186 protein-coding genes, 7 tRNA genes and 2 pseudogenes (1 of these 195 running past the window's edge) are annotated in these 197,892 nt (G+C 69.6%); 126 read left to right on the top strand and 69 right to left on the bottom strand.

Annotated features, from left to right (window positions below; translation table 11 throughout):
- The first annotated feature begins 76 nt into the window (after positions 1-76).
- On the top strand, positions 77-883 hold the full coding sequence (locus ACPW96_RS12255; protein ID WP_425883374.1) for an endonuclease domain-containing protein: 807 nt from the start codon (positions 77-79) through the stop codon (positions 881-883).
- Positions 884-1,029: 146 nt separating this feature from the next.
- Here ACPW96_RS12255 and ACPW96_RS12250 read toward each other — a convergent pair whose 3' ends face one another.
- Positions 1,030-2,193 carry a glutamate--cysteine ligase gene (locus ACPW96_RS12250; RefSeq protein WP_425820393.1) on the bottom strand — a complete coding sequence of 388 codons (1,164 nt, stop codon included), beginning with the start codon at positions 2,191-2,193 and terminating at the stop codon, positions 1,030-1,032.
- Positions 2,194-2,474: 281 nt separating this feature from the next.
- Between ACPW96_RS12250 and rpsP the strand changes: the two genes are divergently transcribed.
- From rpsP to treZ, 7 genes are all read left to right on the top strand, one after another.
- Positions 2,475-2,891, top strand: a complete 417-nt coding sequence (rpsP, locus tag ACPW96_RS12245) for a 30S ribosomal protein S16 (RefSeq protein ID WP_425883373.1) — start codon at positions 2,475-2,477, stop codon at positions 2,889-2,891.
- Positions 2,892-2,893: 2 nt separating this feature from the next.
- Entirely contained in the window at positions 2,894-3,124 is a 231-nt protein-coding gene (locus ACPW96_RS12240; protein ID WP_425820396.1) for an RNA-binding protein, read from the top strand.
- Position 3,125: 1 nt separating this feature from the next.
- Positions 3,126-4,052 carry a ribosome maturation factor RimM gene (gene rimM, locus ACPW96_RS12235; RefSeq protein WP_425883372.1) on the top strand — a complete coding sequence of 309 codons (927 nt, stop codon included), beginning with the start codon at positions 3,126-3,128 and terminating at the stop codon, positions 4,050-4,052.
- A gap of 1 nt (position 4,053) precedes the next feature.
- Positions 4,054-4,827, top strand: coding sequence for a tRNA (guanosine(37)-N1)-methyltransferase TrmD (gene trmD / locus ACPW96_RS12230; protein WP_425883371.1), 774 nt, complete (start codon positions 4,054-4,056; stop codon positions 4,825-4,827).
- A 106-nt stretch (positions 4,828-4,933) separates the two neighbouring features.
- Positions 4,934-7,150, top strand: coding sequence for a glycogen debranching protein GlgX (gene glgX / locus ACPW96_RS12225; RefSeq protein ID WP_425883370.1), 2,217 nt, complete (start codon positions 4,934-4,936; stop codon positions 7,148-7,150).
- A 2-nt stretch (positions 7,151-7,152) separates the two neighbouring features.
- Positions 7,153-9,534, top strand: coding sequence for a malto-oligosyltrehalose synthase (gene treY / locus ACPW96_RS12220; protein WP_425883369.1), 2,382 nt, complete (start codon positions 7,153-7,155; stop codon positions 9,532-9,534).
- Positions 9,531-11,273, top strand: coding sequence for a malto-oligosyltrehalose trehalohydrolase (gene treZ, locus ACPW96_RS12215; protein WP_425883367.1), 1,743 nt, complete (start codon positions 9,531-9,533; stop codon positions 11,271-11,273). The genes treY and treZ overlap by 4 nt, the downstream gene beginning before the upstream one ends.
- A 28-nt stretch (positions 11,274-11,301) precedes the next feature.
- Here the strand turns inward: treZ and ACPW96_RS12210 are convergent, their stop codons facing one another.
- From ACPW96_RS12210 to map, 10 genes are all read right to left on the bottom strand, one after another.
- A complete protein-coding gene (locus tag ACPW96_RS12210; protein ID WP_425883365.1) occupies positions 11,302-12,921 on the bottom strand; it encodes an FAD-dependent oxidoreductase in 1,620 nt (539 codons plus the stop codon).
- Entirely contained in the window at positions 12,918-15,062 is a 2,145-nt protein-coding gene (locus tag ACPW96_RS12205) for a molybdopterin oxidoreductase family protein (RefSeq protein WP_425883364.1), read from the bottom strand. The genes ACPW96_RS12210 and ACPW96_RS12205 overlap by 4 nt, the downstream gene beginning before the upstream one ends.
- A 2-nt stretch (positions 15,063-15,064) precedes the next feature.
- Complete coding sequence (locus ACPW96_RS12200) at positions 15,065-16,468, bottom strand: MFS transporter (RefSeq protein ID WP_425820403.1); 1,404 nt, start codon at positions 16,466-16,468, stop codon at positions 15,065-15,067.
- A gap of 107 nt (positions 16,469-16,575) precedes the next feature.
- Entirely contained in the window at positions 16,576-17,793 is a 1,218-nt protein-coding gene (locus tag ACPW96_RS12195) for a uroporphyrinogen-III synthase (RefSeq protein WP_425883362.1), read from the bottom strand.
- Positions 17,790-19,037, bottom strand: coding sequence for a uroporphyrinogen-III C-methyltransferase (cobA, locus tag ACPW96_RS12190; RefSeq protein WP_425883360.1), 1,248 nt, complete (start codon positions 19,035-19,037; stop codon positions 17,790-17,792). The genes ACPW96_RS12195 and cobA overlap by 4 nt, the downstream gene beginning before the upstream one ends.
- Positions 19,034-19,414, bottom strand: coding sequence for a nitrite reductase small subunit NirD (nirD, locus tag ACPW96_RS12185; RefSeq protein WP_425820405.1), 381 nt, complete (start codon positions 19,412-19,414; stop codon positions 19,034-19,036). Before nirD ends, cobA begins: the two co-directional genes overlap by 4 nt.
- The gene (gene nirB, locus ACPW96_RS12180) at positions 19,411-22,200 is read right to left on the bottom strand and encodes a nitrite reductase large subunit NirB (RefSeq protein WP_425883358.1); all 2,790 of its coding nucleotides are present in this window, start codon (positions 22,198-22,200) and stop codon (positions 19,411-19,413) included. Before nirB ends, nirD begins: the two co-directional genes overlap by 4 nt.
- Positions 22,201-22,352: 152 nt before the next feature.
- A complete protein-coding gene (locus ACPW96_RS12175; RefSeq protein ID WP_425883357.1) occupies positions 22,353-23,195 on the bottom strand; it encodes an ABC transporter permease in 843 nt (280 codons plus the stop codon).
- Positions 23,192-24,073 carry an ABC transporter ATP-binding protein gene (locus tag ACPW96_RS12170; RefSeq protein ID WP_425820407.1) on the bottom strand — a complete coding sequence of 294 codons (882 nt, stop codon included), beginning with the start codon at positions 24,071-24,073 and terminating at the stop codon, positions 23,192-23,194. The genes ACPW96_RS12175 and ACPW96_RS12170 overlap by 4 nt, the downstream gene beginning before the upstream one ends.
- A gap of 1 nt (position 24,074) precedes the next feature.
- Positions 24,075-24,857 (bottom strand): type I methionyl aminopeptidase, encoded by a 783-nt coding sequence (map, locus tag ACPW96_RS12165; RefSeq protein ID WP_425883356.1) that lies wholly within the window; start codon positions 24,855-24,857, stop codon positions 24,075-24,077.
- A 130-nt stretch (positions 24,858-24,987) separates the two neighbouring features.
- On the opposite strand from map, the gene ACPW96_RS12160 reads away from it, so the two are divergent.
- The 9 genes from ACPW96_RS12160 (at position 24,988) to ACPW96_RS12120 (ending at position 32,120) form a co-directional block, all read left to right on the top strand.
- Entirely contained in the window at positions 24,988-25,485 is a 498-nt protein-coding gene (locus tag ACPW96_RS12160) for an MFS transporter permease (RefSeq protein ID WP_425820409.1), read from the top strand.
- 223 nt (positions 25,486-25,708) lie between these two features.
- Positions 25,709-26,056: a 50S ribosomal protein L19 gene (rplS, locus tag ACPW96_RS12155; protein WP_425820410.1), complete on the top strand. Its 348-nt coding sequence runs from the start codon at positions 25,709-25,711 to the stop codon at positions 26,054-26,056.
- A 124-nt stretch (positions 26,057-26,180) separates the two neighbouring features.
- A complete protein-coding gene (lepB, locus tag ACPW96_RS12150) occupies positions 26,181-26,948 on the top strand; it encodes a signal peptidase I (protein WP_425820411.1) in 768 nt (255 codons plus the stop codon).
- Positions 26,945-27,601 (top strand): ribonuclease HII, encoded by a 657-nt coding sequence (locus tag ACPW96_RS12145; protein ID WP_425820412.1) that lies wholly within the window; start codon positions 26,945-26,947, stop codon positions 27,599-27,601. The genes lepB and ACPW96_RS12145 overlap by 4 nt, the downstream gene beginning before the upstream one ends.
- Positions 27,602-27,646: 45 nt before the next feature.
- Positions 27,647-27,970: a DUF2469 family protein gene (locus ACPW96_RS12140; protein ID WP_325484147.1), complete on the top strand. Its 324-nt coding sequence runs from the start codon at positions 27,647-27,649 to the stop codon at positions 27,968-27,970.
- Positions 27,971-28,071: 101 nt separating this feature from the next.
- Positions 28,072-28,434 carry a YraN family protein gene (locus tag ACPW96_RS12135; RefSeq protein WP_425820413.1) on the top strand — a complete coding sequence of 121 codons (363 nt, stop codon included), beginning with the start codon at positions 28,072-28,074 and terminating at the stop codon, positions 28,432-28,434.
- Entirely contained in the window at positions 28,431-29,960 is a 1,530-nt protein-coding gene (locus ACPW96_RS12130; protein ID WP_425883353.1) for a YifB family Mg chelatase-like AAA ATPase, read from the top strand. Before ACPW96_RS12135 ends, ACPW96_RS12130 begins: the two co-directional genes overlap by 4 nt.
- Positions 29,957-31,180, top strand: coding sequence for a DNA-processing protein DprA (dprA, locus tag ACPW96_RS12125; RefSeq protein ID WP_425883351.1), 1,224 nt, complete (start codon positions 29,957-29,959; stop codon positions 31,178-31,180). Before ACPW96_RS12130 ends, dprA begins: the two co-directional genes overlap by 4 nt.
- A gap of 25 nt (positions 31,181-31,205) precedes the next feature.
- Positions 31,206-32,120, top strand: a complete 915-nt coding sequence (locus ACPW96_RS12120) for a tyrosine recombinase XerC (RefSeq protein WP_425820416.1) — start codon at positions 31,206-31,208, stop codon at positions 32,118-32,120.
- Between the two features lie 15 nt (positions 32,121-32,135).
- Here the strand turns inward: ACPW96_RS12120 and ACPW96_RS12115 are convergent, their stop codons facing one another.
- Positions 32,136-32,711: a murein hydrolase activator EnvC family protein gene (locus ACPW96_RS12115; protein WP_425820417.1), complete on the bottom strand. Its 576-nt coding sequence runs from the start codon at positions 32,709-32,711 to the stop codon at positions 32,136-32,138.
- A gap of 327 nt (positions 32,712-33,038) precedes the next feature.
- On the opposite strand from ACPW96_RS12115, the gene rpsB reads away from it, so the two are divergent.
- The 9 genes and pseudogenes from rpsB to ACPW96_RS12070 all read left to right on the top strand — a co-directional run.
- On the top strand, positions 33,039-34,037 hold the full coding sequence (rpsB, locus tag ACPW96_RS12110; protein WP_425883350.1) for a 30S ribosomal protein S2: 999 nt from the start codon (positions 33,039-33,041) through the stop codon (positions 34,035-34,037).
- Positions 34,038-34,134: 97 nt separating this feature from the next.
- A complete protein-coding gene (gene tsf / locus ACPW96_RS12105; RefSeq protein WP_425883348.1) occupies positions 34,135-34,962 on the top strand; it encodes a translation elongation factor Ts in 828 nt (275 codons plus the stop codon).
- 98 nt (positions 34,963-35,060) lie between these two features.
- Entirely contained in the window at positions 35,061-35,780 is a 720-nt protein-coding gene (gene pyrH / locus ACPW96_RS12100; RefSeq protein WP_425820420.1) for a UMP kinase, read from the top strand.
- 63 nt (positions 35,781-35,843) lie between these two features.
- Positions 35,844-36,398 (top strand): ribosome recycling factor, encoded by a 555-nt coding sequence (gene frr / locus ACPW96_RS12095; RefSeq protein WP_425820421.1) that lies wholly within the window; start codon positions 35,844-35,846, stop codon positions 36,396-36,398.
- 190 nt (positions 36,399-36,588) lie between these two features.
- Positions 36,589-37,512, top strand: coding sequence for a phosphatidate cytidylyltransferase (locus ACPW96_RS12090; RefSeq protein ID WP_425883346.1), 924 nt, complete (start codon positions 36,589-36,591; stop codon positions 37,510-37,512).
- On the top strand, positions 37,512-38,096 hold the full coding sequence (locus ACPW96_RS12085) for a DivIVA domain-containing protein (protein ID WP_425883345.1): 585 nt from the start codon (positions 37,512-37,514) through the stop codon (positions 38,094-38,096). The genes ACPW96_RS12090 and ACPW96_RS12085 overlap by 1 nt, the downstream gene beginning before the upstream one ends.
- Before the next feature lie 251 nt (positions 38,097-38,347).
- Positions 38,348-38,923, top strand: a complete 576-nt coding sequence (locus ACPW96_RS12080; RefSeq protein ID WP_425883343.1) for a hypothetical protein — start codon at positions 38,348-38,350, stop codon at positions 38,921-38,923.
- A gap of 4 nt (positions 38,924-38,927) precedes the next feature.
- Entirely contained in the window at positions 38,928-39,218 is a 291-nt protein-coding gene (locus ACPW96_RS12075) for a hypothetical protein (RefSeq protein WP_425820424.1), read from the top strand.
- A pseudogene (locus tag ACPW96_RS12070) lies at positions 39,218-39,946 on the top strand (alpha/beta hydrolase); the annotation flags it as partial. The gene ACPW96_RS12075 and the pseudogene ACPW96_RS12070, both read left to right, overlap by 1 nt.
- Positions 39,947-39,980: 34 nt before the next feature.
- Here ACPW96_RS12070 and ACPW96_RS12065 read toward each other — a convergent pair.
- Positions 39,981-41,033, bottom strand: coding sequence for an AI-2E family transporter (locus ACPW96_RS12065; RefSeq protein ID WP_425883341.1), 1,053 nt, complete (start codon positions 41,031-41,033; stop codon positions 39,981-39,983).
- A gap of 177 nt (positions 41,034-41,210) precedes the next feature.
- On the opposite strand from ACPW96_RS12065, the gene ACPW96_RS12060 reads away from it, so the two are divergent.
- Positions 41,211-43,082, top strand: a complete 1,872-nt coding sequence (locus ACPW96_RS12060; protein WP_425820427.1) for a glycosyl transferase — start codon at positions 41,211-41,213, stop codon at positions 43,080-43,082.
- Positions 43,079-44,029: a tetratricopeptide repeat protein gene (locus tag ACPW96_RS12055; protein ID WP_425883339.1), complete on the top strand. Its 951-nt coding sequence runs from the start codon at positions 43,079-43,081 to the stop codon at positions 44,027-44,029. Before ACPW96_RS12060 ends, ACPW96_RS12055 begins: the two co-directional genes overlap by 4 nt.
- A 6-nt stretch (positions 44,030-44,035) precedes the next feature.
- Here ACPW96_RS12055 and glgB read toward each other — a convergent pair whose 3' ends face one another.
- The 3 genes from glgB to glgX (ACPW96_RS12040) form a co-directional block, all read right to left on the bottom strand.
- Positions 44,036-46,213, bottom strand: a complete 2,178-nt coding sequence (glgB, locus tag ACPW96_RS12050; protein WP_425883337.1) for a 1,4-alpha-glucan branching protein GlgB — start codon at positions 46,211-46,213, stop codon at positions 44,036-44,038.
- A complete protein-coding gene (locus ACPW96_RS12045) occupies positions 46,213-48,183 on the bottom strand; it encodes an alpha-1,4-glucan--maltose-1-phosphate maltosyltransferase (protein ID WP_425883397.1) in 1,971 nt (656 codons plus the stop codon). The genes glgB and ACPW96_RS12045 overlap by 1 nt, the downstream gene beginning before the upstream one ends.
- Positions 48,184-48,369: 186 nt before the next feature.
- A complete protein-coding gene (glgX, locus tag ACPW96_RS12040; RefSeq protein WP_425883335.1) occupies positions 48,370-50,457 on the bottom strand; it encodes a glycogen debranching protein GlgX in 2,088 nt (695 codons plus the stop codon).
- Between the two features lie 53 nt (positions 50,458-50,510).
- Between glgX (ACPW96_RS12040) and ACPW96_RS12035 the strand changes: the two genes are divergently transcribed.
- The 4 genes from ACPW96_RS12035 (at position 50,511) to ACPW96_RS12020 (ending at position 55,590) form a co-directional block, all read left to right on the top strand.
- Complete coding sequence (locus ACPW96_RS12035; RefSeq protein ID WP_425883334.1) at positions 50,511-51,677, top strand: cysteine desulfurase family protein; 1,167 nt, start codon at positions 50,511-50,513, stop codon at positions 51,675-51,677.
- A 49-nt stretch (positions 51,678-51,726) separates the two neighbouring features.
- The gene (mnmA, locus tag ACPW96_RS12030) at positions 51,727-52,818 is read left to right on the top strand and encodes a tRNA 2-thiouridine(34) synthase MnmA (protein ID WP_425820432.1); all 1,092 of its coding nucleotides are present in this window, start codon (positions 51,727-51,729) and stop codon (positions 52,816-52,818) included.
- A 178-nt stretch (positions 52,819-52,996) separates the two neighbouring features.
- Positions 52,997-55,273, top strand: coding sequence for an NAD-dependent DNA ligase LigA (gene ligA / locus ACPW96_RS12025; RefSeq protein WP_425883332.1), 2,277 nt, complete (start codon positions 52,997-52,999; stop codon positions 55,271-55,273).
- Positions 55,274-55,281: 8 nt separating this feature from the next.
- Complete coding sequence (locus ACPW96_RS12020; protein WP_425820434.1) at positions 55,282-55,590, top strand: YciI family protein; 309 nt, start codon at positions 55,282-55,284, stop codon at positions 55,588-55,590.
- Between the two features lie 27 nt (positions 55,591-55,617).
- Here the strand turns inward: ACPW96_RS12020 and ACPW96_RS12015 are convergent, their stop codons facing one another.
- A complete protein-coding gene (locus ACPW96_RS12015) occupies positions 55,618-57,318 on the bottom strand; it encodes a long-chain-fatty-acid--CoA ligase (protein WP_425820435.1) in 1,701 nt (566 codons plus the stop codon).
- A gap of 80 nt (positions 57,319-57,398) precedes the next feature.
- On the opposite strand from ACPW96_RS12015, the gene gatC reads away from it, so the two are divergent.
- The 6 genes and pseudogenes from gatC to ACPW96_RS11985 all read left to right on the top strand — a co-directional run bounded on the left by gatC (position 57,399) and on the right by ACPW96_RS11985 (position 63,081).
- Positions 57,399-57,698 (top strand): Asp-tRNA(Asn)/Glu-tRNA(Gln) amidotransferase subunit GatC, encoded by a 300-nt coding sequence (gene gatC, locus ACPW96_RS12010; RefSeq protein WP_425820436.1) that lies wholly within the window; start codon positions 57,399-57,401, stop codon positions 57,696-57,698.
- Positions 57,695-59,161, top strand: a pseudogene (gatA, locus tag ACPW96_RS12005) (Asp-tRNA(Asn)/Glu-tRNA(Gln) amidotransferase subunit GatA); the annotation flags it as partial. The gene gatC and the pseudogene gatA, both read left to right, overlap by 4 nt.
- A 110-nt stretch (positions 59,162-59,271) precedes the next feature.
- A complete protein-coding gene (gene gatB, locus ACPW96_RS12000; RefSeq protein ID WP_425883330.1) occupies positions 59,272-60,795 on the top strand; it encodes an Asp-tRNA(Asn)/Glu-tRNA(Gln) amidotransferase subunit GatB in 1,524 nt (507 codons plus the stop codon).
- Between the two features lie 65 nt (positions 60,796-60,860).
- The gene (gene dinB, locus ACPW96_RS11995; RefSeq protein WP_425883328.1) at positions 60,861-62,126 is read left to right on the top strand and encodes a DNA polymerase IV; all 1,266 of its coding nucleotides are present in this window, start codon (positions 60,861-60,863) and stop codon (positions 62,124-62,126) included.
- A 57-nt stretch (positions 62,127-62,183) separates the two neighbouring features.
- A complete protein-coding gene (locus tag ACPW96_RS11990; RefSeq protein ID WP_425820440.1) occupies positions 62,184-62,504 on the top strand; it encodes a hypothetical protein in 321 nt (106 codons plus the stop codon).
- 67 nt (positions 62,505-62,571) lie between these two features.
- On the top strand, positions 62,572-63,081 hold the full coding sequence (locus ACPW96_RS11985) for a hypothetical protein (RefSeq protein WP_425820441.1): 510 nt from the start codon (positions 62,572-62,574) through the stop codon (positions 63,079-63,081).
- Between the two features lie 34 nt (positions 63,082-63,115).
- On the opposite strand, the gene ACPW96_RS11980 is transcribed toward ACPW96_RS11985, so the two are convergent.
- The 6 genes from ACPW96_RS11980 to ACPW96_RS11955 form a co-directional block, all read right to left on the bottom strand.
- On the bottom strand, positions 63,116-63,601 hold the full coding sequence (locus ACPW96_RS11980) for a DUF2017 family protein (RefSeq protein ID WP_425883327.1): 486 nt from the start codon (positions 63,599-63,601) through the stop codon (positions 63,116-63,118).
- A complete protein-coding gene (gene clpS, locus ACPW96_RS11975; RefSeq protein WP_425883325.1) occupies positions 63,598-63,900 on the bottom strand; it encodes an ATP-dependent Clp protease adapter ClpS in 303 nt (100 codons plus the stop codon). The genes ACPW96_RS11980 and clpS overlap by 4 nt, the downstream gene beginning before the upstream one ends.
- Positions 63,897-64,247 carry a metallopeptidase family protein gene (locus tag ACPW96_RS11970; protein WP_425883324.1) on the bottom strand — a complete coding sequence of 117 codons (351 nt, stop codon included), beginning with the start codon at positions 64,245-64,247 and terminating at the stop codon, positions 63,897-63,899. Before ACPW96_RS11970 ends, clpS begins: the two co-directional genes overlap by 4 nt.
- 24 nt (positions 64,248-64,271) lie before the next feature.
- Positions 64,272-64,347, bottom strand: a tRNA-His gene (locus ACPW96_RS11965).
- Between the two features lie 36 nt (positions 64,348-64,383).
- Positions 64,384-65,010 (bottom strand): oligoribonuclease, encoded by a 627-nt coding sequence (gene orn / locus ACPW96_RS11960; RefSeq protein ID WP_425883322.1) that lies wholly within the window; start codon positions 65,008-65,010, stop codon positions 64,384-64,386.
- Between the two features lie 45 nt (positions 65,011-65,055).
- Positions 65,056-65,128 (bottom strand) — tRNA-Arg (locus ACPW96_RS11955).
- Between the two features lie 257 nt (positions 65,129-65,385).
- On the opposite strand from ACPW96_RS11955, the gene ACPW96_RS11950 reads away from it, so the two are divergent.
- The gene (locus ACPW96_RS11950; RefSeq protein WP_425820446.1) at positions 65,386-65,595 is read left to right on the top strand and encodes a methyltransferase; all 210 of its coding nucleotides are present in this window, start codon (positions 65,386-65,388) and stop codon (positions 65,593-65,595) included.
- On the opposite strand, the gene ACPW96_RS11945 is transcribed toward ACPW96_RS11950, so the two are convergent.
- On the bottom strand, positions 65,555-66,250 hold the full coding sequence (locus tag ACPW96_RS11945) for a YczE/YyaS/YitT family protein (RefSeq protein WP_425883321.1): 696 nt from the start codon (positions 66,248-66,250) through the stop codon (positions 65,555-65,557). The genes ACPW96_RS11950 and ACPW96_RS11945 overlap by 41 nt on opposite strands.
- A 62-nt stretch (positions 66,251-66,312) precedes the next feature.
- Here ACPW96_RS11945 and ACPW96_RS11940 point away from each other — a divergent pair, with 62 nt between their 5' ends.
- The gene (locus tag ACPW96_RS11940; protein ID WP_425883319.1) at positions 66,313-67,752 is read left to right on the top strand and encodes a PLP-dependent aminotransferase family protein; all 1,440 of its coding nucleotides are present in this window, start codon (positions 66,313-66,315) and stop codon (positions 67,750-67,752) included.
- A 1-nt stretch (position 67,753) separates the two neighbouring features.
- On the opposite strand, the gene ACPW96_RS11935 is transcribed toward ACPW96_RS11940, so the two are convergent.
- Positions 67,754-68,035, bottom strand: coding sequence for a hypothetical protein (locus tag ACPW96_RS11935; RefSeq protein ID WP_425883317.1), 282 nt, complete (start codon positions 68,033-68,035; stop codon positions 67,754-67,756).
- Between the two features lie 239 nt (positions 68,036-68,274).
- Between ACPW96_RS11935 and ACPW96_RS11930 the strand changes: the two genes are divergently transcribed.
- Positions 68,275-68,790, top strand: a complete 516-nt coding sequence (locus ACPW96_RS11930; protein WP_425883316.1) for a single-stranded DNA-binding protein — start codon at positions 68,275-68,277, stop codon at positions 68,788-68,790.
- Positions 68,791-68,866: 76 nt separating this feature from the next.
- Positions 68,867-69,388: a DUF6993 domain-containing protein gene (locus ACPW96_RS11925; RefSeq protein WP_425883315.1), complete on the top strand. Its 522-nt coding sequence runs from the start codon at positions 68,867-68,869 to the stop codon at positions 69,386-69,388.
- 75 nt (positions 69,389-69,463) lie between these two features.
- Here ACPW96_RS11925 and ACPW96_RS11920 read toward each other — a convergent pair whose 3' ends face one another.
- The gene (locus tag ACPW96_RS11920) at positions 69,464-69,724 is read right to left on the bottom strand and encodes a hypothetical protein (RefSeq protein ID WP_425883313.1); all 261 of its coding nucleotides are present in this window, start codon (positions 69,722-69,724) and stop codon (positions 69,464-69,466) included.
- Positions 69,725-70,030: 306 nt separating this feature from the next.
- Here ACPW96_RS11920 and ettA point away from each other — a divergent pair, with 306 nt between their 5' ends.
- Positions 70,031-71,713, top strand: a complete 1,683-nt coding sequence (gene ettA / locus ACPW96_RS11915) for an energy-dependent translational throttle protein EttA (protein WP_425820452.1) — start codon at positions 70,031-70,033, stop codon at positions 71,711-71,713.
- On the top strand, positions 71,706-72,206 hold the full coding sequence (locus ACPW96_RS11910; RefSeq protein WP_425883311.1) for an acyl-CoA thioesterase: 501 nt from the start codon (positions 71,706-71,708) through the stop codon (positions 72,204-72,206). The genes ettA and ACPW96_RS11910 overlap by 8 nt, the downstream gene beginning before the upstream one ends.
- 54 nt (positions 72,207-72,260) lie before the next feature.
- Here ACPW96_RS11910 and ACPW96_RS11905 read toward each other — a convergent pair whose 3' ends face one another.
- Complete coding sequence (locus ACPW96_RS11905) at positions 72,261-73,166, bottom strand: acyl-CoA thioesterase (RefSeq protein WP_425820454.1); 906 nt, start codon at positions 73,164-73,166, stop codon at positions 72,261-72,263.
- Between the two features lie 19 nt (positions 73,167-73,185).
- On the opposite strand from ACPW96_RS11905, the gene ACPW96_RS11900 reads away from it, so the two are divergent.
- Positions 73,186-73,857 (top strand): hypothetical protein, encoded by a 672-nt coding sequence (locus ACPW96_RS11900; RefSeq protein ID WP_425820455.1) that lies wholly within the window; start codon positions 73,186-73,188, stop codon positions 73,855-73,857.
- An 82-nt stretch (positions 73,858-73,939) separates the two neighbouring features.
- Here the strand turns inward: ACPW96_RS11900 and ACPW96_RS11895 are convergent, their stop codons facing one another.
- From ACPW96_RS11895 to pepN, 4 genes are all read right to left on the bottom strand, one after another.
- Positions 73,940-75,610, bottom strand: coding sequence for an FAD-binding dehydrogenase (locus ACPW96_RS11895; RefSeq protein ID WP_425883309.1), 1,671 nt, complete (start codon positions 75,608-75,610; stop codon positions 73,940-73,942).
- The gene (locus ACPW96_RS11890) at positions 75,607-76,056 is read right to left on the bottom strand and encodes a globin (protein WP_425820457.1); all 450 of its coding nucleotides are present in this window, start codon (positions 76,054-76,056) and stop codon (positions 75,607-75,609) included. Before ACPW96_RS11890 ends, ACPW96_RS11895 begins: the two co-directional genes overlap by 4 nt.
- Complete coding sequence (locus ACPW96_RS11885; protein WP_425883307.1) at positions 76,053-77,147, bottom strand: mechanosensitive ion channel family protein; 1,095 nt, start codon at positions 77,145-77,147, stop codon at positions 76,053-76,055. The genes ACPW96_RS11890 and ACPW96_RS11885 overlap by 4 nt, the downstream gene beginning before the upstream one ends.
- 80 nt (positions 77,148-77,227) lie before the next feature.
- The gene (gene pepN / locus ACPW96_RS11880; RefSeq protein ID WP_425883305.1) at positions 77,228-79,792 is read right to left on the bottom strand and encodes an aminopeptidase N; all 2,565 of its coding nucleotides are present in this window, start codon (positions 79,790-79,792) and stop codon (positions 77,228-77,230) included.
- A 185-nt stretch (positions 79,793-79,977) separates the two neighbouring features.
- On the opposite strand from pepN, the gene ACPW96_RS11875 reads away from it, so the two are divergent.
- The 8 genes from ACPW96_RS11875 to ACPW96_RS11840 all read left to right on the top strand — a co-directional run bounded on the left by ACPW96_RS11875 (position 79,978) and on the right by ACPW96_RS11840 (position 88,647).
- On the top strand, positions 79,978-81,117 hold the full coding sequence (locus tag ACPW96_RS11875; protein WP_425883395.1) for a ferrochelatase: 1,140 nt from the start codon (positions 79,978-79,980) through the stop codon (positions 81,115-81,117).
- Between the two features lie 10 nt (positions 81,118-81,127).
- Entirely contained in the window at positions 81,128-81,664 is a 537-nt protein-coding gene (locus tag ACPW96_RS11870; protein ID WP_425820461.1) for a ribose-5-phosphate isomerase, read from the top strand.
- On the top strand, positions 81,664-82,662 hold the full coding sequence (locus ACPW96_RS11865) for an Fpg/Nei family DNA glycosylase (RefSeq protein ID WP_425883303.1): 999 nt from the start codon (positions 81,664-81,666) through the stop codon (positions 82,660-82,662). The genes ACPW96_RS11870 and ACPW96_RS11865 overlap by 1 nt, the downstream gene beginning before the upstream one ends.
- A 71-nt stretch (positions 82,663-82,733) precedes the next feature.
- Positions 82,734-83,369: an FMN-binding negative transcriptional regulator gene (locus ACPW96_RS11860; protein WP_425820463.1), complete on the top strand. Its 636-nt coding sequence runs from the start codon at positions 82,734-82,736 to the stop codon at positions 83,367-83,369.
- On the top strand, positions 83,366-84,886 hold the full coding sequence (locus ACPW96_RS11855; protein ID WP_425883301.1) for an amidohydrolase family protein: 1,521 nt from the start codon (positions 83,366-83,368) through the stop codon (positions 84,884-84,886). Before ACPW96_RS11860 ends, ACPW96_RS11855 begins: the two co-directional genes overlap by 4 nt.
- Before the next feature lie 74 nt (positions 84,887-84,960).
- Positions 84,961-86,532, top strand: coding sequence for a multicopper oxidase family protein (locus ACPW96_RS11850; protein ID WP_425883300.1), 1,572 nt, complete (start codon positions 84,961-84,963; stop codon positions 86,530-86,532).
- Positions 86,513-87,964 carry a sensor histidine kinase gene (locus ACPW96_RS11845; protein WP_425883299.1) on the top strand — a complete coding sequence of 484 codons (1,452 nt, stop codon included), beginning with the start codon at positions 86,513-86,515 and terminating at the stop codon, positions 87,962-87,964. Before ACPW96_RS11850 ends, ACPW96_RS11845 begins: the two co-directional genes overlap by 20 nt.
- A gap of 41 nt (positions 87,965-88,005) precedes the next feature.
- Positions 88,006-88,647 (top strand): response regulator, encoded by a 642-nt coding sequence (locus ACPW96_RS11840; RefSeq protein WP_425883394.1) that lies wholly within the window; start codon positions 88,006-88,008, stop codon positions 88,645-88,647.
- Positions 88,648-88,740: 93 nt separating this feature from the next.
- On the opposite strand, the gene ACPW96_RS11835 is transcribed toward ACPW96_RS11840, so the two are convergent.
- On the bottom strand, positions 88,741-89,226 hold the full coding sequence (locus tag ACPW96_RS11835) for a Dps family protein (protein WP_425883298.1): 486 nt from the start codon (positions 89,224-89,226) through the stop codon (positions 88,741-88,743).
- A gap of 146 nt (positions 89,227-89,372) precedes the next feature.
- Here ACPW96_RS11835 and ACPW96_RS11830 point away from each other — a divergent pair, with 146 nt between their 5' ends.
- From ACPW96_RS11830 to ACPW96_RS11820, 3 genes are read left to right on the top strand one after another with little or no spacing between them, the layout of a single operon-like run.
- The gene (locus ACPW96_RS11830) at positions 89,373-89,915 is read left to right on the top strand and encodes a gamma carbonic anhydrase family protein (protein WP_425883297.1); all 543 of its coding nucleotides are present in this window, start codon (positions 89,373-89,375) and stop codon (positions 89,913-89,915) included.
- Positions 89,912-90,661, top strand: a complete 750-nt coding sequence (locus ACPW96_RS11825; protein ID WP_425883295.1) for an SDR family oxidoreductase — start codon at positions 89,912-89,914, stop codon at positions 90,659-90,661. Before ACPW96_RS11830 ends, ACPW96_RS11825 begins: the two co-directional genes overlap by 4 nt.
- A gap of 22 nt (positions 90,662-90,683) precedes the next feature.
- On the top strand, positions 90,684-91,046 hold the full coding sequence (locus tag ACPW96_RS11820) for an A1S_2505 family phage non-structural protein (protein ID WP_425820471.1): 363 nt from the start codon (positions 90,684-90,686) through the stop codon (positions 91,044-91,046).
- Here the strand turns inward: ACPW96_RS11820 and ACPW96_RS11815 are convergent.
- The gene (locus ACPW96_RS11815) at positions 91,043-91,963 is read right to left on the bottom strand and encodes an alpha/beta fold hydrolase (protein ID WP_425883293.1); all 921 of its coding nucleotides are present in this window, start codon (positions 91,961-91,963) and stop codon (positions 91,043-91,045) included. The two genes, ACPW96_RS11820 and ACPW96_RS11815, sit on opposite strands and share 4 nt — an antisense overlap.
- Positions 91,964-92,072: 109 nt before the next feature.
- Between ACPW96_RS11815 and ACPW96_RS11810 the strand changes: the two genes are divergently transcribed.
- The 3 genes from ACPW96_RS11810 (at position 92,073) to ACPW96_RS11800 (ending at position 94,280) form a co-directional block, all read left to right on the top strand.
- Positions 92,073-92,402: a hypothetical protein gene (locus ACPW96_RS11810; protein ID WP_425883292.1), complete on the top strand. Its 330-nt coding sequence runs from the start codon at positions 92,073-92,075 to the stop codon at positions 92,400-92,402.
- 804 nt (positions 92,403-93,206) lie between these two features.
- Positions 93,207-93,830, top strand: coding sequence for a hypothetical protein (locus ACPW96_RS11805; RefSeq protein WP_425883290.1), 624 nt, complete (start codon positions 93,207-93,209; stop codon positions 93,828-93,830).
- A 159-nt stretch (positions 93,831-93,989) separates the two neighbouring features.
- Positions 93,990-94,280 carry a hypothetical protein gene (locus ACPW96_RS11800; protein WP_425883289.1) on the top strand — a complete coding sequence of 97 codons (291 nt, stop codon included), beginning with the start codon at positions 93,990-93,992 and terminating at the stop codon, positions 94,278-94,280.
- Positions 94,281-94,303: 23 nt separating this feature from the next.
- On the opposite strand, the gene ACPW96_RS11795 is transcribed toward ACPW96_RS11800, so the two are convergent.
- The gene (locus ACPW96_RS11795; RefSeq protein WP_425883287.1) at positions 94,304-95,245 is read right to left on the bottom strand and encodes a hypothetical protein; all 942 of its coding nucleotides are present in this window, start codon (positions 95,243-95,245) and stop codon (positions 94,304-94,306) included.
- 347 nt (positions 95,246-95,592) lie between these two features.
- Between ACPW96_RS11795 and ACPW96_RS11790 the strand changes: the two genes are divergently transcribed.
- Both ACPW96_RS11790 and ACPW96_RS11785 read left to right on the top strand, forming a co-directional pair.
- Entirely contained in the window at positions 95,593-95,907 is a 315-nt protein-coding gene (locus ACPW96_RS11790) for a hypothetical protein (RefSeq protein WP_425883285.1), read from the top strand.
- A 9-nt stretch (positions 95,908-95,916) separates the two neighbouring features.
- Positions 95,917-96,045 carry a hypothetical protein gene (locus tag ACPW96_RS11785; RefSeq protein ID WP_425883283.1) on the top strand — a complete coding sequence of 43 codons (129 nt, stop codon included), beginning with the start codon at positions 95,917-95,919 and terminating at the stop codon, positions 96,043-96,045.
- 30 nt (positions 96,046-96,075) lie between these two features.
- Here ACPW96_RS11785 and ACPW96_RS11780 read toward each other — a convergent pair.
- Positions 96,076-96,149: transfer RNA gene (locus ACPW96_RS11780), tRNA-Gly, on the bottom strand.
- Between the two features lie 247 nt (positions 96,150-96,396).
- Between ACPW96_RS11780 and ACPW96_RS11775 the strand changes: the two genes are divergently transcribed.
- From ACPW96_RS11775 to ACPW96_RS11740, 8 genes are all read left to right on the top strand, one after another.
- Positions 96,397-96,470, top strand: a tRNA-Pro gene (locus tag ACPW96_RS11775).
- A gap of 85 nt (positions 96,471-96,555) precedes the next feature.
- Positions 96,556-97,995: a trigger factor gene (tig, locus tag ACPW96_RS11770; protein WP_425883281.1), complete on the top strand. Its 1,440-nt coding sequence runs from the start codon at positions 96,556-96,558 to the stop codon at positions 97,993-97,995.
- A 227-nt stretch (positions 97,996-98,222) separates the two neighbouring features.
- Positions 98,223-98,810: an ATP-dependent Clp protease proteolytic subunit gene (locus ACPW96_RS11765; RefSeq protein ID WP_425820475.1), complete on the top strand. Its 588-nt coding sequence runs from the start codon at positions 98,223-98,225 to the stop codon at positions 98,808-98,810.
- Between the two features lie 27 nt (positions 98,811-98,837).
- Positions 98,838-99,536 carry an ATP-dependent Clp protease proteolytic subunit gene (locus tag ACPW96_RS11760; RefSeq protein ID WP_425820476.1) on the top strand — a complete coding sequence of 233 codons (699 nt, stop codon included), beginning with the start codon at positions 98,838-98,840 and terminating at the stop codon, positions 99,534-99,536.
- Positions 99,537-99,699: 163 nt separating this feature from the next.
- Entirely contained in the window at positions 99,700-100,968 is a 1,269-nt protein-coding gene (gene clpX / locus ACPW96_RS11755; RefSeq protein WP_425820477.1) for an ATP-dependent Clp protease ATP-binding subunit ClpX, read from the top strand.
- A gap of 19 nt (positions 100,969-100,987) precedes the next feature.
- The gene (locus ACPW96_RS11750) at positions 100,988-101,971 is read left to right on the top strand and encodes a serine hydrolase domain-containing protein (protein WP_425883280.1); all 984 of its coding nucleotides are present in this window, start codon (positions 100,988-100,990) and stop codon (positions 101,969-101,971) included.
- A 9-nt stretch (positions 101,972-101,980) separates the two neighbouring features.
- A complete protein-coding gene (locus ACPW96_RS11745) occupies positions 101,981-103,180 on the top strand; it encodes an epoxide hydrolase family protein (RefSeq protein ID WP_425883278.1) in 1,200 nt (399 codons plus the stop codon).
- 8 nt (positions 103,181-103,188) lie between these two features.
- Positions 103,189-104,274, top strand: coding sequence for a class I SAM-dependent methyltransferase (locus ACPW96_RS11740; RefSeq protein WP_425820480.1), 1,086 nt, complete (start codon positions 103,189-103,191; stop codon positions 104,272-104,274).
- 38 nt (positions 104,275-104,312) lie between these two features.
- On the opposite strand, the gene ACPW96_RS11735 is transcribed toward ACPW96_RS11740, so the two are convergent.
- Positions 104,313-106,370 carry a M3 family metallopeptidase gene (locus ACPW96_RS11735; RefSeq protein ID WP_425883277.1) on the bottom strand — a complete coding sequence of 686 codons (2,058 nt, stop codon included), beginning with the start codon at positions 106,368-106,370 and terminating at the stop codon, positions 104,313-104,315.
- A gap of 102 nt (positions 106,371-106,472) precedes the next feature.
- Between ACPW96_RS11735 and ACPW96_RS11730 the strand changes: the two genes are divergently transcribed.
- The 3 genes from ACPW96_RS11730 to ACPW96_RS11720 are packed head-to-tail and all read left to right on the top strand — an operon-like array spanning position 106,473 to position 108,693.
- A complete protein-coding gene (locus ACPW96_RS11730; RefSeq protein WP_425883275.1) occupies positions 106,473-107,117 on the top strand; it encodes an ArsR/SmtB family transcription factor in 645 nt (214 codons plus the stop codon).
- Positions 107,114-107,347: a hypothetical protein gene (locus tag ACPW96_RS11725; RefSeq protein WP_425883273.1), complete on the top strand. Its 234-nt coding sequence runs from the start codon at positions 107,114-107,116 to the stop codon at positions 107,345-107,347. The genes ACPW96_RS11730 and ACPW96_RS11725 overlap by 4 nt, the downstream gene beginning before the upstream one ends.
- Complete coding sequence (locus ACPW96_RS11720; protein ID WP_425883272.1) at positions 107,344-108,693, top strand: MFS transporter; 1,350 nt, start codon at positions 107,344-107,346, stop codon at positions 108,691-108,693. Before ACPW96_RS11725 ends, ACPW96_RS11720 begins: the two co-directional genes overlap by 4 nt.
- Before the next feature lie 9 nt (positions 108,694-108,702).
- Here ACPW96_RS11720 and ACPW96_RS11715 read toward each other — a convergent pair whose 3' ends face one another.
- Together ACPW96_RS11715 and valS are read right to left on the bottom strand one after the other, a co-directional pair.
- Positions 108,703-108,957 carry a hypothetical protein gene (locus tag ACPW96_RS11715; protein WP_425820485.1) on the bottom strand — a complete coding sequence of 85 codons (255 nt, stop codon included), beginning with the start codon at positions 108,955-108,957 and terminating at the stop codon, positions 108,703-108,705.
- On the bottom strand, positions 108,957-111,518 hold the full coding sequence (gene valS, locus ACPW96_RS11710) for a valine--tRNA ligase (protein WP_425883392.1): 2,562 nt from the start codon (positions 111,516-111,518) through the stop codon (positions 108,957-108,959). The genes ACPW96_RS11715 and valS overlap by 1 nt, the downstream gene beginning before the upstream one ends.
- Positions 111,519-111,898: 380 nt before the next feature.
- Between valS and ACPW96_RS11705 the strand changes: the two genes are divergently transcribed.
- Positions 111,899-112,711 carry a DUF559 domain-containing protein gene (locus ACPW96_RS11705; RefSeq protein ID WP_425883270.1) on the top strand — a complete coding sequence of 271 codons (813 nt, stop codon included), beginning with the start codon at positions 111,899-111,901 and terminating at the stop codon, positions 112,709-112,711.
- A 229-nt stretch (positions 112,712-112,940) separates the two neighbouring features.
- Here the strand turns inward: ACPW96_RS11705 and ACPW96_RS11700 are convergent, their stop codons facing one another.
- Both ACPW96_RS11700 and ACPW96_RS11695 read right to left on the bottom strand, forming a co-directional pair.
- Positions 112,941-113,594 (bottom strand): pentapeptide repeat-containing protein, encoded by a 654-nt coding sequence (locus ACPW96_RS11700; RefSeq protein WP_425883268.1) that lies wholly within the window; start codon positions 113,592-113,594, stop codon positions 112,941-112,943.
- A gap of 9 nt (positions 113,595-113,603) precedes the next feature.
- Positions 113,604-114,950 (bottom strand): MFS transporter, encoded by a 1,347-nt coding sequence (locus ACPW96_RS11695; protein ID WP_425883267.1) that lies wholly within the window; start codon positions 114,948-114,950, stop codon positions 113,604-113,606.
- Positions 114,951-115,331: 381 nt separating this feature from the next.
- Here ACPW96_RS11695 and ileS point away from each other — a divergent pair, with 381 nt between their 5' ends.
- Genes ileS through ndk form a run of 4 tightly spaced genes read left to right on the top strand, consistent with a single transcriptional unit; the run spans position 115,332 to position 120,941 of the window.
- Positions 115,332-118,724, top strand: a complete 3,393-nt coding sequence (gene ileS / locus ACPW96_RS11690) for an isoleucine--tRNA ligase (protein ID WP_425883265.1) — start codon at positions 115,332-115,334, stop codon at positions 118,722-118,724.
- Complete coding sequence (locus ACPW96_RS11685; protein ID WP_425883263.1) at positions 118,721-120,073, top strand: bifunctional folylpolyglutamate synthase/dihydrofolate synthase; 1,353 nt, start codon at positions 118,721-118,723, stop codon at positions 120,071-120,073. Before ileS ends, ACPW96_RS11685 begins: the two co-directional genes overlap by 4 nt.
- Positions 120,070-120,522, top strand: a complete 453-nt coding sequence (locus tag ACPW96_RS11680) for a DUF4233 domain-containing protein (RefSeq protein WP_425883261.1) — start codon at positions 120,070-120,072, stop codon at positions 120,520-120,522. The genes ACPW96_RS11685 and ACPW96_RS11680 overlap by 4 nt, the downstream gene beginning before the upstream one ends.
- A gap of 2 nt (positions 120,523-120,524) precedes the next feature.
- On the top strand, positions 120,525-120,941 hold the full coding sequence (ndk, locus tag ACPW96_RS11675; protein ID WP_425820493.1) for a nucleoside-diphosphate kinase: 417 nt from the start codon (positions 120,525-120,527) through the stop codon (positions 120,939-120,941).
- Between the two features lie 67 nt (positions 120,942-121,008).
- On the opposite strand, the gene ACPW96_RS11670 is transcribed toward ndk, so the two are convergent.
- Positions 121,009-121,605 carry a vitamin K epoxide reductase family protein gene (locus ACPW96_RS11670; protein WP_425820494.1) on the bottom strand — a complete coding sequence of 199 codons (597 nt, stop codon included), beginning with the start codon at positions 121,603-121,605 and terminating at the stop codon, positions 121,009-121,011.
- A 289-nt stretch (positions 121,606-121,894) separates the two neighbouring features.
- Here ACPW96_RS11670 and ACPW96_RS11665 point away from each other — a divergent pair, with 289 nt between their 5' ends.
- Positions 121,895-124,330, top strand: a complete 2,436-nt coding sequence (locus tag ACPW96_RS11665; RefSeq protein ID WP_425883260.1) for an Rne/Rng family ribonuclease — start codon at positions 121,895-121,897, stop codon at positions 124,328-124,330.
- A gap of 1 nt (position 124,331) precedes the next feature.
- Here ACPW96_RS11665 and ACPW96_RS11660 read toward each other — a convergent pair whose 3' ends face one another.
- Positions 124,332-124,607, bottom strand: a complete 276-nt coding sequence (locus ACPW96_RS11660) for a DUF4031 domain-containing protein (RefSeq protein ID WP_425883258.1) — start codon at positions 124,605-124,607, stop codon at positions 124,332-124,334.
- Positions 124,608-124,873: 266 nt separating this feature from the next.
- Here ACPW96_RS11660 and rplU point away from each other — a divergent pair, with 266 nt between their 5' ends.
- From rplU to rsfS, 9 genes are all read left to right on the top strand, one after another.
- Positions 124,874-125,182 carry a 50S ribosomal protein L21 gene (gene rplU, locus ACPW96_RS11655; protein WP_425820497.1) on the top strand — a complete coding sequence of 103 codons (309 nt, stop codon included), beginning with the start codon at positions 124,874-124,876 and terminating at the stop codon, positions 125,180-125,182.
- A 19-nt stretch (positions 125,183-125,201) separates the two neighbouring features.
- Positions 125,202-125,465, top strand: coding sequence for a 50S ribosomal protein L27 (gene rpmA, locus ACPW96_RS11650; RefSeq protein WP_425820498.1), 264 nt, complete (start codon positions 125,202-125,204; stop codon positions 125,463-125,465).
- A gap of 90 nt (positions 125,466-125,555) precedes the next feature.
- Positions 125,556-127,058: a GTPase ObgE gene (gene obgE, locus ACPW96_RS11645; RefSeq protein WP_425820499.1), complete on the top strand. Its 1,503-nt coding sequence runs from the start codon at positions 125,556-125,558 to the stop codon at positions 127,056-127,058.
- Complete coding sequence (gene proB / locus ACPW96_RS11640) at positions 127,055-127,882, top strand: glutamate 5-kinase (RefSeq protein WP_425820500.1); 828 nt, start codon at positions 127,055-127,057, stop codon at positions 127,880-127,882. Before obgE ends, proB begins: the two co-directional genes overlap by 4 nt.
- 68 nt (positions 127,883-127,950) lie before the next feature.
- The gene (locus ACPW96_RS11635; RefSeq protein ID WP_425883390.1) at positions 127,951-129,198 is read left to right on the top strand and encodes a glutamate-5-semialdehyde dehydrogenase; all 1,248 of its coding nucleotides are present in this window, start codon (positions 127,951-127,953) and stop codon (positions 129,196-129,198) included.
- A gap of 64 nt (positions 129,199-129,262) precedes the next feature.
- On the top strand, positions 129,263-129,487 hold the full coding sequence (locus tag ACPW96_RS11630) for a hypothetical protein (protein ID WP_425883256.1): 225 nt from the start codon (positions 129,263-129,265) through the stop codon (positions 129,485-129,487).
- A gap of 9 nt (positions 129,488-129,496) precedes the next feature.
- Positions 129,497-130,096: a nicotinate-nucleotide adenylyltransferase gene (gene nadD / locus ACPW96_RS11625; RefSeq protein ID WP_425820502.1), complete on the top strand. Its 600-nt coding sequence runs from the start codon at positions 129,497-129,499 to the stop codon at positions 130,094-130,096.
- The gene (locus ACPW96_RS11620) at positions 130,093-131,325 is read left to right on the top strand and encodes a hypothetical protein (RefSeq protein ID WP_425883255.1); all 1,233 of its coding nucleotides are present in this window, start codon (positions 130,093-130,095) and stop codon (positions 131,323-131,325) included. Before nadD ends, ACPW96_RS11620 begins: the two co-directional genes overlap by 4 nt.
- A complete protein-coding gene (gene rsfS / locus ACPW96_RS11615; RefSeq protein ID WP_425820504.1) occupies positions 131,322-131,711 on the top strand; it encodes a ribosome silencing factor in 390 nt (129 codons plus the stop codon). Before ACPW96_RS11620 ends, rsfS begins: the two co-directional genes overlap by 4 nt.
- A 28-nt stretch (positions 131,712-131,739) precedes the next feature.
- Here rsfS and ACPW96_RS11610 read toward each other — a convergent pair whose 3' ends face one another.
- A complete protein-coding gene (locus tag ACPW96_RS11610; protein ID WP_425820505.1) occupies positions 131,740-132,171 on the bottom strand; it encodes a VOC family protein in 432 nt (143 codons plus the stop codon).
- A 125-nt stretch (positions 132,172-132,296) separates the two neighbouring features.
- Between ACPW96_RS11610 and ACPW96_RS11605 the strand changes: the two genes are divergently transcribed.
- A tRNA-Ala gene (locus ACPW96_RS11605) sits at positions 132,297-132,372 on the top strand.
- A gap of 60 nt (positions 132,373-132,432) precedes the next feature.
- On the opposite strand, the gene ACPW96_RS11600 is transcribed toward ACPW96_RS11605, so the two are convergent.
- Together ACPW96_RS11600 and ACPW96_RS11595 are read right to left on the bottom strand one after the other, a co-directional pair.
- Complete coding sequence (locus ACPW96_RS11600) at positions 132,433-132,918, bottom strand: SRPBCC family protein (RefSeq protein WP_425883253.1); 486 nt, start codon at positions 132,916-132,918, stop codon at positions 132,433-132,435.
- A gap of 45 nt (positions 132,919-132,963) precedes the next feature.
- Positions 132,964-133,464 carry a MarR family winged helix-turn-helix transcriptional regulator gene (locus tag ACPW96_RS11595; protein WP_425818555.1) on the bottom strand — a complete coding sequence of 167 codons (501 nt, stop codon included), beginning with the start codon at positions 133,462-133,464 and terminating at the stop codon, positions 132,964-132,966.
- Between the two features lie 73 nt (positions 133,465-133,537).
- On the opposite strand from ACPW96_RS11595, the gene ACPW96_RS11590 reads away from it, so the two are divergent.
- Together ACPW96_RS11590 and ACPW96_RS11585 are read left to right on the top strand one after the other, a co-directional pair.
- The gene (locus tag ACPW96_RS11590) at positions 133,538-134,512 is read left to right on the top strand and encodes a UbiA family prenyltransferase (protein ID WP_425883388.1); all 975 of its coding nucleotides are present in this window, start codon (positions 133,538-133,540) and stop codon (positions 134,510-134,512) included.
- Positions 134,513-134,546: 34 nt separating this feature from the next.
- Positions 134,547-135,956, top strand: a complete 1,410-nt coding sequence (locus ACPW96_RS11585) for a phytoene desaturase family protein (RefSeq protein ID WP_425883251.1) — start codon at positions 134,547-134,549, stop codon at positions 135,954-135,956.
- 57 nt (positions 135,957-136,013) lie between these two features.
- Here ACPW96_RS11585 and ACPW96_RS11580 read toward each other — a convergent pair whose 3' ends face one another.
- Positions 136,014-136,883, bottom strand: a complete 870-nt coding sequence (locus ACPW96_RS11580) for a hypothetical protein (protein ID WP_425883250.1) — start codon at positions 136,881-136,883, stop codon at positions 136,014-136,016.
- A 28-nt stretch (positions 136,884-136,911) separates the two neighbouring features.
- On the opposite strand from ACPW96_RS11580, the gene ACPW96_RS11575 reads away from it, so the two are divergent.
- From ACPW96_RS11575 to ACPW96_RS11550, 6 genes are read left to right on the top strand one after another with little or no spacing between them, the layout of a single operon-like run.
- Entirely contained in the window at positions 136,912-137,358 is a 447-nt protein-coding gene (locus tag ACPW96_RS11575) for a DUF2809 domain-containing protein (protein WP_425818549.1), read from the top strand.
- A complete protein-coding gene (locus ACPW96_RS11570; protein WP_425883248.1) occupies positions 137,355-137,831 on the top strand; it encodes a VOC family protein in 477 nt (158 codons plus the stop codon). Before ACPW96_RS11575 ends, ACPW96_RS11570 begins: the two co-directional genes overlap by 4 nt.
- A 5-nt stretch (positions 137,832-137,836) precedes the next feature.
- Positions 137,837-139,012: a PQQ-dependent sugar dehydrogenase gene (locus ACPW96_RS11565; protein WP_425883247.1), complete on the top strand. Its 1,176-nt coding sequence runs from the start codon at positions 137,837-137,839 to the stop codon at positions 139,010-139,012.
- Positions 139,013-139,038: 26 nt separating this feature from the next.
- On the top strand, positions 139,039-140,124 hold the full coding sequence (locus ACPW96_RS11560) for a zinc-binding metallopeptidase family protein (RefSeq protein ID WP_425883245.1): 1,086 nt from the start codon (positions 139,039-139,041) through the stop codon (positions 140,122-140,124).
- Positions 140,121-141,800, top strand: coding sequence for an acyl-CoA dehydrogenase family protein (locus ACPW96_RS11555; protein WP_425883243.1), 1,680 nt, complete (start codon positions 140,121-140,123; stop codon positions 141,798-141,800). The genes ACPW96_RS11560 and ACPW96_RS11555 overlap by 4 nt, the downstream gene beginning before the upstream one ends.
- Positions 141,801-141,845: 45 nt before the next feature.
- Entirely contained in the window at positions 141,846-143,081 is a 1,236-nt protein-coding gene (locus tag ACPW96_RS11550; RefSeq protein ID WP_425883241.1) for a glycoside hydrolase family 3 N-terminal domain-containing protein, read from the top strand.
- On the opposite strand, the gene ACPW96_RS11545 is transcribed toward ACPW96_RS11550, so the two are convergent.
- The 5 genes from ACPW96_RS11545 to ACPW96_RS11525 all read right to left on the bottom strand — a co-directional run bounded on the left by ACPW96_RS11545 (position 143,075) and on the right by ACPW96_RS11525 (position 147,345).
- Positions 143,075-143,968, bottom strand: coding sequence for a 3-methyladenine DNA glycosylase (locus tag ACPW96_RS11545; RefSeq protein ID WP_425883386.1), 894 nt, complete (start codon positions 143,966-143,968; stop codon positions 143,075-143,077). The two genes, ACPW96_RS11550 and ACPW96_RS11545, sit on opposite strands and share 7 nt — an antisense overlap.
- A 377-nt stretch (positions 143,969-144,345) precedes the next feature.
- The gene (locus ACPW96_RS11540) at positions 144,346-145,098 is read right to left on the bottom strand and encodes an SOS response-associated peptidase (protein ID WP_425883240.1); all 753 of its coding nucleotides are present in this window, start codon (positions 145,096-145,098) and stop codon (positions 144,346-144,348) included.
- Between the two features lie 57 nt (positions 145,099-145,155).
- On the bottom strand, positions 145,156-145,491 hold the full coding sequence (locus ACPW96_RS11535; protein ID WP_425883238.1) for a DUF6504 family protein: 336 nt from the start codon (positions 145,489-145,491) through the stop codon (positions 145,156-145,158).
- Positions 145,492-145,642: 151 nt separating this feature from the next.
- Positions 145,643-146,653, bottom strand: a complete 1,011-nt coding sequence (locus ACPW96_RS11530) for an App1 family protein (RefSeq protein WP_425818533.1) — start codon at positions 146,651-146,653, stop codon at positions 145,643-145,645.
- A 5-nt stretch (positions 146,654-146,658) separates the two neighbouring features.
- Positions 146,659-147,345: a DedA family protein gene (locus ACPW96_RS11525; RefSeq protein ID WP_425818531.1), complete on the bottom strand. Its 687-nt coding sequence runs from the start codon at positions 147,343-147,345 to the stop codon at positions 146,659-146,661.
- Between the two features lie 42 nt (positions 147,346-147,387).
- Here ACPW96_RS11525 and ACPW96_RS11520 point away from each other — a divergent pair, with 42 nt between their 5' ends.
- From ACPW96_RS11520 to holA, 5 genes are all read left to right on the top strand, one after another.
- On the top strand, positions 147,388-148,722 hold the full coding sequence (locus tag ACPW96_RS11520) for an anthranilate synthase component I family protein (protein ID WP_425883236.1): 1,335 nt from the start codon (positions 147,388-147,390) through the stop codon (positions 148,720-148,722).
- A 107-nt stretch (positions 148,723-148,829) separates the two neighbouring features.
- Positions 148,830-151,421, top strand: a complete 2,592-nt coding sequence (gene leuS / locus ACPW96_RS11515; RefSeq protein ID WP_425883234.1) for a leucine--tRNA ligase — start codon at positions 148,830-148,832, stop codon at positions 151,419-151,421.
- Between the two features lie 89 nt (positions 151,422-151,510).
- Positions 151,511-152,119, top strand: a complete 609-nt coding sequence (locus ACPW96_RS11510) for a ComEA family DNA-binding protein (protein ID WP_425818525.1) — start codon at positions 151,511-151,513, stop codon at positions 152,117-152,119.
- A 2-nt stretch (positions 152,120-152,121) separates the two neighbouring features.
- On the top strand, positions 152,122-154,485 hold the full coding sequence (locus tag ACPW96_RS11505; protein WP_425883233.1) for a ComEC/Rec2 family competence protein: 2,364 nt from the start codon (positions 152,122-152,124) through the stop codon (positions 154,483-154,485).
- A 9-nt stretch (positions 154,486-154,494) separates the two neighbouring features.
- Complete coding sequence (holA, locus tag ACPW96_RS11500) at positions 154,495-155,532, top strand: DNA polymerase III subunit delta (RefSeq protein ID WP_425818521.1); 1,038 nt, start codon at positions 154,495-154,497, stop codon at positions 155,530-155,532.
- A gap of 71 nt (positions 155,533-155,603) precedes the next feature.
- On the opposite strand, the gene rpsT is transcribed toward holA, so the two are convergent.
- From rpsT to ACPW96_RS11485, 3 genes are all read right to left on the bottom strand, one after another.
- The gene (gene rpsT, locus ACPW96_RS11495) at positions 155,604-155,864 is read right to left on the bottom strand and encodes a 30S ribosomal protein S20 (RefSeq protein WP_425883232.1); all 261 of its coding nucleotides are present in this window, start codon (positions 155,862-155,864) and stop codon (positions 155,604-155,606) included.
- A gap of 113 nt (positions 155,865-155,977) precedes the next feature.
- A complete protein-coding gene (locus tag ACPW96_RS11490) occupies positions 155,978-156,697 on the bottom strand; it encodes an alpha/beta fold hydrolase (protein ID WP_425883231.1) in 720 nt (239 codons plus the stop codon).
- A gap of 31 nt (positions 156,698-156,728) precedes the next feature.
- Positions 156,729-159,836 (bottom strand): ExeM/NucH family extracellular endonuclease, encoded by a 3,108-nt coding sequence (locus ACPW96_RS11485; RefSeq protein ID WP_425883230.1) that lies wholly within the window; start codon positions 159,834-159,836, stop codon positions 156,729-156,731.
- Between the two features lie 214 nt (positions 159,837-160,050).
- Between ACPW96_RS11485 and ACPW96_RS11480 the strand changes: the two genes are divergently transcribed.
- The 13 genes from ACPW96_RS11480 to era all read left to right on the top strand — a co-directional run bounded on the left by ACPW96_RS11480 (position 160,051) and on the right by era (position 173,306).
- Complete coding sequence (locus ACPW96_RS11480) at positions 160,051-161,190, top strand: pyridoxal phosphate-dependent aminotransferase (RefSeq protein ID WP_425883228.1); 1,140 nt, start codon at positions 160,051-160,053, stop codon at positions 161,188-161,190.
- A gap of 12 nt (positions 161,191-161,202) precedes the next feature.
- Positions 161,203-163,083 carry a translation elongation factor 4 gene (gene lepA / locus ACPW96_RS11475; RefSeq protein WP_425883227.1) on the top strand — a complete coding sequence of 627 codons (1,881 nt, stop codon included), beginning with the start codon at positions 161,203-161,205 and terminating at the stop codon, positions 163,081-163,083.
- Positions 163,084-163,093: 10 nt separating this feature from the next.
- Entirely contained in the window at positions 163,094-163,744 is a 651-nt protein-coding gene (locus tag ACPW96_RS11470) for a DUF1990 family protein (RefSeq protein ID WP_425883225.1), read from the top strand.
- A complete protein-coding gene (gene hemW, locus ACPW96_RS11465; RefSeq protein WP_425883224.1) occupies positions 163,744-164,961 on the top strand; it encodes a radical SAM family heme chaperone HemW in 1,218 nt (405 codons plus the stop codon). The genes ACPW96_RS11470 and hemW overlap by 1 nt, the downstream gene beginning before the upstream one ends.
- Positions 164,962-165,004: 43 nt before the next feature.
- Positions 165,005-165,943 (top strand): aldo/keto reductase, encoded by a 939-nt coding sequence (locus ACPW96_RS11460; protein WP_425883222.1) that lies wholly within the window; start codon positions 165,005-165,007, stop codon positions 165,941-165,943.
- Between the two features lie 200 nt (positions 165,944-166,143).
- Positions 166,144-167,184 (top strand): heat-inducible transcriptional repressor HrcA, encoded by a 1,041-nt coding sequence (hrcA, locus tag ACPW96_RS11455; protein WP_425818505.1) that lies wholly within the window; start codon positions 166,144-166,146, stop codon positions 167,182-167,184.
- 54 nt (positions 167,185-167,238) lie between these two features.
- A complete protein-coding gene (gene dnaJ / locus ACPW96_RS11450) occupies positions 167,239-168,354 on the top strand; it encodes a molecular chaperone DnaJ (protein WP_425818503.1) in 1,116 nt (371 codons plus the stop codon).
- Positions 168,355-168,360: 6 nt separating this feature from the next.
- Positions 168,361-169,092 (top strand): 16S rRNA (uracil(1498)-N(3))-methyltransferase, encoded by a 732-nt coding sequence (locus ACPW96_RS11445; protein ID WP_425818501.1) that lies wholly within the window; start codon positions 168,361-168,363, stop codon positions 169,090-169,092.
- A 74-nt stretch (positions 169,093-169,166) separates the two neighbouring features.
- Complete coding sequence (locus ACPW96_RS11440) at positions 169,167-169,514, top strand: HIT domain-containing protein (RefSeq protein WP_425818499.1); 348 nt, start codon at positions 169,167-169,169, stop codon at positions 169,512-169,514.
- Positions 169,515-169,563: 49 nt separating this feature from the next.
- Entirely contained in the window at positions 169,564-170,586 is a 1,023-nt protein-coding gene (locus ACPW96_RS11435) for a PhoH family protein (protein ID WP_425818649.1), read from the top strand.
- A complete protein-coding gene (gene ybeY, locus ACPW96_RS11430) occupies positions 170,583-171,053 on the top strand; it encodes an rRNA maturation RNase YbeY (RefSeq protein WP_425818497.1) in 471 nt (156 codons plus the stop codon). The genes ACPW96_RS11435 and ybeY overlap by 4 nt, the downstream gene beginning before the upstream one ends.
- Entirely contained in the window at positions 171,050-172,345 is a 1,296-nt protein-coding gene (locus tag ACPW96_RS11425) for a hemolysin family protein (RefSeq protein WP_425883220.1), read from the top strand. The genes ybeY and ACPW96_RS11425 overlap by 4 nt, the downstream gene beginning before the upstream one ends.
- Positions 172,338-173,306 carry a GTPase Era gene (gene era / locus ACPW96_RS11420; protein WP_425883219.1) on the top strand — a complete coding sequence of 323 codons (969 nt, stop codon included), beginning with the start codon at positions 172,338-172,340 and terminating at the stop codon, positions 173,304-173,306. The genes ACPW96_RS11425 and era overlap by 8 nt, the downstream gene beginning before the upstream one ends.
- 19 nt (positions 173,307-173,325) lie before the next feature.
- On the opposite strand, the gene ACPW96_RS11415 is transcribed toward era, so the two are convergent.
- The gene (locus ACPW96_RS11415) at positions 173,326-173,970 is read right to left on the bottom strand and encodes a hypothetical protein (protein WP_425883218.1); all 645 of its coding nucleotides are present in this window, start codon (positions 173,968-173,970) and stop codon (positions 173,326-173,328) included.
- A gap of 183 nt (positions 173,971-174,153) precedes the next feature.
- On the opposite strand from ACPW96_RS11415, the gene leuA reads away from it, so the two are divergent.
- Positions 174,154-175,914 (top strand): 2-isopropylmalate synthase, encoded by a 1,761-nt coding sequence (leuA, locus tag ACPW96_RS11410; RefSeq protein WP_425883216.1) that lies wholly within the window; start codon positions 174,154-174,156, stop codon positions 175,912-175,914.
- A gap of 22 nt (positions 175,915-175,936) precedes the next feature.
- On the opposite strand, the gene ACPW96_RS11405 is transcribed toward leuA, so the two are convergent.
- From ACPW96_RS11405 to ACPW96_RS11390, 4 genes are read right to left on the bottom strand one after another with little or no spacing between them, the layout of a single operon-like run.
- Positions 175,937-176,605, bottom strand: a complete 669-nt coding sequence (locus ACPW96_RS11405) for a hypothetical protein (RefSeq protein WP_425883215.1) — start codon at positions 176,603-176,605, stop codon at positions 175,937-175,939.
- A 25-nt stretch (positions 176,606-176,630) separates the two neighbouring features.
- Positions 176,631-177,317, bottom strand: a complete 687-nt coding sequence (locus ACPW96_RS11400) for a trimeric intracellular cation channel family protein (RefSeq protein ID WP_425818485.1) — start codon at positions 177,315-177,317, stop codon at positions 176,631-176,633.
- Between the two features lie 20 nt (positions 177,318-177,337).
- Entirely contained in the window at positions 177,338-177,976 is a 639-nt protein-coding gene (locus ACPW96_RS11395) for a PH domain-containing protein (protein ID WP_425883214.1), read from the bottom strand.
- Positions 177,973-178,443: a MarR family winged helix-turn-helix transcriptional regulator gene (locus tag ACPW96_RS11390; protein ID WP_425883213.1), complete on the bottom strand. Its 471-nt coding sequence runs from the start codon at positions 178,441-178,443 to the stop codon at positions 177,973-177,975. Before ACPW96_RS11390 ends, ACPW96_RS11395 begins: the two co-directional genes overlap by 4 nt.
- Before the next feature lie 296 nt (positions 178,444-178,739).
- Between ACPW96_RS11390 and recO the strand changes: the two genes are divergently transcribed.
- Together recO and ACPW96_RS11380 are read left to right on the top strand one after the other, a co-directional pair.
- Complete coding sequence (gene recO, locus ACPW96_RS11385) at positions 178,740-179,468, top strand: DNA repair protein RecO (protein ID WP_425883211.1); 729 nt, start codon at positions 178,740-178,742, stop codon at positions 179,466-179,468.
- A gap of 29 nt (positions 179,469-179,497) precedes the next feature.
- Entirely contained in the window at positions 179,498-180,313 is an 816-nt protein-coding gene (locus ACPW96_RS11380; protein WP_425883384.1) for an isoprenyl transferase, read from the top strand.
- Here ACPW96_RS11380 and ACPW96_RS11375 read toward each other — a convergent pair.
- Positions 180,310-180,879, bottom strand: a complete 570-nt coding sequence (locus tag ACPW96_RS11375; RefSeq protein ID WP_425883209.1) for an AAA family ATPase — start codon at positions 180,877-180,879, stop codon at positions 180,310-180,312. The two genes, ACPW96_RS11380 and ACPW96_RS11375, sit on opposite strands and share 4 nt — an antisense overlap.
- Positions 180,880-180,901: 22 nt before the next feature.
- Here ACPW96_RS11375 and ACPW96_RS11370 point away from each other — a divergent pair, with 22 nt between their 5' ends.
- Positions 180,902-181,621 carry a DsbA family oxidoreductase gene (locus tag ACPW96_RS11370; protein WP_425883208.1) on the top strand — a complete coding sequence of 240 codons (720 nt, stop codon included), beginning with the start codon at positions 180,902-180,904 and terminating at the stop codon, positions 181,619-181,621.
- A 79-nt stretch (positions 181,622-181,700) separates the two neighbouring features.
- Here ACPW96_RS11370 and ACPW96_RS11365 read toward each other — a convergent pair whose 3' ends face one another.
- Positions 181,701-182,201, bottom strand: a complete 501-nt coding sequence (locus ACPW96_RS11365; RefSeq protein WP_425883206.1) for a glutathione peroxidase — start codon at positions 182,199-182,201, stop codon at positions 181,701-181,703.
- A gap of 71 nt (positions 182,202-182,272) precedes the next feature.
- On the opposite strand from ACPW96_RS11365, the gene dusB reads away from it, so the two are divergent.
- From dusB to ACPW96_RS11340, 5 genes are all read left to right on the top strand, one after another.
- Positions 182,273-183,538: a tRNA dihydrouridine synthase DusB gene (gene dusB / locus ACPW96_RS11360; RefSeq protein ID WP_425883205.1), complete on the top strand. Its 1,266-nt coding sequence runs from the start codon at positions 182,273-182,275 to the stop codon at positions 183,536-183,538.
- 13 nt (positions 183,539-183,551) lie between these two features.
- Positions 183,552-184,901, top strand: a complete 1,350-nt coding sequence (locus ACPW96_RS11355) for a deoxyguanosinetriphosphate triphosphohydrolase (RefSeq protein ID WP_425883203.1) — start codon at positions 183,552-183,554, stop codon at positions 184,899-184,901.
- On the top strand, positions 184,901-186,754 hold the full coding sequence (gene dnaG, locus ACPW96_RS11350) for a DNA primase (RefSeq protein ID WP_425883202.1): 1,854 nt from the start codon (positions 184,901-184,903) through the stop codon (positions 186,752-186,754). The genes ACPW96_RS11355 and dnaG overlap by 1 nt, the downstream gene beginning before the upstream one ends.
- Before the next feature lie 32 nt (positions 186,755-186,786).
- Complete coding sequence (locus tag ACPW96_RS11345; RefSeq protein ID WP_425883201.1) at positions 186,787-187,560, top strand: ATP-binding cassette domain-containing protein; 774 nt, start codon at positions 186,787-186,789, stop codon at positions 187,558-187,560.
- 96 nt (positions 187,561-187,656) lie between these two features.
- A tRNA-Asn gene (locus ACPW96_RS11340) sits at positions 187,657-187,729 on the top strand.
- A gap of 91 nt (positions 187,730-187,820) precedes the next feature.
- Here ACPW96_RS11340 and def read toward each other — a convergent pair.
- Positions 187,821-188,387, bottom strand: coding sequence for a peptide deformylase (gene def, locus ACPW96_RS11335; protein ID WP_425818467.1), 567 nt, complete (start codon positions 188,385-188,387; stop codon positions 187,821-187,823).
- A 45-nt stretch (positions 188,388-188,432) separates the two neighbouring features.
- On the opposite strand from def, the gene ACPW96_RS11330 reads away from it, so the two are divergent.
- Positions 188,433-189,431: a DMT family transporter gene (locus ACPW96_RS11330; protein WP_425883382.1), complete on the top strand. Its 999-nt coding sequence runs from the start codon at positions 188,433-188,435 to the stop codon at positions 189,429-189,431.
- Here the strand turns inward: ACPW96_RS11330 and ACPW96_RS11325 are convergent.
- The gene (locus tag ACPW96_RS11325; protein ID WP_425883199.1) at positions 189,428-189,721 is read right to left on the bottom strand and encodes a hypothetical protein; all 294 of its coding nucleotides are present in this window, start codon (positions 189,719-189,721) and stop codon (positions 189,428-189,430) included. The genes ACPW96_RS11330 and ACPW96_RS11325 overlap by 4 nt on opposite strands.
- Before the next feature lie 47 nt (positions 189,722-189,768).
- Between ACPW96_RS11325 and ACPW96_RS11320 the strand changes: the two genes are divergently transcribed.
- Both ACPW96_RS11320 and ACPW96_RS11315 read left to right on the top strand, forming a co-directional pair.
- A tRNA-Ile gene (locus tag ACPW96_RS11320) sits at positions 189,769-189,842 on the top strand.
- A gap of 119 nt (positions 189,843-189,961) precedes the next feature.
- The gene (locus ACPW96_RS11315; RefSeq protein WP_425818463.1) at positions 189,962-190,465 is read left to right on the top strand and encodes a DUF3145 domain-containing protein; all 504 of its coding nucleotides are present in this window, start codon (positions 189,962-189,964) and stop codon (positions 190,463-190,465) included.
- Positions 190,466-190,668: 203 nt separating this feature from the next.
- Here ACPW96_RS11315 and ACPW96_RS11310 read toward each other — a convergent pair whose 3' ends face one another.
- From ACPW96_RS11310 to aceE, 6 genes are all read right to left on the bottom strand, one after another.
- Positions 190,669-191,904, bottom strand: coding sequence for a beta-ketoacyl-[acyl-carrier-protein] synthase family protein (locus ACPW96_RS11310; RefSeq protein WP_425883197.1), 1,236 nt, complete (start codon positions 191,902-191,904; stop codon positions 190,669-190,671).
- A gap of 74 nt (positions 191,905-191,978) precedes the next feature.
- Positions 191,979-192,227: an acyl carrier protein gene (locus tag ACPW96_RS11305; RefSeq protein WP_425883195.1), complete on the bottom strand. Its 249-nt coding sequence runs from the start codon at positions 192,225-192,227 to the stop codon at positions 191,979-191,981.
- A 74-nt stretch (positions 192,228-192,301) separates the two neighbouring features.
- Positions 192,302-193,303 carry a beta-ketoacyl-ACP synthase III gene (locus tag ACPW96_RS11300; protein ID WP_425818457.1) on the bottom strand — a complete coding sequence of 334 codons (1,002 nt, stop codon included), beginning with the start codon at positions 193,301-193,303 and terminating at the stop codon, positions 192,302-192,304.
- Positions 193,300-194,229, bottom strand: a complete 930-nt coding sequence (locus tag ACPW96_RS11295) for an ACP S-malonyltransferase (protein ID WP_425818455.1) — start codon at positions 194,227-194,229, stop codon at positions 193,300-193,302. Before ACPW96_RS11295 ends, ACPW96_RS11300 begins: the two co-directional genes overlap by 4 nt.
- A gap of 123 nt (positions 194,230-194,352) precedes the next feature.
- Complete coding sequence (locus ACPW96_RS11290; RefSeq protein WP_425883194.1) at positions 194,353-195,636, bottom strand: PucR family transcriptional regulator; 1,284 nt, start codon at positions 195,634-195,636, stop codon at positions 194,353-194,355.
- A 22-nt stretch (positions 195,637-195,658) separates the two neighbouring features.
- Positions 195,659-197,892, bottom strand: partial view of a pyruvate dehydrogenase (acetyl-transferring), homodimeric type gene (gene aceE / locus ACPW96_RS11285; RefSeq protein WP_425883192.1) — the 3' portion only. It continues 508 nt past the right edge of the window; 2,234 of the gene's 2,742 nt are visible here — the last part of the coding sequence; the start codon falls outside the window, past its right edge; the stop codon is at positions 195,659-195,661.

Genomic DNA, 197,892 nt, shown 5'->3' with positions numbered 1-197,892 from the left:
CCCTTCGGAATGCGACGTGACGACAACATGACCTCCAACTGGTGTGATCACGTTGCAACGATCACTGGAAACCACCGTGCCGAAACCGTTCAGAATTCGAGCGCCGTCGACAGATGCCGGTTTCTCACGCCGCGACATCGATGAGGCAGTCGGTGCCGATCTCCTGCGCCGGGTGCGCCGGGTGTGGCTCGTCGCCCCGTCGGTCGATCGGGGTCGGCTGCTCGCCGTCTCGTGCGGCGGCCGATTGACGTGCGTGAGCGCGGCCAAGCGGGCGGGACTGTGGGTACCGAGCGGCACCGCCGTGCACGTTTCCGTAGCGCCGAACGCCTCACGCTTCACGAAGGCGGATGCCATCATCCACTGGTCTTCGCCTCCCGTGCCGGTGCGTCCCCGCACCGCTGAGCAGCCGTTGATCAATGCCCTCTTCCACACCGCGCAGTGTTTGCCGCGACTGGACGCCCTCACCGTATGGGAATCGGCCCTCAACAAGGGGCTTGTCACGAGCGGCGCTCTTACCCGTGTCGGTTGGAGAAGCAGTGCGGCGCGGCAACTGGCGGAAGCCGCGTCCGCGCTCTCCGACTCAGGACTGGAGACCCATATGGCGACGCGGCTCGCACCATTCGGCGTCGCGGTACGTCAGCAGGTCTGGGTCGACGGGCATCCGCTCGACCTCCTCGTCGGCGATCGACTCGCGATCCAGATCGACGGCGCCCACCACCTCGAGCAGGTTCAGCGGCGTCAGGACATCCGCGGGGACGCGAGACTTGTCCTGATGGGCTATACGGTGCTGCGGTTCGACTACGCGCAGGTGCTCTTCGACTGGGAGTACGTCGAAGCAACGGTGCTCACGGCGATCGCGCAAGGTCGCCACCGCGCCGCATGACCTCGTCGAGCGTCAGCTCAGGCCAGTGGCTCGAGATCAGGACGCTTCCGGAAGAATCAGCCTGTTCTGGTGCACATCTCCTGACGCGACGCACAGACCGCGCGACCGCGCACCGGCGCCCCGCGGCGCACCGGCGCCCCGCGGCGCTACTCGGCGAGGGAGGCCAGGTGGTCGCGGAGCGTCGGACCAGAGCGGAACTCGCGGATGAGGTGACGCACGACCTCCCGCAGATCGCCGTCCGCGGCATCCGCCACCCGCACCTGCCGGGCGTAGCTCGCGCCTTCGGCGAGGATCGTCTCCGTCCCCGCGAACTCGCGGGCGCACTTGAGCTGCACCGCGATCGGGGCGAGGCGCTCCATCGTCTCGCGGATGTGGTCCGTCACCATCACCTCACGCCCTGAGGGGTCGATGATGATCCGCGCATCCAGCCCATACCGGGCCGCGCGCCACTTGTTCTCGCGCACGAACCACGGCTGCAGGGACGTCAGCTCGCGTCCTTCGTCGAGCTCGCGGCTGAAGTGCTCCACGAGCACCTGCACGAGCGAGGCGACCGCGGCGAGCTCGGGCAGGGTCGACATCCCGTCGCACGCACGCACCTCGATGGTGCCCCAACGAGGCGCCGGGCGGATGTCCCAGCGCACCTCGGATGCGTCGGCCATCACCCCGGTGCGGACCATGTCGTCGAGGTACCCCTCGAACTCCGACCACGACTGCAGAGGCCACGGCAGACCCGCCGTCGGCAGCTGCTGGAAGACGAGCGCCCGGTTCGACGCGTAGCCGGTGCGCTCCCCGGCCCAGAAGGGGCTCGCCGCAGAGAGTGCCTGCAGATGGGGTAGATACACGGCGAGGGCGTTGATGATCGGGAACACCTTGTTGACGTCGTCGACGCCGACATGCACGTGGATGCCCCAGATCATCATGTTGCGGCCCCACCACTGGGTCCGCTCGATCAGCTTGTGGTACCTCGTCTTGTCGGTGACGGACTGCTCGTACCACTGCGCGAAGGGATGACTCCCGGCGCAGAGCAGCTCGACGCCGATCGGATTCGTCGCGGTGCGCACGGCCGCGATCGCGTCGGCGATGTCGTCTACGGCCGCGGCGACCGTGTCGCCGATCCCGCTCGTCACCTCGACCGTGTTGGTGAGCAGCTCGCCGGTGATCGTGTGGCGCTCGAGTTCCGAGGACGCCTCCAGTGCTTCCAGGATGTCGGGAGCCCGGCCCACCAGGTCGCCCGTCTCGCCGTCGGCCAACATGATCTCCCACTCGATTCCGACTGTCGAGCGGGCGGATGTCGCGAAGGGCACCGTCATCCGCTCATCTTGGCACGCGGTGTCCGGCGTACCGTCCGGTTGACGGCGTGCGCCGGGATGTGCGACGCCTCGTCTCCCCAGGGCCGGGTGTTCGCGGGCTGGTTCGCGGTATGGAAGGGCCGGGTGTTCGCGGGCTGGTCCGCGGTATGGAAGAATAGAGGGTCGGATCTCCCGCTCGACCCTCTATCCAGCGCGGGGATCCTCCTTTGAGCTTCCGCCGGGTGTGCACCCCACTCCCCGAGCGACCGGTTCGTTCATCTTTCACACAATTCTGGAGAATCGTGGCTGTCAAGATTCGTCTCAAGCGCCTGGGCAAGATCCGTGCGCCGTATTACCGCATCGTCGTCGCCGACTCGCGCACCAAGCGCGATGGTCGTGTCATCGAGGAGATCGGCAAGTACCACCCCACCGAGGAGCCCTCGTTCATCGAGGTCGACTCCGAGCGTGCGCAGTACTGGCTCAGCGTCGGCGCGCAGCCGACCGAGCAGGTCACCGCGCTGCTGAAGCTCACCGGCGACTGGGGCGCCTTCAAGGGTGACAAGAACGCCGTCTCGACCGTGAAGGTCCGCGAGCCCAAGCCGGCTTTCGAGCAGGATGCCGCCAAGAAGGCCGTGCTCAAGCCCAAGGCCGAGAAGAAGGCCGAGCCCGTCGCCGCGGCGCCCGAGGCTGACGCCGACGCCACCGAAACCGCCGAATAGTCGTGCTGGCCGCCGCGCTCGAGCACATCGTCAAGGGGATCGTCGATCACCCGGGCGAAGTGCGCATCCACTCCTCCACGTCGCCCCGCGGTGATGTCCTCGAGGTGCATGTGCACCCCGACGACCGCGGTCGCGTGATCGGGCGCGGCGGACGCACGGCCAAGGCCCTGCGCACGCTCGTTTCGGCGCTCGCCGACGGCCGACGCGTGCGCGTCGACGTCGCGGACGACTGACGTGTCGAACGACCAGCGCCCTTCCCTTCCCGATAAGACGCAGCTTCGCGTCGGCCGCCTGGTCAAGGCCCACGGGCTGAAGGGCGCGCTCAAGCTGGAGCTGTACACGGACGACCCCGATGGCCGCTTCGTACCCGGGGCCGTCTTCACCCTGCAGGTGCCCGAGTCCTCCCCCTGGCACGGCAAGTCCATCACCGTGCGGGAGTTCCGGTGGATGAACACGCACCCCGTCGCCTTCTTCGAGGGCGTGGATGACCGCGAGGCCGCCGAGGCGCTCGTGCGCGCGATCCTGTGGATCGATCAGGATGCCGAGTCCACCGCCCCGGAAGACGACGCCTGGTACGACCACCAACTCGTCGGTCTCGAGGTCGTGCGGGACGGCCAGAGCGTCGGCCGCGTCATCCGCGTGGACCACTTCCCCGCGCAGGATCTGCTGATCGTCCGCCCTTCGGCGGGTTCAGGCGCCGGCGGCGATCGAGAGATCATGGTGCCGTTCGTCGCCGCGATCGTTCCCGAGGTCGATGTGGCCGCCGGTCGCGTCACCGTCACCCCGCCGCCGGGGCTCTTCGAGGAGCTGCCGCTGTCGGAGGACGACGAGAACCCGGATGCCGCCCTTCGACAGGCTCAGGGACCGGATGAGGCTCAGGCACCGGATGAGGCTCAGGGACCGGATGAGGCTCAGGGACCGGATGAGGCTCAGGCACCGGATGAGGCTCAGGCACCGGATGAGGCTCAGGCACCGGATGAGGCTCAGGCACCGGATGAGGCTCAGGGACCGGATGAGGCTCAGGGACCGGATGAGGCTCAGGGACCGGATGAGGCTCGGGAACCGGGGCAGGCTCGGCAGCCGGATGCGGCCGCCGAACCGCACGACGGCACGACCGACGCGGGCGTCGCCGCACCGACCAAGGACGCCACGCAGGCCTGACATGCTCATCGACGTCGTCTCGATCTTCCCCGAGTACTTCGGCCCGCTCGAGATGTCGCTCCTGGGCAAGGCGCGCGGCGCCGGCATTCTCGACATCCGCACGCACGATCTGCGCGAGTGGACCCACGACCGCCACCGCACGGTCGACGACACCCCCTATGGCGGCGGCGCCGGCATGGTGATGAAGCCCGAGCCTTGGGGTGAGGCGCTGGACGCGCTGACCGCCGGCGACGCTTCGACGCGCTCAGCGACCGAGAGCAGCTCAGCGACCGAGACGGGGGAGGCGACCGGCGAACTGGGCTCATCGACCCGGACGGGGCCGGTGATCATCTTCCCGTCACCCGCGGGCGAGCTGTTCACCCAGGCCACGGCCCGGGAGCTGGCCGCCGAGCAGCACCTCATCTTCGGCTGCGGCCGCTACGAGGGCATCGACGAGCGCGTGTTCGCGCACGCGGCGGCCCTCGGCAGGGTACGGCTGATCAGCCTCGGCGACTACGTGCTGAACGGCGGCGAGGTCGCCGTTCTGGCGATGATCGAGGCCATCGGCCGGCTTCTTCCCGGTGTGGTCGGCAATCCGGCCAGCCTGCTCGAGGAGTCCCACGAGGACGGTCTGCTGGAGTACCCGTCGTACACCAAACCGGCGTCCTGGCGGGGACTCGACGTGCCCCCGGTGCTGCTGAGCGGCAACCACGGCGCGATCGCGCGCTGGCGTCGGGAACAGCAGGTGGAGCGCACGCGCGAGCGACGCCCCGAGCTCCTCGCCGGCGATAACTGACACATCAACCTGGACGCAAGCCCCAATCGGGCCTCTGCGCCGCCCGATAGGGTGGAAAGCCGCCGACGCCGGTTTTTTCCGGCGTCGGCGTCATCATGGAGGCAATGTGCAGACTTGGCCAGGTTCGAGCTATCCGCTCGGTGCGACGTTCGACGGCAACGGAACGAATTTCGCGCTCTTCAGCGAAGGGGCGACCCGTGTCGAGCTGTGTCTCTTCGGCGACCGCGGCAAGGAGACCCGCATCGATCTGATCGACGTGGACGCACACATCTGGCACGCGTACCTGCCGACCATCGGGCCCGGCCAGCGCTACGGCTACCGCGTGCACGGCGACTACGACCCGAAGAGCGGCAAGCGGTTCAACCCGAGCAAGCTGCTTCTGGACCCCTACGCCAAGGCCGTCGAGGGCCAGGTCGACGGGCACCAGTCGCTGTTCGGCTACAACTTCGGCGACCCGGATTCGCGCAACAACGATGACTCCGCCGCGCACATGATGAAGGGCATCGTCATCAACCCCTTCTTCGACTGGGCGGGCGACCGTCAGCCGAAGACCCCGTACGCGTCATCGTTCATCTACGAGGCGCACGTCAGAGGTCTCACGCAGCTGCACCCGGCCGTGCCAGAAGAGCTGCGGGGGACGTACGGCGGCATCGCCCACCCCGCGGTCATCGATCACCTGAAGAAGATCGGCGTCACGGCGATCGAGCTCATGCCGGTGCACCAGTTCGTCAACGACAGCACGCTGCAGGACAAGGGCCTCTCGAACTACTGGGGCTACAACACGGTTGCCTTCTTCGCACCGCAGAACACCTACGCGGCCACGGGCGAGCGGGGTCAGCAGGTGCAGGAGTTCAAGGGCATGGTGCGCGCGCTGCACGCCGCCGACATCGAGGTCATCCTCGACGTGGTCTACAACCACACCGCCGAGGGGAACCACCTCGGCCCCACGCTGTCGATGCGCGGCATCGACAACGCGGCGTACTACCGCCTCGAGGACAAGGACAAGCGGTACTACACCGATTACACGGGCACCGGGAACAGCCTCAATGTCGGCAACCCGCACGCCCTGCAGCTGATCATGGATTCGCTGCGCTACTGGGTGCTCGAGATGCACGTCGACGGCTTCCGCTTCGACCTCGCTGCGACGCTCGCCCGCGAGTTCTACGACGTCGATCGCCTGGCGACCTTCTTCGAGCTCGTGCAGCAGGACCCGGTGGTCTCGCAGGTCAAGCTCATCGCCGAGCCCTGGGACATCGGTCCCGGCGGCTACCAGGTGGGCAACTTCCCGCCGCAGTGGACGGAGTGGAACGGCAAGTACCGCGACACCGTGCGGGACTTCTGGCGCGGCGAGGCGGCCACGCTGGGTGAGTTCGCCTCCCGGCTCACCGGTTCGGCCGACTTGTACGAGCACTCCGGGCGCCGCCCTGTGGCATCCATCAATTTCGTCACCGCGCACGACGGGTTCACGCTGCGGGATGTCGTCAGCTACAACCAGAAGCACAACGAGGCCAACGGCGAGAACAACAACGACGGGGAATCGCACAACCGCTCGATGAACTTCGGCGTCGAGGGCCCGACGGATGACCCGGCGATCCTCACGATGAGGGCGCGCCAGCAGCGCAACTTCATCGCGACGCTGATGCTCTCCCAGGGCGTGCCGATGCTGCTGCACGGCGACGAGCTCGGCCGCACCCAGCTCGGCAACAACAACGGGTACGCGCAGGACAACGAGCTGACGTGGGTGCACTGGGACGAGGTCGACCAGCCGCTGCTCGAGTTCACGGCCGCACTCGCACGGCTCCGGCGCGAGCACCCGACCTTCCGGCGCAGCCGGTTCTTCAACGGTCGCCCGGTGCGCCGGGTCGCAGGCGCCCCGGTGCCCGACATCTCGTGGCTGCGCCCCGACGGCAGCGAGATGCAGCCGGAGGACTGGGAGGCGGGCTTCGGCCGCGCGGTCGGCGTGTTCCTCAACGGCGGCGGCATCCGCGAGCGCGACCGCCGCGGCGAGCCGATCTCCGACAAGCACTTCATCGTGCTGTTCAACGCGGGGGATGGGGATGTCGACTTCCACATCCCCGCGGTCGAGTACAGCCCGCGGTGGGACATCCTCGTCGACACGGCGGGCGAGCGCGCCGACACCGATCCGATCGAGCCGGGAACCTCCATCGTCGTGCACGCCAAGGCGATGCTCGTCCTGATCGAGCACAGCGCTCCCGTCGCAGAGGTCGACCACTCGGTCGCCGCGTCCCTGGCGGGAATCGGCGCCAGCGTGAGCCCCGACGACATGCCGAGCCCCTCACCGAAGTCCGAGGTTTCGAGGTAGCCATGCCGAAGCGTCCGGTGTCCACGTACCGCCTGCAGATCAGGGCGGCCTTCGACCTCGACGCGGCGGCGCAGCTGGCGCCGTACCTGCGGGACCTCGGCGCGGACTGGGCCTATCTGTCGCCGCTGCTGGCATCCACAGAGGGCTCGGACCACGGCTACGACGTCGTCGACCCGAGTCGCGTCGACGACGCGCGGGGCGGACCCGAGGGCCTCGATGCCTTCTCGAAAGCCGCGCGATCGGCGGGGCTCGGCATCCTGGTGGACATCGTCCCGAACCACATGGGGGTCGCCGACGCGGCGCAGAACCCATGGTGGTGGGATCTCCTGGCCACCGGCCGCGAGTCGCGGTACGCGGCCGCGTTCGACGTCGACTGGGAGGTCGGCGGGGGCCGCGTGCGGCTCCCGGTCCTCGGCACGTCGTTCGAGCAGGCGGCGGATGCCGGGGAGCTGCGCGTCGAGGCCGACGAGCTGCGGTACTTCGATCACCGGTTCCCGCTCGCACAGGGGTCGGTCACGGCCGACGAGCGGGCGGTGCTGGCCAGCGACCCCACCGACGCGTCGACGGTGCGAGCGGTGCACGAGCGCCAGCACTACGAGCTGATGCACTGGGAACGCGAGGCGGCGGAGCTCAATTACCGCCGATTCTTCGCGGTGTCCTCGCTCGCCGGCATCCGGGTGGAGGACCCCGCCGTCTTCGACGAGGCCCACGCCGAGATCGTTCGCTGGGTCCGATCCGGGCTCGTGGACGGTCTGCGCATCGATCATCCCGACGGCCTTGCGGACCCGGTCGGCTATCTCGATCGCCTCGCGGAGAAGACGAACGGCGCGTACGTGCTCGTCGAGAAGATCCTCGAGCACGGCGAACGCCTGCCGCAGTACTGGGAGACCGAGGGCACGACGGGCTACGACGCGATGGGCGACATCGACCGGGTGTTCGTCGACCCGGCGGGCGAGTCTGCGCTCGACGCTCTCGACGAAGACCTGCGGGGGAGCGCCGTGCCCCCGTGGCAGGACCTGATCCACGACACGAAGCGGGTCATCGCCGACACGATCCTTCGCTCCGAGGTGCTGCGGCTGAACCGGCTCCTCGACGAGCCGATCGACGGATCGGACGACGCGATCGCCGAGCTGCTGACGTGCTTCCCGGTGTACCGCTCCTATCTGCCCGACGGCGCCGGGTATCTCGTGCAGGCGGCGGATGACGCGAGGCGCCGCCGTCCGGAACTCACGGACGCGATCGATCATGTGCTCGTGCGCCTCGCCGATCCGGGGCATCCGATGGCCGTCCGCTTCCAGCAGACCAGCGGCATGGTGATGGCGAAGGGCGTGGAGGACACCGCCTTCTACCGGTACACCCGGCTCGGCTCGCTCACCGAGGTGGGGGGCGACCCGTCGGTCTTCGCACTGGATGTCGATGGCTTCCACGACGCCCAGGCGCGCCGGCTCGCCGAGCGCCCCGCCGCGATGACCGCTCTCTCCACCCACGACACCAAACGAGGCGAAGACGTGCGGGCCCGCATCGCCGTCCTGGCGGAGCTTCCGGGGGAGTGGGCCGAGTTCCTGCGGTCCATGCGCGATGTCGTGACCTCCGGGCACGGACCGTTCGACAACCTGCTGTGGCAGGCGATCGTCGGAGCATGGCCGGCATCCCGCGAGCGACTGCACGCCTACGCCGAGAAGGCGGCGCGAGAAGCAGGGGAGGCGACCGGGTGGCTCGCGCCCGAGGCGGCGTTCGAGGCGAGCATGCATGCGGTGGTGGACGCCGCGTTCGACGATCAGCGGGTCGCCGAGCGACTGGCATCCTTCGTCGCCTCGGTCGAGCAGTTCGGCTGGAGCAATTCCCTGGGCGCGAAGCTTCTCCAGCTCACCGGCCCCGGGGTGCCGGACGTCTACCAGGGAAGCGAGCTGTGGGAACAGAGCCTCGTCGACCCCGACAATCGCCGAGCGGTGGACTTCGCCGAGCGCCGCGACCTGCTCGCTCGCCTCGACGGCGGTTGGCTGCCGGATGTCGACGCCTCGGCCGCCGCGAAGCTGCTGGTCACCTCCCGCGCCCTGCGCCTCCGCCGGGATCGGCCGGAGCTCTTCACGCGCTACGTGCCGATGACCGTCACCGGAAGCGCTCTCGACCACCTGATCGCCTTCGACCGTGGCGGTGCGGTCACCGTTGCCACGCGCCTTCCCGCGCGGCTCGCCCGACGAGCCGCGCGCGACGGCTCCCCGTGGGGCGACACGGAATTGCTGCGGCACGCCGGTCCGACCGTGGACGTCCTGACCGGCCGGGTCTTCGAAGGCCACCGCCTGCCCGTCGCCCGGCTGCTCGAGCGCTATCCGGTCGCACTCCTCGCACCCCTGGACGCATACCCCGGAAGGCAGGTCCCATGATCGAAGTCTGGGCACCGCTCGCACGCTCCGTCGCACTGCACCGGCCGGGAGCCGACGGCACCGAACTCACCCCACGCGGCGACGGATGGTTCACCGCCGACGTCTCACTCCGGGGCGGCGAGGAGTACGGATTCGAACTCGACGGTTCGGGTGTCGTGCGGCCGGATCCGCGCTCGCGGCGACAGCCCCGGGGCGTACACGACCTCAGCGCGTGGTTCGATCCGTCTGCCCACCGGTGGGCTGATGGCGACTGGACCGGCCGGCAGCTCGCCGGCTCGGTGATCTACGAGCTGCACATCGGAACCTTCACGCCGGAGGGGACATTCGACGCGGCCATCGAGCGGCTCGATCACCTGGTGCGCCTCGGCATCCAGCTCGTCGAGGTCCTGCCGGTGAACGCCTTCAACGGCACCCACAACTGGGGCTACGACGGAGTGCTCTGGTATGCGGTGCACGAGGTCTACGGCGGGCCGGCCGGGTACCAGCGGTTCGTCGACGCCTGCCACCAGCGCGGACTCGGCGTGATCCAGGACGTGGTGTACAACCACCTGGGCCCCAGCGGCAACTACCTCCCGGAGTACGGGCCGTACCTGCGGGAAGCCGAACGCAACACGTGGGGATCGTCCGTGAATCTCGACGAACCCGCCGTTCGCAGCTACATCGTCGAGAACGCGCTGATGTGGATGCGCGACTACCACGTGGACGGGCTGCGCCTGGATGCCGTACACGCCCTGGTCGACACGAGCGAGCGCCACCTCCTTCAGGAGCTGTCCGAACGCACCGACGCCCTCAGCGCACATGTCGGCCGCCCGCTCACCCTGATCGCTGAGTCCGACATGAACGACGCGACCCTCATCATGCCGCGCGAGGCCGAGGGATACGGCCTGACCGCACAGTGGAGCGATGACTACCATCACGGGCTTCATGTCGCCGTGACCGGCGAGACGGCCGGCTACTACGCCGACTTCGCCCCGCTGTCGGCCCTCGCCAAGGCCGCGACGAAGGGGTTCTTCCACGACGGAACGTGGTCATCGTTCCGCGGCCGCAATCACGGGCATCCCATCGACCCGCAGGTGCCGACGTGGCGCCTCGTCACGTTTGCCCAGGACCACGATCAGATCGGCAACCGGGCGGCGGGCGACCGGCTCTCGCAGACGCTGGACGAGCGGAGCCTGCAGATCGCGGCCGTGCTGACGGTGCTGGCCCCCTACACCCCGATGCTCTTCATGGGCGAGGAGTGGGCGGCGTCGACGCCGTGGCAGTTCTTCACGTCGCATCCCGAGCCCGAGCTCGGCAGGGCCACCGCGGAGGGCCGGATCGAGGAATTCGCGAGGATGGGCTGGGATCCCTCCATCGTTCCCGACCCCCAGGACCCGGAGACCTTCCTGCGCTCGAAACTGAAGTGGGACGAGGCCGAGGGCGGTGTGCACGCACGGCTCCTGGAGACCTATCGGCACCTGATCGCGCTGAGGCGGAGCGAACCGGATCTGAACGACCCGGCATTCGCCTCGCTGTCGGCCGACGTCGATGACGAGCAGCGATGGATCCGGCTCGGTCACGGACGCATCGACATCGCGGTGAACCTGGCCGACGAGGCTCGGCTCGTGCCCGTGCGCGCCGGGGCGGAGGTGCTCTGGGCGACGGATGCCGCCGGCTCCGGGATCGCCGTGGGAGAGCCCGTCACCGAGCCGACCATCAGCCTGGCCGGACGATCGGCCGCCGTGCTCCGCGTCGGGTGACCGAAGCCCGCGCTCCCGGTCGCCCGGTTCACACCGCCGCGGTGGCCGCCGCGTGCCGCGCGAGGACGTCGGAGATGCGGCTCTTGCACCCGCCGCACCCCGTGCCGGCTCGCGTGTCGCGACCGATGCAGGCCACCGTCGCGTTGCCCTGGGCGGCCGACTCCTCGACTTGCTCGACCGTGACGGCGTTGCACCAGCACACCGTCGCGGTGGGCGCGAACGCGTCGCCGTTCTCGCCCGGAACGTAGTCCGGGCCGTCGAAGCGCAGCAGCAGAGACCGGTCGGCGGGCAGCTCGCCGCCCCGCTCGAAGAGCAGCGTCAGCTCGGCGGCCGTCCGCGGCATCCCGACCGACACGAACGCGGTGAGCACGCCACTCTCCGACACCATCTTCACGTAGCGGAGGTGCTCGGGATCGGCCCACAACGACACCTTGCGGTCGCATCCGGGGCGCGGGTCATCGTCCCCCGGCTCGAGCGAGACGTCGCCCACCGCCACGACGTCGACGTGCTCGGCCTTCAGCATGACGAGCGCCTCGCGTTCGGCGTCCATCGCGTCGGCGTCGATACCCCCGCGGTCGGCGGCGGCCGAACCGCCGAGCTCGTCCAGCAGCCGGGCGGCGAGCCAGTCCGCCTGCCGCCACCCGGGGCCGATCAGCCCTGACGGACCGCCCGGAACCCGCGCCGAGGCATCGTCCGGCAGGTGATCGACGATGTGGGCGCAGTCGCCGATGGCGTAGACGTCGGGGTCGCTCCAACTGCGTAGCCGGCGATCCACGAGAACGCCGAACGCCGTCCGAAGCCCGGAGAGGGCAGCCAGCTCCGAGCGGGGGCTCACGCCGCACGAGAGCACGAGCAGGTCGCCCTCGATCTGGTTGCCGTCCGCCGTGATGAGCCGATCGAAGTGGCGTTCGCCGTTCTCGTCTGTGCGGAACTCGACGGACTCGGCCCTGCTGTGCGCGAACACGGCCAGACCGGTGCGCCGCAGCGCTTGGCGCAGCACGCCGCCGCCGCCCCGGTCGAGGCTGCGGGGCATGGGGTATGCCCCGTGATGCACGACGGCGACGCGCGCACCGGCGTGCACGGCCGCGAGGGCCAGCTCCAGCCCCAGCACGCCGGCGCCGAGGATGACGAGCCTACGACCACCCGCGATGGCCGCGCGGACGCGCTCCGCGTCGCCGAGGTCGCGCAACGCAGTCACGCCTGGGGGTAGGGCGTCGTCGCCGGCGATCAGGTCGCCGGGCAGCGACGACAGCGTGCCCGGGTCGCGCCTCGGGCGGGGCACGCCGTCGAGCGTCGGCGTGTTCGCGCGCGAACCGGTCGCCAGCACCACCCGGTCGTAGGCGATCCGCTCACCCGTGCTGAGCGTCGCTGCGCGCGCGCCGCGGTCGAGGTGCCGCACCGATACCCCGGTCATGATCCGCGCGCCCGCTGCCTCGGCGGCTCCGCGGTCGGCGATGGTCAGCGAGTCCCGCTGCATACCGCCGACGGCATACTCCGCGACAAGCACCCGGTTGTATGCGTCATCGACCTCGGCACCGACCACCGTGAGCTGGATCGCGCCGGAACGGACACTCGGCAGCACGTTCTCGACGAAGCGTGCGCCGACGGGGCCGTAGCCCACGACGAGCACGCGCAGCGGTTGCGTCATCCGATCATCGCCTCCTCCAGTCGCCGCACCCGCACCGAGCCGGTCTTGAACTCCGGCATCGACGACACGGGATCCACCCGGTCGGAGGTGAGCAGGTTCGCCGCACCGTCTCCGCCGAAGTGGAAGGGCACGAACACCGTGCCGGGCCTCAGGTCGGTCGACAGGCTCGCCCGGCCCCGCATCGCGCCGCGCGTGTTGTCGAGCTCGACCATCTCGCCATCCTGGACGCCGAGCTCCTGCGCCGTCGCGGGGTGCAGCGTGACCCGCACCTCCGGCTGCGCCGCTGACAGCTCCGGCACGCGCCTGGTCTGCGCGCCGCTCTGGTAGTGCTCGAGCAGGCGACCCGTGAGAAGGGTCAGCTCGCCCACGCCCGGCAGCCGGTCATCCTGCGGGGCGGGCGTCACCGCCACGATGCGTGCGCGGCCGTCATCGTGCCAGAACCGGTCGGCGAAGAGCCGGGGCGTGCCGATCGATCCGGGGGGATACGGCCAGTGTGCGGCGACCCCCGCGTCGAGCAGCGCGTAGTCGATGCCCGAGTAGTCCGCGATCCCGCCGGCCGAAGCGAGGCGGAGCTCGTCGAAGACCTCCTCCGGCTCGGTGGAGTATCGACCGGGGGCGTCCAGTCGGCGCGCCAGCTCGGCGAGGATCCACAGTTCGTCCCGCACGCCTTCCGGAGGCGGGAGGGCGCGGCGTCGGCGCAGCACGCGGCCGTCGAGGTTCGTCATCGTGCCCTCCTCCTCGGCCCACTGCGTCACGGGAAGCACGACATCCGCCAGCGCCGCCGTCTCGGAGAGGAAGAAGTCCGACACGACCAGCAGGTCGAGCCTCCCGAGCGCGGTCCGCACCGCCCCGGCGTTCGGCGCCGACACGACGAGGTTCGAGCCGTGCACGAGCATCGCCCGAGGACCCTCCGGCGTGCCGAGCGAGGCGAGCAGCTCCACTGCCGGCACGCCTGGTCCGGGAATGGACTCGGGGGTCACCCCCCACACCCCGGCGACGTGGGCACGTGCCGCGGGGTCGGTGATCTTGCGGTATCCAGGCAGCTGGTCGCACTTCTGTCCGTGCTCGCGACCGCCCTGACCGTTTCCCTGGCCGGTGAGGGTCCCATACCCCGAGTCCTCGCGACCCGGCAGCCCGAGGGCGAGGGCGAGGTTGATCGCGGCCGTCGCGGTGTCGGTGCCGTCGACGTGCTGCTCGACCCCCCGTCCGGTGAGGATGTAGACACCGCCGCCGGCCGCGAGGCGCCGCGCGACCCGCCGGATAGTGACGACGGGCACACCGGTGACCGACTGCACCCGCTCCGGCCACCAGCCGGCGACACTCCGCCGGAGCGCCTCGACCCCGGTGGTGCGGTCGACGAGGTAGCGGTCATCGGCGAGACCCTCGGCGAGCACGACGTGCGTGATGCCCAGCAGCAGCGCGAGGTCAGTACCGGGGGAGGGCTGCACGTGGATGCCTCGGCCGTCGTCCGCGAGCCGCGCCGTCGCGGTGCGGCGGGGGTCGACGACCACGAGGCCGCCGGCGGCCTGCGCACCGGCGAGGTGCCCCACGAAGGGCGGCATCGTGGCGGCGACGTTCGTCCCGAGCAGGAGGATCGTGGATGCCGCGTCGAGGTGCTCGAGAGGAAAGGGCAGGCCGCGGTCGATGCCGAACGCGCGGTTGCCGGCAGCCGCGGCCGAGGACATGCAGAAGCGGCCGTTGTAGTCGATCCGGCTCGTGCCCAGTGCGAGGCGGGCGAACTTGCCGAGCTGGTAGGCCTTCTCGTTCGTCAGCCCGCCGCCGCCGAACACCGCGACCGCGTCGGCCCCGTGCTCGGCACGGATGGCCGCGAGGGCACCGGCGACGAGGTCCAGCGCGTCCTCCCAGCTCGCGGGGCGCAGCTCGCCGTCGGAACCGCGCACCAGCGGCGTCCGCAGCCGGTCGGGAGCGACCAGCACCTCCGCGGCGGTCCAGCCCTTCTTGCAGAGCCCACCGCGGTTGGTGGGGAAGTCGCGGCCCGCGATCTCGAGAGGGGGCGAGCCCACCCCGCCCGCGTCGCCGGCCGCGCCATCCACACGCGTGAGCGTCATCGCGCACTGCAGGGCGCAGTACGGGCAATGGGATGCGGTGGCCGAAGCGGCGGGAGGGGTGAGCGGTGCCATGGTCAGATCCGAGGTCCTCCGGTGCGGGCGGCGCGACCGTAGGCGAGCCAGGTGATCAGCATCAGTGCGGCGTACGAGCCGACGAAGACGAGGAAGGCGCTGGCGTATGTACCGGATGACTGACGAGACAGGTTGAGCGCCTGCGGGATCAGGAAGCCGCCGTACGCGCCGATGGCCGAGATGAGCCCCAGGGCGGCCGCGGCCTTGCGCTTGGACGAGACATCGCCCCCCGTCAGCGCGTCGCCCCCGCCCCGCAGCGCGAAGACGATAGGGATCATGCGATACGTGGATCCGTTGCCGGCCCCTGCTGCCGCGAAGATCACGAGGAAGCATCCCAGGAACAGCCAGAACTGTCCCGTCGGCAGGGTCGCGGTCACGAGCAGCGTCATCGCCGCCATCACGGCGAACGCGGCCATCGTGACCCGGGCGCCGCCGAAGCGGTCGGCGAGCCGCCCGCCGAAGGGCCGCGCGAGCGAGCCGACGAGGGCCCCGAGAAAGGCGAGGGAGACCGATGCGCCACCGACCGCGATGCCCGAGAACGCCGGGAACTGATCGGCGATGAGCTTGGGGAAGACGCTCGCGAAGCCGATGAACGATCCGAATGTGCCGATGTACAGGAGCGAGAGCAGCCAGAGGTGCGGCTCGCGCAGCGCGGCCGCGGACCCGGCGAAGTCGGCCTTCGCCGACGACAGGTTGTCCATGTACCGCCAGGCGCCGAACATGGCGAGGAGGATGAGCGGCACCCAGATCCAGCCCGCCAGCGGCAGGTTCAGCGTGGCGGCCGCGCCGATGGTGACCACGATCGGAACGACGAACTGGGCGACGGCGGCACCCAGATTGCCGCCGGCGGCATTCAGGCCCAGCGCCCAGCCCTTCTCGCGCTGCGGGTAGAAGAAGGTGATGTTCGACATGGAGCTGGCGAAGTTGCCGCCGCCGAATCCGGCGAGGGCGGCCACGGCCAGCAGCACGGGGAAGGGCGTCTCCGGGTTGCCGACGCAGATCGCCATCGCGACGGCGGGCAGGAGCAGCAGGCCGGCCGAGATGATGGTCCAGTTCCTGCCGCCGACCAACGGGACGAGGAACGAGTACGGGATGCGGAGGGTGGCACCGACGAGGCTCGGGATGGAGATGAGCCAGAAGATCTGGCTGCTGTCCAGAGCGAACCCGGCGGTCGGCAGCAGGACCGCGACGATGCTCCAGAGCTGCCAGATGACGAAGCCGAGGAACTCGGCGAAGATCGACCACTTCAGATTCCGCGAGGCGATGGCGCGTCCGGCGCCTTCCCACTGTGCGTGGTCCTCCGGATCCCATTCGTCGATCCATCGACCGGAGCGGTGAACGAGCGGGCGCGCGGGCGCGGCGACCGTCGTCTCGGTGTCAAGCGCGGTGTCGAGGGTGTCTGTCATCGTGATCTCCCTGAAGCGGGTCGCAACGGATGTGGTGTTGTCAGCGACGCTATGGGCGGGGGATTTCTCGGGCGGATGTCTGTTGTGAACTCTGGGTCTCGAAGTTCTCACCCGGCCGGGACGGGTGTTGTGAGAACCGGGTCCGGTTCCGTGACGTTCAGGCGGTACCCCCGCTTGACCACCGTCTTGATGAGCTCTGGGGCATCGAGCGCTTCGCGCACCCGGGCGATGGCGACCTCGACGGCGTGGGGGTTGGCCACCGAGCGGGGCAGCGCCTCGAGCAGCTCGTGCCGCGAGATGGTGCGTCCGCCGGCGTCGGCGAGCACCGAGAGCACGTCCAACCCGGTGCGGGCGAGCGGGATGAACCGCCCTCCGAGCACGGCTCCGCCGCTGCGCAGCTCGAGGCGGCCGACCGCGGTCTCGATGCCCCGCGCATGACCGCCGCCGAAGTGGGTGACGACCGCGCGCACCAGCGAGCCGAGGCGGCCCCGATCCGGAACCAGCGGGCGGAAGCCGGCGCGCTGCAGGGGGCCGGCGGTGATCGGTCCGACGGCCGCCATCAGCAGGCGTCCGGAATCGGCGTGCTCGACGATGCGGGGGAGCGCCTGCAGGATGTCGGCGGCGGCGAGCCACTCCTGGGCGCCGGGTGCGGACGTGAACAGGATCGCGTCGAACTCCCCGCACGCGGCCGCCGTCACCGAGCGGCGGACGACCCCCGGGTCCGGCGGCGGCCCCCAGCGGTAGACGGTGAGGCTCACGACGTCGGCCCCCGCGGCCTCGAACGCCTCGTCCAATCCGTCCGCGCCCGAGCCGTGGTGCTGCACCGCGATGCGCCTGCCTCGCACTCCCTCGGCGAGCAGGAACTCCTCGAGTTCCGCCGCGGTCTCCGACTCGGCCACCCAGTCGGCCGAGAGGCCGGCCTGCTGGATGGCGCCGCGCGCCTTGGGCCCTCGGGCGACGATCTGCGCGCTCCGCAGCGCCACGAGCAGCGGTTCGAGCAGCCCCGCCTCGTCGGCGGCCTCGATCCAGCCGCGGAAGCCGACGCCCGTCGTCACCACGACGATGTGCGGCGGCTGCGAAATGAGGCGCTCCGTTCGGGCGATGAGCTCCTCATCGTCGATGTGCGGCACGATCGTGAGCGCGGGCGCGAGTCGCACCGATGCACCGTGCCGCTCGAGGGCGGCCGTGAGCTCCCCGGATCGGCGATCGACGGGGAGGAGGATTGTGCAGCCGGCCAGTGCGGCGGACAGCGGCTGGGCCGTCTGCGGCTGCGCCGTGGGCGGCGCTGTCAACGGCGGAGGTGCCACGGGTGGATCGGTGCTCACGTGCGCGCATCACCCACTCGCGTGTCGGGGCTGCGGCTCGCCTCGCCGAGGAGGAGATCGGCCGCCGATACGTGCCCGAAGACCATGACGGCGGGATTGCGGACGCCGGCGGTCGCCGCGGCATCCGCGATCTCGCCGAGCGGTGCACGCGTCGTGCGCTGGCGGTCGCTGTGCCCGTCCTCGACGATCGCGGCGGGCAGGTCGGCCGGCGCTCCCGCCGCCAGAGCGGATGCGGCGAACCCGGCGAGCGCGCTGACCCCCATCAGCACGACCGTCGTCGTGCCGGGATCCCGGAGGGAGGCGAGCGTGGCCTCGGTCGGAGTGTCCTGGCCGTTCACGACGTGCAGCGCCGCCGCCGTCCCCCGGTGGGTGACGGGAATGCCGGCGGCCTGCGGCACCGCCACCACGCTCGAGATGCCGGGTACGACATCGACCGGGATGCCGGCGGCCAGGCACGCGTGCACCTCTTCGCCGCCGCGGCCGTACACGAAGGGGTCGCCGCCCTTCAGCCGGACGACACGACGGCCCGCGAGCGCTCGGTCCACGAGGATGCGGTTGATCTCGTCCTGCGGCACCGGATGGTGCCCGGGGCGCTTGCCCACATCGACGATCTCGACATCGGCATCGAGCTCGCTCAGCACCGCCGTCGGCCCCAGGCGATCGGTGACGACCACATCGGCTTCGGCGAGCAGCCGCCGGCCTCGGACGGTGATCAGGTCGATGGGACCGGGTCCGCCGCCGACGAGGTGCACCTGCCCCACGGACGTCGGGCGCCGCCGGCGAAGCGGCAGCCTGCCCTCGCGAAGCAGGTCGGCGATCGCGTCCCGCAGCACACGGGTGCGCCCCGGGTCGACGCCCTCGGCGGAGACGACCCCGACGATGCTGTCGCCCGAACGGGTCTCCGCCGCGAGCCGCGCGGTGCCGTGGGTGCCGTCTCCCGCGTTGACGCACAGGATGCGCCGCCGTTCGCACGCCGCCGCCACATCGTCATCGACTCGCTGGTCGCCTGTCGCGGTGTGCACCAGCCACGCGTCGTCGAGGTCGTCCGTCCGGAACCCGCGGGCATGCCACTCCAGCCCGGCATCCTCCACGAGGCGTCGGGTGGCGGTCGAGAGCTCCGGCGCGACGACGAGCACGTCGGCGGCGTCGGCGAGGAACCGGCGGATCCGCCGGGCGGCGACATCCCCGCCGCCCACCGCGACCACGCGCCTGCCGGCCAGGGAGATGCCCATCAGAGTCGTCATCGTTCGCTCCACTTCACGAGGATCGTGTCTCCGTCGATCGCGACGGGCCACACGCGCAGGCTCTTCGGCTCCTTGCCCTGCGCGTCGAGACACGCACCGGTTCGCAGGTCGAACACCTGCTTGTACATCGGCGACGCCACCGTGGGGGCATCCTGCCTGCTGCCGACGATCCCGCGGGACAGCACGGAGGCCCCGCTGTACGGGTCGAGGTTCTGCACGGCGTGCACCCGTCCGTCGTGCAGCAGGAAGAGGGCGATCTGCTCGCCGCGCAGAAGTGCGGCGCGACCGCGCTCGATTTCCAGATCGGCGACACGGCACACCGGCACCCACACCGGAGCATCCGCGGTCCTGGCCGGCGGCCGCTCGACGAGGGTCACCGGCGCACCTCCAGAGTCGTGCCGGCGATGAGCACGCCGCCGCCGGCGCGCTCGTCGTCGGTGGCCGGCCGCGGCTGATCCCGCTCCAGCGTGTAGGCGAGCGAGGGGTCGGGTGTCTCGGGCGCGTTGACGAACGAGGCGAAGCGGCGCAGCTTGTCGGGGTCGGCGAGGGTCGCGGCCCACTCGTCCTCGTAGTGCTCGATGTGGGCGGCCATGGCGGCGTCCAGGTCGGCGCAGATGCCGAGGGTGTCATCGAAGATCACGCCGCGGAGCGCATCGATCCCGCCCTCCATCTCCTCGAACCACGGGGCGGTGCGCTGAAGGCGGTCCGCGGTGCGCACGTAGTACATCAGGAAGCGGTCGATCGCCTGCAGGAGGGCGGCGTCATCCAGTCCCTCCGCGAACAGCACCGCGTGCCGAGGGGTGAAGCCGCCGTTCCCCCCGATGTACATGTTCCAGCCGGCCTCCGTCGCGATCACGCCGACGTCCTTGCCTCGTGCCTCGGCGCACTCGCGCGCGCAGCCGGAGACGCCGAGCTTGATCTTGTGCGGCGACCGCAGGCCGCGGTAGCGCAGCTCCAGCTGCACGGCCATGCCGACGGAGTCCTGTACTCCGTAGCGGCACCAGGTCGATCCGACGCACGACTTGACCGTGCGCAGCGACTTCCCGTACGCGTGACCCGACTCGAAGCCGGCGTCCACCAGGCGACCCCAGATCTCGGGGAGCTGCTCGAGGCGGGCGCCGAACATGTCGATGCGCTGGCCGCCGGTGATCTTCGTATAGAGCCCGAAGTCCTTGGCGACCTGTCCGATCGCGAGCAGGCCCTCCGGCGTGATCTCACCGCCCGCGATGCGAGGGACCACCGAGTAAGAGCCGTCCTTCTGGATGTTCGCCATCACGTGGTCGTTGGTGTCCTGCAGCGTGGCGTTCTCGCCGTCGAGCACGTGGCCGGCGCCGAGGGAGGAGAGGATGCTGGCGAGCACGGGCTTGCAGATATCGCACCCGCGGCCGGTGCCGAAGCGGTCGATGATGCCGCTGAAGGTGCGGAGGCCGGAGACCCGCACGGCGTCGAAGAGCTGCGCGCGCGAGAAGGAGAAGTGCTCGCAGAGCGCGGTGCTGAGCTCCGCGCCGGAGCGCGCCAGCTCGGTGCCCACGAGCTTCTTGACCAGCGGCAGGCACGAACCGCACGCCGCGCCGGCGCGGGTGCAGGCCTTGACCCCCGCGACATCGGTGCAGCCATCGTCGGTCACGGCGCACCGGATGGCGCCGGCGGTGACGCTGTTGCACGAGCAGACCAGCGCCTCGTCCGGCAGGTCGCCACCCGCCGGCAGTTCGATGTCGCCCGGGAGGAGGTAGGCGGCGGGGTCCCCGCCCAGAGCGCCCCCGACGAGCGGCCGCAGCATCCCGTACGCGCCCGCGTCGCCGACCAGGATGCCGCCGAGCAGGGTCTTCGCATCGTCCGAGAGCACGAGCTTCTTGTAGACGCCGGCGACGGGGTCGGCGTAGACGACGTCAAGCGCACCCGGGGTTGCGGCGAACGCGTCGCCGAAGCTCGCGACATCCACGCCGTTCAGCTTTAGCTTGGTCGACAGGTCGTAGCCCGGGAAAGTGGCGTCGCCGCCGAGCAGCCGCGTGGCCGCCACCTCCGCCATCGCGTAGCCCGGAGCGACGAGCCCGACGCACTGCCCTTCGAAGCTGGCGACCTCGCCGATCGCCAGGATGCGGGGATCGGATGTCGTGCACGAAGGGTCGATGACGACCCCGCCGCGCGGGTGCACCTCGAGTTCGGCCTTCCGGGCCAGCTCGTCGCGGGGCCGCACGCCCACGGTGAAGACGACGACATCGGCACCCTCGTACGATCCGTCGCGGAACTCGAGCCCGACGACGGAGCCCGATCGATCGGCGTCCAGGCGCGTGGTGACGGCCTCGGTCTTGACCTTGATGCCCCGCGACTCGATGAGGCGCCGCAGCGACGAGGCTCCTCGTTCGTCCAGCTGCGCGGACATGAGCCGAGCCGACGATTGCACGACGGTGCACTCGACTCCGAGTTCCTGCAGGGCGCCGGCGGCTTCGAGTCCCAGCAGACCTCCGCCGATGACCATGCCGTTGAGCGAGCGCCCGAGCTCGGTCGACCGGCGCTCGACGAACGCGCTCAGCGCCTGCACGTCATCGAGGGTTCGGTAGACGAAGCAGCCGTCGTGATCGAATCCGTCCACCGCGAGACGCGCGGCGTACGAGCCCGTGGCCAGCACCAGTCGGTCATAGCCCACCGAGAGGCCGCTCGCCGTGGTGACGCGACGCGCGGAGCGGTCGATGCGGGCGACAGCGTCGCCGCGCACGAAGCGGACGCGGGGGTCGGTGTCGAGGAACGAGGCGTCGAGCGTCAGCTGGTCGGGGGTGGCTCCGCCGAAGAACGAGGTGAGCGCGACGCGATCGTAGGGGTGGCGGGGCTCTTCGCCGATGACGGTGACCTTCCAGCCCTGCCCGGCGCCGCCCTCATCGGCGCCGGCTTCGCCCGCGCCCTCCTCGCCGGCCCCTCCTCCGTCAGCGCGGCTGAGCAGGCTCTCCACGAACCGGTGCGCGACCATGCCCGCACCGACGACGACGACGGAGCGCTCCACGGCGACGGAGCGCTCCACGGCGACGGAGTGTTCATGGCGGGGATCTTGGCCCTGCTGCTCGACCATGTCTGCACGGTAGCCGTCGTGTGTTGCATCGCCGTGTGCGGCATGTTTCCGGGGATCGACGGCGGCGGGCACGTTCTCGTTGCGCTTCGATCGGGGCATGTGCACTCCTCGGGGTCGCGGACCGCAACGCGCACCTGCCGCGTTCCGTCCGTGTCCCCGACGCTACGAAGGACGTGTTTCAGCCCGCGAGCGGCCCGCGTTTCGCCGATCGAACGTTTTCCGCACACGCCGCGAGAGCGGGTTGTGAGAAGTCAGCGATCCTTCGGGTTCCACCGGAACGTCAGCGCGCACACGATGAGCCCTGCCACCAGCCAGATCCCGCAGACCACGGCGATCCACTCCAGCCCCCAGGTGCCGTTCGGCTCGGCCGACTCGAAGCTCTCGGGCAGGAAGACCGCACGCATCCCGGCAGCCGTCCAGCGCAGCGGGAAGAGGCTGGCGACATCCTGCAGCCAGGTCGGGAGGATGTCGAAGGAGATGTAGACGCCCGAGATGAACTGCAGCACGAGCGCCATCGGCACGATCACGGACTGCGCCGACTTGCCCGAGCGCGGAATGCCGCTGACCGCGATGCCGAGGACCGCCGAACAGGAGACTCCGAGCACGAAGACCCACGCGAAGGTCCCCCACGCCTGCGCGGTGTTCGGCAGCGCGACATCCCAGACGGCCCACGCGACCACGATGAGCAGCGCGGCCTGCAGCGATGCCGTCACCGCCACCTGACCCATCTTGCCCATGAAGTAGCTGCCGATCGGCATGGGGGAGCCGGCGTACCGCTTCAGGGTGCCATCGGAGCGCTCCATCGCGATGTCCACCCCGAGATTCTGCAGTCCCGACAGCAGGATGCCCGCCGCCAGCATCCCGGGAAGGTAGTACGCCGCCGCGCTGATCGTGTCACCCGGCGGTCCGAACTCCTGGCTGCTGAACGCGGTCGAGAAGATCGCGAGCATCAGGACGGGGAAGAGGAAGGTGAAGAAGAGGGTGTCGGGCTGGCGGAAGTACGCGCGCACCTCGTAGCCGACGCGCAGCGCGCCGAGCCGCGCCGAGCGGCCACGGGGGAGCGGCGTGATCCACTCCGTGGTCCGCGCGTTCATGCGACGCTCTCTGGGACGGTCACGTCGTCGCCCGCCGACTCGGCGGCCCCGATCATTCCGAGGTAGACATCCTCGAGGTTGGGGCGCACGACCTCCAGGCGGGCCACCTCTCCCAGATCACGGTAGAGGCGCGCGGCGACGGCCGCCGGCTCGGTCGTGCGCTCCTGGTGCATGCGTCCGTCCTGCCACCAGCGCACGACCGGCATGCGCGCCTCGATCCCGCCGAGCCGGTCGATCGGCGCGATGTCGAGAAGCTCGCCGCCGGCGATCACACCGGCACGATCGGCGAGCTGAGCGGCCTCGTCCAGGTAGTGGGTGGTGAGGAGGATCGTCGTGCCCTCGCCCTTCAGCGAGTGGATCAGCTCCCAGAACTGACGGCGCGCGGCGGGGTCGAACCCGGTGGTGGGCTCGTCGAGGAACAGAAGCGCGGGGCGTCCGATGATGCCGATCGCGACGTCGACCCGCCGGCGCTGTCCGCCGGACAGCTTGCGGATCAGGGTCTTGCGCTGCTCTTCGAGCCCCACGGCGGCGATGACCTCGTCGACCTCGCGGGGATGGGGGTACATCGCCGCGAAGTGGGCGAGCTGCTCGCGCACGGTCACCGGGCCGCTCTCGCCCGTCGACTGCAGCACGATGCCCATGCGCGCCTTCCAGTCCAGGCCGCCCTTGCGAGGGTCCACTCCGAGAACGCGCACGGTTCCGCCGGATCGGTCGCGGTAGCCCTCGAGGATCTCGATCGTCGTCGACTTGCCCGCACCGTTCGGCCCGAGCAGGGCGAACGTCTCACCGGAGCGGATGTCGAAGGACACGCCCTTCACCGCCGTCTTGTGTCCGTAGCTTTTGACCAGTCCCTCGACCTCGACCGCGGACGACGTCATATCAGGCGACGCCGAGGTCGGAGCGGTCGGTGAGGATGATCGGCCCGTCTTCGGTGACGGCGATCGTGTGCTCGGAGTGCGCACCCCGCGAGCGATCGACGCTCCGCAGGGTCCAGCCATCGGGGTCGGTCACCAGTTCGTCGGTCGTCTGCAGGAACCAGGGTTCCAGCGCCATCACGAGACCGGCCCGCAGCGGATAGCCGCGCCCGGGTCGCCCGTCGTTCGGGATGTGCGGGTCGCCGTGCATGATGCGTCCCACTCCGTGTCCGCCGAAGTCGGTGTTGATCGAGTAGCCCTCGGCGCGCGCCACGGCCGCGATGGCCGCCGAGATGTCGCCGATCCTGTTGCCGACCGTGGCCGCCGCGATCGCGGCATCCAGTGCCCGCTCCGTCGTGTCGATGATCCGCAGGTCCTCGGCCCGCGGCGTGCCGACGACGAACGACACCGCCGAGTCGGCCACCCATCCATCGATCGCCACAGCGAAATCGAGCGACACCAGGTCGCCGTCACGCAGCGCGTAGTCGTGGGGGAGCCCGTGCAGCACGGCATCGTTCACCGAGGTGCAGATCACCTTGCCGAACGGGCTCGCGCCGAACGAGGGGTGGTAGTCGATGTAGCACGACTGCGCGCCAGCCTCGCGGATGAGCTGATGCGCGTGCTCGTCGATCGCGAGCAGGTTCGTGCCGACCTTCGTCTCGGCGCGGAGGGCGGCGAGGGTCTCGGCGACGAAGCGCCCGGCGGGGCGCATGGCCTCGATCTCGGCGGGCGTTCGCAATTCGATCATCGGGATTCCTCTCGCATCCCCCCATTCTGTCGGATGCATCGGCGCGCGGGCGGTGCGCATGCGGTGCGGAGTCGCTGTGAGCCTGCGGTGACACCGCCGACCGGGCGGTGCTCGGGCGTACCATCGGGGCATGTGGTTGCGGCGCGCGTTCTACGGCTGGCTGCTTCCGGCCGCTTTCCTTCTGCCGTTGTGGCTCCTGATCGGCTGGGGCGTCTTCCGGGCGGGCGGATGGGCGTTCGTCTGGGTGATCTTCCTGGCAATCCCCTCGGTGTTCATCGGCCAGCTCGCCCTGGGGCTGCTCGTGAAGGCCCGCGGTACCGTGAGGGCGCAGCGAGCCGTCTCGTGGTGGGATGTGGCCGGATTCAGCATCTGGCATGCGCTCACCATCGCGTGCGGCTTCTTCGACCCCGCCTGGTTCTGGCCGGCGTTCGTCGGCGCCGTCGTCGTGGGCGTCGGGCTCTTCTGGCTCGTGCTCTGGGAACTCCTCGGAGAGACGAGGGCCAGCACGGTCATCCTCCGGACCACCGGTCCGGACCAGACCGCATACATCCCGCCGCCGACCCCGCCCCGCCGCCCGGAGGTCGAGCACGACGTCATCGTCATCTCCGAACGGCCGCCGAACCCCTAGGTCGCCGCTGATCCTGGGCCGCCGCCCGCCCGCGGGGTTTTGGCCACCCGCCGCATCCGTGGCAGAATGGATCTTCGTGCCGTGACGGCGCTGGGCCTCCGGCCCGGAGCCGTGCATCGCGTTCTGCCTCAGGGGAGCCGAGGATCGTCAGATCCCACCGCACATCACAATCCTTCACTTCATACCCGCGGTCGACCTGTGGCGGCCGCAGAGAGAAAAGATCATGCAGATCCTCGACGCTGTCGATGCGGCATCGCTCCGCTCCGACATTCCCGACTTCGGCCCCGGTGACACCGTCAAGGTGCACGTCAACATCACCGAGGGCACGCGCTCGCGTATCCAGGTCTTCCAGGGTCACGTCATCGGCCGCTCCGGCGACGGCGTGCGCGAGACCTTCACGGTCCGCAAGATCAGCTTCCAGGTGGGCGTCGAGCGCACCTTCCCGGTGCACAGCCCGGTGATCGACCACATCGAGGTCGTCACCCGCGGCGACGTGCGTCGCGCGAAGCTGTACTACCTGCGCAACCTCCGCGGCAAGAAGGCCAAGATCAAGGAGAAGCGCGACTACTGACGCGCATCAGACCTCTCGAGACACCCCGTGGCGGAAGCCGCGGGGTGTCTTGTTGGGGGCGGGAGTGTGCGACCCTTGAGGTGCGGCTCCCGACGTTCGACGAGCCTCGAGTGAGGGATCCCTTTTGACCACCGAGCACAAGAGCACCGAAGGGGCGTCCGGGCCCGTTCCGCTCCCCGAGACGGGCAGGTCGCGCAGGCGCGGCTGGCTGATCTTCCTACGGGATGTCGTCGTCATCATCCTGGTGGCGGTGCTGGTCTCCTTCCTCATCAAGACATTCGTCGTCCGCTCGTTCTACATCCCCTCCGGGTCGATGGAGGACACGCTGCTCATCAAGGACCGCATCCTCGTGGATGAGATCACCCCGCGATTCGGCGACTACGAACGAGGCGACGTCGTCGTCTTCCGCGATCCGGGCGGCTGGCTTCCGCCGTCGACCGAGCCGCCGCGTCATCCGATCATCGAGGGCGCCGACTGGCTGCTCTCGCTCGTCGGTCTCTCCGCCCCGGATTCGGACGACCACCTCATCAAGCGGATCATCGGCCTGCCCGGCGACCACGTCGTCTGCTGCAACCCGATCGGTCAGATCACCGTCAACGGTGTGCCCGTCGACGAGTCCGACTACCTCAAGCTCTCGCCGGGATCGGTGGACGCATCCGCGGATCCCTTCGACGTCGTCGTGCCGGACGCCTCGCTGTGGGTGCTCGGCGACAACCGGGATCGATCGAAGGATTCGCGGTACAACCAGGAGGAGCCCGGCAAGGGCTTCGTGCCCGTCGCCAACGTCGTCGGGCGGGCGTTCGTCATCACGTGGCCGCTGAACCGATTCGGCACCATCAACACGCATCACGAAGTGTTCGCGGGCGTGCCAGAGCCGACTCCCGCACCATGACCCCCGTCGCACCCCGGCTCACCCTCGAGCGGCGTCTGCTGCGCGAGCGGCCGATCGTCATCGCGTGCGACGAGGTGGGACGCGGAGCCCTCGCCGGCCCCGTCGCCGTCGGCGCAGCGGTGATGGACGAACGCGGCGCCCGCAGACGCATCCCGGAGGGTCTTCGCGATTCCAAACTCGTTCCGGAGCCGAAGCGGGCGGAGGTCGCGGCACGCGCGAGCGCGTGGGTGCAGGGGAGCGCCATCGGCTGGGCCAGCGCCGCCGAGGTCGACGAGGTCGGCATCATGCGGGCCCTGGGCCTCGCCGCGATCCGCGCCCTTGCCGATCTGAGCGCCCATGGCTTCCACACCGCCGAGGCGATCGTCATCCTCGACGGGAATTACGACTACATCACCGCCGCCGGCGCACGCGGACTGACCGTGCGGCCGGTGATCAAGGCCGACCGCGACTGCGCGAGCGCCGCCGCGGCATCCGTTCTCGCGAAGGTGGCGCGCGACGCGCTCATGATCGACCTGCACGACGACCTTCCCGCCTACAACTGGGTCAGCAACAAGGGGTACGCGAGTCCCGATCACCGCGAGGCGATCCGCACGCATGGGATCAGCCCGCACCACCGGGCATCGTGGGCGCTGCTGCCGGAGACGCTGTTCTGAGCTCCGATCGTTCGCCATCCCGACCGGCTCTAGGATGGGAACACCATGGATGACGAAGTCTTCGAGGACTACGACCGCGAGCTCGAGCTGGCTCTGTACCGCGAGTACCGCGACGTGGTGTCGCAGTTCCAGTACGTGATCGAGACCGAGCGCCGGTTCTATCTCGCCAATGAGGTCAACGTCGTCCGCCGCGACACCGAGCACGACTTCTACTTCGAGCTCACGATGAACGACGTGTGGGTCTGGGACATCTACCGCGCCGACAGATTCGTCAAGTCGGTGCGCGTGCTGACCTTCAAGGACGTCAACGTCGAAGAGCTGCAGCGCCGCGATTTCGAGCTTCCGCAGGAGCTGTCGCTCGACGAGTAGCACCGCCGGGGCTTCCTCCACACCCCCCGTTCCTTCCCAGCGTTTCGAGCGTCGGGTTCTTCGCCGTCGTTTGTGGATGAGGGGCGGGCAGTCTGCCCTTCATGGCAGACAAGGACGTCCTCGGACGCGCGGGTGAAGACAGGGCGGCTCGCTATCTGGCGGATGCCGGCTACCGGCTGATCGAGCGCAACTGGCGCTCCGCGCAGGGCGAGCTCGACATCATCGCCGTGCGCGGTGTCGAGGTCGTGGTCGTCGAGGTCAAGACGCGCCGCGGCGACGGCTTCGGGCATCCCCTCGAGGCGGTCGACGCGCGCAAGCGCGCCCGGCTCTGGAAGCTCGCGATGGCATGGGCCGGTGCGCATCCCGAGTGGAGCCGGGGGAGGGTCGTGCGGGTCGACGCGATCGCGCTGACGGGGCCGGATCCCGACACGGCCGACCTCGAGCACGTCGAGGACGTGCGATGACGGTCGCTCGCACGTGGGCCGTGGCGCTGACCGGTCTCGAGGGCGCGTTGGTGGAGGTCGAGGCCGACCTGTCCAAGCAGACGCCCGAGTTCCACCTCATAGGGCTCCCCGACAAGGCGCTGGGTGAGGCGGTGCAGCGCGTGCACAACGCGTGCGCGAACAGCGACCTTCCCCTGCCGCGACGCCGGCTCACCGTGAACCTGTCACCGGCCAGCCTGCCCAAGCAGGGCTCCGGTTTCGATGTCGCGATAGCGATCGCATCCCTGGCCACCGAAGGGGCGATGGATGTCGCCTCCGTGGAGCGGACGGTGCACATCGGGGAACTCGGGCTCGACGGGCGGCTGCGTCCCGTGCCCGGCGTCCTGCCGGCCGTGCACGCCGCCGCGCGGGCGGGATTCCGCAGGGCGGTCGTCCCGCACGCGAATCTCGCGGAGGCCGAACTCGTGGATGGGATGACGGTGCTCGGTGCGGCATGCCTCGCGGACGTCGCGCGGTGGCACGGAGCGGATGTCGAGTCACCTCTGATCGATCCGGTCGCGGGACCCCGTGTGGACACCTTCCACCCCGAGCCACCCGACCTCGTCGATGTCGTGGGCCAGCGCGAGGCCGTGGAGGCGCTCATCGCGGCGGCCGCCGGCGGTCACCACCTGCTGATGACGGGACCGCCCGGTGCCGGAAAGACGATGCTCGCCAGCCGGCTGCCGGGCATCCTGCCCGCCCTCGGCGACGACGCGGCCCTCGAGGTCGCCTCGATCCGCTCCCTCTCGGGAGATCCGGTCGCCGGGCTCTCTCGACGCCCGCCCTTCGAGGCGCCGCATCACAGCGCCAGCGTCGCGGCACTCGTCGGCGGCGGGTCGCGGATGGTGCGCCCCGGCGCGATCGCCCGGGCGAGCCACGGTGTCCTCTTCCTCGACGAGGCCGCGGAGTTCGCCACGAATGCGCTCGACGCTCTTCGGCAGCCGCTCGAGTCCGGATCGATAACGATCCATCGCGCGGGGGTGACGGCCGCCTTTCCGGCTCGCTTCCAACTCGTCCTGGCCACCAACCCCTGCCCGTGCGGCAACTACGGCGTCCGCGGAGCGGCGTGCGTGTGTCCCCCTCATTCCATCCGCCGCTACCTCGGTCGCCTCTCGGGCCCCCTGCTCGACCGCATCGACATAGAGCTGGGACTGACCAGGGTGGCGGTGGCGCATCACGCGGAACTGGCGCGCGACGCCGTCACCACGGGCGCCGCGAGGGGGCGTGTCGCGGAGGCGCGAGCGCGGGCGAGCCATCGACTGCATGACACGCCGTGGCGGCTGAACGCCCACGTGTCGGGGCCGTGGCTCCGGCAGGGGCCGCTGAGCCTTCCGCCGGCCGTGCGTCGGCCCCTTGACTCGGCCCTTCACCGCGGCGCGCTGACGCTGCGGGGCTATGACCGCGTTCTGCGAATCGCGTGGACCCTCGCGGACATGGCCGGCCGCACCACCCCCACGACGCACGACATCGGTCGTGCGCTGTTCATGAAGAAGGGCGTCACCCCATGACGATGGATCTGCCGAGCACCCGCGAGATGGTCGAGCGGCTGCGGCCTCTCCGTGGCGGTGAGCCGCTGACCGGTGCCGAAGCGGAGCGGCTGTTCTCGATCGTCGTGTGGAGCGTCCTGGTCGAGCCGGGGGACGGGGTCGCGGGGCGGCTCATCGCAGGCATGGGACCGCACGAGGCCCTTCGCCCCCTCCTGAATGGCGCACTCGAAGCGGCGGTGGTCGGCCGAGCCGACATCACACCCGCCGAAGCGGCCGCGGGCGTGGCCCGCTGGATGCCGCGGCTGGAGGCTCCGGCTGTTCGTGCCGCCATCGACCTCGCAGGGCGGGCGCGGGTGAGACTGCTCGTCCCGGGCGATCAGGAATGGCCCGTCGTGGTCGACGACCTGGGCGACCACGCGCCGCTCTGCCTGTGGGTGCGCGGAGATCCGCAGGCTCTGACCGCCGCGCAGGCATCGGTCGCGCTGGTCGGGGCGCGCGCGGCGACCGGCTACGGGGAACATGTCGCGATGGAGTTCGGAGCCGAACTCGCCGGCCGGGGAGTGACGGTCGTCTCCGGTGCCGCCTACGGCATCGACGGGATGGCGCATCGCGCCGCCCTGGCCGCCGGAGGCCAGACCCTCGCCCTCCTCGCCGGCGGCGTGGACCGGGCCTACCCCGCCGGGCATGCCAACCTGCTGGAGCGCATCGCCGCCGCCGGAGCCGTCGTCAGCGAGGTCCCCTGTGGGGGCGCGCCCACCAAGTGGCGGTTTCTCACCCGCAACCGGCTGATCGCGGCGCTCGGCCAGGCGACCGTGGTCGTCGAGGCCGGATGGCGGAGCGGGTCGCTCAACACGGCCGGACACGCGGCGGCGCTGGGACGACCGCTCGGCGCCGTGCCGGGACCGGTCACCTCTGCGGCCTCGGCCGGATGCCACCGCCTTCTGCGCGAGTTCGACGCGCGATGCGTCACGACGGTCGACGAGGTGATGGAGCTTCTGGGCGGAGGGTGGGCAGGCGGCGAAGGGATGCCGGGAGGACGCGCCACGCTCGGAGGGCGCAGCGCCGAGGAGACCCGCGTGCTCGATGCGCTCACGTCCCGCGCCGGGCGCCAGACCCCGGATGTCGCACGCCGCTGCGGTCTGGCCATCGCCGACGTCGAGGGGGTGCTCGGTCTGCTGGCGATGGATGGCGCGGTCGCCCAGGATGAAAGGGGATGGCGCCGGGTGTCCTCCGCGGTGTGAGCTCCGCCGCCGTCATGCTGGTGTCATGGAGCTCGATGCGGCGGCCGACGCCTTCGCGCTGCACCTCGAACGGGTGCGGAGGCTCTCGCCGGCGACCGTGCGCGCCTATCGTGCCGACCTGCGGGACCTCGCCGCCACCGCCGGACTCGTGCCGCTGGAGCAGATCGACCTCGAGCTGCTGCGCGAATGGCTGTGGAACGCGACGAAGCGCGGTGACGCCCGCTCCACTCTCGCTCGCCGCACCGCGGCCGCACGCTCGTTCTTTGCATGGTGCCTCGACGAGGGGCTCGTGGCCACCGATCCAAGCCTGCGCCTCGTCGCGCCGAAGCGCGGGAGGACCCTGCCGGCTGTGGCGACCGCAGACGCTCTCCGCGAATTGCTGGACGGCTACCAGGTCCGGGCGGAGGCGGGGGATCCGCTCGTCCTGCGCGACCACGCTCTGCTCGAGGTGCTGTACGGCGCCGGCATCCGGGTCTCGGAGCTCTGCGGTCTCGACATCGACGACCTCGACCTCGATCGGGCGACGGCGCGCGTGCTCGGCAAGGGCTCGAAGGAGCGGGTCGTGCCCTTCGGCACTCCCGCCCGCAGGGCGCTCGGGGCCTACCTCACCAGAGGACGCCCGGTCCTTCGTTCACGGATCGACTCGGCGAGACCGACCGCAGGTGCCGCCGTCTTCCTCGGTGCCCGTGGCGGGCGCATCGCCCCGCGGTCCGTGTACGACCTCGTCTCGCGTGCGCTCGGCCCGCTCGTCGGCTCCAGCGCGGTGGGCCCGCACGCCCTGCGCCACTCCGCCGCGACACACCTGCTCGACGGGGGAGCGGATCTCCGGACGGTGCAGGAGCTGCTCGGCCACGCGAGCCTGGGCACGACCCAGATCTACACGCACGTGTCGTCGGAGCGTCTGGCCGCTACCTACCGGTTGGCGCACCCCCGCGCGTGAGCACCGCGGAACACGTCAGTGGAGTGGTTCGCAGCAGGGCACGAGCACCGCGCGGGGCACGCCACCCAAGAGCAGCATCGGGTTGATGTAGCGACCGTCGAGTCGCACGCCGAAGTGCACGGTGCCGGCCGCCGCATGACCGCCGAGCGAGAGGCTGCCGACGACCTCTGCGGGCGACACCGCGGCTCCCGCCTCGAGCCGGCCGTCGACGGGCTCGAGCGTGGTGACCAGTCCATCGCCGTGGTCGATCGTCAGGAGACGCCGGCCGGCGACCTGCCCGGAGAACGCGATGGTCCCCGCCGCCGGTGCCCGGACATGCAGGGTCTCCCGCGGCTCGAGGTCGATCCCGCGATGCCCCGGCGCGTAGTCGTGTGCGGGTGCGACGAAGCGCTCCACAACCCGGAACGACCCCTCGACCGGCCAGACCCAGGCCGTGCCGCTCGCCACACGGAACCCCGCCCCTGTGCTCCACACCGGCTCCGCACCCGAGACCGCCGCCGCGGCCGCGGTGGTCCCCGGCGCGGGCGGCCCCATCCCCAGGAGCACCGCCGCGACAGCGAGCCCGGCGAGGCTCCGTACGATGCGCGGCATCCGCTCATCGTGCGGGGCGTCGCCGTGCGGCCGCAGCGCTTGCCTCAACCTGTGGACGGGTACGCGTGGCAGGCGACCTGTGCAGGAGCCTGCTCGGAACGTGCCGCCTGGTACACTGGATGTCGCACCCCGCTCGTCGGGGTGACTACGCGTGCCCACAGCGCAGGTCCCCAGGTTCATCTCAGGGAAGCGCGGCATCACACCCTATGGTCTCTCCCGCGTGAGCGGGCGTGCGGGTGCGAGCCGGGTACCAGGCTCGCCGGCCGAACGGTCCGGCGGAAACAAACCGAAAGCGGCGCGCACGCGCGCCAGAACAGGAGAACGGCCATGGCCGTCGTCACGATTCGCCAGCTGCTCGACAGCGGCGTCCACTTCGGACACCAGACCCGCCGGTGGAACCCGAAGGTCAAGCGCTTCATCCTCACCGAGCGCAGCGGCATTCACATCATCGACCTGCAGCAGTCGCTGTCGTACATCGACAAGGCGTACGAGTTCGTCAAGGAGACCGTCGCCCACGGCGGCACCGTCCTCTTCGTCGGCACCAAGAAGCAGGCGCAGGAAGTCCTCGCCGAGCAGGCGACGCGCGTCGGCCAGCCCTACGTCAACCAGCGCTGGCTCGGTGGCCTCCTCACCAACTTCCAGACGGTCTCCAAGCGCCTCGCGCGCATGAAGGAGCTCGAGGAGCTCGACTACGAGAACCCGTCCGAGAGCGGCTTCACCAAGAAGGAGCTCCTGCTCAAGAAGCGCGAGCTCGACAAGCTGCACAAGTCGCTGGGCGGCATCCGCAACCTCACCAAGACGCCTTCGGCGCTCTGGATCGTCGACGCCAAGCGCGAGCACCTGGCCGTCAGCGAGGCGCAGAAGCTCGGCATCCCCGTGATCGGCATCCTCGACACGAACGCCGACCCGGACGAGTTCCAGTACCCGATCCCCGGCAACGACGACGCGATCCGCTCGGTGGGGCTGCTCACGCGCATCATCGCCGACGCCGCCGCCGAGGGCCTCATCCAGCGCCACCAGCCGACCGATGAGTCGGCTGGCGCCGAGCCCCTCGCCGACTGGGAGCGCGAGCTGCTCGAGCAGCCGACCGTGGAGGGTGCGCAGGACGTCTCCCTGGCAGCCGCCGCGACCGACGCGGATGCCGCCGGCGCCGAGGCGCACGACGCGTCCATCGCCGCCGCCGCGGGCCTGTCCGCCGAGGATGTCGCCGCCGTCGAGGCCGCCGCGGCCACGGGTGACGCCGACGCGACCGCGGATGCCGAAGAGGCCGCCGTGGCCGATGTCGTTCCGACGGACGCCGCCGGCGCGTCCGAGTCCGACCGCTGATCCAGCGGACAGCCCCGTAATCTCCGCCGCGGCGGGCCGCACGACCGGCCCGCCGCGGCATCCACGAGAACTCACCACCAGCAAGGAGCCGCCACACATGGCAAACTTCACGATCGCCGACATCAAGGCCCTGCGCGAGCAGCTCGGCACCGGCATGGTCGACACCAAGAAGGCTCTCGAAGAGGCCGACGGCGACGTCGAGAAGGCCGTCGAGATCCTGCGCCTGAAGGGCGCGAAGGGCAACGCCAAGCGCGCCGACCGTTCCACGAGCGAGGGCCTGGTCGTCGCGCGTGAGCAGGACGGCAAGGTCACCCTGGTCGAGCTCGCCTGCGAGACCGACTTCGTCGCGAAGAACGACCGCTTCATCGCGCTGGCCGACAAGATCGCGGATGCCGCGGCCGCCGTCTCCGCCGACTCGGCCGAGGCCGCCCTCGCCGCCCCTGCCGGCGCCGGCACCGTCGAGACGCTGATCTCCGACGAGGCCGCCATCATCGGCGAGAAGGTCGAGCTGCGCCGCGTCCGCACGCTGACCGGCGACGCGTTCGAGATCTACCTGCACAAGACGAGCAAGGACCTGCCCCCGCAGATCGGCGTGGTCGTCGCCTACTCCGGGACCGACGCCGAGACGGCGCGAAGCATCGCGCAGCACATCTCGTTCGCCAACCCCACCTACCTCTCCCGCGAGGACGTCCCCGCGGCCGAGGTCGAGAAGGAGCGAGACATCGTCACCGAGATCTCGCGCAACGAGGGCAAGCCCGAGGCCGCCCTGCCGAAGATCGTCGAGGGCCGCGTGAACGCCTTCTTCAAGCAGGTCGCCCTGCTCGACCAGGACTACGCGAAGGACAACAAGCTCTCCGTCGCCCAGGTCGCGAAGAATGCCGGGATCACGATCACGGACTTCGCGCGCTTCAAGGTCGGCGCGTAACACCCTGCAAGGACCCGCATCGCATTCCGCGATGCGGGTCCTTTTTCTCTGCCCGGCCCGAGCACAGTAGTTTTGAACCGCCGACGATTGGATGACACGTGATCGATGAGACGACCGGACGCCGACGCGTTCTGCTCAAACTTTCAGGAGAGGCGTTCGGAGCCGGCCAGTTGGGAGTCAACCCGGACGTCGTGAGCCAGATGGCGCAGGAGATCGCCGCGGCCGTCGACCGCGTGGAGATCGCGGTCGTCGTCGGCGGCGGCAACTTCTTCCGGGGCGCGGAGCTCAGCCAACGCGGTATGGACCGCGGGCGTGCCGACTACATGGGCATGCTGGGCACCGTCATGAACGCCCTCGCCCTGCAGGACTTCCTCGAGCAGGCCGGCGCCGCCACCCGCGTGCAGTCGGCCATCGCGATGACCCAGGTGGCGGAGCCCTACATCCCTCGTCGCGCGGAGCGGCACATGGAGAAGGGTCGCGTCGTCATCTTCGGTGCCGGTGCGGGTCTCCCGTACTTCTCCACCGATACGGTGGCCGCACAGCGGGCGCTGGAGATCGGCGCATCCGAGGTGCTCGTCGCCAAGAACGGTGTGGACGGGGTCTACACCGCCGACCCGCGCGTCGATCCGACAGCGACGAGGATCGACCGCATCACGTACCAGGATGCGCTTCAGCGGGGGCTCAAGGTCGTGGACTCCACCGCGTTCAGCCTGTGCATGGACAACCGCATGGACATGCGCGTGTTCGGCATGGAGCCGGCGGGCAACGTCACACGGGCGCTTCTCGGCGATGAGATCGGCACGCGCGTCACCGCGTGATCCCCGTGCCGGGGGACCCGCCCCGGCTACACTGGATCCCAAGCTTTACCGAATGGAGTGACCGTGATCACGGACGTCTTGGCGGATGCCGCAGCGCGTATGGACAGGGCCGTCGAGGCCGCCAAAGAGGACTTCTCGAGCGTGCGCACCGGCCGTGCGAACCCGCAGCTCTTCCAGAAGATCCTGGTGGACTACTACGGCACGCCGACGCCGCTGGCCCAGCTCGCGTCGCTCAACAACATCGAGGCGCGCACGATCGTCGTGACGCCCTACGACAAATCGGCTCTGAAGGCCATCGAGCAGGCGATCCGCGACACCCCGAACCTGGGCGCGAACCCGACGAACGACGGCAACATCGTTCGCGTCACGCTTCCCGAGCTCACCGAGGAGCGCCGCAAGGAGTTCGTGAAGATCGTTCGCTCGAAGGGCGAGGACGCCAAGGTCCACGTCCGCGGCATCCGCCGCAAGGCGAAGGACGACCTCGACGCTCTCAAGTCCGACCTGGGTGAGGACGACATCGCCCGCGGGGAGAAGGAACTCGACGCCGTGACGCGTGCCCGCGTCGACGCGATCGATGAGGCGCTCAAGCGCAAAGAGACCGAGCTCCTCGAAGTCTGAGGCTCACCTCATGAGCGACGTGCCCGACGGGAACCCGCCGACTTCCGACACTCCGCCCGTTTCAACGACCCCACCCGCTTCAACGACCCCGCCCGCCTCGACGACTCCGCCCGCCTCAGCAGCCCCGCTGACGCGTCGCCAGGCGTCGAAGTCGCGAGCGTCCCAGCCGCCCACTCCGGAGGCGATCCAGATGCAGCTGCGCGCAGCGCGCAGCGAGTTCGAGCATCAGGTGGCGCACGCCCGCGACCAGTTCGACGAGGCGAACGAGCGCATCAAGGAGCGCACGGGCCGCAACCTCATCGTCGCGATCGTCATCGCACTGGGGCTCGGTGCGGTGCTCGTGCTCTCGCTGATCTTCTTCAAGTGGCTCTTCGTGATCTTCGCGCTGGCCGCCAGCGTGCTGGTCACGTTCGAACTGGGCCGCGCCCTTCAGGCCAGTGGACGCCGGGTCGACCTCGGGCCGCAGCTCGTCGTCGGCTCCATCCTCGTCGTCTCCGCCTTCTTCATCGATCTGTGGCTGCATTGGGTACTTCTCTTCGCCGCCGTGGCGATCGTGCTCGTCTGGCGGATGCTTGCCCAGATGATCGCGAAGGACGGTCGCACCTACGGAGACGTGCTCAGCGACGTGCTCGTCGGCGGGCTGATCCAGCTGTACGTCCCGTTCCTCGCGAGCCTCGGCGTCGTGCTCCTGCGACAGGACGGCGGCGAGTGGTGGGTGCTGGCGTTCATCATCGTCGTCGTCGCCTCCGACACGGGCGCGTACGCGTCCGGCCTTGCCTTCGGCAAGCATCCGATGGCCCCCAGGATCAGCCCGAAGAAGACGTGGGAGGGCTTCGCGGGCGCGGCTCTCGCGGCCCTCGTCGCGGGTGTGCTGCTCGCCCTCTTCATGCTGGGTCTTCCGTGGTGGACGGGCCTGATCATCGGCGCCCTCATCCTCGGCACCGCCACTGCGGGCGACCTGGGCGAGTCGATGATCAAGCGAGACCTCGGCATCAAGGACATGAGCTCGTGGCTGCCCGGTCACGGCGGTGTGCTCGATCGGCTCGACTCCATCCTTCCCAGCGCCACGGCCGCCCTGGCGCTCTACTACCTCCTCTCTCCATTGGCGGCCTGATGACGACCTCCGAAGACACCCCCGCTCAGCTGTCGCCCGCGCCGTTCCCCGACGCGCCCCGCCGGCAGCGGGGCTATGACCGCCGCGCGGTCGACGAGTTCCTCGCGCGCGCCCGCGCGTCGTTCGAGAAGACCGGCTCCGAGGGGGAGCTGATCGACGCGGCCGCCGTGCGACAGGTGGCGTTCCCGCTCGTGCGCGGCGGCTACTCGATCGCCGCGGTCGACGGCGCGCTCGGACGTGTCGAGGACGCGTTCGCGGCCGTGGAGCGGGAGCGCGAGGTGACCACGGCAGGCGCCGAGACCTGGGTCGAGCGGGCGCGGGATCACGCGCAGGAGATCCTCGAGCACCTCGCGCGACCCAGGGGCCGCCGCTTCGCGCGGACGAGCTGGCTGACCTTCGGCTACCGCATCGACGAGGTCGACCTCATCTCCGACAAGCTGGCGCGCTACTTCGAGAGCGGCGACCCGGTGACGGTCGATCAGGTGCGGGCGGTGGCATTCCGCATGCAGCGCGCCGGGTATCGGGAAGAGCAGGTGGATGCCCTGCTCGACGCCGTCGTCGACGTCATGCTCGCCGTCCGCTGACCCCGCCCCAGCCGGCGAGCGTGGTATCGGATGGCGATCATCGCGCTCGGATGGCACATCGGTGCCCGCATCGATAAACTCGGGCCATTGTGACTTCGGGTGGAGAGATGGTTCCGGCGTCATCCCGCGGGGTGGCGCGCACATCGACGGCACGCGGAGCGGGGCAGCGCACTCGTCGTTCGGCGGCTCCGGCCCGGGCGAGGTGGAGCCGCCGACGCGGCGTCCTGGGCGTCTTCGCAGCCCTTTCCGTCGTGGGTTTCATCGGGGCGTACGTCGGTCCGACCGGTGCCGCGCTCGCTGAGGCCGTCCCGGCCGTCGCCCCGTTGTCCCTGTACTCGACCGCCGTGATCGACGCACAGTCGTACGAGGTCGAGACCGCCCCCGAAGCGGAGCCGGCGACGCTCGACCGAGGGAACTACACGGTGTACGTGACGCCCAAGCCGACGCCCCCTCCGACTCCCGTGGCCACGTCCACGGGCAGCACGTCGGGGGCGCGCTGGTCCCCGCCCTTCGTCACCCCCGATCCGGGCAGCGCCCAGGCGATCGCGTACGAGATGGTGCTGGCACGGGGCTGGAGCGACGCCGAGTTCGGCTGCCTCGTCGCCCTGTGGAACCGCGAGTCCGGCTGGCGCGTCAACGCGTACAACGCCGGCAGCGGTGCCTATGGCATCCCGCAGTCCCTCCCTGGCAACAAGATGGCCTCCGCCGGCGCCGATTGGGAGACCAACCCGGCGACCCAGATTTCGTGGGGACTGGGTTACATCGGCGGCCGGTACGGAACGCCGTGCGGCGCCTGGGGCCACTCGCAGTCCACCGGCTGGTACTGACCCCGTGCCGCGGTCCCACCGCCGGCGTCCGGACCCGTCCGGCGACGACGACTCGTTCGAGCACCTGCTCGCCGGCTGGAAGCGCACGGAGTACCGCCGAGGCGTCGAGTGGACGGTGCAGCCCGTCTCAGGTGCTCAGGCCGTGAAATCCTACGTGTGCCCCGGCTGCGGACGATCCATCGATATCGGCCTCGCGCATCTCGTCGCATGGCGCGCCGACGGGGTGCTCGGCGCCGAGGCCGATCTGGCCGCGCGAAGGCACTGGCATACGCACTGCTGGAAGATCGGCCGCTGATGAAAGGTGCTGAGTTCATGGAGATCCGCGGACCCGTCGAGCTGCCCGCACGGCGAGAAGACATCGAACTGCAGACCCTCGATGGGCTGACGCTCGTCGGTGAGCTGTCGCTGCCGGTCGATCGCGAGCCGGTCGCGACCCTGGTGACCCTGCACCCGCTGCCCACCGCGGGGGGATTCATGGACTCCCACATCCTCCGCAAAGCCGCGGCCCGCCTCCCGGCGCTGGCCGACCTCGCGGTGCTGCGGTTCAACACCCGCGGAACGGCGTCCCCTCGTGGCACGAGCGACGGCGAGTTCGACGGCGGCCGCGCGGAGGCCTTCGACGTCGCGGCCGCGATGGACCTCGTTCGCGACCGCGCACTGCCGGAGCCGTGGCTGGTCGGATGGTCGTTCGGCACGGAGCTCGCGCTCAAGTACGGCCGTGACCACGACGTACGAGGCGTCATCCTGCTCTCGCCCCCGTTGCACCGGGCCACACCCGAAGAGGTCGCGGCGTGGGCGGGGGACCACCGCCGCGTCGTCGTGCTGGTTCCCGAGTTCGACGACTACCTCAGGCCGGATGCCGCCACCGAGCGCTTCGCGTCCGTGCCCGACGCCACGCTGATCGCCGTGGAGGGCGGCAAGCACCTGTGGGTGGGCGAGTCCCAGACCCGCCGGGTTCTCACCGAGATCGTCGGCGTCGTGAATCCGTCAGCGCTGCCGCTTCCCGAGGAGTGGCCGAGCCCCTGAACCCCGCTCGAGCCGGGCGGTGGAGCGTGCGTCAGAGCTCGTTCATCCGCGGGATGACCACCTGGCGGTAGATGATCAGCACGCTCGCGGCCACCGGAATGGCGATCAGCGCGCCGAGCAGGCCGAGCAGCGACCCGCCGGCCAGCGCCGCGATCACCACCACCGCGCCGGGCACCGACACCGCACGGTTCATGATTCGCGGCGAGATGATGTATGCCTCGATCTGCATGTAGATCAGGTAGTAGATCGCGGCGATGAGCGCCGTCGTCGGCGAGCCGAGGCCCGGGATCAGGCAGGTCAGCACGATGATCGTCGATCCGGTCAGCGTTCCGACGAGAGGGATGAGGGAGAAGAAGAAGGCGACGACCGCCAGGACGGCCGGAAAGGGAGCGCCGATGATCGTGAGGAAGATGGCACTGAGCACGCCGTTGAGCACGCCCATGCTGACCTGGCCCATGACGTAGTAGCCGACGGAATCGGTGATCTGCTCCGAGAGATCGATGAACCGAGCGCGCTTGGAGGCGGGGACCAGCTGGTAGATCGCCGCCTTGAGCGACGGCGTGGAGGCCGTGAAGTAGATGGTCAGGATGAGGATGATGAACGCGCCGGTTACCCCCGCCAGGATGGATGCGCCGAGCGTGATGACGCTCTCGCCGATCGATGCATAGTCGAGGCCGTTGAGCCAGTCCTCGATGGATGTGAAGATGAACTCCACGTCAAGGTTGGGGAAGACTCCGGCGACCCATCCCTTGACATCGTCGATGCTGGTGCCGCTCTCGACGAGCTCGGTGATCGCCTTCACGAGCTGACCGATCTGCTGGGAGATGATCGGGATCAGCAGCAGGACGATCCCCGCAAAGATCGCCAGGACGGCGAGGATCGTGATGAGCACGGCGGCCCAGCGGGGGAGCCCTCGGCGCTCGAGCCAGTTCACGGCCGGGTCGAGCCCGAGCCCCAGGAAGAGTGCGGTGCCGACGTACAGCAGGATGGTGGACAGCGTTCCGATGCTGTTGAGAAGCACGATGCCGAGCCCGACGCCGAGCGTCGCGACGAACGCGACGCGAAACGGATTGTGCACCTTCATAGGGGCTCCTTGCTTGCCGTGGCGAGGCATCCAGTTGTCTCGTCAGACTACGGCGGGAATCGGCACGGACGGCGGTGGGCGCGCTCCTGGGTAACTTTCAGGTCGCCTTCGCTAGTCTGAAACGTCGAGTGTGCGGACCCCCGGGCTCTCCGGTCGGGTCGAAAAGGGAGTTACTTCGTGCGTTTTGTGTGGGCCATCGCGGCGTTCTTCCTCGCCGCGGTGCTGATCGGAGCCGGCATCGCCCAGCGAACCGTCTTCCTCGGACCCAAGACGGAACAGGCGTCCATCTCCGTGACCGAGGACCTTCCGTACACCCTCATCGACGGGGAGGTGCTCAACAGGCTTCCCGGCGCCCAGACCCTGATGGTCCGCGGCGAGGGGACGATCTTCGCCGCCTACGGCCGCACGAACGACCTGCAGGCGTGGCTCGCCGACACCGACCACAACGAGGTCACCCTGGACGGAGACGAGATCGTCTCCGAGGCGATCGACGCCGTCGAAGCTGAGCCCGGCGAAGAGGCTGCCGAGGGCGAAGCCGGTGCCCAGGCCCCCGCGGAGGGCGACGCCGCCGCGGCCCCACCGGAAGGCGACGCGGCCGAGGCGGGACCCGCGCGCACGCCGGCGGGCTCAGACCTCTGGCTCGACGAGTTCGAGCAGGAGGACGCGCTCATCACGCCTCTGCAGCTGCCGTCCGAGATGAGCGTGCTCATCGCCTCCGACGGCATCGAGCCCGCGCCGAGCGACGTGACGGTGTCGTGGCCGCTGGACACCTCCACACCGTGGGCCGGTCCGCTCATCGCTGTCGGCGGCATCCTGATGTTCCTCGGTGTGCTGCTCTACGTGCTCGGCATCCGTCACGCGCGTCGTTCGCGCGGACCGCGACGCAAGGGCCTTCCTCCGCTCGCCGAGACCCAGCCCATCGACATCGCGGTGGAGGGGTCCGACAAGGGCGTCATCAGCGCCGGCCGCCCCCGCAAGGCGCTGGCCCGCGGTCGCCGCGCCTACGCGATCATGCCGATGGTCGCCGTATCCGCGCTGCTGTTCACCGGGTGCTCGCCGGACTCCTGGCCGCAGATGTCCTCCTCGCCCACCCCCAGTGAATCCGCGACTGTTCTCGTGCAGGAGGGTCAGCAGGCGCCGGCCGTCACGCAGGCCCAGGCGGAGCGCATCCTCTCGCGCATCTCGGAGTCCGTCGCGGCCGCCGACGAGGCGATGGACCCGGCGCTCGCCGCCGATCGCCTCGATGGGGCGGCCCTCGCCGAGCGTGCCACGAACTACAAGCTGCGTGCCGCGATCGCCGACCACACACCTCCCACGCCGATCCCCGACAAGCCGCTCGAGATCCTGCTTCCGCAGGCCTTCGACGATTGGCCGCGCACCTTCATGTCTGTCGTCGCCGATGACCAGGACGAGACCGTCCCGCCGATGATCATGCTCCTCACGCAGGAGGACGCCTGGTCGCCGTACAAGCTGACCTACGCGGCGAGCATGGAGGCGTCCGTCGAGCTGCCCCCGCTCGCTCCGGCGGCCATCGGCGCCCCCCGGGTCCCGGCCGACTCGTCCTTCGTGGCGATGCCGCCGGAGGACCTCGCGGTCGCGTACGCCGACGTGCTGAACAAGGGCGAGGACAGCGAGTACTACGACATGTTCGATGCGACGACCGACCAGTTCCGCGTCACCGTGGCGACCGATCGCCAGCGCCGCCTCGACGCGTTCAACCAGACGGCCGCCTCGACGGGCAGCCTGACCTTCGAATCCACCCCCGGCACGTTCGAGCCCGTCGCCCTGGCGACGCTCGAGAGCGGTGCCATCGTCGCCATCACGGTGAACGAGACCGACACCGTCAAGCCGACCACACCGGATGCCGTCATCAAGCTGACGGACAACCCGACGGTGAAGACCCTCACCGGAGTGGATCAGTCCTCCACCGGTTTCTCCACGACGTTCGGCGATCAGCTGTTCTTCTATGTTCCCGGGCAGGGTTCGAATGAGAAGATCAAGCTGCTCGGCTACGGTTCCAACATCCTCGATGCGAAGGTGATCCCTTGAGCAATGCCCCCGGCGCCGTGATGCGCGGCGCGGTCGACCTGTCAGCACTCCGCAATCGGCCGGAGGCACCCGCTCCGGGCGCTCCCGCGTCCGCGGGCGGCGCCCCTGCGGCATCCGTCCCCTCTCTCGTCCTGGATGTCACCGACGCCACGTTCGGTCAGGTGCTGGAGCTCTCGCGCACCGTTCCGGTCGTGGTCGACCTGTGGGCCGAATGGTGCGGGCCGTGCAAGCAGCTCAGCCCGATCCTCGAGAAGGTCGTCCTCGAGCTGGGCGGGCGCCTCGTGCTCGCCAAGGTGGATGTCGATGCCAACCCGCAGCTCGCGCAGGGATTCCGCGCCCAATCGATCCCGATGGTCGTCGCCCTCGTGGGCGGCCAGCCCGTGCCGTTGTTCACGGGCGCGGTGCCCGAGCAGCAGGTGCGCGAGGTCTTCGCCCAGCTGCTGCAGGTCGCTGCCCAGAACGGTGTGACCGGAACGGTGGCCGTCGACGGCTCCGACCCGGCGACGGCCGAGACCGACGACGTGGAGCCGGCGCTGCCGCCGCTGCACGCCGAAGCGTACGACGCCATCGAGGCCGGCGACTACGCGCGGGCCGTCTCGGCCTACGAGCGCGCCCTCGCCGAGAACCCGCGCGACGAGGATGCCCGTGCAGGACTCGGGCAGGTGCGCCTGCTCGCTCGCGTGCAGGCGCTGGACCCCCAGTCGGCGCGCGCGGCCGCGGCCGCCGACCCCCGCGACATGGACGCCCAATTCGCGGTCGCCGATCTGGACATCGCCGGCGGGCACGTCGAGGATGCCTTCGTGCGCCTGCTCGACCTTTTCGCGGACCTGCCGACCGATGCCAGGGGTCCCGTCAAGGATCGACTGCTCGAGCTGTTCGCGCTGGTCGGAGACGCCGATCCTCGCGTGCTCGCGGCACGCCGCAGCCTGGCGTCGTTGCTCTTCTAACCCGCCTCAGCCCTGAGTGGGGCTCGGGATGTGCGCCTCCGGGTCGTGGCGCAGCCACAGCACGCCGAGCGGCGGGAGCACGAGCGACGCGCGCGGCGAATCCTTCTCGCGCTCGTGCGCGTAGACGACGCCCATGTTGCCGACGCCCGAGCCGCCGTACTCCTGGGCGTCGCTGTTCAGCACCTCGTGCCACACGCCCGCCTCGGGCAGGTCGAGTTCGAACCCGTGCACTGGCACGCCGGAGAAGTTGCCGATCACCGCAACGGTGTTGCCGTGCCAGTCGCGACGGGTGAAGGCGACGACGTTCGGATTCCACACCGGGCCGCCGATGCGCGAGAAGGCGGCGCCATCGCTGTCGCGCGCCCACAGGGCGGAGTGCTCCTTGTAGGTGCGGTTGAGAACGCCGACGAAGCCGTGCAGCTGCGCGTGCGACGGCTGGTCGAGGATCCACCAGTCCAGCCCGCGGCCCTCGGCCCACTCGGAGAGCTGACCGAACTCCTGGCCCATGAAGAGCAGCTGCTTGCCCGGGTGCCCCCACTGGTACGCCAGGAACGCACGCAGGTTGGCGAGCTTCTGCCAGTGGTCACCGGGCATGCGCGAGAAGAGGCTGCCCTTTCCGTGCACGACCTCGTCATGGCTGATCGGCAGCACGAAGTTCTCGCTGAACGCGTAGACGAAGGAGAACGACAGCTCGCCCTCGTGGTGCGAGCGGTACATGGGGTCGCGTGCGAAGTACTGCAGCGTGTCGTTCATCCAGCCCATGTTCCACTTGAAGCCGAAGCCCAGGCCGCCGCGGCTGGTCGGGGCGGTCACCCCCGGGAAGCTCGTGGACTCCTCGGCGATCATCACGATGCCGGGGTAGCGCTTGTACGCGGTGGCGTTGACCTCCTGCAGGAAGTGGATGGCCTCGAGGTTCTCCCGGCCGCCGTGGATGTTCGGCACCCACTCGCCCTCTTCGCGGGAGTAGTCGAGGTAGAGCATCGATGCGACGGCGTCGACGCGCAGGCCGTCGACGTGGAACTCCTCGAACCAGTAGAGCGCGTTGGCGACGAGGAAGTTGCGCACCTCGTTGCGGCCGTAGTCGAAGATGTACGTTCCCCAGTCGCGATGCTCGCCTCGCCGGGGATCCGGATGCTCGTACAGCGGATCGCCGTCGAACCGCGCGAGCGCGAACGAGTCCTTCGGGAAGTGCCCCGGAACCCAGTCCATGATCACGCCGATGCCCGCCTGGTGCAGGCGGTCGATCAGGTAGCGAAGGTCGTCGGGTTGGCCGAAGCGGCTCGTGGGGGCGAAGTACCCCGTCACCTGGTAGCCCCATGATCCGCCGAACGGGTGCTCCGCGAGCGGGAGGAACTCGATATGCGTGAACCCCTGGCCGGCGACGTAGTCGATGAGCTGATCGGCGGCGTCACGGTACGACAGGCCGGGTCGCCAGGACGCGAGATGCACCTCGTAGACCGACATCGGCTCCGAGACGGGGGTCGACTTCGCGCGGCGAGACATCCATCCGCCGTCGGCCCACGCGTAGGCCGACTCCGTGACCACGGATGCCGTGGCCGGCGGCACCTCGGCGAAGCGTGCCATCGGGTCGGCCTTGGTCACCCACCCGCCGTGCCGCGAGAGCAGCTCGAACTTGTAGGCGGCGCCGGCGGCGACGCCGGGCACGAACAGCTCCCATACGCCCGTGCCGCCCATCGACCGCATGGCGTGGTTGTTGCCGTACCAGCCGTTGAAGTCGCCGAGCACACGCACCGCACGGGCGTTCGGCGCCCAGACGGTGAACGACGTGCCCTGCGTGCCGCCGTGCTCCCGCACGTGGGCGCCGAGCACCCGCCACAGCTCCTCGTGCCGGCCTTCGCGGATGAGGTGCAGATCGAGCTCGCCTATGGTGGGGCTGTGGCGGTAGGGGTCATCGGCCTCCCAGTCCGGGCCGCCCTCGTAGGAGGCGATCACCCGGTAGGCCGTCACGGGTCCGACGTAGGAGCCCTCCCAGATGCCGGACCCCTCGTGCGCGAGGGGCACGTCGGTGCCATCGATGAGGACGGCGCGCACCGCGGTCGCGAGCGGGCGCTGTGCGCGGATGACCGTGCGGGTGCCGTCGAGATGGGCGCCGAGCACGCTATGGGGATCATGGTACGACCCGGAGGCGACGGCCTCGAGGAGAGATGCATCGAGCGAGGTCATCATCGGCCCTTCACGGTCAGGATGTGGACGGGTTCGTTGAAGGCGTCGAGCCGCACGAAGTTGTGGTCGGACCACGTCCAGGTGGCGCCGGTGATGAGATCCTCGACGTCGAAGGGCTCGCCGGGCGCGACGCCCCAGAGGCGGGTGTCGAGGTGAACCATCGTCTGCCGCACCGAGTGCGGGTCGACGTTCGCCACCACGAGGACCGTGTCCGCCGCACCGGTGGGCGAGAGAGCGGCGTCGAGGTGCTTCGAATACACGAGGATCGCGTCGTCATCGCTCCAGTGCACGCGCAGGTTGCGCAGCTGCAGGAGCGCCGGATGCGCCCGGCGGATCTCGTTCAGGCGGCGCAGATACGGGGCGAGCGAGTCGCCGCGTTCCTCGGTCCCCGGCCAGTCCCGCAGCTTGTACTCGTACTTCTCGTTGTCGATGTTCTCTTCCGAACCGGGGCGCGCGACGTTCTCGAAGTGCTCGTAGCCGGCATAGACACCGTAAGTCGGAGCGCCCGTCGCGGCGATGGCCGCGCGGATCTTGTAGGCGGGACGACCCCCGTACTGCAGGTACTCCGTGAGGATGTCGGGGGTGTTCACGAAGAGGTTCGGCCGCAGGAAGTCGGCCGTCTCGGTCGCGAGTCCGCTGAGGAAGGTCTCGAGCTCCTCCTTGGTGTTGCGCCAGGTGAAGTATGTGTAGCTCTGCTGGAATCCCGCGGACGCGAGGCCCTGGAGGGGAGCCGGGCGGGTGAACGCCTCGGCGAGGAACACGACGTCCGGGTTCTCCGCCGTCACGGTGCGGATCAGCCACTCCCAGAACTGCAGCGGCTTGGTGTGGGGGTTGTCGACGCGGAAGATCAGAACGCCCTGGGCTATCCAGTGCCGCACGATGCGCAGCACCTCGGCGCGGATGCCCTCCGGATCGTTGTCGAAGTTGATGGGGTAGATGTCCTGGTACTTCTTCGGCGGATTCTCCGCGAAGGCGATGGATCCGTCCGGAAGAGTGGTGAACCACTCGGGGTGCTCGGTGACCCACGGATGGTCCGGCGCCGCCTGCAGAGCCAGGTCGAGCGCGACCTCGAGCCCTGCCGATCGCGCGGCGCGCACGAACGCGCGGAAGTCGGAGAGCGTCCCGAGATCCGGGTGCACGGTGTCGTGGCCGCCCTCGGTCGAGCCGATCGCCCACGGCGATCCAGGATCGCGCTCCCCGGCATCGAGGGTGTTGTTGGGTCCCTTGCGGTTCTTGCGGCCGATCGGGTGGATGGGTGGCAGGTACAGCACGTCGAAACCCATGGCCGCGACATCCGGCATGCGCTTCGCCGCGGTGCGGAACGTGCCGCTCTTGATGGTGCCGTCCTTGAGTCGCTTGGCGCCTTCCGAGCGCGGGAAGAACTCGTACCAGGCCCCGACGCCTGCGCGTTCGCGCTCGACCAGCAGTTCGTTGGTGGCCCCGACGGTGACGAGCGACATCAGCGGCCGGTCGGCGAAGAAGGCGGCGATCGCGGGATCCTGAACGATTCCGAGGGCGACCTCGTCGCCGACGAGGGGATCGCGCAGTGCGGCGGCGGCGCCCTCGAGCGCGCGGCGCTCGGCGACGGGGCGCCCCTTCTCCTTGACCGCGCGGTCGAACAGCAGCGCGCCGGTCTCGCGCATGAGCGGCACATCGACGCCCGCAGGGATCTTCAGCTCGGCGGCGTGCTCCCAGGTGGCGTAGTCATCCGCGAAGCCCTCGAACCGGAACGACCACACACCCTGTTCGAGGAGCGACACCAGAGCGCTCCAGCGGTCGAAGCCGTCGCCCAGCGGAACCATGCGGTGCAGGGATTCGTCGCCCGAGGGGGAGAAGAGCCGGAGGTGGACGCCGATGAGATCGTGACCCTCGCGGAACGCGGTGACGAAGAACGGCACGACCTCGCCGGCGAAGGCCTTGGGCCGGAACTCGCCGCCCGGCACGGAAGGACGCGGATGGCGAAGCGGGATGCGCCCTATCGCCGTATCCCGGGAGCCCTGGGCGTCTGTTGCCGGCCGGAGCGGGATGGCGGCCCCGCTGCGCCAGGTGGTGGAGACGGACCTTGAACGATTCGGTGATGCCACATCCCGAACCTATCGTGGCCCGCACTCCTTCGACAGGCTCGCGACACGGCTTGACGCCGAGCCGCCCGCAGGCTATTCCGCGCGGAACAGGTGCATCGCGGTTCCCCGGAGGCTCACGACATCGCCCGGCGCGAACTGCGGCGTGTCCTGTGCCGGCCGCTCGTCCTCGCTCGACCAGAGCGAGACGTAGCGCGTCACCCCGGCGATGGAGGGCAGCCGCACGTCGATGGGCGACTCGTTGCCGTGCACGATCAGGAGGATGCGGTTGAGCGCCTCGGTCTCGGGGGTCGAGGTCGCCACGTACTGCAGCGTGCGGTGCCCGGGGTCGGTCCAGCGGTCGATCGACATCGTCTCGCCGTGCTCGTCGTACCACCCCATCACCGATGCGCTCGGCGTCCGCTCACCGAGCCGCGCGAAGCGCATCGGGCGTAGGGCCGGATTCTCGTGACGAAGACGCGTGAGGGTCGCGACGTGGGCCCGCAGGTCGTCCTGCCATGGGTCGGTGTCCCATGCCAGCCAGGTGAGGGGCGAGTCGTGGCAGTAGGCGTTGTTGTTGCCCCTCTGCGTGCGGCCCATCTCGTCGCCGGCCGTGAGCATCGGGATACCGGCCGAGAGCAGGAGTGTGCCGAGCAGGTTGCGCATCGCCTTGCGTCGGGTCGCCAGGATGCCGGCGTCCTCCGTCGGCCCCTCGGCGCCGTGATTGAACGACCGGTTGGTGTCGGCGCCGTCCCTGTTCTGCTCGCCGTTGCCCAGGTTGTGCTTGACGTCGTACGAGACGAGGTCCCGCAGGGTGAAGCCGTCGTGGGCGGTGACGAAGTTCACGCTGGCGAGGGGACCCCGTTCGACGCTGAACGTGTTGGCCGAGCCTGCGAGCCGCGTCGCGAACCCGCCGATCCCGACGGGAGCGGCCGACGCCCTGCGTGCGTAGTCGACGTCGCTCAGCCAGAAGTTGCGCACGCGATCGCGGTAGCGGTCGTTCCACTCGTGCCAGCCGTCGCCGAAGTTGCCCGTCTGCCATCCGCCCATCCCTACGTCCCATGGCTCGGCGATGAGCTTCGCGTCGGCGAGCGCCGGGTCGTCCTTGATGGCCCGAAGGAGAGGATGCTCGGGGGTGAAGGTGTGCGCCGTGTCCCGGCCGAGAGTGGCCGCGAGATCCAGCCGGAAACCGTCCACCTGCACGTCGTTCGCCCAGTACCGGAGGGAGTCCAGCACGAGCCGCGCCGTGGCGTCGTTGGACGTGTCGAGGCTGTTGCCGCATCCGGTGACATCGATGTACGCGCCGTCGTCGTGCTGCCGGTAGTACGACCGGTTGTCGATGCCGCGAAGGCTCGAGCGGGGGCCGCCGATGCCCTCCTCCGCTGTGTGGTTGTAGACCACGTCAAGCACCACTTCGAGCCCCGCCTCGTGCAGCAGCCGCACCATGCCCTTGAACTCCCGCAGGACCGCCTCGGGTCCTTCGCGACGGTTGTGATCGGTCGCGTACGGGGTGTGCGGGGTGAAGAAGTTGAGAGTGTTGTAGCCCCAGTAGTTCGCCAGCCCGTGCTGGAGCAGGCGCGGCTCGGTCTGGAACGCGTGCACCGGAAGCAGCTCGATCGTGGTCACGCCGATCGAGTGGAAGTGCTCGATCATGGCGGGATGCGCGAGCCCCGCGTACGTCCCGTGCAGCGCGGGCGGCACGCGGGGGTGGCGCTTGCTCAGCCCCTTGACGTGCCCTTCGTAGATGATCGTGCGATCGAGAGGGACGCGGGGCTTCTGCACCCCGCCCCAGTCGAAGCACCCGTCGACGACCACCGAGCGCCAGGCGTCGTAGCTGCTCTGCACAAGCCCGCGGGCGTATGGCTCGATCAGCAGCGTGCGGGGGTTGAAGGTGTTGCCGGGCGCCTGACTGCCGGAGACCCTGATCGCATAGCGGGTGCCGGGGCGCAGAAGCGACGTCGACACGCTCCAGAGGCCATCGCCGGCCGGCTCGAGCGGGATGGAATCGGTGATCCAGTCGAGGTCGGTGTCGTCGAAGATCTCGAGCTCGATCGCGTCGGCGTTCTCGGACCAGACACGCAGCGTGCCGCCACCGTCATGCAGACGGACCCCGAGGTCATCGAGCTCCGGACGGAGGATGCCTGAGGGGGGAGCGAGAGTGGGCGAGGGCTCCGGACAGACCATGCGCTCTACAGTAGTAAGGCGGAGCGGCCTTGCGGCGACGGGGGGATGGTGGCATGCAGGTGTATCTGGACCACGCCGCCACAACGCCGCTCCGCACCGAGGCCCGCGACGCCTGGCTGGAGGCATCCGGGACCGTCGGCAACGCCTCGTCCATCCACGGCGGGGGACAGACGGCCCGGCGGCTCCTCGAGGAGTCCCGTGAGCGCATCGCGGCGGTCCTGCACTGCGACCCCATCGAGCTTGTCCTCACCTCGGGCGGCACGGAATCGATCAACCTCGCGCTGAAGGGCCTGTGGTGGGCGAGGGCAGCGCGCGACGCCGTCGTGCTGCCCGACGGCGAGCACCACGCCACCCTCGACACGGTCGAGTGGCTCCGTGTGCACGAGGGCGCCCGCATCGTAGGTGTGGGGCTCGACGCTTCCGGCCGCATCGACCCGGGTGCCTTCGAAGAGGCGCTGCGCTCGCCCGGCGTCGCATTCGGCACGGCCCTGATGGCAGGCAACGAGTCGGGGACCATCAACGACTCGACGGAGCTGGCGGCCGCTGCGGCGGGGGCCGCCGTCCCGCTGCACCTGGATGCCGTCGCCGCGTTCGGGCACGTCCCGGTGCGGTTCTCCTCGCTGCGGGCGGATGCCGCCCCCGCGTCCGGCCTCGTCGCCCTGAGCGTGTCCGCCCACAAGGTCGGCGGGCCTGTCGGCGTCGGGGCCCTCGTGGTCTCGCGCACCGCCGCCGTGACCGCCCTCCTGCACGGCGGCGGCCAGCAGCGCTCCCTGCGAGCCGGCACACAGGACGTCGCGGGCGCGGCTGCGTTCGCCGTGGCGGCGGAGCTGGCCGAGAACGAGCGGGAGGCGGAAGCGCAGCGGCTCGCTGCGTTGCGCGACGAGCTCGTGCGCGGCATCCGCGCCGCCGTTCCCGAAGCCGAACTCCTGGGCGACCCGGTGCATCGCCTGGCCGGCAACGCCCACATCCTCTTCCCCGGCGCGGCGGGGGAGTCTCTGCTGTTCCTGCTCGATCGTGCGGGCATCGCCGTCTCGACGGGCTCCGCGTGCCAGGCCGGCGTGCCGGAACCCTCGCACGTGGTGCTGGCGATGGGGCGTGCCCAAGCGGACGCGCGCTCGGTGCTGCGGTTCACACTCGGCCGCACTTCGCAGCCGAGCGATGTGGATGCCGTGGTCGCCGCGATCCCGGAAGCGTACGCGCGGGCATCCGGACGATCCTGAGGCGGTGGTCGCCGGGATCCGCCCAGCAAGGGCCTCGTACACTGGAACGATGCGCATCCTGGCGGCCATGAGCGGCGGAGTCGACTCCGCGGTGGCTGCGGCGCGCGCCGTCGACGCCGGGCACGATGTCGTCGGGGTCCATCTCGCGCTCTCCCGCGCCGGGGGCACCCTGAGAACGGGCAGCCGCGGATGCTGCACGATCGAGGACGCGATGGATGCCCGGCGCGCGGCCGATCGCCTCGGCATCCCTTTCTATGTGTGGGACTTCTCGGAGCGCTTCCGCGACGACGTCATCGAGGACTTCATCGCCGAGTACCGCGCCGGACGGACCCCGAATCCGTGTATGCGCTGCAACGAGAAGATCAAGTTCGCGGCTCTCCTGGAGCGCGCGATCGAGCTCGGGTTCGACGCGGTCTGCACCGGCCACTACGCGACGCTTCTCGACGGCCCCGACGGACTCGAGCTGCACAGGGCGTCGGATGCCGCGAAGGACCAGTCCTACGTGCTCGGGGTGCTGACCGCGGAGCAGCTCGCCCACACCTACTTCCCGCTGGGATCGACCCCGTCCAAGGCGCTCGTTCGCGCCGAGGCGGCCGATCGCGGTCTCACCGTCGCGCAGAAGCCGGACAGCCACGACATCTGCTTCATCCCCGACGGCGACACCCGCGGCTGGCTGGCCGAGAAGGTCGGCACGGCGACCGGGGAGATCGTCGATCGGGCGGGCGCCGTCGTGGGCTCCCACGAAGGCGCGCACGCCTTCACGGTCGGGCAGCGCCGGGGACTCTCGCTCGGGGTCCCGGCCGCCGACGGCAAGCCGAGGTTCGTGCTCGAGGTGCGGCCGGTCTCCAACACGGTCGTGGTGGGGCCCAAGGAGGCGCTCGCGATCGCCGAGATCTCCGGGACGCGGTTCTCGTGGGCCGGCAGCGCGCCGGCGGCGAGCGCCTTCGCCTGTCACGTGCAGATCCGCGCCCACGCCGACCCTGTGCCCGCGCGCGCCGACCTCGGCGACGACCTGCTGCGCGTGACCCCGGACAGTCCGCTTGACGGCGTGGCACCTGGTCAGACCGCCGTGCTCTACGACGGCACCCGTGTGCTCGGCCAGTTCACGATCGACACCACGGTGTCGGCAGTACTCGTTTGATCGGGGCTCCGCCCCAAACCCCCGGCTCGCTGGCGCACGCCCTGATCGGGGCTCCGCCCCAAACCCCCGGCTCGCTGGCGCACGCCCTGATCGGGGCTCCGCCCCAAACCCCGGCTCGCTGGCGCACGCCCCAACCTGACTTCCGGCGGGTGTCGGAGGCGGCTCCTAGACTGACGGAGTGGCAGTAGGCGATGCATCCGAACTCCCTGACCTGACCCTCGATGAGGCCCGTGCCGATGCGCAGGCCCTGACGGCGAAAATCCTCGATGCGCGGGATGCGTACTACGGGCGCGACACCGTCGTGGTGGACGACGCCACCTATGACGAGTGGATGCATCGGCTCGAGGCGATCGAGCGCCTCTACCCCGAGCTGCAGGGCCAGGATTCGCCCACCCTGAGCGTCGGCGGGGCATCCGGCACCCTCTTCGCGCCCGTGGCGCACGCCGAGCGGATGCTGAGCCTTGACAACGTGTTCAGCGACGAGGAGTTCCTCGCGTGGGCCGCGAAGGTGGAGCGCGACGCCGGCCGGCGGGTGCACTACCTGTGCGAACTGAAGATCGACGGCCTGGCGCTCTCCCTCCGCTACGAGCGGGGCCGGCTGACCACCGCCGCCACCAGGGGAGACGGCCGGGTCGGCGAGGATGTGACCGACAACGTGCGGCAGATCGCCGGGATACCGCAGCGACTCGCCGGCACCGGGCACCCCGACCTCGTCGAGGTACGAGGCGAGGTGTTCTTCACCACGGCCGACTTCGAGTCCCTCAACGCCTTTCAGGAGTCGGTGGGCGACCGTCTCTTCGCCAACCCGCGGAACGCTGCCAGCGGCTCGCTCAGGCAGAAGACCGAAGGCAAGAACGAGCGCCAGCTCGAGGCCATGAGACAGCGGGTCTCGCGGCTTCGGATGACCGTGCACGGCATCGGCGCGTGGCCGGATCCGCCGGTGGCGGCGCAGAGCGAGGTGTACGAACTGCTCGCGTCGTGGGGTCTGCCGACGAGCAGGTATTACAAGGTGGTCGATTCCGGGCAGGGCGCCGACGAATTCATCCGGCACTACGGCGAGCACCGGCATTCCGTCGAGCACGAGATCGACGGGATCGTCGTCAAGGTCGACGAATTGGCGCTGCACGATGAGCTCGGCGCCACCAGCCGAGCGCCGCGGTGGGCGATTGCGTACAAGTACCCTCCGGAACAGGTCAACACGAAACTGCTCGACATCGTGGTCTCCGTCGGGCGCACGGGGCGCGCGACGCCCTTCGCCGTGATGGAGCCCACCAAGGTGGCCGGGTCGGTGGTGCGCCAGGCGACGCTGCACAACCAGGACGTGGTGAAGGCGAAGGGCGTGCTCATCGGTGACACCGTCGTGCTGCGAAAGGCGGGAGACGTCATTCCCGAGGTCCTCGGCCCGGTGGTCGAGCTGCGCGACGGGTCGGAGCATCCGTTCGTCATGCCGACGGACTGCCCCGAGTGCGGGTCGCCGCTGGCGCCGGCCAAGGAAGGGGACATCGACCTCCGGTGTCCCAACGCCCGGTCCTGCCCGGCACAGGTGCGCGGCCGCGTCGAGCACGTGGGGTCGCGCGGTGCGCTCGACATCGAGGGCCTCGGTGAGGTCTCGGCGGCGGCGCTCACTCAGCCGGTGCGGCCGGAACGCCCCCCTCTCGAGACCGAGGCGGGGCTGTTCGAGCTCACACCGCAGGACCTCTTTCCCATCGATGTCGTCGTACGCGACGCCGAGACCGGACTGCCCCGACTGCTGGAGGACGGCACGCCGGACACCCGTTCGCCGTTCCGCCGGCAACGCAGGAAGACCGAGCCGTTCGACCCTGACGGCCCCTTCGACGGCGACGCGCGCTTCGTGCTGTCCAAGTCCGCGCTCGAGCTGCTGGCCAACCTGGAGGTCGCGAAGACGAAGGAGCTCTGGAGATTCCTGGTCGGGTTGTCCATCCGCCACGTCGGCCCCGTCGCCGCGCGCGCGCTGGCGCAGTGGTTCGGCTCGATGGATGCCATTCGCGCAGCCTCGCGCGATGAGCTGGCTTCAGTGGAAGGAGTCGGCCCCATCATCGCCGACGCCCTGACCGACTGGTTCGAGGTGGACTGGCATCGCGAGATCGTCGATCGGTGGACAGCGGCGGGAGCGCAGCTGAGCACCCCGGGGCACCCAGGTCCCGGCGCCGCATCGGACGCGGGCGGCGTGCTCGCAGGGCTGACGGTGGTCGCCACCGGCTCGCTGGAGGGCTACTCACGCGAGGGCGCACAGCAGGCGATCCTTCAGGCGGGCGGAAAGGCCGCGTCGAGCGTGTCCAAGAAGACGGATTTCGTGGCGGCGGGGCCGGGAGCCGGCTCGAAGCTGGGCAAGGCCGAAGAGCTCGGTGTGCGCATCATCGACGCCGCGCAGTTCCATGTCCTCGTCACGCAGGGTCCCGCCGCGCTGGACGGGCTGTCCACAGCGGAGGCATGATCGAGCACATGGCTCACTGGCTCTACCGCATCGTGCCGACCCGGCCCGGGATGGTCGCGGAACCGACGGATGACGAGATCGCGGTCGTCTCCGCCCACTTCCAGTACCTCTTGGACCTCAAAGAGCGCGGCGACCTCGTCCTCGCCGGGCGCACGCAGGAGACCGAGGGCACCTTCGGAATCACGATCTTCGAGGCGCCCGACGAAGACACGGCTCGCGCGATCATGGATTCGGATCCGGCCGTGGCCGGCGGAGTCATGGCCGCCACGCTGCATCCCTACGCCATCGCCGTCGCCCGCGACGGCCTGGAGTCGTAGCGGGTCAGGGCACGGCGCAGCCGGCCCTCAGCCGCCCGTCGTCAGGCTGAGCAGCGACTCCCGCACCTGTCGCCGCAGAACCTTGCCGATCAGCGACTTGGGCAGCTCGTCCACCACGAAGATGCGGCGGGGAACTTTGTAGGGCGTCAGGATGCCGCGGGCGAACTCGCGGATCGCCTGCACATCGATCTCGTCGCCGGGCGACACCACGACGGCGGCGACGACCTCCTCGCCGGAGTGCTCGCTCGGGAGCCCCACGACCGCGGCGTCTTCGACACGGGGATGCTGGCGGAGCGCGATCTCGACTTCGGTAGGGGCCACGTTGAACCCGCCGGTGATGATGAGCTCCTTGATCCGGTCGACGATGCGCACGAAGCCGCCGTCGTCGACCGTCACGATGTCGCCGGTGCGGAACCAGCCGTCGACGAAGACCTTCTCGGTCTCCTCCGGCTTGCCGTAGTAGCCGCCGAACACCTGCGGTCCCCGCACGACGAGCTCGCCGCGCTCGCCCGGAGCGACATCCTTCGACGGATCGTCGGGATCCACCACCCGCAGCTCCGTGCCGGGCAGGGCAAGACCCACCGTGCCGGGAACCCGGTTGTGCGCGACAGGGTTGGCCATCAGCACCGGCGAGCACTCCGAGAGCCCGTAGCCCTCGACGAGGTAGCCGCCCGAAGCCGCCTCGAACGGCACCACCAGCTCGTGCGGGAGGGCCATCGCGCCGGAGATGGCGACCTCGGTTCCGCGCAGCGAAACACCCGCTTCGCGGGCGGCCTTGAGCAGGCGGTCGGCGATCGGGGGCACCAGCGGCAGGAAGGTCGCCGGTCGCTTCTTCATGACCGCGAGCACCATGTCGGGGTCGAAGCGGGGGAACAGCACCAGACGGGCTCCCATGCTCATCGCGAAGGTCAGGCAGAGGGTGAGTCCGTAGGCGTGGAACATCGGCAGCACCGCGTACACGACGCATCCGGGGCCGCGAGTGATGCTCGGCACCCATGCCCGTGCTTGGGCGGCGTTCGACAGGAGATTCCGGTGGGTCAGCGATGCGCCCTTCGGGGTGCCGGTCGTTCCGCTCGTGTACTGGATGATGGCGAGGTCGTCCGTGCCGGGCACCGGATGCGAACCGGGGAGAGGAGGAGAGGCGGTGAGGCGTTCCCACTCGACGGTGCCGCGAACCTCGGCGTGCAGGGCGTCGCGTGCCTCGCGGGCCTTGGCGATCGGCAGGCGCAGCATGGCGCGCGTCTTGAAGGGCATCGCCCGGGTGACATCCACGCTCACGAGCCCGGGCACTCCGAGGTCATCCGGGAACTGCTGCACGACCTCGACGATCTTGCTCCAGACGATGGCCGTCTTGGCCCCGTGGTCCTCGAACTGCTTCCGCAGCTCACGCGGGGTGTACAGCGGGTTGTGCTCGACGACGACCGCGCCGAGTCGCAGCACCGCGTAGAACGCGACGATGTGCTGCGGGCAGTTCGGCAGAACGATGGCGACGGGATCTCCCGCGCCCACACCGAGCTCCCTGAGACCCGCGGCGGCGCGCTCGATCTGCTCGTTCAGCGCGCGGTAGGTCGTCTCGCGACCGAAGAACTCGAGCGCCACCGCGTCGGGGAACTCGCGCGCGGAACGCTGGACGATGTCGACGAGACTGCCCGTGACGACCGGCAGGTCTTCCGGGACCCCTTCTGCGTAGCTGGCGGTCCAGGGGCGAGGAGGGTCGTACGTCGTCACCCGCTCAGCCTAGAACGGGGAGGCTCTCCCCGGTGGGTCGACGGTCCGCGGGCGCGGAGGCGCGCTCGTAGGATAGGGGAGTGTCTGAAATAACACCCGATCTCGTGCGCCATCTCGGCGTGCTCGCCAGGATCCAGCTGAGCGACGAGGAGGTGGAGCGCCTCACCGGGCAGCTCGACGTCATCGTGGACAACATCGCCAAGGTGTCCCGAGTGGCCACCCCCGACGTGCCCGCGACGAGCCACCCGATCCCGCTGCAGAACGTCTTCCGGCCGGACGAGCCTGGTCAGACTCTCACGCTCGAGCAGGCGCTGCGGAACGCACCGGATGCGGCCGACGGGCGCTTCCGTGTGACGGCGATCCTGGGGGAGGAGCAGTGACCGGGCTCGAAGCGGCGACCGACCTGGTGCGCCTGAGCGCCGCCGACCTGGCGTCGAAGCTCGCCTCCGGCGAGGTCTCGAGCGTCGAAGCCACGCGCGCCCACCTCGATCGGATACAGGCCGTGGACGGCGACATCCACGCCTTCCTGCACATCAGCGAACGGGCGCTCGATGTCGCTGCCGAGATCGACAGCCGCCGCACGAACGGTGATCAGCTCGGCCCCCTCGCCGGTGTCCCGCTCGCCATCAAGGACGTCCTCGTCACGACCGACATGCCCTCCACGAGCGGCTCGCGCATCCTCGAGGGGTATATGTCCCCGTTCGATGCGACCGTCGTCGCGCGGGCGCGCGCCGCGGGTCTCGTTCCCCTCGGCAAGACCAACATGGACGAGTTCGCCATGGGATCCTCGACCGAGCACTCCGCCTACGGACCGACGCACAACCCCTGGGATCTCGACCGCATCCCCGGTGGCTCCGGCGGCGGTTCGGCCGCGGCCGTCGCCGCCTTCGAAGCCCCGCTCGCCCTCGGCAGCGACACCGGCGGCTCCATCCGCCAGCCCGCCCACGTCACGGGCACGGTGGGCCTCAAGCCGACGTACGGCGGCGTGAGCCGCTACGGCGCGATCGCGCTGGCATCGAGCCTCGACCAGGTCGGTCCCGTCACGCGCACCGTCCTCGACGCGGGGCTGCTGCACGACGTCATCGGCGGGCACGACCCGTTCGACTCGACGTCGCTCCTCGACCAGTGGCCGTCCTTCGCCGAGGCCGCCCGCGATGGCGCGCGCGGCGATGTGCTCCGGGGACTGCGGGTCGGAGTGATCTCCGAGCTTCCCGACGAGGGGTTTCAGCCGGGCGTCTCCGCATCGTTCCGGGAGGCCCTCGCCAAGATGGAGGCGCACGGCGCCGAGATCGTCGAGATCAGCGCTCCGCACTTCGAGTACGGGGTCGCCGCCTACTACCTGATCCTCCCGGCCGAGGCATCCAGCAACCTGGCGAAGTTCGACTCGGTGCGCTTCGGCATGCGCGTCACCCCGCACGCCGCGGCGACGGTCGAGGAGGTCATGGCGGCGACGCGTGACGCCGGTTTCGGCGACGAGGTCAAGCGCCGCATCATCCTCGGCACCTATGCGCTGAGCGCCGGGTACTACGACGCGTACTACGGCAGCGCGCAGAAGGTGCGCACGCTCATCCAGCGCGACTTCGACAGCGCGTTCCAGAAGGTGGATGTGCTCGCGACGCCCTCCGCCCCGACGACCGCCTTCAAGCTCGGCGAGAAGATCGATGACCCGATGCAGATGTACCTGAACGACGTGACGACGATTCCGGCGAACCTCGCGGGCGTGCCGGGCATCTCGATCCCGTCGGGCCTGGCATCCGAGGACGGCCTGCCGGTCGGCATCCAGTTCCTGGCACCCGCCCGCGAGGACGCCCGCCTCTACCGGGTGGGCGCCGCGCTCGAAGCGCTCCTCGTGGACGAATGGGGAGGCCCGCTGCTCGACCGGGCGCCCCTCCTGCCGGCAGCCCGCGCAACGACCCTTCGGCAGGCTCAGGGACCGATGGAAGGGAAGGCCTGATGGCCAAGGCGAAGCTGATGGACTACGACAAGGCCATCGAGCTGTTCGAGCCGGTGCTCGGCTTCGAGGTGCACGTCGAGCTCAACACCAAGACGAAGATGTTCTCCTCGGCTCCGAACAACTTCGGCGCCGAACCCAACACCAACCTCTCGCCGGTGTGCCTCGGCCTCCCCGGCTCGCTGCCGGTCGTCAATGAGCAGGCCATCCGGCACTCGATCAGCCTCGGGCTGGCGCTGGGCTGTCAGATCGCCGAGTCCAGCCGCTTCGCCCGCAAGAACTACTTCTACCCGGACCTCGGCAAGAACTACCAGATCTCGCAGTACGACGAGCCGATCGCGTTCGACGGCTCGGTCGATGTCGAGCTCACGGATGGCGCGCGCGTGACGGTGCCCATCGAGCGGGCGCACATGGAAGAGGATGCGGGCAAGCTGACCCACGTCGGCGGCTCGACGGGCCGCATCCAGGGAGCGGAGTACTCGCTCGTCGACTACAACCGCGCGGGAGTGCCGCTCGTCGAGATCGTCACGAAGATCATCTACGGCGCCGAGCACCGCGCGCCCGAGCTCGCGAAGGCATACGTGCAGACGATTCGCGACATCGTCCTCGCGCTGGGCATCTCCGACGCGAAGATGGAACGGGGCAACCTGCGCTGCGACGCCAACGTCTCGCTTCGCCCGAGGACGGCGGATGGCGAGCCACCGGCGCCCCTCGGCACGCGCACCGAGACCAAGAACGTCAACTCGATGCGCTCGGTGGAGCGTGCCGTGCGGTACGAGATCCAGCGCCAGGCGGCGATCCTGGCCGACGGCGGGAGCATCACCCAGGAGACGCGGCACTGGCACGAGGACACGGGCACGACCTCGCCCGGTCGTCCCAAGTCGGACGCCGACGACTACCGCTACTTCCCCGAGCCGGACCTGCTTCCCGTCGTCCCGTCGGCCGAGCTGATCGCCGAGCTGCGGGCGGCGCTGCCGGAAGCACCCGCCGATCGCCGCCGCCGCCTGAAGACCGACTGGGGCTTCACCGATCTGGAGTTCCAGGACGTCGCGAACGGAGGGCTGCTCGCCGAGATCGAGGCGACGGTCGCCGCAGGTGCGACCCCGGCTGCCGCTCGCAAGTGGTGGACGGGCGAGCTGACCCGCATCGCGAACGCCGAGGGACGAGAGGTCGCCGATCTCGTCTCACCCGCCGACGTCGCGGCCGTGCAGAAGCTCGTCGAGGACGGCACGCTGAACGACAAGCTCGCGCGCCAGGTGCTGGGCGGCGTCATCGCCGGCGAAGGCACGCCGCAGCAGGTCATCGACGCGCGGGGCCTTGCCGTGGTGTCGGATGACGGAGCACTCATCGCCGCGATCGATGAGGCGCTCGCCTCGCAGCCGGACGTGCTGGCGAAGATCCGCGACGGCAAGGTGCAGGCGGCCGGTGCGGTCATCGGCGCCGTCATGAAGGCCATGCGAGGACAGGCGGATGCCGCCCGCGTGCGCGAACTGGTGCTCGAGCGCGCAAGCGCGCACGGAGCGTAGAACGGACGCGAGCGCCGGCATCCGGAGGCGAGGCGGATGTCGGCTGCCGCGGCGAGGATGGTGCCATGGGTCGGGGTGACGGCAGCGAGCGCATCGTCTCGGATGCGGATGCCGACGACTCCGGCACCGGCATCCTGCACGTCGACATGGACGCCTTCTACGCGTCGGTCGAGATGCTGGATGACCCGTCGCTGCGCGGCAAGCCGATCGTCGTCGGCGCACCAGAGGGGCGCTCCGTCGTCTCCAGCGCCTCGTACGAGGCTCGTCGGTTCGGGGTGCGCTCGGCGATGCCGGTGTCGCAGGCGCTGCGGCTGTGTCCGCAGGCGATCGTGGTGCTGCCGCACTTCGACCGCTACCTGGAGGTCTCGAGGCAGGTGATGAAGATCTTCTCCGATGTCACGCCGCTCGTCGAGCCCCTCTCGATCGACGAGGCCTTCCTCGACGTGCGGGGTGCACGGCGTCTGTGGGGGAGCCCGGCTGAGATCGCGAGGGCCATTCGGAGCCGGGTGCAGCTCGAGACCGGCATCACGTGCAGCGTCGGGGTCGCGTCGACGAAGCATGTCGCGAAGATGGCGTCCACGATCTGCAAGCCCGACGGCCTGCTGGTCGTCCCGGCGGCGGCCACGGAGGAGTTCCTGCGACCACGACCCGTGCGGGCGCTGTGGGGCATCGGACCGAAGTCCGCCGAGTCGCTCGAGGGACGAGGAATCCACACCGTCGCCGATGTGCTCGACACGCCGCGCGATGTGCTCGACCGAGCCCTCGGGCCCGCGATGGGTGAGCGCATCTGGCACCTCGTGCGCGGCATCGATGCGCGCGCCGTCTCGACGACGCACGTCGAGAAGAGCATCGGGCACGAGGAGACGTTCTCCGAGGACATCGCCGATCCGGCGTATCTCCGGGCCGAACTGCTGCGGCTCGCCGATCGGGTGGCCGGGCGCCTGCGCCACGGCGGGTGGGAGGCCTCCACGGTCGCCATCAAGGTGCGGTTCGCGGACTTCACGACGATCAGCCGGTCCCAGACGCTCTCGGAGCCGTCGGACGTCGGTCAGCGGATCGGCGACGCCGCCCGCGAGCTTCTCTCCTCCATCGACCTCCATCAGGCCGTGCGGCTGGTCGGCGTGCGCGCCGAGAAGCTGCGCCCCGCCGGGGGTGGCGGGATGGGGCTGTGGGACGACGATGCGGAGTGGCGTCGCATCGACGATGCGCTGGATGACGCGACCGCGCGGTTCGGAAAGGGCGCGGTGACGCGGGCGACGTTCCTCGGGCGCACGGAGCGTGGCGCGTCCCTGCCCTCGCACCCCCGTCCACCCGAACCGTCCGACGATTGAGCGGACGATCCCGTTCCGACCCTGGGCAGCACGAGCCGCGCGGGGTAGCGTGGACGTATGCCCAACATCGCACTCGAGCTCGGCAAGCAGTCCGCATCCCTCGGCGTCCACAGCGCCTACGGCGAGCAGCAGGACGTAGACGGCATCCGCCTCATTCCCGTGGCCATCTCATGGTCGGGATTCGGCGGCGGCTCTGACGAGGCCGGCAACGGCGGCGGCGGGGGCGGCGGATACGCCGTGCCGATCGGCGCCTACATCCGCCGGGGCGACGACCTCCGCTTCGAGCCCAACGTCGTGTCCTTCCTCGCCGTTGCGATCCCCTTCGTGTGGGTTGCCGGACGCGCGCTCAGCCGTGTCATCCGCGCCCTCAAGAAGTAGCAGCACGCAGGCCGATCCCTTCGCGACCGCCCTCCGACGGGCGACCGCTTCTCTTCGCGCGGCCATCGTGGGGCTGTCCGCCGCCAACCCCGTCGTCCTGATCGACGGACGCAGCGGAGCGGGCAAGTCGAGCCTTGCGCGTGCCCTGGTGGCGGACTGGCCGCTGCGAGGGCGGGTTCAGCTCGTCGCGCTCGATTCCCTCTACCCGGGGTGGGACGGGCTCGAGGACGGCGTCGTCGCCGCGCGCAATCTGATCCTCGCCCCCCACGCGCGAGGGCTGATCGGCGTCTGGCAGCGGTTCGACTGGGACATCGACGAGTACGCCGAGGCGCACGCCGTCGATCCGTCGCTCCCGCTCATCGTCGAGGGCTCGGGCATCATCACGCCGGTCACGGCCCGCCTCGCCGATATCCGAGTGCTCCTGGAGGCGCCGCCCGACTCCCGCAAGCGCCGAGCTCTGACCCGTGACGGCGATGCCTTCCGCCCGCACTGGGACCGCTGGGCCGAGCAGGAGGAGCGCCACCTGAGGCGAGACGAGCCGGCGTTGCACGCCACGCACGTCTTCTCCATGCCGTGAGCCCTTCTCGGCGCCGAGCCGGGGGACCGCAGGATCAGGGCTCTGAAGCCTGCAGCAGGCCTTCGAGCCGGTAGCCGAGCCAGTCGTAGACGCCGAAGCGGGGATCCGCCTCGTCCCGGTCGTCTTCATCCTCGATGCCGAGACGCGACGCGATCACCAGCCGGATGGCGGTGAGGGTGCGCATCCAGGACCGCACTCCCTCCTCGTCCAGGGCGATGTCGACGAGGCGCGTGTCGTTGTCCGGCATCTCCTCGTCGTCGTCCGGAGTGCCCCCGAGATCACGGAGAACGCGGGCAGCGTCCTCAGCTCGACGTCCGAGCAGATCGGACCGGGTGGCTCGCCGGAAGTCCTCGGACGCCTCCGCGTCACCGGGGTAGGCATCGGGCACGAGCCGTGCGATCGCGGGGTCGAGGTCCTCGGTGGGGGATTCGTCGACGAGCTCGGCGAACTGCGCCACGAGATCTGCGAGGTGCTTCGCCTCGATACCGGTGATCGTCAGGATCAGCATCCGCCCGCTCATCCGTCCGCCCTCCGCACCGTCGCCCACAGCCCGTAGTCGTGCATGGCCTGCGCGTGAAGTTCCATCTGCTCCCTCGGCCCCTCCGCGACCACCGCGTGCCCCTCGTTGTGCACGGCGAGCATCCGCTCCCTGGCCTTCTCGGGCGAGAACCCGAAGTACTCGCGGAACACCCGCACGACATACGTCATCAGGTTCACCGGGTCGTTCCAGACCACCGTCTGCCACGAGCCCGTAATGGCAGGCGCGTCATCCAGATCGAGATCCCGGTCGATCCGCGGCGCCGAATCGACGGCGGTCATGCCCAGCCCAGCTCGTGCAGCCGGTCATCGTCGATGCCGTAGAAGTGGGCGATCTCGTGCACGAGGGTCGTGTGCACTTCGTCGCGGAGGTCGTCGATGCTGTCGCACGCCTCGAGGTGCGGCTCGCGATACACGATGATCCGGTCGGGCAGTTCTCCCTGGCCGTACCGGTCCCGCTCCGTCAGCGCCAGGCCGTCGTAAAGCCCGAGCAGGTCGAGACTGCCGTCCTCCGGGCGGTCCTCCACGACGAAGACGATGTTGTCGAGGCCGTCGACCATATCATCGGGGAGGAGGTCCAGCTCGTCGACCACGAGCGCCTCGAACGTCGCAGAATCCATGTCGATCATCGGGCGTGCTCGACCTCGCTCATCTGGGGTGAGTAACGGGGCTCGAACCCGCGACATCGGCCACCACAAGGCCGCGCTCTACCAACTGAGCTATACCCACCGTGTGCTCGCATGCGCGGGCAACCAGACGATTGTATTACACCTCGGTGGCGAACGCCGACACGGCAGAGGCCGCCGCGGCGCGCGCGCCGTCGCTCGTCGGCCCCGGCTGGGCGACGAAGACCGCCTGACGGTAGTAGGCCAGCTCACGGATCGATTCCAGGATGTCGGCGAGGGCGCGGTGCCCGCCGTCCTTGGACGGGGCATGGATGTAGGCGCGCGGGTACCACCGGCGGGCGAGCTCCTTGATGCTCGACACATCGACGTTGCGGTAGTGCAGCCACCGGTCGATGCGGGGCATGTAGGACGCGAGGAACATGCGGTCGGTGCCGATGGTGTTGCCCGCCAGCGGGGCCTTGCCCTCGGCGGGCACGAACCGCTGGATGTACTCGAGCGCGAGGAACTCGGCCTCGGCAAGGCTGACGCCGTGTGGGATCTCTTCGAGAAGGCCCGACGAGCGGTGCATGTCGGTGACGAACTCGCTCATGTTCGCCAGCGCGCTGTCATCCGGCTTGATCACGATGTGGAATCCGGCATCGAGCGGACGAAGGTCGAAATCGGTCACCACCACGGCGATCTCGACCAGCTCGTCGACCGCCACATCGAGTCCCGTCATCTCGCAGTCGATCCACACGAGCCGGTCGTTCTCGGAAGCGCCCACCATGCGACCCATCCTAATGACGGGCGCCGACAGGCCGACCCGATGAAGTCCCCCAGGCAGGATTCGAACCTGCGACCAGCGGATTAGAAGGCCGCTGCTCTATCCACTGAGCTACTGGGGGTCGCATCATCCAGGTTACCGGGCGCGACGCGCCGGCGCGGGGGTGCGGGGCGGGGCCCCGTCAAGGGGCGCGCGTCAGCAAGCCGGGGGCATGGGGCGGAGCCCCACAAGGGGGCACGCGTCAGCAAGCCGGGGGTGCGGGGCGGAGCCCCGTCAAGGGCGCGCGTCAGCAAGCCGGGGGTTCGGGGCGGAGCCCCGTCAAGGGGTAGTTTCCATCCGCCGCCCGGCGTAACGTCGAGACGGCGGAAGGAGTGCATCATGACGAACACGAGGACGCACCGCTTGTGGGTCGCGCACAACGACACCGGCGCGGTGGGAACCATCCAGCAGGACGACGACGTTTACACGGTCCGGATGCTCGGCCGCGACGAACCCGCGGGTACTTACCCGTCGATGGAGGTCGCGAAGAACGCGCTGTTCTCCCAGCTCAAGCCCGGCTCTGCCTGGCCCGAGTTCCGGGAGCACTGAGCTCCCCTCCGCCGGCCGCCGCGGTGGCGCCGCCTGAGCCGACCGTATCGCGGACGTCGTCCTCTCGGGCGGCGGATGCGCGCGCTCCCGTGTCGAGGAGCGGCAGCGCGACGTGCACCAGCGGGCCGATGAGGAACGCGAACGCGAGCGTTCCGACCCCGACCGTGCCGCCGAGGACCCACCCGATGGCGAGCACGGTGATCTCCACGGTTCCGCGCGCGAGCCAGATCGGCCACCCCAAGCGCGCCTTGATTCCGGTCATCAGCCCATCTCGTGGACCCGGACCGAACCGCGCTCCGATGTAGAGCCCGGAGGCGACGGCGACCATGAGCAGCCCGGCCGCGAACACCAGCACCTGGGGGAAGAGCCCGCTCGGGGCGGAGACAAGGGAGAGCGTCGCCTGCATGCTCGTGCCGACGATGAGGATGTTGGCGATCGTTCCGATCCCGGGCTTCTGCCGAAGCGGTATCCAGAGCAGCAGCACGCCGAATCCGATGATGTTGGTGACCCACCCGATGCCGATGCCGGTGTGCACGGAGACACCCTGGGCGAAGACGGTCCAAGGGTCGACACCGAGCCCCGCTTCGACCGTCAGCGCGCACCCCGCGCCGTACAGCACGAGTCCGATGAGGAGTTGCAGAACGCGTCGGGTCATGAGGGCAATCCAATCGTACGATTGGACCGGTACATAGAGGCCAATATCGGTATAGTGGCCCCATGATGGACTCCCGCGTTTCCGCGCGCACTCTCGAGAACCTGCTCGGACCGTGGCGCACCCGCGAGCCTGCCTACGAGGCCATCGCGGACAGCGTGCGGCTGCTCTGCCTCGATAATCGCCTCGCCCCCGGCACAGCGCTCCCCGCGGAACGGGAGCTCGCCGCCCGGCTGCGGGTGAGTCGCACGACGGTGGCCGCCGCGTACCGCAGCCTCCGCGACAGTGGTCACATCGAAAGCCATCGAGGGTCCGGAAGCGTGACGTTACCGCTGGGCGGCAGCGCCCCCGGCGGATTTCCCGCGTCCGAGGGCGTGGTCGATCTGCAGCAGGCGAGCCCTTCGGCCTGGCCAGGGCTGGCCGCGGCCTACGGGGACGCGGCAGCCAACGCCGCCTCCCTGGTGTCCCGGACGGGGTACGACGTCGTCGGCAGACCGGCGCTGCGGGAGGCGATCGCCGCGCACTACGTCGAGCGTGGGCTCCCGACCACTGCGTCTCAGATCATGGTGACGAACGGCGCGCAGAGCGCCATCGCCCTCGTGGCGTCGCTGTTCGTCTCGAGAGCGGATCGAGTCGTCATCGAGACACCGACCTATCCGCACGCAGCCGAGGCGTTCCGGCGGCGGGGCGCGAGGCTCGTCGGCGTGCCCGTGGTCAGCGGCCATGGCTGGGACCTGGAACGGGCCGAGCACGCCTTTCGTCGCGCCGTGCCCAGCGCCGCCTACCTGATGCCCGACTTCCAGAATCCGACGGGCTCGACCATGACGCGCGACGAGCGGGTTGGTTTCGCCGAAGCGGCCCGGCAGGCGGGTGCGACGCTGATCATCGACGAGACGACGGCCGAACTCGACATCGATCGTCCTCGGTCTTCGGTTCCGTTCGCGAGCGTGGCGGAGGCCATGGGCGGTGTCGGGCTGGTCACAATCGGATCTCTCGGCAAGACGGTGTGGGGTGGGCTGCGCATCGGCTGGATCCGCGCAGAGGTGGACGTCATCAGGCGCCTGGTGGCGGCGCGAACCGCGCACGATCTCGGCACACCGGAATTCGAACAGTCGGTCGCGGAGCATCTCTTCCGACAGATGGCGGAGATCCTGGCGCAGCGCTCCGGGCTGCTCCGGGAGGGCCGTGATGCGGCGATGGCCGCCCTCGCGCTGCGGATGCCGGAATGGGACGTACCGGCAGTTCACGGTGGGGTCTCGCTCTGGGTCGGACTGGGAGAGCCGCTCAGCTCCAACCTTGTCATGAGCGCCCGCCGGCGTGGCCTGCTTCTCTCCGCAGGCCCGCGCTTCTCGGTGGACGGGGGGCACGAACGGCACCTGCGCATTCCGTTCACCGTTTCTCGCCACACCATCGAACGCGCCGTGGACACCCTGGCGGAGGCCTGGGGCGACGTGTCGGACGGTGTGGCGTTCGAGGGCACCGATTCGCTTTCCTCCGTCATCTGAGTCACGACGAGTACCGCAGGGATGCGACGGCGTCATCCGCCGACCAGAACTCGCCGAGGTCGCGGAATCGCGTGGACGGCGAGTGATACCTCTTCGCACGGAAGCGCACACCGAGGGGATGGCTGAAACTCTGCACGTGACCGATCACGTGCCCTGACGGGTCGAGCACCCGCCAGAGGTCATGGCCGGCCGGCTGCAGCCGCTCCCGTGCCCCGGCGGAGAGGCGGGGCACGGATTGATCAGTCCCCATAGCCGCCGCGGCGGCTGTCAGCTGCATCGTCATGGTGGATTCCCTTCGTCGCATCGAACATATCTACGACCCCCGACATTGTGACCGCCGCGGGCATCCGTGACCCGAGTCAGGGATTCCTCCCCAGGCGGGCATGACCTCTCTCGTCCCACAACCCGCGCTTTTCGCCCTCCCCGGGTGCCCGCACCCCGCACTCTGGGTGCAGTTCGGGCGTCGGCAGGGCACGCCGACGCCCGAACAGCGGGGAGGGTCCCCGCGGAAAGGAATCGAACATGAGTGACACCATCACCATCACGGGAAACATCGGAACGCCGCCGGAGCGCAAGGTCACAGCGGCCGGGGTCGTGATCACGAGCTTCCGGGTGGCCAGCAGCCAGCGCCGATTCGACCGCGCCACCGGAGGCTGGATCGACGGAGAGACGAACTGGTACACGGTCTCGGCCTTCCGCGCCCTGGCCGAGCACGTCTACGAGTCCTTCCATCGCGGCGAGCGGGTGATCGTGACGGGGCGCTTGCATCTGCGCGAGTGGGACAACGGCATCAAGAAGGGGTTCGCCGCCGAGATCGACGCCGAGGCCGCGGGACACGACCTGCTCTGGGGAACCACGCGCTTCCGCAAGGACGAGACCGACCAGCCGCCGGTGGATCCGGCCGAGGTCGACGCACTGCAGAATCAGGGCGAGACGGATTCCGGCGGCTGGAGCGCGCCCGGGCAGTCCGTCGTCACCGACTGGAGCACGGTGGACCCCAACGCAGACGAGCTCGCCGCCACTGCGGCGCCATTCTGACGCGCGCGCCCTGAGGACGGCGGCTGCGCTCCGGCGCATCCATGGCGGTCGGGGGTGGCGGCCATAGACTCTGTGCGTGACTCGCCACCCCCGCCGATGCCGGTCTTCGGCGGTGGTGACCAGCGTCACGATCGCTGCCGCCCTCGCGCTGTCGGGGTGCACGGGCGATCCGACACCCCCGCCTTCGACCTCGTCGACCGCCCCGCAACCCGGTGCAACGAACGCCTCGCCGTCGACCGACGTCGGCCCGAGCCCGCAGCCGGCGCCCGCGCTTCAGCCGGACGGCTCGGCCGCCGACAATCTCCCGTTCTTCGCCGCCATCACCGCCGCCGTGTGGGCCAGTGACCGCCGCACCGAGGGCCGGGCGTACATCGACGCGCTGGCGGCCGGTGGTTTCGACAAGGCCGCGATGCAGGTGACCGATGACGCATCCACCGTAGGCAACCCCGCCGAGAGCATCCAGTTCTCGGTGCTGTGGAAGGGCGAGTGTCTGATCGGTCAAGTCGGACCCGCTACGGGGGATCCGGTCACGGTTGTCGCCCCGGGCCTGGAAGGGGGCGGCTGCCTCGTAGGGGAGACACGGCTGATCGACTGGTGAGATCGCCTGGTGACGCGCCGGAGCGCTACGGGGCCGGCGGAGGGTCGAGCTCGCTCGCGACGACGGCGGCGCGCCTCAGGCGGTCTCGGGGGAGGAGGTGCGATCGGACGTCGGGTGTGCCGGGAGCGCGGTTTCCCCGCGGCGATCGAGCTCCCTGAGGTGGTGTGCCGCGGAGCGGTGGTGCGTCCTGGATGTGGCGAAGTAGCCGTCGAAGGCTGCCGCCTCGGCGAGGCTCAGCTGCTCCCAATAGGCCCTTCTCAGGTCGTCGAGAGGGATCGAGGCGAGGAGTTCACCGCGTCCACGGATGAACTGGCGGACGCGGGAGAGAACGATCATGCGGCGAGCTTTCGTGCGGAAGGGAGACACGAGTCGATAGGCGGGCTATTCACTCGGGAACACGCTCCCCTGTGCGAGGCCGCGGGTCTCGGCATCGAGCCCACGGCAAGAGAGCGCTGGTGAGCGCGCTCCTGAGCGTGCGTGCCCGCAGGCGGGCGGATGGCCATTTCGGGTAGCCGCACTCTTCATATGGCCGCTCTCGCGCTTGCACCGGGTTATACACACCCCGCGAGGCACCGGTCGCCGCGTGCGGTCTGGAGGGGGCGTCGCTGGTGGGGAGCACCCGGCCAATAGACTGGAGAGGTTATGGCTGAATACATCTATTCGATGGTGCGCGCCCGCAAAGCGGTCGGCGACAAGGTGATCCTCGACGACGTCACGATGGCGTTCCTGCCCGGTGCGAAGATCGGCGTCGTCGGCCCGAACGGCGCCGGCAAGTCGACGATCCTCAAGATCATGGCCGGCCTCGACACGCCCAGCAACGGCGAGGCGAAGCTGTCGCCGGGGTACAGCGTCGGGATCCTCATGCAGGAGCCCGTGCTCGACGAGCACCTCACGGTGCTCGAGAACGTCCAGCAGGGCGTCGGGCCGATCATGGGCAAGATCAACCGCTTCAACGAGATCTCCGGGCTGATGGCTGACCCCGACGCCGACTTCGACACACTGCTCGCCGAGATGGGCACCCTGCAGGAGGACATCGACGCCGCAGACGCCTGGGATCTGGACTCCCAGCTCGAGCAGGCGATGGATGCGCTGCGTACCCCGCCGCCGGACTCGGTGGTCTCGAATCTGTCGGGGGGTGAGAAGCGTCGCGTGGCGCTGTGCAAGCTCCTGCTGCAGAAGCCCGACCTCCTTCTCCTGGACGAGCCCACGAACCACCTCGACGCCGAGAGCGTCCTGTGGCTGGAGCAGCACCTCGCCAAGTACCCCGGCGCCGTGCTGGCCGTCACGCACGACCGGTACTTCCTCGACCACGTCGCCGAGTGGATCTGCGAGGTCGACCGCGGCCGCCTCTACCCCTACGAGGGCAACTACTCGACCTACCTCGAGAAGAAGCAGGAACGCCTGCAGGTGCAGGGCAAGAAGGACGCGAAGCTCGCCAAGCGCCTCGCCAGCGAACTCGAGTGGGTGCGCAGCAATGCAAAGGGTCGCCAGACCAAGTCGAAGTCGCGCCTTGCGCGCTACGAGGAGATGGCGGCGGAGGCCGACCGCACCCGCAAACTCGACTTCGACGAGATCGTCATCCCGCCCGGTCCCCGACTGGGCCAGCTCGTGCTCGAGGCCAAGAAGCTCAAGAAGGGCTTCGGCGACCGCATCCTCATCGACGACCTGACCTTCACACTGCCTCGCAACGGCATCGTGGGCATCATCGGCCCGAACGGCGTGGGCAAGACGACGCTGTTCAAGACGATCGTCGGGCTCGAGCCCCTCGATGGCGGGGACCTCAAGGTGGGGGAGACCGTCGACATCTCCTACGTCGACCAGAGCCGCGGCGGGATCGACCCGAACAAGAACCTCTGGGAGGTCGTCTCCGACGGCCAGGACTGGATCCAGGTCGGCAAGGTCGAGATCCCATCGCGGGCCTACGTCTCGCAGTTCGGCTTCAAGGGACCCGACCAGCAGAAGAAGGCCGGCGTGCTCTCCGGCGGCGAGCGCAACCGCTTGAACCTCGCGCTCACCCTGAAGCAGGGCGGAAACCTGCTGCTGTTGGATGAGCCGACGAACGACCTGGACGTCGAGACGCTCGGCAGCCTCGAGAACGCCCTGCTGGATTTCCCCGGCTGCGCCGTCGTCATCACGCACGACCGGTGGTTCCTCGACCGCATCGCCACGCACATTCTGGCCTACGAAGGCACCGAAGACGACCCGGACAACTGGTACTGGTTCGAGGGCAACTTCGAGGCCTACGAGGAGAACAAGATCGAGCGCCTGGGCGCCGACGCGGCGAAGCCGCACCGGTCCACCTACCGCAAGCTCACCCGTGACTGACACCAACGATGCGGGGACGCCCGGGCGTCCCCGCATCCACATCCCCATCCATCTGCGATGGGGTGACCTCGACGCGTACAACCACGTGAACAACACGTCGATGCTGAAGCTCCTCGAAGAGGCACGCGTGCGCGCCTTCTGGCGAGCCGATGAGGGTCCCGTCGCCCCTTCGACCGCGGTGCTGGAGTCCGGCCACGCGAGCGGATTGCTCACGCTCATCGCGCGGCAGGAGATCGTCTACCTGCAGCCGGTGCCGTACCAGCGGCATCCGCTCGATGTGCAGATGTGGTTCGGCAAGGTAGGCGGCTCCAGCCTCGAGGTCTGCTACGAGATCTGCAGCCCCGTGGAGACGCCTCCGCAGGTCGTGTACGCCCGCGCCGTGACGGTGGTCGTGAAGGTGGATGCCGCCTCCGGCAGGCCGGTGCGTTTCAGTCCGGACGAGCGCGGAGCCTTCGAGGAGTACCTCGACGAGCCCATCCGACTCCGCCGCTAAGCGCTCGCCCGCGGGCGGTGGCCGTCGGCAGGTCGGAGCAGATCCGGACTCGCCCTAGCGCCTGCCGCCCGAGTCGGCGATCCGGATGACGACCTCCTGGGCGACGCTCGCCACCAGCTGACCGTCGCGCGAATAGAGTCGGCCCGTCGCGAGACCCCGCCCGCTGCTGGCGCTCGGGGACTCCTGCACATACAGCAGCCACTCGTCCACGCGCCCGGGTCGATGCCACCACAGCGCCGTATCGAGGCTCGCCAGCTTCAACCGCGGGTTCGACCACGCCTGCCCGTGCGCGCGGAGGATGGGCTCCTGGATCGAGATGTCCGTCATGTAGGCGAGGACGGCCGCGTGCAGGGTGGGCTCATCGGGGAGAGGGCGCCGCACGCGGATCCACAGCGCCTGGGACGCGGAGCGCTCGGGATCGGGCTGGAGGTAGATCGGTGCCGACACGTGACGCAGCTCCACCGGGCGATCCTGGATGAGACGACGCGTGAGCGGATGCTCGAACGACATCACCTCCTCGATCGCGGGGACGTCCTCGGCGTCCGGGATGCCGTCGGGCATCGGCACGAAGTGCTCCAGGCCCTCCTCGTGCCGTTGGAAGGAAGCGATCATGGAGAAGATCGGCACGCCGCCCTGGAACGCCTGGGTACGCCGGGCGGCGAACGATCGGCCGTCGTGGATGCGGTCCACGGTGAAGCGGATCTCCTCGTCGGGATCTCCGGGCCGGAGGAAATACCCGTGCATCGAGTGCACCGCGTGGTCATCGTCCACCGTGCGGCTCGCCGCGATCACGCACTGCGCGAGCACCTGTCCGCCGAACACCCGGCCGTGCGGCATCGGCTCGGAGCCGCCGACGAACGCCTCCAGACCCGACGGATCGTCGGTGGGCGTGAGATCAAGCGTCGCCAGCATGAATGAGACCGACGCGGCGGCACTGTCTACGTCACGGGTTTCGGTCACGGAGTGTAGTTTATGGGGGATGTCTGAGCGCCTCCGTTTCGTCGATCAGGAGAGCCGCGACGACGCTCTCACCTTCGCGGCGCGGGCCGCCCGCCTCGCCGATTCGTCCGTGCGGCTCCGCGCCTCCGACGGCGTCCTGGCCATGACCGCCGCCCCGCTGGTGCCGCGGGACCTCGTCGACCCGACACCCACGGTGCTCGCGTTGCGCACGCTCGCGGTCGATCCCGAGCTCGAGTGCGACCTGACCGTCGACGCCGCTCTGCTGCAGCCGGCATCCCTGCCGACCGACATCACGCTTCCGGATACTGCGATCCGGGCCGCCTGGGCCGGCGTCTCTCCGCCCCGCGCGGGATGGGCACCGGCCGGCGAACTCGACGCGGCCGCCCTCGCTGCCCAGGCGCATGACGGCATGGCCCGCGTCGCCTCGGCGCTGCCCGCGGATGCCGGCGAGGAGGTCGTGCAGCGGATACGCGCCGGGGTGTGGGGAGAGCCGGTTGCCGAATGGGGCGACCTGCCGCTCGGCGTGGCCTTCGCTGCCGTCGCGCTGGGCTTCATCTCCGGTGGCGAGAGTGCGCGCGTGTTCACGGCCGGACCGTGGACTCGCGTCAGCCTGCTGCGAGGCCACCTGCTGGTGCGCGGTCCGGCGGCCATCGGTCTGACGGCCGTTCGCACGACCGGCCGGTCGCAGTAGCCGCCGGCATCTCCGCGCGGCGCGAGCCGGCGCGCCGGCCGGCACGACCGGCGACAAGCTCCCCGGGTCCTTCCGACCGCCCCTAGGCCGACTCGGCCGCGGCGCGGCCGGCCTGACGCCCCGAGAAGAGGCATCCGCCCAGGAACGTGCCCTCGAGCGCGCGGTACCCGTGCATCCCGCCACCGCCGAATCCGCTCGCCTCGCCGGCGGCGTACAGTCCGGGGATCGGCGCACCGTCGGCTCCGAGCGCCCGGCCGTGCAGGTCGGTCTCGATGCCGCCCAGCGATTTGCGGGTGAGCACGTGCAGCTTCACCGCGATGAGCGGGCCTGCCTTCGGGTCCTGCAGGCGGTGCGGCGTCGCGGTGCGGATAAGGCGGTCGCCGCGATACGCCCGCGCGGAGCGCAGCATCCCGATCTGGGCATCCTTCGTGAAGTCGTTCTCGATCTCCCGGTCGCGTGCCTCGACCTCTGCGATCACGCGGTCGGCATCGAGCGCGTCGCCTCCCGGGAGCGCCCGCATACCGGCGACGAGGTCCGCGAGGCTGTCGCGCACCACGAAGTCCTCACCCTTGTCCATGAACGCCTGGACGGGCCCCATCGGTCCCTTGCCGAGGCGCTCGGACAGGAGCAGCTTGACGTTCTTGCCCGTCAGGTCGGGGTTCTGCTCGCTGCCGGAGAGGGCGAACTCCTTCTCGATGATCTGCCGTGACAGCACGAACCACGAGTGGTCGTGCCCCGTCTGGCGCAGGTGCGCGAGAGTCCCGAGCGTGTCGTAGCCGGGGAAGAGGGGCACCGGCAGACGTCGACCGGTGGCGTCGAGCCACAGGGAGGACGGGCCGGGCAGGATGCGGATGCCGTGGGACGGCCAGACCGGATTCCAGTTCTGGATGCCCTCGACGTAGTGCCACATCCGGTCCATGTTCACCAGGCGCGCGCCGCCGGATTGCGCGATCGGCACCATCGACCCGTCGACGTAGGCCGGGACGCCGGTGAGCATCGACGCGGGTGGCGTGCCGAGGCGGGCCGGCCATTGCGCGCGGACCAGGTCGTGGTTGCCGCCGATGCCACCGGAGGACACGACGGTGGAGCCCGCCGTCACCTCGAACGATCCGACGACCTCCCTGGATGTGGGCAGCCCGCGCGCGGCGCCGGACGGGGCGAGGATGTCGCCGGCCGCGCCGACGATCGCCCCGGCGGTGCCGCGCAGGACGGACACCCGGTGCCGCGGCAGGATCGTGACGCGGCCCTCGAGCTCGGCCCGCTCCAGGATCGCCTGGAACGGCGCCACGAGGCCGGGTCCGGTGCCCCACGTGATGTGGAACCGCGGCACGGAGTTGCCCGGTCCCAGAGCGGTGTACCCGCCTCGCTCGGCCCAGCCGACCACGGGGAAGAACCCGACATCGAGCGACCGCAGCCATGCGCGCTTCTCGCCCGCCGCGAACTGCAGGTAGGCCTCCGCCCATCGCTTCGGCCACTCGTCCTCGGTGCGGTCGAATCCCGCGTTGCCGTGCCAGTCCTGACGGGCGAGTTCGAGGGAGTCTTTGATGCCCATCCGCCGCTGCTCGGGCGAGTCGACGAAGAACAGCCCGCCGAACGCCCACCACGCCTGGCCGCCGAGGTTCGTGCGCGGCTCCTGGTCGAGGATCACGACGCGCTTGCCTGCCGCGAGCGCCTCGGAGGCGGCCACGAGCCCCGCGAGCCCCCATCCGATCACGAGCACATCGGTGGCGTATTCGGCGGGGGCGGCGGTCATGGCGACTCCTTCGTCGGCGGGTTGATCGGAAGCGAGGAGGCGGCGCGGCCCTCGGCCGAGGGGCCGATGCCCGTCGGCTCGAAGGTGTTCACCATGGCCAGGGCGGCACGCTGAAGGTAGTCCCACAGCGTCGCCTCGTGCAGCGGCGAGAGGTCGAGCTCGTCGACCGCCGCCCGCATGTGCGAGAGCCAGCGATCGCGGGCGTCGGGGTTGACGTGGAAGCCGGCGTGGCGCATCCGAAGTCGCGGGTGTCCCCGCGTCTCGCTGTACGTGCCCGGTCCGCCCCAGTACTGCTCGAGGAAGAGCGTGAGTCGCTCGGCCGCGGGGCCGAGGTCGTCCTCTGGGTACATCGGCTTGAGCACCGGATCGTCCGCGACGCCGCGGTAGAAGGCATCCACCAGGCGCACGAAGGTCTCGTGCCCGCCGACCTCGTCGTAGAAGCTCATGCGTCACCGTCGCTCGGGGCCTCGGGGGTGTGCGGTGGCGTCTTCTTGGCGCGCCAGATGGGGCGGGCGGGAGGTGGCGCTTCCGTGACGGCGGTCGGCTTCGTCTTCGGCGGGTTGGCGCCCCGAACGCGCTGCGCTCCCTCGATGCCGCTGAGCGTCGTGGAGTTCAGCTGGGGGAGCGTGAGCCCGAGGTTGTCGATGGCCTTCTTCAGCCGCATCCGCAGTTCTCGCGCGACGTCGTCCTTCGCGTTGGACCGGGTCTTCATGACGAGCCGGATGACGAGGGCATCGCCCGTGACGGACTCGAGGCCCCACACCTCGGGCTTCTCGAGAACCCGGGTGCGCCACTTCGGATCCTTCGACAGGGCCAGCGCCGTCTCCAGCATCGTGCCCTCCACCTCTTCGATGTCCGCGTCCACCGGCACCGCGAGGTCGACGATGACGCGCGACCAGCCCATCGACATGTTGCCGATGCGGGTGATCTCGCCGTTGCGCACGTACCACAGCGTGCCGTTCACGTCGCGGACGTTCGTCACCCGCACGCTGACGTACTCCACGATGCCCGTCGCGAGGCCGAGGTCCACGACGTCGCCGATCCCGACCTGGTCCTCCGCCACGATGAAGATGCCGTTCAGCACGTCCTTGACGATGTTCTGCGCGCCGAAGCCGAGTCCCGCGCCGATCGCCGCGGTGAGCAGGGTCAGCGATCCCAGGGCGGTGGGGGCCAGCACGCTCAGGATGAGCACCAGCCCGACGATGACGATCGTGACGTTCACGACGTTCTGCAGGATGGACCCGAGGGTGCGTGTTCGCTGCACCAGTCGAACCGCGGCGAGGGGCGATCGATCGAGAGCGCGGGTGTCGTCCACCTGGGCCTTCGACTTCGCCCCGTTGACGATGCGCGACACCACCCGCCGGATGACCAGCTTCAGGATCCAGGCCAGGACGATACCGCCCACGACGATCCCGGCGACCTTCAGGATGTTCCAGCCGGCGTCGGTCAGGAACTGGAGCAGATCGGTCCAGATGATCGACTCGGCTGTGGGCGCGGGACTGGGGTTCGGAACGGTTGCGAGGGGAAGAATGCGCATCGTTTCGATCCTAACGACGGATGCCGCGCGCCACCTGGGCGCGCGGCATCCGCTCGTGCCGTTCTCGGAACCGGCGAGTCCTACTCCGCGTCTTTGTCCTGCACGGCGAGCGCGCGCTCGACGCCCGCGAGGTTCTCGTCGACGAGGCGCCGCAGCGCCGGAGCGGCGTCGCGGTTCGCGGCCAGCCACGCGCGCGTGGCATCGCGGAGGGCGACGTTGGCCAGCGGAGCGGGGTAGAGGCCGGCGATCAGATACTCCGCGATCTTGTAGGTGCGGGACTCCCAGATCGGCAGCAGCATGTCGAAGTAGGGCTGCACGAACGCGCCGAGCTGCGCGACGGTGGCGGGATGCTGGAACCCGAGGGCCGTGGACCGCACGATCGTGTTCGGCAGATCGTCGGTGTCGATCAGCGAGTTCCACGCGGCGCGCTTCGCCTCCGCCGTGGGGATGGACGCCTTCGCCTGCGCGGCGAACTCCCCGCCCTTCGCGGTGTTGTCGGCGGCGAGGGCCTCGTCGATCTGCGCGGCATCCGCCACGCCACCCGCGGCGAGCGAGATAAGCAGCTGCCACGAAAGGTCGGTGTCGACGTCGAGTCCCTCGAGCGTGGTCTCGCCGTCGCGCAGGGCGCGCACGATCTCCCAGTGCTCCGGGGTCGAGGCGGCGCTCGCGAAGGCGGTCACGAACTGCAGCTGGCTGTCGCTGCCGGCCTCGGCGGACTGCGCGAGCTGCCACAGGCCGTCGGCGACCTTCAGGCGCGTCGCATCGCGCTTCTCGGGCGAGACGTAGGAGTTCGCCGCGAGCTGCAGCTGTCCCAGGGTCGTCCGCACCGTGGTCGACTCGCTCTCGCGGCCGATGTTGCGCAGCACCAGGTCTACGTAGTCGCTGGGCGACGCCTCGGCGTCGCGCGTCTGGTCCCAGGCGGCCCCCCACACGAGCGAGCGAGCAAGCGGATCCGCGATGTCGCCGAGGTGCGCGATCGCCGTCTTCAGCGACCGGTCATCGAGGCGGATCTTCGCGTACGCGAGGTCTTCGTCGTTCAGCAGCACGAGGTCCGGGCGCTTCTGGCCCTTCAGCTCCGGAACCTCGGTGAGGTCGCCGTCGACGTCCAGCTCCACCTTGTGCACCCGATCGAGCGCGCCGTTCTGCACGTTGTAGAAGCCGACGCCCAGGCGGTGCGGGCGGATGGTCGGGTAGTCCGCGGGGGCCGTCTGGGTGATCGCGAACCGGGTGATCGTGCCATCGGAGGCCTCGGCGATCACCGGCGAGAGCGTGTTGACGCCGGCCGTCTCGAGCCACTTCTTCGACCACGTGGTCAGATCGCGGCCGCTCGTGGTCTCGAGCTCGCTGAGCAGGTCGACGAGCTCGGTGTTGCCCCACTCGTTCTTCTTGAAGTACTCGGCAACGCCCCCGAAGAAGGCCTCGATGCCCACCCACGCGGCCAGCTGCTTGAGCACCGATCCGCCCTTGGCGTAGGTGATGCCGTCGAAGTTGACCTGCACGTCCTCGAGGTCGTTGATCTCGGCGACGACCGGGTGCGTGGACGGGAGCTGGTCCTGGCGATACGCCCAGGTCTTCTCCATCGCGTTGAAGGTCGTCCACGCCTCCTTCCACTCCGTCGCCTCGGCCGTGGCGATCGTCGACGCCCACTCGGCGAACGACTCGTTGAGCCACAGGTCGTTCCACCACTTCATGGTCACCAGATCGCCGAACCACATGTGGGCGAGCTCGTGCAGGATCGTGACGACGCGGCGCTCCTTGATGGCGTCGGTGACCTTGCTGCGGAAGACGTAGCTCTCGGTGAAGGTCACCGCACCGGCGTTCTCCATGGCGCCGGCGTTGAACTCAGGCACGAAGAGCTGGTCGTACTTGGCGAACGGGTAGGGGTAATCGAACTTCTCCTCGTAGTACGCGAAGCCCTCGCGCGTCTTGTCGAAGATGTAGTCCGAGTCCAAGTGCTGCCACAGGCTCTTGCGGGCGTAGACGCCCAGTGGGATGACGCGGCCCGATGCGCTCGTCAGCTCGGAGAACGTCGACTCGTACGGGCCTGCAACGAGTGCGGTGATGTACGACGAGATGCGCGGCGTCGGCTCGAACCGCCAAGTGGCGCTGCCGTCTCCGTGCTTCTTCGGCTCCGGGGTCGGAGAGTTCGAGACGACGGCCCACGGCTCGGGCGCGGTGACCGTGAATCGGAAGGTGGCCTTGAGGTCGGGCTGCTCGAACACCGCGAAGACGCGGCGGGAATCGGGCACTTCGAACTGCGTGTAGAGGTACACCTCTCCATCGACCGGGTCGACGAAGCGGTGCAGGCCCTCGCCGGTGTTGGTGTAGAGGCAGTCCGCCTCGACGATCAGCTCGTTCTCGCTCTGCAGGCCGGTGAGGGCGATGCGCGAGTCGTCGAAGGCAGAGACCGGCACGTCGACGCCATTGAGCGTGATGCTGTGCACCGCGCCGGCGATCAGGTCGATGAAGGTGTCGGCGCCCGCGGTGGCGGCGAATCGCACCACCGTGCGGGATCCGAAGACCTCCTCGCCCCTCATGAGGTCCAGCTGCACGTCATACGAGGTGCCGGTTCCTGAGCTTGTCGACGGGTCGATGATCGCGCGGCGTTCCTGCGCTTCGATGCGGGTGAGGTTATCTCCAGGCACTGCGGAACTCCCAGGTTTGAGGATGGGGACGACGGCGCGCTTCTGATGCACCATCGACAACCCCACCAGCCTACGACAGCGGTGTCGGCCTCCCCCCTTCCGCGAGGTGTCAGGATGGACGGGTGGCCGCAGAGCGTGTGAGAACGAGTACGGATGTCGAGACGGTGCCGTTCGGGTCGCCCGCCGTGCAGTCCGGGGCCGCGCATGTCGAAGAGCCCGTCGCGTACGACGCGATCCTGCTCGCGAGCTTCGGAGGCCCGGAGGGACAGGAGGACGTGATCCCGTTCCTTCGCAACGTGACGCGCGGCCGCGGCATCCCGGACGAGCGTCTCGAAGAGGTGGCGCACCACTACCGTCACTTCGGGGGCGTCAGCCCCATCAACGCGCAGAATCGCGCGCTCAAGGCGGCGCTCGAGCGGGAGCTGCAGGCCCGGGGGCACGCGCTGCCGGTGTACTGGGGCAACCGCAACTGGGCCCCGTATCTCGACGAGGCGGTGCGGGATGCCGCATCCGCCGGCGATCGCGCGCTGCTCGCCCTCGCGACCAGCGCTTACAGCTCTTTCTCGAGCTGCCGCCAGTATCGCGAGGACTTCGCCCGCGTGCTCACCGAGACGGGACTCGCCGGCTCGGTGACGATCGACAAGGTGCGGCAGTTCTTCGACCACCCGGGTTTCGTCCAGCCCTTCATCGACGGGGTGCGAGGGGCGATAGAGCAGTTCCTGGCGGAGGGGATCGACGCCGGCGGCATCCGCGTCCTCTTCTCGACCCACAGCGTGCCGATGGACGACGCCCGCCGCTCGGGGCCCCGGGACGTCGACTGGGGCGAAGAGGGCGCGTACGCCACCCAGCACACCGCGGTCGCGGCACGCGTGATGGCCAGCGTCTCCGAGCACGTCCCCGAAGCCGGCGGGATCGCGTGGCAGCTCGTCTACCAGTCCCGCTCCGGTCCGCCGACGCAGCCCTGGCTCGAGCCGGACGTGTGCGACGTGATCGCCGAGCTGCCGGCAGAGGGCGCGCGCGCCGTCGCGATCGTCCCCCTCGGGTTCGTGTCGGATCACATGGAAGTGCTGTGGGATCTGGACACCGAGGCGATGGATGCCGCCGCTGAGGCCGGTCTCCGCGCCGTGCGGACGCCCACCCCGGGGATCGACCCCGCGTACGTGTCGGGGCTCGTCGATCTGATCGAGGAGCGACTGCAGGGAACACCCGCGGCGGCACGGCCGCACGAGACCGCGCTCGGCCCGTGGTTCGATGTCTGCCGGCCGGGCTGCTGCGAGAACATCAGGGCCGGCTTCCGACCGGCCGCCTCTGGCCTGGCTCCCTAGGATTGACCGCATGCGCATCCACATCGCGACCGACCACGCCGGCCTCGAGTTCTCCACGCAGCTGATGCACCACCTGAGCGATCAGGGACACCAGGTCATCGATCACGGCCCGCTCGACTACGAGCCGCTCGATGACTACCCGGCCTTCTGCATCCGCGCCGCGCAGGCGGTCGTGCGCGACCAGGCCGACGGCATCGAAACGCTCGGGGTCGTCTTCGGCGGGTCGGGAAACGGCGAGCAGATCTCGGCGAACAAGGTGCGGGGCGTGCGCGCCGCCCTCGTCTGGAGCATCGCGACCGCCGAGCTGGCGCGCGAGCACAACGACGCGAACGTCATCGCCGTCGGCGCCCGCCAGCACACGTTCGATGAGGCCGTCGCCTTCATCGACCGGTTCATCGCGACACCGTTCTCCGGCGACGAGCGGCACGCGCGCCGCATCGCGCAGATCGCCGCGTACGAGATCGATGGCGCTCTTCAGCCTGATCCTCGGGCACCGGGGCCGCGCGGCGGAGAGTCGTCCGACGCGTTCGACCCCGAGGCGGGCTGATGCCCGAAGGGCATTCCGTCCACCGCATCGCACGCCAGTTCGATCGCAACTACGTCGGCCGCATCGTCTCTGCGAGCAGTCCCCAGGGCCGCTTCGTCGAAGGAGCGGCCGTGCTCGACGGCCGCGAGGCGCTCTCGGCCCGGGCCGTCGGCAAGCAGATGTTCCTGGAGTTCGACGGCGACGAGTGGCTGCGGGTGCACCTCGGGATGTACGGCGCGTGGGACTTCGCCGGCGAGATCGTCGCGGACGCCACGATCGCCTCGGCGAATGGGCGCATGGGACAGACGAATCAACGGGGCACCGTGCTCGAGGAGGAGATCCTCGACGACGCGGGCGAGAACTCGCTGAGCTCGATCGGTGCGCCGCGCCGGGCGCGGGTGCACGTGCGGATGTCGGAGCAGACCACCGGCCTCGACGATGAAGGTGCCGACTGGCCGCCCCCCGTCGTGGGTCAGGTGCGCCTGCGCCTCATGACGGCCGTCACCTGCGCCGACCTGCGGGGGCCGACGGCATGCCAGCTGCAGACCTCCGACCAGGTGCAGGCCACGATCGCCAAGCTCGGGCCCGACCCACTGGTCGACGACGTGGCCGAGGGCGAGGAGCGATTCGTGGAGGTGGTGCGCCGCAAGCCGACGCCCATCGGCCTGCTGCTGATGGACCAGTCGGTGGTCAGCGGCATCGGCAACGTCTACCGCGCCGAGCTGCTTTATCGCGCGCTGCTCGATCCGCACACCCCCGGGCGTGTGGTGCCGGAGGAGCTCGTCCGCGAACTCTGGCGCGACTGGGTGCGGCTGCTCGCGATCGGCGTCGAGACGGGCCAGATGATGACAATGGACGACCTGGATCCCGAGGCGTACCGGGCGGCGATGGCCAGCCGTGAGGACCGGCATTGGGTCTACCGCCGCGCGGGGCTCCCTTGCCGCGTGTGCGGCACCGAGATCGTGATGGAGGAGATGGGCGCGCGCAAGCTGTACTGGTGTCCGTCCTGCCAGAAGTGACGGGCGGTGCACGCCCAGGCCGGCAGAAGTGACGGGCGCTGCGCGCCCAGGCGGTCTCATAGGCTGGGAGCATGCGCCAGAACCCGAGCTTCGCCCTGACCGATGTGGGCGAGCTCCGCCGCCTCATCGACCGGAACCCGTGGATGACCCTCGTCAGTGACACCCCGGATGGTCTCGTCGCGTCGCATTACGCCGTGCTGCTGGACGCCGACCGCGATGACCTGACCGTCGTGGGCCACGTCGGCAAGCCGGACGACATGATCCACGGGCTGGGCGAGCGGGAGCTGCTCGTCGTCGTCCAGGGTCCGCACGGATACATCTCGCCCGGTTGGTACGGCGATGTGCAGAGCGTGCCCACGTGGAATTTCGTGTCGGCGCACTTGAGCGGGGTTCCGGAGGTGCTGACGCCGGAGGAGAACCTGCAGGTGCTCGACCGGCTGGTCGCGCGCTTCGAGGGACGGATGCCCGATCCTCGCCTCATGTGGGAGCGCCCGAACGACGCCGCATTCATCGAGCGGATGGAGCGCGGCACCGTCGGCTTCCGCCTGACACCGACGCGCGTGGTCGCCAAGCGAAAGCTCAGCCAGAACCGGACACCGGACGTCGTCGAAACGGTGATCGCGCAGCTCAGCGGTGGCGGGCCCTACGCCAACGCGAGTCTTGCGACAGAGATGCGCCGCGCCCGCGACGCGATGGACCGGTCGTGACGGCCGGCACATCGCAGAGTCCAGGCGAGACGGTCGGTACGATCCGCAACGCGCGGATCGCCGGTGGTGGTCGGGAACTGCTGCCGACCGATGGTCCGTTCGACGTCTTCCTCGAAGGCGGCCTCATCGCAGACATCGCGCCGATCGGATCCCTGACACCTCGGGGCGCGGTGCTGGACGCCCAGGGCGCCTGGCTCGTTCCCGGGCTGTGGGATCATCACGTGCACGTCGTGCAGTGGGCCCTCGCCGCGCAGCGTGAAGACCTCGGCTCCGCACGCTCGGCCGCGCACGCCGCCCGCATCATGGGCGCAGCTCCGGTGCTCACTGATGGGCGGCGGATCGGCACCGGCTTCCGCGATGCGCTGTGGCCCGACAGCCCCAGCCTGTCGGTGCTCGACGAGGCCACGGGCGACATCCCGACGTACCTGATCAACGCCGATGTGCACAGCGTGTGGATGAACACCGCGGCGCTCCGCCGGGAAGGACACGAGCCGGACGGCATCGGCCTGCTGCGAGAGACGCCCGCCTTCGAGATCTCACGGAGGCTCAACGACGTCGAACCCGCCATGGGCGACCGGCTTGTCGCGCGGATGGCGGCGGATGCGGCATCCCGCGGCGTGGTGGGCATCGTCGATCTGGACATGGCGTGGAACGAGGGGTCGTGGGCCCGCCGTCTGGCCGGGGGATTCGACGCGCTGCGCGTCGAGTTCGGCATCTATCCCGAATTTCTCGATCGGGCCATCGCCGAGGGTCTCGGCACCGGCGATCCCGTGCGCGGTGCGGCATCCGATCTCGTCCACGTCGGATCACTCAAGGTGATCACCGACGGCTCACTCGGCACGCGGACGGCCGCCTGCTCTCGGCCGTATCGCGGCGATCCGCACAACCACGGCATGCTCACCGTGTCGCCCGAGATGCTGCTCGGTCTGATGACGGCGGCCACGGGCGCCGGTCTGTCGTGCGCGATCCACGCCATCGGCGACGTGGCCAATTCCAACGCGCTCGACGCATTCGCCGTCAGCGGGGCGACCGGCACCATCGAGCACGCACAGCTGGTGGCGCACGCCGACATCCCTCGGTTCGCCCGTCTCGGCGTCGGCGCCAGCGTGCAGCCGGAGCACGCGATCGATGATCGTGACGTCACCGACAGCATCTGGGCCGAGCAGACCGCGGTTCCCTACCCGCTGCGCCTCCTCGCGGACTCCGGTGCGACGATGCTCTTCGGCTCCGATGCGCCCGTGTCGCCGCTCGACCCGTGGGCGGCCATCGCGGCCGCGGTCTCCCGCACGCGGGACGGCCGTGAGCCGTGGCACCCCGACCAGGGAATCGACATCGCGACAGCCATTGCGGCCTCCACGCACGGCGGGACGGGCGGGAGCACGGCGCGTATCGAACCGGGCGGCATCGCCGATCTCGCGCTGTGCGAGAGCGACCCGCTGACAGCGTCCGAGCCGGAGCTGCGCAACATGACGGTGGCTGCGACGACGCTCGGCGGACGCCTGACGCACGTCAGGTAACGGGGGACAGCCCCCCTCCGCATCCGCCAGGTCGCCGGATGCCGCAACCGGGCCTTCGTGGCGAGGCTGGATGCATGCCTGAAACGACTGTCTTCTCCCAGGATGCACCGGACGGCGATCTTCCGCCGGGCCTCTCCCGGACGGGCGCGCGCCGCCCGGGCGCTGTGGCTGCGAGCCTCGCCTCGATCGCGGCGATCGGCGTCGCACTGCCCCTGCTGCTGGGCGGCTGCTCCGCCCTGTTCCGGCCGGCTCCGCCGCAACCGGGTGGCGTCGAGTTCACCCAGCCGCTCCGCCTTCCCGCCTTGGCGGAGTCGCGCATGGAGGGCGACATCCGGATCTTCTCGCTGACCGCGGATGAGGCGCGCACGGCATTCGTGCCGGAGGGTGAAGCCGCAACTCTCGGGTACAACGGCGACTACCTCGGGCCCACGCTCGTGGCCGCCCGGGGCGAACGGGTGCGCGTCGATCTGCAGAACGACCTGGATGCCGCCACCACCCTGCACTGGCACGGCATGCACCTCCCAGCCGCACAGGACGGAGGACCGCACCAAGTGGTCCCGGCCGGCGAGGCCGCCCACCCGGAATGGACCATCGACCAGCCCGCGGCGACGCTCTGGTACCACCCGCACCTCCACGAGGAGACGCGTGCTCAGGTGGACGCGGGACTGGCCGGCATGTTCCTGGTGCGCGATGACGAGGAGGCGGCGCTGGACCTGCCCCGCGACTATGGAGTCGACGACTTTCCTCTCATCGTGCAGGACCGCTCGTTCAACCAGGCCGGTGGCTTCACCGGCGGCGTGGAGCAGTTCGACGGTGCGCTGGGCGACACCATCCTCGTGAACGGCATCGTCGGCCCCTACCTCGACGTCTCGACCGAACGCGTGCGCCTGCGGCTGCTGAACGGCTCGAGCGCACGCATGTACGACTTCGCGTTCGCCGATGACCGGCCGTTCGAACTGATCGCCACGGACGGCGGGCTGCTGTCGGCTCCCGTCCGATCGAAGCACATCGCCCTGTCGCCGGGGGAGCGGGCCGAGATCGTGGTGAGGATGGCACCAGGCGAATCCGTGGTGCTGCGCTCGGACGCCCCGAACCCGGACCTGCACGCGGGAGGCGACGCCTTCGACGTGCTCGAACTCCGCGCCGCGGCATCCCTCTCGCCGTCGCCGGAGGTCCCCGCCGCGCTGACCACGCTGCCGGCTCCCGACGCGGGAGCCGCCGCCGCGGAGCGCTCGTTCGAGATGTCGGGTCATGACATCAACGACCGCGAGATGGACATGACGCGCACCGACTTCGTGGCCACCGTCGACACCAGCGAGGTATGGAGCGTCACGAACACGAATCCGCTGCCGCACAGCTTCCATGTGCACGACACGCAGTTCCGCATCCTCAGCATCGACGGATCCCCGCCGCCTCCCCATCTGGCCGGGTACAAGGACACGATCGCGCTCGAGTGGGACCGCACCTACCGCCTGCTCGTCCGCTTCGACGACTACGCGGATCCGACGACGCCGTACATGTATCACTGCCACCTGCTGTGGCACGAGGACCAGGGCATGATGGGACAGTTCCTGGTCATCGAACCCGGGCAGAGACCTGCCCTGAAGACGCACGAGGGAGAGACCGATGACCGCCATGACCACTGACCCCCAGCTTCAGCGCGGGGCGCAGCCAGGTGCCGCCCCGATCCAGGGAGCCATGCCCTCCTACGGCACGCTGTGGAAGAGGACCCCGGGCAGCGCCGTGTACCTGCTCGTCATCTTCGTCGTGGCCATGGTCTCGATCAGCGTGCTCGCCGCGCTGTTCTGGACGGGGATCGGGCTGCTGGCCATCGTGATCGGTCTGCCGATCGTCGTCGGCACCCTGCTCGTGGCCCGCGGCTTCGGCGTCGCGGATCGATTCCTCCTGCGCCTGACCGGCCAGGAGCCGATCGACAAGCCCGCCTGGAACCGCGATCGCACGGATGCGTCGGGGTTCTGGATGACTTTGACCCGTCCGCTCCGCAACGGGCACTACTGGCTGTACCTGCTGCACGGCATGATCGTCAGCCCCATCATCAGCACGATCACCTTCGCCCTCACGGTCGCGTGGCTGAGCATCAGCCTCGGTGGGCTCACGTACTGGTTCTGGGGAATGTTCATCCCGCGCGGCGATGGTGCGGGGGTCTGGGGCGACAACGTCGCCGAGGCGCTGCCGTGGCTGTTCGGCGGTCTGGACCCACGGGGCGTCGAGGTCGTGCTGTACCTCATCGCCGGCGTGATCTGCGCCGTCACCCTGCCTTGGGTGCTGTACGGGCTCGCGTGGGTGCACCACGCCGTGGCGAAGGCGATGCTCGGCCCCTGGCGGACCGATGCCCTGGCGCAGGAGGTGCGGGCCGAGGCCGCCGCACGGGGCGCCGCCGTCCATGCCGAGGACGTGTCGCTGCGACGCCTGGAGCGCGACATCCACGACGGTCCGCAGCAGCGCCTCGTCCGCCTGCAGATGGACCTCGCCGCTCTCGAGCGCCGAGCCGAATCCGGTGACACCGAGGGAGCCACGCGACTCGCTCAAGAGGCCCGCGGCCAGGCCAAGGCCGCGCTCGACGAGCTGCGAGCGCTGTCCAGCGGCGTCGCACCGCCCCTTCTCCAGGACCGCGGCCTGGCCGCCGCGCTGTCGGCGCTCGCCTCCGAGAGCCCGCTGAGCGTGACGGCGGAGATCGACCCCGCGGTCGACACCGCGGTCGGGGCGGACGTGGCTCGAAACGTGTACTTCATCGTCGCGGAGCTGCTGACGAACGCCGTCAAGCACTCCGGAGCGAGCGGCGTCGCACTCAAGGCCGCGCTCCGCGCGCCGGCTGCCGGTTCGCCGTGGATGCTGGACGTCTGGGTGGTGGACAACGGAGCGGGCGGTGCCCACATGAGCCCGGGCCATGGGCTCGAGGGGCTCAGGGACCGGGTGCACGGCCTGCGGGGCGTGCTGATCGTCGAGAGCCCGACGGGCGGGCCCACCACCGTGGGGGCGCACATCCCGCTCCCCGGTTCCGCCGCAGAACCCCGGTTCGCTGCCGCAGGCCCCCTCTCGCCGGTCGGCTCGGCGTGAGCGCGTCCTATCGTGGGGGCATGACGCCGCCTGCAGGCCCGCTGCGCATCGTGCTCGTGGAGGACTCGGTGCTGCTGCGCGAGGGGCTCGTGCGGCTGTTCGACGAGGCGGGCTACGTCACGGCCGGAGCCTTCGGCGACGCCGATGACATCGTCGCGCGGGTGCTGGGCACGCAGCCGGACGTCGTGATCCTCGATGTGCGGCTGCCTCCCGACTTCCGGGACGAGGGCATCCGCGCCGCGCTGCAGCTGCGCAAGGAGGTGCCGGGCATCGGCATCCTGGTGCTCAGCCAGTACGTCGAGGGCGTCTATGCCCGCGAGCTGCTGGCCGGGGGAGAAGGCGGGATCGGCTATCTGCTGAAGGACCGTGTGACCTCGCTCGACGAGTTCACCGACGCCGTACGCCGAGTGCACGACGGTGGGACGGTGCTCGATCCGCTCGTGGTGCGGCAGCTGCTCGCCGCCCGCCCTGACCCCATCGCCGCACTCACCCCCCGGGAGCGGGATGTGCTCGAGCTGATGGCGGAGGGCCGAAGCAACGGAACCATCGCCGAGCGCCTGTTCATCGGCGTCGGAGCGGTGGAGAAGAACGTCAGCGCGATCTTCCAGAAGCTCGGGCTCGAGGAGTCCGGCACCGACCACCGCCGCGTGCTCGCCGTGCTGGCCTTCCTGCAGCACGGCTAACGAGCCGCGACGCCCGCCACGGAACGGAAGAAGCCCGCGGGGCGGTCCCCGCGGGCTTCTCGGCGTGTGTCGTGCCTACTCGCTGACGTGGGCCTACTCGCTGACGTGGGCGAAGAGGAACCACCGGTCCTTGTCGAGGCCGCGCATGATCTCGATCGCGACATCCTGGCTCGTGACGTCAACCTCGCCGAGGCCGTCGATGGCGGTCTTCAGGTCGACGAGGATCGCGTCGATGTCGGCGATGACGTCGCGGATGAGCTCATCGGATCTGGTGAACCCGGCCGGGACCTCGGTCGCCTTGGCCTTCGCCGCCACGGTCTGCACACGGGCATCGATCGGCAGGCCGAGGGCCACGATGCGCTCCGCGGCGGTGTCGGCCCAGTCGCCGGCGTGGGCCACGATGGTGTCGAGCAGCTCGTGCACCCCGACGAAGTTCGAGCCGCGGACGTGCCAGTGGGCCTGCTTGCCGTTGATCGTCAGCGCCTGCAGCCCGAGCACGACGGGGGAGAGGAACTGGGACGCCGCAGCAGCGACGGTGGGGTCGCTGGCGGTGGTCGAGATGGTGTGGGTCTTGCTCATGATGTCGCCCTCCGGAGTGCGTCGATCGTGAATTCTGAGTGCAACGCTACTCACGCTGAGGCATTCCGCAAGCAAGCTGAGGCTGGGCTAACCAGGCCCCGGAGACAGGTTCGGGGGCCGGGATTCCGGGCGGCTAGGGTCGGAGGATGACCATCGCCTCCGATGCCAGTGTCCTCGCCCTCGAAGGGGCGTCCCCCCGGTTGGATGCCGGGTCGTTCGTCGCCTCGGGCGCCCGAGTCATCGGCGCCGTCTCCCTCTCCCAGGGGGCCAGCGTCTGGTACAACGCCGTGCTGCGGGCCGACAGCGACAGCATCTCGCTCGGTGCCGGCAGCAACATCCAGGACAACGTCTCGGTGCACGTGGATGCCGGGCATCCGGTAGTGATCGGCGAGAACGTGTCGGTCGGTCACAACGCCGTCGTGCACGGCTGCACGATCGGCGATGGAACGCTGATCGGCATGGGCAGCGTCATCCTCTCCGGTGCGGTCATCGGCGACGGATGCCTCATCGCCGGTGGAGCGGTCGTGCTCGAGGGGTCTGTCATCCCGCCCGGATCCCTGGTCGCCGGCGTACCGGGCAAGGTGCGCCGCGAACTCTCCGACCAGGAGCGCGCCGGCATCCTCCGAAACGCCGAGACCTACCGCGCTCACACCGCCCGCCACATCGCCGCCGCCACGGTTGCGTCGTGAAGCCCGTTGCGCTCATCACCGGGGTGGGTCGTCCGCAGGGCATCGCGGCCGGCATCGCGCGTTCGCTCGCGCGCGACGGCTGGGACCTCGCCGTGAGCCGATGGCAGCCGGCCGATGAGGCGATCTTCGGGACGGATGCGGCAGCGGGGCTCCACGACGTGATCGACGAGGTCCGCTCCCTCGGCGCAAGGGTGGTCGACATCCCCGCCGACCTCGAACAGCCGGAGGCCGCGGCATTGCTCTTCGCGGCCGCACGGGACAAGGTCGGCACGGTCGAAGCGATGGTGCTCTCCCACGCCTGGGACGTCGAGTCCGGCATCCTCGACACCACCGTCGACGAGTTCGACCGGCACTTCGCGGTGAACACGCGCGCGAGCTGGCTGCTCATCGCCGAATTCGCCCGGCAGGCCGATCGCGGCGGGGCCATCGTCGCCCTCACCAGCGATCACACCACCGGCAATCTCCCCTACGGCGCAAGCAAGGGCGCCCTCGACAGGATCGTGATCTCCGCCGCCCGCGAGCTGGGTCCGCGCGGCATCTCCGCGAACGCCCTCAACCCGGGCCCGATCGACACGGGGTGGATGGACGACGAGGTGCGCACCGCGCTCACGGGAATGCAGCCGGGGGGACGGCTGGGCCGGCCCGCCGACGTCGCGGATGTCGTGGCCTTCCTCGTGTCGCCCCGGGGTCGCTGGGTCACGGGTCAGCTGCTCAAGGCAGACGGCGGATTCTCGATCTCGACCTGAGAAACGGGCGTACCCTGCCGCCATGAGAATCGAGACGCTTCGACCCGGCGAGATCTTCGTGTTCGGCTCCAACGCATCGGGTGCGCACGGGGCAGGTGCGGCGGCGACCGCTGTGGAGCGGTTCGGCGCGGTGTGGGGCCAGGGCGACGGGCTGCAGGGCCAGTCCTACGGCATCGACACGATGAGCGGGCTTCCCACGATGGCGGAGGGCGTCGAGCGCTTCCTCGACTTCGCCGCCCAGCATCCGGAACTGCGCTTCCTCGTCACCGAGGTCGGATGCGGCATCGCCGGGTACACGCCCGACCAGGTGGCACCGCTCTTCCGCGGCGCGCCGGAGAACGTGGTGCTTCCCGAGCGATTCCACGCGGTGTTGGAGCGGTCCTAACCAGCCTGCGCTGGCGGGTGGTACGTCCCTCGGTGGATCTCGTACACGGTCGCCTGGCCGGGGGAGTCGGGGTCATCCACGATCGGTTTGTCCTCCATGAACAGCCGGATGACGTTGGACAGCTCGCCGGGATGGCTGAAGTTGATGGCGTGCGCGGCGCCTTCGATCCGCACCACGAGCACATGATTGTCCGTCTGCGCCGCGACCTCTTTGACGCGCTCCGGCCCCGGCAGGAGGGGGTCCCGGTCCCCGAGCACGACCAGAGTGGGGATGGTGAGCGCGAGAAGGCGCTCGAGCGTGGGGTACTCGGTCAGGGCCTTGAACATCTTGAACGTGCTCGGGACTCCGAAGCGCAGGTAGTCGGGGGTGGCGACAGTCACCATCTTCCGTGGCTCGCGCGGACCGTCCTTGGTGAGCTGTGCCATCGCGCGCCGCAGCGGCTGGTTGTAGAGCCCGCCGGCGGGGGACACCAGAATTGCACGGTCGATGCGTTCGGGGTACCGGTATGCGAACTCGCAGATCACCGGGCATCCCATCGAGTTGCCGACGAGGGTCGCCCTCTCGATGCCCATGCTGTCGAGGAACCGGGCGGCGGCGTGCGCGAGGTCGGGCACGTCCAGCAGCGCGCCCGCCTTGGCGCTGCGACCGAACCCCGGGAGGTCGGGAACGAGGGTGTGGAACTCGTCCGACAGCACCTGTGCCGTCGGCAGGAGGTAGCGACCGGAGAGCCCGAAGCCGTGCACGTGCACCATCACGCGGGCGTCCGGAGTCGGGTCGGGAGATTCGCGGTAGAAGACGCTGAAGCCGTCGACCGTCGTGTACCGCTCCGCGAGCGCGGATGCCGGCTTGCGAGGCAGCTTCGGCGGCTTGGGCTGCCGGCTCTCCTTCGCGGCCGACGCGCTGGAACCTCTCGCCATGATGCGCCCCCTCTGACCCGCGAGTTCTCGTGCTCAACACGATTCCATGGCCCACGGTAGCGCTGAACCCGAGCGCTAGCATCAACGACAACGAACAGGGAGGTTCTCGATGACCGCGAACACCGCCGGACCGACTTCCGCCCCGCGCAGACCGGCCGCGAGGACAGGGGACATCATCGCCACCATCCTTCTGATGCTCGTCTCGCTCGGCCTAGCGGCCGCACTCTTCCTGGCCTCGCTGCTGTGGGCCGTGGACAGCAACCCCAACACGGTGGGCTTCGCGCTGGGAGTCTACGGGCCGCCGGTTCTCGCGATCCTCGGCGTGGTGCTCGGCATCGTCGCCCTGGTGAAGCGGCGTCTCGCGTTCATCTACCCGCTCGGGGCGATCGTGCTCGGGCTCATCGTCTGGTGGATCGGGGCGCAGCTGATCGCGTCGTGATGGGGGGCAAGAGGTGACGTGGAGGGGATGACGGGAATCGGCCACTCCGCCCCTCCACGCATCGCTTCCCGCTGCGCGGAGCCTCCGGCGGAGCGGGACCGCCCGCAGGCGGGATCGGTTCCTACGGCATCCGCACTAATGCCCTCCCGCACGACCTTCGGCCGCGCGTGAGGGCATTGGAGGGGATGACGGGAATCGAACCCGCACCATCAGTTTGGAAGTATGGTCTGGGAGGGTTTTGCGCAGCCCCGGAATCACGCGGAAAGCCCAGGTCGGAGATGGAAAGCTTCGCACCCTGGTTATTCCCGATATGGCATGCTGAACCACCCCCTTTGGGCACGATAGGGGCACGCGGCGGGCACGCATTCCGGCCGGTGCACATCGCCGTCGACGCATGCCACCCCCCACACCCAACCCCTTCGGTGTATGCCAATTTGAGCTACCCGGTTATTGGTTCTGGAGGGCAACCGAAGCTCCGGGGATCGCGAACACACGTCTCCGTTCGTGGGCGGGCCATCATGGCGGTGAGGGACCACAGGAGCCTCGCGGAAGCGATGATGAGGGACGGCTGCGGCGACACGACGACGGATACGTATCCCACCTCTCAGCGGCGCAGAGCGCCGTGGGCTTACAGGCAGGTGGTGGAGGCGTAGCGTAACTGGGTGGACGATGATCTGCCGGTGCAGCCCTGGTGCCCCGAGTGCGGCACGGTGCTGCGCGACCACTCGGCCGGGTTCGAGTGCACGTGGTGCGGGCTGCGGTTCCTCCGCAACCAGGTCTAGCCCCCGCGCTACGATCCAGCACATGCCCTTCTACGCGCAGTGCGCAAACTGTGGACACGAGTTTGAGTCGCGATTGATCAACTTCGGCCCAGGGGTTCCCGCGATCCGTATGACGGTTGGAAGCGTTGCCGAGACGTGCCCGCGCTGCGGCGGGCGGGCAAGAACTATGGAGGGACAGTTCAACATGGACTCGCAGGGTCGGGTGGATGTCCTGAGCGGACCACAATGGACCCGCGACCTGGTAGTAAGGATGACCCCAGCGCAGGCACGCAAGATTCACACGGTAGCAACCTGGGCAGAGGCGGAACTCGCGAAACCCGACGTCGATGAGGAGCGCGTCAGGGAACGGATCGATCAGGTCGTAGAACGTAATGCGCCTGTGTTGAAAAAGTTCCTCGACGTCATGCTGAGCCAGCGGGCAGGGACCCTCTATCAGCTACTGGCTTTCATCCTGACGGTGGTTGTTTTGTTCGCACCACAGTTAGGAGGCGGTGAGCCGGTGCCAGATCCGGGTATCACTGAGGATCAGATGCGCGACCTGTTCGAGCAGTACTTCGCCCCGGAAACGGATAGTGATACACCGACCCCGCCAAACCCAGGACCAGAAGCACCGACGCCAGAGCCGCCGCCCACCAAGGCGGGGTGAGCACGAGCACCGCGGCCGACATCACAACCACGCTCGGCCAGCGGAACCAGGTGATCATGCGGCGAAGACTAATACCCCGGCATCCGATGGGCTAGGTGTGATGTCGGTGGCGTCGGCGTAGCCTGCATCTACTCGGCCGGAGGAAGGACCACCGACCGGATGGGATCGACGCTCGTCACCGACGAGAAGCTGCAGGTTGTCCTCGACAACGTGGCACCGTGCACGCTGCCGAAAGACGCTTACGGGCCAGAGCCGCTCCAATGGCTCAAGACGCGGGCCGCGGTGTGGGCGTGGATCTCATGGCCGCACAAGGCGGCTGAGCGTCTCCCGGCGTGGGTGACTGGGATGAATGACCGCATCTGCGTCGTCGCGTGGGATACCGACCGTGGGGAGCGCAACACAGTTGTATGGCGGAACGCCGTCACCCGGCGAACACCCGAAGCAACGTAGGGGACGAGCGGCGGACGCGCGCCCTACGGCGACGGACTGCGCTTTGCCAGCGCACTGAGGAGGTCGAGCAACTGCGCACTGCCGACACTGTCTTCGGTTGATTCCATTCCCTTCTCAGGCGGCGCGCTCAGCACGCGCCGCGCGAACGTTCGATATACCTCGCCTCGTTCTTCCGCAGGCACTGGCTCCACGAAAGCGGGGAACGACTGTAACTGCACTTCCAAGCTCTTGGCCCAGTTGTACATGCGCCGGTGCTGCCCTGCTTGTCGCCCGAAGTACCCCGCGAGGGCACCGGCCGTGGCGACGATGGCAAGCCGATATGTAATCCCCGCCCAGTCTCCTGCGTCGAGCGGTCCCAGATACAGCACCCCGGCAAGGCCTCCGACGACGGCGACAATGGTCAGCAGGCGAAAAGTGTTAGCCGCTGTGCGCTCGCCGCCTGCATACGCTGCGAAGTGCGTTGCGAGCGACGCGCTACCCGCAACACCCGCGGCAGACCGCGCCGCGTCGCGCGCGTCCTGCGTCTGTTCAACTAGAGCGACCGCTTCCTGGCGCAGCGCTTCGTTGTCGAGAAGCATCGTGATGCGGTCCGAGATGGCCCTCAGAGAATCGTGCATGTCGGACACGCGCTTCTCTTCGTCGGGCGTGTTTCGCATCTGGCCGGCCATGCGCCTGACGTAATCATTGACGAGATCGGCCGTAATCTGTGCCCACCTCAGCAGTTCGCTCTCGCGCGGCGAGGCTGGCGACAGGAAATCCCGGAGGCTGTTGAGTAGGTTTTCGACATCTGTCGACCACACGCGATAGCCCTGGTCGTCGGAGCCGGTTGCAATCTGAGCCATCAGGTCGTCGAAGACCTCCATGAGGTCGAGCACCTCCGCCACGGTCCGCCGAGTCGTCGACCCCAGATCGGACGACGGACTGTCCAGGTGATCTCGGAATTGCGCGATGCGGTCACGGTTCATTGGTCACCCACAGCATGAGCGTATCTGGCCGCAACCCGCCTCGTCCCGTGCGCACCCGTGTGTGACTTATCCGGCTACTCGGCTACCGAGAGAACGCCGCCATCATCTACGCCGATCGCGCCGCGTAGTCCGGGCCTACCTATCCCATCCCTTACCGTCCACCCGTGTGCAATGCCGGGACGGAGGCGTTCCCACGGATCCCTCCACAGCACATTTTCGTGGACGGGCGTACTGTCGCGCGTATGGGTGACAACCTCAGGACAATCCGAACCTCACGCGGCGCGGAATCGTCGCGGCGTGCCGCCGAGGCATGGTCCCTCCGTGTCGCCGGTCTGAGCTGGGATGACGTGGCGAAGCAGGCCGGATACGCCAATGCGCCGAACGCCGTGCGGGCCGTCCGCAGCTACGCGGGGTCGTTGCCGAAGTCGACCCACGATGAGTTGCGGGCGATGATGCGCGCACGTTCCGAGGCGGTCTGGCAGCAGGCGTTCGCGGACGTGCTGCAGCAGCGTCCGGGCGCGGTGCGCGCCGGGTTCGAGGGCGCGCACTTCCAGGATGTGAAGCATTCGTCGTTGACGACGGCGGCGCGGGCGGGTGCCTCGCTTCGCGAGCTGATGGACCGCGCGGGGCACAAGACTTCGCGTGCCGCGCTGATCTATTAACACGCCTCCGTGGAGCGCGACGTGCTGATCGCGGAGCGCATCGGAGCGCTCTCAGACGGGCTGTTCGGGAAGGCTATGGGCACGCGGGGGGCACGCGGAGCCCTGCACGCCGTCGTCGGCGATCCGGAGGAGGAGTAGCGAAAACCGCCTGACCTGGGGTTTCTGGTCTGGAGGGGATGACGGGAATCGAACCCGCACCATCAGTTTGGAAGACTGAGGCTCTACCATTGAGCTACATCCCCGCAGCGGCGAGCCGCGGCATCCACAATCTTATGGCATGACCGGCCCGTGCCTCGGACAACCCGCACCAAGTTCGGAGAATCACCCCTTCTTCGGCGTGTCAGCCACGAATGCGCCGAAGTTCGCGACATTCACCGAAGTTCGTGCGCGCGAAGACGGCAGAACCCCGGATGTCGCAACCCTCGGATGCCCGTCGGCTAGACTCTGACGGGTTGTTTGTGCCCGCGCGTGCGCACGGACACCACCACCCGGGGCGTAGCTCAGCTTGGTAGAGCGCCCGCTTTGGGAGCGGGAGGCCGCAGGTTCAAATCCTGTCGCCCCGACGGCACGGCCTTCGAAAACCATCCCAAGACCTTTCACCCGGTCGCGTCGTGCGTGCCGGGAAAACATCGAGGAGAACGAACAAGCATGGTGAACAGCACCGTCGAGACGCTCACCCCCACCCGGGTCAAGCTGCACATCACGGTCACCCCCGAGGACCTCAAGCCGAGCATCACGCATGCCTACGAGCACATCGCTCAGGACATCCAGATCCCCGGCTTCCGTAAGGGCAAGGTTCCCGCCCCGATCATCGACCAGCGCGTCGGCCGCGGCGCGGTCATCGAGCACGCCGTCAACGAGGGACTCGACACGTTCTTCCGTGCCGCCGTCGCCGAGCACGACGTCAAGGTCATCGGCCGTCCGTCCGCCGACATCATCGAGTGGCCCAACGAGAAGGACTTCTCCGGCGACCTGCTCGTCGACGTCGAGGTCGACGTCCGTCCCGACTTCGAGCTCCCGGCCTACGAGGGCATCACCCTCACCGTCGACGCGATCGAGGTCGACGAGGCCGCGATCGACGAGGAACTCGACCGCCTCCGTGCGCGCTTCGGCACGCTCGTCACGGTGGACCGCCCCGCCGCGACCGGCGACTTCGTCGAGCTCGACCTCGTCGCGACGATCGACGGCGCCGAGATCGACCGCGCCGACGGCGTTTCGTACGAGCTCGGCTCGGGCGAGCTGCTCGAGGGCATCGACGAGGCCATCGACTCCCTCACCGCGGACGAGGAGACCACCTTCCGCTCGAAGCTCGTCGGCGGCGACCACGCCGGTGAAGAGGCCGAGGTCACCGTCGTCGTCAAGGCCGTCAAGGAGCGCGAGCTTCCCGAGGCGGACGATGACTTCGCTCAGATCGCCAGCGAGTTCGACGCGATCGCCGAGCTCCGCGAGAGCCTGCGCGAACGCGTCGCCCAGCAGTCGACCTTCACGCAGGGTGCGGCCGCGCGCGACCAGCTCGTGGACGCCCTGCTCGAGCAGGTCGACATCCCGGTGCCGCCGCAGCTCATCGAGGACGAGGTGCACAACCACCTCGAGGGTGAGGGACGCCTCGAGGACGACGTGCACCGCGCCGAGGTCACGGAGGCGAGCGAGAAGCAGTTCCGCACGCAGCTCGTGCTCGACGCCGTGGCCGAGCAGGCCAAGGTGCAGGTCTCGCAGGAGGAGCTCACGCAGTACCTGGTGCAGTCCGCCGCCCAGTACGGCATGGCCCCCCAGGAGTTCGTCGAGACGCTGCAGCAGAACAACCAGCTGCCGGCGCTCGTCGGTGAGGTGGCCCGCAACAAGGCCCTCGCCGTGGCGCTCAGCCGCGTGAACGTCGTCGACACCAACGGTGCCCCCGTCGACCTCGCCGGCTTCGTCGCCCTCGAGGACGAGGCCGCCGCGGAAGAGGACGTCGTCACCGAGGCGGAGGAGATCGCGGATGCCGCGGCCGACACCGACGCCGCGTCCCAAGACACCGCGGAGGAGCCCGCCGCGGAGGAGCCCGCGGCGAAGCCGGCCAAGAAGAAGGCTGCGCCCAAGAAGAAGTAGTCGCGAAGCGACAAGAGAGGGGCGGAGGCCGCGGTGAACGCCGCAGCATCCGCCCCTTTGTCATCCCCGCCGCCACGGGAGCATGCCGCCACTGGAACGTGCGTGACGACTCCCGCGGCGTCCTCGCGGGCCGCCGGGGCGCGGATCTATGCCCACGGCGAACACGGCCGGACGCCGCGATCCCCGCCGGTAGATTCGTTCCAGACGTACTACGAAATGGAGCAAAGATGGCCGAACCACTGGTCGCACAGAGTGTCTTTGACAGATTGCTGAGAGACCGCATCATCTGGCTGGGCTCGGAGGTGCGCGACGACAACGCCAACGAGATCTGCGCGAAGATCCTCCTGCTCGCCGCCGAGGACCAAGAGAAGGACATCTTCCTCTACATCAACTCGCCCGGTGGTTCCATCACCGCGGGCATGGCGATCTACGACACGATGCAGTTCGTGCCGAACGACATCGTCACGGTGGGAATCGGCATGGCCGCCTCGATGGGCCAGCTGCTGCTCACGAGCGGCACGAAGGGCAAGCGCTACATCACCCCCAACGCCCGGGTCCTGCTGCACCAGCCGCACGGTGGCTTCGGCGGCACCGCGAGCGACATCCAGACGCAGGCCCAGCTCATCATCTCCATGAAGAACCGCCTCGCCGAGATCACCGCCGCTCAGACCGGCAAGCCCGTCGAGCAGATCAACGAGGATGGCGACCGCGACCGCTGGTTCACCGCCGCCGAGGCGCTCGAGTACGGCTTCGTCGACCACATCCGCGAGCACGCCCTGGACGTCGTCGGCGGCGCCGGCACGACCGCGAGCTGACCGAAGGCGAAAGAGAGAATCCCGAGAATGAACATCCCCACCTTCGGTACGGCCGCACAGGGCCTCGCGAATGGCGGCGTCGCGCACCAGGGCCTGCAGGCACCCGGATCGCGCTACATCCTGCCGCAGTTCGAGGAGCGCACCGCCTACGGCTACAAGCGTCAGGACCCCTACAACAAGCTCTTCGAGGACCGCGTCATCTTCCTCGGCGTGCAGGTGGACGACGCGTCGGCCGACGACGTGATGTCCCAGCTGCTCGTCCTCGAGAGCCAGGATCCCGACCGCGACATCATCATGTACATCAACTCGCCCGGCGGCTCGTTCACGGCCATGACGGCGATCTACGACACGATGCAGTACGTGTCTCCGCAGATCCAGACCGTCGTGCTCGGCCAGGCGGCATCCGCCGCCGCCGTGCTGCTCGCGGCCGGCGCCCCCGGCAAGCGGCTGGCACTTCCGAACGCCCGGATCCTGATCCACCAGCCGGCGATGGGCGAGGCCGGTCACGGTCAGGCGTCGGACATCGAGATCCAGGCGGCCGAGATCCTGCGCATGCGCACGTGGCTCGAGTCGACGCTGTCGAAGCACTCGAACCGCACGCCGGAGGAGGTCAACCGCGACATCGACCGCGACAAGATCCTCTCCTCCGAAGAGGCCGTCACGTACGGTCTCATCGATCAGGTGCTGACGACGCGCAAGCGCATGCCCGCCGCGATCGGCAAGTAGCAAGACCCCGGATGCCTCGGCCCGCCCTCCCGCGAGGGCTGGGCCGAGGCATCCGCCGTTCTCAGGGCGTTACTCCACAAGTCCGTGGAAATACCACCCGATGTCGAGACCAGCGATTAGGCTCAGAGCACTCCCAGCAGGGGGTTTCACGAGGAGGAAGCACATGGCTCGCATCGGTGAGAGCGCCGACCTGTTCAAGTGCTCGTTCTGCGGCAAGAGCCAGAAGCAGGTGCAGCAGCTCATCGCCGGCCCCGGGGTGTACATCTGCGACGAGTGCGTCGAGCTGTGCAACGAGATCATCGAGGAGCGGATGGCCGAATCGGCCACCGGCGTCGTGTCGGACTTCGACCTCCCGAAGCCGCGCGAGATCTTCTCCTTCCTCGAGGAGTACGTCGTCGGCCAAGAGGCCGCCAAGCGCGCACTCTCGGTCGCGGTCTACAACCACTACAAGCGCATCCGGGCCCACGGCACGATCCAGAGCGCCGAGCAGCGCGCCGATGAGGTGGAGATCGCCAAGAGCAACATCCTGCTCATAGGCCCCACGGGCTGCGGCAAGACGTACCTCGCGCAGACCCTCGCCAAGCGCCTCAACGTGCCGTTCGCGGTCGCGGACGCCACAGCGCTCACCGAGGCGGGCTACGTCGGTGAAGACGTCGAGAACATCCTGCTCAAGCTCATTCAGGCGGCCGACTTCGACACGAAGCGCGCCGAGACGGGCATCATCTACATCGACGAGGTCGACAAGATCGCCCGAAAGGCCGAGAACCCCTCGATCACCCGCGACGTCTCCGGTGAGGGCGTGCAGCAGGCGCTGCTGAAGATCCTCGAGGGCACCGTCGCCTCCGTGCCCCCGCAGGGCGGGCGCAAGCACCCGCACCAGGAGTTCATCCAGATCGACACGACGAACGTGCTGTTCATCGTCGCCGGGGCGTTCTCCGGGCTCGAGGACATCATCTCGTCCCGGGTCGGCAAGCACGGCATCGGCTTCGGCGCCCCGCTGCACGACAAGGACGACGATCAGAGCCTGTTCGCCGACGTGCTGCCCGAAGACCTGCACAAGTTCGGGCTGATCCCGGAGTTCATCGGCCGCCTCCCTGTGGTCGCCTCCGTCACGCCGCTCGACCAGGACGCCCTCATGGAAATCCTCACGGAGCCGCGCAACGCACTCGTGAAGCAGTACCAGCGCATGTTCGAGCTCGACGGCGTGAGCCTCGAGTTCGAAGGTGACGCCCTGCGCGCGATCGCCGACCTGGCAGTGCTGCGCAAGACGGGCGCTCGGGGCCTCCGGGCGATCCTCGAGGACGTGCTCGGTCCGATCATGTTCGACGTCCCCTCCGCCGACGATGTCGCCAAGGTGATCATCACGCGGGCGTCGGTCGAGGACGGCGCCGCACCGACGGTCGTGCTCGCGCGCACCAAGAAGAGCGCCTGACCGCTCGAGGTCGGCCACGATGGAGCTTCCCGACGGCGTCCTCGACGGCTTCACGGGAGTCGTGAGCGCCCATCACGGCGACGAGGTGCTGGGGGAGTGGGCCGTGGGGCTCGCCGACCGCGTGCACTCCGTGCCGAACACCCCCCTCACCCGGTTTTCCATCGCGAGCGGCAGCAAGACATTCACCGCCGCCGCGGTGCTCTCCCTCGTAGCCGACGGCTCGCTGACGCTCGAGACCCGCGCTCGCACGATCCTCGGGTCCGACCTCCCACTCATCGCGGACGACGTCACGATAGACCATCTGCTGAGCCACCGATCCGGGATCGGCGACTACCTCGATGAGGACGAGGACGAGTTCGCTCCGCTCGCCCTGCCGGTGCAGGCGCTCGATTCCACACCGGCCTTCCTTCCGATCCTCGACGGCTACCCGACGAAGTTTCCCGCCGGCGAACGATTCTCCTACTGCAACGGCGGCTATGTCGTGCTGGCCCTGCTCGCGGAGCGGGTGAGCGGAGTTCCGTACGCGCAACTGGTGACTCAGCGCGTCTTCGACCCGGCGGGGATGGCGCACAGCGGCTTCCCGCGCTCCGACGCCCTGCCGCCGAACACGGCGACGGGCTACAAGGATGATGGACGCAGCAACATCTTCGACCTGCCCGTCGTCGCCTCCGGGGACGGCGGTGCGTACACCACCGCAGCCGACGTGCAGCGGTTCTGGCGAGCCCTGACGGCCGGAGCCGTCCTGCCGCCCGAGCTGGTCGACGCAATGCGCCAGCCCGTCAGTCCCGACGCCGATGAGGGCCGCGGCTACGGGCGAGGTCTGTGGCTCGATGACGGGATGCTGTCGCTGTCCGGCTCCGACTACGGAACCACGGCGCGCAGCCTGCACGATGTCGGGACGGGCGTGACGGTCACCGCGCTGGCCAACGCAGAACTGCCGATCCTCGCCCGCACCAACGCCTTGATGGCCGCGGCCCTCGAGCATGTCGGAGGCCGCGCGTAGCCTGCGTCGATGCAGCCGTTTCTGATCGACGTACCGGATGCCGTGCTCGAGGATCTGCGGGATCGCCTGGCGCGGACCCGCTTGCTGCCGGACTCGCCTCGCAAGCCGCGATCCGGCATGTCGGCGGCGTACCTGCGGCAGCTCGTCGACGGGTGGCGCGAGTTCGACTGGCGCGCCCGCGAGGCGTGGCTCAACCAGCATCCGCAGTTCACGGCCGAGGTCGGCGATGCGACCATCCACTTCGTCCACGCCCGAGCCGCTCGAGCGGATGCGCCGGCCCTGCTGGTGATGCACGGCTGGCCGCACCTGTTCTCGCTGCAGCTCGGCTTCGCAGATCTCCTGCCCGACTTCCACGTCGTGATCCCCAGCCTCCCCGGCTTCGCGTTCTCCCCTCCGTACGCCGATGGCCCCATGACCGAGCAGCGCCTGGCCGACACCATGCACGCGCTGATGACCGAGGTGCTCGGCTACGAGCGGTACCTGACCTACGGGGAGGATGTCTCGGCCAACGTGAACGACCTCCTCGCGGCCACGCATCCGAAGGCCGTGTCGGGGGTTCTGGTGACGCATGCGCACTTCCCCTCGAACGAGGAGCGCGACGCGCTCACCGACCCGGCCGAGCGAGCGTTCTTCGACCGCCTCGCGGCCGCACATGGGACGGACGGAGGCTACGGGCACATCCAGGCGACCAGACCCGACACGCTCGCTGCCGCCCTCAACGACTCACCCGCGGGCCTCCTGGCCTGGCTGGCGGAGAAGCTGGTCGAATGGAGCGACACACCGCCCGGGCAGCCGGAATCTGTCGAGCGGCGGATCAGCAGGGATCGCATCCTCACCGAGGCGATGATCTACTGGGTCACGCAGAGCATCGGCTCCTCCTTCAGGCCGTACTACGAGGGCGCCGATCAGCCGGGCCCGATGCCTCGCGTCGAGGTCCCGGCGGCGGTCTTCATCCAGCGCCACGAAGCCGACAACCCCGAGTCCATCGCCCGTGACTATTACCGCGACCTCCGCCGATTCGAGCGCCTGCAGGAGGGCGGTCACTTCACGGTGGCGGAGGTTCCGGCGGCGATGGCCGACCGCACCCGGGCATTCGCGACGGAGCTCGGCCTCCTGCAGCCCCCGACCGACCGGACACGACTGCACGCGGGCGATACGATGCCACCATCGATACCTCCGCCGAACCCGACAGCACGGAACTCCCGGTAGACCGGACCATGGCACCGGACTCCGATGCAGGGGAGGCGCTTGCAGAGCGCCTCTTCACCTCTCTGGTCCCCGCCCTGGAGCTGCTCACCATCGAGTTGGGACGGCGCCTCGGCTTCTACTCGAGCATCCACGAAGCGGGCGACGTGAGCGCGGGAGAGTTGGCCGCGCGATCGGGAACCTCGGCGCGGTACGCACGGGAATGGCTCGAACAGCAGGCGTCCGCCGGCATCCTCTCTGCCACCGGCGATGGCGCGGACGCACGGCGCTACGCCGTGCCGGCCGCGCATGTCCCTGTGCTGCTCGACGTGCGGAGTGCGCTGCACACGATGGGCGCTCCTACGATGTTCACCGGAGTCGCCACCACCTTCGACGCGGTGGTCGAGGCGTTCGGCACCGGTGATGGAGTGTCGTTCTCGGAGTTCGGTGCGGGGGTGCGCCATGGCCTCGAGATCTTCAACCGCCCCGCCTACACGAACGACCTGTCCACGTGGCTCCGCGAGATGCCGGATGTCGCCGAGCGGCTCGCCGGCGGCGGGACGATCCTCGATGCGGGATGCGGAACGGGTTGGTCCACCGTCGCTCTCGCCGAGGTGTTCCCCCGTGCGCAGGTGATCGGGATAGATCTCGACGACGCCTCCATCACCGAGGCGCAGGCGCACGCCGTTGAGTCGGGAGTGACGGCACGCGTGAGGTTCGTGCGCGCGGACGCCGGCGACGCGGAGGCCCTGCGTGCTGCCGCGGGCGGAGCGGTGAAGCTCATCACGGTCTTCGAAGCGCTCCACGACATGCTCGACCCCCAGCGCGTGCTCGCCGCCCTCGCGTCGCTCCTGGACGAGGGCGGCGCCATCTTGGTGGGGGACGAGCAGGTCGCCGATGAGTTCGCGGCACCGGCGCACTTCCTCGACCGGCTGAACTACGCGTTCAGCGTGCTGCACTGCCTGCCGGCGACGATCGCCGAGGGGAAGGGTGAAGCCAACGGCACCGTGCTGCGGGCACCGACGCTCCAGGCGTGGGCGACGGCCGCCGGTCTCACCGGATTCGATCGACTCCCGATCGAACACGACTTCTGGTCGTTCTATCGCCTCACCCCGTGAGGCGCCCGGCGTGAGCGCGAGCCGCGCGCGCCGAAGCCTCAGGCCGCCAGCCCGCGGCGCTCGAGGAGCGGCTGGATCTCCGCATCCCGGCCCCGGAAGTCGCGGTACGCCTCGAGGGGATCCTTCGACCCCCCGACGCCCAGCAGCCTGGTGCGGAATCGGTCGCCGTTCTCCCGCGTGAGCCCGCCGTTTTCGCGGAACCACTCCACCGTGTCGGCGTCGAGCACCTCGCTCCAGATGTAGGAGTAGTAGCCGGCGCTGTAGCCGCCCGAGAACACGTGCGCGAAGTAGGTGGATGAATAGCGCGTGGGCACGACAGGGTTGTCCAGGCCGATTTCGGCGAGTGCGGCCGCCTCGAAGGCGGCGACATCCGGAACCGCCGTGGCCTGCTCGACGCTCAGGGAGTGCCACGCCTGGTCGAGCCAGGACGCGGCCAGGTACTCGCTGGTCTTGTAGCCCTGGTTGAACGCCTCCGAGGCGCGCAGCCGTTCGACGAGGTCGGCCGGAAGCGGCTCACCCGTCTCGACGTGCTTGGCGTAGTTGTCCAGAACCTCGGGCCACATGATCCACATCTCGTTCACCTGGCTGGGGAACTCGACGAAGTCCCGGAACACGGCGGTACCGGCGAAGTGCGGGTAGGTCACTGTCGCGAAGAGCCCGTGCAGGGCGTGTCCGAATTCGTGGAAGAGCGTGGTGACCTCGTCCAGCGTCAGCAGGGTGGGCTGACCCGGCGCCGGCTTGGAGACGTTGAGGTTGTTCACGACGACGGGGTCGGTGCCGCGCAGCCGGGCCTGGCTCACCAGCGAGTTCATCCATGCCCCGCCGCGCTTGGTGTCGCGCGTATAGAGGTCGAGCACGAAGAGGCCGAGGGGCCCTCCGTCCGCGTTGTGCACCTCGAAGATGCGATTGTCTGGGTGGTAGGCCGACAGGTCTGTGCGCTCGGTGAACGTCACGCCGTACAGCATCGCGGCGGCGGCGAAGACGCCGTCCTGAAGCACCCGCTCGGCCTCGAACCACGGCCGCAGCGCGGTGGTGTCGATGTCGTACTCGGCCTGGCGCACCTTCTCCGTATAGAACGGCCAGTCGTGGGCCTCGAGGGGAAACGGCTCGGGCTCCGACGCATCGATGAGAGCCTGGAGCGCCGCCTGTTCGCGCCGGGCGTTGCGGGCGGCGGGCACGGCGAGCTCCCGCAGGAGTGCGTGCACCGCCTCGGGCGTGCCGGCGGTCTCGTCGGCGGTCACATACGCGGCGTGCGACTCGTAGCCGAGCAGCGCTGCCCGTTCGGCCCGCAGCCGCACGATCTGGGTCAGCACCGGGGAATTGTCGTTCTCACCGCCGCGGCATCCGCGCGCCCGCGAGGCATCCATGATGCGCTTCCGGCTCTCGCGGTCAGTGAGGGTCGAGAGGTATGGGTGGCCCGTGAAGAGCGTGAGAGTGACCGCGAACTTGCCGTCCTCGCCGCGGTCCGCGGCCGCCTGCGCGGTCGCCGACAGCTCACCCTCGGTGAGCCCGTCGAGGTCGCTCGCCTCATCGAAGATCACGGCGAGGTCGTTCGTGTCGGCCAGGAGGTTCTTCTCGAACGTCGTCGTGAGCATCGAGAGCCGCTGGTTAAGGTCGGTGAGGCGCTCCTTGGCGTCTTCGTCCAGGGCGGCGCCGGCGTGGGTCATCTCGCGGAAGTGACGCTGCACGAGGTAGCGCTGCTCCGGATCGAGTTCGAGCGTGTCGAGCTGCTCGTGCAGCGTCTTCACCCGCCAATACAGCATCGCGTCGAGCTGGATCGAGTCCTGGTGGGCGGACATCAGCGGCGCGAGCGCCTCTTCGATCTCCTGGATCTCCGGCGTCGCGTCGGCCGAACTCACGGTGTAGAAGGTGCGGGACACTCGTCCGAGCAGCTCACCGCTCGCCTCGAGCGGCACCATCGTGTTCTCGAACGTCGGCAACGAGCGAACCCGGGTGATTGCCGAGATCTCGGCTGTGTGGTCCGCGAAGGCACGCTCGAAAGCCGGCAGATAGTGCTCGGGGCGGATGTCGGCATACGGCGGGAGCGCGTAGGGAAGCGTCGAGGCGGTGAGAAGCGGGTTGGCGTTGTCGGACATCCGTCCAGCCTAATCAGGCGCCGTGGCGGGTCCTCGAACATGCAAAGATGTTTCGGCAAAAGAACCATTGCAAATAGTCCTTTGCAAGAGTAGCTTTGCACCATGAGCAGCGACGACCGGCCGAACGGCCACGGAGAGGCGACCGAGCCCGACGAGGCCACGCGTCCCAAGGACTACCGCGTTCTCGACGCGGGCGCTCTTCGCGCACTGGCCCACCCTCTGCGCGTTCAGATCTACGACATCCTCAGCCAATACGGGCCGCAGACCGCCAGCTCGCTCGCGGCTCGCCTCGGCGAGTCATCCGGAGCGACCAGCTACCACCTGCGCGCACTCGCCGCCCACGACCTCATCCGCGAGATCGAGGGAAGGGGAACGGGACGCGAGCGGTGGTGGGAGCGGCCGAAGGGGGGCGTCACCTTCGCCAATCCCGAGGCCATGCGCACGCCATCTGGAAGAGCCGCCACCCAGCTCGTCATGGCGGAGTTCTTCCGCCGCAGGCAGCAGCAGCTCGTCGATTACGTCAACCGCGGCATCATCAACGAGCCGGAGACCTGGCAGGAGAGCAGCCTGCTCTCCACCTCCACCGCGCGGATGACGGTCGAGCAGACCCAGAAGCTCGGCCGGGAGATACAAGCGCTGGTGGATGCCGCCACCGACAAGTACCGCGATCAGCAGGGAGAAGGCGTGCGCCCTGTCACCATCCGCGCCGACATCTTCCCGCTCCCCAACGAAGGAGAAGCATCATGAGCACTCTCAGCGTCCACCGCTCGCCGCGGGGGTCCGTCCGCAGCGCCGGCGCAGCATACGCCACGCGTCTCGAGCGCCTACTGCTCAGCGCTGCCGCCCTGCTCACCTCGGCGGCCGAGGCGCACGTGCGGCACCGCGCGTCGCGCGTCATCGTGCTTTCGGCGGCAGCCCACGACGATGCACGTCGCGACGCTGTCGCTGCGGGGCACATGGGGCTGCTGCCCCGATGAGCGCAGGCTCCCGCGTGCAGAAGCCGGTGTCCCGTGCCGAGCGCCCACGCCTCGGACGGGACTTCGGCAAGCTCTGGACCGCGGCGGCCTTCAGCAACCTCGCGGATGGCCTGCTGCGCACCGCCGTGCCGCTGATCGCCACCACGCTGACCCGCGATCCGCTTGCGATCGCCGCCCTCGGAGCGGTCGCGTTCCTGCCGTGGCTTCTCTTCGGTCTGCCGGCCGGCATGCTCGTGGACCGCTTCGACCGCCGCTGGATCATGGCGATCGCCAACACGCTGCGAAGCGGCACCGCGCTGGTGCTGGCCATTCTCACCGTCACCGGTTCCCTCGACATCCCGAGCCTGCTGGTCGCCACGCTGGTGTTCGGGTTCGGCGAGACGCTGTTCGACAACGCCACGAATGCGATCATCCCCGCCCTCGTCGGTGACCGCGGCCGGGACCGCGCCAATGGCTTCATGCAGGCTGCGCAGGTGACGATCGACAGCTTCGTCGCGACGCCCATCGCCGGCGTGCTGTTCGCCGTTTCGCTGGCGCTCCCGCTGTGGGTCGGCACCGCGGGCTACGTCATCCCGATCGTGTTGGCCATCCTGCTCCCGCTCTCCGCCGCTCGCCCGCTGCGGCGGCCCCGTGCGGTGCTCGACGCCACGGGGGACCCGACGGATGCCGCGGCCGTCGGGCTCTCGCCCGCCACGCCGGTCGCCGCACCCGCTCCGGCCCAGGATGCCACGGAACCCCGCGTCACCGCGAAGGAGGCGGCCGCCTACCTCTGGCGTCACCGGTACCTGCGGGCGCTGGTCCTCTTCACGTCGGTGGTCGGCTGCGCCTTCTCCTTCGCGCAGGCTCCGACGATCCTGTACTTCCTCGACGAGATGCGGGTGCAGCCCATCGCGATCGGGTTCGTCACCGCCGGCATCGGACTCGGCGCACTCGCCGGATCGCTCGTGGCCCCGATGCTCGTGGAGAGCTTCGGCCGCGGGGCTGTCATGCTCGGCGCGAACATCGGAGCGGGAGCGTGCCTCGTGGGGGTGGGCCTGGCGCCGGAGGTCATCACGGGGGTTCTCGCCTACGCGGGCCTGGCGTTCTCGGTATCCACCTGGAACGTGCCGTGGGGGGCGCTGCGTCAGACCATCGTGCCGAACCAGATCTTCGGACGGGTGCTGGGCATCATCCGAACCTTCACGTGGGGAGTGTTCCCCTTCGCCACGCTGCTCGGTGGATTGGTAGCGCGCTACGACCTGCGGCTGCCCTACCTGATCGCGGCGGGCGTGACACTCGTCGCAACCGCGGTCGCGTGTCGTCTGCTCCTCCGGGCGTCGACCTTCACGGGACCGCTCGAGGACTGAGGCGGCGGGTCAGTGCCCGCCGAAGCCGGTGTCGGGGTCGTGCTCGACGACGGCCTCGCCCTCCGCCGTCAGGCGAACGATGACCCCGCTGTCGAGCTCAGCGACGGGTCGCCCCTCGAGCCACGTGAGCGTCCAGCGGGGCCGTGGGGCCCCGTCGGATGTCAGGACGTAGGTGTCGTCGACCTCGGCGATCGCCGAGCGGAGCTCCTTCGGCACGGCGGCCGGCGGTTCGTCTCCCGAGGTCCAGCGAGTTCCGAGCTGCATCATGCCTCCTGTGCGGGTGCCAATTCGATGGATGTCACGGTGAGGGCATCGCCCTCGACGAAGGTGAGGTCGCTGATGCGTCCCACGGCGCGAAGATCGCCTTCGGTGAACCGCAGGGCGTTCAGCGTCTCAGCCGGTGCGGTGACCGTCGCACGGGCGACGGGCGTCTTCTGCGAAGCCTTCGCCTCGGTCTTCGCACGACGGATGCCGACGAGCGCTGCGCTCGCGGCCGCCAGCACCGCCGGGTCGCCGTCGGATCCGAGCGGCGCGGGCCATGGGGCGGTGTGCACGGAGCCCTCGTTGAACCAGGACCAGGACTCCTCGGTCGCGAACACGAGCACGGGGGCGAGCAGTCGCAGCAGCGATGACAGGGCGATGCGCAGCGCCAGCGCGGCCGATGCCTGACCGACGTCCGTGCGGTCGTAGGCGCGCTCCTTGACGAGCTCGAGGTAGTCGTCGCAGAACGTCCAGAAGAACTGCTCAGTGACCTCGAGAGCGCGCGCGTGGTCGTAGGCCTCGAGCGCCTTGGTCGCCTCGACGATGACTCCGTCGAGCGTCGCGAGCATGCTCGCGTCCACCGCATGAGTGATCTCGGCGCCCTCGGCCGCAGGGAACGACAGCACGAACTTCGCCGCGTTCAGCACCTTGATCGCGAGGCGACGGCCGATCTTGATCTGCGTCGGGTTCTGCGGGTCGAAGGCGGCATCCGTGCCCAGTCGAGAGGATGCCGACCAGTACCGCACGGCATCCGAACCGTGCTGGTGCAGGATGTCGGCGGGGGTGACGACGTTGCCCTTCGACTTGGACATCTTCTTGCGGTCGGGGTCCACGATGAAGCCCGAGATGGCGGCATCCCGCCACGGCGCCTTCCGGTCCTCGAGCGCGCTCCGCAGCATCGTGGAGAACAGCCACGTCCGGATGATGTCCTGCCCCTGGGGACGCAGGTCGAACGGCGCCACCAGGTTCCAGAGCTCCTCATCGCGTTCCCACCCGCCCGCGAGCTGCGGGGTCAGTGAGGACGTCGCCCAGGTGTCGAAGATGTCGAGCTCCGGCTCGAAGCCGCCGGGAATGCCGCGCTGGCCCTCCGTGTAGCCGGGGGGCACGTCGCTCGACGGGTCGATCGGCAGCTGCGATTCCTCCGGCACGAGCACGCGGGAGTGGTCCCGCTCTCCGTTGTCGTCGAGGGCATACCAGACGGGGATCGGCACGCCGAAGAATCGCTGACGCGAGACAAGCCAGTCGCCCGTGAGCCCGTTGACCCAGTTCTCGTAGCGGACGCGCATGAACTCCGGATGCCAATCCACCTCCCGGCCGAGACCGATCAGCGTGTCACGAAGGGTCTCATCGCGGGCGCCGTTGCGGATGTACCACTGGCGCGTCGACACGATCTCCAAGGGCCGGTCGCCCTTCTCGTAGAACTTCACCACGTGGGTGAAGGGCTTCGGATCCCCGATCAGCTCGCCCGACTCCTGCAGCAGCTCGACCATCCGCTTCTTCGCACTGAACACGGTCTTGCCCGCCAGTTCCGCGTAGGCGGCGAGCCCCGTCTCGCTCGTGACGGCCTCCGGGGCGTCGGGGAGGACCCGGCCGTCCTGTCCGAGGATCGTGCGGTTCGGCAGGTCCAGCTCCCGCCACCAGATGATGTCGGTCACGTCGCCGAAGGTGCAGATCATGGCGATGCCCGAGCCCTTGTCGGGCTGCGCCAGGTGGTGCGCCAGAACAGGCACCTCGACGTCGAACACGGGCGTCCGCACGGTCGTGCCGAAAAGCGATTGATAGCGCTCGTCATCCGGATGCGCCACGAGCGCCACGCAGGCGGCGAGCAGCTCCGGACGGGTCGTCTCGATGAACACGTCGTTCTCGGGCCCATGGAAGGCGATGCGGTGATAGGCGGCGGCCTGGTCGCGGTCCTCGAGCTCGGCCTGCGCGATCGCGGACCGGAAGTCGATGTCCCAGAGGGTCGGCGCGAGCGAATGGTAGGCCTCGCCGCGCTCGAGGTTGCGCAGGAAGGCGAGCTGCGACGTGCGGATCGTCTCGTCCGAGATGGTGCGGTAGGTCTGGGTCCAGTCGACCGAGAGGCCGAGGTCCCGCCAGAGAGCCTCGAAGGCCTTCTCGTCCTCGACGGTCAGGCGCTCGCACAGCTCGATGAAGTTGCGCCGGCTGATGGCGATCTGGTCGGCTGCGCGCGAGCTCTTGTTGTCGCCGCCCTCGTACGGGGGAGCGAAGCCGGCGTCGTAGGGCAGCGACGGGTCGCAGCGCACACCGTAGTAGTTCTGCACGCGGCGCTCGGTGGGAAGGCCGTTGTCGTCCCAGCCCATGGGGTAGAAGACGGTCTTGCCCGTCATCCGCTCGTAGCGCACCTTGATGTCGGTGTGCGTGTACGAGAACACGTGGCCGATGTGCAGCGAGCCGGATGCCGTCGGCGGGGGAGTGTCGACGGAGTAGATGCCCGCACGGCCGACCTCTGCCGCGCCCAGGCGGTCGAACAGGAAGGTGCCGTCGGCCTCCCACTTCTGCGACCACTTCGCTTCGAGACCTTCGAGGGCTGGTTTGTCGGGAATCTGCGCGTCGGCCATGGGGGTCTCCTGAGCGATATAGGCGGCACGGTGTGTACGTGCCTGAGTGTGGGATGTCGGCCCATTCTACGCGGGCCGCGTGCGGACCCGGTCGGCGGGTCCCTCCGAGCTGTGGTTGCTCGGGCGTGCCCGCGGGTCGGTTGCCCACCGCTGGGCGCTGCCGGCGTCAGGAGGAGATCCGGCATCGGGAGGGCCGGTTCCCGCAGAACGTTCCTCCCCAAGCCGGATCTCCTCCCGAAGGCCGCCTGGCGCGCGCGCAAGGACATGTAGCGCGCGCTCCTCCCCAGGTGGGTCCAAGGTGGGACTTCGTCCCCGTAGACCCTGCCGTGCCCGTGCGCTCGAAGTCTGTTGAGCAGAATCGAGCGATGGATGCCGCTGCCTTCACCCGCGCGAAGGGCGGCGTGGTCCCGGTCCGCAGCCTGCGTCGCGCCGGCCACTCGGAGCACGCGGTGGCACGGGCTGTTTCCACCGGGGTGTTGGTGCGGGTCCGGCGCGGGTGGGTCGCTGTTCCGGATGCCGACCCATACTTGATCGCAGCGGCACGGGCCGGCGTGGTCGTGTCCTGCATCACCCAGGCTCGGCGGCTTGGTCTCTGGGTCCTCGCCGGAGCGGAACCGCACGTCGCCGCTCCGCAGCACGCCGGCCATGTCGCGGCCCTCGACGCGACAGTGCACTGGGCCGCGCCGCTCGTTCCGCGGGTTCCGGGAGCCCTCGAGGATGTGCTGGCTCTGGTGGCGGACTGCCAGCCGTCGGAAAGGGCCTTGGTGATCTGGGAATCGGCTCTGCGACGGGGGATGGTCGATCGAGTCGCGCTCGCTCGCCTCCCGCTGGGGCCGAAGGCTCGGACGATACTCGCCGACGCGCATCCGTTCTCCGATTCGGGACTGGAGTCGCTCTTTCGGGATCGCCTTCGTTGGCTGCAGCTGCCGATCATCGCCCAGCCTTGGCTCGCCGGACACCGAGTCGACTTCCTCATCGGCGATCGACTCGTCTTCCAGATCGACGGCGCCCACCACGTGGGTGCTCAGCGCGAGGCCGATATAGCGCACGATGCACGGTTGATGCTGCTCGGCTATCACGTCATCCGCGTCGGATACACCCAAGTCATCGACCAATGGCCCTCTGTGCAGGATCTCATCATGCGCGCGATCGCCCAGGGCCTGCACCGCGCGATCTGAGCGGCGCTGCCGCGGACATGGACCGAGCCGCCGCGGGGCGTTCACGGATCCCCGCACTTTCGTCGCGCGCTCCTTCGACGCCCGTCGCGGCGACTTCGGGAGGAGATCGAGGATCGGGAGGATGAGTGCGGGGCGAAGCGGTCCTCCCGAAGCCGGATCTCCTCCCGAAACCGACCTTGCCTAGGCCGCCGGGCCTGCCCGGAAGCCGCCCCTCAGTCGCCCCACCCCCTCAGTCGCGGATCAGCACCCCGGCCGCGGCGGCGAAGTCCGGACCCAGGGCCGTGACCTGGCGTTCGCTGAGCGTCGCGCCGCGCAGGGCGGCCATGTCGAGATACCGAACAGCCTCGAGGCCGCGAAGGTCGACGTGCTCGATGCGCCAGTCCCGGTTGTCGACCTCGTCGACGCGGCAGCCCTCGAAGCGCACGCGCGAGAGCTTCGCCTGGGGCGCATCGAGCGAGCCCAGCGTGCAGTCGACGAGCAGCAGGTCGGATGCCGTGGCCCCGGCCAGCGTGAGGTAGTCCACCCGCATCCCGCGGAGCTCGACGCCGTTGAGGTCGGAACGCGAGAGATCGAGCGTGCCGATGCGGCCGCCCGTCATCCGCACGGTCTGCCACCTCGTTTCGCGGAACGAGACGTCGACGCCGCGCAGGTCTTCGATCTCGACATCCGTCAGCGAAGACCCGCCGAGGTCGAGCCGCTCGACATCCGCACCCCGCACGATGCTCTCCACGAGGTGGGCGTGCGGCGCATCCACCCGCCCCGACAGTCCCTCCAGAAGCGCCGCGTCGACATGCGCCCCGCGGCGGAGCACACCCTCGCCCAGGTCCCCGGGGAGGTCGGGCGCTGCGATGCGTGGCGCGAGGGGAGTGGTGGTCCGGGCCATGTCCCCACGCTACGCCGGGACCGACGCCGACACCGTCCGGGTCGCGGATTCCGGCTCGGATTCCACCTCGGGCACGGGCTTGCGCCGCCCCGCCGCCCACGCGGCGAGGAGGGTGAGGAGCGCCATGGGCGCAAGCACGACCCCGGGGTGCCACCACGCGAAGCCGGTGGAGTCGCCGATCCAGAAGGTGAGGGCCGGGATGAATCCGCTGATCGTCGCGGCGATGGCGTACGAGATCGACAGCGCCGAATAGCGGAAGCGGTCGGGGAACAGGTCGTTCATCAGCCCGCCGAGCGCGGCCCACGACATGGTGGGCAGGATGCCGCCGATGATCATCGTCGCGACCAGGATGGGGAAGGTCGCGAACTGGAGCAGGAAGTACATCGGGAAGGTGATGAGCAGCGTGCCGAGCGCGCCCCAGGCGACGACGCGCGCCGATCCGATCCGCATCGCCCAGGATCCGAACAGCGGGATCGTGACGAGCTGCAACAGCCCGCCGATGGTCGTCGCGACGAGCAGGTCCTGGAAGCTGAACCCCAATTGCTCCACCCCGTAGTTGATCGTGTACGTGTTCATGAGCGAGTACGAGCCGATGCCGAGCAGGGCCGCGCCGATCGCGATCACGACGGCGCTCGGGGCGGCGGTGAACAGCGTGACGAACGGCACCCGCTCGCGGCGATCCTCGGCGACGACCTCCTTGAAGACCGGCGTCTCCTCGATCGACCAGCGGAGGTAGAGCGAGACCAGCAGCAGCGGGAATGCGACGAGGAACGGGATGCGCCAGCCCCAGGCCGCGAGCTCCTCGGCGGGCAGCGCGATCGTCATGACGATGAACAGCACTGCGGAGAGGATCGAGCCGACGGGCGAGCCGAGCTGCGGGATCGATGCATAGAACGCGCGCTTCACGGGACCGGAGTGCTCCGTGGCAAGCAGAATGGAGCCGCCCCACTCGCCGCCGAGCGAGAGACCCTGGGCGATGCGCAGCAGCACCAGCAGCACCGCGCCGACCCAGCCGGCCTGCGCGTACGTCGGAAGAAGCCCGATGAGGCCCGTCGCGACGCCCATCACGCCGACGGTCCAGAGCAGCGTCGTGCGGCGACCGAGGCGGTCGCCCATGTAGCCGAAGATCACCGCGCCGATGGGGCGCACGAGGAACGCGACGGCGACCGTCGAGAACGCGAGCAGCTGTGCGCCGAACTGTCCGAGCGGCTCGAAGAACAGCGGGCCGATGAAGTAGGCCGAGAAGTAGGCGAAGACGTAGAAATCGAAGGACTCGAGCGATGTGCCGACCATCGACGCCCAGGCGACGCGGCGGACGGGGGATGCGGAGGCGGCGGATGCTGCAGAAGAGGTCACGGGCATCCATCTTGCCACTCCTGGCGGTTGCTGGATCCCGTCCAACAACCGCCGCGACGTCGAAAGTCGCACGGCGACCGAGCCTCCGTGCGGCGCGCCGATTCCGTGCCGCCGGACCGATTCTCGCGGCGGAGGGCGAGGAGGGTCCCTCGCCCGTTAGAATCGACGCACAGACACCGATCCGGCCATCACCGGGGAGTCTTCGGAAGAACGGTCCCCTCCGGGGCTCAGTAGAACCGAACGGGGCAGGCCCGTCACAGCCGCAGGAAGAGCGAGTGCGCTTCGCCGGTTTCGACGGGGCGCGCTAAGCGGGGTGGTACCGCGGGTTTCCCGAACGGGAGGGTCGTCCTCGCAGGAAGCATCGCAACCTGCTGGAGTGACATGACGTATCCCAAATCAGGACCCGACGTCCCGCCGAGCCCCCGCTTTCCGGCCATCGAGGCCGAGGTGCAGGAGTTCTGGCGCGCCGACGACACGTTCCGGGCGAGCATCGCGCAGCGCGACGGGGCGCCCGAGTGGGTGTTCTACGACGGCCCGCCGTTCGCGAACGGGCTCCCGCACTACGGACATCTGCTGACCGGCTACGCCAAGGACGTGTTCCCGCGATTCCAGACGATGACCGGCCACCGGGTCGACCGCGTCTTCGGCTGGGATACGCACGGACTGCCGGCCGAACTCGAGGCGATGAATCAGCTCGGCATCAGCGAGAAGGCTCAGATCGAGGCGATGGGCATCGACGCCTTCAACGCGAAGGCGCGGGAGTCCGTGCTCGCCTACACCCGCGAGTGGGAGGACTACGTCGGGCGTCAGGCCCGCTGGGTCGACTTCGAGCGCGGGTACAAGACGCTCGACACGACCTACATGGAGAGCGTCCTCTGGGCGTTCAAGACCCTCTACGACAAGGGCCTCGCATACGAGGGCTACCGCGTGCTGCCCTACTGCTGGCGCGACGAGACGCCGCTGAGCGCGCACGAGCTGCGGATGGACGACGACGTCTACAAGATGCGCCAGGATCCCTCCGTCACGGTGACGTTCCCGCTGGTGGGCGTGAAGGCCGAGAGCCTCGGCCTGACCGGCGTGCGCGCCCTCGCGTGGACTACCACGCCATGGACGCTGCCCACCAACTTCGCGCTGGCGGTCGGCCCCGACATCCGGTACGTCGTGGTCCCCGGCGGCCCGCTCGGCGCCGCCGACGTGCATCGCGACGACGAGGCCGCTGAGGCCGAATCGCATCGCTACCTGCTGGCAGAGGAGCTGCTGCCGAACTACGCCAAGGACCTCGGGTACGAGAGTGCAGCGGATGCCGCGGCCGCCGTCGACGCGCGTCTCACCGGCGCGGAACTCGCCGACGTTCACTACGACCGGCTGTTCGACTACTACGCCGACGAGGAGGCCTGGGGGACCCGGAACGCCTGGCGCATCCTCGTCGATGACTACGTGACGACCAGCGACGGCACCGGCATCGTGCACCAGGCGCCGGCCTACGGCGAGGACGACCAGCGGGTCGGCGAGGCCGCCGGCATCCCGACCATCATCTCCCTCGATGACGGCGGACGATTCCTGCCGATGGTGACGGATGTCGCCGGCGAGCTGTGGATGGACGCGAACACGCCGCTCGTCCGCATCCTGCGCCAGAACGGCCGCCTGCTGCGCCTGGCGAGCTACGAGCACACCTATCCGCACTGCTGGCGCTGCCGCAACCCGCTCATCTACAAGGCGGTGTCGAGCTGGTTCGTGCGGGTCACGGACTTCCGCGACCGCCTCGTCGAGCTGAACGAGGACATCACCTGGGTGCCCGAGAACGTCAAGCACGGGCAGTTCGGCAAGTGGGTCAGCGGCGCCCGGGACTGGTCGATCAGCCGCAACCGGTACTGGGGCTCGCCGATCCCGATCTGGAAGAGCGATGACCCCGAGTATCCCCGGATCGACGCGTACGGCTCCCTCGAGGAGATCGAGCGCGACTTCGGGCGGCTGCCGCGGAACGCGGAGGGCGAGGTCGACCTGCACCGCCCGTTCATCGACGACCTGACGCGCCCGAATCCGGACGATCCCACGGGACGCAGCACGATGCGGCGCATCGAGGACGTGCTCGACGTGTGGTTCGACTCCGGGTCGATGCCGTTCGCGCAGGTGCACTACCCGTTCGAGAACGCGCAGTGGTTCGACGAGCACTCGCCCGCCGACTTCATCGTCGAGTACATCGGCCAGACCCGCGGCTGGTTCTACGTCATGCACGTGCTCTCGGGTGCGCTGTTCGACCGTCCGGCGTTCACGGGCGTCTCGTGTCACGGCATCGTGCTGGGCAGCGACGGGCAGAAGATGTCGAAGTCGCTGCGCAACTACCCCGACGTCTCCGAGGTCTTCGATCGCGACGGGTCGGACGCGATGAGGTGGTTCCTGATGGCGAGTTCGGTGCTGCGAGGCGGCAACCTCGTCGTCACGGAGGAGGGCATCCGCCAGGGCGTCCGGGAGTTCCTGCTGCCGCTGTGGAGCTCGTGGTACTTCTTCTCGACCTACGCCAACGCAGCGGGCGGCCCGGAGGGAAGCGGGTACGACGCGAGGTGGAGCACGGCGTCGACCGACCCGCTCGACCAGTACATCCTGGCGCTCACGGGCGATCTGGTGCGCGGCGTGCGGGCAGACCTCGAGGGGCTGGACTCGACGACCGCGGCCGGCAAGCTGCGCGACTTCGCCGAGGTGCTGACGAATTGGTACATCCGGCGATCGCGCGACCGCTTCTGGACGGGCGTGGATGCCGCGAACCGACAGAGCAACGAGGCTTTCGACACCCTCTACACGGTGCTCGAGACCCTCACGCGGGTGGCCGCGCCGCTGATCCCGCTCGTCTCCGAGCGCGTGTGGCAGGGACTCACGGGCGGGCGCAGCGTGCACCTCACCGACTGGCCGGATGCGGATGCCTTCCCGCACCACGCCGACATCCGTGCCGCGATGGATGCCGTGCGCGAGCTGTCGAGCGTCGCCAACGCCCTTCGGAAGAAGGAGGGGCTCCGCGTACGCCTGCCGCTCGGGAGGCTGACCGTGGTGGCGGCGGATGTCGCGGCTCTCGCGCAGTTCGAGGACATCCTGCGCGACGAACTGAACGTCAAGGCGGTCGAGCTCGTCGAACTCGCACCCGAGACGGCCGTCGAGTACGGCATCACCCACCGGCTCACGGTCAACGCGCGCGCGGCGGGTCCCCGCCTCGGCAAGCAGGTGCAGCAGGTCATCCAGGCAGCACGCGCCGGCGACTGGAGCGAGGCCGACGGCGTCGTGACCGCCGGCGGGATCGTCCTCGAGCCGGGGGAGTACGACCTCGTGCTCGAAACCACGGGACGCCCGGAGGGCGAGGCTCTGGCCCTGCTCCCCTCTGCGGAGGGGGGCGGCGGCGGCTTCGTGCTGCTCGACACGACCATGACGCCGGAGCTGGCCGCCGAGGGGCTGGCGCGCGACGTGGTGCGCGCCGTGCAGGACACGCGCAAGGCGGCCGGCTTCGACGTCAGCGACCGGATCCGTCTCGAACTGGCCTTCGCCGACGGCGACGACGCCCGGGCGGTCGCGTCGGCCTTCGACGTCGCCGACGTCGCCGGGGAGACCCTGGCGATCGAGTTCTCGGTGCGGGGCTCCGCGGGCGAGACGCTGCTGGGCGAGGAGCTCGATGGACGAACGCCCGATCACTCGGCGGAGTTCGCCGCTGGTGCGTTCGCGAACGCCGGCGCCTTCAGGGTGTCGGTCCAGAGGCTCGTCTCGGCCGAGAAGCTGGGGGCGTCCGCGTGAACGACCGAGCGAGGGCGGATGCCGTCTACGCAACCCTGCTGCAGCGTCAGGACGAGCGGTGGGTGCAGCCGCGCGTCGAGCGCACCGCCCGTGTGCTCGAGCTGCTCGCCGATCCGCAGCGCACGTACCGCGTGGTGCACGTCACGGGGACCAATGGCAAGACGTCGACCAGCCGCATCATCGAGAGCCTCGTGCGGGCGCATGGGTTGCGCACCGGCCTCTTCACCAGCCCGCATCTCGAGCGGTTCACCGAGCGCATCATGATCGACGGCGAGCCCGTTTCGGATGCCGCGATCGCCGACGCGTGGGACGAGATCTCGCCGTTCGTCGACCTGGTGGATGCCCAGCTCGAGGCCGCGGGCGATGCGCCGCTGACCTTCTTCGAGCTGCTCACCGTGCTGGCGTTCGTCGCCTGCGCGGATGCCCCGGTGGACGTGCTCGTGCTCGAGGTCGGGATGGGCGGATCCTGGGACTCGACGAACACCGCCGACGGGGACGTGGCCGTCTTCGCGCCGATCGACATCGACCACGCCGACCGCCTGGGCGAGACCATCCGCGAGATCGCCTCCGTCAAGGCGGGGATCATCAAGGACGGCGCCGCGGTCGTCTCCGCGAAGCAGGACCCCGCGGCCGAGGCCGTGCTGCGCTCCGCCGCCGCGGCCCGTGAGGCATCGATCGCCTTCGAGGGCGGCGAGTTCGCGTTGACGGATGACCGCCTGGCCGTCGGTGGTCAGCTCATCTCGGTCCGCGGCCTCGCCGGCACCTATCCCGAAGAGTACCTGCCGCTCTATGGCGCGCATCAGGGCGCGAACGCCGCCCTGGCGATCGCCGCGGTCGAGTCCCTGATCGGCGGTGGCCGGCAGCCGATCGCCGGCGACATCCTCGCCGAGGGCCTGAGCGAGGTGCTCTCGCCGGGGCGCCTGCAGCTGGTGGGCGTGGCCCCGACGGTGCTCGTCGACGCGGCCCACAACCCGCACGGCGCGCGGGCGCTGGCCTCCGCGCTGACCGATTCGTTCGACTTCGACGAGTGGGGTGTCGTGCTCGGAGTGCTGGGCGACAAGGATGCCGCGGGCATCGTGGATGCCCTGGCCCCCCGCGCCGCGCACGTCTTCGCGACGGCGCCGGACTCGGATCGCGCGAGCGATGCCGACACGATCGCCGACCTGGCCGAGGCCCACGGACTCGCCACGACCGTGCACCACGACGTCGCCGACGCCGCCGCGGCGGCGCGGGAGTGGGCCGCGGCATCCGACCGCCGGGCCGTCGTCATCGCCGGCTCGGTCGTGCTCGCGGGAGAAGCGATCGCCGTCGCGTCGGCCGAGGGGTGGAAGGCAGGGCTCGACGCATGACCGCCCAAACGGCGCCCGAACCCGCCCCGCGCCCCCGGCGCCGCAGGACCCTGGTGGAGAATCTGGGCGCGATCGTGCTCGGCTTCGAGTCCGTGGTCGTCTTCCTCGGTGGCCTGGTGGTCTACGGCCTCAACGTGCTCCCTGAGGGGATCCCGTCCTGGTGGGGGGTCGTGGCCGGGTCGGTCCTCGCCGTGCTGATGGTCCTGACCGCCGGCATGCTGCATCACCGCTGGGCGATCGCCTTCGGCTGGGTGCTGCAGCTGCTCGTCGCGCTCGGTGCGTTCCTCGTCCCCGCGTTCCTGCTCATCGCGCTCGTTTTCGGCGGCATGTGGGCGTATGCGACGATCGGTGGAGCACGCATCGAGGCTCGCTCGGCATCCGGCCCCGATTCCCCGTCGCAGCAGCAGGATCACCGGACGCAGCCCCAGACCCCGAAAGAGAGTGACTGACAATGGCCACCGAAGAGACCCTCGTCCTCGTCAAGCCCGACGGCGTCGCCCGCGGCCTGACAGGCGCGATCCTTGCCCGCGTCGAGGCGAAGGGGTACTCGCTCGTCGACATCCGCCTCGCCGAGCCCGACCGCGACGTGCTCGAGCGGCACTACGCCGAGCACGAGGGCAAGCCGTTCTACGAGCCGCTGCTCGAGTTCATGATGTCGGGACCCTCCGTCGCGATCCGGCTCGCGGGCAACCGCGTCATCGAGGGATTCCGCTCGCTCGCCGGCACGACCGACCCGACCACCGCGGCGCCCGGCACGATCCGCGGCGACTTCGGCCGCGACTGGGGCCTCAAGGTGCAGCAGAACCTCGTGCACGGCAGCGACAGCACCGAGTCTGCGGAGCGCGAGCTCGACATCTGGTTCCCGTAGCTCGCGCGGCACATTCCTGCACGCGCTGCGTCGATTCGCGACGCGTCGACAGGAAAGTGCAGCGCAGCTAGAACAGGTTGCCGATCACGTCGAGGCGGAGCTGCGCGAGGACCGCGATGACCGCGTAGCTGAGCACCGCGAAGAGCGGCACCCATCCCATGAGGTGATCGGCGCGCCGTCGCACCGCGGCGGAAACCGGCACCGCGCCGTTGCGCAGCACGTGCAGCGTGACCGCGTAGACGGTGGGGATGGTCACGAGCCACGTCACCATGCACCAGGGGCACAGGGTGCCCAGCACGAAGATGCTCTGCGTGATGAGCCAGATCACGAAGACGAGGGCGAGCACCATCCCGGCCTCGAAGAGCAGCCAGAACCACCGCGCGAAGCGCGCGCCGGCGAGGATGGCGACCCCGACGACGATCGGGGCGATCCACGCCGACAGGCCCAGGATCGGATTCGGGAATCCGAACAGCTCGCCCTGCCACGACTCGAGGTTGGCCCGGCACTGCACCAGGATGCTGAAGTCGCAGCCCAGCGCCGCATCCGGATCGGCCAGCAGCTGAAACCGTTCGAGCGTCAGCTGGAACGCCGCCCACCACCCGATTGCGCCGGCGACGATCAGCCAGACGGCGAGGGCGGTCGGGCGGGTGCGCTGTTCCGGCATGCTCGGATTATGGCATCGCCTTCCGGGACGAAGCCGTGCGCACCACGGGTGGCGGGCACCGCATGCGTGGCGGAAACACGCGATCCCATGGTTTAGTGCGATAATGGCTGTCGATGCATCCGCGGCCGCGCCGCGAACCGCATCGCAGAAGACTTCGGGGCGACGAATGCCCCGCGACCAGAGCCAGGAGCCGGTCGCAGACCGAGTGAGTTCGCGGCACCGCAGGTGCGGCACCGCCTGAGATTTCGCCGGGTGACGCGCGGATGTCGCCCCGCAGGGAGTGCCAGTGATGGCTGATGAGAGCAATGACACCCTTGACCGCCACGAGAACAACGCAGATCAAGGTACGCAGCCGGCAGTAGAGACGCCGGATCCAGCGGGAGCGGCCGAAGCCGGTGAGCCCGCTGCCACGGCACCGTCACCGGCTCCAGAGCCCACGCAGGAGCCCCTCGAAGGCCCCGACGTCGAGCTGCCCACGGGCGAGCCCGAGCCGTCCGACGCCGGAGGAGACGCCCCCGGCACCGATGCGGAATGGCTTCCCGAGCCGCTGGAAGGCCCGGACGTGGAGCTGCCCACCGGCGGCGGGCCCGATGCCGACGCCGAACCGGATGCCGAGCCCGACCCCGAGCCCGGCCCTGTCACGGCGGTGAGCCTCGGCCTGCTCCCGGAGGTCTTCGTCTCTCAGGTCTCCACGCAGCTCCTGTTCTACGCACCCGAGATCGCCCCGCTGCCCGAACGAGCGCCGCAGGATGACCGGGATGACGTCGAGGAGCAGACCCCGTCATCCGCCCGCCGCCGCAGCCGTCGCCGAGGCGACACGCGTGACGACGACGTGCAGACCGACGCGGCTGCCCCGGCCGAGCGCCCAGCGCGCGAGCCGCGCACCCGCCAGCGCGCGGTGGAGTACATCACCGAGCCGCAGCGCATCAAGGGCTCCACTCGCCTGGAGGCGAAGAAGCAGCGCCGCCGCGACGGTCGCGAGGCCGGACGCCGCCGTCCCGTCGTCACCGAGGCCGAGTTCCTGGCGCGCCGCGAGGCCGTCGACCGCGAGATGATCGTCCGCTCGAAGAACGGGCGCATCCAGATCGCCGTGCTCGAGGACAAGGTGCTCGTCGAGCACTACGTCGCACGCAACCAGGATGCCTCGCTCATCGGAAACGTTTATCTCGGCCGCGTGCAGAACGTGCTGCCGAGCATGGAGGCGGCCTTCGTCGACATCGGCCGCGGCCGCAACGCTGTGCTGTACTCCGGTGAGGTCGACTGGGATGCCGTCGAGACCGGGAACCAGCCTCGTCGCATCGAGCTGGCCCTCAAGTCGGGCGACCGCGTGCTCGTGCAGGTCACCAAGGATCCGGTGGGCCACAAGGGCGCCCGCCTGACGAGTCAGATCTCGCTGCCCGGTCGCTACCTCGTGTACGTACCAGCCGGCTCGATGAACGGCATCTCCCGCAAGCTTCCCGACACCGAGCGGGCACGCCTGAAGCGGATCCTCAAGGAGGTGCTCCCGGAATCGGCCGGCGTCATCGTGCGCACCGCAGCCGAAGGCGCCACCGAGGAGCAGCTGACGCTCGACGTGCAGCGGCTCACCGGCCAGTGGCAGCACATCAGCGAGCAGCTCGAGACCATTCAGGCACCGGCGCTCCTGCACTCGGAGCCCGATCTGCTGGTGAAGATCGTCCGCGACGTCTTCAACGAGGACTTCACCCGGATGCTGATCCAGGGGGATGACGCACAGCACACGATCGAGAGCTACCTGCGAGGCGTCGCGCCGGACCTGCTGGAGCGCGTCGAGCGCTACGACAGCGACGCGGATCCGTTCGACGAATTCCGGGTCACCGAGCAGATCGAGAAGGCGCTGGACCGCAAGGTGTGGCTGCCCTCCGGCGGTTCGCTCGTGATCGACCGCACCGAGGCCATGACGGTCGTCGACGTCAACACCGGCAAGTTCGTCGGCACCGGCGGCAACCTCGAAGAGACCGTCACCAAGAACAACCTCGAGGCGGCGGAAGAGATCGTCCGCCAGTTGCGACTGCGCGACATCGGCGGCATCATCGTCGTCGACTTCATCGACATGGTGCTCGAGTCCAACCGCGACCTCGTGCTGCGCCGACTCGTGGAGTGCCTCAGCCGCGACCGCACCAAGCACCAGGTGGCCGAGGTCACCTCGCTCGGGCTCGTGCAGATGACGCGCAAGAAGCTCGGGCTGGGACTGCTCGAGACCTTCAGCGAGCCCTGCGACGTGTGCGCGGGCCGCGGCGTTGTGGTGCACCACGATCCCGTCGTCCGGCACCGCTCGGCGGCGCCGCAGAACGGGACGTCGGCCCGTCGCCCCGCCCGCGGAGGTTCGACCTCCTCGGGCAACGGCGCATCGGGTGGCACCCACATGATCACCGAGGGCATGAAGTCCGCGCTCGCGCAGATCGCCGCGTCGACCATCGCCGCCCCGCACCCGGAGCCGGATGTCGTGACCGTGGCCCCGGACGTGGCCGCGCCCGACGCACCCGCGGCCCTGGAGCAGGAGCCCGCCGAGCGGCCGAAGAAGACACGCAAGAAGCGCCAGCCGGCCGACCGCGCCCCGAAGACGGAGGCCGACCAGCTGCTGGACTCGGTGCTCAAGGCCCTGCCGGAGCCGAAGGCGCCAGGCCAGGGGCGGTCGCGACGCCGCGTGACGACGGCGGCGCTCAGCGGCACACCCGTGGTGCACGCTCCCCAGGGGGAGGAGTAGGTCAGCGGCCGTCGCGGCGCTCGCGCGCCGTCACGCGCAGTCCTGAGGCGATGAGGGCGCGCACGAGCTCGTGCCCGCTCACCGGCCGCGCCCCGGCGGCGACCAGCCGCCCGAGCGCTTCGGCGGGAACGTCGTAGTGATCGCGATCGAATCCGCGGCGGGGGATGCCGTTCGCCTCGGCGAACGCGTGCAGTTCGTCGAGATGCGAGTCGCTGATCAGGTGGGCCCACAGCCGGCCGTGCGCCGGCCACATCGCCTGGTCCACGAGGATCGTCACGCGATGATCCTATGCGCGGCGCGAGAGTGGGAGTCCGCCGTGAATGCGGTCGCGGGGGCGACACGCACAGCGCTCGCTTTGCGACATTGCGCGAGCGTCAGGTAAAGTAGTCCTTTGGTGCGTCTTGTGGCGCCGCATGGTCGTCAGCCCCCGGGCCTCGACCGTTCAGAGCCACGACAAGAGCGTTGCTTCCGCACCCTTGCATCCGCAAGCAAAGACTTCCGTGATATCCGGAGCCCCGTGCTCCCCAACGAAACAGGTGTGAAGTGGTTTACGCAGTTGTGCGCGCCGGTGGCCGCCAGGAAAAGGTCGAGGTCGGCACGATCGTGACCCTCGACCGCCAGAAGGCCAAGCAGGGCGAGAACATCGTGCTCCCCGCCGTGCTCCTGGTCGACGGTGACGATGTCACCACCGACGCCGACAAGCTCGCGAAGGTGACCGTGACCGCCGAGGTGCTCGGCGAGCTGCGCGGCCCGAAGATCGTCATCCAGAAGTTCAAGAACAAGACCGGCTACAAGAAGCGCCAGGGACACCGTCAGGACCTCACGCGCGTCAAGGTCACCGGCATCAAGTAAGCACGGAAGAGACTCAGACATGGCACACAAAAAGGGCGCAAGCTCCACCCGTAACGGTCGCGACTCCAACTCCCAGCGTCTGGGCGTGAAGCGCTTCGGCGGCCAGAAGGTCAACGCCGGCGAGATCCTGGTCCGCCAGCGCGGCACGCACTTCCACCCCGGCGCCAACGTCGGTCGCGGTGGCGACGACACGCTCTTCGCCCTCGAGGCCGGTGCCGTCGAGTTCGGTCGCAAGGGCGGCCGCAAGGTCGTCAACATCGTCGCCGCTGTCGGCGCCGAGTAATCACTCGTACACAGCACTCGAACGGGGCGGGCTTCGGCCCGTCCCGTTCTGCTTTTTCCACAACTTCAACCCGCTAGGGGGCAGGCACACATGGTCACATTCGTCGACGAGGTGACGCTCCACCTCCGCGCGGGCAAGGGTGGCAACGGCTGCGTGTCGGTCAAGCGCGAGAAGTTCAAGCCGCTCGCCGGACCCGACGGCGGCAACGGCGGACACGGCGGCGACGTCGTCCTGGTCGCGGACCCCCAGGTGACGACGCTGCTGTCGTACCACCACTCGCCGCATCGCGCGGGAGGCAACGGCGGCTTCGGCATGGGCGATCACCGCTCCGGCGCGCAGGGCGAGTCGCTCGAGCTCCCCGTACCGGTCGGCACCGTGGTGAAGGATGTCGACGGCACGACGCTCGTGGACATGATCGAACCCGGCATGCGGTTCGTCGCCGCTCCCGGCGGCATCGGCGGGCTCGGCAATGCCGCACTCGCCTCGCCCAAGCGCAAAGCCCCCGGATTCGCTCTGCTCGGCACGCCCGGCTGGGAGGGCGACCTCGTCCTCGAGCTGAAGACCGTCGCGGACGTGGCCCTCGTCGGCTTCCCATCGGCAGGCAAGTCGAGCCTCATCGCGGCCATCTCCGCCGCACGTCCGAAGATCGCGGACTACCCCTTCACGACCCTGCACCCCAACCTCGGCGTGGTGCAGTCCGGCGACATCCGCTTCACCGTCGCCGACGTGCCGGGTCTCATCGAGGGCGCGAGCGAGGGCCGTGGGCTCGGCCTGGAGTTCCTCCGTCACGTCGAGCGCTGCACGGCGCTCGTGCATGTGCTCGACTGCGCGACCCTCGACCCCGGTCGCGACCCCCTCAGCGACCTCGACGTCATCCTCGCGGAGCTCGCCGCCTACCCGGTGCCCGAGGGGCAGACGCCGCTGCTCGAGCGGCCGCAGCTCATCGCGCTGAACAAGATCGATGTGCCGGAAGCGAAGGACCTCGCCGAGATGGTGCGGCCGGAGCTTGAGGCCCGCGGTTACCGCGTGTTCGAGATCTCGACGGTCGCGCACAAGGGTCTTCGCGAGCTCACCTTCGCCCTCGGCGGCATCATCGAAGAGCACCGTGCCGCGCTGGCCGCGACGCCCGCGCCTGAGAAGATCGTGATCCGCCCGCGCGGCGCCCAGAAGGAGTTCACCGTCCGCGTCGAGGGCGGAACGTACGGGAACATCTACCGCGTGCTCGGCGAGAAGCCGGTGCGATGGGTGCAGCAGACGGACTTCACGAACGACGAAGCGGTGGGCTACCTCGCCGATCGCCTCGAGCGCCTCGGCGTCGAGGACGAGCTGTACCGCTCGGGTGCCACCCCCGGTTCGACGGTGGTCATCGGCGAGGGAGATGGGGTCATCTTCGACTGGGAGCCCACGGTGTCCTCGGCCGCGGAGCTCATCTCCGCCCCCCGCGGCACCGACCCGCGTCTGTACGAAGGCGGCCGCAGGACGACGACGCAGCGCCGCGAGACCTATCACGACCGCATGGACGCCAAGGCCGAGGCCCGCGCCGAACTCGAGACCCAGCGGCTGGCCCGCAGGGACGAGGAGGGCGAGGAGTGACCGCAGTCGCACGAGCCGACGTCCGCGCCGCGCGGCGTGTCGTGGTGAAGGTGGGATCCTCCTCGATCAGCGGGGACGGCGCATGGCGCATCGGCCTCATCGTCGACGCGCTGGCGGCAGCTCACGCCCGCGGTACGGAGGTCATCCTGGTCTCATCCGGTGCGATCGCGACCGGGATGCCGTACCTCGCACTCGACGCCAGACCCAGCGATCTCGCGACCCAGCAGGCTGCCGCGGCCGTGGGGCAGAACGTGCTGATCTACCGCTATCAGGACTCGCTCGATCGATTCGGAATCGTCGCCGGCCAGGTGCTCCTCACCGCCGGCGACCTCGAGAACCCGACGCACCGCAACAACGCGCAGCGTGCGATGGAGAGACTGCTCGGCCTCCGCATCCTGCCCATCGTCAACGAGAACGACACCGTGGCCACGCACGAGATCCGCTTCGGCGACAACGACCGGCTGGCGGCGCTCGTCGCGCACCTCATCTCCGCGGACGTGCTCATCCTGCTGAGCGACATCGAGTCGCTATACACCCGCCCACCGCAGGACCCGGGTGCCGAGCCCATCGACACCATCGCGCACGATGACGATCTACGAGGACTGGAGTTCGGGTCGGTCGTGGTGAACAGCGTCGGCACCGGGGGAGCGGCGACCAAGGTGTCCGCGGCACGCCTCGCCGCCGCATCCGGAATCGGAGTGCTCGTCACGAGCGCCGATCTCGTGCGCGAGGCGCTCGAAGGCGCACCCATCGGCACCTGGTTCGAGCCCCGGCCCGACACGGCTGCGCCCATGACAGGGCCCCTGGATACACTGAAACGGTGACTCTTTCCGCAGTCGAGACCGCCGTGGGCGGCGTGCCGGTCCCCGGCGCACCCGCCTCTGCCATCCAGATCGACGACGTGCACGCTCGCCTGGTGCGCGCCAAGGACGCCTCGCGCGCAACGGCCCGGCTGACCAGCGACGACAAGGGGAGCGCCCTCGAAGCGATTGCGAAGGCGCTGGTGGATGCCGCGGACGAGATCATCCGCGCCAACGGGCAGGACATCGAGCGGGGCCGTGCCGACGGCATCGGCGAATCGCTGATCGATCGGCTGCGGCTGGATTCGAAGCGCGTCACCGCCCTCGCCGATGCCGTGCGGCAGATCGCCGCGCTTCCCGATCCGGTCGGCCAGGTCGTCGGCGGCCACCGGATGCCCAACGGCGTGGCGCTCGAGCAGGTGCGCGTGCCGTTCGGGGTGGTCGGCGCGATCTACGAGGCGCGGCCCAACGTCACGGTCGACATCGCGGCGCTCGCCCTCCGCTCGGGCAACGCCGTGGTGCTGCGGGGCGGCAGCGCCGCCAAGGAGTCGAACAGCGTGCTCGTGCGCGTCATGCGCGATGCGCTGGATGCCGCCGGCGTGACCCCCGAGGCGATCCAGTCCGTCGACGACTTCGGGCGCGAGGGCGCCCGTGCCCTGATGCAGGCGCGCGGCCTGGTCGACGTGCTCGTCCCCCGCGGCAGCGCCTCGCTCATCGAGACGGTCGTCACCGAGTCCAGCGTGCCCGTGATCGAGACGGGCGCCGGCAACGTGCACATCGTGCTGGATGAGTCCGCCCCCCTGGACTGGGCGCGCGACATCGTGGTGAATGCCAAGGTGCAGCGCCCGAGCGTGTGCAACGCCGTCGAGACGGTTCTGGTGCTGCGCCCGGCAGCGGAGCGCCTCGTGCCCGTCGTGGTTCCCGCGCTGCAGGCCGAGGGCGTCACGGTGCACGGCGACGAGACCGTGGCCTCGCTCACGTCCGACGTCGTCGCGGCGACCGAGGAGGACTGGGCGACCGAGTACCTGAGCCTCGACATCGCCGTGCGCGTCGTCGACTCCCTGGACGATGCGCTCGCGCACATCCGCCGGTACTCCACCGGTCACACCGAGTCGATCGTCACCACCGACACCCGCAACGCGGAACGATTCCTCGCCGAAGTGGACTCCGCGGTCGTCATGGCCAACGCGTCGACGCGCTTCACCGACGGGGGCGAGTTCGGCTTCGGCGCCGAGGTCGGGATCTCGACCCAGAAGCTGCACGCGCGCGGTCCGATGGGCCTCGGCGAGCTGACCAGCACCAAGTGGCTCGCGCGCGGTTCCGGACAAGTGCGCGGCTAACCCATAAACTGGACCAGCCGGTCTCTCGACCACCCGACCCAAGACCACTCGAAAGGGAGTACGGATGTCTCTCGCCACACTTCTCGTGCAGGCCGCCGCTGAGTCGGAGGAGCACGGAAACGTCGCGCTCGAGACCGTCGGTTATGGGATCGTCGCCCTCCTGGTCTTCGGCGCCCTTGCCCTCGTCACCCTGTCGTACCGCAACGTGGCGAACCGCCACGCCGGAAAGTCCGCGGCCTTCGCCGCCGCCCACGGCAAAGAGGAGCACGGGACGGGGCAGGGCCACTAGGGCGACTGAATGACAGACGCCACGCGGCCCTTGCGGATCGGGGTGATGGGCGGGACATTCGATCCCATCCACCACGGACACCTCGTAGCCGCGAGCGAGGTCGCGCAGTGGTTCGACCTCGACGAGGTGGTCTTCGTCCCCACCGGTCGCCCGTGGCAGAAGCACGAGGTCACCTCCACCGAGCACCGGTATCTGATGACCGTGATCGCCACGGCATCCAATCCTCGTTTCACCGTGAGCCGCGTGGACATCGACCGAGCCGGTCCCACGTACACGATCGACACGCTCCGTGATCTCAAGGCGCAGCGCCCGGACGCGGAGCTCTTCTTCATCACCGGCGCAGACGCCGTAGCGCAAATCCTCAGTTGGAGGGACCATGATGAGTTGTGGAACCTCGCTCATTTCGTCGCGGTGTCGCGTCCAGGGCACGTGCTCAGCATCGCGGGCCTGCCCAGCGATGACGTGAGTCAACTCGAGGTTCCCGCGCTCTCGATCTCCTCGACGGACTGCAGGGATCGCGTGCGCAAGGGACATCCCGTCTGGTATCTCGTTCCCGACGGGGTGGTCCAGTACATCGGAAAGCATCATCTGTATCGGAGCAAGGCATGAGCACACCCGAGCAGCCTGGCGAGCCTCAGCTGACCCGCAAGCAGTTGCGTGAGATTCGAATGACAGGCGCCACGCCGATCATCGGCCCGGACACCGTGATCCCCGGCACCGCCAAGGCGCCGGTCGAGCAGCCGGTGAAGACGATGGAACGCGAGCCGGCCGAGAGCGAGCCGGTGGAGAGCCCGCCCGCCGAGAGCGAGCGGGTGGACAGCGAGCAGGTCGAGAGCGCGACCGGCGAGAGCGAGCACACCGCCGGGCCTGCCCCGCGGCCGGCGCCGAGTGTGCACTTCGCCCGCCCCGCCGAGCCGGCGGTCGTGTCTGCGGTGCCGATCGCCGATGCGAACGTCGACCTCGGCGTCGCGCCGCTCACCCGGCGCCAGGCACGCCAGCAGGAGCGCATCCGCACCGCCTCCGTGTCGGTCATCACGCCCGACGCGATGGCGGCGCATGCGGCCGCGGCGGCCGGAGCGGTCGAGCAGGAGCGCGCCGATGAACTCGCGGCGTCGGGGGAGCCGCACCCGGTGTCCGAGCCGTCGTGGGCTCCCAGACCCGCCGGGGTCGCCGAGCCCGCTGAGGATCCCGAGCACGCCGATACTCCCGAGCCCGCCGTCGAAGAACTGTCCGGGGACGCACTTCCTGCGGCATCCGATGACGACCGGCACGACGAGCTGGTGGCGGAAGAGGACGCCGATGGCGGCTCCGCTTCGGCCGAGCCGGATGCCGAACGACCGGTGCTGCGGCCCGGCTTCGGTTCGGAACTGCTCGCCGGCGCTGAGCCCGTCGCACTGCCCCCGTCGTTCGACCAGCTGATCGCCCGCAGTGCGACCTCCACGGGCGCGCAGTCGACCTCGAACGCGCTGATCCTCTCCCAGGCGCCGTCGCACTCCCCGATCGTCGGGCCCGTCACCGCGACCGGCGAGGTGCTCATCACCGGCTCGATGTCGCTGCCGGAGGGTCTCGGCTCTACTGGGCACGCCGCCGGCACCGCCGATGGCAAGGAGACGGATGCGGTTCTCTTCGATCGCGAGATCCCGGCCTCGTCGTCGCCGACCCCGATCGCCGCGAGCGCCGCGATCAGCACCGTCAAGGGTGCTCAGGAGATCATTCGACCGCCGGCACCCGAGAAGGGCAGCCGGCTCATGCTCACGTTGGCGATCACGGCGGGCGCACTGGCGCTCGCCCTCGTCGGGGTGCTGATTCTTGCTTTCGTGACAGGAGCTTTGCGATGACCGCCACCCCCCAGGCCGTAGAGATGCTGCAGATCGCGGCACGCGCCGCAGACGCCAAGGGCGGGGAGGATCTCATCGGGCTCGACGTCTCCGGCCCTCTGCCGCTGGTCGACATCTTCCTGCTCGTCACCGGGCGCAACGAGCGCAACGTCGGTGCGATCGCCGACGAGATCGAGGAGAAGCTGCTCGAGGCTGGGCACCGGCGCGTACGCCGCGAGGGCCGGCAGGAGGGACGCTGGGTGCTGCTGGACTTCGGCGATCTCGTCGCCCACGTCTTCCACGAGCAGGAGCGCGTCTACTACTCGCTGGAGCGCCTCTGGAAGGACTGCCCTGTCGTGCCGATCGAGCTGCCGGCACGCACCGCGGCAGACCCCCGCGCGGTCTGAGCGCCGAGCCGCGGAGCCCCCGCTCCGCCTACTGAAGGCAGAACTCGTTGCCCTCGGGGTCTCGCAGCTGCCAGTAGCGCTCGGGCCACGGACCCCACGATTGGTCGACGAGCCGCACGACCTGTGCGCCGAGCGCGACCAGTCGGTCCTTCTCGGCATCCAGCTGCTCGGCCGTGGTGCCGACGCCCGCGGCCGGGTTCACGGACACGTCGAGATGCAGCCGGTTGCGCCCCTGCTTGGGCCCGTCGGCGTGGTGGAAGAAGAGACGCGGTCCCTTGCCTTCGGGGTCCTCGGCGAGCGCACGCGCCCCGAGGTCCGCTTCGGTCAGCCCCGCATCCAGCAGCTGCTGCTTCATCGGGTCTTCCCACTCGAGCTTCGGATAGCCGAAGACGTCTGACCAGAAGTGGGCGAGCGCCTGCGGATCCTGCGCGTAGAACACGATGTTGCCGAGGACGGCCATGGTGCCTCCATTCGTCGTGCATCAGACAGTAGGCCGACTCTCCGACATCCGGCGCCGGTTCGTCGCACCGCACGCGATGTAGTAATCTAGTGGGGTTGCCCCGGCCGAGCCGGGAAAGCAAATCTGGGCCTGTGGCGCAGCTGGTAGCGCACCTGCATGGCATGCAGGGGGTCAGGGGTTCGAGTCCCCTCAGGTCCACCAGAATCCCGAGTGAAGCCGGAGTGCGCGCGCCCCATCTCGGTGTGAGGGGTGAGAGCGCCACTACCCCAGGGTGGGTGGCACCTCGAGAATGAACTTGGCTCGTGCGAGCCCCGCGGTGAGGGTCGAGCGCACTTCGCCGGCGATGATCGGTTCGACAAGTCCCAGCATCCCGTGTGCCGCTCCCTCGATGGTGGCCGTCACCGAGCATCCGTCCGGGATCGCATCGAAAACGAGGAGCGATGACATGGGCAGAATTCCAGCGGTACTGCGGATCGCCATGCGGGTGGGCGGGTCGAACTCCGTGATCCGCCAGTCGTAGTCCACTTCGCGGCCCATGGCACGCATGCGGGTGTGGATGGTGCTGCCCACTGCGACCGGCCCCGCTGATGTGAGTCGCTCCGAGATCACCGCGGCGTCCCAACGGGGACGGTTGCGTCCATCGGCGAAGAACGCGAAGGCGTCCTCGGGGGATCGGGCGATGGAAACTCTTTCGGTGACGGCGAACACCGTTCCACCCTCTCGCACGGGGAAGCCGGTACGGGCCATCCTCGGGATATCGCTGGCGGGTGGCGCTGATGCTGAGAGCGGCGCTCAGAGCGCCGCGATGTTCTTGGCGCTCTGGATCCGCGCGGTGTGCTCGGCGATAGCGCGTGCCACCGAGTCGAGGTGCTGCGTGAACTCTTCGATCTGGCGGTCGGTGAGATGTGACGTCGCCCCGCGCACCATGTCATCGAAGTCGGCGTGCATGCGTTGCATCGCCGCGTGGGCGCGCGGTGTGAGAGCCAGGACGACGCTGCGGCGATCGTCCGGATGCTCCGAGCGCTGCAGCAGGCCGGCCTCGACGAGATTGCGGGCGATGGGTGTGATCGCCGCCGTGGTGACATGCATGTGCGCCGCGAGCTGCTTCGGGGTGGCGCTGACGTGCTCGGCGATGTAGAACAAGGCGCGCAGCGCCCCGGCCGATAGTCCTTCCTCCTCGGCGATTCGTTCGCGGTTGTGGTCGAGCGCGCGTGCGAAGCGCACTGCCGCCGCCGGGAATGCGGCCAGTCGATACGACCTGGCCTCCGCGACCGACTCCTCCTCATTGCTCATCCGATCATGGTAGCGACGGGGCCTCGTTGATCAGCTTTCTAATAAACTTTGTGAAACACCTACTTAGCCTCTTATTCGACCGACGTGCCCGAGGAGCACTGCCATCGAGGATCACACCACCCCCACGGAACATCCATCCGCTCGAAGCCCCGTCGCCGCTCGGCCGGGGTCGAAGTCCGCAACGGGAGAGTCTGCGGCGTGGTCGAACGTCGCCCGTTTGATCCACATCTCGCGGCCCGTGCTGTGGATCAACACCATCGGCACCGGTGTCGTCGGCATGTGGCTGACAGGCCAGCTGTGGGACCCGCAGGCTCTTCCGATCCTCCTGTGGCTGACGCTGCCGTTCAATCTGCTGATCTACGGCGTCAACGACATCTTCGATCAGGACACCGATGCGCTGAACCCTCGGAAGGGTTCGATCGAGGGTGCGCGCATCGAGCCGGGGGAGGTGCGGCTGATCGCCTGGGCGGTCGCCGGGTCGAATCTCCCCTTCCTCGTCTACTTCGTCCTTGCTCTTCCGCCGCTCGCGGTCGCCCTGATCGTGCTCTACACGGGCGTGTTCGTGTTCTACTCCACACCGCCGGTGCGCTTCAAGGCACGCCCGTTCCTGGATTCCCTGAGCAACGCAGCCTACGGACTGCCTCTCTTGATCATGCCCGTCGCGCTCGGCGAACCGCCGGTGTGGCCCGCGGTGACCGGGCTGCTCGCCTGGAGCGTCGCCAAGCACGCCTTCGACGCGGTGCAGGACATCGAGGAAGATCGCGTGTCGGGGATCACGACGACGGCGGTCCGGCTCGGACCGCGCGGAACGGCCCTCTGGAGCGGGGCGTGGTGGCTCGCGTCCACGGCGCTCTTCGCCATCGTCAGTCTTCCCGTCGCCGCCGTGAACATCGCGATCGCCGGCATTCTGATCGTCCGGCTGATGCGGCAACCGACCCCCGCCACCGGGCGTCTTCTCTACCCTCTCTCCGTGGCGTTTCCGTACATCGCCGGTTCCTTCGCCAGCGCGCTTCTCCTCGCCGGCATCTTCCTCGGGACGTATCCGTGACGGGCCGGGCGGGCGGGACCCGCGGAGTGCCGTCGTGAGCCGGATCGTGGTCATCGGAGCGGGGCTGGGCGGGCTCGCGGCATCCGCGCTGCTGGCTCGAGCGGGGCACCGGGTCACTCTGCTGGAGTCCGCACCGACGGTGGGCGGCAAGAGTCGACGGATCGAGCTCGACGGCGAACGGATCGACACGGGCCCATCGCTCGTGACCTTCCCGGCCGTGTGGGACGAGCTGCTGCGCCGACTGGATGACGGACACCGTCCGATCGCGCCCGTCGGCGAGCTCGACCTGGTGCGACTGCCCGAGGTCGGCCGGTACTACTACGACGGCGAGATCATCTCGCTACCCGTGCCGCGGGACCACCCCTGGTATCCGGCGTGGCAGCAGTTCAGCGGTCTGCACGCACCCCTCGCCGACGACGTCACCGCGCTGCTGCTCGCCGATCCCCTCGACCGGGACTCGCTGCCCGCTCTGCGTCGCCTTGTCGCCGTCTACGGCACCCGGCTGACGACTCGCGCCTACCTCGACAGCCTCGAGTGGCTGCCGGACGGCCTGCGCGAGGTCATCGCCATCCACACGCTCAACGCCGGCGTCTCACCCGCGCGCACTCCGGCGCTCTACGCGAGCATGCCCTCGATCATGGCCGAGACCGGTGTCTGGGTGCCCCGCGGGGGCGTCTACGAGATCGCGCTCGCCCTGCAGCGACTGGCGGATGCCGCGGGCGTCGAGCTGCGTGCCGGGGAGGCCGTGACACGCCTCGAGCGCGGACGGGTCACGACCACCCTCGCCGCGTACCCCGCCGACCTCGTCGTCAGCGCGCTGGACGCCGACCGCCTGAACCAGCTGCTGCGCCCATCCGGCTCACAGACCTCCCGCACACTCTCCTGCTCCGCCATAGCGATCTACGGCGTGCTGCGAGAGCCGTTGCCCTCGAGCATCGCCGCGCACAGTGTGATCCTCCCGACCAAGCCGGCGGCGCTGCATCGCAGCCTCGCCGCGGGCGACGAGCCCGCAGACACGATGGCGTTCGTCAATCACCACCGCGCCGGTGAGGTCTATGCGAATGACCGGAGCACCCTCGGCATCCTGCTGACCGCCCCGGCGAACGGAGAGCATTACACGCTGGAGCACCCCTTCGTACGCCGCGAGATCGAGCGCATCTCCACAACGATGGGCCTGAACGCTCCACTGACCGGTGACATGGTGCAGAACGTGGTGCTCGACCCGGCGTACTACGGCTCCTTCGGCGAACCGCACGGCGCCCTCTACGGCGCAGCCCGGCCGCTGTGGATGAGCGGGCCTCTGCATCGACCGGCGTACCGTGACGTGCGGACGCCGTGGCTCTGGCGGGTGGGGGCGTCCGTGCATCCGGGCGGGGGAATACCCGCGGTGCTCGGGGGAGCGATGATCGCCGTGTCGAAACTGCTCGCGAAGAATCCGGCCTGACTCACGACCGCTTTCCGGCGCCTTCGAGCCTGACGTCGGCAACGCTGTCGTTCACCTTCACTTCACCTGCGACACCTCGGTGCGCGCATCGAGCGCCTTCTGGGCCGCGTGCTTGGTCGCCTCGGCGGCCTCCGCCGCGCGAGCGGCCGTCCGGCGTTCGTCCTCGAGCCGGTGCTCGTCGGACTGCGCCTCTTCCAGCTGCTTGAGCACTCGCGCGAGCTCCCGCTCGAGACCGTCCCTGGTCTCGCCCAGGGAATCCAGCCGCTCGCGTGTGCTGCGAAGCTGCGCATCCAGGCGCGTCACTTCGCGTGCGGTCTGGGTGAACGCCTGCTCCGAGTCACGCAGCGCCTTCTCGGCGGTGCGACGCGCGCGGCGCTCCGCGAGATCGTCGCGGGACTCCTTCGGCCGCTCGACCAGGTGGGCGTCGCCGCCGGCCACGGCTCCTTCCAGATCGACCGCATCGAAGCCCACGGTGCGCAGCGCCCGCACGAGTCGGCCGGAGAGCAGGGCGGCCGCGGCCGCTTCATCCGTCATCGCCGCCTGCAGCGTCTGGGCAACCTCGTCGAGCGCCGCAGACGACACCGCCACGCCCTTCTGATGCGCGATCGCCGCGCCTTCTCGCGCGAGCGCGGCGGTCAGCCGCCGGCGCGCCGTGGTCAGCTCCGACATGGCCGGCGCATCCAGTTCGTTCTGCGCATCCCGCATCTCGACGGCGAGCGCGAGCGCCCGCTCGATGTCGTCCTCGCGGTGCCGGACGAGCTGGCCCACCACCCAGGCCGGCACGGACGCGCGCTTCAGCGTGCTGATCGAGCGCGCGAGCGCGGGGTCGTCGGGTTTCACCTCGGCGACGCGCGCCGTGCGGGCGGCCGTGAATTCCCCCGGCGGCACCGCGTAGAGTTCACGAGCGATGTCTTCGAGACTCCCCATGAACCGATCTTGCCGGAGGGATGACCCGATGCCCAGCCCCCGGCGCCGACGGCTCGCCGCCGGTCTCTGCGCGGCAGCCGTCGTCTGCGGGGGCCTGTTCGTCCACCTTGCGCTGCCCGACGGCTTCGCCACCGATGCGACGGGAGACATCCTCTACGCGGTCTTCATCTACCTGCTCCTCGTGGTCGTCGCTCCCCGCCGGCCCGCGTCGATCGTCGCCGCGATCGCGTTCACATGGTGCACGGCCGTGGAGCTCTTTCAGCTCAGTGGACTTCCGGAGGCCTGGGGAGCGGCGTTCGCACCCGTCATGCTGGTGCTCGGCACCGTCTTTTCGCCCACCGACCTGCTGATGTACGCCATCGGCATTCTCATCGCCCTTGCGCTGGATGCAGCGGTCGCGGCCCTTGCGCGATCACGCCGCGAGCATGAGGCTGTAACGATCGTCGCGCCCGTCGACGCCGAGGAGCCGCCATGACCGCCGTGACCCCTTTCCTGTGGTTCGACAACACCGCGGAGGAGGCGATCACCTTCTACACCCGGCTGATCCCGAATTCGGAGATCGTCTCGATCGCGCACTACGCGGAGGAGCAGCCCGGCTTCGCCGGCAAGGTGATGCACGCGCACTTCCGTCTTGCGGGGCGCGACTACTACGCGTTCGACGCCGGTCCGCAGTTCCCCTTCACCGAGGCCGTGTCGCTGTTCGTCTCGTGCGCCGATCAGCAGGAGGTCGACCGGTACTGGGACGCCCTCACCGCGGACGGCGGCGAGGAGCAGCCGTGCGCGTGGCTCAAGGACCGCTGGGGTCTCTCGTGGCAGATCGTGCCCGATCGGCTGGTCGAGCTGATCCGCGACCCCGACCCGGACCGCTCCCACCGTGCCGTGCAGGCGATGCTGGGCATGAAGAAGATCGACATCGCCGCCCTCGAGGCCGCGGCGGCCGGGGTGTAGCCTTCGTGCCGGCACGCGCTCGACGCGGGTTCCTGGCGCTCGCGGCGGCATCCGCCGTGGCCCTCTCGGCCTGCACGTCGGGCTCTCCGGGCGACGCGGTGCCGCCGTCGGCCTCGCCTTCATCGTCTGCTTCCGTGAGCGCCGTACCAGCCGACAGCCCGCGCCCGGAGCCGAGCATCGTGCGGGGCTGGTGGCACCCGACCGGGTCGCTCGAGACGCTTGCATCCGGGCTCGCCGTCCCGTGGTCGGTCGCCCCGCTGCCGGGGGGCGGGTCGCTGATCAGTCAGCGCGACGACGGACGGGTGCTCGAACTGACCGCTCAGGGGGCGCTGCGGGAGGTGGGGATCGTGCCGGACGTCGTTGCCGGCGGCGAAGCCGGGCTGCACGGCCTGGCCGTGTGGGAGGAGGGCGGCGACACGTGGCTCTACGCGTATCACGGCGCCGCGGCGGACAATCGCGTCGTACGGATGCGGATGTCGGGAGCCGACGGTGCCCACACCCTCGGTGCGCCGGAGGTCGTCTTCGAGGGGATCGCGCGCGCACGGAACCACAATGGCGGCCGCATCGCCTTCGGACCGGACGGCATGCTGTACGTGGCGACCGGGGATGCCGGCATACCGGATGCCGCTCAGGACCCCGACGCGCCGAACGGAAAGATCCTGCGGCTGACGCCCGAGGGGGAGGCGGCGCCGGGGAACCCGTTCGACTCAGCGGTGTGGTCGCTCGGTCACCGCAACGTGCAGGGGCTGGCGTGGACGAGCGATGGAACGATGTGGGCGAGCGAGTTCGGCCAGAACACGTGGGACGAACTGAACGTCATCGTGCCCGGTGGCAATTACGGGTGGCCGGTGGAAGAGGGCATCGCCGACCGCGACCGGTTCGTCGATCCCGTCCGGCAGTGGTCGACCGATGAGGCCAGCCCGAGCGGCATCGCGGCGGTGGGAGACACCGTCTTCGTCACGGGCCTTCGCGGGGAGCGTCTGTGGATCATCGACACGCAGGACGGCGCGGCCGTCGCCGATCCGGAGGCCATTCTGACGGGCGCCCAGGGTCGGCTCCGGGACGCGGTCGCCGCGCCGGACGGGTCGCTCTGGGTGCTGACGAACAACACCGATGGACGCGGGAGTCCGCGGCCCGAAGACGATCTGCTGCTGCGACTCGCCCTGACACCGGCATCCTGACCGCTCCTGCCGTTACGGTAAGGACTGTGAGCTCTGCACCGCGGTGTCCGCACTGTCGCCACTTCGTCTACCTCGACATGCTGACGTGTCCCAACTGCGAGGCCGAACTGGCGTACCACTTCGTGACCCGCCAGTTCGTGGGCGTGCGAGCGGGGCGCGCGATGATCGACGACGCCAACTGGTACACCTGCTCGAACCGCGCGTGGGAGTGCAACTGGCTCGTCCGCGAGGACGCTCCGGCCGGCAGGTGCTTCTCGTGCCGCCTCACGCGCACCTCGCCTCCCGCCAACGACACTATCGCCCTCGAGAAGCTGGCCAAGACCGAGAGATCCAAGCGTCGGCTGATCATCCAGCTGGTCGATCTCGGCCTCCCCATCCGTCCCTGGTACTTCGCGCCGGGCGGACTCGGCTTCGATCTCCTCTCGAGCCTCTCGTCCGGCAAGCGGGTGATGATCGGACACGCGAACGGGATCGTGACGATCGACCTGGCAGAGACCCTCGATGACCGCCGCGAGGCGCTGCGGGTCAAACTGGGAGAGCCCTATCGCACGATGCTCGGCCACCTTCGCCACGAGGTCGGCCACTACTACCAGAACGTGCTCGTGACCGACGACGCGACGTGGGCTCGTTGCCGGGAGATCTTCGGCGACGAGCGTGCGAGTTACAGGGACGCCCTGAAACGGCACTACTCCCAGGGCGCACCCGAGGGGTGGCACACGTCGTTCATCTCCGAGTACGCCACGATGCACCCCTGGGAGGACTTCGCCGAGACGTTCGCCCATTACCTGCACATCACCGGGACGCTCTCGACGGCGGCGGCAATCGGCATCCGTCTCGACGCGGCTGTGACCAACCTGCGGGACACGGATGTCGTGCCGCTGCGCTCCTACGGCGATCAGCCGATCCAGCAGCTTCTCGGTGACTGGGACTGGATGTCTCGGGCGTTCAACCGGATCAACCGTTCGATGGGATTCGGCGACCTGTATCCGTTCGAGATCTCCACGCCGGCCAAGCACAAGCTCGCGTTCATGCACGACCTGGTCACGCACGCGCCGCTCACGATCGACGAGCAGGTCGCGATCGCCCTCGTGGCGGAGGAAGAGCGCGCATGACGTCGTACTCACGCGGCCAGCGCGTGATCGGTCCGGCCACCCACTACGTCGAGAACCAGCCGCCGTTCCGCGTGGACGTCAATGAATTCACGCTCAACACCCCGCTCGTGGCCGCCGTCGACGCCTTCGGGGCAGGGTGGGCGACGGAGTCGCTGACCGAAGCGGGCGCGCACGTCGGCACGCTCGACTTCCAGCGCGATGCGCGCCTCGCCAACGTGCACACCCCTGTCGCCTATCCGCACGACCGCTGGGGCTTCCGCCTCGATGAGGTCGAGTACGACCCGTCGTACCACCGTGTGCTCGGCGCGGCTCTCGCGCGCGGCGCGCACACGTCGGCGTGGGCCGAGCCGCGCGAAGGCGCCCACGCGGCTCGGGCGGCGATGTTCATGCTCTTCGCGCAGGTGGAGCCGGGTTCCGCGTGCCCGGTCTCGATGACCCACGCCGCGGTGGCCTCGCTGAGGGATACCCCGTGGATCGCGGCTGCCTGGCTGCCGCGCATGTATTCCCGCGAGTACGAGCCTCGCCTTCTCCCGACCGAGCAGAAGGGCAGCGCGCTGATCGGCATGGCGATGACCGAGAAGCAGGGCGGGTCGGACGTGCGGGCGGGCACGACCCAGGGCGAGCACATGGGCGGCAACAGCTACCAGCTCACCGGGCACAAGTGGTTCTGCTCCGCGCCGATGTCGGACGGCTTCCTCGTGCTGGCGCACACCCGGCGCGGGCCGGTCGACGAAGGGCTCACATGCCTGTTCGTGCCCCGGATGCTGACCCGTGGCATGCGCAACGTCTTCCGCATCCAGCGGCTCAAGGACAAGCTCGGAAACCACTCGAACGCGTCGGCCGAGATCGAGTTCGACGGAACCGTCGGAGTGCTGGTCGGCGAGCCCGGTCGCGGCGTGCGGGCGATCATCGACATGGTGCAGCGCACCCGCCTGGACTGCGTGCTCGGCACGGCGGCCGGCATGCGGCAGTCGGTGGCGGAAGCGGTGTGGCATGCCAGGGGCCGCTCGGCCTTCGACGCGCTGCTCGTCGATCAGCCGGCGATGACCGCGGTGCTCGCCGATCTCGCGCTCGAGGCCGAAGCCGCGATGCTCACCGGCATGCGCCTGGCGCACGCGTTCGAGGCCGAGGCGTCCGACCGCGACGTCGCCTTCCGGCGCCTCGCGACCCCCGTGTCGAAGTACTGGGTCTGCAAACGGGGGCCGCAGCACGCGTACGAGGCGCTCGAGTGCCTCGGCGGCAACGGCTACACCGAGTCCTTCCCGCTCGCGCAGCGCTACCGGGAGCAGCCCGTCATGGCGGTCTGGGAGGGGTCGGGAAACGTCATAGCACTCGATGTGCTTCGGGCGATGACGCGTGAGCCCGACAGCGTCGACGCCTTCGCCGACGAGCTCGGGGAGACCCGTGGGGCCTCGCCGTCGCTGGACGCCCATGTGGAGCACGTGCTCGCCCTCGCCCGGTCGCTGGCCGGCGCGGAGCCGGCCGCCGCGCAGTCGCAGGCCCGGCGCCTCACCGAGGGGCTGGCGCTGGCGCTGCAGTCATCGCTCATGCTCCGCCACGCGCCATCGGTGGACGCCGAGGCGTTCCTCGCGGCGCGGCTCGGCCCCGATCGTGGGGCGCAGTACGGCGTGCTGCCCGCGGGGACGGATGCCGCCGCCATCGTGGCGCGGCACTGACGGCCGCTCGACCCCCGCTCAGGGAGCCGGACGTAGGCTGGGCGCATGCTCGCGCGCCCGCGATTCCGCGCCGCGATCGTCCGGCTCGGCAGCCTGACGATCGGGGTGGCACTGCTGCTGGCTGCCGCCATCACATCCGCGGCAGCCGCGACCTCCCCGGCACCGACGGCGGGTCCGGATTCGGAGCGCTCCGGTGTGCGGATCGAGGCAGCGGCCGCCGGGGAGACCGCGGAGGCGGCATCCGCACGAGTCGCGCAGATGTCCACTCGCGAACGCGCCTCGAGCGTCGTCATGGGGCACGTCCCGACGACGGATGCCGGCGCCCTCCGCGCGTACATGCAGACGGCCGGAATCGGCGGGTTCATCCTGATGGGCGCCAACATCCCGGGCTCGGAGGCGGAACTGCGCGGCGTCACGGCGGCGCTCACGATCGACCCCGCACTGCCCCCGCTCATCGCCATCGACCAGGAGGGCGGCGATGTCAGCCGGCTGCCGTGGGACGAGTTCCCGTCCTCGCTCGAACTCAAGAGCGCTGCGCCCGAGACGGCGGCCGCGGCCTTCGCCGGGCGCGGAGCGCTCGTGGACAGGGCAGGCATCGGGGTGAACTTCGGGGTCGTCGCCGACTTCACCGACGACCCGGGTTCATTCATCTACCGCCGGTCCCTCGGCACGAATGCGGCGGATTCATCGGCTCGCGTCGGCGCCGCCGTGACCGGCGAAGCGCCGTTCGCGGCATCCACCCTCAAGCACTTCCCCGGGCACGGCGCGGCCCCCGGCGACTCGCACGCAGGCATCCCGTCGACCGGCATGCCGCTGGAGCAGTGGCGGGCATCCGAGGCGCTGCCCTTCGCGGCCGGCATCGACGCCGGTGCACCGGCGCTGATGTTCGGGCATCTCGCGTACACGGCCGTGGATGCCGCGCCGGCGACGCTCTCGCCGGAGTGGCACCGGATCGCGCGTGAAGATCTCGGGTTCACCGGGCTCGCGGTGACCGACGACCTGGGGATGCTGCAGTCCTCCGGCATCCCGGCGTATCAGGACCCGGTCGCGAATGCGGTGACCGCGATCGCCGCCGGAAACGACATGGTGCTGGCCGTGGTGCTCTCGACTCCCGACACGGCACCGCGCATGGTCGAGGGCATCGTCGCCGCGATCGAGAACGGCGCGCTGCCCGCGCAGCGGCTGCAGGAGGCCGCCACACGCGTGACCGAGCTCCGGCTGAACGTCGGGGCGGAGAGCGGCCGATTCGTTCCGTGCCCGGCGTGCGCGCCGGCTCAGTGAGCGGTCGGCCGCCAGGCCGTCAGGATTCGCGATCGCAGCGCGTTGGAGCGCTCCGCGAAGGCGCGCTGGCGGCGCACGTACTCCGCCTTGCCCTCGGCCGTCTCGATCCGCACCGGCTCGCCGCCCCACGGCGTCATGTCATAGGGCGAGGCCTGCATGTCGAGCAGTCGGATGTCACGGGCGAGCTCGAACGCGTCGAGCAGGACCTCGCCCGACACCAGGGGGCCGAGCTTGACCGCCCACTTGTAGACGTCCATGCCGGCGTGCAGGCAGCCGGGCTGCTCCATCGCCGGCTGCGCCTCCCGCGACGGCCGGTCGCGGTTGCGCGGCACCGCTTCTGGGGTGAAGAAGCGGAAGGCGTCGAAGTGCGTGCAGCGCAGCTCATGCCCCTCGACGACCGCGTCGGTCGCGTCCTGGCCGAGTCGAAGCGGCACGGGATGCCGGTGCTCGCCCTGCCGGTAGACCATGGCCCATTCGTGCAGTCCGAAGCAGCCGTACGCGCCAGGGCGCGCGGCCGTCTGCCGGAGGATGCGTTCGATCAGCGCCAGCGAAGCACCCTTCTCGCGCTCAAACGACGCGGAGTCCACGATCACGCTGCCGGCAGCGGTTCCCGGCGCGTACCAGCGCCACTGCGCGCGCGGCTCGGCGGACGCGTCCTCGAGCTGCACGTGGGCACCGGGATGCCACCGCCGCAGCACCGCGGGCTTGTAGGAGTAGTACGTGAACAGGAAGTCCCAGATCGGGTGCTTCTCGCCCCGTGATGAGCGTGCCCGATGGTCCGCGGTGAGGGCGTCGGCCCGGTGGCGGTGCGCGGTTTCGCGGGCACGCCACTCGGCGCCCGGAAGCGACACGGTCCCTGGAAGGGACACGGTCTGTAGAAGGGACACGGTCTCCGGAAGGGACACGGTCTCTGGAAGGGACACGGTCTCTGGAAGGGACACGACGTTCGCGGGGGAGAGGACGGACGAGCTCACCTCTCGAGGATAGGCGTCAGGAACACGGTGCTCCGGACGTGATGCCACGGTGCTCCGGACGTGATGCCACGGTGCTCCGGACGTGATGCGAGGGGCGCGGATCATGTTGAGTCACGCGCCGGCTTGCACCAAGGGCTCTCAAAGGCGGTCGACCGGCACCGCAAATCGCTTCCGCGCACCTGTGGTTGCTTCGCGCCGTCTCAGACGCGAAGACGATGGGATATGTATCAGCCGGCGAGGAGGTTCCTCGCCGGACCTGCGAAGCGGACGGCTGGGAGTTACGGGCTCAGTCAGACGAGCCAGACCGGCTCAACGGACTGTACCGGCTCAACCGACTCGACCGGCTCGATGAGCTCCGGACCGTTGTTGCGCACGTTGCCGACGGCGTTGGACACGACGCGATCGTCCAGGGTCTCCGCCACCTCGGGCGCGGCGTCGATGACGGCGTCCAGCACGTCGCCCACGTTCTCGGTCGTCGGATCCAGCCACGCCTCAGCGTGGGCCTCGTCCACGAAGACCGGCATGCGGTCATGGATGGAGCCGAGCCGGCCGGTCGAGCTCCGGGTGAGGATTGCGAAGCTGAGCAGCCAGCGCGCCGGGTCGTCTTCTGCGAGCTGCGGGTTCCTCCACCACTCGTACAGCCCTGCCATGAGCAACGTCGACCCGTCCGCGGGGTGGATGAAGTGAGGGGTCTTGGTGCCACCCTCGGTCTGCCACTCGTAGTAACCGGATGCCGGCACCACGGCGCGTCGCTTCTCCAGCGCGTCCCTGAACAGGCTCTTGGTCTCGAGCTCCTCGGCCCGGGCGTTGAACGCCTTGACACCGACCGACGGGTCCTCGGCCAACGCCGGGACGAGACCCCACCGCGCCGCCTCGAGCCGCCGGGTCGGCGGATCCGTCTTCACGGAGTCGAGCACGATGGCCACCCGATCAGTGGGGCAGACGTTGTAGCTCTCCGGGGGCAGGTCCTCGCCGATGGTGTCGACATCCAGAAAGGTGACCAGATCGGATGCCGCTCTCGCGACGACGAAGCGTCCACACATGCGGCCCAGCCTACGTGGCGACGCCGACACGCGACCGTGCGGACGACCTGCCCGCCGCTATGCGAACAGCTGCGCCTCGAGCCTCTCGTGGCTCGCCGCCATCAGCACCCACCCGCGGTCCGGCGTGAACGCGATGTCATACGTCCCGTCCAGCGGTTCCGACCCGTCGGCGCCACCGCCCGTGAGCGAGACAGCATCCACCCGCCACTCATACGTCTCGAGAAGCATCAGCGCTCGCCCCCGCGGAGCGCGCCCGGACTCGCGCCACCACGGACGTCGCCCCACCCACGGCTCGGGAATGCTCGTGACCCCGTGGGTCACGCCGCGCCACTCGAACCGCAGGGGCGCGCCCGCGGCATCCGTCACCACATCGATCGTCTCCTCGACCTGCATCCCGCTGACCCCCGATATCGAAGATGAATTCGAGGAAAGCGTATGGCGGGGCGCCGACATCGAGGCGCCCCACCGCGCGGCGCGGCCGACGGACCTAGTTCGCGAGCCCGACCTCTTCGAGGCGCCCCACCGAGCGGCGCGGCCGACGCACCTAGTTCGCGAGCCCGACCTCTTCGAGCCGCTCCAGCAGGCCCGCTCCGTCGGATGCAGTCACCCACGTCACGTCGGTCTCGAGGTGATCGTCTGCGACGTTGCGGCCACCCGCCAGCACGGCCTCGGTGGGGGAGAGGCGGCGGATCGCGACGCCGACCACGGAATCGGGGAACTCCTTCGCGAACTGGGTGTAGATCTGCTCGTCCTTCTGCCCGTCGTCGCCAATGAGCAGCCACCGCACCCGGGGGAACTCCTGGGCGAGACGCCGGAGGTTGCTCAGCTTGTGCTCCATGCCGCTGCGGAACCACCGGTCGTGCGTCGGGCCCCAGTCCGTGAGAAGGATCGAACCGGGCGGGAACAGGTGCCGGGAGAGGAATCTCGTGAGCGTCGGGGCGATGTTCCAGGCCCCGGTGGAGAGGTAGACCATCGGCGCACCGTCGTGCGTTCGCACCAGCCGTTCGAGCAGCACCGCCATCCCCGGCACGGGAAGCCGCGCGTGCTCGTCCACCACGAACGAGTTCCAGGCGGCGATGAAGGGCCTGGGCAGCGCCGTGACCATCACCGTGTCATCCACGTCGGAGATGACCCCGAACGTGACGTCGGGGCCGACGACGAACACGCGCGCCTCGACGGGCTCGCCGCCCTCGACCGAGAGCGTCAGTGTCTGCCATCCCGGCTCGAGATGCGCCTCGATGCGGGTGTCGAGCACGCCACCGCGGTCGGCGACGATCTCGAACCGCTGACCGCCGACGCTGATCGAGACCTGCGCGAATGCGACCGGGATCCCGATGAAGCTGCGCCAGCCCCGCACGCTCGCGTACTCACCCGTCTCGGTCTTCTTGGGCGGCCGCACGATCAGGGCACGACCGACGACGCGCACCCAGCCAGGGCCGCCGTAGCCGGGGAACGGGGCGATGGTCGCGGTCATGCCTCGTCGGCGCGCTCGGCGCTCCCGCCATGCGTGATAGCGGTGCTCGAGCCGGGCGAACCAGTGGATCTTGGGAGACATTCCCCCTAGTCTTCCACGCCGTTTCCCGGGGTCGTGGCGCTTGATTCGTCGACGTCATCGTGCATATGGCGGCGCTCCAGCCGCTCGATGAGCTTCTTGCCGAGGAACGCGACGGCGAGGAAGAGCACGATCATCCCGACGAAGAGATACCCGGCGAAGTGCACCGTATCGGCGAGCTCCCTGTACGTGCCGGCCGCGAGGGCCGACACGGAGATGTAGATGGTCGCCCACAGCACGCACGCCGGAGCGGTCCAGGCGAGGAACCGCCGGTACGGGAACCCGCTCATGCCCACCGTGAGCGGGACGAGGGAATGCAGCACGGGCAGGAACCGGGAGATGAAGATCGCGGGGCCGCCCCGGCGGCGCAGATAGCGCTCGGAGCGTTCCCAGTTCTCCTGCCCGATCCTGCGGCCCACCCACGAGTGGTGGATCTTCGGCCCCAGCCATCGTCCGAGCCAGAAGCCGATGCTCTCGCCGATCAGCGCGCCGATCACGACGGCGACCCCGAGAAGCACCGCCTCGAGGGGAGAGGAGACCGCGGTGGCTGCCACGATCACGACGGTGTCACCCGGCACGACGAGCCCGATCAGCACACTCGTCTCGAGGAGGATCGCGAGCCCCGCGAGCAGAGTCCGCACCACGGGGTCGACGCTCTGCACGACATCGAGCAGCCACGTGAGGAACTCGTTCACACAACGAGCCTACGGCGAGGTGCTCCCCATAGCCTGGGGAGCATGTCCGCCGATCTCGCCGCCCTCGCCGTGGACGGCTGGACCGACCCCGAGCGCCTCTTCGCGGCACACGAGGCGACGCTCGACGGGGCGTTCTGGCTGGATGCCGGCCGAGAGGCCGACACGGGCTGGAGCTACCTCGGCCGCGGCGAGCGGGAGACGGATGCCGGGGCGGTGCGCTCGGTGCGGTGCGACACCACGCCGGCGGGCGAGTGGCCCGCCGGTCCCTTCCACGGCGGCTGGGTCGGGTGGCTGGGATACGAGCGTGGGGCCGCCATCGCCGGGGCGCCGATCGCCGAGCCCGACGAGGGCATCCCGGAGGAGGTCTGGCTCCGCGCCGAGCGATTCGCCGCCTTCGACCACGCGCGACGGGAGATCTGGGCCGTCGCGCCGGGCGTCGAGGCGGAGGAGTGGGCGGCCGAACTCGCCGCGCGGGTCGCCGCCGCGACCGACCCGGTGCCCGACACGACGCTTCCCGCCGCGGCATCCGCAACCGTCGCCGGCCGTCACGACCCCGAGACCTACGCCACTCTCATCGAGCGCTGCCGTGACGCCATCCGCGAGGGGGACGCGTATCAGCTGTGCCTCACGACGCGGTTCGAGCTGACGGCATCCGCGGATCACCCGCTCGATCCGGCGGCCGCCTACCGGCGCCTGCGCGCATCGAGCCCCGCCCACCACGGCGGCTACATCCGGGGCGGCGACGTCGCCCTCCTGAGCGCCAGTCCGGAGCAGTTCCTCACCGTCGCCGGGGGAGTCGTGCGCACCCGGCCGATCAAGGGGACGCGTCCGCGGGCGGCGGATGCCGCGGCCGACGCCGCCCTTGCGGCGGAGCTGCGCGCCGACCGGAAGGAGCGCGCCGAGAACGTGATGATCGTCGACCTGATGCGCAACGACCTGTCGCGGGTGAGCGACCCCGGTTCGATCCGGGTCGAGGGGCTGCTGGAGGTCGAATCGTATGCGGCGGTGCATCAGCTGGTCAGCACCGTGTCCGGCCGCCTCCGGCCCGGCTCGACCGTCGACGACCTCCTCGTCGCCTGCTTCCCCGCCGGCAGCATGACGGGGGCCCCCAAGCTGTCGGCCATGACGATCCTGCACCGCCTCGAGGGCGGGCCTCGTGGCATCTTCGCCGGATGCTTCGGGTACGTCGGCCGGGATGGGTCCGCCGATCTGGCGATGATCATCCGGAGCATCGTGACGCACCCCGGCGGTGCATACGTCGGAGCCGGCGGAGGCATCACGTGGCTCTCGGATGCCGCGGCGGAGGTCGCGGAGGTCGGGATCAAGGCGCGCGCGCCCCTCGCCGCGCTGGGAGCGCCGCTTCCACCGGGCTGGTGAGCGCCGACGGGCGCGAACCGCGGCCCGCCGGGGGCAGGTCCTGTCCGGGGTAATCTGGAAAGAGCGCCTTCGCGCACCCCCGACATACGCACGATTGGTCCCACTCCGTGTCATACAGCCCTGCCTCCGAGTCCGCCCCGCCCCAGGAAGGCGGCGGATACGACGCGCGCGCAATCCAGGAGAAGTGGCAGGCGCGCTGGGCCGAGGCCGACCCGTTCCGTGCGGGCGGGTCCGAAGACGCCCGTCCGCGCAAGTACGTGCTCGGCATGTTCCCCTACCCGTCGGGCGACCTGCACATGGGTCACGCCGAGAGCTACGCCTACGTCGACGTCGTGGCGCGCTTCTGGCGCCACCGCGGCTACAACGTCCTGAATCCGATCGGGTGGGACTCGTTCGGCCTGCCGGCCGAGAACGCCGCGATCCAGCGCGGTGCCGATCCCCGCGAGTGGACGTACGCCAACATCGCGCAGCACAAGAAGAGCTTCCGCGAGTACGGCTCGTCATACGACTGGTCGCGCATCCTGCACACTAGCGACCCGGAGTACTACCGCTGGAACCAGTGGCTGTTTCTGAGGCTCTACGAGCGCGGCCTGGCGTACCGCAAGGACAGCCCGGTGAATTGGTGCCCGAACGACCAGACGGTCCTCGCGAACGAGCAGGTCGTCGACGGGCACTGCGAGCGCTGCGGCGCCGAGGTGATCAAGAAGAAGCTGACGCAGTGGTACTTCAAGATCACCGACTACGCCGACCGTCTGCTGGATGACCTGAACCAGCTGGAGGGCTTCTGGCCGCAGAAGGTCATCCAGATGCAGCGCAACTGGATCGGCCGGTCCATCGGCGCGGACATCCACTTCGAGATCGAGGGCCACCCCGAAAAGGTCACCGTCTTCTCCACACGTCCCGACACTCTCTACGGGGCCACGTTCTTCGTCGTCGCGCCCGACTCGGACCTGGCCGCGGAACTCGTCGCCGGCGCATCCCCCGAGGTGCGGATGCGCTTCCAGGATTACCTGAGCCGCGTTCAGAAGACCACCGACATCGACCGCCAGAGCACGGATCGCCCGAAGACCGGCGTCTTCCTCGAGCGCTACGCCGTCAACCCGGTGAACGGTGTCCGCCTGCCGATCTGGGCGGCCGACTACGTACTGGCCGACTACGGCCACGGCGCGGTGATGGCGGTGCCGGCGCACGACCAGCGCGACCTCGACTTCGCGCGCGCCTTCGACCTGCCGGTGACCGTCGTCGTGGACACGACGGCGCCCGTGACCGGCGCGATCCCGGTGATCGAGGTCGACGAGCACGGCGTGCCGATCGATCCGGATGGTGGCGCGTTCGAGTCGATCGACCCGGCGCGCACCGGCATCGCGCTCACCGGCGACGGCCGTATGATCAACTCCGGTCCGCTCGATGGCCTGTCCAAGCGCAACGCGATCGCGAGGGTGATCGAACAGCTCACGGCCGCCGGCACCGGCCGGGCCGCCAAGACCTTCCGCCTGCGGGACTGGCTGATCTCGCGTCAGCGCTTCTGGGGCACGCCGATCCCCATGATCCACACGGAGGATGGGCGCATCCTGCCCGTGCCCGAAGACCAGCTGCCGGTGACGCTGCCCGACGCGGAGGGCCTCGACCTCAAGCCCAAAGGAACCTCGCCTCTGGGAGCGGCCGCGGAGTGGATGAACGTCACCGATCCCGAGACCGGCGCGCGGGCACGCCGAGACCCGGACACGATGGACACGTTCGTCGACAGCTCGTGGTACTTCCTGCGTTTCCTGGGCGCCGGCGATACGACGCAGGCGTTCTCCTCCCGTGAGGCCGACCGGTGGGCTCCCGTCGACTCGTACATCGGTGGGGTCGAGCACGCGATCCTGCACCTGCTCTACGCCCGGTTCATCACCAAGGTGCTCTACGACATGGGGCTCATCGACTTCACCGAGCCCTTCTCGACGCTGATCAACCAGGGCATGGTGCTGCTCGGCGGGTCGAAGATGTCCAAGAGCAAGGGCAACCTCGTCGAGTTCGCCTCGAGCATGGTCAACCCGGGTGCCGACACGGTGCGCGTCGCGATCGCCTTCGCAGGCCCCGTCGAGGACGACATCAACTGGGAGGATGTCTCCACCACGGGCGCCCACAAGTTCCTCGCGCGCGCATGGCGGGTGGCGAAGGACGTCTCGAGCGATCCGTCGGTCAAGTGGGCCGACGGCGATCCCGCGCTCCGGCGCGTGACGCACCGCCTGCTCGCGGACGCCCCAGGGCTCATCGAGCAGACCAAGTTCAACGTCGTCGTCGCCCGGCTCATGGAACTCATCAACGCGACCCGTAAGGCCATCGACAGCGGCCCCGGGCCCGCGGATCCCGCCGTGCGCGAGGCCGCCGAGGTCACCGCGATGATCCTCGATCTGTTCGCGCCGCACATGGCCGAGGAGATGTGGGAGATGCTCGGCTACCCGCCGTTCGTCGGTCTCGTCCCCTGGCGCCAGCCCGATCCCACCCTCCTGGTGGAGGAGACCGTGACGGCCGTCGTGCAGGTGGACGGCAAGGTCCGCGCGACGCTCGAGGTGTCGGCGCGCGTGGACGGCGCGAAACTCGAGGCGCTCGCCCGCGCGGACGAACGCGTCCTCCGCTCGGTGGGCGATCGGGAGATCGTGCGCGCCGTGGTGCGGCCCCCCAAGGTCGTCAGCTTCACGACGAAGCCGGCGTAGCCTCCTCCCCAGCCCTGCGGCGACCGACCGAGTCCACGGACGCGTCGATCGGCGCCGGGGGAGACGCGCCGCGTTCGTAGCGTGGACGGGTGACGTCGGTCGAGGGATACGCGCGGCCCGCGACCCGCTGGCGCCTCGGCATCGGTGCCGCCGTGGTGGTCGTTCTGCTCGCCCTCGCCGTCACCGTAGGGATCGGGATCATGAGGGGGAGCGCCGCTCCAACCGAATCGGTGGTCCTCGACGAGGATCGGGGCGCCGACGAGGCGGCAGAGCTGTACGTCCACGTCTTCGGAGCGGTTTCGGACCCCGGGCTCTATGTGCTCCGGGAAGGCGCACGGGTCGTGGACGCCGTCGCGGCGGCCGGAGGGATGCTCGAGGGCGCCGACGAAGCGGCCGTCAACCTGGCGCGGCAGGTCGGGGACGGGGAGCAGCTGTACGTGCCGACGGAGGGCGAGAGCGCGGCCCTCGGTTCCGCCGTGTCGGGCGCGGGACCGGATGCCGGTGACGGCCGGATCAACCTCAACACGGCGACGGAGGCCGAGCTCGACACCCTGCCGCGCATCGGGCCGGCGATGGCCCGGCGCATCCTCGAGTGGCGCGACGCCAACGGCCGGTTCACGAGCCTTGAAGATCTGCTGGCCGTGCCGGGCATCGGCGACAAGATGCTCGAAAGCCTCCGAACGCTCGTGACGCTGTGACGATGTACACAACGATGAGGACGAGCGGCCGCGACACGAGGCTCGTGCCCATCGCGGTGGTGACCTGGGCGACCTCCCTGACGGCGGTCTTCGCCCCGCAGGCAGCCGGATGGCTCGCGGCCTCCCTGTGGGCCGGCGCAATCGGCGGCCTGGCGTGGGCGGCGCACGGCGACCGCACCCGGGCGGGCCGCGGCGCGCTGATCGTTCTCGTGCTGTCGCTCGCGCTCTCGGCCGCCGTGGCGTCACACGTGGCGATGGCCCAGCCAGCGCGCGAGGCCGCGCTCGGCGTCTCGCTCGCCGGCGGCCGGGCGGTGGATGTCCGCGCGGTCGTGACCACGAAGGCGGAGCACGGCCCGAACGGTCGGCTGCGGTTCGACGCCGACGCGTCGAGCATCGTCGTGGGGAGCGAGCGCGTCCCGCTGGCGGTGCCGGTGTCCATCTCCGTCGCCGCGCACGATGTCACGGATGGGGTGCTCGACCTCGGCAGCGAGATCATCGCGCGGGGAACGGCGATGGCGGCGGATGACGGGGACCGGGCTGTTCTTCTCGTCTTCGCCTCGCGCGGGGTCGAGGTGGTGCGAGGACCTCCCGGCGTCCTCGGGCTCACCTCCGCGCTCCGCGGCGACTTGGTGCAGGGCGCCTCGGTGCTCCCGCAGCCGGGCGCGGGCCTGCTCCCGGGACTCGCGGTCGGGGACACGCGCGCTGTGCAGCCCGCGTTGGACGACGCCATGAAGGCGAGTTCGCTGACGCACCTCACCGCGGTATCCGGGGCGAACTGTGCGATCGTCGTGGGCTTCGCCTTCGCGGCCGCCGCCGCCTGCGGGGCGCGGCGCGGTGTGCGTGTAGGCGTCGCAGTGGTGGCGCTCGGGGGGTTCGTGATCCTCGTGACTCCGGAGCCCAGCGTGCTCCGGGCAGCCGCGATGGCGGCAGTCGGCATGCTCGCGGTGCTGCTCGGACGCACCGGCGCCGGCCTGGCGGTGCTCTGCGCAGCCGTGATCGTGCTGCTCGTCTCCGACCCCTGGCTCGGCGGCTCGCTGGGGTTCTGTCTCTCCGTGCTGGCGACCGGCGCGCTGCTCCTGCTCGCGCCGCCGCTCGCGAGGGGACTGACACGGTGGATGCCTCGCGCGATCGCCCTCGCCCTGTCGGTGCCACTGGCGACCCAGCTGGCGTGCGGGCCGCTCATCGTGCTCGTCTCGCCCACGGTGCCCCTGTACGGCGTGCTCGCGAACATCGTCGCCGGTCCCGCCGCCCCCGTCGCCACCATCGTCGGACTGCTCGCCTGCCTGGCGGCGCCGATCCCGTGGGCCGCCGCCCTCCTCACCGCGCTCGCCTGGCTGCCGTCCGCCTGGATCGCCGCGACGGCGAACGCGGTGGCCGGATTGCCGGAGGCCCTGCTGCCATGGGTGGACGGGTGGCCGGGAGTCGCCCTGCTCGCCGCGCTCGGCGGTGCGCTGGCACTCGTCATCGCGCCCTCCGGCAGGGGGCCTCGCGCGGATGCCGTGATCCGGTGGATCGCCGGCATCGCGCTCGCCACGACCGTGGGGGTGGTCTGCGGGGCCGTCGCCCTGCGCGGGGTGGCCGGGCCCCTGACCGTCCCGAGCGACTGGTCGATCGCGGCGTGCGACGTGGGCCAGGGCGACGCCGTTCTGCTGCGGTCCGAAGGCGTCGTCGCGCTCATCGACACGGGCCCCGTGCCCGCACCCCTCACCGCCTGCCTGTCACGGGTCGGCCTGGGACGCATCCACCTGCTCGTGCTCACGCATTTCGACCTCGACCACGTCGGCGGCCTCGATGCCGTCGTCGGGCGCGTCGACACCGTCGTCCACGGCCCTCCGGCCTCCGCAGAGGATCGAGCGATCGTCGCGGCGCTCCGCGCCGCGGGAGCGCGCACCGTCGAAGGGCATGCCGGCCTCGGCGGTCGTCTCGGCGCGGCATCATGGCAGATCGAGTGGCCACGGGCCATCGGTCACTCGTTCCGCGAGGGCAACGACGGCAGCGTCGTGCTCGGCATCGAGGGCGGCGGCATCCCGCACACCCTGCTGCTGGGCGACCTCTCGGCGGCGGCGCAGCGCGCCCTTCGCGGCGACGGGGGCCTCGCCGACTCGTACGAGGTCGTGAAGATCGCCCATCACGGCAGCGCCGACCAGGACGCGACGCTGTACGAAGAGCTGGCCCCGGCGGTCGCGCTCGTCACGGTGGGCGTCGACAACGACTACGGGCATCCGAGGAAGGAGACGCTCGACATCCTGGGCTCCATCGGGGCGGTGATCGCCCGCACCGATCGGCACGGCCTGATCACGCTGACGATGGACGATCGGGGCGTCGAGGTGTGGCGCGAACGCGGCTCTGTCGACGGCCGCGGGTAGGCTGGCCGCATGGCGACGAGCGCACGCAGACCCCCCGCGAAGGCCAAGTCGCCGGCCATTCCGCAGGTGTCGTGGCGTGCTCCGCAGCCCGCCTCGATCGTGCTCGTCTCGGGTCCGGAAGAGGTCTGCGCGGAGCGGGCGATCTCCGGCATCCGGGAGTACCTGCGCGCCGAGGACGCCTCACTCGAGGTGTCCGACATCCGGGCCGACGACTATGAATCCGGGTCGCTGCTCGGCCTGACGTCGCCCTCGCTCTTCGGCGAGCCCAGGCTCGTGCGCGTCTCCGGGGTGGAGAAGTGCTCCGACGCCTTCCTCTCCGAAGCCCTCGGCTACCTCGCGCACCCGCAGGAGGGTGCCACCGTCATCCTCCGGCACACCGGGGCGACCGTGCGCGGCAAGAAGCTGCTGGACGCCGTCCGGGCAGGCCAGGGCGGCGGCATCGAGATATCGTGCCCCGCGATCAAGCGCGACTCCGACCGGTTCGACTTCGCAGCCGGCGAGTTCAAGGCGGCCGGCCGGCGCATCGCCCCCGTCGCACTCCGCGCGCTCACCTCCGCCTTCGCGGACGACCTCACGGCGCTCGCGGCGGCGTGCCAGCAGCTCATCGCTGACGTGAGCGGCGACATCACCGAGCAGATCGTCGAGCGCTATTACGGGGGACGCGTCGAGACTTCTGCGTTCACCGTCGCCGACACCGCGATCGCCGGCCGCTACGGCGAAGCGCTGATCACCCTGCGGCATGCCCTCGCATCGGGCGCCGATCCGGTGCCGCTGGTCGCGGCCGTCGCGTCCAAGCTGCGCACGATGGCCCGGGTTGCGGGAACGCGGGAGTCATCCGGCGCCCTGGCGGCGCGGCTCGGCATGAAGGACTGGCAGATCGACCGCGCGCGACGCGATCTGGTCGGCTGGTCCGAGGCATCGCTGGGCCTCGCGATCCAGGCGACGGCCCGTGCCGATGCCGAGGTCAAGGGGGCGTCTCGAGATCCGGTCTTCGCGCTCGAGCGCATGGTCACGGTCATCGCGACCCGGGCGCCGTTCGGTTCCTAGCAACTGCCCGGTCGCCACGCACAACGAGAGCCCGCCCCCTGGGGGACGGGCTCTCGTTCGGAGTGCGCGGTTTAGAGGCCGACGACCTGCTTGGCGATGGCCGACTTGCGGTTCGCCGCCTGGTTCTGGTGGATGACGCCCTTGCTGGCCGCCTTGTCGAGCTTCTTGGTCGCGGTGACGAGCGACGCCTCGGCGGCGCTCTTGTCACCGGAGCTGATCGCGTCGCGCGTGCGGCGGATCGCGGTCTTCAGCTCGCTCTTGACGGCCTTGTTGCGCTCGTGCGCCTTCTCGTTGGTCTTGTTGCGCTTGATCTGCGACTTGATGTTTGCCACGTGAGTGATCGGACTTTCGTTCGGTGAGCGATGGAGTTGCCGAGTGACAGGAGAGGGATGTCGCACGGCGGTCGTGAGGGCATAACCCACACGCAAGCCAATCACCGAGTCTATCAGGTCTGTTCGAGGGTCGTGATCGCGACGTCGAGAAGAGCGTTGAAGACCCGCGGCCGCATCACCGTGACGTGATGGGTCGTGCGTGGCACCACGATCAGCTCGGCATGCTTGGCGACACGCACGAAGAGCTGCTCGTTGACGCGCAGCTGGTCGAACTGCCCGTTGACGAACCACAGCGGCACGTCTATTCGATGCAGTGCCGCGAGCAGGTCGAGGACTGAGAGGCTCTGAAGCGCGATGTCCTGCGCGTCCAGCGCATAGCCGCCGGCTCCGAAGTCAGCGCGGGTCTCGTCGGGCAGGATGCGATCGAGCATGCGGTTCGTGAGCCACATTCCGCGGTCGGGGAGCGAGTCCACCCCCCGTGCCAGGAGTCGATAGGTGGACAGGGCCACACCACGCGGGATGGCCGTGCAGGACGCCGCGATGAATCCCGCAATGGGCGGGGGGTCCTCGCGTCCCGCGTAATCGACGCAGATCAGGCCGCCCATGGAATGCCCGACGAGCAGCACGGGGCCGCGGGCCGCGGCATCCTGAACGGCCCCGTCGATCGTTGCGAAGGCGCCGTCCAGCATGAACGCCTCGGCCATGCGGCTGCCGTGCCCGGGCAGGTCCACGGCGTGAGCGGGGTTGCCCCGCTCCGCGAGGTGCTCGACCTGCGCTCGCCACATGGTGGCGGACGTGCGGATACCGTGGACGAGCACAACCTGGACGGTCACACCACCCAGGCTATGCCCGCCCACGGACTCCCTAGCGAACGACCCGAACGGCGACCTCGCTGCTGGTGGAACCGACCACGTTGGCGGGGTCGGACGGCACGAACGTGGCCGTGTACCCGTGCGCTCCGCGAGCGAGGTTGTTCGGCAGCGTGTAGCTGGCCGAGCCGCGCACGACCGGAACCGTCGCCACGACGACGGTGCCTTCACGGAACTCCACAACCCCAGCCGGTGCCCTCCACGTCTCGAGCGCTACCCAGGCCACCAGCGTGGAAGGGAGCGCCCGGTTGACATGAACGGGGAGCACCGCGATCAGGTCGGTATCCGATGTCGCTGCGCGCACGGTGATCGCGACGGGCGCGGAGGCAGAGGGCGCCACGTCGGCGGATCCTGTGTAGCGAGCGACGACCTCGTGCGCGCCGGCCGTCAGCGCACCTGGCAGGGTGAGGTTCGCCGTCGCGACCCCGGCCGTCAGCGGCGCCGTGGCGACCACGGCTCCGTCGACGAGGAACTCGACGACGCCTGTGGCGGCGACATCCGATGCCACCGCCGCCGTCGCGGCGACGGTTCCCTTCGCGCCGTAGACGAACTCGGTACGGGCGATCTGGAGCGTCGCGACGGATGCCTCGAGCCCCTTCTCGAGGCCGACCTTCACGGGGTCGTGGTCGCTGGAGCGGAACGGATCGGGCGCGTAGTACAGCGTGCCATGGTAGTTGTACCTGCTGTACTCGAAAGCGATCGACTCGGGGGAGTTGATCGTCCAGATGTCGGCACCCGTCGCGCGGTCGGCCGCGGCACCGCTCAACAGGACGTGGTCGAGCGAGCCCGAGAGGCCGCTGAACGAGTACGAGCTCTCGCCGAGCTCGAACTTCTGCTCCACGTCGACATAGCCGGCGTCGTAGAGCACCTGAAGCGGATCCTCCTGGCCGTACGCGTTGAAGTCGCCGACGAGCGCGACCGACGCCGTGTCGCCCTGGATCGAGGCGACCCAGTCTCGAAGCGCGGTCGCCTGCTTCACGCGCGACTCGTTCGACGCTCCCTGCCCGTCACCGGCGTCGGCGTCTCCCGGGAACGGTCCGGCGGAGCCCTTCGACTTGAAGTGATTGACGACGAAGAGCAGGTCCTCGCCACCACCGACGGGCTCGAAGACCTGAGCCAGGGGCTCACGTGCGTTGCCGAACGCCTGGAGGTCGGCGCTCTGCGAACCGAGGGCGCGGGACTCACCGACCCTGGCCGCTGCGGAGGGCTGGTAGATGATCGCGTTGGTGATCACGTCCATCTCGGCCGGATCCGGCAGTTCGGTCGACGAGGGAACGTACGCCCACCGCTCTTCGCCGGCGGCCGCGTTCAGGGCCGACACCAGTGTCGCGGTCGCCTCGTCGGCCACGCCGTCCACCACGAGCGAGTTCTCGATCTCCATGAGTCCCACGATGTCGGCATCGAGAGTGTTGATCGCCGCGACGATCTTGTCCTGCTGGCGCTGAAGGTCGTCCGGGTCCCACGCGCCACGGGCGTCGCAGCCTCCGTCCACCGTGACGGGATCGTTCGCGCGGTCTTTGAACGACGTGCAGCCAGGGGTGGACGCGCCCAGGGTCGTGAAGTAGTTCAGCACGTTGAAGGACGCCATGCTGATGTCCCCGCCGACGGGCTCCGGACCCGCCGTGCGTGTGTTCTCGAATGAGACCGTGTCGGCGGCACTGGACGCACCCACGAGCGGGGACGTCGGCTGGAACTTCCACGTGTTGTTGCGCCAGTCGAGAACCATCGGGTTCGCGAACGTGACCGCCGCACCGACGCGGACCGGCTCTTCGAGCGAGACGAACGTAGGCGAGAGCGCCTGGTTCGGCCCCGACGTGAAGTTGAGGGACGCCCCGTCGTCGACGGACACTCGCCGCGCGATGTTGTCGGCGGCGACAGCGGCGGCCTCGGCGGATCCGGGTTCGGCCACATCCGTCGGCTGCCGCAGCGGCGTCGTACCGGCCGCCAGCCCGACCTCGCCGAACCCGTTCGTCGAGAAGGTGTTCGTCACGGTGTAGTCGCCGGCCGGCAGAATCAGCATCGACTCGAGCGACTCACGCACCGATTCGGAGGTCGGCCACGTCGAGAGCACGACGGGAACAGGTGCGGTCACCGTGTCGGGCAGCAGCGCCACCGCGTCGGGAATGCTCGTCGTGTTCAGTTCGGTCAGGCCGTTGAACTCCTCGATGATCCCTGAGACCTCGACGTAGTCGCCGATCGCGACCTCGGCCGTCTCGGCGGGGGAGAAGACGTAGAGCGCATCAGAGGAGGTGCGCGTGGCGGGGTCGGCGTCGCCGCCCGTGCCGGGCTCCTGGATCACGAAGCCGTTGAATCCCCCGGTCGGGTAGGCGGCCGTCACAACACCGCGGGTCGTCGCACGGGCGTTGGCGTCGGGAGATGAGGCCCCGGTGCCCTGGATCGCGGCGATGGAGACGTCGCCGAGGTCCGGCGGCTCAGGCTGACCCGCCGGCGTGGGCGTCCCGGTCGTGAAGTCGACGGCGTTGTTCGCGGTGTGGACGGCCGGATCCGGGCGGGCGACAGACGTCGAGTTCGCCGTTCCGGGCGCAGGTGCCGTGCCCGCGAAGATGGTGGTGCTCGCGCCCCACCCGACCAGGTCGACGATCTGAGGGGTAACGGCGCACGCGGCAGACGAGGAACAGGTGAGCGCCTGGGCGGTGGATGTCAGCGCGACCTTGCCCGCCGTCCCGCTGATCGCGATCGTGCCGTCGACGTCGGAGTCGATCGGCGGTAGCGCCAGGTTGGCTCCGAAGCCCTCGCCCACGAGCAGATGCTCACCCGGCTCGAGCGTTCCGGTCAGCGTCGTCGCGGCCGACCATGTCGTGGAGGACGCCGAGCCGTACTGAACCGCCCATCCCGTCACGTCGACGGGTCCCGCCGACCGGTTGTAGAGCTCGATGAAGTCCTGGTTGAACACCGCCCCGCTGTTGCCGCCGCCGCCATAGACCTCGCTGATGACGACAGGCGCTGCTGGGCTCACATCGGCAGAGGCAGCGCTCGGCATGAGCACGCCTCCGGTCACCACCGCGAGGACCGCCGCCGCGGCGACGCCTCCGACAAGCCTGGTTCGCCTGGGCGCCGACACTGGCGTCTTGATCTCATGCACCGGAGAGTTCTCCTTCAGTCGTGCGCCGGAGGGCGCGTGCTCGGTTCAGCGGCGCACGGGCGCCGTGGTCGGTCCCCAGGGTTACCCGACTGAGCCTGCCCCCTGGCGCCGTCCGTCGCAAGGGAAAGTTGCCGGCCCGACGTGAACATTCTGTTAAGCCCGGCGGCATCCGATCTCCCACTTCACGCATCGGTTCGGTCGTTAGCATGGCGTCATGCCCGAGATCGCTCCGCACATCGCCGGTATGCCGGGCTCGGGGGTCCGCCACATCCTCGAGCTCGCCCTGCAGCGGCCGGGCACGATCATCCTCGCCGTCGGCGAACCGGGCGAAGCGGTCGTCGAGCCGATCCGCCGCGCAGGCGCGGATGCATGGCTCTCGGGGCAGACGCGCTACACGGCCAACGGCGGCATCCCGGCCCTCCGGCGGGCGATCGTGGAGAAGCTGGCCCGCGACAACGCGGTGCACGTGGACTCCGACGACGTCTGGGTGACGGTGGGGGCGACCCAGGCGCTGCATCAGGCGATGGCCGTCGTGCTGTCTCCGGGTGATGAGGTGCTGGTTCCCGATCCCGGCTACACCACCTTCACGATGAACGCGCATATGCTCAGCGCGCGCCCCGTCGGCTATCCGCTCGACCCCGACCGGGCGTTCCAGCCCGACATCGCCGGCCTCGGCGCCCTCGTGACCGAGCGCACGCGCGCCATCATCGTGAATTCGCCGTCGAACCCGCTCGGCTCGACGTTCGACGAGGACACACTGGCGGGCATCCTCGCCTTCGCCCGCCGGCACGACCTCTGGGTGATCTCAGACGAGGTCTACGAGCAGTTCACGTGGGACGTGCCGCACGTGAGCATCGCGTCGCTCGACGAGGACGACCGCGTGTTCAGCGTCTTCTCCCTCTCGAAGACGTACGCGATGACCGGCGTCAGGGTCGGCTGGCTCGTGACGCCGGCGGGCTTCCGGGACACGATGCTGCGCGTGCAGGAGTCCGCGATCAGCTGCGTCAACACCCCCGCGCAGTTCGCGGCGGTCGAGGCGTTGACCGGCTCGCAGCAGCCGGTCGCGGATGCGGCGGCCCACTACCGCGCGAACTTCGCCGCGGCCGCCGCACTGCTCGACGCGCGCGGCATCCGCTATCTCACCCCCACGGGCGCCTTCTATCTCTGGATCGATCTCAGCCACGCGACCGCCGGCGACGTCGGCGCCTGGGCGGAGCGCTTCCTCTACCAAGAGGGCGTCGCCGTGGCGCCGGGGACGGCGTTCGGCGCGGGCGGCGAGGGCTGGATCCGCGTCTGCCTCGCCTCGGACGCCGCCGAACTGCTGGCGGGTTTGGGCCGGCTCCCCGCCCCGTAGAATCGAGGGGACATGTCACCCCGCGCACTGAAGCCGCTCGAGCCCGCCGCGACGCCCCCCGAGCAGATCCGCAACTTCTGCATCATCGCGCACATCGACCACGGCAAATCGACCCTCGCCGACCGGATGCTGCAGATCACCGGTGTCGTCTCCGACCGGGACATGCGCGCGCAGTACCTGGACCGCATGGACATCGAGCGCGAGCGCGGCATCACGATCAAGTCGCAGGCCGTGCGGATGCCCTGGACGCTGAAAGATCCGGTCACTGAGCGAGCGCAGCGAGACGACGTGTACGCCCTGAACATGATCGACACCCCCGGGCACGTGGACTTCACGTACGAGGTGAGCCGCTCGCTCGCGGCATGCGAGGGCGCGATCCTGCTGGTGGATGCCGCGCAGGGCATCGAGGCGCAGACCCTCGCGAACCTCTACCTCGCACTCGAGACCGACCTGCACATCATTCCCGTGCTGAACAAGATCGACCTGCCTGCGGCCGATCCGGAGAAATACGCGAAGGAGCTCGCCAGCCTCATCGGCGGCAAGCCCGAGGATGTGCTCCGCGTCAGCGGCAAGACGGGCATGGGCGTCGAGGAGCTGCTCGACCACGTCGTCCGCCAGATCCCCGCGCCCAAGGGCGACCCCGACGCTCCCACCCGGGCCATGATCTTCGACTCGGTGTACGACTCGTACCGGGGCGTCATCACCTATGTCCGCATGATCGACGGCAAGCTGGCGCCGCGGGAGCGCATCCAGATGATGTCGACCCGTGCCGTGCACGAGCTGCTCGAGATCGGCGTCTCCTCCCCGGAGCCGAGCCCGACACAGGGGCTCGGCGTGGGCGAGGTCGGCTACCTCATCACGGGCGTGAAGGACGTCCGGCAGTCCAAGGTCGGCGACACGGTCACCAGCGCGACGAAGCCGTCGAAAGAGGCGCTGCCCGGCTACACCGATCCGAAGCCGATGGTCTTCTCGGGTCTGTATCCGATCGACGGGAGCGACTATCCCGTGCTTCGAGAGGCGCTCGACAAGCTGAAGCTGTCGGATGCCTCGCTGAACTACGAGCCAGAGACCTCGGTCGCGCTCGGCTTCGGCTTCCGCTGCGGCTTCCTGGGTCTGCTGCACCTCGAGATCGTCACCGAGCGCCTCGAGCGCGAGTTCGGCCTCGACCTCATCTCGACGGCGCCGTCGGTGACGTACGAGGTCACGACCGACGACAAGAAGTCGTACACGGTCACGAACCCGAGCGAATTCCCGTCCGGCACCAAGATCGCCAGCGTGACCGAGCCGATGGTCAAGGCCGCGATCCTGGCGCCGAAGGACTACGTGGGCACGATCATGGAGCTGTGCCAGCAGCGCCGCGGAACGCTGCTGGGCATGGAGTACCTCGGCGAGGACCGGGTCGAGATCCGCTACACGATGCCGCTCGGCGAGATCGTGTTCGACTTCTTCGACAACCTGAAGTCGAAGACGGCCGGCTACGCCTCCCTCGATTACGAGCCGAGCGGCGACCAGGAGGCCGACCTGGTGAAGGTCGACATCCTGCTCCAGGGCGAGCCGGTCGATGCCTTCAGCGCCATCGTGCACCGCGACAAGGCCTACGCCTATGGCGTGCTGATGACGGAGCGCCTGAAGAAGCTCATTCCGCGCCAGCAGTTCGAGGTGCCCATCCAGGCCGCGATCGGGGCTCGAATCATCGCCCGCGAGTCGATCCGTGCGATGCGCAAGGACGTGCTGGCCAAGTGCTACGGCGGTGACATCACCCGAAAGCGCAAGCTGCTCGAGAAGCAGAAAGAGGGCAAGAAGCGCATGAAGATGGTCGGCCGCGTCGAGGTTCCCCAGGAGGCGTTCATCGCCGCCCTGTCGGGCGATGTCGAGACCAAAGCGGCGAAGTAGGCTGGCTGGCATGCGCCGGGGCACGTTCAGGGACGAGACGGTCGACTACGCCGCCGTGGGTGCGACGCAGGCACCGGATCTCATGCAGTACCCGCCGGAGCGCAGCATTCCGGCCGAGGAGTCGTGGCGGATCGGCAGCGGTGAATCCCGGTTCAAGACCGCCGGCGAGGCCCTCCTGTCGTGGACGGCTCAGAGGGCCGCCGGACTGACTCTGAGCGACGTGCGGCCGGCCTCCGGTCCGATGTACTCGGGCGTCAGCTTCGACGAGGAGGGGCACCCGGTCACACCGAGCCGGCTCGAGGCCGAGCAGCGCTTCGACTCCGACGGCACCCCGTTCGTGGGGGCCGGCACGACCGTCCACATGCACGGCCGCGTGCGCGGGATGAAGATCGACGGCGAGCTGCGGGTGATCTACGTGGTCGAAGAGGCGCGGCGGATCGGGTTCGCACTCGGCACCGTCGGAGGATCGGTCGTCAGCGGGGAGGAGTCCTTCCTGCTCGATTGGTACGCGAACGACGAGGTGTGGTTCACGGTGCGGGCCTTCGATGCCCCGACTGCGCTCGCGTACAAGATGATCCCCGCCCTGACCCGTCGCCGACGACGGGAGCTCTTCAAGGGATACCTGCGCGCCATCTCGCCGCTGTACTCCACCCCCACCTGATGGGCGGTCCGCTCCCGCTCGGCGAGCCGGCGCCGGCAGACGGCGCGCTGCCGCCCGGCACGGTGATCGACGCGCACACGGACTTCGGCGTCTACCTGCACGTGCCCTTCTGCCGCGTGCGCTGCGGCTACTGCGACTTCAACACCTACACCTCGGATGAGCTGCGCGGTGCTCGGCAGGACCAGTACGCCGACGTCCTGCTCGAGGAGATCGCGCTCGCGCGCCGGGTGCTGGCGGCCGCGGCGCCGCCGCGCCCCGCATCCACCGCCTTCTTCGGCGGCGGCACGCCGACGCTGCTGCCGCCCGGCGACCTGGCACGCATGCTGGACGGCGTGCGAGACGCCTTCGGCCTGGCGGACGATGCCGAAGTCACGGTCGAGGCGAACCCGGACACGGTGACGGATGCGGTGGCCGCGGAGCTCGCCGCCGCCGGAGTCACGCGGCTCTCCGTCGGCATGCAGTCGGCCGTGCCGCACGTGCTGGCCGCGCTCGATCGCACTCACTCGCCGGCCAACGTCGCGAACTCGGTCGCCGCGGCTCGGCGCGCAGGCCTGGCGGTCAGCGTCGACCTCATCTACGGCGCCCCTGGCGAATCGCTCGCGGACTGGACCACCTCGCTCGAGGCGGCCCTCGCGCTCGAGTCGGACCACATCTCGGCGTATGCGCTGATCATCGAGGACGGCACGAAGCTCGCGCGTCAGATCCGCCGCGGCGAGGTGCCCGCTCCGGACGATGACCTTCAAGCGGATATGTACGAGACGGCGGACCGGATGCTGGGGGCAGCGGGCTTCGAGTGGTACGAGGTGAGCAATTGGGCTCGCACACCCGCGCAGCGGTCCCGTCACAATCTCGCCTACTGGCGCGGATCCGATTGGTGGGGCTTCGGACCGGGCGCCCACAGCCACATCGCCGGAACCCGATGGTGGAACGTCAAGCATCCGTCCGCCTACGCCCTCCGCCTGGCGGGCGGGGAGTCGCCCTCGGCCGGGCGCGAACGACCCGGCGCCGAGGCGCGTCTGCTCGAGCGGGTGCTGCTGGAATCCCGCATCCGGGACGGCCTGCCGGTCGACGCCCTCGACGGCCGAGGTCGTCGGGCGGTCGCGGGACTGGTCGCGGACGGCTTGGTGGATGGGCGCGAGGCCGTGCACGGCCGCGTGGTGCTCACCCTGCCCGGGCGGCTGCTGGCCGACTCCGTGGTGCGGGCGCTCACCCCGTGACCCGCGCCAGACGTGTGAATCAGAGAAGCCAAGAGGAAGAGGAATGATGAAGACGTTCACCCTGACCGGAACCGACATCGTGGCGCCGAACGTGGTGCTCGGGCTGATGCGCATCGGCGACAAGACCGATGACGAGGTGCGGGAACTCGTGCGGACGGCACGGGATGCCGGCATCGACTTCGTCGACCACGCCGACGTGTACGGCGGGGATCTGCACGGGTGCGAGCGCCGGTTCGCCGAGGCGATGGCCCTCACGCAGTCGCAGCGCGACGAGATCACGATCCAGACCAAGGCCGGTATCGTGGGGGATGGGCCGTACTTCGATTTCTCCTACGAGCACCTGATGGAGTCCGTGAACGGGTCGCTCGAGGCCCTGGACACCGATCGGATCGACGTCCTGCTGCTGCACCGCCCCGATGCGCTCGTCGAGCCCGAGGAGGTCGCCCGCACGTTCGACGAACTTCATGCGGCGGGAAAGGTGCGCGCGTTCGGGGTGTCCAACCACACGCCGCGGCAGATCGATCTGCTGCGCAAGCACGTTCGCCAGCCTCTCGTGGCCAACCAGCTGCAGCTCTCGATCACGCACTCGCCGATCGTGGCCCAGGGCGTCGCCGCCAACATGGCCGACGAGCAGCAGTCGATCACGCTCGACGGCGGCGGCATCGTCGACTACTGCCGCCTGCACGACATCACCATCCAGGCGTGGTCGCCGTTCCAGGCCGGCTTCTTCAACGGCGTCTTCCTGGGATCGCCCGACTACCCCGAGCTCAACACCGTGATCGACCGGCTCGCCGCGCGCTACGACGTGCCGCCGATCGCGATCGCCACGGCATGGATCACCCGGCACCCCGCCGATATGCAGGTCGTGCTGGGAACGACGAGTCCCGAGAGGGTCGCCGGTGCGGCGCAGGGATCGGACATCCCGCTCACGCGGGCCGAGTGGTACGAGCTGTTCCGGGCATCGGGACACCGCGTCCCCTAGCCCGGCTCGGCGGCGGGTGATCGGCTAGAATTGGCACTCAGACGACACGAGTGCCAGTGGGCGCGCGTCAGCAAGCCAGGGGTGTGGGGCGGAGCCCCATACAGAATTGCGTCAGCAAGCCGGGTGTGGGGCGAAGCCCCAGAGAGAACTGCGTCAGCAAGCCGGGGTTTGGGGCGAAGCCCCGCAAGGGAGGAGCGGACATGGTCACAGAGCGCGGCCTCCAGGTGCTCCGCGCCATCGTGCAGGACTACGTCGACACCCATGAACCCGTCGGCAGCAAGTCGATCGTCGAGCGGCATGCGTTCGGCGTCAGTGCCGCCACGATCCGCAACGACATGGCGCTGCTCGAGGACGAAGAGCTGATCACCGCGCCGCACACCTCGTCCGGACGCATCCCGACCGACAAGGGCTACCGCGTCTTCGTCGACCACCTCGCCCAGCTGCGCCCGCTGACGCCGGCCCAGCGCTCGGCCATCACGACCTTCCTCGGCGAGCCCACGGATCTCGACGACGTCCTGGCCCGCACCGTGCGGGTGCTCACCCAGCTCACCGGTCAGGTCGCGATCGTGCAGTATCCGTCGTTCTCCCGTGCCACCGTGACGCACACAGAGCTCGTGCAGCTTTCCCCATCGCGAGTGCTCGTCATCCTCGTCACCGACACCGGCCGCGTCTCTCAGCGCATCGCGCTCGTGGGCTCTCCGCTGGACGAGTCCGACATCGGCGCGCTTCGAAGCCGCATCGCGGCGCTGATCACCGGACGTCCGGTGCGGGAGGGCGCCGAGCGCATCGAGGCGCTGAAGGCCACCACGACCGCCGAGCCCAGCCGCATCGACAACGCCCTCCTCTCCATCGGCCATGTCGTCGCCGAAGAGCTCGAGGAGTTCCGGCAGGACCGGCTCGTGATGGCCGGCGCGGCGACCCTCGCCAGGCGCGAGCAGGACTTCCACGGCAGCATCCACCCCATCCTCGAGGCCATCGAAGAGCAGGTCACCCTGCTTCGGCTGATGAGCGAGATGGTGACGGATGCGCACGGGCTCGGGGCCAGCATCGGTCGGGAGAACGAGGCCTTCGGCCTTCCGGAGGCATCCGTCGTCACGAGCGATTACGACGCCGGCGGCGGCACCGCCCGCGTCGGGGTGATGGGGCCCACCCGCATGGACTATCCCAGCAACCTGGCCGCGGCGCGGGCTGTCGCCCGCTACCTCAGCCGCCTGCTGGACGAAGACGAGAATCGTCGCTGACGCGACGGCTCCACCGACGACGGGCGCCGGAAGCGCGCCCACAGGAAGGCGAATGTGGCTGACCACTACGAAGTGCTGGGCGTCGCTCGAGACGCCAGCAGCGACGACATCAAGAAGGCGTACCGGCGCCTCGCGCGGGAGCTGCATCCCGACGTCAACCCCGGCGCGGACGCATCCGAGCGGTTCAAGCTGGTGACCCACGCCTACGACGTGCTGAGCAACCCGGACGAGCGCCGTCGCTACGACATGGGCGGCGGTGAGTCGCCGTTCGGCGGTGCCGGCGCGGGCAACTTCGGCGGATTCGGCGACATCTTCGAGACGTTCTTCGGCGCGGCCGGTGGATCGCGGGGCGTTCGGCCGAGGTCGCGCCGGGAACGCGGCCAGGACGCGCTGGTGCGGGTCACGCTGCAGCTCGGCGACGTCGTCTTCGGCGCGCACCGCGACCTGGAGGTCGACACGGCGGTGCTCTGCGATACGTGCAAGGGCTCCTGCTGCCAGGCCGGAACGCAGCCGGTGACGTGCGACATCTGTCACGGAACCGGCCACGTCCAGCGCCAGATGCGCAGCCTGCTCGGCAACGTGGTCACCAACCAGCCCTGCGGCTCCTGCCAGGGCTACGGCACGACCATCCCGTACCCGTGCCCCACCTGCCAAGGTCAGGGCCGCGTCCGCTCCCGCCGCACGGTGTCGATCGACATCCCGGCCGGCGTCGAGACGGGCCTCCGCCTGCAGCTGCCCGGTTCGGGCGAGGTCGGCCCCGCCGGCGGTCCCAACGGGGACCTGTACATCGAGGTGACCGTGGCCCCGCACGATGTCTTCAGCCGCGACGGCGATGACCTTCTGGCGACGCTGGACGTCTCGATGCCGGACGCGATCCTCGGCACCACCACGAGGATCGACGGGCTCGACGGGCCGGTCGAGCTCGAGATCCGCCCCGGTGTGCAGGGCGGCGACGTCCTCACCATCAAGGGACGGGGAATCACCCCGCTGCGCGGAACCACGCGCGGCGACCTGCGGGTGGGGGTGCACGTCGTGACCCCGACGCGGCTCGACGCGAAGGAGCGCGCGCTGATCGAGGAGTTCGCCAAGAGGACCAAGGCGCCGGCACCGCACCTTGCGGAGTTCCAGCAGGGGCTGTTCGCCAAGCTGCGCGATCGTTTCCGCGGCTGATCGCCGGTGGTCCTCCACTTCCTGCTCGAGACGGCGTCGGGCGCCCGCGCCGGTGACGCTGTGACCCTGACCGGAGCGGAGGCCCATCACGCCGCCGCCGTCCGCCGAGTGCGCGTGGGCGAGGAGGTCACGGTCGGCGACGGGGCGGGCGCGTGGCTCACGGGGCTCTGCGAGTCGGTGGCCCCGCGCGAGGTCGTGGTGCGGATCACCGCCCGCACGGATGTCCCGGCCGCTGCTCCTCGTCTGGTGCTGGTGCAGGCACTTGCCAAGGGCGACCGCGACGAGCTCGCCGTGCAGGCCGCAGCGGAACTGGGAGTGGATGAGATCGTGCCGTGGCAGGCCTCGCGCAGCGTCTCCAGATGGGATGCGGCGAAGGCCGAGAAGGGGCGCGCCCGTTGGGCCGGCATTGTGCGCGAGGCGGCTAAACAGGCGCACCGGGCGTGGGTTCCGGATGTCGCGCCGGTGGCGACGACGACGTTGCTGGCCGAGCGCGCCGGGTCTGCGGACGTCCTGGTGCTGGAGCCCACGGCGGACGAGCGGCTCTCGATCGTCCCGCTTCCCGCCGACCGTGACATCGTGCTCATCGTCGGCCCCGAGGGAGGGATCGCCCCCGCCGAGCTCGACCTGCTCCGCTCCGCGGGCGCGCGGCTCGTGCGCCTCGGCGACACCGTCCTGCGCACCTCGACGGCGGGACCCGCCGCCCTGGCCGTGGCCGCGACCCGGCTGGGCCGTTGGTGATGCCGAGTCGGTGATGACGCTGAGTCGTTGGTGATGCCGGGTCGTTGTCGACGGGCGGTCGATAGACTGGACGCATGAGCGACCCATCGATCTTCACGCGCATCCTGAACGGCGAGATACCCGCCGAGATCATCGCGGAGACCGAGAATGCGTTCGCCATCCGGGACATCGCGCCGAAGGCGCCCGTGCACCTTCTCGTGATCCCCAAGAGCGAGGAGTACCGCAACGTCGTGGAACTCGCCGCCGGCGACCCGGACCTTCTCGCCGAGCTCGTCGGGCTCGCGAACACGGTCGCCGCGCAGCACGGTGACGGCGACTTCCGGCTCGTGTTCAACACGGGCGAGTCGGCGGGCCAGACGGTCTTCCATGTCCATGCCCACGTGCTTGCGGGCGCCCTCGACGAATCGAGCCTTGGTGGCTGACGCATCGGGCGCAGAGGCCGTAGAGAGGATCTACGCCGACGGCGTGGCGATGGTCCAGCTGCTCGGACCTCAGGATCGGCTGCTGCGGGTCGTGGAGCGCGAGCACCCGGGCGTCGACGTGCACGTGCGGGGCAACGAGATCACCCTCTCCGGCACCGCATCAGCCGTCGCTGCCGCGCGCTCGCTGGTGGACGAACTGCTCGCCATGACCAAGGCCGGCCACGACATCGGTCCCGCCGATGTGTCCTCGTCCGCCCGCATCCTGCAGACGGAAGGCGGCCCCCGTCCGTCGGAGGTACTGGGCGAGGCCATCCTCTCGTCGCGCGGCAAGATCATCCGGCCGAAGACCCTCGGCCAGAAGGCCTACGTCGACGCGATCGAAGAGAACACCATCGTCTTCGGCATCGGCCCTGCCGGTACCGGCAAGACCTACCTCGCCATGGCCAAGGCCGTGCAGGCGCTGCAGCGCAAGGACGTCAGCCGCATCATCCTGACCCGGCCGGCGGTCGAGGCGGGGGAGCGGCTCGGCTTCCTCCCCGGCACCCTCAACGACAAGATCGACCCGTACCTTCGTCCGCTCTACGACGCCTTGAACGAGATGATGGACCCGGAGATCGTGCCGAAGCTCATGGCAACGGGGACCATCGAGGTGGCGCCGCTCGCCTACATGCGGGGCCGAACCCTCAATGACTCTTTCGTCGTGCTCGACGAGGCGCAGAACACCACGCCCGAGCAGATGAAGATGTTCCTCACGCGACTGGGCTTCGGAACGCGGATGGTCGTCACCGGCGACATCACGCAGGTCGACCTCCCGCAGGGGTCCTCCGGCCTCCGGCTCGTCACACGCGTGCTGAAGGACATCGACGACATCCACTTCGCCCGCCTCACGAGCGACGACGTGGTTCGGCACAGCCTCGTCGGCCGCATCGTGGATGCCTACACGGAGTACGACGAGCAGCGAACGGCCGCTCGCCATGAGCGCGACGAGGCGCACGAATTCGCCAACCGCGCCGAACGGCGTTCGCATCTGCCCGGACCGCGCGACAGGCAGCCGAAGCGGGGACGCTCATGACGATCGACATCAACAACGAGTCCGGCGTGGCCATCGACGAGACCGTCCTCCTCCGGCTGATGGAGTACAACCTGGCCGAACTGCACGTCAGTCCGGACGCCGATGTCGCCATCGTGCTGGTCGATGAAGGAGCGATGGAGGCGCTGCACGTGCAGTGGATGGACGAACCGGGTCCCACCGATGTGCTGAGCTTCCCGATGGACGAACTGCGCCCAGGCACCGAGGACCAGCCGACCCCCGCGGGGCTGCTCGGCGACATCGTGCTCTGCCCGCAGGTCGCCGAGACGCAGGCGAAGGAAGCCGGCCACTCGACGGTCGACGAGCTCGTGATGCTCACCACGCACGGGCTGCTTCACCTGCTCGGCTTCGACCACGCAGAACCCGATGACGAACGCGAGATGTTCGGTCTGCAGCGCGAGCTGATCATCGGCTTCTCGGTCGCCGAGCGGCGACGACCGCGCACATGACCGAACTCCTGCTTCTGGTCGCGGCCGTCCTGCTCGTGGCCTTCGGCGGGCTCATGGCGGCGATCGACGCTGCGCTCGGCGTGACATCGCGGGCGGACCTCGCCGAGTGGTCGCTTTCGGGACGCAACGCCGGGGCGCTGCGTCGGATCGCCGCGGACACCGATGCGCACGCCAACGCGGTGGTGTTCATCCGCATCCTCGCCGAGACGACGGCAGCAGTGCTCGTCACGGTCGCGTTCACCCTGCTGTTCGCGAACCTCCTGTGGGCCACGCTCGCCGCCGCGGTGCTGATGACCGGGATCTCGTTCGTCGTCGTCGGGGCGAGCCCCCGCAACATCGGCCGCACCCACGCCACCGGCCTGCTCCGCGGTGCGGCCCCCGTCATCCGAGGTGTCCGCATCTTCCTGGGTCCGCTCGCGCACGGGCTCGTGGTCCTGGGCAATCGCGTCACCCCGGGCGGGACGCGGGGATCGTTCGCCTCGGAGGAGCAGCTGCTCAGCATGGTCGACGAGGCGGCGTCGAACGATCTCATCGAGGAGGATGACCGCGAGCTGATTCACTCCGTCTTCGACTTCACCGACACGTTCGTCCGCGCCGTCATGGTGCCTCGTACCGACATGGTGACGCTCGACTCCTCTGCATCGACGCGCGAGGCGATGAATCTCTTCCTCGAGAAGGGCGTCTCGCGGATGCCAGTGGTCAACGGTGAGGTGGATGACGTGGAGGGCGTGCTGTACCTCAAGGATTTGGTTCGCTTCGGCTTCCGCAACGAAACGGGGTGGCGGGATGCCCCGGTGCGCGCGATCACGCGCCCGGCGATCTTCGTGCCGGAGTCGATGAAGGCGGAGACCCTGCTGCAGCAGATGAAGCGCGAGGCGGTGCACGTGTGCCTTGTCGTGGACGAGTACGGCGGGGTCGCCGGCCTCGTGACGCTCGAGGACCTCATCGAAGAGCTCGTCGGCGAGATCGCGGACGAGTACGACCCGCGCTCCGAAGAGGTCGTCGAGGTCGCACCCGGTCGCTACCGTGTCAGCGCACGGCTGTCGCTCGACGAGGTCGGCGACCTGTTCGGCATCGAACTCGAAGACGAGGACGTCGACTCCGTCGGCGGCCTGCTGGGAAAGATCCTGGGCCAGGTGCCGCAGCCAGGCGCGACGGCGGAGGTCGAGGGACTGGTGCTGACCGGCGGTGCCTCGCGGGGGCGCGGCCGTGGCCTCGCCACCGTGTTCGTGGAACGCGGTGAGGGTCTCCTCACCGCGGAAGAGGCATTCAAGGGAGAGACTCGTGACTGACGACGCTTCGACAGGCTCAGCGACCGAGGGGGGCGGCTCAGCGACCGAGGGGGGCGGCTCAGCGACCGGGGCGGAGACGCGGTGCGGGTTCGCGACCTTCGTCGGACGCCCGAACGTCGGCAAGTCCACGCTCACGAATGCGCTCGTAGGTGAGAAGGTCGCCATCACCAGCGACAAGCCTCAGACCACGCGGCGGGCCATCCGCGGCATCCTGAACCGCCCCGTGGGGCAGCTGATCATCGTCGACACTCCCGGCATCCACAAGCCCCGCACCTTGCTCGGAGAACGCCTGAACAGCCTCGTCGAGCAGGTGCTGGGCGACGTCGATGTCATCGGCTTCTGCGTCCCCGCGAACGAGAAGGTCGGCCCCGGCGACCGCCGGATCGCGGAGTCACTCGACGGCTATCCCCGCGCGAAGAAGGTGGCGATCGTCACGAAGACGGATGCCGCGTCGCGGGAAGAGGTCACGGCTCGTCTTCTCGAGGTCGACGCCTTGAGGGAGGACTGGGATGCCGTCATCCCGCTGTCGGCGCTGACGCGAATGCAGCTCGACGTGCTCACCGACGAGCTGCTCTCCCTCATGCCGCTGAGCCCGCCGCTCTATCCCGACGACGTGTTCACCGACGAGTCGATCGAGGACCGCATCGCCGAGATCATCCGTGAGGGCGCGCTCGAGGGCGTGCGCGACGAGCTGCCGCACTCCATCGCCGTGACGATCGAGGACATCTCGGCGCGGGACACCGGGTCGATGACCGACGTCTTCGCCAACATCATCGTCGAGCGCGACAGCCAGAAGGCGATCATCATCGGGCACAAGGGCACGCGCCTGCGGGATGTCGGCGCCCGCGCACGCGCGCAGATCGAGCCCCTGCTCGGCACGAAGGTGTTCCTGTCACTGCGGGTGCGTGTCGCGAAGGAATGGCAGCGCGACCCGAAGCAGCTCGGCCGGCTGGGGTTCTGACCCGCCGCTTCCCCCGCGACTATCCGAGGGGACGCAGCGCGCTCCGGATGACCACCGTGTTCTCGCCGTAGTCGGCGTCCGCCGCATCCTGCAGCGTGCCGTCATCCCACACGACGTCCACCCACACGTACCCGTTCTCCGGATAGGACGACAGGTAGTCGGCGCCGAGCAGGTCGGGCAGCTCCTCCTGGATGGCGGCCGCCGTTGCTTCGTCCCCCTCGCCGGCCTTCCCGCCGGTCGGGTCGGGGAACGGCATGGGGTCGAAAAGTGCCAGCATCACGGGCGGCTGGGTGACCGAGATGGTCTCCCCGTCGTAGGTGCCCTGCACCGCGTACGCGCCCCAGGTGACGTCGCCGGAGGTCTCGCTGCCCTCGATGTTGTCCCAGCTCCAGAGATCCATCGGGATGCCGCTGCACTGCGGGGGATAGGACTCCGCGATCGGACCGAGGCACAGTTCGACCCGGCCCCCGACATCCATCACGGTTCCCTGGGCGGCGACCTCGCCTTCCGGCGGAGCCGGATGGACGCTGCCGAGCGTGCGCGGTGCGGGAGTTCCGGAGCCGGCGGGCGGAGTCGCGCACGCGGCGAGGGCGAGAGCGGATGCCGCGGCCAGAGCCGCCGCGGCACGGACGCGGGCAGGGGGGATGCGGGCAGAGCGCTTCATACTTCAGAAGTGTCGCACCGCGGACGTTCGTCTCATGACGCCTCGCGGCATCCCTGCTACCATCGGTGCATGCGCTTCGGCCGACTCCTTCTTAGTCGCCGCGACGAGTCCTCGTTCTAGGGCCTTCCTCGTCGCGGAGCTCGGTGTCGGCCCGCCTCATCTGACGAGAGAACAAGCGAACCCATGGACAACACACAGAAGACCTCCGGCATGCCGATCCACAAGTATCGGCCCTACCAGGAGCAGTTCCGCGTAGACCTGCCCGACCGCACCTGGCCGGACAAGCGCATCACCACCGCCCCCCGTTGGTGCGCGGTCGATCTTCGCGACGGCAACCAGGCCCTCATCGATCCGATGAGTCCCGAGCGCAAGCGCATCATGTTCGACCTGCTGGTCGGCATGGGCTACAAGGAGATCGAGGTCGGATTCCCCTCGGCAAGCCAGACGGACTTCGACTTCGTGCGCCACCTGATCGAAGAGAACGTCATCCCGGACGATGTCACGATCCAGGTGCTCACCCAGGCCCGCGAACACCTCATCGCGCGCACCTACGAGTCGATCGCCGGCGCCAAGCGCGCGATCGTGCACCTCTACAACTCGACCAGCGTGCTGCAGCGCGACGTGGTCTTCCGCACCGACAAGCAGGGCATCATCGACATCGCCCTCAACGGCGCGCGCCTCTGCCGCGAGTTCGAGAAGCGCATCCCCGAGACCCAGGTCTTCTACGAGTACTCCCCGGAGAGCTACACGGGCACCGAGCTCGAGTTCGCCGTCGACATCTGCAATCAGGTGATCGAGATCTTCGAGCCCACGTCCGAGCGCAAGGTCATCATCAACCTGCCGGCGACGGTCGAGATGGCGACGCCGAACGTGTACGCCGACTCCATCGAATGGATGTCGCGGCGCCTGGCCCACCGCGAGAACGTCCTGCTCTCGCTGCACCCCCACAACGACCGCGGAACCGCCATCGCCGCCGCGGAGCTCGGCTACATGGCCGGCGCCGACCGCATCGAAGGCTGCCTGTTCGGCAATGGTGAGCGCACCGGAAACGTCGACCTCGTCGCGCTCGGGATCAACCTGCTGACGCAGGGCATCGACCCCCAGATCGACTTCAGCGACGTCGACCAGGTGAAGCGCACGGCCGAGTACTGCAACCAGCTGCCGGTGCACGAGCGCAGCCCCTGGGCGGGCGACCTCGTTTTCACCGCCTTCAGCGGATCGCACCAGGACGCGATCAAGAAGGGCTTCGAGGCGATGGCCACGCGAGCCGAGGCCGAGGGCGTGTCGGTGGACGAGCTGGAGTGGGCCGTGCCCTACCTGCCGATCGACCCCAAGGATCTCGGGCGCTCGTACGAAGCCGTCATCCGCGTCAATTCGCAGTCGGGCAAGGGCGGCGTCGCCTACCTGCTGAAGTCCGACCACGCGTTGGATCTGCCCCGCAGGCTGCAGATCGAGTTCTCCGGCGTCGTGCAGGCGAAGACCGACGCGGAGGGCGGCGAGGTCACGAGCGAGCAGATCTGGTCGATCTTCACTGACGAGTATCTGCCGTCCTCGATCGACGAGCACCGCTGGGGCCGTTTCGAGCTGCTGAGCACGCGCACGCAGAGCGACCTGTCGGGTGACGTCGAACTCACCATCACGCTGCGCGACGGCGATGAGCGTGCCGAGGCATCCGGTCACGGCAACGGGCCCATCGCGGCGTTCCTCGAGATCATCCGCGAGCGGGGCTTCGACGTGTCGCTCTACGACTACGTCGAGCACACGCTGAGCGCCGGCGGCGATGCGCAGGCGGCCGCCTATGTGGAGCTGCAGGTCGAGGGCGAGCGCCTGTGGGGCGTGGGCATCGACGGCGACATCTCGACCGCATCGCTCAAGGCGATCGTCTCGTGCGTGAACCGTGCGATCCGCACCCGGGAGGCGACGGCCGCACTCGCGGGCGTCTAGGGCGCTCCGCTCGCCCTGGCGTCTAACTCGCGCCGCTCGCCGTTGGTGCCGCGGCCGGCGTTCCGTCCACGTGGATGGAGCGCCGGCTCAGCAGCGCCGCGGTGAGGAAGCAGAGCGCGCCGAGGAACGTGCCGAGGTTCGCCCAGAACAGGCTGACCAGGTCGCCGGAGTCGGGGATGACGTAAGCGCCGACGGCGGAGATGCCGAAGAACACCGAGCCGATCATGTTGAGCCACGTGCCGTGCCAGGTGCGTGCGTGCCTGTCCCACAGCGTGTGCCGGTCCTTCGTCGCGACGATCGCGAGCGCGCTGGCGACGAGAAAGGCGATGGATCCCAGCGCGTCCGGCCGCCAGCCGTCGCCGACACGGGCATCGGTGTTGAGCACCGTGATGAGGGCGTTGATCGTACTGACGTTGAAGAGCAGCGTGCCGAGCAACTGCACGGCCGCCGCGTACCAGTCCGCCCGGTCGGCGGGATTCGTGCCCCGACGAGGCGGACGGCGCCCGCTCAACGCGAGCTGGATGAAGGCGGCGAAGGTGAAGAACACGGCGCCGACGGCGAAGGTGGCGTTCGTCCAGACCGGCCCGACGGCTTCCGCATAGAACGGCACTGCGCCGACCGCGAAGAAGATCGAGCCGACAGCGAAGCCCCACGCCTCCCGGCGTAGGCGGATGATGCGATCCGGCGTCACGATTCGAGGGTACCGGGCGGCCCGGCTACGGCTGAACGGTCGGGATCGCGGCGGTCTCCGCGGCGACCCTTCGCCGGTAGATCATGCGCTGCTCGGGAAGGGAGAGGTCGAACACCACCGCGAGCACCCGGATCACCGCCGTCACGATCATGCACGCGATCGCGGCGGGAACGATCGACGCCCCCAGCGCCTGCGCCGACGCCAGCACGAGGCATCCGACGCCCGCCGCGACGGCGTAGAGCGAGCCCACGTGCATGACCGAGACGGGCAGTCCCATGATGACGTCGCGCAGCATCGACCCGCCGACCGCGGAGCAGACACCGACGAAGACGGCCGGCACGAGCGGCATCCCGACCGCGATCGCCTTGCTCGTGCCGAACGCGCCGAACATCCCGATGACCACCGCGTCGAGCACGACGATCACGGCGTTGAGCCGTCGCAGCACGCCGGCCAGCAGCATCCCGACCAGTGCGGCCCCCGTCGCCGTCAGAAGGTACCAATTGCTCTGCAACGTGGCCGGCGGGGCGTCGACGAGGATGTCGCGGATGAGACCGCCGCCCATACCCACGAGGATGCCGATGATGGCCACCCCGAGCAGATCAAGGCGGCGCTGCCCCTGGAAGCCCGACGCGAAGAGCGCGCCCTGGAGGCCGCCGAGGCCGACGGCGATGAGGTCCGCCCAGAGCGGGATGGTGAAGAGCGGTTCGTTCACGCTCTCATTCTGCCGCTGGCTCAGGGGATGTGCGTGCGCACGGTGGACATGAAGCCGTCGGGGTCATCCACCCAGAGTCTGACCGCGTCCACGCTCTCGGGCCCCTGGGGAAGGCGGGCGATCACCGGGTGCTCGAGCACGATGAGCACGTTGGTCTCGTCCTGCATGCGCAGGGCCAGCGTCCGTCCATGCTCGCCGTCCGCCACCTTGGGCGCCTTCTCGGCGACATCCTTCGAGCGGACGACACGGTCGACCGCCGACCACGGCAGGTCGATGTCGATCTCGGCGCCCTGACGCACTCGGATGCCCTCCGGTCCGACCGCGTGCGGGCGGGTGAGAAAGCCGAGCAGCAGCCCGAGCATCCAGGTGACGCCCCAGATGCCGGCGATGAGCAGCGGGATGCGCAGCCACGGCCACGGGTGCACGATCAGGTCGACGACGGGGATCTCGATCGCGGAGAGCACGATGAAGACGACCAGCACGGTCAGGATCGGTGAGTGGTAGCCGAAGCCGGTGGCTCCGGCGGGCACCCGAGGGCGCCGGAACACGAAGCGGTAGAGGCTCACCCACACGCCGAGCTCGATCTGCCAGGCGCGGCGGGCGAGGTACCGGACACGCGACCAGAGGCTCGTGCGGGCGGTGAATCTGGTCTCGGTCATGCGGACTCCTCCGGCAGCTCTCCATGGGCGCGCGCGTGCTCTTCGAGAAGCGCGGTGAGGCGTGCCGTGACGTGGTCGAGGCCGCGGGTCATCGCCTCGGCGGTCTCGCGGTCGAGTCCTTGCAGCAGGGCGGCATCCAGCTCGCCGTGCTCGCGGACCATCGTCTCCATGACGGCCAGGCCCCGCTCGGTGAGGGTGACGAGCACCGCGCGGCGATCGTCGGGTTTCGGCATCCGCCTCACGAACCCGGTGGCGACGAGCGCGTCGACCAGCCCCGTCATGTTGCGTGGCGTCACCTCGATGGCGTCGGCGAGGTGGATCTGCGTCGACGGCCCGTCATGGTGGAGCACCCACAGCACGTGCGTGCGCGCGGAGGTGAGCCCGATCCGGCCGAGTTCCCGGTCCTGGTCGGCCTGGAGGAGCGCGGTGACTGCGAGCAGTCGGTCGAGGATGTGTATGTCCAACATAGTGAACATAATACATTATTTGGTTTGGGGCGGCGGCTAGCGTGGGCGGGCCGGCGTCTCAGACGCACAGTTGCGGGGATCGCGGGCGACACGCCGAGGGATGGGCTTGATACGCGGCGTGTCGTCGAAGATCCCCGCAGTTGTGCTCCCCGCACTCTCAAAGGCGGACGGCCGCCAGGCATCCGCGAGGAACCGCCCGGGACACCCGGTCCGCTGGCCACCGTCACCGGCCCACCGCCGTCCGGGCCCCCGGCCCGTCACCGACCGCTCGACACACCCGGCATCCATAATGGAACGTGCCCACTTATCGAGACGAAGCCGTCGTGCTGCGCACCCACAAGCTGGGTGAAGCCGACCGCATCGTCACGATGCTGAGCAAGAAGCACGGAAAGGTCCGGGCGGTCGCGAAGGGAGTGCGGCGCACGTCGTCCCGATTCGGCGCGCGCCTCGAGCCGTTCATGGTCGCCGATGTGCAGCTCTACATCGGGCGCTCCCTCGACATCGTGCAGCAGGCCGAGTCGCTCGGATCCTACGGAGCCGACATCGCCGCCCACTATGACCGGTACACGTCCGCGAGCGCGATGGTCGAGACCGCCGACCGCCTGAACGAGGCCGAGGCGACCCCGCAGCAGTACCTGCTCCTCGTCGGTGGCCTGCGCGCCCTCGCGCGCGGCGAGCACGCCTCGCGCAGCATCCTCGATTCCTACATGCTCCGCGCGATGGCCCTGTCCGGCTGGGCGCCCGGGCTCACGGAATGCGCCCGCTGCGGGGCACGCGGTCCTCATCAGAGCTTCGTCGCACAACTCGGCGGCCTCATCTGCGACGACTGCGCACCGGCCGGCAGCCCCCGGGTCAGCGCCGACACGGTGCGGCTGCTCGCGTCGCTGATGGAGGGCGATTGGACGAGCGTGGATGCCGCGAGCCCGCGTGACGCCGCAGGCGCCTCTGGTCTCGTCGCCGCCTATGCGCAGTGGCACCTCGAGCGCGGCATCCGCTCGCTCTCGCACGTCGAGGGAACCCGGTGAGCCCCAAGCCGTACACTCACCGCGATGCGGTGCCGTACCGTCCCCTCGACTGGACGGGCATCTATCCTCCCGACCTCCCGAAGGGCTCCGTTCCCGAACACGTCGCGATCGTCATGGACGGGAACGGGCGGTGGGCCAATCGCCGGGGGCTCCCGCGGGTCGAAGGCCACAAAGCGGGCGAGGCCGCGCTGCTGGATGTCGTGGCCGGTGCCATCCAGGTCGGCGTAAGGCACATCTCGGTGTACGCGTTCTCGACCGAGAACTGGTCGCGCTCGCCCGACGAGGTGCGGTTTCTGATGGGCTTCAACCGGGACGTGCTGCACCGGCGACGCGACCAGCTGAACGAGTGGGGCGTGCGGATCCGATGGGCCGGGCGAAAGCCCCGGCTCTGGGGCTCGGTGATCAAGGAGCTGCAGTACGCCGAGGAGCTGACCCGCGGCAACGACGTGCTGACCCTCACGATGTGCGTGAACTACGGGGGTCGCGTCGAGCTGGTCGACGCCATGAGGCGGATCGCCGAGGACGTGGCAGCGAAGCGAGTGAAGCCCTCGGCGATCACGGAGAAGCTGATCCGCCGGCACCTCTATGTTCCGGACATGCCGGACGTCGACCTCTTCGTCCGCTCCAGCGGCGAGCAGCGCACGTCGAACTTCCTGCTCTGGGAGTCGGCGTACGCGGAGATGGTGTTCCTCGACACGCTCTGGCCGGATTTCTCACGCACCGATCTGTGGCGCGCGATCGAGCTGTACCTCAACCGCGACCGCCGATTCGGCGGAGCCGTCGACACGCCGGACACCCCGGACACCCCCGACACGCCGGAGGCGCAGGACACGCCCGGCGCCTAGGCCACCGCCGCCGCCGGCCCCTTCAGCCACGCACGCACCTCGCGCGGGCGGCGGAGGCGCACGACCGAAAGGTGCGGATACACCTGCTCGACATCGGCCATCCGGATGCGCCAGGAGTCGTGCGTCTTCATCTCCCATCGAATGATGCTGTCCTCGGGCGCGGTGAAGAACGTCCGCAGGGGCGGCTCGACATTGCCGTTCCACAGCTCCTCTCGACGGATGCTGCGACGGACGGTGCGGCGGATCAGCCGCGACAGCGCGATGTGTCGAGGCAGGTCGAGCCACACCAGCAGCTGGGCACGCTCGCCCATAACCGGGCCCATCCCTTTGTTCCAGTAGCCCCACTCCGTGACCCACCGGTCCCCGGCGGCCAGGGCGCGCGCGTCCGTCTCGAAGGTGGGGCGCTCGGTCCAGCCGGTGCCGTGGAAGAGCCCGTCGAAATCGGTGTAGGGGAGATCCCACAGCGTGCCGAGCCGGGCGGCGAGCGTCGATTTGCCGGCACCGGTCACGCCGCACACCAGCACCCGCTCCGGCGCGGACGGAAGCGGATCCCGGGCGGACAGCATCCGTCGATGCTATCCGCGGAATATGCCGGCGACACCCGCCGTTGGCCTCGATGTGAGTGAAGCCATCAAGATCGACGTCTGGTCGGACATCGCCTGCCCCTGGTGCTACATCGGCAAGCGCAACCTCGAGAAGGGCCTGGCCGAGACATCCGGCGATGACGACGCCCCCATCGTGGAGGTGACCTTCCATTCCTTCGAGCTCTCGCCCGACACTCCCGTGGAGTTCGAGGGCGACGAGCTCGACTTCCTCGCCGGTCACAAAGGCATCCCGCGCGAGCAGGTGCGCCAGATGCTCGACAACGTCACCTCGATCGCCAAGGCCGCCGGTCTGGAGTACCGGTTCGACCTGCTGCACCACACCAACACCGTGAAGGCGCATGAGCTGCTGCACTTCGCCAAGGCCCACGGGCTGCAGTACGAGCTCGAGGAGCGCCTGATGTCGGCCTACTTCACCGAGGGGCGCCACCTCGGCCGTATCGAAGAGCTCGTCGCCCTGGCGAGCGATGTCGGCCTGAACCCGGATGCCGCGCGGCAGGCGCTCGAGAGCTCGGAGTACGTCGAAGCCGTGCGCGCCGATCAGGCCCAGGCCGCGGCATACGGGATCAACGGCGTGCCGTTCTTCGTGATCGACGGCAAGTACGGCGTGAGCGGCGCTCAGCCGCCCGAAGCCTTCGCGCAGGTGGCCCGGCAGGTCTGGGCGGAGCGCCGCGAGGCGCTGGCAACCCAGTCGACCGGCGCCTGACCGGCCGACGCCCGACCGGCCAAGGCCCGACCGACCAACGCCTGACCCGCTAACGCCCGACCGACCGCCACGTGAGCAGTCAGCCGGGGAGGTTGGCCTCGATGAGGCCGACGATCGCCGGGTCGTCCGGCCTCATCTGCGGCCGGAAGCGCTGGATCTCGCCGTTCGGCAGCACGAGGAACTTCTCGAAGTTCCACGCGACCCGACCGGCCTTGCCATCGGCATCCGCAGCCTTCTTCAGCTCCTTGTAAAGGGGAGCGGCGCTCCGGCCGTTCACCTTTACCTTGTCGAAGACGGGAAAGGTCACACCCCACGTCGTCGAGCAGTACTCGAGGATGTCGTCCATCTTCGACAGCTCCTGGAGGAACTGGTTGCTCGGGAAGGCCAGCACCTCGAAGCCGCGAGGACCATAGGTCTTCTTCAGCTGCTCGAGCTGCTCGTACTGCGGGGCGAGACCGCAGCGGGAAGCGACGTTGACGATCAGGAGCACCTTGCCGGCGTAGTCGGCGAGCGTCGACTGCCCCCCGTCGGCGGTGGTGAAGGGGATGTCGCGGATGTCGGTGGCGGTCTCCGAAGTCATACCCACAGGCTAAGCCCCACAGGCTCGGGCCGGCCGCGCGGCACCGCCTTCGCTTCTGGGAGAATGGAACGGTGAACACCGCCCTCGCTCCCGCTCCCGCCCCCGTGCGCGCGCTGCGGATCGGGCCGCTCGAGATCGATGTCCCCGTCGTGCTGGCACCGATGGCTGGCATCACGAACACCGCGTTCCGGCGGCTCTGCCGGGAGTACGGCGCCGGCCTCTACGTCAGCGAGATGATCACCTCGCGGGCGCTCGTGGAGCGCAACGACACCACGATGCGCCTGATCCGCCATCACGAGTCCGAGACGCCTCGGTCGATCCAGCTCTACGGGGTGGACCCCGCAACGGTCGCCGAGGCCGTCCGCATCCTCGTCGCCGAGGACCACGCCGACCACATCGACCTGAACTTCGGGTGCCCGGTGCCGAAGGTGACCCGCAAGGGCGGGGGAGCGGCTCTGCCGTGGAAGCTGGGCCTGTTCGGCGAGATCGTCCGCGGAGCCGTGAAGGCGGCCGGCGACGTGCCCCTGACGATCAAGATGCGCAAGGGCATCGACACCGACCACCTGACCTACCTCGATGCCGGTCGCATCGCCGAGGACGCCGGCGTCGCGGCCGTCGCCCTGCACGCCCGCACCGCCGCGGAGTTCTACTCGGGCACCGCGGACTGGTCCGCCATCGCGGCGCTCAAGCAGGCGGTGACGAGCGTGCCCGTGCTCGGCAACGGCGACATCTGGTCGGCGGATGACGCCGTGCGGATGATGGATGAGACCGGCTGCGACGGCGTGGTCGTGGGGCGTGGATGCCTCGGCCGGCCTTGGCTCTTCGGCGAACTCGCCACGGCGTTCGGCCCTTCGACTGGCTCAGGGACCGGATTGGGGCCGGCAGGGACCGGATTGGGGCCGGCAGGGACCGGATCGGGGCCGGCAGAGACCGGATCGGGGCCGGCAGGGACCGGGCCGGTGGTGGACGCCACCCTCGGCTTCGTCGCCGACGCCTTCCGCCGCCACGCCGAGCTGCTCGTGGAGTTCTTCGAGGACGAGGGCAGGGGATGCCGCGACATCCGCAAGCACGTCGCCTGGTACTTCAAGGGCTACCCGGTGGGAGGCGAGACCCGAGCGCAGCTCGCCACCGTCTCGACCCTGGCCGAGATCGACGAGCTGATCGCCACCCTGGAACGGGATGCCCCGTACCCCGGCGCCGCCGCCGAGGGTCAGCGTGGGCGGGCCGGAACACCGAAGCGCCCCGCACTGCCCGAGCGCTGGCTGGAGTCCCGCGACCTCGGGGCCGATGCTTCCTTCGAACTGGCCGGAGCGGAACTCGACCACAGTGGTGGCTAGGGGTGCAAGCGCGGTGGGCGTGGCACCCGGGCGCCCCAGCGGCTACGACGAGGTGGATGCCGCGCGCTTCGTCGCCGAGGACCACCGGTCGCTGCGCGACGACTTCGCCCGCGACCGGGCGAGGGTGCTGCACTCGGCGGCGCTGCGCCGACTGGCCGCCAAGACCCAGGTGCTGAGTCCCGCGAGCCCCGCGGACTTCGCGCGCAATCGCCTGACGCACTCGCTCGAGGTCGCGCAGGTCGGCCGTGAGCTGGCCACCCAGCTGCGGCTCTCCCCGGACGTCGTCGATACCGCGTGCCTCAACCACGACCTCGGGCATCCGCCGTTCGGACACAACGGCGAGCGGGCCCTCAACGACTGGGCCGAGGACATCGGCGGCTTCGAGGGGAACGCGCAAACTCTGCGGATCGTGGCCAAGCTCGAGCCGAAGGTCATGGATGCGGCTGGCCGCAGTCACGGCCTGAATCTCACCCGCGCCAGTCTCGACGCGACCTGCAAGTATCCGTGGACCGCGGCGCACCCGCTGCCGGACCCCGGTGGCCGCCTCAAGTTCGGGGTGTACCCCGAGGACGAGGAGGTGTTCCGCTGGATGCGCAGCGGCGCACCGGGGCGCGTTCGCTGCATCGAGGCCGAAGTCATGGACCTCTCCGATGACATCGCGTACTCCGTGCACGACTTCGAAGACGCGGTCGTCAACGGCTACCTCGATCCGGCGAGACTCTCCGATCCCGCGGAGCACGAGTTCCTCGTGTCGGCGATCCAGGCGTGGGTCGGCTACGACTTCGCACGGGACGAGCTGGCCGACGCGCTGTTCCGGCTCCTGCGCATCCCCGAATGGCTGCCCTCCTTCGACGGGTCCCGCGCGGCACTGGCACGCCTGAAGAATCTCACCTCCGACCTGATCGGGCGCTTCGCGCGCGCTGCGACCACCGCGACCCACGACGCCTACCCCGGGCCGGTGCTCACGCGCTACCGCGCCCATGTCGTCGTCCCTCGCGTGATCGAGGCGGAGATGGCGGTGCTGAAGGGGATCATCGGCGCAACCGTGGTCTCGATCGAAGGCCGCAAGCAGCTCTACAAGGAGCAGCGCCGGGTGCTGAAGCGCGTCGCGACGGCGCTCTGGAACGCCGGCCCCGATGCACTGGACCCGGTCTTCCGCGGCGACTTCGCGGAGGCGGAGACGGATGCCGCGCGCAAGCGCGTGATCGTCGACCAGGTCGCCGGCCTCACCGACCAGCTCGCCCTCGCGTGGCACGGTCGTCTGGTCGGCGAGGTGGATGCCGCGTCCATCGGGATCTGGTCTCCGCGGGGATCGGTGAGCGAGTTCCGCCGAGCGCAGCGACCCGCCTCCGGAGCCGAGTGATGGCCGGACGCATCCGCCAGGCCGATGTGGAAGAGGTCAAGGCCCGCACCAACATCGCCGACATCGTGGAGGAGCGCGTCGCGCTCAAGTCGGCGGGCGTCGGCTCGCTGAAGGGGCTCTGTCCCTTCCACGACGAGCGAAGCCCGAGCTTCCACGTGCGGCCGGGGGTCGGCTTCTACCACTGCTTCGGCTGCGGCGAATCCGGAGATGTGTACTCGTTCCTGCGGGCGATGGACCACGTCAGCTTCACCGAAGCCGTGGAGCGCCTCGCGGGGCGCATCGGCTACAGCCTGCACTACGAAGACGGGGGGGCGACCCCCGAGACGAGCGGTCGCACGCGCCTGTTCGCAGCCAACACGGCGGCCGCCGAGTTCTTCCGCGCTCAGCTTGCCACGCCGGAGGCCGAGACCGGCCGCCGGTTCCTCGGCGAGCGTGGCTTCGATGCCGGCGCGGCGTCGCACTTCGGCGTCGGGTACGCCCCGAAGGGGTGGGAGTCGATGACCAACGCCCTGACGGCGCAGGGCTTCTCCCGCGAGGAGCTGATCGCCGCCGGCCTGGTGTCGCAGGGGCAGCGCGGGGTCTACGACCGCTTCCGCGGCCGGCTGGTCTGGCCCATCCGCGACGTCACGGGACAGATCGTCGGGTTCGGAGCCCGCAAGCTCTACGACGACGATCAGGGACCGAAATACCTGAACACCCCCGAGACGCAGATCTACAAGAAGGCGCAGGTGCTGTACGGGCTCGACCTCGCCAAGCGTGACATCACCCGCGGCGACCCGCGACGGGTGGTCGTCGTCGAGGGCTACACCGACGTGATGGCGTGTCACCTCGCCGGCGTGACCACGGCCATCGCGACCTGCGGCACGGCGTTCGGCACCGACCACATCACCGTCCTCAGACGGGTGATGGGGGATGACTCCGGTTCGGGCGAGGTGGTCTTCACGTTCGATCCGGATGCCGCCGGCCAGAAGGCGGCGCTGCGCGCCTTCGCCGAGGAGAAGCGCTTCAACGCGCAGACCTACGTCGCCGTCGCCCCCGATGGCCTCGACCCCTGCGACCTTCGCCTCCAGAAGGGCGACGTCGCCGTCCGCTCGCTGATGGAGCGCAAGGTGCCGATGTTCGAGTTCGTCATCGACCAGCGCCTGAAGGGATACGACCTCTCCAGCGTAGAGGGCCGCGTCGGAGGACTGCGCTCGGCGGCGCCGATCCTCGCGGAGATCCGCGACGCCCTGCTCCGGCCGGGATACGAACGCGTGCTGGCCCGCCGCCTCGGCATGGATCCGACCGAGGTGCACGTCGAGGTCGAGCGCGCGGCTCGGCGCAGCACGCCGAGGGACGATGCGCCCGCAACGGAGCCGGCGGAACTGGGCTCGCCGCTCGAGCGGGTGACGCTGGCCGGCCTGCCCCGCCACCACGACGTCGCGCTGGAGCGCGACGCCCTGATGGCGTTCCTGCAGTACGGGCATCGGATCGACCCTGAGCTCTTCGCTCGCGCGATCGCCATCCCCTTCCGGCATCCGGCGCTCGACGCGGTCCGATCGGCCGTCGCGGCGGCCCCCGATCCAGCTCGACCAGGTTGGGCCATGGACACGATCCAGTCCGTCCGTGAGCCGTACCGCACCCTCGCGGGCGAGCTTCTGGCGCGGCCGCTGCCGGCGACGGACGAGGCCGGTGCCGTCGCCGTCACGGGCGAACTGGCCCGCAACCTCATCGTGCGATCGCTCGACGGTGAGAAGAACGAACTGCTGGGCGCCGTCCAGCGTGTGCCGGCCGACTCGGAAGAGGGCCGCAGAGTGCGTGTACGCCTGCGGGATCTGGATGCCGAGCGTCAGCGCCTGCTGAACGAGCAGTAGCCAACGGGAGGGGTTACCGGCAGGATGAACCCATGCCCCGTCGCACAGATCCCGACGTCGCGATCCGGTGCTCCGACATCAGCGTCGCGTACGCCGGCGGCGCCCGGGCCGTCGACGGCGTCTCGTTCACCCTGCCACACGCGGGCTCCCTGGCTCTCATGGGCCCGACCGGGGCCGGAAAATCGAGCCTGGCCGCCGTGCTCGCCGGCTCCGAGGACCACCGACTGGCCGTCGTAGGGGGATCGGCGGACGTTCTCGGCATCCCCGTTCGCCGCCCCGGACGCGCGCACCGTCAGCTGGTCTACCAGGTCGGCTATCTCGCGCAGGGCGCGGGCGCCCGGCTGCCGGCGCGGATGACGGTGAACGACGTGATCGGCGAGCCCATCACGAGCCGCGATCGCCGCGTCAACGCCCGCGCCCTCGCCGTGCGGATCGCCACGCTGCTCGACGAGATGCAGCTGCCTCTGGGCGCGGCCGCCAAGTTCCCCTACGAATTGAGCGCCGGCATGCGGCAGAGGGTGGCTCTCGCGCGTGCACTGGTTCTGCAGCCCCGCATCCTCATCGCCGACGACCCGCTCACCGCCCTCGATCCGGGGGTGCGCCACGTCGTCTACGACGCGATCGTGGCGCGCAGCCTGGCGCACGGGATGTCGGCGCTGATCGTCACGAACGACGCCGATCTCGTGCGGGAGCTGAACGCCGATGTCGTCGTGCTGCACGGCGGTCATGTCGTCGCTCAGGGACAGGGCGCGCAGCTCATGTGGACGCCGAGCGCGGAGGGTGAGCACCGTTCCCTCGCCTCCTGAGCCCGGTGCTTTCGCTCGTCGGCACGGTGCCCTCGCGTCGTGAGCACGGCTCGGCGTTTGCTAAGCTAGTCGGGTTGCCTGCTCCGGCAGGCATAATCCTCGGTAGCTCAATTGGCAGAGCAGCCGGCTGTTAACCGGCAGGTTCTTGGTTCGAGTCCAAGCCGGGGAGCGAACGGCCCTGGACTCCACTCCGGGGCCGTTCTTCATTTCTTATCGAACGTCCTTCTGCACTCCCCGGTCGAACGTGCTTCGACTCGCGCTCACGCGTCGATGTCGTCCACTCCGGGGGTCCAGGCGGCACCAGGACGGCCCCAGCCGCGCTTGCGCGCGATCTTCTGCACCGTCTTCCAGTCGGAGTCGTCCAGGCGATCGATGTAGAGCACGCCGTCCAGGTGGTCGAACTCGTGCTGCATGATCCGCGCGCGCCAGCCGTCGGCCTCGATGCGCACCGCGGCCCCGTCGAGGTCGATGCCCGTCACCAGCACCCGTTCGGATCGGCGAAGAGGAAACCGCTCGCCCGGAAACGAGAGACACCCCTCCGACTCGTCGTCCGGATCCGGATCGCCCGGCACGAGGGGAGCGATCCACAGCTCGGGGTTGATCAGCACACCGCGCCAGGGGCGACCGTCGTCATCGGGGTAGCTGTAGGTGTAGATGCGCAGACCTACGCCCACCTGAGGCGCCGCGAGGCCGACGCCGGGCGCGGCATCCATCGTCTCGAACATGTCCGAGACGAGCGTGCGCACCTCGTCGGTGATCTCATACACGGGTGCCGCCGGTGCGTGCAGGACAGGGTCTCCCATGATGCGAATCGGCAGAACGGCCACGCCTTGAGCCTAGCCCGAGGGGCCTGCAGGTAGTGTCGAGGGGTGATGTTCGAGGCGACCGGAGTAGTCGAAGACGTGAGCGATCACCTCGTCGGCGTGTTCCAGAATCCAGGACTGCTGCTGGGCATACCACTTGCCCTGGCGGGTGCCGTCTTCATGTCGTTCGGCGCTCAGTACCAGCACCGCGGGGTCGCCAAGGTCGAAAGGCTGAGCGGTCAGAACGGTGCATCCGGACTGACGGGCACGCAGCTCAAGCACCTCATCACCCGCCCCTCCTGGGTGGTGGGGACGCTCATGCTCGGCATGGCGATCATCTGCCAGCTGGGGGCCCTCGCCGTCGCGCCGCTGATCGTCGTTCAGCCCCTCGGTGCGATGGCGCTCGTGATCACCACCCTGCTCAATGCTCGCGTGAGCGGTCACACACCGACCCGCAAGTCTCTGACGGCGATCGCCGCGTGCGTCGGGGGCATCTTCTTCTTCGTGGCGGTCGCGGCCTTCTTCGCCACCGAGAACGACGTCACCGAGCGGCAGCTCCTCATCATCCTGAGCATCCTCGCGGTGGTGATGGTGGCCCTTGCGCTGATGTGGTTCTTCCTGCGCAAGCGCATGGGGGCGCTGTTCTACATCCTCGGCGCCGGGATCATCTACGGCTTCGTGGCGACCCTGGCGAAGGTCGTCATCAAACGTGTGCAGGCGGGCGACTTCGAGTGGCTCACGCTCGTGTGCCTGGTCGCACTGCTTTTGGGCACCGCGGCCGGCGCGTACTTCGTGCAGACGGCGTATTCATCCGGCCCGCCCGATCTGGTCATCGCCGGCCTCACGGTGGTCGACCCGATGGTGGCCGTGCTCATCGGTGTGATCGTGCTGGGAGAGGCCGCTGCCGCGCCGCTCTGGGCCGTCATCGGCTTCGTCGTCTTCGGGGCGGTCGCCGTGTGGGGCGTCATCCAGCTCGCGCGGTTCCACCCGCAGATCGTCAGCGACAGCAAGGGGCTGCCGATCTCGCGGGGCAGCGGGCCCCTCCCGCCCACCGAGCCGCCCGTCTAGCCGTTGCGGCTCGGAAGCTCTATCACCACGGGCCCGCCATCGAGATCGCCCCCGTCGCCGGGCGTCGGCGCCGGGGCCGGCAGCTCGACCTGTGCCTCCCACTGCGCGTGGGCCTCCTCGGCACTCGGACGCCAGATCGCATCCATGCCACCGGCGATGCCGCTCAGTGAACCGCCGGCGCCGCGCTTCTGGCGACGACGGGCGTCGCGCAGCAACGCGGGCATCGCGGATGCGCCCGCCACGCCGAGCGCGGCCACAACGCCCAGACCGATCCACCCCGACACGTCCATAACGTCATTCTCGCACCCGCGGCTGGCGGTAGGCTCGTAGACCGAAAGGGGCGGTGGCCAAGCTGGTCAAGGCAGCGGGCTCATAACCCGACGATCGTGGGTTCAAGTCCCACCCGCCCCACCGAATCACACGCTTGTCATTCCGCCGGTCCATAGGCGATAATGCAGGTACAACAGCACATCGCCGCACTCCGCGGACCAGGTCGTAGGGGAAGACGCACCTGACGAAACGGAGAGATCATGGCGACACCATCAGCGCGCGGAGTGATCTTCATTCACTCGGCGCCGCGAGCGTTGTGCCCCCACCTCGAGTGGGCTGTCGGGCGCGCCCTCGGGCGCGCGGTCAACTTCGAGTGGGCCGACCAGCCCGTGCTCGGCGGCGCCAAGCGCACCGAGTTCTACTGGGAGGGCAGGGCGGGAACCGGCGCTGCGCTCGCCACCTCCATGCGCGGGTGGGAGCACCTGCGGTTCGAGGTGACGGAGGACCCCACTCCTCGCAGTGACGGCGGACGCTGGCTGCACACGCCGGGGCTCGGCATCCACTACGCCCAGACCGATTCGGCCGGGAACGTCGTGATCGGCGAGGACCGCATCCGCTACGCGATGGAGGTCGCGGCCGGTGACGCCGTCGAACTCCAGCGCGAGTTGTCCGTCGCGCTCGGCGCCGCGTGGGACGAAGAGCTCGAGGCATTCCGCCATGCGAGCGATGACGCCCCCGTCGTCTGGCTGCACAAGGTCGGCTGACCGGATGTCTCCCAAGCTCGGTCCCCGAGCTTGTCGAGGGGCCAGGCGGCGAGGCGCCACTACCGGCAATCGGAGGAAGATCGCCCGGGGGCTGGGAACGCGAATCGCCGCCTGACACGAAGACGCCCCCGTTCCCGAAGTATGTCGAGGGAACGGGGGCGTCTTCGCGTGTCCGGACGCTGCCAGGCACCGGATGCCGGTGGCTACACGCTCGCGAACGCCGCCACGGCGTTGTGTCCGCCGAATCCGAACGAGTTGCTGATCGCCAGCACATCGCCCTCGGGCAGGGGCCGCGTCGTCGTCGCGACATCGAGCTGGATCTCGGGGTCCTGCTCGGTCAGGTTGATGGTCGGCGGCACCGTCCGCTCCGCGAGGGCGAGCACGGTGAACATCGCCTCGATGGCGCCCGCACCTCCAAGGAGGTGACCGGTCGATGCCTTCGTCGCCGTGACGACAATGTCGTCGAGGCCCTCGCCGAAGACCCGCCGCAGGGCGTTGTACTCCGCGATGTCGCCGACGGGCGTGCTCGTGGCGTGGGCGTTGACATGGCGCACATCACCGAGGTCCCGGCCCGAGCGCTCGACAGCCTGCCGCATCGCGCGAGCCGCGGCGGAACCCTCGGGGTCCGGAGCGGTGATGTGGTAGGCGTCGCTCGTGACCGCGCCACCGAGCACCTCGGCGTAGATCCGGGCGCCGCGGGCGACGGCGTGCTCGTAGGTCTCGAGCACGAGCGCGGCAGCGCCCTCGCCGAGCACGAAGCCGTCGCGACTGACGTCGTAGGGGCGCGATGCCGTGGCGGGCTCATCGTTGCGGCGGGACAGCGCCTGCATCGCGGCGAAGGACGCCACGGGGAGCGGGTTGATCGCCGCCTCGGAGCCGCCGGCGAGGATGACGTCGGCGTAGCCGAGCCGGAGGTGCTCGTACGCGTTCACGATCGACTCGGTGCTGGAGGCGCAGGCCGAGACGACGGTGCGGATGCCGGCACGCGCGCCGAGATCCATTCCGATCGCAGCGGCGGGCCCGTTCGGCATGAGCATGGGAACGGTCATGGGCAGCACGCGGCGGGGGCCGCGCTCGCGCAGCGTGTCGTAGGCGTCGAGCAGCGTCCAGACACCGCCGATGCCCGTGGCCCAGTCGACGGCCAGCCGCTCGGGCTCCACCTCGGGAGCCCCGGCATCCTGCCACGCCGCACGGCCCGCGATGAGGGCGAACTGGCTGGAGGGGTCGAGTCGCTTCGTCTCCACGCGTTCGAGCACGTCGGCCGACGGCACGGCCGCCGACGCGGCGAAGGTCACCGGCAGCTGGTGCCTCGCGACCCATTCGTACTCGAGGGTGCGAGCTCCGGACGCACCGGCGAGGAGGTTCTGCCAGGTCTCCTGGGCGGTGCCTCCGAGCGGTGTGGTCGCACCGATTCCGGTCACGACAATGCGCTTGGTCATATGGGGGATTCCTTACCCTGTGAGGCAGGGATGCCACGACGCGTTCGAAGACGCGGTCGTGGCATCCCGAACTCCTACGCCTGGTTGGAGGTGATGAAGGTGACGGCGTCGCCGACGGTCTTGAGGTTCTTGACCTCATCGTCGGGAATCGTCACGCCGAACTTCTCCTCGGCGTTGACGACGATCGTCATCATCGAGATCGAGTCGATGTCCAGGTCGTCGGTGAACGACTTCTCGGACGCGACCTCGTCGGCCGAGATTCCGGTCTCGTCGGTGATGAGCTCGGCAAGGCCTGCGAGCACCTCGTCATCGGTGAATGCCATGGGTTCTCCTATTCGTTGGGGTCAAGGCGGTCCGGGTGAAGACCGCGTTCAGTCTAGGGTCGGGGTTCGCCGCCTCAGGGCAGCACCACGACCTGCGCGCCGAAGACCAGTCCGGCTCCGAAGCCGATCTGGAGCGCGAGCCCGCCGCTGAGCTCGGGATTCTCCTGCAGCAGACGATGGGTGGCGAGCGGGATCGATGCGGCCGACGTGTTGCCGGTCGTCTCGATGTCCCGTCCGACCTTGACGGTGTCCGGAAGCTTCAGCTGCTTGGCGAATTCGTCGATGATGCGCATGTTGGCCTGGTGCGGGATGAACGCCGCCAGGTCGGATGCCTGGATGCCGGCCACCGAGAGGGCCTCCTTGGCCACCTTTGCCATCTCCCACACCGCCCAGCGGAAGACCGTCGGCCCCTCCTGGCGGAGCGTGGGCCACGGCACCTCGCCGTCGCGGAACTGGGTGAGAGTGCCGTTCATGCCGACCGCATCGGCCTTCGAGCCGTCGGAGCCCCACACCGTCTCCGAGATGCCGGGGAACTCGCTCGGCCCGATGAGAGCCGCCCCCGCGCCGTCGCCGAGCAGGAAGGAGATGCTGCGGTCGGTGGGGTCGACGATGTCGGACAGCTTCTCGGTGCCGATGACGAGCGCGTACTGAGCCGCGCCACCACGGATCAGGGCGTCCGCCTGCGCGACCGCGTAGGCGTATCCGGCGCACGCGGCGTTGACGTCGTAGGCGGCGGCCGGATTGGCGCCGACTCGATCGGCGACGATGGCGGAGACGGAAGGCGTCTGCTTCGGGTTGCTCACCGTGGCCACGATCACCAGGTCGATCAGCGCCGGGTCTATATCGGCCGTCGCGATCGCTTCCGCCGCGGCCTCGGTGGCGAGATCGATGGCGTCCGTCTCCGGGACCGCGCGCGTGCGCGTGATGATGCCCGTCCGCTGGCGGATCCACTCGTCGCTCGAGTCGATGGGACCGATCAGGTCGTCATTCGGGACGCTGAGCTCGCCGCGGGCGGCGCCGTACGAGTAGACCCTCGTGTGGGCGGGACCGGTCGGCTGCCTGAGTGTGGGTGTCATGCGGCGTCTCCCTGGAGCAACGATGCGGCCGCCTCGAGGTCGTCGGGCGTCTTGATGGCCACACTCGGCACGCCCCGCAGGGCGCGCTTGGCGAGACCGGTGAGTGCGCCGGCCGGCGCGAGTTCGATGATGCCGGTCACGCCGTGTTGCGCGAACGACGTCATGCAGAGGTCCCAGCGGACCGGGGACGCGACCTGGCCGACGAGCAGTTCGAGGGCCTGCGTTCCGCTGTGCACGATCGTGCCGTCGCGGTTGGTCCAGAGAGTGACACCGGGGTCCGAGACAGTGCGGTCGCTCGCCAGGCCGTCCACCGCGTTCTGCAGCGCGTCGCGGGCGGGCGCCATGTAGTGCGTGTGGAACGCCCCTGCGACCTGGAGGGGGATCACGCGTGCGCCGCGCGGGGCATCCGCGGCCAGGGCGGCGAGGGCGTCGAGCGCCCCGGCCACGACGAGCTGCCCTCCGCCGTTGTAGTTGGCGGGCGAGAGGCCGTGCTCCTCGATCTTCGCGAGCACCTCGGCCTCATCGCCGCCGACGACGGCGCTCATTCCGGTGCTGACCTGTGCCGCGGCCTCGGCCATCGCGCGACCGCGGACGCCGACGAGGCGCATGCCGCTCTCGGCATCCAACACCCCCGTCGCGATCAGCGCGGCGATCTCGCCGACCGAATGGCCGGCCACGCCGCCGGCCCCGCCCTTGGAGGCGCCGAGGGCCTCCCAGGCCAGGACGCTGGCTGCGACGATCAGCGGCTGCGCCACGCTCGTGTCGCGGATCGCGTCGGCATCCGAGACGGTGCCGTGGGCGACGAGGTCGACCTCGGCGGCGTCCGAGAACTGCTCGAGCCGTGCGCGCACGCCCTCGAGCTCAAGCCACGGGTTGAGGAATCCGGGGGTCTGGGATCCCTGACCCGGGCATACGACGACGATCACTTTCCCAGTCTGCCAACGATCGCGCGCCCGTGCTGGCTCAACCCTTACAAGAATCGCGGAAAGCTTTGTGCGCGCCCGACAGCGTCGGCCCGCGGCGATGTCAGGCGGTGCCTCCCGCGGCGGTCAACGACCGTGGCGGGGGATCGCCGCCCGCCGACGCGCGGCATCGCTGGTGCCGATCGAGCCGAGGATCAGCGCCGTCTGCAGGATGAGCGCTTCGCGCGGGCCCGTGGCATCCCACCCGATGACTTCGGACACCCGCTTGAGGCGGTAGCGAACCGTGTTCGGGTGCACGAAGAGCTCCCGCGCCGTCGCCTCGAGCGAGCGCCCGTTGTCGAGGTAGCTCCAGAGCGTCGTGACGAGATCGCTCGAGTGCGCCTGCAGCGGGCGGTAGATGCGCTCCACCAGCGTCTGCTTGGCGAGCGGGTCTCCCGCGAGTGCGCGCTCCGGGAGCAGGTCATCGGCCTCGACCGGTCGCGGGGCACCGCGCCAGGCGCGTGCGACCGCGAAGCCGGCGAGGGATGCCCTCGCGCTCGAGCTCGCGTCGACGAGGGCCGGCACCGGCGGCCCGAGGACGAGGTACCCCGGCCCGAACCCCGACTCGAGCTGCCTGCCGATGTCCAGGAACGGCAGCTCGGGACCGGGGTCCTCCGCCGTGCGTCCGGGCAGCTGAGCGCGGCCGATCACGAGCACGAGCCGGGAGCCCTGCACACCGATCAGCACATCGACGCCGAGCTTGCGGGCCGTGCGCCGCAGGTGATCGACGTCGAACTGGGGAGGGGTCGTCCCCACGAGCACGCACACCTCGCCGTGGCCGTGCCACCCGAGCGCCGCGATCCGGCTGGGAAGCTCCTCGTCGGCCTCGCCGGTGAGGATCGAGTCCACGACCAGGGCCTCGAGCCGCGCGTCCCACAGGCCACGCGCCTCCGCGGCCCTGGCGTAGACATCCGCCGCGGCGAAGGCCACCTCGCGGGAGTACAGCAGGATCGCTTCGCGAAGATCCTCGCCCTTTCCGACGAGCCGCTCCTCTGTGACCTCCACGGTGACGCGGATGAGCTGCAGGGTCTGCGTCAGGCTGACGCTGCGCAGCAGCTCACGGGGCGCTGCCGCGAAGATGTCGGCCGCGATCCACGGGGTCGACGCGGGGTCGTCGTACCACTGGATGAACGACGTGATGCCGGCCTGCGCCACGAGCCCGACCGCCGACCGGCGGCCAGGGGGCATCTCGGCATACCAGGGCAGCGAGTCCTCGAGCCGCTTGGTCGTCACCGTCGCGAGGTCGCCCGAGATCCGGCGCAGCCACGCCAAGGTCTCGACCTTGTCCGCGGGCGACTTCCCACCGCGGCCGCGCGGGCCGGCGGGACCCGTCGCTCGGGCGCCCTCGCTGTGACCCTTGTCTACCTGCACCGGCGGAGTGGACATCCGCGCGTCAGCTCTCCCCGCCCGCGTTGCCCGAAGTGCCCGCCGTGACGTCGTACAGGCGGTACTTCTCGATCGCCTGCGCGGAGAGCGAGCGGTCGACGGCGCCTTCCTCCGCCAGCGCCTGCAGGGTGCGGACGACGACCGATGGTCCGTCGATCTTGAAGAATCGGCGGGCCGCGGGCCGCGTGTCGGAGAATCCGAAGCCGTCGGCGCCGAGCGTCGCGTAGCGCTGGGGCACCCAGGGCCGGATCTGGTCCTGCACCGCGTGCATGAAGTCGCTGACGGCCACGACGGGTCCCTGCGCCTCCTTGAGCTTGTCGGTGAGGTACGCGACGCGCGGCTCGTCGTTCGGGTACAGGAAGTTGTGCTCGTCGGCGGCGAGGCCGTCGCGGCGCAGCTCCGTCCACGAGGTGACCGACCAGACGTCCGCGCTCACGCCCCAGTCGTCCTTGAGCAGCTTCTGCGCCTCCAGCGCCCACGGCACACCCACCCCGGAGGCGAGCAGCTGGGCGCGCGGCCCGTCGCCCTCGCCGGTGGAGATGTGGTGGATGCCGCGGACGATGCCGTCGACATCCACGTTCTCCGGCTCGGCCGGCTGCACGAGCGGCTCGTTGTACACCGTCAGGTAGTACATGACGTTCGGGTCGGGGTGACCCGTGCCATCCGGTCCGGGGCCGTACATGCGCTCCAGGCCGGAGCGGACGATGTGCGCGATCTCGTAGCCGTACGCCGGGTCGTACGAGAGCGTCGCGGGGTTCGTCGAGGCCAGCAGGTGCGAGTGCCCGTCGGCGTGCTGCAGGCCCTCGCCCGTGAGCGTCGTGCGGCCTGCGGTGGCACCGATGATGAAGCCGCGCGCCATCTGGTCGCCCGCAGCCCACTGCGCGTCGCCGGTGCGCTGGAAGCCGAACATCGAGTAGAAGATGTAGACCGGGATCAGCGGTTCGCCGTGGGTCGAGTACGACGTGCCCACGCCCGTGAACGCAGCCACGGCACCCGCCTCGTTGATGCCGACGTGCAGGATCTGCCCCTGGGGGCTCTCCTTGTAGGCGAGCAGCAGCTCGCGGTCGACGGACGTGTAGTGCTGGCCGTTGGGGTTGTAGATCTTCGCCGTCGGGAAGAACGCGTCCATTCCGAAGGTGCGCGCCTCATCGGGGATGATCGGCACGATGCGGTGACCGAAGTCCTTGGAGCGCAGCAGGTCCTTCAGCAGCCGGACGAACGCCATGGTCGTGGCGATCTCCTGTGTTCCGGAGCCCTTCTTGGGCTGCGCGTACGCGGCGTCGCCCGGAAGCTGCAGGCCCACGTGGGTGGACCGGCGCTCCGGGACGAAGCCGCCGAGGGCGCGGCGCCTCTCCAGGAGGTACTGGATGCTCTCGTCCTGGGGACCCGGGTTGAAGTACGGCGGCAGGTAGGGGTTCTCCTCGAGCTGGCCGTCGCTGATCGGGATGTGCATCGCGTCGCGGAACAGCTTCAGGTCATCGAGGGTCATCTTCTTCATCTGGTGCGTCGCGTTGCGCCCCTCGAAGTGCGGACCCAGGCCGTAGCCCTTGATCGTCTTGGCGATGATGACGGTCGGCTGTCCCTTGTGCTCGACCGCCGCCTTGTAGGCGGCGTACACCTTGCGGTAGTCGTGGCCGCCGCGCTTGAGACCCCAGATCTGCTCGTCGGAGTAGTCCTTGACGAGCGCGGCGGTTCGTTCGTCGCGACCGAAGAAGTTCTCGCGCACGTAGGCGCCGCTCTCGGTCTTGAACGTCTGGTAGTCCCCATCCGGGGTGACGTTCATGAGGTTGAGCAGCGCGCCGTCGGTGTCGCGAGCAAGCAGTTCGTCCCATTCGCGGCCCCAGACGACCTTGATGACGTTCCACCCGGCGCCCCGGAAGAAGCTTTCGAGCTCCTGGATGATCTTGCCGTTGCCGCGGACCGGGCCGTCGAGACGCTGGAGGTTGGCGTTCACGACGAACGTGAGGTTGTCCAGGCCCTCGTTCGCGGCGACCTGCAGCTGTCCGCGGCTCTCGACCTCGTCCATCTCACCGTCGCCGAGGAAGGCCCAGACGTGCGAGTCGCCGACGTCCTTGATGCCCCGGTTGCCGAGGTACTTGTTCGTCATCGCCTGGTAGATGGCGTTGATCGGGCCGAGCCCCATCGACACCGTCGGGAACTGCCAGAAATCCGGCATGAGGCGGGGATGGGGATACGAGGGGATGCCGTTCGGCGCGGCCGACTTCTCCTGACGGAAGCCGT

Origin of the sequence: Micromonospora sp. DT81.3, assembly GCF_049847225.1 — a bacterium.
Classification (GTDB): domain Bacteria; phylum Actinomycetota; class Actinomycetes; order Actinomycetales; family Microbacteriaceae; genus Microbacterium.
Note: the sequence above shows the minus strand (reverse complement) of the source record. Positions and strands in the feature narration are given on the sequence as shown.

Coding starts and splice junctions, on each gene's coding strand:
- ACPW96_RS12250 (WP_425820393.1), bottom strand. CDS start 2,193: ATGACGGTGCCCTTCGCGACATCCGCCCGCTCGACAGTCGGAATCGAG.
- trmD (WP_425883371.1), top strand. CDS start 4,054: ATGCTCATCGACGTCGTCTCGATCTTCCCCGAGTACTTCGGCCCGCTC.
- treY (WP_425883369.1), top strand. CDS start 7,153: ATGCCGAAGCGTCCGGTGTCCACGTACCGCCTGCAGATCAGGGCGGCC.
- treZ (WP_425883367.1), top strand. CDS start 9,531: ATGATCGAAGTCTGGGCACCGCTCGCACGCTCCGTCGCACTGCACCGG.
- ACPW96_RS12210 (WP_425883365.1), bottom strand. CDS start 12,921: ATGACGCAACCGCTGCGCGTGCTCGTCGTGGGCTACGGCCCCGTCGGC.
- ACPW96_RS12205 (WP_425883364.1), bottom strand. CDS start 15,062: ATGGCACCGCTCACCCCTCCCGCCGCTTCGGCCACCGCATCCCATTGC.
- ACPW96_RS12200 (WP_425820403.1), bottom strand. CDS start 16,468: ATGACAGACACCCTCGACACCGCGCTTGACACCGAGACGACGGTCGCC.
- cobA (WP_425883360.1), bottom strand. CDS start 19,037: ATGACGACTCTGATGGGCATCTCCCTGGCCGGCAGGCGCGTGGTCGCG.
- nirB (WP_425883358.1), bottom strand. CDS start 22,200: ATGCCCCGATCGAAGCGCAACGAGAACGTGCCCGCCGCCGTCGATCCC.
- ACPW96_RS12175 (WP_425883357.1), bottom strand. CDS start 23,195: ATGAACGCGCGGACCACGGAGTGGATCACGCCGCTCCCCCGTGGCCGC.
- ACPW96_RS12170 (WP_425820407.1), bottom strand. CDS start 24,073: ATGACGTCGTCCGCGGTCGAGGTCGAGGGACTGGTCAAAAGCTACGGA.
- map (WP_425883356.1), bottom strand. CDS start 24,857: ATGATCGAATTGCGAACGCCCGCCGAGATCGAGGCCATGCGCCCCGCC.
- ACPW96_RS12160 (WP_425820409.1), top strand. CDS start 24,988: ATGTGGTTGCGGCGCGCGTTCTACGGCTGGCTGCTTCCGGCCGCTTTC.
- rplS (WP_425820410.1), top strand. CDS start 25,709: ATGCAGATCCTCGACGCTGTCGATGCGGCATCGCTCCGCTCCGACATT.
- ACPW96_RS12145 (WP_425820412.1), top strand. CDS start 26,945: ATGACCCCCGTCGCACCCCGGCTCACCCTCGAGCGGCGTCTGCTGCGC.
- ACPW96_RS12140 (WP_325484147.1), top strand. CDS start 27,647: ATGGATGACGAAGTCTTCGAGGACTACGACCGCGAGCTCGAGCTGGCT.
- ACPW96_RS12135 (WP_425820413.1), top strand. CDS start 28,072: ATGGCAGACAAGGACGTCCTCGGACGCGCGGGTGAAGACAGGGCGGCT.
- ACPW96_RS12130 (WP_425883353.1), top strand. CDS start 28,431: ATGACGGTCGCTCGCACGTGGGCCGTGGCGCTGACCGGTCTCGAGGGC.
- dprA (WP_425883351.1), top strand. CDS start 29,957: ATGACGATGGATCTGCCGAGCACCCGCGAGATGGTCGAGCGGCTGCGG.
- ACPW96_RS12120 (WP_425820416.1), top strand. CDS start 31,206: ATGGAGCTCGATGCGGCGGCCGACGCCTTCGCGCTGCACCTCGAACGG.
- ACPW96_RS12115 (WP_425820417.1), bottom strand. CDS start 32,711: ATGCCGCGCATCGTACGGAGCCTCGCCGGGCTCGCTGTCGCGGCGGTG.
- rpsB (WP_425883350.1), top strand. CDS start 33,039: ATGGCCGTCGTCACGATTCGCCAGCTGCTCGACAGCGGCGTCCACTTC.
- tsf (WP_425883348.1), top strand. CDS start 34,135: ATGGCAAACTTCACGATCGCCGACATCAAGGCCCTGCGCGAGCAGCTC.
- ACPW96_RS12090 (WP_425883346.1), top strand. CDS start 36,589: ATGCAGCTGCGCGCAGCGCGCAGCGAGTTCGAGCATCAGGTGGCGCAC.
- ACPW96_RS12085 (WP_425883345.1), top strand. CDS start 37,512: ATGACGACCTCCGAAGACACCCCCGCTCAGCTGTCGCCCGCGCCGTTC.
- ACPW96_RS12065 (WP_425883341.1), bottom strand. CDS start 41,033: ATGAAGGTGCACAATCCGTTTCGCGTCGCGTTCGTCGCGACGCTCGGC.
- glgB (WP_425883337.1), bottom strand. CDS start 46,213: ATGACCTCGCTCGATGCATCTCTCCTCGAGGCCGTCGCCTCCGGGTCG.
- glgX (WP_425883335.1), bottom strand. CDS start 50,457: ATGGTCTGTCCGGAGCCCTCGCCCACTCTCGCTCCCCCCTCAGGCATC.
- ACPW96_RS12035 (WP_425883334.1), top strand. CDS start 50,511: ATGCAGGTGTATCTGGACCACGCCGCCACAACGCCGCTCCGCACCGAG.
- mnmA (WP_425820432.1), top strand. CDS start 51,727: ATGCGCATCCTGGCGGCCATGAGCGGCGGAGTCGACTCCGCGGTGGCT.
- ACPW96_RS12020 (WP_425820434.1), top strand. CDS start 55,282: ATGGCTCACTGGCTCTACCGCATCGTGCCGACCCGGCCCGGGATGGTC.
- gatB (WP_425883330.1), top strand. CDS start 59,272: ATGGCCAAGGCGAAGCTGATGGACTACGACAAGGCCATCGAGCTGTTC.
- dinB (WP_425883328.1), top strand. CDS start 60,861: ATGGGTCGGGGTGACGGCAGCGAGCGCATCGTCTCGGATGCGGATGCC.
- ACPW96_RS11990 (WP_425820440.1), top strand. CDS start 62,184: ATGCCCAACATCGCACTCGAGCTCGGCAAGCAGTCCGCATCCCTCGGC.
- ACPW96_RS11980 (WP_425883327.1), bottom strand. CDS start 63,601: ATGAGCGGGCGGATGCTGATCCTGACGATCACCGGTATCGAGGCGAAG.
- clpS (WP_425883325.1), bottom strand. CDS start 63,900: ATGACCGCCGTCGATTCGGCGCCGCGGATCGACCGGGATCTCGATCTG.
- ACPW96_RS11970 (WP_425883324.1), bottom strand. CDS start 64,247: ATGATCGACATGGATTCTGCGACGTTCGAGGCGCTCGTGGTCGACGAG.
- orn (WP_425883322.1), bottom strand. CDS start 65,010: ATGGTGGGCGCTTCCGAGAACGACCGGCTCGTGTGGATCGACTGCGAG.
- ACPW96_RS11950 (WP_425820446.1), top strand. CDS start 65,386: ATGACGAACACGAGGACGCACCGCTTGTGGGTCGCGCACAACGACACC.
- ACPW96_RS11945 (WP_425883321.1), bottom strand. CDS start 66,250: ATGACCCGACGCGTTCTGCAACTCCTCATCGGACTCGTGCTGTACGGC.
- ACPW96_RS11940 (WP_425883319.1), top strand. CDS start 66,313: ATGATGGACTCCCGCGTTTCCGCGCGCACTCTCGAGAACCTGCTCGGA.
- ACPW96_RS11935 (WP_425883317.1), bottom strand. CDS start 68,035: ATGACGATGCAGCTGACAGCCGCCGCGGCGGCTATGGGGACTGATCAA.
- ACPW96_RS11930 (WP_425883316.1), top strand. CDS start 68,275: ATGAGTGACACCATCACCATCACGGGAAACATCGGAACGCCGCCGGAG.
- ACPW96_RS11920 (WP_425883313.1), bottom strand. CDS start 69,724: ATGATCGTTCTCTCCCGCGTCCGCCAGTTCATCCGTGGACGCGGTGAA.
- ettA (WP_425820452.1), top strand. CDS start 70,031: ATGGCTGAATACATCTATTCGATGGTGCGCGCCCGCAAAGCGGTCGGC.
- ACPW96_RS11900 (WP_425820455.1), top strand. CDS start 73,186: ATGTCTGAGCGCCTCCGTTTCGTCGATCAGGAGAGCCGCGACGACGCT.
- ACPW96_RS11895 (WP_425883309.1), bottom strand. CDS start 75,610: ATGACCGCCGCCCCCGCCGAATACGCCACCGATGTGCTCGTGATCGGA.
- ACPW96_RS11890 (WP_425820457.1), bottom strand. CDS start 76,056: ATGAGCTTCTACGACGAGGTCGGCGGGCACGAGACCTTCGTGCGCCTG.
- ACPW96_RS11885 (WP_425883307.1), bottom strand. CDS start 77,147: ATGCGCATTCTTCCCCTCGCAACCGTTCCGAACCCCAGTCCCGCGCCC.
- ACPW96_RS11870 (WP_425820461.1), top strand. CDS start 81,128: ATGCGCATCCACATCGCGACCGACCACGCCGGCCTCGAGTTCTCCACG.
- ACPW96_RS11865 (WP_425883303.1), top strand. CDS start 81,664: ATGCCCGAAGGGCATTCCGTCCACCGCATCGCACGCCAGTTCGATCGC.
- ACPW96_RS11860 (WP_425820463.1), top strand. CDS start 82,734: ATGCGCCAGAACCCGAGCTTCGCCCTGACCGATGTGGGCGAGCTCCGC.
- ACPW96_RS11850 (WP_425883300.1), top strand. CDS start 84,961: ATGCCTGAAACGACTGTCTTCTCCCAGGATGCACCGGACGGCGATCTT.
- ACPW96_RS11845 (WP_425883299.1), top strand. CDS start 86,513: ATGACCGCCATGACCACTGACCCCCAGCTTCAGCGCGGGGCGCAGCCA.
- ACPW96_RS11835 (WP_425883298.1), bottom strand. CDS start 89,226: ATGAGCAAGACCCACACCATCTCGACCACCGCCAGCGACCCCACCGTC.
- ACPW96_RS11830 (WP_425883297.1), top strand. CDS start 89,373: ATGACCATCGCCTCCGATGCCAGTGTCCTCGCCCTCGAAGGGGCGTCC.
- ACPW96_RS11820 (WP_425820471.1), top strand. CDS start 90,684: ATGAGAATCGAGACGCTTCGACCCGGCGAGATCTTCGTGTTCGGCTCC.
- ACPW96_RS11815 (WP_425883293.1), bottom strand. CDS start 91,963: ATGGCGAGAGGTTCCAGCGCGTCGGCCGCGAAGGAGAGCCGGCAGCCC.
- ACPW96_RS11810 (WP_425883292.1), top strand. CDS start 92,073: ATGACCGCGAACACCGCCGGACCGACTTCCGCCCCGCGCAGACCGGCC.
- ACPW96_RS11805 (WP_425883290.1), top strand. CDS start 93,207: ATGCCCTTCTACGCGCAGTGCGCAAACTGTGGACACGAGTTTGAGTCG.
- ACPW96_RS11800 (WP_425883289.1), top strand. CDS start 93,990: ATGGGATCGACGCTCGTCACCGACGAGAAGCTGCAGGTTGTCCTCGAC.
- ACPW96_RS11795 (WP_425883287.1), bottom strand. CDS start 95,245: ATGAACCGTGACCGCATCGCGCAATTCCGAGATCACCTGGACAGTCCG.
- tig (WP_425883281.1), top strand. CDS start 96,556: ATGGTGAACAGCACCGTCGAGACGCTCACCCCCACCCGGGTCAAGCTG.
- ACPW96_RS11765 (WP_425820475.1), top strand. CDS start 98,223: ATGGCCGAACCACTGGTCGCACAGAGTGTCTTTGACAGATTGCTGAGA.
- ACPW96_RS11760 (WP_425820476.1), top strand. CDS start 98,838: ATGAACATCCCCACCTTCGGTACGGCCGCACAGGGCCTCGCGAATGGC.
- clpX (WP_425820477.1), top strand. CDS start 99,700: ATGGCTCGCATCGGTGAGAGCGCCGACCTGTTCAAGTGCTCGTTCTGC.
- ACPW96_RS11750 (WP_425883280.1), top strand. CDS start 100,988: ATGGAGCTTCCCGACGGCGTCCTCGACGGCTTCACGGGAGTCGTGAGC.
- ACPW96_RS11745 (WP_425883278.1), top strand. CDS start 101,981: ATGCAGCCGTTTCTGATCGACGTACCGGATGCCGTGCTCGAGGATCTG.
- ACPW96_RS11740 (WP_425820480.1), top strand. CDS start 103,189: ATGGCACCGGACTCCGATGCAGGGGAGGCGCTTGCAGAGCGCCTCTTC.
- ACPW96_RS11735 (WP_425883277.1), bottom strand. CDS start 106,370: ATGTCCGACAACGCCAACCCGCTTCTCACCGCCTCGACGCTTCCCTAC.
- ACPW96_RS11730 (WP_425883275.1), top strand. CDS start 106,473: ATGAGCAGCGACGACCGGCCGAACGGCCACGGAGAGGCGACCGAGCCC.
- ACPW96_RS11725 (WP_425883273.1), top strand. CDS start 107,114: ATGAGCACTCTCAGCGTCCACCGCTCGCCGCGGGGGTCCGTCCGCAGC.
- ACPW96_RS11720 (WP_425883272.1), top strand. CDS start 107,344: ATGAGCGCAGGCTCCCGCGTGCAGAAGCCGGTGTCCCGTGCCGAGCGC.
- ACPW96_RS11715 (WP_425820485.1), bottom strand. CDS start 108,957: ATGCAGCTCGGAACTCGCTGGACCTCGGGAGACGAACCGCCGGCCGCC.
- ACPW96_RS11705 (WP_425883270.1), top strand. CDS start 111,899: ATGGATGCCGCTGCCTTCACCCGCGCGAAGGGCGGCGTGGTCCCGGTC.
- ACPW96_RS11700 (WP_425883268.1), bottom strand. CDS start 113,594: ATGGCCCGGACCACCACTCCCCTCGCGCCACGCATCGCAGCGCCCGAC.
- ileS (WP_425883265.1), top strand. CDS start 115,332: ATGACGTATCCCAAATCAGGACCCGACGTCCCGCCGAGCCCCCGCTTT.
- ACPW96_RS11680 (WP_425883261.1), top strand. CDS start 120,070: ATGACCGCCCAAACGGCGCCCGAACCCGCCCCGCGCCCCCGGCGCCGC.
- ndk (WP_425820493.1), top strand. CDS start 120,525: ATGGCCACCGAAGAGACCCTCGTCCTCGTCAAGCCCGACGGCGTCGCC.
- ACPW96_RS11670 (WP_425820494.1), bottom strand. CDS start 121,605: ATGCCGGAACAGCGCACCCGCCCGACCGCCCTCGCCGTCTGGCTGATC.
- ACPW96_RS11665 (WP_425883260.1), top strand. CDS start 121,895: ATGGCTGATGAGAGCAATGACACCCTTGACCGCCACGAGAACAACGCA.
- rpmA (WP_425820498.1), top strand. CDS start 125,202: ATGGCACACAAAAAGGGCGCAAGCTCCACCCGTAACGGTCGCGACTCC.
- obgE (WP_425820499.1), top strand. CDS start 125,556: ATGGTCACATTCGTCGACGAGGTGACGCTCCACCTCCGCGCGGGCAAG.
- ACPW96_RS11630 (WP_425883256.1), top strand. CDS start 129,263: ATGTCTCTCGCCACACTTCTCGTGCAGGCCGCCGCTGAGTCGGAGGAG.
- nadD (WP_425820502.1), top strand. CDS start 129,497: ATGACAGACGCCACGCGGCCCTTGCGGATCGGGGTGATGGGCGGGACA.
- ACPW96_RS11620 (WP_425883255.1), top strand. CDS start 130,093: ATGAGCACACCCGAGCAGCCTGGCGAGCCTCAGCTGACCCGCAAGCAG.
- rsfS (WP_425820504.1), top strand. CDS start 131,322: ATGACCGCCACCCCCCAGGCCGTAGAGATGCTGCAGATCGCGGCACGC.
- ACPW96_RS11610 (WP_425820505.1), bottom strand. CDS start 132,171: ATGGCCGTCCTCGGCAACATCGTGTTCTACGCGCAGGATCCGCAGGCG.
- ACPW96_RS11600 (WP_425883253.1), bottom strand. CDS start 132,918: ATGGCCCGTACCGGCTTCCCCGTGCGAGAGGGTGGAACGGTGTTCGCC.
- ACPW96_RS11595 (WP_425818555.1), bottom strand. CDS start 133,464: ATGAGCAATGAGGAGGAGTCGGTCGCGGAGGCCAGGTCGTATCGACTG.
- ACPW96_RS11580 (WP_425883250.1), bottom strand. CDS start 136,883: ATGGGGAGTCTCGAAGACATCGCTCGTGAACTCTACGCGGTGCCGCCG.
- ACPW96_RS11575 (WP_425818549.1), top strand. CDS start 136,912: ATGCCCAGCCCCCGGCGCCGACGGCTCGCCGCCGGTCTCTGCGCGGCA.
- ACPW96_RS11570 (WP_425883248.1), top strand. CDS start 137,355: ATGACCGCCGTGACCCCTTTCCTGTGGTTCGACAACACCGCGGAGGAG.
- ACPW96_RS11555 (WP_425883243.1), top strand. CDS start 140,121: ATGACGTCGTACTCACGCGGCCAGCGCGTGATCGGTCCGGCCACCCAC.
- ACPW96_RS11550 (WP_425883241.1), top strand. CDS start 141,846: ATGCTCGCGCGCCCGCGATTCCGCGCCGCGATCGTCCGGCTCGGCAGC.
- ACPW96_RS11540 (WP_425883240.1), bottom strand. CDS start 145,098: ATGTGTGGACGCTTCGTCGTCGCGAGAGCGGCATCCGATCTGGTCACC.
- ACPW96_RS11535 (WP_425883238.1), bottom strand. CDS start 145,491: ATGCAGGTCGAGGAGACGATCGATGTGGTGACGGATGCCGCGGGCGCG.
- ACPW96_RS11530 (WP_425818533.1), bottom strand. CDS start 146,653: ATGTCTCCCAAGATCCACTGGTTCGCCCGGCTCGAGCACCGCTATCAC.
- ACPW96_RS11520 (WP_425883236.1), top strand. CDS start 147,388: ATGTCCGCCGATCTCGCCGCCCTCGCCGTGGACGGCTGGACCGACCCC.
- ACPW96_RS11505 (WP_425883233.1), top strand. CDS start 152,122: ATGTACACAACGATGAGGACGAGCGGCCGCGACACGAGGCTCGTGCCC.
- holA (WP_425818521.1), top strand. CDS start 154,495: ATGGCGACGAGCGCACGCAGACCCCCCGCGAAGGCCAAGTCGCCGGCC.
- ACPW96_RS11480 (WP_425883228.1), top strand. CDS start 160,051: ATGCCCGAGATCGCTCCGCACATCGCCGGTATGCCGGGCTCGGGGGTC.
- lepA (WP_425883227.1), top strand. CDS start 161,203: ATGTCACCCCGCGCACTGAAGCCGCTCGAGCCCGCCGCGACGCCCCCC.
- ACPW96_RS11470 (WP_425883225.1), top strand. CDS start 163,094: ATGCGCCGGGGCACGTTCAGGGACGAGACGGTCGACTACGCCGCCGTG.
- hemW (WP_425883224.1), top strand. CDS start 163,744: ATGGGCGGTCCGCTCCCGCTCGGCGAGCCGGCGCCGGCAGACGGCGCG.
- ACPW96_RS11460 (WP_425883222.1), top strand. CDS start 165,005: ATGATGAAGACGTTCACCCTGACCGGAACCGACATCGTGGCGCCGAAC.
- hrcA (WP_425818505.1), top strand. CDS start 166,144: ATGGTCACAGAGCGCGGCCTCCAGGTGCTCCGCGCCATCGTGCAGGAC.
- ACPW96_RS11440 (WP_425818499.1), top strand. CDS start 169,167: ATGAGCGACCCATCGATCTTCACGCGCATCCTGAACGGCGAGATACCC.
- ACPW96_RS11435 (WP_425818649.1), top strand. CDS start 169,564: ATGGTCCAGCTGCTCGGACCTCAGGATCGGCTGCTGCGGGTCGTGGAG.
- ybeY (WP_425818497.1), top strand. CDS start 170,583: ATGACGATCGACATCAACAACGAGTCCGGCGTGGCCATCGACGAGACC.
- ACPW96_RS11425 (WP_425883220.1), top strand. CDS start 171,050: ATGACCGAACTCCTGCTTCTGGTCGCGGCCGTCCTGCTCGTGGCCTTC.
- ACPW96_RS11415 (WP_425883218.1), bottom strand. CDS start 173,970: ATGAAGCGCTCTGCCCGCATCCCCCCTGCCCGCGTCCGTGCCGCGGCG.
- leuA (WP_425883216.1), top strand. CDS start 174,154: ATGGACAACACACAGAAGACCTCCGGCATGCCGATCCACAAGTATCGG.
- ACPW96_RS11395 (WP_425883214.1), bottom strand. CDS start 177,976: ATGACCGAGACCAGATTCACCGCCCGCACGAGCCTCTGGTCGCGTGTC.
- ACPW96_RS11390 (WP_425883213.1), bottom strand. CDS start 178,443: ATGTTGGACATACACATCCTCGACCGACTGCTCGCAGTCACCGCGCTC.
- ACPW96_RS11375 (WP_425883209.1), bottom strand. CDS start 180,879: ATGCTGTCCGCCCGGGATCCGCTTCCGTCCGCGCCGGAGCGGGTGCTG.
- ACPW96_RS11370 (WP_425883208.1), top strand. CDS start 180,902: ATGCCGGCGACACCCGCCGTTGGCCTCGATGTGAGTGAAGCCATCAAG.
- ACPW96_RS11365 (WP_425883206.1), bottom strand. CDS start 182,201: ATGACTTCGGAGACCGCCACCGACATCCGCGACATCCCCTTCACCACC.
- dnaG (WP_425883202.1), top strand. CDS start 184,901: ATGGCCGGACGCATCCGCCAGGCCGATGTGGAAGAGGTCAAGGCCCGC.
- ACPW96_RS11345 (WP_425883201.1), top strand. CDS start 186,787: ATGCCCCGTCGCACAGATCCCGACGTCGCGATCCGGTGCTCCGACATC.
- ACPW96_RS11330 (WP_425883382.1), top strand. CDS start 188,433: ATGTTCGAGGCGACCGGAGTAGTCGAAGACGTGAGCGATCACCTCGTC.
- ACPW96_RS11325 (WP_425883199.1), bottom strand. CDS start 189,721: ATGGACGTGTCGGGGTGGATCGGTCTGGGCGTTGTGGCCGCGCTCGGC.
- ACPW96_RS11315 (WP_425818463.1), top strand. CDS start 189,962: ATGGCGACACCATCAGCGCGCGGAGTGATCTTCATTCACTCGGCGCCG.
- ACPW96_RS11310 (WP_425883197.1), bottom strand. CDS start 191,904: ATGACCAAGCGCATTGTCGTGACCGGAATCGGTGCGACCACACCGCTC.
- ACPW96_RS11305 (WP_425883195.1), bottom strand. CDS start 192,227: ATGGCATTCACCGATGACGAGGTGCTCGCAGGCCTTGCCGAGCTCATC.
- ACPW96_RS11300 (WP_425818457.1), bottom strand. CDS start 193,303: ATGACACCCACACTCAGGCAGCCGACCGGTCCCGCCCACACGAGGGTC.